The organism is Methanomassiliicoccales archaeon, assembly GCA_026394395.1.
GTDB lineage: Archaea > Thermoplasmatota > Thermoplasmata > Methanomassiliicoccales > UBA472 > UBA472.
This window is the reverse complement of the sequence record JAPKYK010000001.1, coordinates 1-225,780: the sequence shown is the minus strand read 5'-3', so window position 1 is coordinate 225,780 and position 225,780 is coordinate 1. Positions and strand designations below refer to the sequence as shown.

Below are 225,780 nucleotides of genomic sequence, written 5' to 3'. Positions count from 1 at the left end.
AGGCGATCTCCGGCTGGTAGCCCCTCTTGACCAGGGTCTGGAAACCGGCCTCAATGAGGGCGGTGACCCCGCCGCATAGCACGGCCTGCTCCCCGAACAGGTCGGACGTCGCTTCCTCGCGGAAGTTGGTCTCCAGTACGCCCGCCTTGGTCGAGCCCAGGCCCTTGGCCAAGGCCAACGCTATGGACTTGGCCTTGCCGGTGAAGTCCTGTTCCACCGCGATGAGGGCGGGGACACCGAACCCTTCGACGAAGACCCTCCGCTCCATGGGGCCGGGGGCCTTCGGGGCCATCATGATGACGTCCACGGTCTTGGGCGGCTTGATCACGCCGAAGGTGATGGCGAAGCCGTGGGCGAACTCGAGCGCCGCGCCCTTCTTCAGGTTGGGCTCGATCTCCGCCTTGTACACATCACCCTGGACCTCGTCCGGGATGAGCACCAGGACCACGTCCGCGCCCTTGACGGCGCCGGCCACGGTGTCCACCTTCAGTCCGTTCTTCTTGGCATCGTTCCAGGACTTGCCGTCCTTGCGCACGCCGACGGTAACGTCCAATCCGCTATCGTGAAAGCACAACGCTTGGGCCTTGCCCTGGTTCCCGAAACCGATGACCGCGACCTTCTTGCCCTTCAGGACGCCCAGGTCGGCGTCCGACTCGTGATATATCTTTGCCATATGATCACCGTTAGATGCTCTGACGCATTTTATCCTCATTATTTACATTGTTCTACCCTATCAACGGCTTTGGTTCCACATGCAGCGGTTGCGTATGGTCCCTTGGTCGCTGCTGACCCCGCCTGGCAGCATGGGCAGCATGTCCTCCTCCGGATCGATGCGCACGTCCACCACGAAGGGTACGTCGGAAGCGAAGGCCGTCTTGAAGGCCTCCGACAGCTCGCTGGGCCTGGTCACCGTGACCCCGGCGGCCCCGAAGGCCTCCGCCAGCTTCACGAAGTCCGGGTTGCACCGTAGTTCGGTGCCGCTGTAGCGGCGGTTCCACTGCAGCTTCTGCCATTGCTTCACCATGCCCAGCCAGCCGTTGTTGAGCAGGCAGACCACCACCGGCAGGTCCTCGCTCATGGCCGTTGCCAGCTCCTGGAACACCATCTGGAAGCTGCCGTCCCCGGCCACGTCCACCACCTGTTTGTCCCGGTGGGCGTACTTGACCCCCAGGGAGGCGGGAAAGCCGAAGCCCATAGTGCCCATGCCGCCAGAGGTGATGAACTGGCTGGGATGCTTCAATTGCATGAAGTGGGCCGCCCACATCTGGTTCTGCCCCACCTCCGTGGCCACGTAGGCGTCCGGGTTAAGGGCCTTCCGCAGCTCCCATATGACCTTCTGCGGTTTTATCGGTTCCTCGTCGATGTCGATGTTGCAGATGCAGCCATCGTAGAGCTCCTTCACCCTCTTGCCCCAGGCGCTCTCGCCCTTGGAGCAGCGTCCGAGCCCCTTGATCACCAATTGCAGGCCCTTGCGGGCGTCGCCCACCAGCCTGACCTTGGTGCGCGGGTTCTTGCCCGCCTCCATGGGATCGATGTCCAGATGGATGATCTTGGTGTCGTTGGACATCTCTTGGTCGTAGCCGATGGTGCGGTCCGAGAACCGCGTCCCGATGGCGAATACGACGTCCGCTTCCAGCAGCGCTTTCCGGGAGCATTCGCGCCCGTGCATGCCGATCATGCCGAATGACAGCGGATGGTCCTCGGGGATTATGGCCTTGGCCATTATTGTGGTGATGACCGGAGCGAACAGCATCTCGGCCAGCTTCTGCACCTCGCTGGAGGCGTTGGACCATCTGGCCCCGCCGCCGACGAGCAGCACCGGCCTCTCCGCGTCCCGGAGCACCTTCACCGCCTCGATGACGGCCGAGAAGTCCTCGAAGGGGGCGGGAACGGGGAACTCCTCGTTCAGGCGGGAGGGGTCGATCTCCTTTCTCTGCACGTCCACTGGTAGGTCGATGTGCACCGGGCCCTTGCGCCCGCTGTTGGCTATGCCCATGCCCCGTTTGATGGCCTCCGGCAGGTCGTTGGGCTTGAGCACGCGATAGTTGTGCTTGGTGATGGGCATCATCAAGCTGAAGATGTCCGCCTCCTGGAAGGCGTTGTTGCCGATCATGCTGGTGGCCACCTGTCCGGTCAGCACTATCATGGGCGAGGAGTCCGCGTACGCTGTAGCTACGCCCGTCACCAGGTTGGTGGCCCCCGGGCCGGAGGTGGCCAGGCACACCCCGGTCTTGTTGGTCGTTCGGGAATAGCCGTCGGCCATGTGGGCGGCGCACTGCTCGTGACGGACTAGGACGTGGTGGATGTTCGAGTCCAATAGTTCGTCGTATATGGGGATGGTTACCCCGCCTGGGTAACCGAACATGACGTCCACACCCTGCCCTTCGAGCAGTTCCAGAATAGCCTTGGCACCTTTCATTCGCTAACCCCCTCATTTTTTCAATCGGAGAGGACGTCCGTACGGAACGTCCTCTGTCACAAGACGACGACCACAGTGAGCAATGACAAAAGCATCGATCTCTTCTCACCCGTGCTGTCGTTTGACACGGATAAACTTCATGCCAAGCATGATATATAAGAATATCTGAAATCAGGGATGCATGACGAATGCTGGTGGTGACACCGCCCAGGCGACCGGGCCGATCGATGCAATGGACATCGTGGAACTGAGAGACCACGACCCCGCCTGGAAGGAAGAGTTCCGGAGGGAGCGGGAGCGTCTGATCTCAGCCCTCGGCACTGACATCCGCCGCATCGACCACGTGGGCAGCACCGCCGTGCCCGGACTGAAGGCTAAGCCGGTGATCGACATCCTGGCCTCTGTGGAGCGGCTGGACCCTGAACTGTTCGCCAGCCGCCTGGCCGTTCTTGGGTACGTGCACGTGCCCATCGGGGAGGAGGAGCGCCTGTTCTTCCGAAAAGGTATGCCCCGCACCCATCACCTGCACCTGGTACTGGAAGGCGGGGAGGAGTTCCGGAGGCACATCCTGTTCCGGGACCGACTCATCGCTCACTCAGAGGAGGCCAGGAGGTACGCCGTCCTGAAGGAGGAGCTGGCCGAACGCTTCCGGAACGATAGGGAGGCCTACATCAGGGGAAAGGAGGACTTCATCTCCGAGATACTGGCCAAGGCCGAGGAGCTGGTGAGGGCTTCCGGACTGGATTGGACGATCTTGTGACCGTCCGGCATGTACGGGCCGAGCAACGTGGACGATTTGTCGTACTACTTCATCATCTCGTTCAAGGGCTTCGCCTCCAAGTTCATCATCGGCTCCGGCAAGAACTACATCCAGTTCGTGCACGTGAGAGATGTGGTGCAAGGATTCCTGCGGGCACTGGACCATCCCAATTCCACGGGCAGGACCTTCATCATCACCCAGGCCAGGCCGTACACCTACGAGGAGGTGTATCGTGTGCTTGCCAACATATTCGGGCAGAAGGAGCCCAAGTGGAGGGTCGGGAAGCGCCTGGCCAAATTGATGATGCTGCCCCTAGAGAGCCTTAACGCCCTGCTCGGTTGGGAGAACTTCCTCTACCGGCGGAAAACGGTGGAGAGCGTGACCAGCGACCGCGCATTCAGCATCGAGCGGGCCCGGAAGGAACTGGGATACGAACCGGAGTACGACCTGCCGGAGGGCATGGCGGAGACGGTGGCCTGATACAAGGACAATGGTTATCTCTGAAGCAAACGTTAAATCCACTATCGGTTTTTACCCCGACGGTGAGATTATGGAGGCGACCGTGGCCTGGCGGAAGATTTTGAACCTGCTGAGGATCAGCTACACCCTTCCGTTCGTCATGGCCTCGGTGACCGGGGCGGCCTTCGCTCTGATGATGAACGGAGATCTTCTCCTGGCCTTCCTGATACCGCTGGACGTGTTCTTCCTGGCCATGTTCGTCAACATCACCAACGATTATTTCGACCACAAGAGCGGCACCGACTCCACCCGCTTCGACTTCATGACCCCCGAGCTGAAGGAGACCATCAAGGAGGTCTACGACGAGCGGATATACTGGGACGGCAACACCTTCGACAAGGGAGAGGTGAGCGAGAGGCACGGCCGAATCATCATCGCGCTCATCGCCCTGGGGGCGCTGCTGGTCTCCATCCCGATCATAATGCACGGAGGCTGGCTGGTCATCGTGTTGGGAGCTGTCGGTTTCTTCCTGGCCTACTTCTACACCGCCCCACCGCTGAACCTGGGGGCGCGCGGCCTGGGCGAGCTGGACGTCGGGACCTCGTTCTTCATGATGTCCTTCTTCACCTACTACGTGATAGTCGGGCAATGGTTCTGGGAGATGTTCCTCCTCGGCCTCACCGTAGGGCTAACGGTCATGCTCATGCGCTTCGTGGACCAGATGTCTGGGTACGAGGCGCACGTGAAGGGCGGGGAGAAGGACTGGTGTGTGCGTCTGGGACTAGAGAGGGCGGTCAAGGCCGTCGCAGTGCTCCTGGTAGTGCTGTACGCCATAATCATTGGCCTGATCCTCTTCGACCCGCTGTACGCGCTACTGCTTCTAACCATACCCATGGCTCGTAGCCTGATGAGGATGCTTCACAACAAGGAGGACAAACTGCGTTTCATCCGCCCGGCGCCCCAAGTGTTCAAGCTGGTCCTGGGAAATCAGATCCTCATTATCATTTCGTTGATAGTGCAAAGCGTCCTGCCATGGACAATATGGTAGACGGACTTCCGCGGGTGACCAGGGAGTACTCGCGCACGGCGTCGAAGCCGCACTTTTTGCACGATTCTCCCCTCATGGGGCAGCCGTACTTCTTGCTGCGGTCGGGCATGACGAATTCCGAGGCCCAGAATGGACATCTCTCCGAATAGTCCTCGATGAGCAGTTCCTTGAGCGCCTTCTTGGAGTTCAGAATGGGATAGCCTTCCTTCTTCAGGACGATTATCTCCTCCACCGCCTGGCGCTTCTCTTCCAAGGTCAGGGTCTTGGACTCCGGCGGGGGGGTGAGGAAATTGATCATCATCCCGTTGAGGTGGGGGTTGTCCTTCACGATCTGGGCCGTCTCCCGGATGAGGTGCTTATTGTCCGGCATGACCACCATGTTGGCGAAGACGTTGGGATGGTTCACCTTCTCCAGGTTGGCCATGAGCTTGTCGTAGACGCCCTCGCACCTGATCTTATCATGAACTTCCTTCGGCCCGTCCAGGGACACGGAGATGACGTCGCTCTCCAGATGGAAGACGTTGGTGCCATTGGTGGTATACCCGGTGACGTAGTAGCCGATCTCCTTTCCGGCCTTGATGAGGTCCAGCAGGGTGCGGTCGCCGTCATTCCAGTAGGTGGGCTCTCCGCCCTCGAAGAAGAGCACCCGGGCGCCGCGCTCGAAGGAGGCCTTCATCTCCTCCATCGCCACCTCGTACGACATCTTGTGAGGCTGGGGGACGAGGGGAAGGTTCTCGGCGATTTGGCAGTGCTGGCACTTGAGGTTGCATTGGTAGGTGATGATCATGGTGTTGACCAGAGGCTTCTTGAAGCCCAGCAGCCCCTTGAAGAACCAGACCCCATAATAAGCGGTCTGACCTATCGACCTCAGCACGCCCATGCCTCCCCCATTCCCGCCCGGATATTTCAATTGTGCCCGGCGCAGCCTTGATATGCCTTTTGAAGAATGTGTTTCAATGGAGAAGATAGAGTGCGGAAGATGCACCCGAAGCTTTTCAAAGCCAAGACCGAACCGGAACTACTTGACGTTCCTGAGCTTAATTACCTGGCGATCAGGGGAAATGAGAAACCGGGCGGGACGGAGTTCCAGGCGGCCATAGGTGCCCTTTACCAGTGTGCGTTCACCATGAAGTTCCAGTGGCAAGGCGGAGGGCAGGGACTTCTCTGTCATGGCACTGGAAGGTGACTTTTATTGGAAGGAGGGCCAGACCGGTATAATGGATTGGACGTTGATGATGATAGTACCGGACTTCGTCGGGCAGGCGGAGGTCGAGCGCTCAGCGCAGGCCGTGAGGGCGAAGAAGGGAGATGTTCCGCAATTGAACAAGGTGGAACTGATAAGGAGAACGGACGGGGCGAGCGTCCATATGTTGCACGTGGGACCATACGATCAAGAGATGGTCAGCGTCGCCTTGCTGTGGCAGTTCATGTGCTCCAAAGGTCTGGAATCGAACGGGCCTCATCACGAGATCTATATCAGCGACCCCAACCGGATCGCTCAAGAGAAATCGAAGACCGTCATTCGTTATCCAGTGCGGACAAAAAGAGTATGAGATAACGGTCCAGATTTTGATAAACATTAAATATCGATGAAGTGGTTTTCATGAATAACCCAATCAGATGGGAGGAATTTTATGGCAAGCTTGAAACTTGAGATAATGGACAAGATCGTGGCGTTGATGACCGCGGCCTTCGGAATGGTCGCTGCATTGGCCTGGAATTCAGCCATATCTGCACTCATGATAGACTGGCTGGGCGCCTCAGGCGACGCAACCATAGGCCTGATCATATACGCTGTCATCGTCACGGTAGTGGCTGTGATTGCCATCGTCCTGATCTCCAGGATGTACAGCAAGATGAAGACCAAGGCAGAGGCCAAGTAAACACCTCTTCCTAAACCCTTTCTATATCCTTTTTATCATCTTTTTTATCCACAACTTCTATCGTCAGACCAAAACGATGATAACTGCCGGTGGCTATTTGTAAAATGTAACGAGGGGATTTCATGAAGGTCAAGGTCGGCATCAACGGCTATGGCACGATCGGAAAGAGAGTGGCTTGGGCTGTGAACAGGCAGAACGACATGGAGGTCGTGGGGGTCACCAAGACCAGACCGTCCTACGAGGCTTCCACCGCCCTACGCGAGGGTCATCCTTTGTTCGCGGCGCACATTGAGGACGTGGAGGGCTTTGAGAAGGCCGGGGTCAAGACCCAAGGGACCTTGGAGGACCTGTTGAAGAAGGTCGACATCATCGTGGATTGCACCCCTGGCGGTTTCGGCGAGAAGAACAAACCGATGTACGAGAAGGCCGGGGTCAAGTGCATGTTCCAGGGAGGAGAGGCGCATGAGATGGCCGGGATATCCTTCAACGCCCTGGCCAACTATCAGGAGGCCTGGGGGGCGCCCTCGGCGAGGGTCGTTTCGTGCAACACCACCGGCCTGGTGCGCACATTGTTCCCGCTGCAGCAAGCCTTCGGCATCCAGAAGGTTTTCGCTTCATTGGTACGCCGCGGCGCGGACCCGGCGGACAAGAAGGGGGCGGCGCTGAACGCCATCGAACCCTCCCTCAAGCTGCCGACGCATCACGGGCCGGACGTGAAGACGGTCATGCACGGGCTGGACATCCAGACTATGGCCGTGGTGACCCCGACGACGCTCATGCACCTGCACTGCATCGTCGTCGAGCTGAAGAAGAAGGTCACCGAGAAGGACGTCCTGGACGTCTGGGCCTCCTCGCCCCGGGTCAAGCTCATCTCCGGCAAGGACGGGGTGAAGAACACCGGGCAGGTAATGGAGCTGGCCAAGGACCTAGGCCGGCCGCGCGGGGACCTCATGGACATCGCCGTGTGGAAGGACGGGGTGAAAGTTGTCGATTCCATCCTCTACTACTACCAGGCCATTCATCAGGAGAGCGACGTGGTCCCGGAGAACGTGGACTGCATACGCTCCATGATGAAGCTGGAGAAGGACAACCTGGCCTCCATCGAGCGCACCGACAAGGCCATCGGCCTGCGCTGATCTTCTTTTCGGGGCTTTGGCCCCTCACAACCCTTTCAAGGCCTTCCTCTTCAGCACGTAATTTGCAGACAACAGGAACGCTACAGTGAACATCATTAGCACCACCAGGTCCAGGGCCAGGGGGATGGCCCCTTCGTTGCCCAGAGCCTGATTGAACCCGTCCACCAGGTAAGTAAGGGGGGAGAACATGGTGACCGTCCGGGTCGCCCCGGTCATCTCGGTCAGGGGGATGAAGATGCCGCTGATGAAGATAAGGGGGAAACGGACCAGGGCGGCCAGCATCATTATGTTACTTGGCACCGGCCCGGCCGGCGAGGACAGCAGCACCCCCAGCGCGGCGAAGCACAGGTTGCCCAGTATGAAGAGCAATGGAAGGGCCACGATAGCCACCAGAGTCAGGTGGAAGGGGACGAGGAAAGATCCCGCAATGAATATGATCAGACTGATGATCATGCCGAAACCTGCCCCGGCCAGAGTGTCGCCTAGCACCAACAGTGGAATGCTCACCGGCAGTGACAGCAACCGTTCGAACGTGCCGGCCTGCTTCTCCCAGGGGATGATGAGCGGGCCAACGGAGGAGGCGGTGAAGAACAGGGACATGGCCAGGAAACCCGGGAAGTATTTCGTTATGTCGAGCTGCCTTCCCACGAAGAAGGCGAAGAACAGGAAGGTGGGAAGTATGAGCCCGAAGATGAAGACCGGGGGCTTCTTGTAATAGATCTTGATGTCCTTGACCGTCGTGGCCAGAACCCCTCGGACCATGATGTCCAGGTTCATGCACTCATCTCCGTGAGCTTCACGAACACGTCCTCGAGCGAGGGCGCCAGGGTGTTCAAGGATACGATGGTCAGTCCCTGCTCGTCCCGGACCTGCATTATCCTTTTAATGGCCTGGTCAGGATCGGGGGTGTAGAACCGAAGCTTGTTGCCCTGAGCCTCAGCCCTGGTTATGCACTGGGAAACGAAAAGGTCGCATTCCACCAGTCGGTCGAAGGTCACTTCTACGGACTGGGCCCCTTCGAACGCGGACCTAAGCCGCTCCGGGGTGTCCAGTGCCACAACTTTACCGTGATTGATTATGCAAACCCGATTGCACAGTCGGCTGGCCTCCTCGATGTTGTGCGTGGTCAGCAGGATGGTGCTTCCGTTCTTGTTCATCTTGCCTACTTTCTCCAATATCATGCGCCGGCTTTGCACGTCCAGCCCCTCAGTGGGCTCGTCTAGGAACAGCAACTCGGGCTCGTGGATGATAGCGCAGCCAATGGACACGCGCTGCCTCATGCCCTTGGAAAAGCGCTTGATACGTTCGTCCATCCTACCGCCCAGCCCCAGCTCCTCCAGAAGGGCGGACGCTCTTTCCTTCCGAGTACGCTTGGACAGACCGTAGAAGCGCCCGAAAAGTTCCAGGTTCTCCCGGGCGGTGAGGTCCGGATACACGTTCCCTATCTCGGGAATGACACCTATCTTTCCTTTGGCCAGCAGGGGGTCCCGTTTCATGTTGAGCCCCATGATGGTGACCGTGCCGGAGTCCGGTCGCAATACGCCAGTGAGCATCCTGATGGTGGTGGTCTTGCCTGCCCCGTTGGGACCAAGTAATCCGAAAAACTGCTTCTCAGGGACCTCGAAACTGACATCGTCCACCGCTTTGAACTCCCCGAAGCACTTGCAAAGACCTTTGGCCTCGATCGCAGATATCACCATCACCAGCATTCGACTAAGGACGTGCGGCCATAATAAGGATGATGGTAGGCTAGTCCTTGGCAGCGAACAGATCTTGGCGAGCTACGGTGTGTCACTGGCATTCCCAGGCAAATCATTTTTTATTGCATCGCCATCCACTGTACAGAGATATCGTTACCTGACCGGTCACGGCCGCCAGGGGACATTGCCATGAAGGACCACTTCACCTTGGACGATTTGGGGATCGAAGGCAAGACCGTCATCTACCGCGTGGACATCAACAGCCCGCTCAAAGAGGGCACTCTAGAGCTGGCCAACGACAACCGTATACGCGAGATACTTCCCACCCTCCGGGAGCTGCTCAACCGTAGGGCCAAGGTGATAATACTGGCCCACCAGAGCCGGCCGGGGAAGTGGGACTATACTTCTATGGAGCGCCATGCCCGCCGCACATCCGAGCTGCTGGGCGTGGAGGTACCTTACGTGAACGACCTCTGCGGAGAGGAGGCCAAGAAGGCCATATCCCGTTTGAAGCCCGGCGAGGCCATCATGCTCCGCAACGTGAGGGACGAGAAGGAGGAGATGAACAAGGTGAGCATGGAAGAGCATTCCCGCGCCAGGATTGTGCAGGAGCTCTCCGCCTTAGCCGACCTGTACGTCTCGGACGCCTTCGCCGCCGCCCACCGTTCCCAGTGCTCCCTGGTTGGATTCCAGGCCATGCTGCCCTCCGCCGCCGGGCGGCTCATGGAGAAGGAGCTGGAAGCCCTGAGGCAGGTCATCGACGACCCCTCGCACCCCTGCGTGTTCGTCCTGGGAGGATCGAAGTTCTCCGACGCCATCAAGGTAGTGGACCGAGTGCTGAAGGAGAACATCGCGGACAAGGTGCTCTTGGTCGGTCTGGCCGGCAACGCCTTCCTGAAGGCCAAGGGTATCGCCCTGGGAAAGAAGAGTGAGGACATCCTCATGGAGGAGTTCACCGAGGAGAACCTGGCCGCCGCCAAAGTGCTCCTGGAGGGATATGGAGAACGCATCGAGACGCCGGTGGACGTGGCCCTGGACGAGAACGGGAAAAGAAAGGACGTGCCCCTGAGCGCCCTGCCCTCCGAACTGCCCATAATGGACATTGGCAAGGAGACCACGGCTAGGTTCTCTGACATCATCTCCAAGGCCTGCACCGTGTTCATATCTGGACCGGCTGGGGTGATCGAGAGGGAGGAGTTCTCCCTAGGCACCCGGGCGCTCATGGAAGCCACCGTGTCCAGCGACGCCTTCTCCGTCATCGGCGGTGGTCACACCGTAAGCGCCGCTCAGAAGTACGGTTGCTGCGACCGCTTCTCCTACGTTAGCACGGGTGGCGGGGCCCTGGAGAACTACATCATGGGCAAACCGCTACCGGTGGTTGAAGCGCTCAAGGCGGCTTACAAAAGGGGAAAGAGGAAATAGTTTCTCAGAGGACCTTGGCCATGCGCTCCAGGGCCTGCTCGATCCTCTCCACGGTCTGTGTGGTGGCTAGGCGCACGTAGCCTTCGCCGTTCAGACCGAACCCCACGCCTGGTGTGACCACTATGCCGGCCTTGAGCATCTTCTCTGCGAACTTCAGAGAGGGACCGTCGACCTTCATCCACAGGTAGAACGTCCCCTTGGGCCGGTCCACCTTGAACCCCAGCTTGCGCAGTCCGTTGACCAGCACGTCCCGGCGCTTCTGGTAGACGGCGATGTTGTCCATCACCATCTTCGGTCTCTCCGCGTCGTGGTACATTCCCAGCGTCTTGACGACCGCGCTCTGCAGGAACTTGGGGGTGCCGGAATCGACCTGCGATTTGACCCTTTTCAAACCGGCTATGAGATCGGAGTCGCCCACGGCGAAACCGATGCGGTAGCCGGTCATGTTGAACGTTTTGGATAACGAATGGAACTCGATGGTCCCGTCGCCCTGGGCCACCTGCAACGCCGACGGCGCGACGTAATCGTCGAAGGTCATCTCCGAGTAGGCGTTGTCGTAGCAGAGGATGGTGTCGGTCTCTATGCACCAGCGGGACGCACCCAGCAAGAACTCCTCATCAGCGACGGCTCCGGTGGGGTTGTTGGGGTAGTTCAGGTAGATCATGCGGGCGTCCGTCGGCAAGCTGTCCATGTCCGGCAGGAAGCCCTTCTCCGGGTTCAGCGGGAAGCGCACGGGGACGGCATCGCTCAGCAGCGCCGCACCTTGCGCGTAAACGGGATACGCCGGGTCGGGCACCAGAACCTTCTCCCCGGGGTTCACGAAGGCCCGGCAGATGTTGGCTAATCCTTCCTTGGAACCGATGAGCACGGCCACCTCGCCGTTGGGATCGACGTCCACGCCGAAGCGCCGCTTGAACCATTCCGAGATGGCTATGCGCGTCTCGGCCTCCCCGGCGCTGGATGGGTAGCGGTGGTTCTCGGGGTTCTCCAGCTCCTTCTGGATGAACTCCACGACGGGCCGGGGGGTGGGCAGGTCCGGATCGCCGATCCCGAAATCGATGATGTCCACGCCCTCCAACCTCTTCTTGTTGACCTTCTCCTCTATCTCGGCGAAGAGATACGGAGGGATGGCCTTCAACCTGTTAGCGTACTCGAATCCCATCTTCACACCTCACATCTGACCTTCGAACACCAGTGTCGCCGGGCCACGCATGGTGACCTTGGAGAGGTCCTTCCAGACCTTTATCCACAGGCTGCCGCCGGGAAGGCGCACCTGCACCTCCTCGTCGAACCTGGTCTTGCCCAGCAGGGCGGCGGCCACCGCGGTGGCGCAGGCGCCAGTGCCGCAGGCCATGGTCCATCCGGCCCCCCTTTCGTACACCCGTACCTCCAGTATCCCATCCAACGATTTAACGAATTCTACGTTGGTCCGGCGGGGGAAGAGCTCGTGGGCGTGGACCAGCGGCCCCAGCCGGTCCATCTCCTCCTCGCTAAGCGTGTCGAAGATTATCAGATGCGGGTTGCCCATGGAGACGGCGGTGCCGTGCAGCTCCCTTTCGCCGCAGCTCACCGGTCGGTCCTGGAACGTTCCCTGGCAGCTCATGGGGATGGATGGGCAGTCCAGCAACGGCCGACCCATGTCCACGGTGACGGAGGAGACCTTGCCGCCCTCCACCTCCACCTGTATGTGCTTGATCCCAGCCAAGGTCTCCACGCTCATCTTCTTCGATCTGGTGTGCCCTTGGTCGTATACGTGCTTGGCCAGGCAGCGGATGCCGTTGCCGCACATCTCCGCCTCGCTCCCGTCGGAGTTCATGACCCCCATGGCGAAGTCGGCCTTGCTGCTCCTTTCAAGATAGAGTACACCGTCCGCGCCCACCCCGAAGCGGCGGTGGCACATGGCCTTGACGAACTCCAGGTCCTTGGGCACGGCGCCGTCGAAGTTCTCCACGAGCACGAAATCGTTCCCGATCCCGTGATACTTCCAGAACCTCATGCCCTCAGCCTCGCCGGTACCTTCTGATGGCGGAAGAGGTCGTTGATCTCCTCCCTCTCGCGTATCAATGAGGATTTTCCGTCCAGCACCAGTACCTCGGCGCAGCGGGGCCTGTTGTTGTAATTGGATGACATAGTGAACCCGTAAGCCCCCACGTCGTAGACGCAGAGCAGATCTCCCACGTCCACTATGGGCAACATGCGCTCCTTGGCCAGGTAGTCCCCGCTCTCGCAGATGGGGCCGGCCACGTCGTACTTGGCCATGGGCTCCCGGTCGAACTTGTTGGCCACGGCCACGTGATGATAGGAATCGTAGAAGGCCGGGCGGATCAGAGTGTTGAACCCGGCGTCCACCAGCGCGTAGTCCTTGACCGGAGTGGACTTGACGTCGTTGACCCTGGTCAACAGGACGGTGGTGTCCGCGACTATGTAACGGCCGGGCTCGATGATCAGCGTCCGCACGTGGCTGTTCTTCAATTTGGACGTAACCTCCTCGGCCACCGCGTCCAGGTCGGTGGGCCTCTCCTCCGGCCGGTACGGTATGCCGATGCCTCCGCCTATGTCGATGAACTCCAGTTGGAGCCCCAGCTCGGACCTCAGTTTTTCAGAGATCTCGACCAGCACCTCGGTCACCCGGCCGAACACGGCCGGATCGCTTCCGCCGGAGCCGGTGTGGGCGTGCAGCCCGCGGGGCAGGAATCCCAGCTTTAACGCTTCGGAGTAGGCCGCGACGATCTCCTCCTTGGGTATTCCGAACTTGGCGCCCTTGGTCCCGGTGACCACCTTCTGGGAGTGCCCCGAACCCACGTCCGGATTGACCCGTAGGGATATGGGGTGCTTGGGACTGAGCCTGGCCAGGCGCCGTAGCCCGTTCACGGAGTCCACATTGATGGGGACCTTTCTTTCCACCACGGCGCTCATCTCCGCCGGGGAGACGCTGACGCCGGTGTACAGTATGCGTTCGGGGACGAAGCCGGCGCGCAGGCAGGCCTCCACCTCCCCGATGGACACTGTGTCTATACAGGAGCCTTCCTGCTCCAGCACCCGCAGTATGCTCAGGTTGGTGTTGGCCTTGCAGGCGAAGTAGATCCTGGTAGGGAAGCGGTCGTTGAACGCCTTGTATATCGTCCGGTAGTTCTGCCTCAGGGCCGCCTCGTCCGTCACCATCACCGGAGTGCCGAAACGTTCGGCTATCTTGGTGGCTGGAACGCCAGCTATCGACATGATTCCTTTCTTGCTCTGGAATTCTCTCATTCAAGCACCTATGTAAAGTTCGTGCAGTCTCCTGACCACGTCCACGGCCTTGTCGCCGCCGACCATGAAGTTGAGGGCGATGTCCGAGGCCCCCTCGGAGATGAGCTCCACGTTGGCCCCGACGTCGGCCACGGCCGTGAATATCTTGGCCGACACACCGCTGCTCTCCAGCATGCCATCGCCAACCGCGCAGATGAGCGCGACGTTCTCTTTTACCCTGACCTCCTCCACGTCCTCCTGGAACCCGCGGAGACGCTCGCAGGCGTCCGGGACAGATTCCGAGGGAACGACCACGGCCAGCGTGGACAGGGAGGTGGACACGGCGTATATGGTCACACCGTTGGAGCTGACCGACTCCAACATCCTAGCCACCAGCTCCGGCCGGTAGGCCAGCTCGGAGGAGTAGACCTTCACAATGGACAGGTCGGTCTTCAGGGCCACGCTTCGCAGCAGGTCCTGTCCGCCCCGGCTCAGTCCGTGTATCCTGGTGCCGCTGCCCTTGGGGTTGAAGGTGTTCTTGACCAGCACCGCCACGCCCTTGCGCTTGGCCGGCTCTATGGTCCGGGGGTGCAGGACCTTGGCACCAAAGTACGCCAGCTCGGCCGCCTCCCCGTAATCCATTTCAGATATGGTCCGGGCGCCCTTGACCACCCGGGGATCGGCGGACATGAATCCGTCCACGTCCGTCCATATCTCCACCTCGTCGGCGTCCACGGCGTGGCCGATGACAGCACCGGAGTAGTCGGAGCCACCCCGCCCGAAGGTCAACGGCCTTCCTCGGCCGTCGCAGCCGTAGTAGCCGGTGATGACGGGCACCTTACCCGCCTGAAGTAGGGGCACCAGCGTCCGGCGGAGGTTGGCCTCGGTGGCGCTAAGTTCCGCACCCCCGTAGCCCGGGGGACCACTGGCCACTATACCGATCTCCTCGGAGGTCAAGGCCAACGAATCCAGGCCTCGGCTGCGCAGGATGTAGGAAAGGGTGAGGGACGACAAACGCTCTCCCCAGCTGGAGAAGGCGTCCTGGTACATGATGCGGCCCTCGTCCTGGCGGTACAAGTGGATGAGATGGCCTAACCCGGACAGGCGCCGCTCCAGCTCCTCCAGGTATTCCGGCAGCAGTTCCTGGGAGATATTGCCCTTGGCGGCGTCCAGGTGCTTCCCCCTCAGCCAATTGATGTACTCCGGCACTTCCTTGCTCTCGTCGGCCATCATGGTGATCAGGGAGTTGGTCACTCCAGACATGGCGGAGACGACCACGGCCCTCTGGCAATCGTCGGCCATGATTATGTCGGCGGTGCGGCGCATGGCCTCGTTGCTGCCCACGCTGGTGCCGCCGAACTTCATGACCTTTCTCAAAGTCCCAGCACCTCTTCCATGCCGTGCACCTTTCCGTCCCGCAGCGGGGCGACCCAGCGTACAGCGGCCACGCAGCCTTCGGCGAAGGCCATGCGGGAGTGGGCCCGATGCGTCAGCTCTATTCTCTCCTTGTTGCCGGCGAATATCACGGTGTGCTCGCCCACCACGTCCCCGGCTCTTACGGAGTGGATGCCGATCTCCCGCCCTCTGGCGCCCACCGTGCCCTCCCGGCCGCAGACCGTTCTGGTCACACCGGTCTCCGCCGCTATCAGCTGCGCGGCCTTGACCGCGGTGCCGGAGGGGGCGTCCTTCTTCTTGTCGTGATGGACCTCGATTATCTCCACCTCGTAGTCGGGAAGGGCCCTCGCCAGCGTCTGGCAGGCCTTCCAGAAGACGTTCACGCCGATGGAGAAGTTGGGGGTGATCAGGGCGGAGCGCCCGCTATTGGCCAGCGTGGAACGGAAGCTTTCCAGGAACGTCGGGGACAGCCCCGTCGTGCCCACCACGACGTTGGCCCCGGCCCTCACCACGATTGGAAGGTTGCGCTCGGCCGCGGCGGCGCTGGTGGCGTCCACCAGCACATTGCAGCGCCGGCAAAGTTCCTCCAGCCCGTCCGGAGCGACAGCGATCACCCCGGGGTAGAGCTCCTGCCCGGCCTTCCCGCCCTCGGCGGAGACCACCGCGCCGACCAGCCTCATGTCCTTCTGCTCCCTGATGAGGGAGCACACCATGGAGCCCAGCTTGCCTGTGGCTCCAGCTACTGCCACGTCGATCATGTCTATGAGCCTCCTTGTCCTTTACAGCAACTTGAAGTCCGTCAGCGTCTTCTTCAGGACCTCGGCCAACTGCGGTTCCATGTCGCACAGGGGCAGCCGGAAGACCCCGGAGGGCTTCTTCATCATCCTCAGCGCCGTCTTGACCGGTATGGGGTTGGTGTCCAGGAACAGGTCGGTGAACAGCGGGAGCATTTTGAAGTGCAGCTCGCGCGCTTTCTTCCAATCTCCGTCGAGAGCGGCGTGGGTCATGTCCACCATCATCTTGGGGACGATGTTGGAGGTGACGGATATCACGCCTGGTGCCCCCAACGTCATCATCGGATAGGTCAGCAGGTCGTCCCCGGAGAACACGCTGAACTCCTTGGGCACGGACGCCAGTATGCTCATTATCTGCGCCATGTTCCCGCTGGCCTCCTTCACTGCCACTATGTTCGGTATTTCGGACAGCTTCTTGATCGTACCCGCCGTGATATTGGAGCTGGTGCGCCCCGGAACGTTGTAGACCACTATCGGTATGTCCACCGCCTTGGCTATTGCCTCATAGTGGCGGAAGATGCCTTTCTGGTTGGGCTTGTTGTAGTACGGCGATATGAGCAGCACGCCGTCCACGCCCAGGTCCTTGGCTCCCTTGGACAGATGTATGGCCTCGTGGGTGGCATTGCTTCCCGCCCCGGCGATGACCTTGGCCTTCTTGGCCTCCTCCCGCACGATGCTTATGACCTTCAGATGCTCCTTGTGGGTCAGGGTGGCCGACTCACCGGTGGTCCCGCATGGGACGATGGCATCTATGCCGGCCTCTTCCTGCATGGCCACCAGCTCCCGCAGCCCTTCCTCGTCCACCTCTCCGTCCTCCCGGAAAGGGGTGATTATGGCCGTGGCGCATCCTTTGAACATACTAATCAGCTCCGAAGTGCTCTTTGAGGATCAACCTGGTCCGCGTGGAGTCCACGTTGTCGAACCGGCGGATGCGCTCGATGATCTCGTTCAGCTGCGGCGAGGAGGTGACGTCGATTATGGCCACGATGTCCTCCTCCCCGGTGACCTCGTAGACCTCGGAGACGCCCTCGAAGGCGGCTATCTGGTCGGCGATGTCGGAGGTGTTCACGTTGACGTCGATCTTGACCTCCACCAGGGCCTTGACGTTCTTGCTGCTGGTCTTGATGGTGAACGCCTGTATCACGCCCTCCTCGAACAGCTTCTTGACCCGGGACCGGATGGTCCCTTCCGAGACCTCCAGCCCATTGGCTATCTCCACGAACGGTCGCCTGGAATCCTTCTTGAGGATCTCTATGATCTTGTCGTCAAGGTGATCTATCATAAATCCGTCTCCTTGTCCTGCGAAATTCTCAGATTTCGTATCTAATTCATAGTTAATAGTAAAATATTATTAATATATTCCGAAAAGGCTCGTTTATTTTAAAATGAAACGCGCTTTGATAGCTAGGTCGTCTTTGCTTTATTTACGAAATCAAGCCACCGTTTCTCGTCGTTCACCATGGCCATCAGGGCCTTGGCCCTGATCTGGCGGTCCTCCTGCCTGACGTCCCGCAGCTCGTCCACCGCCCGGAGCAGGCCCAGGGCCTCGTGCATGACCCTGTACGCGGTCCGGCGCTCCATCTCCTTGGTCTCCAGGTCCCTCTCCAGCTCCCGGGCCTTGCGCTCCAGCAGGGCCGACAGCTCCCTGGCCCCCCTCACCGTCCCTTCGTCCGGGTCCTGCTGCGTGATGAACCGGAACACCACGTCCTTCAAGGGCACCTCCCGGCCTTCCAGTTCCTCCAGCTCGGGAACGAGCTCCCCCACCCAGAATAGCAGCGAATGGAAGCGGGATAGTATTCTCTTCCTCTCTTCCGGCGTCAGGCAGTCCTCCACGCAGCTGTATTCGCTCATGCCTTCCCACCGCGCCTGCTCTCGGTGCACCTCTCGTGGGCCAGGTCCAGGGGGTCGACCGGCAGCGAAAGGTAAAGTCGGGCCAGGGACCCCAGCTCCACCTTGTGCCCGACGGAGAGGAACCTGGCCTTGCCCCGGGCGTTCTTGACCACCCGCCCCACCTCCTCCCCGCCCAACGAAAGGGACCCCTGCTCCATCCGCCCGGTGAGCACGCTCTTGGCCACTCCGGCCGAGGCCACGCCGTGCACCAATCCGAACTGGGAGGCGATGCCGGCCCGGCGCGGGTGGGCCCGTCCATGGCCGTCGATCAGGTAAAGGGTGTCCTCCCTGCCGCCGTCCAGCAGCTTGGAGTAAGGAAGCATCTCCCGGAACCCCAGATATCCGGGCACGTAAGGGAAGTTCACCAGGCATTCGGCGTCCCTCGTCTCTAAGACCTTTCCGCGGCGGTCCACCACTACCATGGCCGCGTAGGCCCGGTCGCCATCGTAGGCCACGTCCAGACCGGCGATGCGCCCGAAGGCGATGGCGTCACCCTCCTGGACGATAAGTTTGGCCAGTTCGATCTGGGCCTGGGCCATCCTTTCCAGTAAGCGGTCGCCTTTGAATTCCTCGAACAGTACTTTGTCGAAGTTCAGGACCTTGCCGTTGGCCGATGGTACACCCTCGGCGCGCAGCAGCTCCTGCTTCCTGGCCTCACCCTTTCCCGCCCCGGTGTACCAGCCGGTGCGCCCATCGGAATAGATCACCCGATGACAGGGCACCGGGAACGGACGGACGCGGTCCGCGGACATTATCTGGCCCACCGCACGGGACGCCACCAGGTCGCCCAAGGCCCGGGCGATGGCTCCGTAGGTGCTAACCCTTCCCTCGGGTATCTGCGCCGCCAACTCGAACGTCCGCAGGTACAGGTCGTGGTCCTGCAGGTGGAAGTCTCGGTCGAAGGTCATGGGCGTTCGCGCACACCGTAACGGTCCCAGTTGATCAGGTCCTCGGCCTTCTTGCGGCTGCGGGCCGCCGGAGATTCGTCGGGGAAGCCCAGGGCCATGCAGACGGTCACCGTGCGATTGGCGGGAAGGCCCACGTACTCGGCCATCTTCACCGGGTCGTACGCGCCGATCCAGCAGGTGCCCATCCCTTCCTCCACCGCCGCTAGGCTGAAATGGTCGAGCGCAATGGCCAGGTCCACCTTGGCCCATTTCTGTTGCGGGTCGTCCACGCCAATTATGAAGGCGGCGCAATCGGCGATGAAGGCCTGCTCCTTGCAGATGGGCACGAGCCCCTTGAGGCGAGGGCGGTTGGTGATCACCACCAGCTCCCATGCCTGGCGGTTGGCCCCGGACGGGGCCGCCCGGGCCATTTCCAAAAGATGGTCCAACACATCGTTCGACAGTTCCTTGCGCTTGAACTTCCGAATGCTCCTGCGGGCCTTGACCGCGGCTTTTACCTCCATGTCGTACTCCCCCTGTAGAAGAATAGGCGTTGCACGGGCATTAGGTTTTTGCTGGGCTCACTGGCCTTGACCCTTCTCCATGTCCTTCAACCAGACCACCGTCTGGGGGAATGGAATATTGATTTTGTGCTCGCTGAACCGGCGGAGCAGTTCGCTGCGGTAGTCCGAGCCCACCTTGAACTGCTTGCCCAGGTCGTTTATCCAGATATAGGCGGTGAATTCCAGGGAGGAGTCGGCGAAGTCCAGGAAGCGCACCACCGTGGGGTGCTCCGGGTCCTTGAGCACCTCCGGCAGGGCCATGGCCGCCTCCAGCATCAGCTTCTTGACCAGCTCCACGTCGCTGCCGTAGGCCACGCCTACGCTGACGGCGATCTTGAGCAAGCGGTCAGGCTGCACCATGTTCACGATCTTCTTGTTAGCGATGTCGTTGTTGGGGACGATCGCCAGTTCGTTGGTGAAGGTGTTGTAGAGGGTGGTCGAGCGCATGCCGATGTTGCGGACCGCGCAGATGTCGCCGTTGTCCAGGCGCAGCAGGTCCCCGATCTTGAAGGGACGGTCGAACATCATCTGCAAACCAGCAAAGAAATTGGCCAGGGTGGCCTGGGCCGCGTAACCGATGACTATGCCCATGAACCCCAGCCCGGCCAGTATTATCGTTAGGTCGTAGCCGAAGAGGCTGAGTATCACGCCGAAGGCCACGACGGGGATGACGATTATGCCCAGCTTTTCCAGTATGGGCACCAGGATGTCGTCCACCTCGGAGTCGGTCTTCGCGGCCAGCTTGTGCCCGTAATAGATGATGACCCCGTCAAAGATCTTGTATACCAGCCAGGCCATGACCAGGACGAAGGCCATGCGGTACATGAGCTCCAGCTGGGCGATGAGCTCCCGGTTCAGGTTCAAGATCTCCAGGGAGCTGACCGCTCCGTAGAGCACCATGACCAGCATGACCGGCCCGCGGATGATCTTGAGTATGATGTCGTCCAGCTCCGTCTGCGTCTTGGAAGTCACATGGTGCAGGAGAGGGTTGGCGATGAGGATGACGAACAGGGCGATGCCGGCCCAGATGCCCACGCTGACCACGAACGCGCCTATGTTCCCGTCCAAGGGGTAGGGGAGGTCGTTATCCCAGATGCCGAGGATCTTGTTGTCCTCGCCCATGGTGCCGAAGATGGGGATGATCTCGACCTGGACCGTGCCGTTGACGATGTAGGTGTTGTTTGGCGCGTTCAGCTGGGTGACGTTGAACTGTACTTCGAAGGTCAGCACAGCCGAGGACATCTCCGCGGCCGGCGTGACGGTCATGTTGAGGGACTTGGACCCCCCGGGGTACAGGGTGATGTGGTTCTGATCGAAATCCACCGCCACGTCGGTGTAGCTCTCGGGGACCGAGGTGGGCATTATGACGTAGGGGACGCTGTCGTTGTTGTAGAGCACCCACTCGAAGGTGACGGAGCTTCCGGCGGTGACCTTCTTGTAGGTGTCATCCACGGCGAACAGGTTCACCGGGGCGGCCGAGGAGGGGGGCAGCATTGCCACTAAGAGCATGACGCCGATGAGCAGCAGCGCGACGCGGCCAACGGTCTTCCCTTTCAGCTCCAAGGTTCCGTCCACGAACGGCGACAACGTTCGACATATTATAAGGATTTCCGCCCTGGTCCCGGTGGTAAACCATTAATCGTCATTCGTCCATGGCGGTGGTATGGAGGAGCTCACCTGGGCCAGCCTCGGTTTGGCTATGGCGGTCATGGCGGTGGCGGCGGTGTCCGACTGGCGCACCCGCACCGCCTCCGATGCCCACTGGTACATCCTGGGGTTGGGAGGGGCGCTCCTGCTGGGCCTCCAGCTGTGGACGGACGGGGTGAGCTGGGTTTATTTGGTCTGCCTGGTCCTGATGGCCCTGGTGTTCGTGGACCTGCTGCGGGATAGGCCGGGGATGTTCGAGGACGGATTCCACCCGCTCCCGCTGATATTGTACATGCTGACGATCGTCGCTTACGCCTACCTCAGTCTGGAACATTTCAACGGCGAGCACTACTGGACCCTGGTGACCGTCCCGCTGCTCATCATCTTCTTCTTCATACTCTATCAGCTGGACGTCATCAAAGGGGGGGCGGACGCCAAGTGCTTGATCGCCTTGTCCCTGTGCTTTCCCCTCTATCCGACCCTGGAGGGACTGCCGTTGCTGGCCTTGAACGACCCGGCCATGCTCGAGATATTGCCGTTCCCCCTGTTGGTCCTGTTCAACGGCGCCATACTTACGCTGCTGGTGCCCATCGCCATGCTACTGGTCAACCTGCTGCGTAGGGACCTGCGCTTCCCCCTGATGCTCTTCGGGGTGCGCATGGACCTGGAGGAGGCCAAAAAGAAGCACGTGTGGCCCATGGAGAAGGTGGTGGACGGGCAGTCGCACTCCGTGCTGTTCCCCCGAGGCGACGACGAGGGGGATTGGGAATCGCTGCGCGCCGCTGGAGTGGTGCGGCCGTGGGTCACCCCTAAGGTGCCTTTCCTGATCCCGCTGACCCTGGCCATCCTGTTCTCGCTGCTGGTGGGGAACCTCCTGCTCTACGCCATGGGCGCCTGACCTTACCAAATGATATCCGTCCTGCGCCTGCATTTTTCGCAGAGACCGTTCTTGACGCCCACCGCCTTGGCCTCGAAGCCGGTCCTTTTTATCAGCAACGAACCGCAGCCGGGGCAGTAGGTGTTCTCCCCCTTCTCCGAGGTCATGTTCCCGACATAGACGTACTCCAGCCCTTTGGCCTTCCCCGCGTTCAAGGCCATCTCCATGGTGGAGCATGGGGTGTGGGGCAGATCGCCCAACTTGTAATCGGGATGGAAGCGGGAGAAGTGCACCGGGGTTTCCACCCCCATGCTATCCCGCACCCATTGACAGAACCCCTCGATCTCCTCCTGGCGGTCGTTCTTGGTGGGTATGATGAGATAGGTCAGCTCCACGTGGACGCCCATCTCCTTGGCCGTCTCGCATGCTTTGAGCACCGGCGCGAGCTGGCCCTGGCAGACGCTATGGTAGAACGTCTCGGTGAACCCCTTCACGTCGATGTTCATGGCGTCGATGAGCCCTTTTAGTGAGCGCAGCGGCTCCTCCTGGATGTAGCCGTTGGTCACCGAGACGGTGAACAGACCTTCCTCTTTGCACAGCCGGCTGGCATCCATAACGTACTCGTGCCAGATGGTCGGCTCGTTGTAGGTCCAGGCCACGCCCTCGGAGTCGTGCTGGCGGCACAGTCGGGGTATGTCCTTGGGCGGGACGAAATGCAGTGACAGCTCGTCCAAGCCCACCTGGGCGATGGTGAAGTTCTGGCAGTGCTGGCAGCGCAGGTTGCAGCTGATGCCTCCGAACGAAAGGACCGGCTTTCCCGGCTTGAAGTGGAAAAGGGGTTTCTTTTCGAGAGGGTCAAGATGCATGGAGGACACCTGGCCGTAGCTGAGGGCGTACAGCTTCCCGCCCCGGTTCTCCCGCACCCGGCATATGCCCTTCTTGCCATTGGAGACGAGACAGGAATGTGGGCACAGGCGGCAACGGATGACCTCGCCCTCCCTGTCCCAGAACAACGCTTCCTTCGGTTCAGCGCCGGAAGTGCTCATACCCACGAGGCTCCAGAATGATATTGGAAGGACCGCGCTTAAGCGTATTGACCTTTCCTTCCAGGCAGCGTCCGATGACCGTGACCTCGCCTCCGAGCAGGTCCTTGATGATCGCTAGACCATCTGGTCGTACCGTGAAGAGCAACTGATAGTCCCCGCCCCCGTGCAGCGCTATGGTCTCGGCGTCTTCCGAACACGCTTGCGCCACATTTCGCACCTCTGGGTCGATCGGCAAAGCTTCGACGTCCACCTCGAAGACGACGCCGCTCGCGTCGGCCAGCTCGCGCAACGAGGTGGATATCCCGTCGGAAGTGTCCGTGCAGGAGGTGACGGCACCGCTGGACGATAGCAGGGTTCCCTCCTTGATGCACGGGAGAGGTTCGAATAGCGCCTTGACGGCCTTCGGCGCTTCCAACCCTTTCTCTAAGGCTAGCAGTCCGGCGGAGGCCATTCCGGCGGTGCCGGTCATCAGCAGCAGGTCCCCGAGCCTGGCGCCTTTCCGAGCCAGCAGACCGTCCTTGGGCACCAGCCCCAGTGAGGTGCCAGTGAGGACCAGTTCCGAACATTCCTTGGTGTCCCCGCCCAGATAGTCGGTTCCGAACTGGTCGCAGCAGTCCGCCGCCCCCTGGACCATCTCCTTGACGTTCATTTCATCCAGGTCGGCTGGTAACCCCATGGCCAGTAGCAAGCCCAAAGGCTGCGCCCCCATGGCTGCGATGTCGCTGAGGTTGACGGCCGCGGCCATCCAGCCCTTCTGCCGCCAGGTCATGTTCGGATGGAAGTGCGTGCCCTCCCACAGCAGGTCCGTGCTGACGACCAGATAGCGGTCGCCGATCTCCACTGCCGCGGCGTCGTCCCCCGGACCGAGCCTGGCCGAGGTGTGGAGCATGGAGGCTATGGAACGCACAATCGCCTTCTCCCCGACTTTGCTCAGGCGGGCCATGGACGGTAGAGGGCGGGGAATGGGAATAACCCTTTGCCTTTTTGTGGGAATTCTTTAATACTAATTTAGCCAACGGTGGAACGTATGCGATTGAAGTTGCCATACGGGGAGAAGGGAACGATCGAGGCGGAGGTGCCAGATGTCAATCTGGCCGGGATAGCTGGACCCAATGACGTCTGTGGGTCGGCCAAGGAGATCGATCACGCGCTTTTCCATCCCTGTGGCGGACGCTCCCTGGAATCCTTCCTGGAAGAGGGCGAGGACATCGTTATTATCGTCAACGACGGCACCCGCCCGACGCCCACGGCCAAGGTCCTGGACTCTCTGGCCGAGCGTATGGACCTGCGTTCGGCGCGTTACCTGATCGCCACCGGCGCTCACCGTGGCCCCACGGAGGAGGAACTTAATTTCATCTTCGGACATCATCTGGACAATCTAAAGGACCACATCCTGGTCCACGACGCCCGTCGGTCACCCTGCGTCCATCTGGGCGTGTCCCATAACGGTACGGACATGGACGTGAACGAGGTGGCGGTGTACGCCGACCGCCTCATCATCGTCACCAGTGTGGAACCGCATTACTTCGCCGGCTACACTGGCGGTCGAAAATCCTTTTTGCCCGGGGTAGCCTCCTTCCGCACCATCGAGCAGAACCACCGCCTAGCCATGCGACCGGAGGCCCAGACCTTGGTGCTGGACGGAAACCCGGTGCACGAGGACATGATGGACGCGCTATCGGTCGTCAAGAAGGAGATATTCTCCATCCAAGTGGTGCTGGACCGCCATCAGAACGTTTACCGGGCGGCAGCCGGGGACCTTCACCTCGCTTTCAAGCAGGCGGTGAAATGGGCCGATGAGGTCTTCTCCGTCACCGTCCCTAAAAGGTACGACGCGATCATCACCGTAGCGCCATATCCAATGGACGTCGATCTTTACCAATCGCAGAAGGCCATCGACAACGCCAAATGGGCGGTGAAGGACGGCGGCATCATCGTTTTGGTGTCCATGTGCCGCCAGGGCCTGGGCGATGAGGTCTTCGTGAAACAACTATGCCTGTCCAAGGACAAGCGGGCGGTGCTGGAGGCCCTGCAGCGGGAGTACCGGCTGGGCTATCACAAAGCAGCCAAGGTGGCCGAGGTGATGTGCCACGTCAACATCTGGGCCGTCACCGACCTGCCCCCCCAGACCCTGGACGACATGGACATTCTACCGTTCACGTCGCTGCAGGAGGCGGTGGACGCCCTGTTGGAGCAAAAGCCCAAAGCAGAGATACTCGTTCTGCTGGACGGCAGCGTGACCGTGCCGAAGGTGCGTGAAGATGAGTGAGACGATCGATGCGCCGAACCTGCGCAAGATGAGGAAGGAGCTCATGACCTGCACCTACTGCGGGTTCTGCAAGAGCGTCTGCCCTCCGTTCCAGAAGGTGGGCTGGGACCCCAGCGTCGCACGTGGCCGCATGGTGCTGGCCTACGGCCTTCTGCAGAAAGAGATCCCGGCCGACCCGTCCGTTCTGGAGTACCTTTACCAGTGCACTACCTGCAAGGACTGCGAGCGCAGATGCCCGTCCAAGATCTCCGTGGTGGACGTGGTGGAGAGCGCCCGCCGCGATCTGGTCGCGGCCGGGCACATGCTGCCCCGGCACAAGACCATCGTGGAGAAGGTGGAACGGACCGGAAACGCCTACGGCGAGGGGAAGGACGTCCCGGAGACCCTCGGCTCCAAGCCGCACAAGGCCAAGGTCAGTTATTTTGTCGGCTGCACCGCCACGTATCGGGACAGGGCCCTGGCCGATTCGACGATATCCATACTGAACAAGCTGGGCGAGGACTACACCCTTCTGGACGAGGTGTGCTGCGGCAGCGTCCTTCAGCGCATCGGCGTGGACGAGGACGAAGTGGAAAAGTTGTGGGAGAGAAACGTCAAGGCCATCCGCTCCCTGGGCGTGGAGAAGGTCATATTCTCCTGCGCCGGCTGCTACCGCATGTTCAAGGAGGAGTACCCCAAGAGGTTCGACCTGGGCTTCGAGGTGCAGCACGTCACCGAGTACCTGGCGGGAAAGGACCTGAAGCTCAGACCGTTGAAGGCCACCGTCACTTATCATGATCCATGCCATTTGGGGAGACACTGTGGCGTCTATGACGCTCCGCGCCAGGTGTTGCAGAAGATTCCTGATATCCAGTTCAAAGAGATGCCCCGCAACCGGGACACGGCAGCCTGCTGCGGAGGCGGCGGAGGCGTACGCTCGGCATATCCGGACCTGTCCAAGGCCATCGCCGGGCGGAGGGTGGAGGAGGCGGCTTTCGCCGACCTGCTGGTGACGACCTGTCCCTTCTGCGTGAACAACCTCAAGGCCGGGGCCGAGGGCAAGGACGCTCCGGAGATCGTGGACCTGGTCCAGCTGGTGGACCGGCTGCTGTGAGGTTCCATGCCCCGAGTGCGCGTCTACAGAGATTATTCCGAGGCATTATCTGAGTGGCGCCGCCTGGGTGTGCCAGAGGGTGCGCTGGGGCGCATGGACCTGGCCACCAAGCAGTTCTTCTTCCTGGATGGTGTGACCAAGGAAGAGGCCGCTCCGATCATAGCATCCGTGGAGCAGAAGGGCGGAAGGGGGTTCCGCTGCAAGGGGGAGAGGATGCTCATCGCCCTGACCCCTCTGGCCATTGAAAGCATGATGATGGGGGACGGGGCAATCGAACTAGCAAAGGACCTGTCGCTCTCCTACGGCCGTCGCTTCAACGAGGACCCGCCGCGCTTCGAGTGGTCCGGGGGCTCCCTGGACCTGTCGAGGCCGCGGGTGCTGGGCATATTGAACGTGACCCCGGACTCCTTCTTCGATGGCGGGAAGCACGCGGACCCCGAAGCGGCTATAAAACATGCTTGGCAGATGAAGGATGAAGGGGCGGACGTCATCGATGTGGGCGGGGAGTCTACCCGGCCTGGCTCTCTTCCGGTCTCGGCGGACGAGGAGTGGTCCCGGATCGCGCCGGTGGTCCGCCGGGTGAGCGATGACATAGGTCTCCCTGTTTCCGTGGACACCCGCAGGCCGGAAGTGGCCAGCAAGGCCTTGGCCGTCGGGGCTTCCATCGTCAACGACGTCTCTGGCCTGGAGGCGGGCATGGCCAAGGTGGTGAAGGACACCGGCGCCGCAGCCATAATCATGCACATGAGGGGCCAGCCCAACACCATGCAGCAAGACACACGCTACACGGACGTGGTCGGGGATACCTACGCCTATCTGGAGAAACGGGTCGGCCAGGCGGTGGCCGCGGGGGTCCGCTGGGAAAGCCTGGCAGTGGACCCGGGGCTGGGCTTCGGCAAGGACCTGGACGGCAACCTGCAGATAATGTCCCGGCTGGATGAGTATCGATCCATAGGAAGGCCGGTTCTTTTAGGCGCCTCAAGAAAGACCTTTCTGGGCCGGATATCCGAAGGGGATCCTTCGGAACGCCTGGAAGGCAGCCTGGCCGCGGCCGCGGTGGCCTGCTGGCAGGGTGTACACCTGTTCAGGGTGCACGATGTGAAGGAGACGGTGAGGACGCTCAAGGCGGTGCAGGCCATGATGAGCGGGCGTTAGATCATCATTAAGGTCAGAACGATCAGCGCGACGGCGGCCAGGCCGAAGAAGACCATGTTCCTGTTCCGGACCTTCTTGGCCTCCCCCTCGGCCTTTTGCCGGCAATCGTCCGAGCAATACTCCTGGCCCTCGTCGATGGGCTCGTCGCAGTTCAGGCAGTGGGAGTGTTCCGGTAGCAGGTCCATCTTGTTCCCTTCTTTGAACGAAGTGAAAGGTTGATGATAAGGATTTAGGCCGAACGGGGTCGCAGGAACAGCGAGGATGCCCCGGTGGCCATGACCACCTTCAGGGCGTCGATGACTACGAACGGCAACACTCCGATCGTTATCGCTTCCCAGGCGTTCAACCCCAGGACCAAGGCCAGCTGCAGCGCGCCGACGGCGTATATCACCAGCACGCCCAGGGACATGGCGGCGGCGACCTGCCAGCCGCTCCATTCCCGCCTTCTCTCGACCAGCTCGCCCAGCACGAAGGCGGCTACGAGGAAACCGATCAGGTAACCGCCGGTGATCCCGCTCAGGGCCGCCGCACCGACCGTTCCGCTGAACCAGCCGAAGGAGGCACCCATTCCCAGGTACATTCCCTGGCCGAGAGCGCCGTATCGTCCCAGGACCACCGCGCCAAGCAGCACCACCAGCACCTGCCCGGTGAAGGGGACCGGGGTGAACGGCAGCACGAAGCGCACCTGGGCGGCCAGGGCGGTCAGCAGGGCGAAGAGCGCGGCCGCGGCCACCTTGGTCATGGTCCCGGACCCCTCCCTCCATCTGTACAACGGGGCGGAGGTCGACCGGCGCCAGCCCTCGACCGTGTCAATGACTTGCATGGTTAAAAGTGAACCTCGGCCCGGTTGATATAAGTTTCCCGCCCGGACCAGGCCCCGACCGGTCGATGACAAAGGTTTAATTCCCACTAGGCGGTTTTTGGGGAGCATGTGGAAGGTTTTCGGCGAGGAAGGCGTGATGGTCCAGTTCGGATCTCTGTGGACGGAAAGGATGAGGGAGCTTTCCAAGCGGCGCCGGGACCGGGAACGTTTCCTTAAATTACTGGACCAGGCTGAGATGAGCTATTACCTGGACATCCATCAGAAATTGCATGTTTTCACGATGAGACTGCCCACCAGCTGCACCGTCGAGGACGTGGAGTTCCTGAAGGTCTTCGTCCAGCGGATCATCAAGAGCGTGGAGTATCCCATGGTGGACCTGGACGGGGAAGAGCAGATGGCCGCCCTCATCATCACCGCCGAGGACCCCTCGGACGAGCACAGGGACCGCATGTCCGGCTGGTACAAAATGAAGGCCGAAGTGGACCAGAAGGCCGGCCGGGTCTGATTCAGACGGCCGAGGCCGTCGTTACCATCTTTTCCAGACGTTCCAGCTTCAACCCCGCGTCCGCGGAGTTCTGCACCCTGACCCAGTCCTTGAGCTTGTTCAGGCCCTTCCCGCTATCCAGCACTTCCAAGGCCCGGGCCACGCCCTCGCTGAGCGAGGAGGCGTTGCCGTTCAGGTACAGTATCGGGCCGGCGTTGAGAGCTACGATGTCCCGGCGGGCTCCCTTCTCCTCTCCAGACAGCACCCTGATGAAGCGCAGCGCCTCCTCCTCCCGGTCCAGGCTGCTGAGTATCGACCTCTCCTGCCCGACGGGCAGCCCCAGCTTTTCCGGGGTGACCTCATAGGTGGTTATCTCCCCGTCCTGATGGAACTCCGCCACCATGCTGCGCCCTAGCGTCGACAGCTCGTCCATCCCCCGGGTCCCGCTGGCGTCCAGCCCGTGGGCCACGATGCCTTGGCGATAGCCGATCTCCCGCATGGTCCTGGCCAGCGGCAACACCAGGTCGGGCGAGTATACCCCGCGCACCCCGATCTCCGGCGAGGCCGGGTTGGCCAGGGAACCAGCCACGTTCAGTATGGTGCCGAAACGGATCTGCGAGAGGATGCGGTAGAGGGCCTGCGGGTGCACCTTGGCGCTCATGCCGTTGAAGAGGCCGATGCCGGCCACCTCCACGCTGCGCTTGACCACCGACGGCTCGCACTCCACGTCCACGCCCAGGGTCTCGGCGATGTCCACTATGCCGCACCGGGATGTTATGGCTCTGGCTCCGTGCTTGGCCATGTACACGCCGTCAGCGGCGGCCACGACCGAGGCCAGGGTGCTCACGTTGAAGGTCTTTATGCGGTCCATTCCGGTGCCGCAGTTCTCCACCAGGGGGGCGGGGACCTCCGGCCTGACCTTGACCGTGTCGATCTCGTATATGGCCTCCCAGCTGCCGGCTATCTCTTCCGGGGAAGCACCCACAGCTGTCAACGCGGCCAGGAAGGCTCCCTGCTGCAGGTCCGGCTGCCGGTTCAGCAGCACTTCCCGGAACATGTCCCGGGCATGCTCGCGCCCGATGTGCTCTCCCCTGATCAGCGCGTCGACCTTGGCTCCGAAATCCTTCAGCTCGTTCTCCATATGCAACACCGTTCGTCAGATCTTTATGACGGCCTTCATACCCTTCCTCGACGAGGCGTGCTCGAAGGCCTGTTCCGCCTGTTCCAGAGAAAAAGTTCCGGTGATGAGCCAGCCTGTGTCCAGACCGCCTTCCCTCAACAGGTCCACCGCCATCCGGCCGTGCCGGCTGGAGTTGCCGTAGCTGCCCACCAACGTCAGTTCCCGGTAGTGCATGTCTCGGACGTTCACGGGCAGCGGCGAATCCGCTTTCCGAGGGCCGGAGAAGACACACAACCTCCCACCATATGCCATCAGGGAGATCACGCCCTCGTCCAGTCGGACCTCCGGGGTGCACGGGATGATTACGTCCACCCCTTCGCCGTTGGTCTCCTCCATCACCATCTTCCGCACATCCCCGGGCGTGGCGATCCGGTCCATGAGCCTCTTCGGCGCTTGGTCCAAGCGCTGCGGTTCGACCTCGGTCATCAGGACCTTCCGGGCCCCGCGGTGCCGGGCCAGAAGGGCGTTGAGGCCGCCCATGGGCCCTCCGCCCATTATCAGAACCGAGTCCCCTTCGCCCACTTGTAATTTATCCTGGGCGTTGATGCAGCAGGCCAGCGGTTCGGCTAGGGTCAGAAGGCAGGGATCGGCGTTCCCGATAGGTACCAAGCATGATGTGTCCTTCACGGCCAGCAGCTCGGCCATCCCCCCGTCCACGTTGAAGCCCATGATGCCGATGTCCGGACAAAGATGGTCGTCGCCGGACCGACAATGTCGGCATTTACCGCAGACCTTGCCCGGCCAGACCTGGACCCTGTCGCCCACTTTCAAAGGTGAAGTGGTATCGTCCATCACCATGATCTCGGCGGTGACCTCATGTCCAGGTATGCGGGGATAGGTGAGGGCCTTGTGCCCATGCTCCAGCATCTTGACGTCGGTGCCACAGACGGCGCAGGCGAGCACCTTCAACAATGCTCCGCCTTGCGGGCAATTCGGGTCCGCCACGTCGGTGACCTCCAGAACGCCGGGCGATTGCATCAATGCCGCTATCATCTGCTCACCTAGGACTTAGTTGGATATATCATCCAATTATATAACTGATGTGAACCCCCATGCTTGGCCTGCACGCGCGGCTGGACCGGTGAAATCATTTTTATTTCCGGGAGGCTTTGTCCGACCGTCGTAGGAAGGGATGGGATGAGGCACGCGGAACGAGAGATAACCGACCTAGCCGAGATCGAGGAAATCATCAAGAAGGCTGAGGTCTGTCGCCTGGGGATGGTGGACGACGGCGAACCGTACATCGTGCCCATGAACTTCGGTTACCGCAAGAGCGTCCTCTACTTCCACTGCGCCAAGGAGGGTAAGAAGCTGGACGTCCTCCGCAGAAACCCGCAGGTCTGCTTCGAGCTGGAGGGCGAGGCACGTCTGGTCCCGGGGGAGACGGCCTGCAGATGGTCCAGCAGCTTCCGCAGCGTGATCGGGTGGGGAAAGGCCATGATAGTGCTGGACGAGGCAGGGGTGAAGGAGGGGCTGATGGTGATCATGGACCATTACACCCCCGGTACGAACGACTTCGACCCCCGCTCGCTCTCTTTGACCGCGATGATCCGGGTGGACGTGGAGCGGATGACCGGGAAGCGCTCTAAGTGGTGACCTTGACCACCTTTCCGCCGTAGCGTTCCACGATGAACTCCTGAAGGGGCAGCTGCTTCCCGCTGCGCTTGAGGGCCTCGTGCACCAGGTGCTGCAGTCCACCGCAGCAGGGAACGTCCATGCGGATCAAGGTGAGGTCCTTTATGTCATTGCCCTTGAAAATTCTGGCCAGCTTCTCCACGTAGGCCTGGAAATCGTCCAGCTTGGGGCAGCCGATGATGGCCACCCTGCCGGCGATGAAGTCCCTCTGCACGTTCCCCAGGGAGAATCCGGTGCAGTCGGCGGCTATGAGCAGCGACGCCCCCTTGTACGCCGGGGTGACCTCTGGGGATAGAGCAAGCTGGATGGGCCAGTTCCTGAGCTGGGAAGGATTATCACCGCCGGCGACCGGAGCCGCGGGCATGATCATCATGGGCCGGGAGCTGCTGCAGGAATGCGGTTCTTCCTTCTGGCCCGAGGCCACGTGCTCCTTGGCCGCCTCCTCGTCGAACGGTTCCGCCTCCCTTTCCTCGATGGTAAGGGCGCCCTCGGGGCAATGTCCCAGACAGGCCCCCAGGCCGTCACAGTACATGTCCTTGACCACCTTGGCCTTGCCGTCCTTTATTACGATGGCGCCCTCGGCGCATGATAGCACGCACTGCCCGCAGCCGTTGCACTTCTCCTCGTCGATCTTGATGATCTTGCGCTTGACCTTTGACATGGCAGGCAATGATTCTTGCTACTTGTTTATGGCCTTTGCCCCGTGGCTCACAAGCGGTACGAAGATGATGCTCGAAGGTCGATCACAGAGATGGTTAGATGCCTGCTCACGAAACCGTTTCGTGCCATCTTACACGTACTTTTCCCGGTACCTCAGCAGCTCCCTCCAGAACACGGGGGTGAACAACACGAGCACTGAGATGAATTCCAGACGACCGGCCCACATGGTGAATATCAGCACTATCTTGGCCATGTCCGGGAGCACGCCATAGGTACCGTAAGGACCAAGGATGCCGATACCTGGGCCGGCATTGGATAGAGTGGCCACAGCTGCGCTGATGGAAGTGGTCGGATCAACACCAAGGAGCATGAGGGCGACCACGGCCGCCAGGGCGGTGGCGAAATAGCACATGACCATAGCTATGACCGACGAGAGCGCTTCCTGGCTCAGCGGCCGACCGTCCATCTTGATGGTGAATATGGAACGCGGATGGACCGTTTTATGAAGGGTGGAAGAAATGAACTCTTTTGATAAGTAGAATCGAGCGGTCTTGATACCACCGGCCGTGGAACCAGTGCTGCCACCGATGACCATTAGAGCCAACAATAGGAAGACGATCGATTTCTCCCAGGTCACATAATCGGCGGTGGCGAATCCGGTACAGGTGAGAACGTTAACCACCTGGAAACCGGATATACGTAGAGCGCTCTCGATCGTAGTGAAAGATGGATCTCCCCATTTCATGATAGCGATCACTAACGTGCTACCGACTGCCAGGAGCGTATATAGTTTGAACTCGGAGCTTTTCATGTACACTCCCGGGTTCTTTATTGTGATGGCCTGATAATGCAGATAGAAGTTAACTCCGCCTACGAACATGGAAAATATTACGATCCATTGTACTTCCCCCGAATAGAACGCGATGCTCGCACTATGCGTGGAGAATCCACCAGTGGCCAATGCGGAGAACATTACACAGAGAGAATCGAACAGATCCACTCCGGCAAGGAGTAGGAGCAGCACAATAATTATTGATAATAAAATATAGATGTAGTGGAACTTTTTCGCCTCTTCTTGTATGCGCATGGAAAAGTTCTGCACGTCCAGCCCTGGGAACTCGTTCTTGAAGAGGTTGCGGCCGCCGACCCCTAGCATGGGGAGGATGGTCACGAAGACCATGATGATTCCAGCGCCCCCAAGCCAGTTCGTGAAGCTCCTCCAGAACAGTATGCTCTTAGGCCAGGACTCGATACTTGCAATACTGGGTGTGAAACCTGTGGGCGTACCCATGATGGTCGACCCTGTGGTGGTGAACCCACTCATGGTCTCGAAAATGGCGTCGATAACCCCCATGCCGTGCATGATGTATGGTATCGCTCCCACAATGGAAAGGACCAACCATCCGGTGGAAACCACGAACATCCCCTCCGTGGTTCGGGTTGTCTCCGGCGCCCGGTAACGCAACAGCAACAATATCCCGACTGAGAAGGAGAGGAGTATGGGGAAGACCCAGGGGCGCAGGTCCTCGTGATAGATCACGGAGACGATGAACGGGACTAATAGCGCTATGGCCATGTAGATCATTAGTAACCCGTAGATATGTGGTATGGCGCTCTCCTTGCGGGCGAACTTGTCGAATATGGCCTCGATGTCTACGTTGAGGCGATCGAAGGAGTAGGCCAGGCGCCCGAACCCCCTGCGAAGCTTCTCGTAGTTGCTGGTCATGGCCCTTCCCTTAAATTCCCATAGGTATGTTGACCTTGAACATCCACTCCAGCTTGGCGATGGCCGATTGCATGGCGTAGATGAAGACCTTATCCCCTTCCTCGATCACAGTATCGGGCGTGGGTATGATTGCCCTCTTGTCTTTGACCACCAAGGCAATGGACGACATCTTTGGCATTTCGATCTCGCTGATCTTCTTATCGATGATGCGGCAGCCGGGCAAGACCTTGAGGTCGAAGAACTCTTCGGAGAACTTCTCCAACAGGAGCATGACCTCGTAATTGTGCACCGTCTCCTTGATTATCTCGTTCGCCACCACATGATAGTAGCCCACGGCGGCGTCGATGCCGGTCATGTTGAAGATCTCCTCGTATTCCCTTTTTGAATATCGGGATATGACCTTGGAGACCCCTAGGTGCTTTCCGATCAGGGAGGCCAGCAGGTTCTCCTCCTCGTTATCTGTGGCGCAGATTAGCACGTCGGCCATGCTCACGTTCTCGTTGCGCAGGACGGAGGGGTCGGAACCGTTATCGTTTATAATGACCGTGCGGTTCAGCTTCTTGGCCAAAATACGGCATCTGTCCTCACTGTTCTCAATCAATTTGACAGACAATTTCTCCTTCTCTAACATCATGGCCAGGTGCTCGCCGACTATGCCTCCACCAATGATGATCACGTCCCTCGGTTCGCGGACTATGCCTAGCAATCGGTTGAACTCCTCTATGGCCTTTTCCTTGCCGACCACGGTGACCTCGTCACCTTTCATGAGAACATCATTGCCGGACGGCACGATGATCTGCTTTCCACGATGGATGACGAGTATTTTGCATTCGTCGGGAATTGAAAGCTCCCTGAACGGGACCATGATTATTTTATCGTTCTTGCCCGTCACCTTGAACATTGCCAGTTCGGCACCTAACGAGGGGATGCTCTCGCATCCGATGGCGTTCTCCATGAGGGCGATGCGATTGAGCTTGACGGCGGTGAGGTATTCTGGGGAGATTATGTGGTCCACGTTCAGGAACTTGGAGACCATGGCCCCCTCGATGTAGTCGGGGTTCCTCACCCTGGCCACGGTGATCACCTTGGGGTTGATCTGCTTGGCCATCATACAGGTGAAGATGTTTGTCTCGTCTCGTTCCGTGACGGCTAGGATGAGATTGGTGTCCTCGTCAATGACCTCTTTGAGGACCTTGGGGCTGGCTCCATTACCATTGAGCGCACCTACATTGAGGTGGTTCACCACGTAATCGTAACGCTTGATATCGTCCTCGATGACCATCACAGAATGCTGCTTGGAAAGCATCTTGGCGACAGTAAAGCCGACATTGCCCGCTCCCACTACAATTACATGCATCCATCAACACCCCGAACGATCGATATATCCTGGATTTAATAGAGAATGGCATACTGAATAAAGAAGGTATTGCCACTTAGTAGGATTCAGTGCAGGGAATATGGGCCTTCAATTCATTAGTACATAATTAAAAGAAATAGTGGTGGGCCCGTCCGAATTTGAATCGGAGTCACCTGCACCCCAAGCAGGAAGGATTCCAAGCTACCCCACGGGCCCATTGTAAAGGGGTGTTAAATGGTTTATCCCAGGGGGATCAGCTCACCGAGCAGGTCCGAATGGGATATGATCATACGGCGGCAGCAGTACCGTTTGATGCCCAGATCGTCGAGCACTTCCTGGGGGTCCTCCCCCATCTGCACCCTCTTGACGAAGGTCTGGTAGGAGCTCCCTACCACCTTGCCACACGTGAAGCATCTAACTGGTATTATCATTTCTGCTCACCTGTACGATTTTTGCCTCTTCTTCCTAGCGCCACGACCCAGCGGTTTCTTCGGGAGCTTGCGGCGGACGTCGCTGATCAGCAGGGACCTGTCAAAGTGCTTGAAGGCCAGCTTCAGTTCCTCGTCCTGGTAGTACTCCACGATGGCCTTGGCGATGGCGGTGCGGGTGGCCTCGGCCTGACCCATTACGCCTCCGCCAGCCACGCTGACGTCGATGTCGACCTTGGCCGCCTTCTCCGGCACCAGGGTCAAAGGCTCGGCCATCTTCAGCCGGGCCAGCTCAGGGGTGACGATCTCCAGGGGCACGCTGTTGATGCGCACCTTGCCGGTGCCTTCGCGGGCTACCGCGCGGGCCACTGCCGTCTTCCTCTTTCCACTGGTATTGACAACTTCGGACATATCACTTCACTCTCGAGCCCAGGAATTCAGCTATCTGACTGAGCGTGACATACTGGGTCAGCCCGGTCTTGATTGCGACGTCAACTTTCTCCTTCTTCTGGTCGGCCAGTTCTTTCGGCACGCCCACGTAGACCTTCAGCCTCTTGTAGGCTTCTTTGCCAGAGGTCTCCTTCCAGGGCAGCATGCCCCTTACGGTCCTCTTCATGATGAGGTCGGCGCGGCGGGGGAAGAACGGTCCGCTCTTGACGTTACCGCAATCCTTCTTTTGCTTATATGAAGCGAGCACGGAGTCGCGGTCGCCAGTAATGATGATCTTCTCGGCGTTGACGATTATTATCTCTTCGCCCTTCAGGATGCGCTTGGCGACTACAGATGCCAGCCTTCCTGCGATGTGGTTCTCGGCGTCGATTATGGCCATGTAATCACCTCATTATCTTGACCCCGGTCCCCTGAGGCATTTCCTTCACCAGCTCCATGAGAGTGAGGTTCCTGCCTCCGGCTGCCTCGATCTTGATCTTGGCGGACTCGGAGAAGCCGTAGGCGGCTACGGTCAACTTCTTGCTCAACGTTCCCGACCCCAACACCTTACCGGCCACGACGACCACGTCGCCTTCGGAGGCGTATCGCTCCAGCTTGCTCAGGTTGACCTCGGACCAATTGGCCTTGGCCTTTTCCAACTTCAGAGCAATGTCTCGCCAGATCCCTACCCCGCTGGACCTCGACTCCGTCTTGAGGGAGCTTATGAGGGCCAATAGGTTAGGGTCAGTCTTTGCATTTTTCATCTTCTGACTCTCCCGACATTGGTAAGCCCCTCTAATATGGAGGGGTATTATATACCTTTGCCATCGAAAGCCTCTGATAAAATGAGATAAAAATAAGATGCTGGCATGTCATCGTTCGTGCACGTTTCCAAGCTGCCGATATGAACCGGTAGATATTGATACCTTCGGGCCATTATCATCACCTTGGAAAGGCGGCTACATATAATATTAACGCGATTAAATTTAATTTTAATAGTTCTTATATATGTCATTTAACATATCCTTTAGTTCGCTCGGGGTTATCGATGATTCGTTTTGGTCCAGCTGGCATTCCGCTTTCTTGTAAGGGTCGCACTTTGAAGGATGGTATCGAGGACGTGCACGGGCTCGGCCTCAATGCTATGGAGGTCCAGATGGTCCGGGTAAATGTCATGCTCCGGTCCCCGGACGATGAAGATGTGGGAAAGACCCTCCGGGAACTGGAGAACGACCTGGTCGTGGAGATCCACCGGAAGAAGGGCAAGAAATCGGTGCAGATCACCAACCTGGACGAGAAGATCAAGGAGGACGACACGCTCATAAGCCTCTCCTCCGGACTGGTTCAGAACTTCCATGAACTGGCCAGCCTGGGCCTGATGGGTAGCGAGCTGGACGTGGCGCTTTCCATGCACACACCGTACTACATCGACCTGGCCACAGACACCGAGCTCACCAGAAAGAGCATGGACTCCATCCGCTGGGCCGGCCTGCTGACCCAGGAGATGGGCGGCAACATGGTAGTCTCCCACATGGGGCTCTACGGCAACCTGAGCCACCGGGAGGCCACCGCCGCCATCACCGACCGGCTGGAGGAGATCGTGGCCTGGTGGGACAAGAACAAGATCACCCCCAAGCTGGGACTGGAGACCTCCGGCCGCAAGGAGGTGTTCGGCGGCCTGGACGAGATTTTGGAGCTGTGCGACAAGCTGGACCACGTCGTTCCGGTGGTCAACTTCGCCCATCTGCACGCTCGTACCAACGGCATGCTCAGGGAATCGGAGGACTTCGCCGAGGTCTTCGACAAGGTCAGCAGCTACGTCGGCGACCTGCATTACACTCACTTTTCGGGCGTGGAGCACGAGGGCGGCAACGAGCGCCGGGTGACCCCGATCAAGAAGGGCGACCTGCGTTTCGAACCGATGGCCGAGTATCTGGCGGAAGCCAACCCCAACTCGGTCATAATTTCCAGCTCCCCCTTGCTGGAGCACGACGCCATGTACATGAAGGTCATCTACGAGCGTGTGCTGACCAAGAAGATATCCAAGGACACCAAGGTCAAGAAGCCCAAGGGCGGCAAGGACGAGGATGAGGATTGAAGGACACCACCGTCTACATCCTGGAAGAGGTCAAGCGGACCATCGAGAAGGTGGACGAGATCGTCATCTCGCAGATCATTGAGGCCCTAGCCTCCTCGCCCAAGATATTCATCTACGGGGTGGGACGGTCCGGATTGGTCGGCAAGTCCTTCGCCGTGCGCCTAGTGCAGATTGGGCTGAACGTACACTTCGTCGGTGACACCACCACCCCCATAGTGGAGAAGGACGATCTAGTGTTCATCATATCCAACACCGGGGAGACCATGTCCGCGGTGCAGACCGCCAACATCGTGCGCCGCATCGGCGCGGTGGTCATAACGATCACTGGAAGCCGTCATTCCAAACTGGGCATCGCCAGCAACATAGTCATGGAGCTGGTGCAGCCCCGGGACGATCAGAAGAAGCGCATGGCCCCCCTGGGAACGATCTTCGAGCTCTCCAGCATGGTCATGCTTGATTCCATGGTCCCTCTGCTCATGCAACGCCTGCAACAGGACGAGACCTCGCTGAGGCGCCGGCACGCTATCTGGGTGTGAGCTAATCGCTTAGCTTACGGGACCTGACGCTCTCGCCGTAATAGGGATTCTGGAACTCGTCCCAGTAGACCATGAACTTGCGTCGCCGCACCTCTCCTTTTTTCAGGCAGAACGCGTCCATCTCCCGGTGTATGGGGTCAACGACCAACGCGGTGTGGTAAGGCCGGTCGAACATCCCACTTTGGGTGGCGATGTCCGTCGAGGAGAGGAAGCATCTGTGACCGGGATGGGAATGGTACCAGCCCACCAGCACGTAGCGGAAGCGGGCGCATTCCAGCGAGGCGAAGAGGGTCTCGAACCCCTCCGGGTCGAACCTTACGCTGACCGAGGTGGCCTCCAGGTCGGTGGTGGCCACGTCCCGGACCACGGTGTACTCCCGGCCTTCGAAGGTGAACACCTCCCCCAAAAGGAAGCCCATCACCTCCAAGCCTTCCTTGACCTTGCTGAGGGCGTGGTTGCGCACCTTCTCCTCCGCCGTCTTGAACAGGAACATCTCCGCCCCCTCTTTTTCTGAATATAGGGGACGGCCCTCCTCGGGCAGCCACTTGTGAGGCAGGGTTCGCTCGGACGAGGGCGGGGGCATCTCCTCCACCTCCATGTCCTTCCCTCCGAGGATGACCGGCGCACGCTTCAACGGCGCACCACCTTGGGGGAGGTCGGAATCACGATGGGCAGCGCCCGTTTCGGGCTCGTGTTGAAATATTGGGCGGCGGCCGTGCAGGTGTCAGTGCCGAACGGGCTGCCCCCGTTAGGAGAGATGAGCAGGGACTCCAGGCCCTTGATGAACGTGGACAACGTAGAATTGAAGGACCAGTCCGACAACAGCTTGATGCAGACGTGGCCGCCGTCCTCGGGCATCATGATGTTGGGATGAAATATGGGGGTCTTCCAGATGACCAGCGGTTTCTCGAAAGGATATTCTCGGCCGATGATCAGCTGCAGTTGGTGATGATATCGGTAGGCGAGCTTCCCGTTCTCCATGATGGGACCGGGGGTGCGCTCCAGGGTTATGTCCACCTTCAGCGGGAAGGAGGTCAGGTGCTCCTCGCCCAGGTCGAAGTCGGTCGGGAGGAAGCTTTGGCAGGCCTCCAGTTCGTTGCGCATCCTTATGAACAGTATCTCGAGGGGCAGGGTCATTTGTTCCCGCCTTCGGGGTCCGGGATCAGCTCCAGCTCCTCGTTGGACTGCAGGTCCAGGTCCTGGACCTTCTGCTGCCCCCGAAGAAGCCGGCGTCCCTTGCGGACGACGTAGGCGCCGGGATCCTTCTCCCAGAATGCCGAAACGCCTTCGATGATCTCTTCCACGGTGTTCTCCGTCTCCAGTTCCATGTCCACCGTAGCCCCGGTCTCCGCGTTCCTTACCCTTACTCTTACCACCATTGTAATCCGCTGGTCAATCTTTGGGAATCATGTATAATCCTTTCCATTAGAATCAACATTATGATAATGGCGCGGTCAGATGGACCGGGCATTCGGGGTCCCGGTCCAAGGTGAGGGTCTCGCAGTTCCCTGTCAGTCCATCGTAATAGACCGTGTTACAGACCACGTCCTTTCCGGAGAGCAACTTGACCGCCTCCCGGACCTGCATGGCGGCGATGACGCTGGTGGTGGTTATCTCCGCTGCCATCTTGGGCTGGTAGAACACCGTGTCCTGTCCGGTGCAGCTGAACCTCCGTTCCATCACCTTGTAGTGGCTGCGATTCATGGAGCATTGCAGGCAGGGGGTCGATGGGGGGACCACCACCTGCACTCGGCCCCGGAAGCCGTCCGTCCCTCCGTCGATGTAAGGGACGCCGGCGTGGTAGGAATTGGCGTTGAGGTGCAGACGGGCGGCCACGTTGTCCAAGCACCCGAGGATCACGTCGTAGGCTGCCATCTCCTTCGGCCCCAGAGATTGCACCGTCCCGAACAAAGGTCTGACCTCGGACGAGGGATCGAGCTCCCTGGCCCTCTCCGCCACCAGATCGGACTTGCCCCTTCCGGTGGACTGGTCCCCCTCGCGAAATAGAACGCAGCGGTTCAGGTTGGAGCGGACCACGCGGTCCATGTCCAGCACGTCCACGTGCTGGAAGCCGAAGAGCACCAGGTCCTTGACCGCCTCGTTGCCCAGGGCTCCGGCGCCGACCACCAGCACCCTCGATCCCTGCACCCTCCCGATGTCGACCCAGTCGATGCGTCTGGTCCGGTCCAAGCGGTCGGTGTCCACGTCCCCGGGGCGGATCAGGGCGTCCATGGGCACCAGCATGCTGCTCCAGCCTATAAGAACTGAACAGCACCGATTTACATTTTGATAATGAGTGAATTATTGACTGGTCAGTAATCTCATATATACTGCAGGTCAGATGTGTGGTGGATAGAAATGGCCTCTCGCAAGAACAAGGATAAGAAGAAGAACAAGCCGGTGACGAAGGCTGAAGCGCCCGCCTCAAAGCTGGAATCATCCTCCTCTTTCCTGAACCGGGAGATCAGCTGGATCGGGTTCCATCGCCGTATACTCGAGGAGGCTTTGGATGAGCGGCACCCCCTTCTGGAGAGGGTCAAGTTCCTGGCCATCTGCGGCAGCAACCTGGACGAGTTCTTCATGGTGCGCGTGTCAGGGCTCAAGAGGCAGCTCAAAAAGGGGGCGCTGGAATTCCCGCCGGACGGCCTGACGCCTCTCGAGCAGATGGAGGCCATCAACCGCGAGCTCCTTCCTCTGTTAGAGGCACATGGCACCTGCTGGTACGACGACCTTCTGCCCAAGCTGAAGGCCCAGGGCATACTGGTGCACCGCATAGGGGACCTGGACCGGGGCCGTCGGGAGGGGCTGCGGGACTTCTTCGAGCGCATGATCTTCCCGGCGCTGACGCCACTGGCCCTGGACTTCAACCAACCTTTTCCGTTCATCTCCAACCTGAGCATAAACCTGGCCGTGGTGGTCCGGCACCCGCAGAGGGGCGAGCGCTACGCCAGGGTCAAGGTCCCCTTGGACCTCTTCCCCCGCTTCGTTCCCTTGCCGGAGAATGGTCCGGGACGGGTACAGGACTTCGTCCTACTGGAGGACCTGGTGGCGGACAACCTGGACCTGTTGTTCCCGGGGATGAGCATCAAGGAGGCGCACACCTTCCGCATCACCCGGGACGCGGACATCGAGATAACCACGGACGAGGCTGAGGACCTGCTCACGGCCATCGAGGAGAGCGTGGAGACCAGAAGGATCGGCTCCCCCACCCGCCTGGAGGTGGACAATGACATGCCAGAGAAGATGGTCGAGCTGTTCACCAACAAGCTTGGCCTGCATTCTCTGATGGTCTTTCGTTCGCACGCTCCGTTGGCCCTTACCACCTTCTGGGACCTGATGGCCATAAACCGTCCCGATCTGAAAGATAACCCCTTCCTTCCTTACGTGCCGCCGGAGCTGGTCCCGGAGAAGGACCTCATGACCGCCGTGGACCATCGGGACCGGCTGTTCTACCATCCCTATGACAGCTTCGTGCCCCTGGTCACCTTCCTCAAGCAGGCGGCCCACGACCCCCAGGTGCTGGCCATCAAGATAACCCTATACCGCATCGACAAGCATTCTCCCATCATCGATGCCCTGATGGAAGCGAGGGAGAACGGTAAGGCCGTGGCCGCGGTGGTGGAGCTCAAGGCCCGCTTCGACGAGGAGAACAACATCGTTTGGGCCCGGGCCTTGGAGCAGGCCGGGGTGCACGTGGTGTACGGACTACTGGATCTTAAGGTCCACGCCAAGCTCCTCCTGGTGGTCAAGCGCAAGGGCGACGATATCGTCCGCTACAGTCACATGAGCTCCGGGAACTACAACGCCCAGACCGCGCGGATCTATGGGGACATCGGATACCTGACCAACGATCCGGACATCGGCGCGGACGTGGCCGACCTGTTCAACTACCTGACTGGGTACGCCCACAAGGACCGATATCGCAAGTTGCTGGTGGCCCCGGTGACCCTTAAGCAGGAGATCATCGCTAAGATAGACCGCGAGGCCCAACGGCACCTAGAGCATGGGGACGGTTACCTGGCGTTCAAGCTCAATGGACTGCTGGACAAGGAGGTGGTCCAGGCGCTGTACCGGGCCTCGAACGCCGGGGTCCGTATCGATCTCAACGTGCGCGGGCTATGCGCCCTGCGGCCGGGGGTGAAGGGGCTGAGCGAGAACATCCGGCAGAGCAGCATAGTGGGCCGGTTCCTGGAGCATGCCCGCATCTACTACTTCAGGAACGGCGGGGAGGAGGAGGTCTTCCTGGGAAGCTCGGACCTCATGCCCCGCAACCTGAACAAACGTGTGGAGGTCCTGTTCCCAGTGCTGGACGAGAGCTACAAACGGATGCTGGTGGACGTCATATTGCCGATCCACCTGCGGGACAACGTGAAATCCCGGGACATGCTCCCCGACGGCACCTACGTCAAGCGCAAGGCTCGGAAGAACGAGGAAAAGGTCGATTCCCAGGATTGGCTCATCCGGAACCGCGGATGCTGGCACAAGGAGGGATGATCTTGGGACGGGATGAGCTGTGCCAGTTCGGCCGTCAGGCCGCCCGGGAACGCCTCGACGCCCTGCTGGAGGAGGTCGAGGGGGTCCACCAGGGGGAGGACATCGAGCACGTACACCGCATGCGCGTGGCCTCCCGGCGCCTGCGTTCTGCCCTGAGGATATTCGGAGATTGCTTCAAGGGGAAGAAGGGCAAGCGTTGGCGGCAGGCGGCCAAGGAGGTCACCACATCCTTGGGGCAAGCCCGGGACCTGGACGTGCAGATCGATTTCCTCAGCGGGATGGAGGGGGCCGAGGACCTCCAGCCCCTGATAGCGCACCTGAAGGAGGGGCGGACCGCAATGCAACCGGCGATATGCGCCCTCATGGACCAGCTATCAGATGGCAGCCCGCTGCTGGAACTGAAGGTCGAACTGGAGGGAGGGGAGGATTGGAACGGACCGCCTGCCGCCCTGCGCCCCTACGCCTATACCCACGCGGCCGTGGCCGTGGAGGAGCTCTTCGAGCACGCCCATTCCGTCCCGGTCTACAGCGACTGGCAGGGACATCACGCCCTGCGCATAGCGGCGAAGAGGCTGCGCTACGCGCTGGAGGCCTTCAGGAAAGCTTACGATGACGGGCTGGACGAGGAGCTGCGCGAGCTGAAGAAGATGCAGGACGTGGTAGGCGAACTGCACGATTGCGACATCTGGCTGCAACGGATCCCCCTCCTGAGGAAGGAGCTCCCCGCTGTAGAAGGGGCGTTGGACCACTTACAGGTGCGACTGGAGGGACGGCGGAAGGAACTGCACGGGCGGCTCATGGAGACCTGGTACGCCCTGACCCAGGAGCGCTTCTTCTATCGCCTGCTGGAGAAGCTGAAGGGGCATGGCCAGGAGGAGGTCTGCCCGGTCAATGTGGCCTTGATCTCCGACGTGCACGGGAACGCAGCGGCGCTGCGAGCGGTGCTGGCCCACGCCCGGGACCGCGGGGTCTCAGCCATATTGCACGCTGGCGATGCCGTGGGCCTGCCAGAGCCGGACCTGGCCATAGACATGCTGCGGGGGGCGGACGTTATGAGCGTCTCCGGCAACATGGACCGCGATGCGCTCGAGGCCCGACAGAGGAAGACGAGCGCGGACGCCCAGCTCGGCTCGTTGGTAGACGCCATGAAGGAAAGGAGCTGGGATTGGATTGAGTCCCTGCCTAAAGAGGTGCGCCTGGACATCTGCGGTCGCACCCTGTTCATGACCCACGCCGCCCCCGACGACGAGCAGGACAAGCTGCTCCCCGGCACCCCTGAATCGCGCCTCGAGGACATCGCCCAGGAGGTCAAGGCGGACGTGATAGTCACCGGCCATTCCCATGTACCCATGGAGAGGGAGGTGTCCCGCACCCTGTTCGTTAACCCCGGGAGCGTGGGCCGACCCAGGAACGGGCCCAAGGCCTCCTACGCCACCTTGACCTTCCCTGAGCTGCAGCTGCAGCACCATCTGGTGGAGTACGACGCCAGCGGGACGGCCGAGGAGGTGCGGACGTTGGGACTGAACGACCTGGCTGAGGATATCGCCCACGGGCATCAGGATGATCGGACGGTCGCGGTGGGCGAATGGGCCATGTCCCTGCACCCGGACCAGGTGCACGTGGAGCAGGTGAGGACCATGACCATGCTTCTCTTCGACCAGACCCACGGGCTGCACCGGCTGAAGGAAGGCGACCGTGAGCTGCTGGAGCTGGCCGCCCTGGTGCATGACGTGGGATGGAGCCAGGGCAGAGAAGGCCATCAGAGGCGCTCCTTGGACCTGGTCATGAAGGCCGACCTGCCTTTGGACTGCCGGGAGAAGATGATCGTAGGCTGCGTGGCCCGCTATCACGGAACGCGAGCCCCGCGGGACACCGACCGGGTGTTCAGGGACCTGAAGGAAGGCGAGCGGAAACGGGTCCGCAAGATGTCCGCGCTGCTGGCGCTGGCCGACTCATTGGACCGGGGGCATGATTCCCGGGTCGCCGGTGTCTCCATGGCCGTGGGGAGGAAGGAGGTCCGGCTGCAGCTCAAGGGCGTGGGGACCTTCGAACTGGAGAGGGAATGGGTGGGGCGCAAGAAAGGGCAGTTCGAAAGGGCGTTCAAGAGGAGGGTCCGAATTGGCCAATGAGGTGGACAAGGGAAAGGTGGTGGCCTTTCTGGACGTTGGTACCAACTCCGTCCGGCTCCTGGTGGTGCGCATCAACCTCAACCGCTCGTACACCGTCATAAGCGAGCAAAAGGAGATGGTGCGGCTGGGGGAGACAGAGTTCCAGGACGGGCTGCTGAAGGAGAATGCCATAGAGAGAGCGGTGAGGGTGTTGAAGAACTTCTGCGACCTCTCGCGCACCTACGGGGCGACCGAGTTCGTGGCCATGGCCACCTCCGCCACCCGCGAGGCCTCCAACCGCATGGAGCTGATCGAGCGGATGAAGGAGACCACCGGCGTGGAGCTGAAGATCATCTCCGGGCTGGAGGAGGCGCGGCTGATCTATCTTGGAGTGTCCAGCGGACACCATCTCGGTCGGAAGACCGCCCTTTTCGTGGACATCGGCGGGGGCAGCACCGAGCTGATCCTCGGTGACCAGAGGGAATACACCTACCTAGAGAGCATGAAGGTGGGGGCCATCCGCCTGACCGCCATGTTCGTCAAGAAGCCTGAGGGGTCGGTTTCTGACGAGACCCTCAGCAAGATGCGCAAGTACATCAAGAGCTCGCTGGTCCGGGCGAAGAAGGAGATCTTGCAGAACAAGGTGGGCCTGGCCTTCGGCAGCTCGGGCACCATCATGAACCTGGGGGACATCCTTGCCAAGCAGGATGGCCTGCACCCAGGGGTGATCCGCCACACCCAGTTGAAGAAGCTGGTCTCGCAATTGGCGCCTTTGGACCTAGCGGGCCGGCAGAAGGTCCCGGGCATCAACCCGGAGAGGGCGGACATCATCGTGGCCGGGGCATTGATACTCGAAACGGTGATGGACGAGCTGAAGATCACCGAGATAGCCGTCAGCGGACGCAGCATGCGGGACGGCATGCTGATGGACTACCTGGGGAGACTGGAGGAGTTCCCGGGCTTCCGCGAGCTGTCGGTGAGAGAGAGGAGCGTCATACAGCTGGGGCGGAACTGCTCGGTGGACGAGGAGCACGCCCGGTGGGTGACCACGATCGCCCTCGAGCTGTACGACAGCGCGGTCAAGAAAGGTCTGCACGGGCTGGGCAAAGGCGAGAGGGAGCTGCTGCGCCACGCCGCCTTCCTGCACGACGTCGGGGATTTCATCTCGTACAACGACCATCACCTGCACTCCCAATACATCATCAATCACGCCGAACTGCTGGGCTTTTCCAGCCGGGAGGTGCAGATCATGGCCAACCTGGCCAAGTACCACCGCAAGCGCATGCCCAAGGAGCGCTCGGTGGACCTAAGGGGGTTGGACGACGCGGATAAGATGGCGGTAGTACGCCTGTCCACCCTCCTGCGCATGGCCGAGAGCCTGGACCGGTCGCATTCCAATCTGGTGCAGAGCGTGCGCTTCAGCAAGGTGACCAAGGGTTCGGTGCGCCTGATCGTCACTGCCAGCGGCGACCCTCAGTTGGAGATGTGGCGCCTGGAGGAGGACCGCAAGACCTTCAAGAAGGCGTTCGGAAAGGAACTGACGGTGATGCTCAACCGGACAGAAGAATAAAAAAATAAGAAAATGAGCTGAAGTGGTTTGGCGGGGTTTTGTAAGGAGACCTTATTTGGTCTTCTTCATTATCTTCATCCAGCCGCCGCTCTCGAACACCGCGAGGTTCCTCTTTCCCAGGGTCTTCTCGAACTCTTCCCAGGAAACGATCTCCAGCCTCGCGTTGCTGCCCTTCGTGAACTGTATTCCGTTAGTGCCCTTAACGCGGCCGGGCTTGAGACCCTTCTTCTTCGCGATGTCCTTGGCCTTGTCTACGCTGATCTTCTCCATCACCATGGAATTTCCTCCAAGATAATCGACCAATCTGGCCTGTTATCCAGTATGTAATAGAAATAATCTATATATAATATTTATCGTATAAAGGACAAACTCCAGGTGCGTTTTCACTTATATAGAATGCCCTGTTAAGCCCTTCCTAACCCAGATAATTATCACCCGGATCGGGATGTAAAAGGGGTGCTGGACGAAATGCTGGCTATGCCTGGAGGGGTAAGGTTATATGCACCGGCCGGGATAACCTGCCATGGGCCTGTTCGGTTCCTCGGGCATCCGCGGGGTGGTGGGAAAGGACATAGACGCCGCGCTGTGCGTCAAGATCGGCCGGGCGGTGGGCACCATGGCCGACAGAGTTGTCATCGGCAAGGACCCTCGGACCAGTGGCGACCTTCTGGTGAGCGCCTTGACGGCCGGGCTCCTTGAGGCCGGAGCCGAGCCCTACAGGGCAGGGATGGTTCCCACCCCGACCTTGGCCTGCGCCGCCTCCCACTTCGACTGCGGGCTCATGGTCACCGCCTCCCACAACCCTCCGGAGTACAACGGGGTGAAGATGTGGAACCCCGACGGCAGCGCCTTTGACAAGGAACAGGAGGACGAGGTGGAGAGATCGATCACCTCCGGCGGCAGATCGGCCGACTGGAGGTCCATGTTCCAAGAGCAGCCGTGGGAGGGGGCCATCGATGAGCACATTGCCAAGGTGACGAAGGATGTCGGTCCGGTGGAGCGTTCCTTGATCATCGACTGCGGCTGTGGGGCCACCGGACCGGTGAGCCCCCGGCTATTCGGGGAACTGGGCTGCCATGTCGTATCCCTTAACGCCAAGCCGGACGGACATTTCCCCGGCCGCCCGTCCGAACCTTCGGAGGAGAACCTGAAGGAGCTGATGGGACTGTGCCGCGTCAGGGGCGTTGTGGGAATAGCCCATGACGGGGACGGTGACCGCATGGTGGCCGTGGACGAGAAGGGCCGGTACGTCAGCGGGGACCGCCTGCTGGCGCTCTTCGCTTCCCTCATGAAGGTGAAGGCGATGGCTGCCCCGGTGGACGCCTCGATGGTCCTGGACGACATCGTCGGGCGGCCGATCACCCGCACCCGGGTGGGCGACGCCTTCGTCTCCGACGCCTTGAAGAAGGGCGGGCTGCCCTTCGGCGGAGAGCCCTCCGGGGCGTTCATCTTTCCCCGGGTCAACTTCTGCCCGGACGGGATGTTGGCCGGGGCCCATCTCCTCAGGCTCCTGAACGGGAGGCCGTTGTGGGAGGTGGTGGACGGGCTGCCCAGCTACCCCTCGGCCCGGGACTCCTTCAAGTTCGAGGCTCGGGACCGCGAGAAGGTCCAGGTCAGGCTGGCCGAGAAGATGGGGTCGATCGAGGGCCGGCTCTCCACGGTCGACGGCTTCCGGGTGGACCTGGGCCGGGGCTGGCTGTTGGCACGCCTGTCCGGTACGGAGCCCAAGCTCCGACTGACCGCCGAGGCTCGGAACCTGAAGGACCTAGAGGACATCATGCGGATGGGAAGGTCCGTGGTCGAGCGGGTCTTAGGCTGAATAGAAATTTAACGGAAAACGCCCATTGACCTTTGGACTGAGAAAAATGAAGGCACTCATCCTAGCCGCCGGCGAAGGCACCCGCCTGAGACCGCTTACCAGCAACATACCCAAGCCGCTCTTGACCCTGGCCGGAAGGCCGTACCTGGCCCATCTGGTGCAGGCCCTCAAGGACGCGGGGATAAAGGAGCAGTACCTCCTGGTGGGCTGGAAGAGCAACCGGGTCAAGGAGTTCTTCGGGGACGGGCAGCAGATGGGCGTGGACCTCACCTACCTGGAGCAGAAGGAGAGGCTGGGGACGGCCAACGCCGTGGGGGTGGCGGAGGGAGCGATCGACGATGATTTCATCTGCGTGAACGGGGACGTGGTCATGGCCCCGGAGTCCCTGGGAGAGCTGGTGTTGGCGTTCTCCAAGGACCGCACCACCTTCATGGGAACGGTGGAGGTGGCCGAGCCACAGCACTTCGGCGTCGTGGAGCACAAGGGAAAGAGGTTGGTGCGAATAGTGGAGAAGCCGGCGATCCCCACGTCCAACCTCATCAACGGGGGCGTTTTCGGCCTGACCCCGGAGGTGTTCAGCTACATTCATCGGACGGAGCGGTCCCCGCGGGGCGAGTTCGAGTTCACCGACACCCTGAACATGATGGCCGCGGAGGGCGAGGTGCTGGTGCGGCGCATCAAGGGCGAGTGGATGGACGTGGGCTATCCCTGGGAGCTGCTTAAGGCCAACGAGTTCCTGATGGGGCGCATAAAAAGGGACGTCCGGGGGACGGTGGAGGAGGGGGCGGTGCTCAAGGGCGAGGTGGTCGTAGAGGAAGGCGCGACAGTGCGCAGCGGCAGCTACATCGAGGGCCCGGTCTACATCTCCAAGGGCTGCGACATCGGGCCCAATTGCTACATACGGCCCTGCACCTGCCTGGGCGAAGGGGTCAGGGTAGGCAGCGCGGTGGAGATCAAGAACTCCATAATAATGAAGGGAACGCACGTGCCCCATCACAATTACATTGGGGACAGCGTCATCGGGGAGCGCTGCAACTTCGGCGCCGGGACCAAGGTGGCCAACCTGCGCTTCGACGACCGCACGGTCCGGGTCTCGGCGAAGGGACAGCTGATGAGCAGCGGCAGGCGCAAGCTGGGGGTCATCATGGGAGACGATGTCAAGACGGGCATCAACGCCATGATCGAACCGGGAACGATCATCTGGGAAGGCAGCATCATTGGTATGGGAGCCTTGGCCCGAGGGGACGTACGCCCGAAGAGCCGGGTGTTCTAGAGGTCCACGATCGGCAGTGTTACCCTACCGCCCTGGGAATTGTACGCCCGCCAGCTTCGCTCGTCGAAAGGCTGGCAGGTTATTATGTGCACCCCGCCGTAATGGCGGAAGAAGGACAGGTCCTGCCCCGACGGCCTGTTTGCGTAGCCAGGGTGGGAGTGGATCGTACCAACAACGGTGTAATCTATGGGCATCATGTTCAGCATGACCTGCGCGGAATTCTCTCCCTGCAGGGTGCCTGGGAGCAGGATAAGCTCCTGTATCACCCCGTCTTCGGCCCGGAGCAGGGCGATGAACTCGTTGGGAAGGCTGTCCCTGGCGGCCTCGTTGATCATCTCCAGCAGGGAGCGGTCGATCCCCTTCAATCTGTTCAGCATAGGGTTCCCATCAGCTTTTCCCTGGTACGGGCGTAGAATCCTTTGCCGAAACTGACGAAGCGGGCCTTGTCCGGGGCGACCTGGAACTCCACCGTCTCGTGGCCGGCCATAAGCAGCTCCTGCTGCCCGTCCACCACTACCACGCATTCCTTGGGCCGGACGATCTGTAGGGTGATGCGGCTGCTGGCTGGGACCACGATCGGGCGGGCGGCGAACTTAAAGGGGGCCATGGGCACTATCACCAACGCCTCCACCCGGGGGTCCACCAACGGCGCGCCCAGGCTCATGGCGTAGCAGGTGGAACCCGTGGGCGTGGCCACCACTATGCCGTCGGCGCGGACGTTGACCGCCACCTCCCCGTCCACGAACACCTGAAAAGGACGTATCTTGACCACATGGGCGGTGTGCACCACCGCTTCGTTCATGCCGTCGGCCATGCGCTGCCCGCCCACCGTGGTCTGCAGCTTGGTGCGGGCTTCCAGCTCGTAGTGGCCCTGGAGGATGTTGTCTATCCCTTCATCAAGCTCATCCTCGGACACTGCGGTCAGGAAGCCGAGGTCCCCGGCGTTGACCCCGAATATGGGCGCCTTGTTGTGCTGCAGCGCCCGTAGTATCGTGCCGTCACCGCCGATGGTCACCATCATGTCCACCTCCATATCGTCGAGGCGGTGACCCTGGACCTTGAACCGGCCGGCCATCTCCTTCTCCAGCAGCACCTCGTGTCCCTTCAGCAGCTCCAAGGTCTTCTTGGCGATGCGGGGGGCGTCGGGTATGTTCATGTTGACGCTCATCCCGAACTTCATCTTATCCACTCCAGTACGGCCGCGTCGCCCACGGCCAGGCAGTTGGCCCGGACCTTCAGGTCCAGGGTCATGTCCAGTACGTTACCGTTCAGATTGTAGAGCTCGCCTCCGGCCTCGCGCAGGACGAGGGCGCTGGCGGCGATGTCCACCACCCGGAGTGATCTCTTGCGCACGGAAGAGTTCATGTAGTAACCGTCGGCCAGGCCGGCGGCCACCAGGCACATCTCCAGGGAGGAACAGCCCATGGACCGGGTCCTCCTGGCCTTGTGCACCACGGCATTGGAGGCCGCGGCGCAGAACTTGCCCAAGTAGACCAGGAGCACCGAGTTGGCCTGATCGAATGCTCGCACATAGATGGGGCGCCCGTTCCAGGTGGCCCCCTGGCCCTTCTCGGCGTAGAACGTGTCGCCGGTCACCAGGTTGCGCACGATGGCGTGAGTGGCGTCGTTCATGGACCTGGTGCATACGGCCAGCGAAACACTGTAGAAAGGTATGCCCATCAGGGCGTTGTAGGTCCCGTCCACCGGGTCCATTACCAAGGTCCGCTCGTAGCCCCGGTCGATGAGCCCGGCCTCCTCGCTGAGCACGTTCAGCGGGACCTCGCGCTCGTCCATCAACCTCAGGAGCGCCTCTTCGGCCACCTGGTCGATGCGACATGTCGGGGTGCCGTCCGCACCCATCCCCACCTCCGCAGCCATTTCGCTGAACGAGCAGCTCATACCGATCTCGCCGGCCACTTTACTGGCCAGCCATTCCAATGTTTCCCTCATCGCCCTGGATATTGACGGGGGATTATTCATAATTGCGCCAGTGGAAATAGTTTAAAGACCGCATGGCGTTCCTTCACCGCCTCAGAAAGGCATGAGGGATCGATTGAACGGGGATGTCATCTCACTGTCGGGCGACGGGAACAAAAAGGAGATAGGCGGGAAGGCCCGCAACCTAACGGACCTGATAAAGACCGGGTTCCCGGTACCGGAGGGAGTGGTGGTCACCACCGCGGCCTACGAACGCTTCCTGGACTCTAACGACCTGCGCATTTGCATCCAGGAGGCCTTGGGGACCCTGGAGTACGGGGACGCCCTCAAGGTGGCCCGTTGCGCCGAGTCCATACGATCATCGATCCTGACATCGCCGATGGACCGGGAGCTGTCGCAGCAGATGGACCTGGGCATGGCCGCCCTGGGCCCGGAAAGCCTCTGGGCGGTGCGCTCTTCGGCCATCGCTGAGGACCTGGAGCAGGCCTCCTTCGCCGGGCAGCTGGACACCTTCCTGAACGTGACCAAGGACCAGGTCGCGGAGCATGTGAGGAGATGCTGGGCCTCTTACTGGAACGAAAGGGCCATCAGCTACCGGCACGACAAGAAGATTGGCCACCTGGATACGGGCATGGCCGTCATCGTCCAGCGCATGGTCAACGCCGATTCCTCGGGCATCATGTTCACCTCCGATCCCATGAGCGGGGAGGAGCGTATAATCATCGAGTCGAGCTGGGGGCTGGGCGAGTCCATCGCCTCCGGGCTGGTCACGCCTGACCGCTTCGTCTGCGATCCCCAGAGCGGGGAGCTTAAGGAATCCAGCATCAGCGTGAAGCCCCAGGCCATATTCCTTTCGCCTGAAGGGGAGAAGGTGGTGGACGTCCCGGAGGCCGAGCGGGGACGGCCATCCCTCACAAGAGCCAAGGTGGAGCTGGTGGCCAAACTGGGCATGAAGCTGCACCAACACATGAACGGGCCGCAGGACATAGAGTGGGCGGCCGAGGGGGACAAGATATACATCCTGCAATCACGGCCTATCACCACCATAGGCGGGGACCGCACGCTATGGACGAGAGGGTACGGCGACGAGTACTGGGCGGATGTCACCTCCCCCTTGTTCTTTTCCATCCTCGGTCCGTGGCTGACCAAGTACGTCAACTGGGAGGGCAGCGCCATCATGGGCTACCACGAGCTGACGGACAAACCGCTGCTGCGCATTCACAAAGGGCACGTGTACTTCAACGCCGAGGTCCTCGAGGGAATGCTGATCTATAACCCCAAGTTCTCCCGCACCAAGGAGCTGCTGAACTACTTCCCGGAGAAGGACCACGCCCGCATCGTCAACGCCAAGACCAGGCTGTTCCGCAGGGTGCTGGCCGAGGTGCGCATCTCCGTCCTTGATAGAGATGGGGTCATACTGAACACCGACAAGGCCTACAACAAGTGGGCCGCCGACTTCATGGAATGGGCCAAGGGCTTCGACGCCCGGGACCTGACGGTCGTCCCTGACGAGAAGCTGGAGGATGTGGCCTGGGAGCTGGATGGCAAGGTGCTCAAGCACTGTCGCCTAATCCGCTACGGTATGGTGGCCCACTCCATCGGCATGAACATGATCATAAAACGCTGGCTGCAGGACTGGCTGCAGGACAACAACGGCGCTCTGTACTCCAAGGTGATCAGCGGTCTGGAGGGCAACAAGACCATCGAGACCAACATAGCCCTCAACCACCTGGCCAACACCGCCAGGAACGATCCCTACGTCAAGGACAAGGTGCTGTCGCTCAGCTCGATGGACGCGGTGGCCCTGATGAGGACCGACCCCCAGATGGCCGCATATTGGAAGGACTTCGAATCGTTCCTCGCGAAGTACGGGCATCGTTCCCACACCCGGGAGCTCTACTTCCCCCGCTGGGGCGAGGACCCCCGACTGGTGGTGGACATCGTCCGTTCCCTGGTCTCGTCGCCACCGGTCGACCTGGAGAGCCTGGAGAAGCGCAAGGTCCGGGAGAGGGAGGAGGCCGAGACGGAGATTCTGTCGCGGATGAGGAGGTTGAAACTGGGCTATTTCAAGGCCGGGGTTTTCCGCCTCATAATGCATTTCGCCCAGGTCTACCTCATGTTCCGGGAGAACCAGCGCTATTATCTGGACCACATCCTGTACCGGGAGCGCAGGATCTACAAGGAGTACGCCCGCCGGTTCCTGGCCAAGGGGATCATCGCCAAGGAGGAGGAGATATTCTTCCTCTCCAAGGAGGAGATCTTCGCCTTGGCCAAGGGAGAAGGATGGGAAGCGTTGAAAGAGATGCCGGCCCGCATCGAGGAGTTCCGCAGCTGGAAGGGCGAGCTGCCGCCCAAGTTCCTGAAGGGAGGCGTGGAGTTCGACGACACGGTCCAGGTCGAGGCTGGGGCCGCCCGCTTGACCGGAACTTCGGCCAGCCCGGGCGTGGCCACCGGCCGGGTGCGAGTGGTCGATTCCATCGAGCAGCTGCCCGAGGTCCGGGAGGGGGAGATACTGGTCACCTCCAACACCGACCCGGGATGGACCGCGGTCTTCTCCAAGATCGGAGGGTTGATCACCGAGACTGGCGGGATACTTTCCCACGGGGCCGTCGTGTCAAGGGAATACGGCATTCCGGCGGTCACCGCGGTGAAGGGAGCAACGAAAATCTTCATAACGGGTCAGCTGATAACCCTTGACGGCAACGAAGGCCTGATCTATATCAGGGAAGGATGATTCCAGTGGAAACCGATGTAATTCACGAACATGGCGAACAGAAGAACTGGAACGAAAGTTTCTATTTCAGCTTCTATGACCGCGGGAACGATATCTGCGGCTTCATGCGCCTTGGCCTGAAACCTAACAAGAACGAGAAGATGCTGTTCTGCTTCTTCATGATGCCCGACGGCTCCATGGTGGGGACGAAGGAGGCCGTGGAGTTCGATGGCAACGACCTTACCGTCAAGGGAGTGACCTTCGAGAAAGTCGAGGACGAGAAGGTTTGGAACCTGAAGTTCGACGGCGACCTGCCCATGCAAAAGAAGGGCGAGGACAGCGCTGTGAAGGTCAAGTTCGAGCTGCGGTTCGAGGGACTGAACCCCATGTTCAACTACCGCGACTGCGTGACCGGGGACAAGGAGGCCATGGCCGCAACCGTCGCCTCCGAGCATCTGGAGCAGATGGGCAAGGTCCTGGGACAGCTGAAGGTCGGCGACAAGGACTATTACATCAAGGCCTTGGGCGAGAGGGACCACTCTTGGGGAGAGAGGGACTGGACCGCACCCCGCGCCTGGGTCTGGCTCACCTGCCAGTTCAACGAAGGATATGGGTTCAACGTCACCAAGCTGTACATGGACAAGGGCGACATCGACGCCGGTTTCATATTCGTGGACGGCGAGACCCTGCCCTTAGTGAAGGTGGACATGGTCACCGAGTACGACGCGGACGGCAGTCCCAACACTCTGTACATGGCGATGTACGATAAGGACGGCGTGGTCTACGGCGTCAAGGGCGAGGTCAAGAAGAAGGCCATCATGGAGTTCAAGGGCGAGGACAACCGCGGCTCCATAATGTTCGAGAACATGGCCCGCTACCGCATTGACGACGACAGTGACGAAGTGGGCTTCGGCATCGCCGAGTACCTGTTCAGGAAGTGAACTTCCCCAGGTTCTCCCTGATCATCCGGACCAGGGAGAGGCTGGAGGAGTACTCGTCCGCCAACATACGTGCGTGCTCGCGGGGGACGCCGTCCCTCAACAGCGCCTGGTAGAACTGGCGGCCTTCCTTGTTGGCTCTGCGCCTCATGCGCAGGTAGGCGACGGACAAACGCAACAGCAACCACGGCGCCGCCGCGGCCACGTAAACTATGGCCGAGCGGTCACCGGTCCACTCTCCCTTTACTTTAGCCATCTGTTAGGACCTCAATCATGGTGTTCGTGTTGGCTTGCGCCGCCTACAACGTTCTTCAGCATCCCGCCGATGCTCAGGTTGGACATGTACTCCTTGGTCAGCTCGAACGCCTGCTCGTTGCTCATGCCGGCGTCCTTGAGCGCCTTGTAGAACGCGGCCACCGACTGACCGAACTTGGTGCCCTCTTGAGAGCCGTAAAGTACTTTTGTCACGCTGTCCAATAGCTTGGGCACGCTTTCCGTGAGCACTCCGAATATCTCCTTCAACTGTTCCGCATCTGGCATTTTGTCGTTCGTCATTCTCCTCACCTCATCATCATCGTGATCTGCACTTGGCTCTGTCCGTCCGCCTTTTCCCTCTCTCTCGAGTTCCGTGGTTTCATGCACCTATGTACGTGTGGTCACTCTACTTGGACAGGCCGAGCACCTGTGACCACTTCCTGACCACCTGTTCTGACAGGCGGTAGGTCTTCTCGTTCCTTCCAGCCTCCTCCACCACTAGCTTCTGCTCGGACAGCTCATTGAGTTTGTCCCGCACGATGCGGCGGGAGGAGGTCCCCCGGCGGGACTTGAGCTCCTCGGTCAGCTGGGAGATGTTCAGGTCAGGACGGTCCAGCAGTATCCTCAGGATGTCCTTGGATATGGGGTCCTTGACCTCCGGTAGAATGGTGTCCACCGAGACCACACCGTACCGCTGGTACAGGTCCATGAGCCGGAAGTACTTGCCCACGGTCTCCTGGAAGTTGGCCAGCTGGGTGACCAGCTCGGCATAGGGGATGGAGACCTGGCGGAAGGCGGCCTCGAGCTGGGCGATGCGTTCGGTCAGCTCCTCTATCCGCTTGGCCTCGTCCGTCCCCGCCACGGTGAATCATACTCACTGAAACGCTTAATAATTTGTCAGTCATGGTCATCCTTATGAGCGAGGCCAAGCTGCGGGTGGAGGGGACGCCGTTCCCTGGCGTGTTCAGGTCCGGCGACATGCTGCTGACTCGCAACCTAACCCCGGGACGCAGGGTCTATGGGGAGAGACTGTTCTCCCAGGAGGGAGTGGAATACCGGGAATGGGTGCCGGAGAGGAGCAAGCTGTCGGCCTACATCAGGAAGGGGGGTAAGTACTGCCCCTTCCGGCCGGACTCCCACGTGCTCTACCTCGGAGCGTCCAGCGGCACCACCCCCAGCCACGTCTCTGACCTGGTCACCGAGGGGCGGGTGTACTGCGTGGAAATATCGCCCCGCATGTTCCGCGACCTCGTTGGCGTTTGCGAGTCCCGCTCCAACATGATGCCCATCTTAGGCGACGCCACGAAACCGGACGACCTGGCCTTCTTGGTGGAAAGGGCCGATGTGGTCTATCAGGACGTGGCGCAGAAGCATCAGGCCGGGATCATCGCCAAGGTCATGAAACGATTTCCGGCCAGGTGGGGCATGCTGACGGTCAAGGCGCGCTCCGAGGATGTCACCAGGGAGCCGAGGGAGATATTCAAGGAGAGCGCCGAACTGCTGAAAAAGGAGGGTTTCGCTGTCCGGGAGATGGTGGAGCTGGAACCGTTCGAGAAGGACCATGCCATGATCGTGGTGGAAAGGGTTTGATCAAAGCCTTTTCTCGAAGCAGACGCTCCATTCCTTCATTCCCTGGCGGCCAGCGCAAGGGATCCGCCGGTATCCCAGGGATTCGTAGAGTCTCATGGCCCCTTGTTGCTTGTATCCGGTGTCTAGGATGGTCTGTCTGTATCGAAGCTCGGTAGCCTTCCTCTCCAGCTCCTGCATGATCCATCGGGCTATCCCCTTCCTTCTGTAGGCCGGGGAGACGAAGAGCCTCTTGATCTCGGCGGTCTCACCGTCGAAGGGCTTGATGGCCCCGCATCCCACCATCCTACCATTGGATGTGACCGCCAGGAAGACCGCTCGAGGCGATAGGAACTCCTCCTGAGGAGGGGGGGATGTGGTGACCTCGTCATACATCCTGTCTATCTCCCTGCGCATCTCCCAGAGCATATCTATGACCTCCGGGAGCAGAGGATCAACCATGCGTATCTCCAGGAGCTCCGATTCTTGATTCCCCTCATCGCCCTCGTTCTGTCCTCTCATTGGGGGAGAATTGGGAATTTCATAAATAACGATAGCTCTTGTAGGGAAGCGTTCGACATGAAACGGTGATCCAACTGCCAAACGTCTACGGTATAGCATTCAAGGGCGACCGCTATCTCATGGTCTATAACCCCAAGCGCAAGGGATGGGAGATGCCTGGGGGCAAGCTAGAGGAGATGGAGACCCCGCTGGAGGGCATGAGGAGGGAGTTCATGGAGGAGAGCGGGTTCGAGTTTCAGGTCCTCGACTGCCGTCCCATGGGACCGGAGGTTGTCTTCGCCGGCATCCTGGGCGAGGAGAAGGGAGAGGGGGAGATGGGGTGGGAGCTGATGGAAGAGCTCCCGGACAACCTGGCCTTCCCGGAGTGCGAGTACCGGGAGCAGATCGCCTGGGCCAGGGAGGCGGTCCTTTCCAAGCTGGGCAAGAATCGAAATCTTAAATAGTAGGAGTGAAATAGACGGTCGCTTCGCCGCCACCAACGAAGTTAAACCTGTTAGCACGATCAAAAGGATGATGTTCATATGGCAAGAATGCACGCCAGGAGAAGGGGGTCCTCCCGTTCCAGGAGGCCTCTGCTGACCGAGAACCCGGAGTGGGTTCCCCTGTCGAAGGATGAAGTAGTGGAAATGGTGGTCAAACTGGGAAAGGAGGGCATGACCAGCTCCAAGATCGGCTTGGTTCTTAGGGACCAGCACGCCGTACCCAGCGTCAGGCTTTCCACTGACAAGACCGTGTTGGAGATCCTGAACGAGAACGATCTGTCCCCCAAGCTGCCGGAGGACCTGACGGCATTGATGAGGAAGGCCATCAACCTCAACCTGCACGTTCAGAACGGGAACCGCGGCGATCATTCCAACCGCCGGGGCCTGCAGCTGATAGAGTCCAAGATCAGGCGCCTGGTGAAGTACTACAAGCGCCTGGACATCTTGCCCAGCGACTGGAACTACTCCCTGAAGAACGCTGAGCTGCTCATCGAGTGAGGGTAATATGGACGTGAACGTCCAGTTGCCAGAAAACCTCTTAACTCGCTTTTGCAAAGCGGCAGCCGCGGTGCGGTCCTGCACCGAGGCCCGTATCTTTTCCCACAACGATGCGGACGGCATATCCGCCGCTAGCGTCCTGACGGCCATGATGCTCCGGCAGGGCAAGGGCGCTCAGACCACCATGCTCAAGAGCTTCGACCAGGAGGCCATCAAGGCGGGGGCTTCCGCCGGGGTGGACCTGCTGATAGTCTCCGACATGGGGTCCGCGAACCTCGGCCTTCTCGAATCGCTGGGGACCAAGGTGATCGTCCTGGACCATCATCGCCCCGAACGGGATTCCGAGAAGCTGTTCCACCTCAACCCCTCGGTCTTCAAGGTGGACGGGGCCAGGTACGCCTGCGCCAGCACCCTGTCGATGCTGCTGGCGGTAACGGTGGATGAAAAGAACTGGGACCTGCTGCCGCTGGCCTTCGCCGGAATGGTCGGTGACCGGCAGCACCTGTCCGGGCTCATGGGTGTGAACGCCCACCTCTTCACCGAGGGGGCCAAAAAGGAGCTGGTACAAGAACGGAAGGGCTCGCTACTCCTCCCTGGACCGGTGGGCGAGGGATTGATGCGCTCGGCCCACCCCTTCATTCGGGGGGTGAGCGGCGATACCCAGGGCATCGCCCAGCTGCTGCAGGAAGCGAACGTTCGGCCGGAGACGACCTGGGACGGTCTGGACGAAGGGGGAAGGCGCAGGCTCTCCTCGCTCATCTCGTTGAGGCTGCTGGAACAGGGATGCTCCCAGGGCAGCTTGGAGGACGAGCTGGCCTCGGACTATTTCTTCCCCAAGGCCAACTCCAGGGCAGGGCAGCTGACCAGGCTGGTGAACGCCTGCGGCCGCGTTGACGAGACCTCGTTGGGACTGGCCATGCTGCTGGGGGAGGAGGAGGCGCGCAAGAGGGCCGAGTCCCTAGTCCGCAATTATGACGACATGCTTTTGTCCGCTGCACGGCGCACCGCGGAGCGCGGCCTTTCCAAGGAGACCGCCATCCAGTACTTCGAATCGTCGAACAAGGAGGTCTCCAGCGAGCTTTGTGGCATCATCATGCAGTGGGTGGGGGACCAGGACAAGGCCACCATCTGCCTGACCCGCATGGACAAGGATTTCAAGATCTCCTCCCGCGGCACCAGGAAGCTGGTGGACAAGGACGGTCTGGACCTTTCCGTGGCCCTCCGGGACGCCGCGGCGTCCGTGGGGGGCGTGGGCGGTGGTCACAACATCGCCAGCGGGGCGACCATCCCCCTGGGCAAGGACATAGATTTCATTCAGGCCTTGGACATCATCGTGGCGAAGCAGATGAACCGGGCTAGCGCCAAGTGACCTCGACCTGGTCGGTGCGGAACCGCTGGTCGACGATGGTGGATTTCAGATCGTGCTTCACGCCCGCCTGGTGCATTATCAGGCCGGTCCAGGCGATCATGGCCCCGTTGTCCATGCATAGCGTGCGGTCGGGAACGTACATGCGGGCGTTGCGGGCCTCGGCCATCTCCTGCACCATGCGCTGCAGGCGCTTGTTCTGCACCACTCCGCCGCCTAGCAGCACCTCTTCCTTCTCCACGTGGGCCATGGCCCGCTCCGTCACCTCGGTGAGCATGGCGAAGCAGGTCTCCTGCACACTGTAGCAGATGTCCTCCACGCTCTCCCCCTTGTTGCGGTGGGCCACTGCGGCCGTCAATATCCCGGAGAAGGCCATGTCCATGCCTTTGACGGAATACGGTAGATCCAGGAGCTTGCTGCCCTGAGCGGCGGCCTTCTCTATCTTAGGTCCGGCGTAATAACCGAGGCCTATCTCCCGCCCGAGCTTGTCCAGCATGTTCCCGATGCCGATGTCCAGCGTCTCGCCGAAGATGCGGTAGCGGCCGTTGGCGAAGGCGATGACCTGTGTGTTGCCGCCGGAGGCGTACAGCAGGACCGGGTCCTTAGCCTCCGTCTTGATCCGTCCTATCTCCAGGTGGGAGATGCAGTGGTTGACGCCGACGATGGGGACACCGAGGCTGAGCGACAAGGCCCGGGCGCCGGTGGCCACGGTGCGTAGGCAGGGTCCCAGGCCGGGGCCTTTGGAGAAGCATACCAGGCCGATGTCCTTGAACTTCAATCCTGATTTTTTCATGGCCTGTCGGACCAGTGGGACCAGGCGCTCCGCGTGGTGGTTGGCCGCCTCCCGGGGATGGATGCCGCCCTCGGCCGGTCGGTACATCTCCAGCTCGTTGGCTAGGATATTACCTTTCTGGTCCACGATTCCCACGCCCACGGTGTGGGCGGTCCCCTCTATTCCTAGACAGTACATCTTAGACTCGGTGGCCTTAGGCCAGTTCCTTCAGCTTGTTGAGAATGACGATGGACCCCTCGAAGACCTCGTCGTCAACCACCAAGATGGGAAGGTTGCGGTTCAGCAGTTCGTAGTACGCCGCTTCGGCCAATCCCTCGGCCTCGGTGGTGTTGACCATGCGCATGTTCAGACCCTCCGGTAGGTGCGTCTTGACATACTCACATTTCTGGCAATCAGGTTTGGTAAAGAGGATGATTTCCGTCATTTAGCTCAGTGCATGCAAGATGCTGCTACTAATAAAATTTGCGAGGGGACGCGATGTACCAGACTATGAAATATGGCATCGTGGACTGCGAAAGGCATATACATTAGAACAACTTACGGCCAATTCCAAGGGCTCATGGTCTAGCGGTTATGACGTCTCCCTGACAACCCCTCCTAAAAAGGGGGCGGAACGGAGAAGGTCTCCGGTTCAAATCCGGATGGGCCCATTCAACTTACTGGCTAACCCAATAAATGCCCCTTTTCGGGGATGTTTTGGGCAGCCGCTTCTTCAAACACGTTGAAGGACTCCTTTTTGTCGTCGAGGCTGAGATATTAGTAGGTCATTTTTCTCCGAGAGTGATTAAGAGATTTAGGCATTTTTCTTTCTATCAAGTAGGTTTGTCGATCTTAAATCTTATTGAGATCGAAAGGTGTTCGAGTTGCCTAATTTTTTCCCCTATTGTAGATTTATAATACATTTCTATTAGGGTCTAGGAATGGGTCATGGCTGGCGAGGAACAGATTGGTGAAATTCTGCTGAGCATATTCGTTTTGATAGTAGTTGCGAAGGTGCTCGGGCTCCTTTGCGAATGGGCTACGCGCGCTATGAGGAATCGTATCGTGATTCCTGCGGTAATCGGGGAGATTGTTGGCGGTATCATCATTGGTAACACCCTCCTGATGGACCGATTGAATCTCAATCCTGGCAGCATGAATGGAGATATGTTCTTTATCTTATCTCAACTCGGAGTCATATTTCTCATCTTTGCCGTAGGTCTGGAAACACCATACAGTGAGCTTCGACGCGTTGGAAGGACGGCTTTCCTTGTAGCCTTGTTGGGAGTGATTCTTCCCTTCCTCGGTGGTTATGCCTTGTTCCTGGCGTACAATTATAGCAACACCGAAGCCATGTTCGTTGGTGCGGCTATGGTGGCGACTTCTGTCGGCATCACCGCCAGGGTCATCAAGGACATGAACCTGACCCATACCTTGGAATCCAAGATAATCATCGGAGCAGCGGTAATCGACGACGTCATGGGTCTGATCGTACTTTCTCTCGTCGTCGGTATTAGCAGCGGTAGTGGCGAGGGCCTGGTCAGCGTGGGCATCGTGGCTGTGGAGGCAATCGTGTTCGTCCTGGGCATCATGTTCATCGGTGGCCTCATCAGTAAGGTGCGAAACAACAATCGGAAGATGATGTCAGAGGGGGAGATCTGTCCTCCCATCACCCCCGAGGGTAGGACATTATCAATTAGCGCTCTGTCCTTGGCCATCATCCTCTGCCTGGGCATATCCTATGCCGCCATCTACATCGGCCTTGCCGCCATCGTCGGGGCTTTCCTGGCCGGTATGGTCTTCGCCGAGTTCCAGGACAAATGGTTCTGTCAGGACAAGATCGAGGCCATCAACGAGTTCCTGGTCCCCTTCTTCTTCCTCTATGTTGGAACAAAGGTCCATTTGAATGATTTCTCAGGAATTCTAGCACTTGCCATTATCTTGACCATAATCGCTATCATCACTAAATTCGTCGGATGTGGTATCGGCGCATATAAAATGGGAGGGAAATCAGCGGCCATCGTCGGATCGGGAATGTTCCCTCGAGGTGAAGTGGCAATGATCGTTGCTGCTATTGGTCTAAATCAAGGGGTAGTGGAACAATCGGTCTATGCCATAGTGGTGTTCATGGCAATAGCGACGACGCTGGTGGCGCCACCTTTGCTTACCTACTTCTTCCAAAAGAAATATGGAAAGACCCCTATTGTTCCAGAGATGAAGGGTCAAAGATGTCAACGATGACGTCTACAAACCCTCGATTGATGGTAGAGAAGTACGCCAACCCTTTACATTTTTCATTTCCAAACACCAACCCTATCGAGATTGTCGACCACTTCGGCGCATCCAGATTCTCGAACCGATTCATGCTTCAAAATTAAGAGTGTCATCGAAATTATCGCTGTTCCATCGGGACAAAGGTCTTTCCGAAATCTCCAATATAGTTTGATGATGGACGAAGGAGGACCGCGTCCTCGTATTGTTCTATTACATGAGCGACCCACCCTGATATTCTGCTTGAAGTGAAGAATGGCGTAAAGAATTCTTTAGGGACTCCCAACGCATCCATAGCTACTGCGGCGTAGAAATCTAAGTTTGGATAGATCCTCTTCCTATCGTGTACAATTTCCTCGATCTTGATGCATTTGTTGTACAAGCTCATAGTTCTCTCGCGGTGACACAGATTTTCAACTATGCTCCGAAGATGCTTCGTTCTCGGGTCTTCTGTTTTATATACCCGGTGGCCGAAACCCATTATTTTTATATTATCGTCAAATAAACCACGAATATACTCTTCAACGTGTTCTTCCAATCCTATGTCATCGAGCATTTCCATTACTTTCTCACTGGCTCCTCCGTGCAATGGACCCCTCAGGGTTCCGATTGCGGAGGTGACAGCAGAATACATGTCAGAATTCGTGCTTGCTGTAACTCGGGCAGCAAAGGTGGAGGCGTTGAACCCGTGATCGGCATGGAGGATCATGAGCCGATGAAGGACGTCGGTTTCGTCATCGTCTGGAGGAGAGCCTCTGAACATATAGAGAAAGTTCTTAGCGAAGCTATAATCCTTCCTCGGGGACAGAATTGATTGTCCAATGCGACTTCTATGCAAGGCGGCCACAATTGTTGGCACTTGGGCTATTAACCTGGTAGCTCTCCTGATGTTCGCGTTCTCTGATAGGTCATTGCTTTCAGAATCATATTCTCCAAGTCGGGAAACTTCAGTTCGTAATACATCCATGGGGTGGCTATTCTTAGGAGTGGATTTGATGCTTCGAATGGTTTCCTCTGGTAATTCCATCTCCGAAATCAGATTGGAGTTGAACTCGTTCAATTCACGTTGATCGGGCAACTTTTTATAAATTAGAAGATAGGCTATCTCCGCATAGACGACTTTTCCCACGAGATCATCAATATTGTATCCTAGGTAATACAGCGAGCCCATTGGATTGACATAACTTATTCTTGTCTCAGCTGCAGCAATATCCTTCAATCCTCGAACAACGACCCTGTCATTTTTTTCACTCATTATCCCCATCCTCTTCAAGATTCAATGTTACATTTACGATAATCGGGTGTGAGCTGGAGTAACTACCTATGCATGAATTCAACATAATTGATTATAACTGTCGCGTGGACTAAGTATTTGCGGTCAATCAATATATGAAATCGTTATATTTATATTGTTGAATCTAAATTAATTTCATTCTTACTCTGAAATTCAAGCCTTGGCATCAATTGTCTTGCATTAAAACTCCGGTATTAAGAACTCTTCCATTTCTTCTATTTTCTTCATTTGGCATAGCTTGCGCTCCGCCATGTACGCCCCGAAGGAGGCAAGGAGTGTGGTCAGCACCACCACCGTCGACACGATACCTATCAATGCCTGCTGGGCTTCCCCTATGTCTAGGCCGTAGGACAAGGGCAGCAAAGCAGTGACCACAGTGCATAGCCCTCGGGGGAACATCGTATAAAGCATGGTCCGCTCCGCATTATCCATCTTAGCGTTCTTAGAGACGAGCCTGGTCATAGCCACCCGAATCAATAGTAAAGCGATGAACACCATCAATCCCAATACCAGGTAGGTGACCTGGAAGTCGATGGTGGAGACGTACAACCCCAAGAAAGTAAAGAAGAACACCTTGATGAAGAACGCCGCTTCCTCGTTGATCACCTTGAACTCGTTGTTCAATAGAGGTTGACGGAGGCTGCGTGGTAGCAGGCCATGCACATAGTGCGCGTTGTTCAACATTAAACCGAAGACCAACACTACGATCACTCCCCCACCGTAGGGTGTGATGATCTCGCATAGTGCGTAGAGAAGGAGCAGGACACCCAAAGTGAGCAGGTAATAGTACTTGAAGCCCTGCAGGAAAGGAAGGAGGCGAGCCCAAATCAGACTGGCCAGCAAGCCGACGAGGAAGGCGACGGCAAGGCTGCTGATTAATCCGATAGTAGTGCCTGCAAGAGATGCGCTGTCTTGACTGAAGTACACTACCAAAGCAGTCCCGATGCCTACAACTAACGTGTCCGTTATCGCCGATTCCAAAGTGAGCACCGTCTTGATTCGACGGGAGCATTCCATATTGACGATCATAGGAATGACCGTGGGAGCGGAGGTGGAACAGAACACCACCCCGCCCAAGATGGCGTACTGCAAAGGAATGTCCAGAAGAAAGTAGAGCATCAACGAGATGGATATAAGGACCATCCCGAAACCACCTGCCGCTAGGAGCAGAGTAGTGCGAGCTGAGTGGCGGACCTCATGCAAATCGAGCTCGAGACCACCGTTGAACATGATGAACGCCAGCGCTAACGCCGACACATAGGGTACCAAGCTCTCCACCAGGTCGGTCACGTCCGCTTCGATTAAGCCAAACGCCGTGGGGCCAATCAGGTATCCGAAGAGCATGATGATAAGCACGTCCGGCGCCTTGAAGCGACGGAAAAGGTAGTTGGCAACGAAACCTATCACTATCGCCAGTCCAGCCACGATGAACAAAGAGGAGGTGCCGAGAACGACCACGATCAGAGTATGAATTTATATGATTAAAAGGAAAGGTTCACTGACCACAGCTAGATAATTCGATAACTGATTGGGCGGCAAAGTAGAATCAGAAATAATACCATATGCTCCAATAATCTGAGGGATCTTCCTCTATGCCCTGCAGGCGGTCGAGATAGTCCATAATCGGTACGTCTCGGTGAATATAGGTGGGGGCCGTGACGATGTTCTTTTCCCAGGGGTGGAACTCGTACACCCGTTCCCCCTCTGGTGTTATCATGATCATGTCGTGATGTTGCCATGCACGAAGATGGTTCTTCCCGAGAGCAGGGATGTTGAACACTGGCTCATCGGTACGCGTTAGCCCTGGAAGCAGACGTGCCTCCTCTTTCCGTTCCTGTAATAAACGGGCTATTGGAACACGAAACCACTGGGTCTCCTCCTTGCCTTTGGTGTTAAATGTATAATAGGGATCGACCCCAGCCCGTTTGAGCAGCTCCCTTAACGCGGCTGTCTCGAACCTTCGACTGTTCTCAAAGGTGAAGACCTGCTGGTTATAGACCGACATTCCTCGTTTTCTTATCGATTGGATGGCGGTGACGAACTCGGGGGTTATCTCATAGGGATGTTCAACATGGGTAACTATGCACAGTTCCTGTTTGGGCGGATTGTGCGCTTCCTCCAATATGGTAAGTAACGATTCTGTAAAGCGCATCGGTAGCACGACGGGGATTCGTGTGCCTATCCTTATTCTGGTGATGTGATCTATCTCTGAGAACCTTTTAATGAGCAGGGATAGTATTTTGTCCTCTAACAGTACTGGATCTCCCCCTGTCAATAGCACCTCACTGACCATTGGATGCTCGGAGAACCATTCGATCGCCTTATCTACGGTACGATCGTCGATGGTCGGCTGATCGATATCGATATCCCTTATCTCCCAATTGCGCTGACAATAGACGCAGATCTGGGCGCAGGAATTATAAGGTTTCATGATAGCGATCATCGGATATCTTCGAGTGACCAGCGGCACTGGTGATGTCACTCCTTCTTTCATGAAATCGAGTTCGGATTTGTCTTTGGTCGTCAACGAAGAAAGGACCTGTTTTAGATAATGCTCTTTAGGGATGACCTGGGCTCTAACCGCATGGTCGTTTCTTCGCAATGTGTCCTTGTCCATCAATGACACGTAATAAGGTGTGATCCCGAAGGGGATGTGATTTTTAACCGCCAGTTCAATTGCGTTTGACTCCTCCTCGGTCAGATCGATGAGCTTCGAGAGTGTGGCGGAATTCCTTATGGTGTTTTTCCGTTGCCACTTGTAGTCCCACCAGTGGTCCTCCTCCCCGCCCAGGGCGCTTAAGATCCTCCTGCGATTGTCAAGCCGGTTCGCGATGACCGACTCGTTCAATCCATTGGGATATTTTGCCATGCTCGTTCGGCAACGAAGCGCCAATTTGTCAAGATGATCCGATCTCATTCGGGTCGTTTCGGCATCATTTATGCCATTTTGAGCTGGTGCTTCCTCATCATATATGCCAGATAAGGCCTGCGCTCCTTTGATGACGTTGATCAGGTCGACATAGAAGGCGTAAGTGTACGCTTCATCCTGATTGCCACTATATGCGGCCATCAGCCCTTTTAGAACACTTGATTTGGAAACGACCTCGTTCCTTTCGCTAATAAAATTCTCCATGGTGCTGAGACAGTTCAAAGCCACTACTCTTTCGAGGTCGTCAACATTGTAATCTAGACCGTTGAAATGGCTCCTCCTTGTGTTTATTAGATCGGTTAGTTTCCTCCTGATCATTGTTTTGCTATGATATTTGAGAAGAATACCATCCATGTGAGGGTCGAGCTTACTGAGATGGTCCTTGAATGTCGTGATGACGTTATTATGCTCCCTCTCATTCATACGAAGGTAAAAAAAAAGTAGAGTTTTTGAGGGAATCTCAGGAGATCTGTCGATACTTTTGGGAATCATAAATATCATATCCTATGCCGCAAAATCAATTAGAAGATTCTGCAGAAGTTGGATAATGAAAATCATTTATCTGTTATTAGCATTGGCATTTTTCTTTCGATGGTGTCGTAATTCTATATTTTAAGAATAAGAAAAAGAAAATACGTTCAGAGCGGGGCCATTATGCTCCCCTGGATAGTTGTTCGATGGATTGTTTATAATTAAAAAGTATCATAACTTGCCAGTCGATCGCCTGGGCAAATTACCATAATTTTTTTGAGGCAAAAACAGCGATATTTCATTATCTGTTTTTTCAAGCATAGTTGTCGGTCATGTAGTCTTATCATCCGAATGAACCCGTTCATTCCCATAAAATTACTTTCGGGATGCTGGTAGGTTATTTTCATTCCACACGATCGACCCATGCCGAGATCATAGAAATGAAATAATGAAAAAGAGGTTTTCAGTATTTTCGCCCGCTAAAAAAAGCGGATGGAATGTACTTAATTCTTCGGGGCAGCGTCTTTGGCGACCTTCTCGGCCTTCTTACCAATCTTTGCCATGTTGTCACCTCTGAGATTAATAACCGTTCTCGTGTTCTTACCCTCATGCCCTCTACCAATATTGTTTTATTATCTAAAAGGATAAAAATAATCAAAGTGTTGCAAGCCGTAGCGAGAGGTGCTTTTTCGATATCGTTCTCTCTAACAAGCACCTTCCTGTCCCGTCATCAGTTCGTTCTTTTCGTATAGAACCGAGCATGTATAGCTATTGGCGCCTGGTCGGCTCACCAGTCCTGGACCCGGCTCGCCTTTTATCTCACAGGAACACTTCATGCCGGGCTGGGCTCTCGCCCATCTCCTTCAGCTTCTCGTTGAACTCGGTGATGACCTGTTGGTACTTCCCGCCTTCCGCCGCCGAAACCCACGACAACCTCACCCTTTCCACCTCCAGGTTCAGCTCATCCAGAATCGCCTGTACCATGACCAGTCGCCTTCTGGTGAAATAGTTACCCCGCTGGTAATGACAGTCCATGGGATGACAGCCGGCCACCAGTACTCCGTCCATGCCGCCCAGCAGCGCCTTGAAAAGGAACAGCGGCTCTACGCGGGCGGAACACATGGTGCGGATGATGCGGAAGTTAGTGGGCATTTGCATGCGCGATACGCCCGCCAGGTCCGCCCCGGCGTAGGAGCACCAGTTGCACAGGAATCCCAGAATCTTCGGGTCGTAATCTTCGCTCATTTGCCCATCTCCTTGAACTCTATCGGCTGGAAAGTGTTGATCGGCTGCTTTTCCTTGACATCACGACCCGGAACGTAATTAAAGCGGGCCTGTACAGCCTCCCCCACCTTCTTGAAAAGCAACGACACCGGGATGTTCGTAGGGCATACGTCCTGACAGCTGCCGCAGGCTATGCATGATACGGCCATGTGCCCCATGCGCCCGATGTGGAACAGCACCGTGCCGGTGGGGGCCCTGACCCCTCCCTTGATGTCCAGCTCCCCTTCTATCTGCTCCATCCTTTCCTCCATGCGGGCAGATTCGAAGGTGCACAGGGTGCAATAGCATATGGGGCAGGCCTTGCTGCAGGCGTGGCAGCCGATGCAGCGCCCGAATATCTTGACCAGGTCGGCGAGACCATGCACGTCCGCCTCCTTTCCGAGGACCTCCGGGCGGTTGGCCTTCCGCTCCGTGACCATGCGTTCTAAGGTCTTTCTGTCCAGTTCCGCATCTTTGACCGAGGGGAACGCCGCCTCCATCAATTTGGAACCTTCATCGCTCCAGGCCGCCAAGGACCATCTCCCTTCTTCCACCGGGGCCATGACCAGATCGGCGGTGTAGGGCACGAGTTCGGTGCAGACAAGGCAGGCCGGACGCAGGTCCGGAAGCGCTCCCTTCCCCAGGGATGACCAGTACTCCTCCGAACGTTTTTCGGTACTGCCGGAGACGGACATGGACAACGGGAACGCCCCGCTGCACACCATGCTCACGAACACCATGTTGGTTAGGTCGCCCTGCTGCCTCTTGACCATTTCCACGAACCCCCGCAGCTCGCAGGGCCGGGCGATCACCAGCAGCCTTTCTTTGAGCGGCCCCCTTAGGGTCATTTCCCGGAGCAGCCTCCCCACCTGGTTGGGGATCACAGGATGCAGGGGACGCAGGTCTGACATGTTTTGGCCTTTCATCACCAGCAGGTAGTCCACCGCCCCTCCGGAGGTGGAGCCGAGGGATACTACGCCGGCGAACTCGCCGGCGTCCATTAGACGGTCCAAAGCGTCCCTGAGGCCTTCCTGCGGCCGTGGCCCGAGATCAATGGCCTTGGACATGGTCACCCTCCAGCTCCTCTTCCAGGAAGGTTATGAGCGGCGGCCTTTGCCCCAGGTCCAGCCCGGCCTGGTAGCCGAAGGCTTTCTGGGTCCGGTCCGCCACCGCGGCGAATATCTGGGCGATGGGGATGCCGGCGGGGCAGGCGTCCTCGCAGGCGCCGCAGGAGACGCAGTTCAGGCTCATGTGGTTCATCCTTCCTAGGTGGAACATCAGCGTGTCCAAGGGCAACCGGAGGCGTCCGCGGACCTTGACCAGCTCCAGTACATCTTCCGGGGTGTGACCTTGTCTCTTCAGGTCGAAGGTGCAGACGCGGCAATAGCAGACCGGACAGACCCTCATGCAGTTATGACAGTCGATGCAGGGCCCCAGTACCTCCATGAGGTTGTTCAGGCCAGCGGTCCTCTGCGTCATCTCGCCCAGGCCACGGGCTCGTTCCTTTCCCTTGGCCTCGGACAGTTCCTTCGAGGCGACCGCCCAATTGGAGATATCAGCATCAGGTGTCAGCCTCAGGGCCTCTAGGGCCTGCTCCCCTTTTTGACTGGTGAACATGAGGACCGGGGCTTCGTCCTCGACGCACCATCCCAGATGCAGGTCCCCCACCGGAGCGAAGGAGCGGTCGCACATTTGGCAGATGGGTCTGATGCCGTTCGAAAGGAATCCCGAGCGGACCGGTCTTTCCCCGCCGCGGAAGTATGTTTGAAGCGGTATGGTCCCTGGACAGTCCAGGGTGATCATGGTGACATTCGTCAGGTCCACCTGGCCCAGCTTGGCCAGTTCGACGGTCCCCCTGGCCTCACAGGGCCTCATGACCGCAGCAATCCTGAGCCGCCCCCCGCCATGCTTGGTAAGGTTAGAAAGGGCCTTGCCGCCGGTGGTGGTCTGTACCGGAGGGACCGGATCGGCGATGCTCAACAGGCCGGGGTCCTTGACCAGCACATAGGCGAACGAATCTTGGCCAGGAGTGCAGAGGGGGATGAGCACGGCATCGAAGCCCTTCTCCTCTAAGGACCGCACAAGGTGCGGTAGCAATACGTTGGGGCCTTTTCCCGTCAGCCTCGCTCCCTTCCTTGGACCACTCACCGGACCGCCTCCCTTATCTCCTGGACTATTTGATCGTAGGTTGCGCCCTTCACGGATATGGCTCCGGAGGGGCAGGCGGCCATGCAGTTACCGCAGCCCCGACATATGACCTCGTTGACCCGACAGACCTGGGCGACGGGGTCGTAGATGATGGCCCCGTACGTGCAGACCGACAGGCAGTTCCGGCAGCCTGTGCAGAGGGTCTCGCACACCTGAGAGGTCTTGGGTTCCAGATGCAGCGTCTTTCCCGGGACCAGCTCCGCTCTCACCTGGGCGATAACGGCCAACGATAGCACGTCTGTGGACCGTTCGTCCCGCGGCCCGGAGGCGCTCCCGGCCATGTAGATGCCCTTGCTGGAGGTGGCGACCGGTTCCAGTTTCTCGTGCCCTTCGGAAACGAAGCCCTCCGGGCCCATCGTCACCCCGGTGATCTCGGCCAGCTCCCGATGACCGCTGGCAGGCACCGTGGCTGGCACCAGGACCACCAGGTCGGCCGATATCCTTTCTTCGGCCCCGCTCCCTGAGTCGTACCGCAGCAAGCATCCGCCGCCCTCGCCTTCCAGACCGGTCAGTCTTCCCCAGGCCATGGTGACGCCGTCCTTGACGGTCCCTTCGAAATATCTTTGGCCTTCCCGGCCCGGGACGCAGACGTCCTGGTACAGGCCTATGATATGGACATCGGGCACTTCCTTCATCAGCGAGCGCATCGCCTGGAACGACCGCAGGCAACAGTTACCGGAACAATAACCGACCTTTTCCCGCCCAGCGCAATGGACGAACACGACCTTGGGCGAGCCCGGACCGAGCGCCTGCACCCGACTAACAAGACCGTTTGGAGCATCGGGAAGGGTCATCGCCCGAGGATTCTCCGAGCCCGGATATCCCATCTCTTCCTTGGTCATGGTCCGGGACCCAGTGCATAGGACGATGGCCCCGACCTTCAATCCGGTCCTCTCGTTCCCCTGGACTAGGTCCACTTCGAAATTGCCGAAGAAGCCGCGGACGGCTTTCAGTTCAGATTGCAAGTGCTTGATTATCTGAGGATCTTCCGCCATCATCTCCGCCAAAGGTCTGCCGGCCCCCAACAAACTGACCGTCTTGTTCAAGGTCACCGTCCTCTCCACCAGGTGCACTTGACGTTCCGGGGAGGCTATCATTAGGGCGGCGGTCATACCGCTGCGCCCGGCCCCGACTATGAGCACGTCCGGGTTGGTGGACACCTCTCTTTCGGACAGTGGGGATTGCCAGGTCACCCTTCTGATGGCCGCCTTGATCATGCGTGCGGCCTTCTCCGTGGCCTCTTCGCGGTCCGGGGTGATCCAGGCGCACTGCTCCCTTATGTTGGCCATCTGCATCAGGTGAGGGTTCAGTCCGCCCCTCTCGCACACCTCCATGAAGGTGGACAGATGCTGGTGGGGGGAACAGGCGGCCACTACCAGATGGGTCAACCGTTCCTTCCTGATCTCCTCCTCTAGGAAGTCCTGCCCCTCCTTGGAACACATCAAGCGGTGCTGGGAAACCTTGACCACCCCGGGCAGGGAAAGCTGCTCGAGCAGCTTGACCATGTCTACCTGGTCGGAGATGTTGTTGCCGCACTCGCAGACGTACACCCCTATCCTGGCGGTCATTCTGGTCCCTCCCGCTCAGCGCAGCGCATGGCCTCTCCGGCCGCGGCTAATGCCTCGGCCACCGTCTCCCGGATGTCCTTGGGTCCCCGGGCGCCCCCCAGGATGAACACCCCGGGACGGCTGGAAAGGACGCCGTCCCCGGCCAGGAAACCGTCGGAGGCCAGTTCCAGGCCCAGTACCTTGCTCAACCCTTCTGTGCCTTCCGGAGGGACCAGCGCCGGCGCCAGCACCACCATGTCCACCTGTTCGCACCCTTCTCCAGCAGATGAACGATGGAAAACCTTGAGCGATCCGCCCGCACCCTTGACCCTGGTCACCTCGGCCCTTATCATGCCCTGGCCGTCCGGGGCCATCTCCGCCATGAACCGCTGGTCGCCTTTGTTGGGCAGGCAGAGGTCGCTGTGGAACTCCAGCACCTCGGTGTCCGGTAGCTTGACCCTTAGGTAGTGCCTGAACTTCAGGAGGTAGCGGCAGCAGACGCCGGAACAGATCATCTCTTCCTTCCTTCCCACGCAATGGACCAGCGCGATCCGGGATGGCACGCGGCCGTCGCGCAACTGCACCTGTCCAGCGGTGGGCCCATTGGAGGCGTAGAGGCGTTCGAACTCCAGGGCGCTGAAGACCTCTGGAAGGGAATCGTAGGAGAACTGGGGGAGCTTCTTGAGGTCCATGGTCCCGCACCCCACGGCCACCAGGACCGCCCCGACCTTCAGTTCTATTTCCTGATCCTTCTGCTCGTACTCTATGGCCTCGAAGGCGCAGGCTTCTTGGCATGTCGAGCACTCCTGCCCCTTGAAACGCAGGCAGACCTCCGGGTCGATGCGCGGGACGTTCGGTAACGCCCCCGCACAGGGGAGGTAGATGGCCTTGCGCTGCGACAGACTTTCCTCGAACTCGTTGCTGGCGGAGACTGGGCAGACGTCGAAGCAGGCTGCGCAGCCGATGCAGTTGTCCATGCTTACGTACCTCGCTCTTTGACGTAGCTTAACGGTGAGATCGCCCGGACCGCCCTCCAGGCCCGCCACCTCGGTCAAGGTGAGAATGTGCACGTTCGGGTCCTGCAGCAGTTCCTGCTCCAGGGGGGATAGCATGCAGGTGGCACATTCCAGGTTAGGGAAGACGTTCTCGAACTTGACGCTCGTCCCGCCGATGTGTGCCGTCCTCTCCACTAGATGCACCTGGTGTCCGGCCTTGCTGAGAAGCTGGCTGGCCTGCAGACCGCCGATACCGGCGCCGATCACGAGCACGTCGAGCTTGGTCATACCATCACCTCAGGTGTATGCCGTCTGGCGTATGGGATTGGGTCCTATCTCCCGGATACGTCGGTCGAAGTCGATGGCCACCTCGGAGAAGCGTTTCCCCTCCGAGGCCGAGACCCATTCCAGCCTAAATCGGTCCTCTTCCAGGCCCAGGGAGGCCAGCACTTCCTTGAGCAAGAACAGGCGGCGGCGGGCGTAGTAGTTACCTTCCCCGTAATGGCAATCACCTGGATGACATCCGGCCACGAGGACTCCATCGGCCCCTCTGAGCAGGGCGTTCAGGACCAAGGTGGGGTCCAGGCGGCTGGAGCACATCACCCTTATGGGCGTTATACTGGAGGGCACTAGAAGGCGGTTCGCTCCGGCCAGGTCGGCCCCGGCGTAGGAGCACCAATTGCATAGAAACCCAACTATACGTGGCTGGAATGTATCACTCATTGTCGCTGCCTTGCTAGATAAATAAAAAAAGGTTGGGGCTCAGAATTGGATCTGAGCTTTCCACTTGCCTCCGCCCATTTCACCTACGAACAGTAAGGTCCTGCCAGTCTTCTTGCACCAAGGCCCGACGTCCCCGTGGAAGGATTCGCAATCCGAGATTACCTCCAGCACATCGCCGGGTTTCATTTGCTTGGATCTGACCGCCACCTCCAGAATGGGCTGAGGGCATTTCTTGCCCAGCGTATCAAGATACACCGTTGCCATTTTGTACGCCCCGATCGATCAGAACGAGAAAGTGACGGTGCATCCACTGGCCATGGTCATGAATTCGGTAGCTCCCATGATCATTACATCTTTCCTGAGCTCCTCTTTCTTGATGTCCTTGGCTTCCAAGGCTAGTGCGCAGATGTAGACCTTCCCGCCCAACATGTGGAACTTCTTGACGAGGTCCTCCATGTCTGGAAGTCCCTTGGCCTTCAGCTTCTCCAGTTCGCCCGTCTTCAGAATCAGGGATCCACCCGGTGTGAAGAACAATATTACTTCGTCTCCAATCGCCTGAGCGCTCGACCCCAGAAGAAAAGGCGGGTAAACGCATCTCGGCTCCGTGCTGTTTACAATTATTGCTACTTTTGCCATAATTACCCCTAAGTGATAATTGCTTGGTCCGCCTATTAATATTCTATCGATTGGTACAGGAAGGATTACGATGCGTCGTCTAACCCCATCTTACCTGTGGAAAGGTGAGCCAGACAGAATATTTCCTATGCGCCGGACCCATAATCGATGAGATTTTTTCGGCATCGGTCTTAACAATATTTAATTTTAGTAAACACATATTAATACCGGAGGGCTTTCTCGGCTTTTGGCGCTGGGAATGGCTGTGAGGGACTCGGTCATGGTCCGTTCGATCTTTAATCTTCGACTGCGGATCCATCGTATCGGCAACGATCACCTGGAGAGATGAATTCCTCGTACTCTCGTGAAAAATCAGGATAGAAAAAATGGTTCATAGGAACGCTGCAGCTCCGTAATAGATCAGGGCCCCGACCAGCGCAGCGCATGGGATCGTGAGGAGCCACGCCCAAGCGATGCTCCTAGCAACTCCCCACCGTACTGCGCTTATCCGCCTGGTCGCGCCGACGCCGATTATGGACGTTGAGATCACGTGTGTCGTGCTTATGGGAATGCCCATGAGCGAGGTCCCGATGATGGCTCCCGCACCTGCGGTCTCCGCGCAGAAGCCGTGGATGGGGTCGAGACGGGTGATCTTACTGCCCATGGTCTTGACTATTCGCCAGCCGCCCATCAATGTGCCTAACGCGATTGCTATATGAGCCCCTATTATGACGAAGATCTCGATTTGAAGGTGTTTGGGGTCGGCCGCCGCACCGTACCAACCCATGCACCAGAGGGTGGTGGCGATGATCCCCATCGTCTTCTGGGCATCATTGAGGCCGTGGCTGAAGCTGAAAAGGGCCGCACTGAGGAGCTGTAACCTTTTGAAATAGTTGTTGATAATTTGTGGCGTCCTCTTGCGCACGAGCCATAGCATTCCCGTCATCAACAGGAAGCCGAAGAGCATCCCGATCAGCGGCGACACGATCATGAATATCACTATTTGTAAAAGGGTCGGCCACTGTACGGCGCCGAGCCCTGCGGATACCATACCCGCCCCTATGATCCCGCCTATCAGCGCATGGGACGAGGAAGTTGGCAATCCTAAAAGCCAGGTGATGATGTTCCATATGATGGCGGCCAGCACACCGGCCATCATGACGATCAGCACCGTATGCGCCTGGGCATAGCCGAAATTCTCCAGATGCAGGATCTTGGTCATGGTCGCCGCGACCGATACGCTGCCTACGATGCCGACCAAGGCCGCGAGGAAGTTTAAGATGGCCGCCATGGCCACCGCCTTCCCAGGCGACAGCACCTTCGTCGAGACGACCGTGGCTATGGCGTTGGCCGAATCATGGAAACCATTGGTAAAATCGAACAACAGGGCGATGGCGATGACAGTTGATCCCAGGTACAGGAACTGCTCGACGGCCATGGTCCATCTCCGGGTCAGGCGTATTTGATAAGGATGCCGTTTATAACGTCAGCAACATCCTCGCACCTGTCCGCCGCGGTCTCGATGTTGGTGTACAGTTCCTTGAGCTTTATTATGTCCTTGGCTTCTTCGGTATCGAACAGATCGGCGATGGCCTTCCTGTATAACGTGTCCCCCTCGTGCTCGAGACGGTGTATCTCGACGCAGCAGGACTTGGTGTTCTTGGGGTCCTTCATGCCCTTGAGGGTGTGAACGGCCGTGTCCACCTCCTCCATGGCCATGGTGAGATTGCGCACCAGCTCGACCATCGATCTAGTGGGCTCTTTTATCTTGAACATTACGATTTTGTCGGCCACGTCGTCCACGCAGTCGAGTATGTCGTCCAGGGATGAGGTGAGCGCTACGATGTCCTCACGGTCGATGGGGGTAATGTAGGTCTTGTTCAATTCATCATGTATATGATGGACCATGTTGTCCCCCTTGTTCTCCATCCTGTTCAGGTTGAGCGCCTTCTGCTCCAGATCGGTGAAATTGCTCATTATTGAGTTGAGGTACTTGACGCCCTCCATGACGTTGGCGCTCTGCTCAACCAGCATATCGAAAAACTTCTTTTCCTGCGGAATGAGCCAAGAGAGGGCTAATGTCTCACAACCTAATCCCAGATAGGAGCGGAGAGTCATGATACTTATGACTATTTAGTAACTTTTACCGTCAGATCGAGATACATTTTTCGTGGCGCTGAGTCCGCTGAAGAGACCGCTAAATTGAGACGCCTGCATTACAACGAAGGCTCGATGACGTACTTGCACATGTTGAAGCCCGCTCCGAACGTGTCCTTCTCCACCACGCGCAGGGGCATGTGGAGCCTCTCCTCGAAGATGGACTCTAGTATGCCCTCGTTGAGCAGGCACAGCGTCTTACCGACGTCCGGAGCCTTAGAACAGTCGTACTCGTCCTTGATTATCAGGGTCACCGGATGCAGGGAGTAGACCACGACGTCCCCCAGCTCGTGCAGCGCATAGAAATCCTTGACCTCGTGTATCAGGCCTTCGACGTCATTGGACTTCATGCGCGTGGAGACCTCGGCCCCTATCTGTCGGCCGATGTCTTTCAGGATGGGGTCCATGTTAAACCCGATGGCCTCCATCCCGATGACGATGGAACGTATGGTTCCCTTGAGGAAAGTACTGGTGGAGCCTATGGAGCGACCGATGGTGTTGGATACGGCCTTTTTCAGCTCCTCCCGGGGGACAACCGACGAGCCAACTAGCCTGGAAATGACATAGAATATCTTCCGGCGGTTGTCTTGGGGATCGTCCCGGTAACCGATCAAACCTTCCTTGACCATCTTGTCCAGGTGGACCGAGAGGGTGCTTTGGGCCTTGCCGGTAAGGACGGCGATCTCGCTCAGGCTCAGGTCCCGGCGTTGGAGCTCGCTCAAGATCTTTTGCCGCACGGGGTTCGATATCTGCCGTAGACCAGTGGTCGTAGAATAGACATCGAAATTTGAGGTCTTTCCTTGCAGATGAATCCCCAGCCTACAGATTAATGGTATGCATAGTTAAATGTATCGTAAAGTTACGAAACATCGGGTCCGAGATAACTTAATTAGATTGGCCACCCTCCAGTGGATGAGGACAGATGAGGATACTCATTGACGGCGAGGCCAAGGACACGCGGGCGGTCTGGTTCGAGAACGGGACGGTCCGTATGATCGACCAAAGGATACTACCTCATCGAGTCTCGGTCGTCGATCTCACTGACCATCACCAAGTGGCCGAGGCCATCCGCGATATGACCGTCCGGGGCGCCCCGGCTATCGGTGTGTCCGCGGCGTACGGGATGCTTCTGGCCGCCAATAACCATGAGGACCTGCCGGCGGCGGCGAAGGAGCTGAAAAGCACCAGGCCGACGGCCTTCGACCTGTTCTTCGCCGTGGACCACATGCTGGCCCGTCTGGAATCTGGCGCTGACCCGGTCAGGGCGGCGGAGGATTACGCCAATAACATCGTGGAACGATGCCGGATGATCGGCGTTCACGGAGAGCCGTTGATCAAGGACGGGGCTCGCATCATGACCCATTGCAACGCCGGAGCCCTGGCCACCGTGGACTGGGGCACCGCCCTGGCGCCCATACGTGAGGCTTGGCGCAAGGGGAAGGACATCTTCGTCTACGTTTCCGAGACCCGGCCCCGGCTGCAGGGCATGAAACTGACAGCCTTCGAACTGTTGAACGAGGGCATACCGCACGCCATCATTCCGGACAGTGCCTCCGGCCATTTCCTAAGGGAGGGCGTGGACCTGGTGATCGTGGGGGCGGACCGCATCGCCGCTAATGGCGATTTCGCCAACAAGATAGGGACGTACGAGAAGGCGGTCCTGGCCAAGGAGCTGGGCGTGCCTTTCTACACCGCCGCTCCTCTCTCGACCTTCGACCTCTCCATCGCCCGGGGCCAGGACATACCCATCGAATATCGTGGAGAAGAGGAGGTCACGATGATCGACGGGGTGCGCATCGCCCCTCAGGGCTGCAAGGCCTTGAACCCCGGGTTCGATGTGACCCCTGGCCGGTACCTGAAGGGCATAATCACCGAATCGGGCGTGCTCAGCCCGGGCGAGATATCTAAGAAGTTGAAGGGGGCCAAATTATGAACCAGGCAGGTATGGACGTTGTGCGGTACGGACGATTGCTGTACGAGAGGGGACTGACGTTCGGGACCGGGGGGAACATCAGCGCTCGGGTCGGGGGGAACATGATCATCACGCCCTCCGGGACCTGCAAAGGGATGCTGGACCCTACCGAGCTGGTCAACGTGGACATAGCCACCGGAAAAGCCCTGAGCGGAAGACCATCGATGGAGACCCCTTTCCATCTGACGGTGTACAGGGAACGCGCGGACGTGAACGGTGTGGTGCACGTGCATCCCCGTTTCTGCACCGCCCTGGCCTGCGCCGGGGTGGAGCTGACCCCCGGATTGACCCCCGAGGGACTGATGGTGCTGGGCAGGCGCGTGCCGACCGTGCCGTACGCCACCCCGGGGTCGAACGACCTGGCCGAAGCGCTGAGAGCGGTGGTCGGAGGCGCCAACGCCTTCCTGCTGCAGAACCACGGCGCGATAGCTGTTGGCAAGGACCTCAAGGACGCCTACCACCGCCTGGAGACCCTGGAGTTTCACGCCGAGCTGCAGTATCGCTTGCTGCTGCTGGGAAAAGGGAAGGCGCTGCCAGAGGCGGAGATCGAACGTATCCTGAGGGACTGATCACATGATCCTGATAACTAAATGGTTCGGAGTGTTCCTGTGCGAGGACACCGAGGTTCGCCGGTTCAAGCTGTTCGAGAAGGAACCTAAGCTGGTGGCTCATAAGCTGGCAGCGGTCCAGCGCGGGGAGATACTCCCGGAGGAGAGGGAGCTGGCGGTGAGGCGCATGAAGGTGGCCGATTCGCGGCTGAAACCCCTCGGAAAGCCCATGGTATTCGATTCGTCCTTCATCAGACCGGAGACCTACGGGCTGACCCCGGAGCTCATGCAGAAGGTCATGGTCGAGCTGGGCAAGATCAGGGTGCGCGAGCCCTTGAGCGAGGACCGCTCCATCGCCCAAGCCATTCGGGCCACCGACGACCTCATCGATGAGATCAACCTCCTGAGCGAACGTCTGCACGAATGGTACGGGGTGTACTTCCCGGAACTGGGCGACTACGCGGTGGAGGCAGAGTACGCTCGCCTGGTGGCGGAGATCGGGGAGAGAGAGGCCATCATGGCGCAACTGGGCGTCTCCCTCGAATCGGTGGGCACGGACCTGGTGGAAAGAGACCTGCAGGTCATCCGGGGCCTGGGCGGGACGCTGTTCGAGCTTTACAAGCGCAAGGAGTCCCTGGACGCCTACATCCTGGAAGGGATGAACCGGGTGGCGCCCAACCTGACCTCGCTGCTCAACCCCAACCTGGCCGCTCGCCTAATTTCCCTGGCCGGGGGGCTGCAACGCCTGGCTAAATTGCCGTCCAGCACCGTGCAGCTGCTGGGGGCGGAGAAGGCCCTGTTCCTGCACCTGCGGTCGGGCAAGAGCCCTCCCAAGCACGGGGTCATATTCCAGCACCCATGGATCAACCGGTCGCCCTACTGGCATAGGGGCAAGGTGGCCCGCAGCCTGGGCGGCAAGATAAGCATCGCCGCCAAGGTGGATTATTATCATGGCGAGCCCATAGCCGACCAGCTGAAGGAGCAGATGGAGAGACGGGTTGCCGAGATCAAGGAGAAGTACCCCAACCCGCCCCAAAGACAGCCGCGCCCTCAAGGAAGGTACAACAATCAGCGTCAGGGTCAACGCTATGGCCAAGGCCGTCGGAGATAAGCAAAATATATAAACGTACCTTCATTTCCCTTTAGAGGTATCTATGTCGTGGACTCAACAGGAAGTCAGGGAGCTGAAGGAAGGCCGTTACATGCTGATCGACGGCGAACCCTGCAAGATCATCAACATCACCACCTCCAAGCCCGGGAAGCACGGGGAGGCCAAATCCAACATCGATGCCGTGGGCATCTTTGACAACAAGAAGCGCAACATAGTTCACCCCGTCAAGCACAAGGTCCAGGTGCCCATGATCGACAAGCGCAAGGCGCAGATCCTTTCCATCGCCGGTGACGAGGTCCAGCTCATGGACCTGGATACCTACGAGACCTTCCAGCTGCCCATTCCAGAGGAATACAAGGGACAGCTCAACGCCGGCGAGGAGATCATGTACATGATCGCCATGGACCGTCGCAAGATCACCAAGGTGTGATCGGGGACCAGAGACCTCCATGGCCCGCAGCGACTCGTTCTCTCTGGCCAATTCCACTTTTGAGGAGGCGGAGTTCGTCATCATGGGGGTACCTTACGATGGCACCACCCGCTTCCGTTCCGGCACCCGGAAGGCGCCCGCGGCCATACGCAAGGCCTCGAAATTGTTGGACCCCTATGTCTTCGAGCACAAGCTGGACCTGTCCACGGTTAAGGTCCACGACCTAGGTGATCTGGACTGCGGCTCTTCCTGCGAGGACATGTTCAAGGCGGTAGAGAAGGAGGCCGGGAAGGTAATCACCGCGGGCAAGTTCCCTATCCTGATGGGCGGCGAGCGCAGCATCACCTATCCGCTGGTGAAGGCCTTCAAGGAGGTCGGGGTCATAAGCATCGACGCTCACCTGGACTTCCAATCGAACGGCGACCGCAAGTTCGACCACTCCTGCACTATGAGGAAGGTGGCGGACGTGGTGGGCATCGAGAACATTTTGCCCTTCGGCGTGCGTTCCATCTCCAAGGAGGAGCTGACCGGGGAGATGCCCAATTACGTGGACGCCTACCAGATAAGGGAGATGGGCCTGGACAACTCCTGGAAGAAGGCCCTCAACATGATGCGTCGGGAGGACGTGCTGCTGAGCCTGGACATGGACGGGATAGACCCGGGGTTCGCCCCCGGGACCTCGCGCCCCGAGCCTTTCGGCCTAACGGGCTACGAGGTCAAACGCTGCATCGACATGGTGGGCGATCGCCTGGTCGGTTTCGACGTCTCCGAGGTGCTGCCACTCCATGATCCAGGGGCCACCGCCGCTCTGGCCGCCCGCCTCATTATGGAAGTGGTCGCCATCGTGCACACCCGTCGGGGTGAAAAGTAGTTGGACCTCACCCCTCTCATATCGGCTTTCATACTAATCTCCATCACCGAGCTGGGAGACAAGACCATGATCGCGGCCATCACCCTGTCCTCGAAATATCCGAAGAGAACCGTGTTCCTGGGGGCCTTCCTGGGTCTGGCATTGGTCACGGCCGTCGGCGTGCTCATCGGGGAGGTGCTATTCCAGTTCGTGCCAGCCTGGATTGTCGGTCTGGCCGCCGGTGTGATCTTCATTCTATTCGGAGTGGTCACCCTGCTGCTTCCAGAGAAAGAGGAAGAGGCGGAGGTCAAGGATAAGAGCCGCTGGGGCGGGTTCTTGACCGCCTTCGGCTTTATTGGCCTGATGGAGCTGGGGGACAAGACCCAGCTATCGGTCATCACTCTCTCCGCGGAATCTGGCGCAGCCCTGTTGGTCTTCATCGGCGCAGCGATGGCATTCTTCTGGCTTACAGCCCTGGAGGTGACCGTGGGCAAGGCCATCGGGGAGAAGGTCCCCAAGGACTACATACGGAAGGGAAGCGGCCTGGTCTTCATCATCTTCGGGATCATATTCCTGGCGCAGCAACTGCTGTGATCACTTTTCCAGCAGTTCCCGCAGCACTTCCTCGCACTCGTCACCGCACCTCTTTGCGGTGCCCTCGTCCTTTCCCTCGGAGTAGATGCGGAAGATCGGCTCCGTTCCGGATGGCCGGACCAGGCTCCATCCACCGTCGAAATAGATCTTGATCCCGTCGGTGAGGTCGGTGCGCTGGTCGGCGAAGTACACTTCGACCTGCTCCAGAGCCCACTCCTTCTTTTCCTCCGGGCACTCCAGCTTCCGTTTGTCCAGGCAGTAACGGGGCACTTCTTTCAGCAGTTCGGAGAGAGGCCCCTTCTTGGCGATTATCTCCAGCATCTTGGCCATGGCCATGGCCGCGTCCCGGCAGTACTGGTGCTCGGGGAAGATCAGCCCGCCGTTCTCCTCCCCGCCGAAGAGGGCCTGGACCTCCATCATCTTGCGGGCGACTATCGGTGCGCCCACTTTGGTGTAGATGACCTGGCCGTTGTGCTTTTTGACGACCTCTTCCAGGCAGGAGGAGGTGCTCACCGGAGTTACCACGATGCCCCCTTCGTTCTCCTGCACCATGTGTGAGGCCACAACGCTCAGCGATTGGTCCCCGTAGACGTAGTTGCCCTGGTCGTCCACGAATATGGTGCGGTCGGCGTCCCCATCGTGGGCTATGCCCAGGTCCGCGCCGGTGGCTTTGACCACCGAGATAAGGTCCTTGAGATTGTCCGGGGTCGGCTCGCTGGGATGACCGGGGAAGGTGCCCTGCGGGTTCCCGTTCAGCGTCACCGCCCTCACGCCCAGGGCATCGAGCAGCCCAGGAGAGGTGACCGTCCCGGCGCCGTTGGCGCAGTCCAATACCACGTGGAGGTTGGCATCGGCGATGGCCACCCGGTCCACCGAGCGCCTTATGGCGTTGGCGTAGGAGGCCCCCACCCCATCCAAGCGGGAGACGGTGCCTACCGCCCTCCATTCTGGCAGGGAGAAGCTCTTTTCCGTGAAGATGCGCTCGATGACCTCCTCCTTCTTCCGCGGCATCTCCGTGCCGTCGTGGTCGATGCACTTGATGCCGTTGAACTCCGGCGGGTTGTGGGAGGCGGTGATCATCACTCCTCCCTTTACTCCAGTGTTCTTGACGTAATACTGCAGGGCGGGCGTCGGCAGCATGCCCAGGTCCACCACGCTGGTCCCCGCCGAGGTCATCCCGGCGGATACGGCCAGGCGCAGCATGTCGGCGGAGGTCCGGGAGTCCGTGGCGATGGCCACCTTCCCCATCATGAATGTGCCTATGGCCCGACCGACCTCCAGCGCCAGCTCGACGTTCATGTCCTTATTGACTACCCCGCGCACTCCATTGGTTCCGAAAAGTTTGGTCATCGTATCACTTTGGCCGGTCCCTTTTATATGGTTTAGGAAAAGTTAGCTGGCATTTAAACCTAGTGTGCGTTTTTCTGAACGCCGCCTCAATGACCGATCAGTACCTTGTCCTCCACGACCGCGCCGTCCTCGATCACCGTTCCAGGCCCCAGTATGCAGTTGTGGACACGACATCCCTTGCCCACGATGGCTCCCTCCATGAGCGTGGAGCGGTCGACGGTCGAACCGGACATTATGGCGGAGCGAGGTTGAGCGCAGACATGCGGCCCGACCACGCATCCTTCGAGCTTCACACCGTCCAGATGGTTCTGTCCCCTTACCTCCGAACCTGTCTCGGACGCTGGCCGGTGAAGATTATGACCGTGATCGATGAGCACTGACTGGGCGGTCAGGTAGCTCTCCGACGTCCCGCAATCCACCCAGTGACCGGAGAACCTGTATCCGAACAAGCCCTGCTCCAGCACCCGGGGGAACACAGCCCGTTCCAAGGAAATGACACCTTCGCCGATATGGTCCAGTATCTCCGGTTCGAACGCGTAGATCCCGGCGTTGATCAGGTCCGAGGCTGCAGTTCCCGGCGCCGGCTTCTCCTGGAAGTCCACGATGCGCTCTCCCTGCATCCTTATCACCCCGAAGGCGGAGGGGTCCGGCACCTGCCACAGCGCTATGGTGCCGATCCCCCCCATCCGTCGGTGGAAGCGAAGGAAGGCGTCGATGTCCAGGGAGCTGATTATGTCCCCGTTGAAGCACAAGAACTCGCCGTCCAGGTGTTTCCGGACGTTGCGTATGGCGCCTCCCGTGCCCAGGGGCTCCTCTTCATTGACCAGAATGACCTGACGGCCGTAGTCGTGTTGACGGAAATGGTCTTCCAGGGTCTCCTTCATGTAGCTGACGGCCAGTACGACCGTGTCCACCTCCGCTGGCAGCGAATCGATTATGTGCATGACCAGCGGCTTGCCGAGCAACGGTACGATGGGTTTGGGAATGGAGAAGGTCAATGGCCTTAGCCGGGTGCCCATGCCCCCGGCCAGGATCAGTGCTTTCATGAAAAGTTATCAGAGGGGGGCAATGCTCACGACGTTGTTGCCCCGCAGGATCACGACGCCCAACCGCCGGACCTGGTCCGCGTTGCGCTCCTCGGTCTCCTCTAGGACCATGTTCATGTACTCATCGTAACCGGTGAGCTTCCCTTCCAAGACGCGGTTGTCCTTGAGCAGGAGGGATACCTTCTTGTTCAGGGTTTTCTCCATGAGCGCTAGAGGCATTACCATGTTATCACTTCCGTAGTCATCGTACCCTTAGATTTAAACCTTTTCGGGTGCGGCCATCACTGCTTCAGGGACAGAATCCAGGAGTCGGAGGGGTCTTGGCGGGCGTAACCCACGAAGTCCTCTTCGAGGATTACGTCGGATACGCCCACCAGGTTGACCTTCCTCCCTGTGGACCAGGAAAAGGTCGTCGTTTCCGGGGGAATGCGGGTTATGGCCCATCCGTCAAGGGCCGTCGGGCCTACTGTTTGAACTTTGATTCCATCCACTCCTTTATCTCTTCCTTCTTGGTCCCCAGGCCGAACTTCTCCGAGAACTCCCGGGTGGTGCTGAGCAGTAGGGACTGCCCCGCGTGCTTGCCGGTGACCAGGCCCATCTGTCTGAGCTCCTTCACCCTTTCGTATACGCCGGAGCCGAGCATCTTGGCCAGGTCGCTTTGTAAAATCGGCTGGTTGTAGGCGATGATGGCCGCGGTCTTGAGCACTTCGGTCGATATATCCTGTTCAGCGAATGGCAAGGCGTAGTGATTGTACTCGGGGCGCAGCTGCAGGGAGTATCTCTGCCCGATCTTGACCACCTGGATGGCCGAGTCTCGCGTTTCGTACTCCTTTTCCAGGTGCCTCAGTTCCTTGCGCACGGCGTCGGGTCCTAGACCGCACATGTCAGAGATGTCACTGGCCCGGAGGGGCTGGGACGCGGCGAACAGCACGGCCTCCACCGCACGGTCCACTTCACATCACCATCTGGGCGTGGGCCACCGGGAGCTGGGCCTCCTGACCGTCCACCAGCTGGCCGATCTCCCAGGGCAGCTTGATCTCCAGGAATATTTGGCCATAGGGAAGCTCTTCCTGCCACAGCGATATCTTGCCGTTACGGGCCAGGAACAGCAGCGATACAAAAACCTTGATGCAGTCCTCTTTGTCCCCCTCGAACAGGTCCTCCAGGGCCATGGGGCCGTTGCCGCAGCGCATTATCCTCTCCCATGTTTCAGCGACGTCCTTCTCCTGGTTGTCGTTGTGGCTCTTGCCGTCGAACCTTTCCTGGGCCTTGAGCAGCTGCTCCCGGACCCTCTGGCGGTTCAAGGATACCTCCACTTCCTGCTGGGCGGTCTCGAAGGCCTCGAGCAGGTCGATGAGCGCGACCGGCCGCGTGCAGCGGTGCCTTATCACCTCGGTGAGCTCCACGTTCTCCGGAACGTTCAGGTCGACGTCCGGCTGGGGGTGCTCCACGAACTGGTCCATGGCGTCCAGGTCCCAGTCGGCGCAGAACAGCTCATCGCGGCGGTTGTCGTTGAGCACTAGCACCTCGCGGGACTGCATGTGCAGTATGCTCCAGGCCATGTGCATGAGCTTGCCGGCCACGATGAAATCGACCTCCTCGGTCTTCATCCTCTGCCCGTAGAGCTTGGCGAACTTCATCAGGTCCACGTCCCAGGGGTCCAGGTCGTTGCTCAGGACCAGCTCGAACACTAACTGCAACGAACGGTCCAGCGGCTCGCGGCCGGCGAACTGGTGCTCGTCCTCGGCCGAGCGCAATAGCCCCAGGTAGCGGTTGATCTTCTCCGCTCCCCGCCCCTCGTCGATCAATGCCTTGTGGAACATCAGATGTCCCATCACGTTGTCCAAGCTCCCAACCTCTGTCATTACCCATCCCTCTTGACCTTATCCTCAGGCAGTTCTATGTCCTTCTCCAGCTCGCTCAGGTCGCCGATGTTCGGCTTGAAAATGATGTTGGAAATGCCGCCAGCCGGCTTGGTCACCCCGATTATGTGGTCAGCCTTGTTCAGGGTGACCTTCCTCAGGGATATCTGCACGAACTGGGCGGTGGTGCTGCTCTTCTTGACCCGGTTGGCCACCATCTCGGCGTTGACCGCGTCCAGGAACATATCGACCTCGTCCAGCAGGTAGAACGGCGACGGTTGCCACTCCTGCAGGGCGAAGATGAAGGCCAGTGCGGTCAGGCTCTTCTCCCCTCCGCTCAGCGCCTCCAATCTCAGTACCTTGCCGTTGCGCGGCCGGGCCTTGATGACTAGTCCGCCCTGGAAGGGCTCCTGCGGGTTCTCCAGCAGCAGCTCCGCCTCTCCGCCCCCGGAGAGCTCGGCGTACACCCGGCGGAAGTTGGCGTTGACGGCGTCATACACCTGGACCAGGTTGACCTTCTTTTTCTCGTTCAGCTGGTCGGTCAGCGCCACCAGCTGGTCCCTCTGGTCCTCGAGCCGCTTGGTCTCCCCGCGCAGCTCGACGTGCCTGGCCTTCTTCTCATCGTAATCCTCGATGGAGCGCAGGTTGACCGCGCCCATGCCGTTAAGGGAGTTCTCGCACAGCACCATCTCCGAATGGATGTCGTCCAGGGACGGTAGCGGGTAGCTCACCGCCAGATTATGCTGGGCGATCTCCTGGACCAGTTCCCGGAGCTTCTCCTCGCCCAAGGTCTTCTTGGTGTTCAGCCCAATGAGGAAGTCATTAGAGGTCTCCAGCTTCACGGCCACCTTCTCCCGGTCGGCCAGGGCCTGTCCCTTTTGTCTCAGGAGCTTCTCTTTCTCGTCCCGCAGGGCGGTGATCTCCTTGCCCATGGAGTCCTCGATCTTCTTCAGGGCGGCCAGTTCCACCTTGGACCGGTTCTCCTTCTCCCCGGCCCCTTTGCCCTGGGCGTCCAACAGGCGCAGCTTCTCCTTGAACTGCTCCTCCTGCCCGGCCATCTCGTTTAGGCGCCTTTCCCTGACCTCGGCGTTTAGCTTGAGGAATTCGTGCTCAGTGCGCTTCTCTGAAAGTGATTGTGATATGCTGGTGAGCGTCGACTGGGCCTCCCTCAGCTTCTGTGAAAGTTCGGTGGGGGCGATCTCCATCTGGCGCTTGGTGCTGACTTCCAGCTCCGCCCTCAGTTTCGTGAGCTCCCCTTCCATCTTGGTGATTTGTAGCCCGAGCTCCGCCGTCTGGGACAGCGCCCTTTCCTTCTCGGTCTGCTTGGCCGCGGCGCCCTCTGTCACCCTCTTGGAACGGACCTTCTGCTCGGCCAGCTGCTTCTTCAGACCTTCCAGCTCGATACCCTTGCCCCGGTCCGAGCCGCTGATCTCGCGGATCTTCGACTCCAGGTCGATGACCTCCTGCCGGAGCGTCGTCAGTTCCGTGGAGACCTTGTCGGCCTGCTCCGTGGCCTTGCGTAGCTCCTCGGCCACCTCGTCGGCCTTGCCCTTTCCAGAGCCGAACTTGAGCTTGCTGCCCTCGACCGTTCCGCCGACCATGGCCCCGGAGGCCTCGATGAGCTCGCCGCCGGCGGTCACTAGGCGCACGCCGCCCATGAGCTGCCTTGCCTTTTGTAAAGTGTCGACCACGACCGTGTCCCCGAACACATACCAGAAGGCGGCTCGGTACTGCTCGTCGAACTTTATAAGATCGATAGCGAACCCAGCAGCTTCCTTCTCCGCTAGCAGGGCCTTGCCGCGGGGCTTGCCGTCTAGCATCTTATTGAGCGGCAGGAACGTGGCCCGTCCCAGATCGCTGCGCTTCAGGTAGTTGATGGCGTTGGAGGCCACCTCATCGTCCTCGACGATAATGGACTGCATACGGCCGCCGGCGGCTACGTTCAGTGCAACCTCGTACTTGGGGTCGACATCGGCCAGCTCGGCGATGGTTCCGTGTATCCCCTTCATTTCGCTGCGGTCCCTAGCCTCTAAGATGGCCTTGACCGCACGGTTGTAGCCGCGGGCGACGTTGACCGCCGCCTCCTCTTCGGCCTTGAGGTGATTATACTCCCGAGTGAGGTTGCGCACCGCCTGTTCCAGCTCGGCGGCCATCTTGGTGAGCTGCGTCTCCCGGTTCTTCTTAGAATAGAACTGCTCCTGCATGGATTTGAGAGACCCGCTGGAGTCCTTGCCCTGCTTGCCTATCTCCTTTACCCTCCAGTCCAGGTCCTTGACCTCGAAATCGGCGGATTCCTGTTCGGCGTGCAGCGCCTCCAGTTCCGCCCCCAGGTCCTGGGCCAGCCTCTCCAGGCGCTCCTTCTCTAGCTTCTTGACGTGCAGCGCCTCCGACCTCTCACGGATATGCTGGTCCTTTTCCTTGATGATTTTCTCCAGGGCCGAGAGCTCGCTGTCGTAGGAGCTGAGCTCCCCTTTCAGCTTGGCCTCGTCGCGCTGCAGTTTCTTGACCTTTTCGTCCAGTGATTTCAGTTCGGCGCTGGTCGCGACCAATGACGCTTCCTGCCCCTGCTTTTCCTTCAGTAGGGCGTCCCGCTCTTCGGACAGGGCCTTGATCTCGTCACGGACCTCGCCCATCTGTTCCGTCGACCTCTCGCGCAGGTCCGATGCTCTGGCCACGTCCACCCGCAGCCCGTCCATCTTCTCCTTCAGCTGCTGGAACTCAGCACCTCCCTTGGCCTGAAGTTCGTTCTCTTTTTTGAGATAGAGGTCCTCGATGGACCTGATCTGGGACTCTAGTTCGGCCTTGCGGGTCTTGTGGGCCTCGATCTCCTTGGAATAGGAAGCGATCTGCTCGCTGATGCCGCGTATCTCGGCCTCCGCCCCTTCCTTGCGCTTGTGAGCAAGCCGGGCCTTGGCCAGGGACAGCCGGTCCCTCATCTCGAGGTACTTGAGGGCCGCACCGCGCTCCTGCTCCAGCTGGCGGATCTGCTTGTCCAGCTCGCCCAGGATGATGGCTATGCGGTCTATGTTGTCCTGGGCCGAGCACTTCTCCACCTCGGCCTTCAGGATCTCCTCGTCGAACTTGGCGATACCGGATATCTCGTCCAGCACCCGCCGGCGATCTATGGTGGACATCTCCACGATATGGGTGACGTCGCCCTGCTGGACCAGATTGTAGCCCTCGGCGCTGATGCGGGCGCTGGAGAGTAGAAAATCGAACTCGGTCAGGGTGGACTTTCGTTCGTTGACGTAGAAATAGGAGTTGTAGCCCTCCCCGGCATCGGAGAGCTTGACATACCTGGTGAGCTTGACGATGTCCTCGTCCAAGGGGATGGTGCGATCGGCGTTGTCGAACACTAGGGAGACGCGGGTGTGATTGGCGGGCGCTTTCGCGTTACCGCCGTTGAATATCAGGTCAGAGAGCTTGCCGGCCCGGATGGCTTTGGAGCTCTTCGGACCAAGGACGAAAAGAATGGCGTCGGCGATGTTGGACTTACCCGATCCGTTGGGGCCGGTGACCGCGGTAAAGCCGCTGAGCATTGGTATGGTCAGCTTCTTTCCGAACGACTTGAAGTTCTCGACCTCGATCTGCTTAAGGTACATGCCAGTCCCCCTACGAAGTGCGAAGGTGCTCTATCTTGCTCGCCTTCGCTCGAGTGCATCCCATCACGAGTCCGACATGTGTCGGACATATAATGTATATTATGTTGCATATATATAATTTATTCTCGAAGGATTGATGTCCAGCGAGAAAAAATTACCTGATGTGAAACCTTGATTTCACATGTAATTATGAGGCAAATCGAAGATTACAATCTAAGGCCAGGGATTAATCGCGATATGAACGATTTGTGTGACAGGATGTCTGACAGACGGTGTAGACCGACCTTATGGAGGATCGTGGTCCTCCAATCTTTTCACAGCAGATGGTATGGCCGGGATCTTGGTAATCGGAGGCTCGAATCGAATACCATCTTTCGGAGGCTCCGTCTGTAGGCGTAAGAACGCATGTCCTTGTGAACTTCGGAGCCAGGGAACTTTTATACATGCAATGTGGATAAAGGGGGGATGCTCGTCTCCATCGTCCTCAAGATCAGGAATGAGGAGGACAATATAGCCGATGCCATAGACTCCCTAGTGGTGCAGGAGAGCCCCGTCGAGATCATTTTGGTAGATGGCAGCAGCACCGATCGCACGCGGGAAATCGTCAAGGAGTACGAATCCCGTTACCCGTTCGTCCACCTTTACGTGGCTGGTCGGACCAGGGGAGATAGTCTGAACTTTGGGCTGAGCAAGGCCACGGCAGACATCATCGCCCTGACCGACGGGGACTGCATCGCCAATCCCAATTGGATCAAGGAGATACGACGCTGTATCGTGGAAAAAGGGGCGGACATGGTGGCGGGCAGGTCCATCAACATCGGCCTAAGCGCCTGGGAGACGCTGGACCGGGTCGAACTGTACAACAAGGGATTCGACTGCACCTGGCCCGGATGCAATCTGGCCTTCCGCCGCCAGGTCTTCGAGACCATCGGCGGTGTGGACCCCTGGTTCATTACCGCGGAGGACGTAGATTTTAACATCAGGGCCACCAACGCCGGCTTCAACATCGTCCACAATCCCAAGGCCATAATCTACAACCGTACCCGGGGGACCGTCTACGGTTTCTTCAACCAGGCCTTTTGGAACGGGGTCGGAAGGAAACAGTTGACCATGAAGCACGGGAACCTGTGGTCCAAGTACGACCCCTTGAGAATGTTCCGTCAACGTATGACCTTCTGGGCCTTCCTTAGACTGGGATTCGCCTGGATGGGCTATATCGCCTTCAAGCTCTTCGGCGGTGGACAGAAAACACCGGCCTGAAAGCATTATTAGCCCCCTCTCGTTATAACGTCGGGGCCGGACCAAAATGGACATCAGCGTGATCATACCCACCATGAACGAGGAGGAATCCATAGGGCAGGTCATCGACAGCGTGCACCAGGCCCTGAATGGATTCGAGCACGAGGTGCTGGTCGTGGACACCAATTCCAAGGACCGCACCCGGGAGATCGCCGTGGAGAAGGGGGCGGTGGTCATCGAGGAGCCCCGCCGGGGCTATGGACGGGCGTACAAGACCGGCTTCGAGAGGGCCGGAGGCAAGGTCATCGCCACCTTGGACGCGGACTGCACTTATCCGGCGGAGGACATCCCGCAGCTCTACAAGATGCTGATAGACCAGGACCTGGAGTTCATCACCACCAACCGCTTCGCCAAGCTGGAGAAGGGGGCCATGAGCTCCAAGCACCGGCTGGGCAATTTCGCCTTGACCTTCACCCTGAACCTGTTCTTTGGCGTTAGGATAAAGGACTCACAGAGCGGGATGTGGGTGTTCCGTCGGGACATACTGGACCGCCTTCTCCTTAGCGACGATGGCATGCCCATGTCCGAGGAGATCAAGATAGAGGCGTTCCGCAAGGTCCGCAGCCAGGAGGCTCCCATCATCTACCGTCGGAGGGTGGGCGAGGTGAAGTTATCCAGCTGGAAGGACGGCTGGAAGAACATGAAGTTCCTTTTCAAGAAGCGCTTCCGCAGCTCTCACAAGTAGGTAGCGGCGGCTCTCAGCGCCTCGCGCAATACTTCTCTAGCCGGCGGACGGTAGATGCAGGCCGAGGGATGATAGGTGACCATTATCTTCAACGGCCTTCCGCCCACTTCCATCTCGAACGTCCGGTTGGCGGCGTCTTTCATGACCAGCTTACGGCCCAGCAGGTCCTCGGCGGCGCTTAGACCGAGCGCGAGCACGAACTCCTTCCCGGCCAGCTCCTCCAGGACGTAGGGACGGCAGGCCTCCATCTCCTCGGCGTTGGGACGGCGGTTCTTCGGCGGGCGGCACTTAACGGTATTGGTTATCGTCACTGAGCTCCGGTCCAGACCGGCTTCCCCCATCAGTCCATCCAGGATCTTTCCTGCCCGACCGATGAACGGTCGGCCCATCTCGTCCTCTTTGGCCCCCGGCGCTTCGCCCACCAGGGCCACTCTTGATGACAGGTCGCCAGTGGGGGGGACCACCTGAATGCGTCCGTGGCACAGGGGGCAGCGGCGGCAGTCCGGATCGAAGGGCATTCAGTTCCCCAAGATCTTGCTGGCGGTGAGCAGCGCTTTCATCTCCACTTCCATTTTCTTCAGGACCTCTCTTCCGCCTTCCTCGCGGTCCACCACGGACATGACCCTGTCCACGACCGCTCCGGCCTGTCGCAGCGTCTCCACCGCGTAGACCGCCGAACCGGCCGAGGTTATGACGTCCTCCACCACCAGCACCTTCTCGCCAGGGTCGAGCTGTCCCTCGATCAGCTTGCCGGTCCCGTGGTCCTTCTTCTCCTTGCGCACCATGACGAAAGGGATGCCCGTCCGGAGCGACAGGGCCACGGCTAGCGGCACAGAGCCGAGGGCCACGCCGGCGATGCGCTGCACCTCTTGCCCCATCTCCTTGGCCATGAGGTCTGCGACCAGACCAAGCACCTTGGGGTCGGTGGTGGCCTTCTTTATGTCGATGTAGTACTTGCTCTTCTTGCCCGAGGCCAGGGTGAAATCCCCGTAGAGGATGGCCCCGCAACCCACCAGCGCTTTCTTGAGTTCTTCGCTCATGTGATCACCAGGGGACCTTCTTCAGTCCCAGTTTGTAGCCTATTATGTTCACGCCGCGGTGCAGCACCGGGGTGATGATGAGGATGGCGAGCAAGGACACCCACCCGTAGTCCCGCCAGAAATGGTCCAGGAACCAGTCGGGAAAGGCCGCGATCACCAGGACGAAAGAGCCGAGCAGGAAGGTGTACTGGTCCGTGATCAGCGCCTTGTCTCCCCTGCCGATGTCCAGCCGCCTCTTGACGAAGGAACCGGCCATGTCCCCCAGGAGCGAACCGGTGGCCAGCACCACCACCACGCCCAGGTTCTCCGGGAAACCTCCAAAGCCGAAGAAATGCAGGCGGTCGAAGGGGAAGGCGATGTAAAGCTGGATTATGCCTAACGAGATGCCGGCGCAAATGCCCCCGATGAGCCCTCGCCAGGTCTTGCCATCCCCCAGCAGCCGCTTGCCTTTCCACGACCTTCTTCCGTCCACTGGCCGGCCGCCGCCGAACACTACCGCCGCCGAATTGGGCAGCAAGGAGGGCAGCATCAGCCAGAATCCCAGGAGAATCAGCAGAAGGAGGTCCATAGGCGCGAATCCCTCCAGCCGGTTATGAACCTTTCTACTTCCCCCTTTCGCGGAAGAACTGCTGGATGTCCTGCAGCGGTCTCTCCGTCGGCACCAGTTCCAGGCGGTCGGTGAACTGGGTTATGCGCCGGTCCAGCACCAGGGCCGCGCCGACGTCCCTCTCGGTTCGGATGAGACGGCCGATGGCCTGCTGCAGTTTGCGGATGGCCGGGCCCTTCACCGTGTATTCCCATCCCTTCCGGAACTTCAGCTCGTAGTAGTGCAGCAGCGCCCTCTGCTTGGCCGTGGGCCGTGGGTAAGGTATTCCCACAACGATGGCCAGTTCTAGCTCGTCCTCCGGGAAGTCGATCCCCTCGCTTATCCTCCCGCCCATGACCGCGAAGAGCACCTGCCCGCCCTCGGTCCCTTTTTTGAACCGGGTGACCACGTCCATAAGTTCCAGCTGGGCCATCCCCCGCTCCTCCAGATTCACCTTGCGGGAGATGCGTCGGGAGACCCCGTCGGCCACGAAACGGTCCATGAGCGAGTAGGAGGGAAAGAAGACCACGGTGTTTCGGCGCACGCCGTTGCACACCTGGACCACATGGTCCTCCATGACCTCCACCATCTCTGGGGATGATTGCATTTCCTCGTACTTCGTGGAGACGTCCTCCACGTAGAACACCCGGCGGTTCTCCTTGGGGAAGGGGGAGGGGAAGGTCACCAGGGCGCTTTCCGCCGGAAGTCCGATGGAGTCGCGGTATTCGTTCAAGGGGACCAGCGTTCCGGACATGTGCAAGGAGCCGCCGCATCCCAGCAGGGCGGAGGTGGTGATCACCGGGTCGATGCAGTAGGCCTTGAGGCAGGGGTTCTCCCCGCCCACCACCAGCTTGACGAAGCATTCCTCGTCGATGGTGAACCAGTAGCTGAGGAACGCCCCCAGCGAATACGTGTAGGACCTCGGCAGCCGGCCCTGGGCGAAGCGCGATTCCCGGATAATCTCCCCCTGCTCCATGATCAGTTTGGACATGGCCATCAGGGAGTGGGAGCTGGCGGTGAAGGCCGACATGAGCCCTTCCTCCAGGAACGAGGGGGGAATGAGGCCGTCCTCGTCGATGAGGTAGTCCTGCACCGCCTCGTCCAGCATGCGCCTGCAAACCTCCCGCACGTCGTTCAGGCTGACCCCCTTCCAGATCTCGGGGTCGCCGTATTCCTCCACCTCCTTGGCCACCGCTTCCAGCATGAATCGGGAGAGCTGGAAGCTCTCGATCTCCCTGGTATAATCGGGGAGGTTGTGGGCCTCGTCCACGATAAGCAGGACGTCCTCCATGGGGCAGTCCATCCAGTCTAGCAACGAGTTGCGGATGAAGGGCATGAAGAAGTAGGCGTAGGGGGCGGCCACCACCTGGGCCTCCCTGGCCAGCTCCTTCATGACCTCATGAGGGCAGATGTTCAGGGAATCGCAATAATCGATGAGCTCCTCGGCGGTGGGTAGCGTTCTTTTGCAGTGGTCCAGGAGCTGCTCCCAGTCCACATCCTGCAGCCCCTTGAAGAACCGGCAACCTCCGGGACGGTCGTCCAACACCCGTCGGCGCTTGTCCTGGCATATCTTGGACAGTTCCTCGGGAGTTCCTGCGCTTAGTTCCTTGTCCCGGCGGACCAGAGGGCAGGTGCCCTGCCTTCCCTGGAGGGCCACGCCGAACACCGGCATCTTCTCGTTGATGCGGCGCAGCTCCAGGATCACCTGTTTCTCCTGCGAGTTCGTTCGCGTCAGGTACAGGACCTTCTTGCCCCGGGCCAGGGCGGCCTGGAGAGCTCCGGACAGGGCGCAGACGGTCTTACCGCTCCCCGTACCGCTCTCTACGACCAGATGGCTTCGGTCCAGCATGGTGCGCTCCACCGTGCGCACGAACTCCACCTGATTGGGGCGCGGAGGATAGGGGAAAAGGTCCACGCCCGCTCTGAATGCGGCTATGATAAATATGATTGCCTTGGGCCCACCGAAAGTGAGCCCGGTTCCACCATCTTACTTTGACCGCTGCCAGTTCTCGGGGTCCTGATAGCAGGCCAGAGAATCGTCGGCGATGTGGTCCATGATGGCGTTGGCGTTGATGAGCTGATATATTCTCTCTTTCCTGAAGAGCCAGTAATGAATGCGCCACTCCCGGCCGTCGTAGAGGGTGGTCTCCTCGCGCTCGGTGGTCAGGATGCCAGTGTCCTCTAGCTGATAAAAGGCGTCGCGGTCCTCGGGCTCTAGGATGTTGTCGATGATCCTCTCGCTATAACCGAAGAAGTTCAGAACGTGCTGGGCCATGGAACGGGCCTGTTCATCCGGCATGCCATCGCGGTCTATGCCGTTCTTGATCGCCTGCGTGAGGTCCTCAACGGTGAGGGTGGTGCAATTTCCATCAAAACATATCTCAAAAGAGGGTTCCATGTCCGATCTCCCCTTGCTACCCAAAACATCCAAACTGCTGGCATTTACGTCCTTCACCAAAGAGAAGGGGACCGATTTGCGGGCTCCCTTTGTCTCCAATGGAAAAGCTCGTGACTTGTCCTTGCTAACGCTTCTCATCTATAAATCCCTCAGTGTGAATCGGTTTTGAAGTGTTATAGACTTTTTACACCATTTATGGTGTATAAATAGTTATTGAAAATGAGCGAGTTCCTTTGGATGTTTCATATTTAAAACTATTACATTTTATAAATTATTAATTATTTATTATTTGTGCAGGAAAAGCTCAAGACGGTCGTCCTGCAAATAGGTGGTATGATAGGTGAGCCATATGATAGTGGAATTCTCGATCATCCCTGTCGGGGTAGGCTCCAGCCTCAGTTCGTATGTGGCCGAATGCGTGCGCATCGTCAGGGAGAGCGGTCTGGTGTATGAGCTGACGTCCATGGGCACCGTGCTCGAGGGGGAGGGCGACGAGGTCATTCCGGTGGTAATGCGCTGCCATGAACGGGTGATGCAGATGAGCGAAAGGGCCGTGACTATCATCAAGATCGACGACCGGCGAAATTGGCATGGCGGGATGGATAGGAAGGTGCGCAGCGTGGAGGAGAAGCTCTGAAAAAGGAAAAAGGTTGAGAAGAGGGGCGGGGCCCCTCAGATGTTCATGTATTCCCGGGTCCGCATGTGGCTGAGCACGATGGAACGGGCGTCCTGGAAGTTGGGCAGGGCGCGGAACTCCGCCACCACCGCCTTTCCGACCTCCTGGTCCACGGCGATCAGCATCAGGGCGTTGCCACCCTTGTCCGCCCGGCCCACGCCCATGCGGGCGATGTTGATGTCCCGCTTGCCCAGGAGGGTGCCGATCTTGCCGATCATGCCTGGCATGTCGTGGTGCTTGGTCAGCAGGAAGTCTCCCTCCAGCGGCATGTCCAGGTCGAACTCGTCCACGCCGATAATGCGGAACTGGTCCGAGGGGAACACCGTGCCGCGCACCTCCCCCTTGTATCCGTCGGAAGAGATGCGGACCACCAGCATGTTTGTGTAGTGGCTGCTTTCATCCACCTTGGATTCCACCACTTGTATGCCCTTCTCCCGGGCGATGCTGCTGGCGTTGATTATGTTGGTGTTCTCGCCGACCACGATGGACAGCACGCCGACGATCGCCGACACGGTGACCATGCGGGTGTCCAGGTTGGCAATCTCCCCGTGGCATTCCACCTCGATCTTCTTGACCGGGCTGTCGGAGAGCTGCACGCAGAACGCTCCCAGCCTCTCGGCCAGCCCGATGAACGGGGCGACCTTAGGGTCGACCCGGCTGATGGGCACGTTGACCGCGTTGGTGATCTTGTTGTCCACCAGGAACATCTTGACATGCTCGGCCATCTCGATGGAGACCTTCTCCTGCGCCTCCTTGGTGGAAGCGCCCAGATGCGGCGTGGCCACCAGGTTGTCCAGGGTCAGGAGCTTGGAGCCTTTGGGCGGCTCGTCCTCGAAGACGTCCAGCGCCGCTCCGGCGATGGTGCCGTTCTTGAGCGCCTCGTACAGGGCGTCCTCGTCGATGATGCCCCCGCGGGCGCAGTTGATCACCAGCGCCGAGGGCTTCAACATCTCCAACTGGGCCTTGCCGATCAGATGGTGGGTGGTAGGCGTCAGTGGGGTGTGGATGGTGATGAAGTCCGCCTCGGACAGCACCTGTTCCAGCGAAAGTATGCGCACCCCCAGCTTGACCGCCAGCTCCTGGGAGATGTACGGGTCGTATCCTACCAGCTTCATCTGGAAGGACTTGGCCCGCTTGGCCACCTCTCCGCCTACGCGACCGATGCCCACTATGCCCAGGGTCTTGCCCATGAGCTCCACGCCGGTGAACTTGCTCCTCTCCCACTTGCCGGCCTTGACCGAGGCGTCGGCCCGGGGGATGTTCCTGGCCATGGTCAGCATCATGGCCATGGTGTGCTCCGCCGCGGATATGATGTTGGCGGACGGGGTGTTCATGACCAGGATGCCGCGGCGGGTCGCCGCGTCCACGTCCACGTTGTCCACGCCCACTCCGGCGCGACCGATGACCCTCAGCTTCTTCCCCGCCTCCACGACATCGGCGGTGACCTTGGTGCCGCTGCGGACGATGAGGCCGTCGTACTGGCCTATGATCTTAAGCAGTTCATCGTGCGGCAGTTTCGGCTTAACGTCGACCTGGACCCCGGAGTCCTTGGTCAGCATCTCCAAGCCTTCCTTTGACAGTTCGTCGGTGACTAAGAGCTTCATTTCATCTCCTCCATTACCACGTCCATGACGTCCAGGAGTTCCTGGATGTCCTTCTCGGTCAGGTCGCCCATGTGCCCGATCCGGAACGTCTCGTCCTTGACGTTCCCGTATCCCGGGGATACCTCAAATCCCTTTTGCCGTAGGCGCTTGTCGAACTCCTTGAAGTCCATGCCGTTCAGCTTGACCACGGTGATGGTGTTGGAACGGAAGCCTTCTTCGGCGTAGAGGCCCAGGCGCTCCGAGGCCCATTTCCTTACCATGTCGGCCATGCGCTGATGGCGGGCGTAGCGGTTCTGCACCCCTTCTTTAAGAATCTTGTCCAGCTGGTAGTTCAACCCGTACATCAGGGACACCGGAGGCGTGGTCAGCGGCAGGTCCTTGTCGGCCAGCTTCTTGTACTGGATGAGGTCCAGGTAGTAGCCGCGGTTCTTGACCTTGGCCGCCTTCTCCATTAGTCGGGAGGAGACGCAGACCACGGCCAGGCCCGGCGGTAGCGCTAAAGCCTTCTGGCTGCCGAACACCAGGGCGTCCAAGTTTAGCTTCCGCAGCTTCAGGTCCACGGCACCCACGGAGGTCACGCCGTCCACCATCATGAGGGCCTCGCTCTGCTCCCTCACGCCCTCCACGATCTCGGCGATGGGGTTCAGGACGCCGGTGGACGATTCGTTCGACACCACTGTAACCGCCTCCACGTCCTTCTCCAGCTTTCCGGCCACGTGCGATCTGCGCAACGCCTTGCCCCACTCCCCGTTGATCTTCTGCACCTGCTTACCGTTCTCCTGGCCGATCAGCTGCCAGCGGTCGCCGAAGGAGCCGTTGGAAAGGCCGCACATCTTGGTGTCCACGGCGCTGCGCACGCAGCCCTCCAGGAACCCCGAGGCCGAGGCCGGCGCAAGGTATATCTCCATGTCGATGTCCAGCATCTTGTGCAGCTTCTCCACCACCCCGTGCTGCAGGTCCTGGTAGTCCTTGCCCCGGTGGACCATCATGCCCCTGTTCATCGAATCAAGTGTGTCCGGGAAAACCTCCACCGGACCGACCGTGAAAAGTCTCCTGCTCAAGTGAATCCCTTTATTGTTAATGCGCATCGGAAGATATGTATTCCCCGCCGGCCCCGCGGTATATCCTGAGTTCCGGCCTGAGAGGGTAAAAACCCCGGGCTGAAATAGGTTTCCATGCCTTCAATGGCTTAACAGGCGCCTCAGGCGGGCCACGGCCTCGTCGACGTCCTCCGGCTCGATGCCGTAATGGGTGACGAAACGGGCCTTGGTGTTGCCGAACTCGAACACCAGGACCCCGATCTTGCAGGCCCGGCTGACGAAATAGTCCACATCCCAGCCGGTCCCGGTGATGTCGGCCAGCACGATGTTGGTCTGTACTGCGTCCATATCCACCTTGACCCCTGGGAGGGTGTTCAGCCCCTCAGCCAGCCTCCTGGCGTTCTGGTGGTCCTCCTTCAGCCGGTCTACCATCTTCGTCAGACCGATTATGCCGGGAGCGGCGATGATGCCGGCCTGACGCATCCCCCCGCCCACCATCTTGCGGTTCCTGCGAGCCTCCTCGATGAACTCCTTGCTCCCCACCACGACCGACCCGACCGGGCAGGACAGTCCCTTGGACAGGCAGAAGCTCAGGCTGTCCAGGTGCTTCATGTAATCCTTCACGTCCACGTCCAACGCCACCGCGGCGTTGAATATACGGGCGCCGTCGCAGTGCATCTTCAGGCCGTGCTCGTGGGCGACCTTGGCCACCTCCGCCACCTCCTTCGGTGTCCACACCGTGCCACCGCCCCGGTTGTGGGTGTTCTCGATGCACACCAGCCTGGTCGTTGGATAATGAAGGTCCGCATGGCGGATGCTCTCTTCCAGCTGGGCCGGTGTGAACTTGCCCCTGTTGCCCTTGATGAGCCGGGGAATGGCCCCGACGATGGCGGACATTCCGCCCAGCTCATAATAGTAGATGTGCGCGTCGTTCTCCAGGATGATCTCGTCGCCCCTCTGGCAATGGGACATCAGGGATACTAGGTTGCCCATGGTGCCGCTGGCCACCAGCAGGGCGCCCTCGGTCCCGAACATCTTGGCCGCCGTGTCCTGTAGCTGGTTCACCGTGGGGTCCTCTCCCTCCACATCGTCCCCCAGGTCAGCGGACGGTATGCTATCCAGCATCTCCTTCGTAGGCAGGGTGAACGTGTCGCTCCTAAGGTCCAATCGGCGCATATGCATCTCTCCAGGCCGCTCGATGTGGAGAATCAGATAAATAGTTAGCGACCAGACCATGATGAAAGGTTATTATGCGCCCTTGACGTTGGTCAAAGCTGATGAAGAAGGACCTCTTGGACATACTGGCGTGTCCGGTTTGCAAGCATCATCCGCTGGACCTGGTGGTGGAGCGGGAGGATGGGGGCGAAGTGGCCGAGGGGCGTCTGGTCTGTGGAAAATGCCAGGCGTCCTACGTCATCGAGGACGGCATCCCGAACCTTCTGCCGCCGGACTGATCACAGCTTGGCCAAGGCCTTCTCGATGCGGGCCATGCCTTCCTTGATGTCCGTACGGCTGGCGGCGTAGGAGAGACGGAAGCGTCCTTCTCCGGCCGGACCGAACGCCGAACCAGGGGTGACGGCGACGTGAGCTTCCTCCAACAGGTAGGTGGCCATGTCCTCCGAGGTCATGTCGTGGGCGTAGGAGGGCATCATGTAGAAGGCCCCGTTAGGCATGGGGCATTCCAGGCCGGGTATGGCCTCGATGAGGGAGTGCACCAGGTCCCGGCGGGCCTTGAACTCCTGTTTCATCTTGGTCACGGACCCCTGCGGCCCCCGCAGCGCCTCCAGGCAGGCCTCCTGCACGAAGGAGGTGACGCAGGTGATGGACTGGGTCTGCAGCTTGTTGAGCTCCTTGAAGATGGGCGGGGGGGCGATGGCCCAACCGGCCCTCCAACCGGTCATGGCGTAGGTCTTGGAGAAACCGTTGACGGTGATGGTCCTCTCGAACATGCCGTCCAGGGAGGAGATGGAGATGTGCTCACCCTCGAACACCAACTGATCGTATATCTCGTCGGCCAGGACGAAGAGGTCGTGGTCCTTGGCCAGGTCCGCCACTCCCTTAACGTCCTCCTTGGTGAGCACGGCCCCGCAGGGGTTGGAGGGGGAGTTCAGGACCACCAACTTGGTCTTTTTGGTGATCTGTTCGGCCAGGCTCTTCGGGGTCATGCGGAAGGCCTTCTCCGGGGAGAGTTTGGCGTACCGGACGTTACCGCCGGCCAGCTTAGCGCAGGCCTCGAAGGTCCCCCAGGCGATGTCCGGGACGATCACCTCGTCGCCGTGGTCCACCATGGCCAGCATGGTCATGAATATGGCCTGCTTGGTGGGGGTGATGAGGACGTTGGAGGCCTCGCAGGGTATCTTGTTGCCCTGGCGGCTCCTCTCCGCCACGGCCTTCCTCAGCTCAGGGATGCCGGCGGAAGGGGTGTAATAGGTGAAATCGCGAGCAAGGGAGCGCACGCAGGCTTCCTTGATGTTGTCGGGGGTATGGAAGTCTGGCTCGCCCATGGAAAAGGATATGATGTCCACTCCCTCAGCCTTCAGCTTGCTGACCAGGTTGGCGATCTTGACGGTCCCGGATTCGGGAACGCCTTCCATTCTCTTGGCGAACATCGGGCCAATGAAGGTCCGCAACGTCTTTATGCTTTTCTGACCGCCTGAATGCCAACTTTGCTGGGGATGATTGGGAAAAGTGATAAATAAAGCCCTGCAGGTAAGCCAATTTGGTGAGCAAAATGGTGTTCAAGTTGGACCTATCCGGACTGCGACACGGCACTGAGCTAGTAAAACGCGGTTTCGCCAAGATGCAGCAGGGCGGAGTGGTCATGGACGTGACCAATGCCGAGCAGGCCAGGATAGCGGAGGAGGCCGGCGCGGTGGCCGTTATGGCCCTGGAAAGGGTGCCCGCCGACATTAGGGCGCAGGGCGGGGTGGCCCGCATGGCCAACCCGGTCAAGGTCCTGGAGATCATGGACTCGGTCACCATACCGGTCATGGCCAAGTGCCGCATAGGGCATTTCGTGGAAGCCCAGGTGCTCGAGTCCCTGGGCGTCGATATGATCGATGAGTCGGAGGTGCTGACGCCGGCCGACCCGTTCATGCACGTGGTGAAGAAGGGCTTTACCGTCCCCTTCGTCTGCGGGGCCAGGGACCTGGGCGAGGCCCTCAGGCGCATCGACGAAGGTGCGGCCATGGTCCGGACCAAGGGAGAGCCAGGCACCGGCAACATCATCGAGGCGGTGCGCCACCAGCGCATAATCATGGGCAAGGTACGCGAACTGAAGGGCAAGGAGGACGCTGAGCTGGCCGTGATCGCCAGGCAGATCGAGGCCCCGTTCTATCTGGTCAAGGAGGTCGCCGGTCTGCAGCGCTTGTCGGTCATCAACTTCGCCGCCGGCGGAATCGCTACACCTGCGGACGCCGCTCTCATGATGCAGCTGGGAAGCGACGGGGTGTTCGTCGGTTCCGGCATCTTCAAGAGCAATGACCCGGCGGTCAGAGCCAAGGCCATCGTGGAGGCGGTCACACACTTCGACGACCCCAAGGTCATCGCTGAGGTGTCCCGGGGACTAGGAGAGGCCATGCATGGCATAGAGATCTCCACCCTGACCAAGGAGCAGCGGATGCAGGAGCGCGGCTGGTAGATCGGCTGCGCCCCTTTCCTTTTTTAATAAAAAATATTGGTCATCTTACGAGATGACCTTGTCCAGGTTGTTGGTCCGGACCGCGTTCTTGATCTCCCGGGAGATGCGGCGTCCGGTGCTCATGTTCTCCTCCGTCAGGTCGGAGTAGGGAGAGCCGGAGATGAACGGGTTGGAGCCGGCGACGATGCGCGAGGATATCTCGAACACTTTGAATTCTAGCTTGTCCGTCACGATGCCTTCCAGGCAGAACGGCCCGATCATCCCGCCGAAAAGCTCGTAGGACCGTTTGACCACTTCCTCACCCATATCGAACACCCTGGGCAGCAGGCTCTCGCGGATGACCACAGGGACGTTCCCGGTGACCACGAAGGAGGGGAACAGCCCGAGCTTCTTCAGCTCCTCGGACGCCCCTAGCTTGTACAATTCGTCGATGTTGCTCTCATCGCGGCGGTCCATGGACATCAGCTCCAGGGAACCGTTGGCCACGCGGAAGCCGTCCTGCTTGATCGGCGAGTAGAAGTAGTGCAGGTAGTACCTGGTGCCTAGGATGTATTCCTGGATGGTGTAGTCCTGCTCCGTGTCCAGGCCCATCTTGAACTCGTTGTAGTCCTTGGCGATGAAGAAGCCCCGGCCGCCCTTGGCCCCGTTGTACTTCACCAGCACCGGTCGGTCGATGGTCTTGGGGTCCTCTATGACCGTGGGCATGGCGATGCCTGCGGTCTCCAACCACTCCCTCATCTTGTCCCGGTTGGACTCCCATCGGAGGACGTTGCGGTTGCCGAAGGTCGGGACGGGCATCTTCTCGAACTTGTCGGTGCCCATGTACTCCACGAAGGAACCGTGGGGGACCACGATGACGTTGCGGGCCAACAGCTCGTCGACGTTGTCCAGCAGGTCGGAGTAGCTGTCCAGCTTCATGAACTCGTCCGGCCGGCCCAGGGGGAAGGCGTCGTAGTAGCGGAAGTTGTCCTTCACCGTCAGCCCCAGGGTCCTGAAGCCCTCCTTCTTAGCCCCATTAAAAATCTGAAGGGAGGAGTGGGAACAGAGAGTGGCCACGGTGAGCTTGTCCTTGTCGAACTCGTCGAGGATCTTGAGAATTTTGTCTTTCGGGACCATTACCTCAAAATTTTCCTGACGAATATAAACCTTTCGAACCTTCTCAGAAAATCTTGATGTCGAGCTCCATGAAGACAAAATAGACTATCGCCGCTCTTGTAACACCGGCGGCCATATTGGTCAGGGCGAAAAGGCGTACGTCCCTCTTGCTGTCCTCCTTCATGAATATCGAGAACAGGTACACCGGGACGGTGTCCACCATCAATGGCACGCTCATTATCAGGTATAGGCCGATGTAACCGAGCTTGTCCACGAACCATTTGCAGGTGGAGACGACCATGCGGAAGAACTTCCATTTCTCGGAGAGGCGCAGGATCGGCTTTTCTACGTTCACCCCGATGTAGAACACCAATATGCTGCCTATGGCCTTGCCAGCGCCGAGAAGCAATGCTTTGGTATAGAAGGGCGTCGCCGGGCTCAGGAAGAGCATCAGCTCCACCGGTATGGGCAGGAATATTGTCGCCGCTATGGCGTATAACAGGAAGACCACGGAGTAGGTAAGGGGGTCACCCTCCACCTGGTTTAAAAAGGACATCAGTCCGTCTGTCAAGCCCATTGGGCCTCGATAGTGACTGTGATTAGAAAAGGTTATTGGATTTGCTGGTATTCGATAATATTGCTGGGTTATTATTGGAATGAGATATCTTTTTATGTTCGTATGGCAATTATGCGAAGGGAGAGTCCAATGGTTCCAGATAAAAAGGTTGGAAAGGCGAAGGACGAGGACTGGTTCGCCAAGCTTGACGCCGAGCTCTCGGCCCGCACCGAAGCCATTTCCAAAGACAAGGAAGAGATCAACTTCCAAAAGACCACCATCAACCGCACCATCATCGACGATTTCTGGAACGTTCTGAACAGATTCTCCAGGATCAACGTGCAGTTGAACATGGAGCCCACTTACAGCGAGTTCGCACAATTTGAGGAGTTCCCGACCAAGTGGCGGTTCAAGAACGAGTACGATTTCGAAGCGGTGACCAAGGTCCAGTTGGTGGACCGCACCCAGACCCAGGGGCGCATGGGCGATTCCCTGAAGGTCATGTACTACGCCGTCGACTCTACTCCCTGCATGCGCATGGTCTTCGATTATTGCGAAGGCGAGCATTACTACAAGTACGCCGGTTGGAAGCGGATATTCGGCCAGTTCGTGGTCTACGACTCTCCCTTGTCCAAGCTTGACCTTGATCGGTTCCACGAGAAGCTGGCTGACGTGGTGATGGCCTGGTACGAGTCTCACCTGCGCAACAACCGGGACATACTAATCTCTCATCTGAAGGAGAAGTACGAGCGCGGCGAGACCTTCACCGAGTGAGCCATTTTCAATCGGCTCACTTCAAACGAATTCTTTCTGGCTCAAAGTCAATGTTAGTTATTCGTCGTTCATTTTCAATTTGCGGTGAATAATGCTATTAAACGAAACGGATATGATGAGCCGCCTTAATTGAAGGAAAGGAGGCATTGAAATGGATAGAGAAGAGCTCGCACCCCACGTAGAGGAAGTTGCCAGGGTGCTCGGGGAAAAGGCAGACAAGGACGAGATATTGAAAGAGCTGGAGACCTACTTGAACCATTATCGGGTCACCCTGGACTGGGCCAAGAGGAACCTCGTGAAGAAGATGGGAGGGGACCCCAACGCCCTGGCGGGCGGCGGGGGACGGAAGACCGTGGCGGCCCTCACCGGATCGGAGCAGTCGGTCGACCTGCTGGTGAAGGTGCTGACGGTGAACCCCAAGACCATCGAGGTGGGTGGGGTCAGCAAGAGCATCGTCTACGGGCTGGTGGCCGACGAGACCGGCAGGATCCCCTACACCATATGGGAGACGGAGGCTGTCCAGATGCAGGAAGGGGCCACCGTCCTGATTCATAACGCTTACACCAAGGAGTACAAGGGCGCTCCGCAGCTCAACCTGGGCAACCGGGCGGCGGTGGAGATGTCCGAGGAGGTCCTCGACGTGGCCGGGATGCCGTCTGGGAGCGGCGGTTCCCGGGAGGTCAAGGTCTCCGAGCTGGCCGAGGGCATGAACTTCGTCGTCATCTCCGGCAAGGTCTCCGGACTGGAGAGCAAGGAGATAACCGCCTCCGGGGAGAAGAAGACCATCATCACCGGCATCCTCACCGATGATACCGGGAGCGCCGAGTTCACCGTCTGGGGCGAGGCCAAGCTGACCGAGGGGGCGGAAGTGCGCATCGTGGGCGCCTACGTCAAGAGCTGGAGGGGCGTGCCCAAGCTTAACCTGGGCGACCGGGCCGAGGTGCAGATGCTGGCGAAAGGAGCGCTGGGCGACATTTCGTCCGCCTCCCCCAAGGTCAGGACCCTAGAGGACATCGAGCTGTCCGGAGGGGCCATGGATGCGGTGGTCCACGGGACCCTGGTGGACGTGCGCGAGGGCAGCGGACTGATCATGCGCTGCCCCGACTGCCGCCGGGTGCTGCAGAAGAGCGCCTGCCGCATACACGGTAAGGTGAAGGGTGTCGACGATCTCAGGATCAAGGCCATCCTGGACGACGGCACGTCCTCGCTTAACGTGGTCTTTGGAAAGGAGCTGACCGAGAAGCTTCTCGGGCTGAACATGGAGGAGGCGGTCAAGCTCACCCTGGAGGAGCGGAACCCGGACCTGATAAAGGAGATGGCCGATGAGAAGCTGTTCGCCCGGACCCTGGAGGTACGGGGTATGGTGCGCAGCGATGACTTCGGCCCGATGATGATAGCCAAGAAGGCGGAGCTCTACTCGAAGGACGTGAGGGAAGAGGGCGCCAAGCTCCTTACTGAGATGGAGGGATTCAATTGATATCCAGGGAAGTGGCCTGGAGGGTCTTTGCCGCCGAGTTCAATTCCTCGAGCTACGAGATTAAGGGCGAGGGGGAGAAGGCCCCCTCCTACCTGATATCCCCGCTCGGGGCCAAGATCAACCGCATCTTCGTGGTGGGCGTGCTCACCGACAACGAGAACGTGGGCAACGAGAACGAGCCTGTTTGGCGCGCGAAGATCACCGACCCCACCGGGACGTTCTATCTGACCGCCGGGCAGTACCAGCCCGAGGCCAGCATGGCCTTGGCCAAGCTGCAACCACCCTGCTTCGTGGCCGTGGTCGGCAAGTTCCGCACCTATTCCCCCGAGGAGGGGAAGCTGTACGTCTCCATCCGCCCCGAGAGGATTGGCAAAGTAGAGGCGCCTGTCCGCGACGGATGGGTACTGGAGACCTGTCAGGCCACCTCGGACCGCATATCGGCCATGATGGAGGCCATGAAGCTGGGAGAGCCGGACGCCGAGAAGCTCATGCAGATTGGCTTCAGCCGCCCGTTGGCCGAGGGAGCGGCGCTCAGCGTGCAGCATTATAATCCGGACGACCTTACCAACTACCGCAACATGGTGGCCGACGCCCTCAAGTTCCTGCTGCCTGAATATCAGACCGGACCGGACATGCCAGTCGACTCCGCTTCAACGGAGGAGATCGAGGTGGCGGAGGAAGAGGATGACGTGGACAAGGAGGCGCTGGTTCTGTCCATGATCGAAAGCCTGGATTCCGGTCGCGGCGCGGCCTGGGACGAAGTGGTCAAGAAGGCCAAGGAGTCTGGCATCGAGCGCGAGGAGCTGGACAACATCGCCAATTCCCTCCTGGACAAGGGGTTCGTGTATGAGCCCGTGCTAGGTAGGATGAGAAAAATATAAAAAAATTTAAAAGTGGGGAAAGACCCCCACGGTTTTTTTCTTTTTTAACGCAGCTGGGCCATCAGCTGGTCCTCGAACTGCCACTGCGCGGTGAAGTGGTCGTTGAGGTCCTTTATTATGATATAGTACCAATATAATATTACAATCAACGCCACGGGTGCGGTTATTGTGATTACAGACAGTACTAATATTACGATTAGTAATATTAAATTGGGTCTTTCTTTAAGGGTGCTCCAAGACGGTGTCATTACATTTATGCCCAACTTCTGGCAGGCCGCTTGAGTGTATTGGGTAAAGGCGTGCCATCTCTTGTCGTGGTCGAACGGGTATTCGCCAAGGAAGTACATTACTATCAGATTTAGCAGAGGTATCAAACTAATGATGGTCCACAGGACCGGGGTCCTCTCCTTTTCCTTATACATCGCCTCTTGATTTATGCTCTCCAGAGCGGAGATCTCGTTAGAGATAAGCTGAGCTCTCTGAGCCTCGGCCCCCTTTTCCTTGAGATAGGATATTATGCCCATGCGCAGAGCCGTTTCCCTCTTCCGATGCTCGTCCATCCTTTTCAATAATTTATAATTTAATAGTGCTAATAAAAATATGCCAATCACTAATGCAACAACGGCTCCAATGACTAATCCAGCCAAATCCATTGTGGCCCAGAAGGCAATAATAATTACAATTCCGATTATTACCGCTAAAATTACAGAAACTATTGGCCATAGTGCCCATATTCCGCTCATTATTATATCAGTAATATTGCGGTTCTGGACCGCCCCGGCGATCTGACCCTTGGCTCCGCCACCGTAGCCGTAGCCTACCGGAGGTGCTCCATAGGCTGGCATACCGTAGGGTGGGGGCGCTTGGTAGTTCTGCTGGGGAGGCTGTTGATAGTTCTGAGGAGGCTGTTCATATCCTCCCTGCTGAGGCGAGCTGATGCTTCGGCCGCAGCCTTGGCAGAACTGGGCGTCGGCCGAGGCCAACTTACCACAGTAAGGACAAGTCTTGGTTCCATCCATTCCAATCGTCTCCATCATGTGCCCCTCTGGGAGGGGTTGATGCATATATGCCTTCCAGTATATATTTACAATTTCAAGGACGCCCTGACTTTCACTTTTCAACGACAACAGCCGCGTATCCCACTACCTGGTCCATGGGGCGGACGTCCCCGGAATTGCCGTAATGGAGCAGGCGTGCTTTGCTTCCACCGGATGCTAACATCATGGTAGCCACAGGACCCGGACCGCACATGCTGATGTCGCCCGCTTCCACCACCTCCATCACACCTTCCGCATCAAGGTCCAGGATGCGATCGAGCACCTTGCCGTCGTTCTCCTTGGCCGTCTCGGCGGAGACGTAATGCGAGAAATCAGATGAGGCCAAGAAAAGTATGTCCTTACCCTGGCAAGCTTCCTTTAGAATCTTGGCCGTCTCCCTGACTATGACTAGGTCTTGTTGCCCCATGACAATCGGGACGATCTTGACCACTGAGGACAGGTATTGTAGGAAAGGCAATTGCACTTCCAGGCTATGCTCGTACAGGTGCGCCGTACGATCAATTTCCACTACGCCGCGGAGCCTAGCCACTATCTCACGATCCACTTTAACGGTTCCTAACGGGGTCTCGAAATCCTCACTGCAAGCTGAGACCGCCCGCCCATAACCCGTGTGGTTGGGACCGATGATCACCACGGTCTCTGGTATCCCGTCCTTGGCCATCTCCGCGTAGACGTGCGCGGCCACTGGCCCGGAGAACACCAGACCGGCGTGGGGCGCCACCGCGCCCACCAAGCGGCGCTCCCCTTTCTTTACGACCTGCGGCATGTGCCCGGGGCCAAGGGGAGAGAGGAAACACCCCTCCACTTCTTTTAGCAGGGCCTCTCGGGACGAGGAGTAGAACTGTCCGGCCACGGCCGCACGGCGTACCATGAATGAAAATAAGGGAAAGGGAGTTGAAAAGGGTTGGGGTTTACAGGCTGGCTTCGAAGTCGTCGATGTTCAGCTTGAAATCCTCGTTCCGGGTCAGCTTCCCCTGCTCCTTCAGGATCTCGCGGGTCAGCAACCAGTAGACGCAGGCCAGGGAGCGGCGGCCCTTGTTGTTGGTCGGTATGACCAGGTCGACGTTCCTCGTCTCGTTATTGGCGTCGCACAGGGCCACGATCGGAATTCCGATGTTCAGGGCCTCGGCGACCGCCTGCTGGTCGGCGGCGGGGTCGGTGACCACGATGACATCTGGCTCGATGAAGCGGTTAAGCACTGGGTTGGTCAGGGATCCGGGTATGAGCCTCTCCTCGAAGTACATGGCCCCGATGGCCTTGGACATGATCCTGACCGGCTTCTGCCCGTACTGCCTGGCAGAGACGATCAATATACGGTCGGTCTTGAAGCGGGCCAGGAACTTGGCCGCGGCGCGGATGCGGACGTCGGTCTGCTTTACGTCCATGACGTAAAGGCCGTCGGTCCTGACCTTGAAGATGAAACCCTTCATGTCAGCACTCTTCTGCTGGGTGCCAATGTGAACACCAGAGGTCAGATAAACGTCCTCTGGTACGAGAAGCTCGGTCTTGGACTCGTCGCTCATTTAAACAACCTCATATATCGCGTTTTACGGTAATCGGGATAACGCCCCTGTCGAACTCAAGCTGAGAAATGGCGAACGGATCGATCATTCCTTCGGGAATCTCCAGAAGAACAGGCGCACCCAGGGATATCTGGAGTGCCCTGGCACCGATGATTCGCGCCTTTTCAAATCTTGTATACTTCATGAGTTCACCATAAGGGGGAGTGTCCCCATATTATCGAGGGGCTTATAAATTTTTTCACGACCTGCTCAGGGCATGCCAGACACGTTTTTTGATGTGTTTCAGATGGTGAATGGGACGCTGCCACTTTTCCGCAATCCTTCCCCACTTATATACCTTGCCCTATCGCAGCCTCTTGGCGATGTAGGGAACCAGCCCTCCTTCCTTGAGAATTACCAACAAGAACTCCGGCAAGGGCTCGAACCTGCCCTTGCGGCCGTTGGACTCGTTGACGATTATCCCCTTTTCCAGATTGATCAGCGCCACATCGCCCTTGTTGAACATGTCGGTGGCGTCGCATTCTATCACCGGAAGGCCGACGTTGATGGCGTTGCGATAGAATATGCGGGCGAAGCTTGGTGCCACCACCGCGCCTACTCCAGCGTATTTCAGCGCTAGCGGTGCCTGCTCTCGGCTGGAACCGCAGCCGAAGTTCCTCCCGGCCACGATGATGTCGCCGTAAGCGACCCCTTTGGCGAATGTGACGTCCAGGTCCTCCAGGGCGTGCTTGGCCAGGTTCTTCGGGTCGTAGTCGTCCAGGTATCGCCCGGGGATGATCACGTCGGTGTTGATATGGTCTCCGTACCTCCAGACCTTGCCCCTCATCTTCAGGCCTCCCGGGGGTCGGCTATGACCCCTTTTAGAGCCGAAGCGGCTACGGTGGCTGGCGAGGCCAAGTAGACCTCGGAGTCCGGGGAGCCCATCCTCCCCTTGAAGTTGCGGTTAGTGGTGGCGATGCATCTCTCCCCGGCGGCCAGCAGGCCCTGGTGCGCGCCCAGGCACGGCCCGCAGCCGGGATTGGTGACTATGGCCCCGGACCTGACCAACGATGACAGTATCCCGCTGTCCGCCGCCCACAGGTACACCTCGCGGGACGCCGGGACCACTATCAGCCGGACGGTGTCAGGTATCTTGCGACCGTGCAGGACCTTCTCGGCTGCCAGCAGGTCCTCGGCCCGGCCGTTGGTGCAGGAGCCGATCACGGCCTGGTCGACAGGGATGCCAGCCATCTCCTCCACCGCCTTCACATTGTCCACGGAATGCGGGTAGGCTACCTGCGGCGAAAGCCCGGTCAGGTCCAGGTCGATGTTCTTCTCCACCTCCGCTCCCTCGTCGGTCAGCACGGGCTGCCAGGGCACTTCCGTCCTGCCCTTGAGATAGTCCTTGGTCTTGGCGTCCGGGAAGGTCACGCCTGCCTTGGCCCCCATCTCCATGCTCATGTTGCACATGGTCATGCGGCCGGACATGGACATGTCGTCGACCACCGGACCGGTGAACTCCGCGCAGCGGTAATCGCAGCCGTCCGCGCCCATCTTGCCGATGAGGTGAAGTATGACATCCTTGGCCGAGACCGGCCCTTCCAGCTTTCCGTTGAGGTGGAACCTGAACGTGTGCGGAACCTTCATCCACAGCTCACCGGTGGCCCATACCGCGGCCATCTCCGTGGCTCCTATCCCAGTGGAGAAAGCGCCGAAAGCGCCGTAGGTGGTGGTGTGGGAATCTGTACCGACGATGAGCCTTCCAGGCAGGGCGTGCCCCTTCTCCGGCAGCACCTGATGGCAGATGCCTTCCCTCAGGTCATAGAAGTTGGGCAGGCCTTCCTGCCGTACGAACTGACGAACGGATCGGTGGCCCTCGGCGGTCTTGGTGGTGTTGGCCGGGATGCGGTGGTCGAAAAGCAGGACGACCTTTTCCGGGTCCCAGACCTGCTTGGCCCCCATCTCCTTGAAGGACCTCAGGACCAGGGCGGCGTTCTCGTGGGACATGGTCAGGTCGATCTTGGCCGAGACTATGTCACCTGGGTAGGCCTCTTTTCCGCTGGCCCGGGATAGCACCTTCTGAGCGAAGGTCTTGGCTGCCATGGAACGTCTAACTTACTCGCATCATATATTCGTTTGGAAGGGCTTGCCGAGAAATAATCCAAATATGTCCATGGTCCCTTCTTAATCGATGTCTAGAAAGCGTAAGGCGATCATCGTAGTCATAGTATTCATGATCGCATTACTGGCTTGGAGCTACTTTTATTATCTCTCACTGTTAGGTTTGGTCCTTGTCATTCTCTTGCTCCTCTTGGCTGGAGAGTATTGGCTAAGGATACATGATCTGCCAGACCAGTACCGTGAAAAAGAATATGAGGAACCCGCCAGACCACGAGTTATCGAGGATAGGGAGGATGGTGTGCTCCCTTCGCAAGTTCCCAATGAGTCTCGCATCGGTCAATCTGGATACTGGGCGGACCGCTACGCTTTCAGTCGTTTTCGGAGACCGTAGAACCTTGGTGAGTATGCATGCCATAGTGATAAATCCCTTCCAGGCATTGTGAGATGTGAACATGAAGGTCACGGTATACGGCGGGGCTGGAGTCATCGGCGGCAACAAGGTCCATGTGGACCTGGGCGACCGCGGGTTGTTCTTCGATTTCGGCGAACCGTTCGACGTGGGCAAGAAGTACTGCGCCGAGTTCATCAGGCCGCGGGCGGCCCGGGGGCTGCGGGATTACCTACGCCTGGGCATGCTCCCGGCCCTGGACTGCTATCGACCTGACCTCTACCCTGGCGACCTGACGCCCTCGGATATGACCCCGGTCAGGGTGGACGCACTCTTCCTATCGCACGCGCATTTCGATCACTATGGGAACGTCGGTTTCCTCCGCCGGGACATCCCCATCGTGGCCAGCCCCATGACCTACGCCATATTGAGGGCTTACAGCGAGCTGGGGAAGGCCAACGCCTCCACCGAGCTCTTCGACCACGTGCTGCGGGAAGAAATGGAGGGGGAATCGAGGGTCCTGGTCACCCCTCGGACCAAGGACAAGGAGGTGCAGGGGCGCAAGTGGGTCCTCACCGGCGAGGTCATCGAGGACGACCCACAGTGGAGGAAGGGCACGGCCTCCGAGGTGGTCTGCGGCGACGGAACGATCAACGGCATCGAATACCGGGCCTTCCCGGTCGACCATTCGGTCTACGGCGCCACTGCCTTCGCCGTGCGCCGGGGGAAGAGCGATTGGCTGGTCTATTCCGGGGACCTCCGGATGCACGGCTCGCGGGGCGAGATGACCGCGCATTTCGCGGACGCCGCCAGAGAGCTCTCCCCTAAAGCGCTGGTGATCGAGGGCACGCGCATAGGACGCTCCGCGGAGGACGCCGAGATCACCGAATCGATGGTGCGGGAGAGCTGCCGGGCGGCGGTGGAGGAGGGGAAGGGATTGACCATCGCCGACTTCTCGGCCAACAACTTCGAGCGGCTGGACACGTTCATCTCCATCGCCAGGAGCACGGGCAAGAGGATGGTGGTCACCTCCAAGGACGTGGCCTTCCTCGAGAGCATATCCAAGGTCGACGGCAACGTGCGCAAGGACGACCTTTACGTGTACCGCTCGCTCAGCGAGACTGACCTGGGCGTGGTGGACGGGCTGCGGGAGAAGGGCTGGCAGGTGGCCGACCCCGACGACATAGCCAAGAGCCCGGACGAGTACATGCTGTGCTTCTCCTTCTGGGACATGACCAAGCTCCTGGACCTGGAATGGAAGGGCGGGACCTACATTTACTCCAACAGCGAGGCCTACGACCTCAAACAGGTGGACAACCTGCAGAAGCTGATGAATTGGATAGACCTGTTCGGCTTCCGATGCCGGGGATTGGCGATGAAGGACGGGGAGTTGGAGTTCGAGAAGGGCTTTCATTCCTCGGGGCACTTGTCGCTGCCGCACCTCTGGCGCGTGGTGGAGCAGATCTCGCCCGAGGTGGTCATACCAGTGCATTGCGCGGACCCCGAGAATTTCGCCTCCCTATGCCCGGTGAGGACGGTGCTGCCGGTCAAAGGCCAGGCCATCGATATCTAGTTTAAGTGTAACGGTCCACGAACCGGCCCACATCAAACATCCTTCTCGCCCCATTGGTTCCTTTGCCTGGACTTAATGTCTACCTATTCCGTTCCATTCGGCCAAGCGAGCCGAACGGCGATAGGGTTGGTCCAGGTATATGGCCAAGGCCACGAACGGGAGGGATGCCAGTATCGGGAATGGTGAGGTCCAGACCCAGGAAACGGAGGCGCCTATCGCCAGGGACCCTATGGCCATCGGCAGGTATATGAGAGAGTGCTTCCGGCGCAGAAGCCGATGTTCCTTCTTGGCCCCTGAAACTTTACTGGCATCCAGAACCGCAGCGGTAACGGCCGCTGAACGGAAAGAGGCCTGGAGCATTATCTTGGATACGTCCTTCTTCGGTCGTGTGAGGGAGACGGACCGACGGATGAAATCCGGCGAGGCCACGTACCTTTTCAGACCGTCTTCTATCGCTGCCATCGGGACCGGCTGCTCCGTCAACCGCTCTTCGCGCGCTGCATGGGTCATCCCTAATAACCCTTTGGAGACGGACCGGTCTTGTATGTAATGCAGAGCCATGCCCAGGTGCCGGTAGCCTTCGTAGGAATCCTTCCTCAGGAAAGACCGTCTGGCCATCCAGACATGGAGCATTATGAGCCGTTCGGACGCTCGGTGATGGCTGAGGCGACGGGAACCGCCTCCATGACCTGCCCGTTCCTTATGACGATCGGGTTCGACGATGCCGTCCAGGAATGCTCTTCTCTCCCCCTCCGAAATATGAATTTTGTCGGCTATGGCCTTGCCGATGGACAGGTGGGAGCGCCATTTCACAAGGCATTTTATTAAAGGCCGATATTTAAACGATTATAACAGGTGAATAAAAATGAAAGACCGTCAGGACGAGTTGCCCTGACGAGGTTGGGTTCACTTTAGAAAGAAGAAGAATTTACTTCTTCTTCTTGGGCTCCGCCTTCTTCTCCGGCTTCTTTGCCATTGGTAAACCACCTCCAGTCCCTACTGGGGTCGGAATTTTAGATACGCGTGAAGTATATAAGTACTTTTTGAGTCCCAGGCCCCAATTATCATGATCAATATATAGATAGTTCAAAATCTAACTTTTAAGCTGTTAACTCGAAATGCCCGGATCTCGAGGACGAAGCTAATATCGACAATGTTAGAAATCGGAGGGAAATATGCCTTTTCAGCAGTGCTTTATCGATAATATTTATCGTCAATTGCCGAAAAACATCGAGATCGAGGGGCGTCGGGGGCAAAACGCTTATCTAACCCAATATTGCTGATGCCTTCCCAATCGGTTCATGATCAGGAGAGTATCAACACGTTCGAGATGATCGCAGCGGGGGGAGAGCTGAATGTCCTCCATTTCGCTTTCTTGGTCGCTTCCTATGCCTTCCTGGGCGGGGCCATAAAATACATCGACCAGGCCTATGACGAGGGCATCGGGTCCATAACCATAGCCAAAATATTGGCCATCGCTTCCGGGGTCCTGATGGGCGCCTGCATGATCGTGGACGGCGATTTCTCGACCGCCTTCTTCCTGGCCATGCTCATAAGCCTGGTACTGACCAAGAAGATCGATAACGTGGCCTTCCTGTCCGGGACCATCATCGGACTGGTGACCTTCATCATCGGATCGATCATTTGGGGAGCTGAGCTCTCGCCCTTGCCCATCGTGGTCTTCCTGGTGGCTGGAGCGGTGGACGAGATCGCCGACGGTTACGCCCACGGAAAGGACTTCGGCAAGGTGACCGAATTCGTCCTTCATTACCGTCCTTTCAGCGACCTCGCCCTAGTGCTGCTGATCCTCATAATGCCTTATGACTGGCATTACATCGCGCCCTATTTTGCCTTCACCTTCGCCTATATGTTCATCGGCGGATTGGAGGAGGGCCAGGTGTCTGAGTCGGTCCGCGGCATCCTCCGCAAGGCCTCGAACCTACGTCCGTGAGGACATCGGGAACTGGAAAATGATTATATTCTAGCCCCTGCCATAACCATCACCCATGGACGTGGACGATAAAGAGGCGGTCTTGCGGGAGCTGCGGACCATCCCCATAGTCGGGGAGAAGGTGGCGGAACCCCTTTACATCCTGGGGATCAGATCGGTTAAGGAGCTGGTCGGTAAGTCCCCCGAGGATATGTACGGCGAGCTACGCACTATGAAAGGATATTACGTCGAACCGTGCATGCTTAATCAGTTCAAGGTGGCCGTCAGCATGGCTGCCAAGATGAAGTGAGACCTGGGTCAATCCTGGTCAGCGGTTCGCCCTTCCTCTTCGATATCTGATTTTTCCCAGTCCTCCGCCCTCGAGGCTCCTGATTGTTTTGGGGGGTGAAGGATGCTGAGGGCCATGAACCCGGCTATGCCTGCTACAAAGACCACTATGATCACGGCGACGTACAGGGCGGACTGCACTTCCTGAACCCTGTCCGAAACCAGGCTGTTAGCTTCCGTATCATTGGCACCAGTGGCTTTCCCGACCCCTGGAACTCCGGTAGAGGCCACGGCGATCAGTATGGAGCATATCACCAAGAGGACCAGGGCTGTGGACAATAATACGACGATGCGGGTGTTGTCACCCGGAGAGATCAAGTCCCTGGCCTTCCAGGTGAGGGAGTAATAGATGAACCCGTGGTCGTCGTCCTTCTTTATCAGCCCGCCTTCTTCCAGCTTTTTCAAGTGGCGATGCACTGCAGCCTTGTCCACATCAAGATGTTCCGCAAGCTGGGACAGGGTGCGGCGCTCTCCCTGCAGGGCCTTGAGAAGCTTGAGGCGCGTGTCCGAGGCCAGGGCGAACAGCGCCGTCTTGTCCAGTTCGACCTTCAGGAAGATTACCCCCTGCCTACCGTTCTTCCACGCCGTAAATCAATCCAGGCGTGCTTGTACCTGAGCAGTATGTCAGCGTGTCCAGCATGGTCCAGGACCCCATGTTCCAGGCGGTCACATCCGTGGATGTGATGGTGTATAGCACATCATCTATTATCGAGCATCGCACCTGCCCGTAGGATTCCCCGACGGTCACGTTGGATCTCAAGGTGAGCCCGTCGTCCGAGACCTGTATGACGTAGACCATCTGCCACGCTTCATAGGTGTACTCGTTCCATCCGAAGACCGGTATGAACAGCAGGCCGTCCCTCCCGTCGAACAGGACCGCCTTGTGCTCCCACAAGGAATCGGACCAGGTGTTCGTCGGAGCGATGATGGTGTCGATCTCCTCGGGGGATGCTGGATCGCTCACGTTGAACAGGGAGATCTTCAACGTCCAGTTCTCAAGACCTATACCGGCCAACAGTTCCGGGGAGCAGGGGTGCAGATAGGTGGAGAATCCCGGGACCACTATCTCGCCTATTATCTCTGGTGAGGCCGGATCGCTCAGGTCGATGATGAACAGGGGATCGGTGTTCAGGAAGGTCACCAGGTAGAGCGTCGTCCCCATGAACCTGGAGGATTGCATGGACTCCCCCGGAGCGATGCCGTTGAGGGAGCCGATTACGTGCAGGTCCTGGTCCAGGGTGTAGACCCTGGTCTCTCCGTCGGACCATCCGGTGCTGACGGCCATGCGCAGGACCCCGTCGAGCTCGTCCAGCGAGAACTGGTTCAGGGGATATCCTTCGACGTAGCCCTTGGCCCGGGGAACGACCTCGATGCCGTCCATATTAAGACGGAATATGGTGGTCACTACGGAATTTTTGGCGAATACGGTGTCCCCAGATGACCCTTCGCCGTAACCCGGATAGGTCAGGTACATGTTCTCGTGCGAGACGTACAGGACGCTGGAATATCCGGTTAGGAGGGATGTGAAGTTGCTATCGAACGTCACCAGGTCCAGGGCCATTATGTTTAGGAAGCTGCCCGCGTCATCCGATTGGGGGTCGAAGCGGATGCTGGTGGCCTCGACCTCCTTCAGGTCACCGTCGACGCCGGTCTGGGGGAGAGCGATCTCCCCCATGGACCAGGCGCTCTCCTGGCCGAGCAGGTACATGTTATCACCTATCATCCTGGCTCCAACGAAATATCCGCTGAGGGAGTATCTGTTGAGCACCTGTGGCGAATACGGGTCGGTCATGTCCAGCAGGCAGCAGGTCACGTATTCGTTGTTGATCGGATAGTACGAGAAATTGTAGAAGTCGTAAGGTATGTCGCTGTAGTCGTACTCGACCACAACCACGGCCAGGATATTATCATGGATGAAAAGTCCTTGAACGTACCCGTTCGCATCTTCAGCCCCGAGGAGGTCGGCGACGCTTAGGTTCGATGCGTTGGAGATGGACCCCGCCGGGGTGGCCTTGATGATGGTGACGCCCAGCGAGTTGGACACATACAAGAGCTCACCGTCGGATTTTACGATGTCCAGCTCGTCCACGCCAGACACCTGGACGTTGGTCTGGGAGTAGTAGTTCGCTCCGGTTTCGGCGTCCATGCCCGATTGGTTACCCTGGTGACCGCCGCGCTCGTTGAGGAAATTTCTGAGCTGGGCCTCGCTTACGAAGGTGGGCAGGTCGCCTTCCGGCAGTTCCTCGATAGAGGGGGTGAATATCATGACCAGGCTGGTCGCGATGAGCGCGGCCACGAGGCCGAACGCGAGCAGACGCTTCAGGACCGGGGTTCCGACCATGTGTTTTTGATTGGCCGGTGGGTATTTGAACCACGGCATTTCGTTGACCTGCCGGTCAACTGCCGGCCGGGCGAGTACATGACCAAGGTATAATGGGCAGGGTTCGTTTTCCCTTCACGATGCAGCGCCACTATTTCGTCGCCAAGATGCCGGACGAGCCAGGTGCGTTGCACCGGGCCGCGGAGATCGTCAAGCGGCACGGCGGCAACATCGACCGCATCCAGTACGACAAGCGTATCGACCCGTACACGGTCTTCTTCGAGGCCCGTTGCTCTGAGGATCAGTATCAGGCCATGAGGTCGGAGCTGGAGACCATCGGATATCTCCAGGGACAGATGATCTTGCCCAGCTTCCTCAAGTTCCAGGTGGTGCTCCCCAACCGCAGCGGGGCTTTGTTCGACTTCCTCAACTTCACCACTGCCGCCAAGTGCAACATCGACTTCCTGGACTTTGATGACCGGGGCAAACACCCGGAGCGCCTGACCGTCTCCCTTACCGTGGAGGAGGCCGGGGCAGTGGACCGGCTGTTGGAGGACCTCAAGACCCGCTATCCGCTGGAGATCTTGGAGTACGATACCACCGGGCAGCACCTGGACGACACGGTCTTCTACATTCGCTTCGCCCAGGAGCTTCGCCAGATCATAGGCCAGGCCGAGGATGCCTTCCTGCTCCGCCTCCTTTCCGACGTCAATCACGTGGCGCAGGAGCTCATGAACCTGGGAAGCGATCCCAAGCAGGCCTTCTCGGACGTGCTGCGCACCGGGAAGGAGCTGAAAGGGACCTCCGGCGATGGTTTCTACGCTGACCTGCAGGAGGTGGGCCTGGGCCAGGTGGACCTGCTCTGCGTGCAGCTGCCCTGCGGAGGGAACTGCTATCTGCTGAGGAGGGGGGCGGAGGTCACCATGATCGACACCGGGTTCGGCATCTACTTCCGGGACCTGGACGGCCTTATGGAGAGCGAGGGGTGGGGCGGGATGGGGATGGTGCGGAAGGCCTTGCTGACCCACGGCGACGCGGACCACGCCGGTTCCGCGGGCCAGTTGAGCGCCGAGGTTTGGATGCATCTGGATACCGTGGATGTGATCCGTCAGTCCAACCGGGCCTACGGCTCGGAGAGCGAGGGTTCGGTGCTGGCGGAAATCTACACCAAACTGATCAACCTGTTCTCCGGGTTCTCGGTGGCCGACGGCCCCAGCACTTTCCCGGTGACGGAACTGGGGCGCAGGGGGGATTTCATGGTGATAGCCCGCACGGACGTGGCCGGCATGGAATGCGAGGTCCTGGAGGGCTTCGGCGGGCACACCCAGGGGCAGGTGTTCTATCTGCTGCCCAAGGAGCTGGTGATATTCACCGGGGACAGTCTGATCAACTTCGACAGCTTGAGCGAGGAACGGAAGGAGTTCGCCACCCTGGCCAAGAACCTCATGACCACGGTGAACGTGGATAGCGGCAAGGCCAGACAGGAGCGCGCTGGACTGATCAGGCTGATCGAGGAGCTGGAGATCAGCTCCGGGCCTAATCATAAGTGTTTGGTGTGCGGCGGGCATGGTGCGATATCCGTGCTGGAAAATGGACGCCTGGTTAGCCACGGGAAGATCATAAGGTTCAGGTCAGAGAATTAAAAAAAGGAAGGTGTTTGGTGGGCTCAGCTGCCCACCATAGTCCCGGAGAACACCTGCCAGGCCAGGGCGGTCTTGGCCACCAGGCTTAGCACGATGTAAATCTTCTCTCCGTAGAGGTAGTCCTGGTACTTCCCCTTCTTCCTGTATTGCAGCACCATGTTCAGGGCGAAGATGTTGAAGAAGAAGACGATGGATATCATGATGCCGTACACGAAGCCCGGTGGGCCGCCTCCCCTGACCCCGGTGAAGTACATGAACAGGGCGACCCAGGGCATGATGCCGGCGAAGCAGCCGAAGATGAACGAGGTCCAGTCCGTCTTCTCCGTCTTCTGGTTGTGCAGCTCCATCATGTAGCCGAACAGGTTCATGCAGGCGTTCACGCTGAAGAGCAGTATTATCGAGACGAAGTCGAACATTCCACAGAGCCAGGCGATGACCACCAGCATGAAGGAGGAGGACAGGGCGTACTCGAACCAACGAGCCTTGTTCATGTTCATCTTCAGGTTCTTGACGTACCAGTTGTAGCCGAAGGTGGAGACGCTGAAGTGGGCTATGGCCGACATCAGCAGGAATATGGCCACCATGGGACCCAGGGGCACGGAGAACAGTTCCACAGGCGATCCCGGGATGGTCGGCGGATAGCCGTTGGTCGCGTCAAGGTATGAGGTGGTGAACGTCATCTTCACATCGTAGTTCGCGATCGCTAACATCACCGCCGCCTGGATGAAGTGAAAAACACCCATTATAGCGTTGAACCGTCTCAATTTCTTGAATTTGACATCATCTGAGGTAGAATCCTCCAAAGAGAAAACCTCCAACGAAAATTGTAGCATTCATTATAAATCGTTATCCATCGAAACCGGAGGAACAATCATTCTATGTTCTAAATTTTCGAAAAGAATATCTATTGTTCCTTCTTTCTTCCCCCGATTCAAATGAAACAAGAGAACATGCGGGACGTCATAGAGAACCGTAAATTCCTGTTTTTCGGCGGCAAGGGCGGGGTGGGCAAGACCACCATGGCCGCCACGACCGCCACCTGGCTATCTGACCATGATTACAAGACGCTCATTGTAGCCACGGACCCCACCGTCAGCCTGTCCGCTATATATGGGCAGGAGATCAGCGCCACGGACATCACCAAGATCGGGACGGAGCGCAACCTGTGCGGGCTGAACATCAACCCCAAGAAGGCTATGGGAGTGTTCCAGACCAGGCTGGAGGGGATGATGGAAGGGTTCTCCTCCATGTTCGGCAGCGAGCTTCTCTCCACGCCTTGTACAGAGGAGATAGCCGCCTTCGACCAGTTCGTCAGCTACTTCGAGGACACCGAGCATGACAAGGTGGTATTCGACACCGCTCCGACCGGGCACACCCTCCGGGAGCTGTCCATGCCCTTCGACTGGTCCGGCTACATCTCCAACCAGATCAAGAACCGCCGGGAGCTGTCCGAGGTGCTGGGATTCGTCTATGACGAGAACATGGTGGCCGACCTGGAAGCGGAGAAGGTGCGCTACGACAAGTCGGTTAAGGGTCTTTCCGACGATAGCGTGTCCGCCTTCAACCTGGTCCTCTTGCCAGAGAAGCTGCCCATCGAGGAGACCGCCCGCGCCATAGAGGACCTGGGCGGGTTCGGCATAAAGGTCCGTTCGCTCATAATCAACGAGGTAATACCAAGGGAGGTCCTGAAGGGCAACTGGTTCCTGGAGAGGCGCCGGGCCACCCAAGACAAATATCTGAAGGAGATAGACCAGCGTTTCTCCACTATTCCAAACAGGCAGGTCCCGCTCTTCGACACCGATATCTACGGCATGGACAGTCTGAGGAAGGTAGGTAAGGAGCTCTATGGAGACTAAAATGCGTCTGACCATCTTCTCCGCCTCCTGCTGCCAGCCCCAGACCGCGGCCTACGACAAGCAATACGTCGAGCGGATAAGGGAGGTGCTGAAGGAGACCGGGATAGAGGCCGAAATCGACATGGTGACCGCCACCGAGGCCCAGATGAGCATCCATTACTTCTTCATCGGTGAGATAATGCCATTGTATAAGAAGTACGGGCCGGCAGTGGCCCCCGCCCTCTTCATCAATGAGAAGCTGACCCTTTTCGGGGGAGTGCCGACCTTGGAAAAGTTGAAGGAGGTCGTGACCAAGGCGGCCGCCGAACCTCCTATGTTGATGTGGTAGTTCACCGCTTCATAAGCATGCTCGCGGCGGCCACCGGAGCTATCGACAGCAGCAGCACGGCCAGGTTCTGGTAGATGCTATAGTCGTTGGCGTAGAAGAAGAGCCATAGCCCCACGGCTACAACCCATATCAGTCCCAGGGCGCCCCCGGCCATATCGTGACCCTCTTTTTCGCAGGACATCTTCGGAACTTCCCCCATCGACCTGGCAAAGGACATCCAGACCGGGATGTTGATCGCAGCTACCGTCACCACCGACAGTAGCAGCACGCCTATGTTCTGCAAAACGCCATAATCATCGGCCAGGAAGAACAGCCAGGCGATGACGAAGGCGAACCATACCATGATGGACAGGGCGCTGAAGGTGATCCTCCAGCTTAACCCCTTCATTGACCTCCAATTAGTGTCCTTACCGCAAGCCCATTCGTTGTCGTTCATGTGTTTTAACCCTCCGATCCGTTCCTTGGACCGTCTTAGGTCGACCACTTTACTAAAGCGAATTGGACACTTGTGACCAGGTCGGACCTGGTGCAGGTGGTTCGCAGCTCCCGTGGGGGTTATCTATCGGCCTGGCGATACGTAGCTGATGCCTGAGCTTCCAGAGGTAGAGATGGCGAGGAGGTTCGTGGACCTTCACTCCCTGGGGGGCAGGGTCTGGGGCGTCAAGGTCCTAGACCAGAAGATGCTGGACCCTAAAACGGACGATCTCTCGGACCGCTTCGTCGGGAGGACCGTCCAGGGCACCGCGCGGCACGGGAAGAACCTCTTCATAGACCTCGGCACCGGATATATCCATATCCATCTGGGCATGAGCGGTTCCCTTCATTTTCTAAAAGGTCAGGAAGAGCGGACCGGCCACGAGCGGCTCAGAATTACATTGGACAGGGGTGCCTTGGTCCTGGACGACCCCCGGCGCTTCGGCAGGTTCGGTCACGTACGTGATGTGCCTGGGTTCGTCGCCGAAAAAGGATTGGGACCTGACGCCCTGTCTATCACCGACGATGAGTTCGTGGCCAGAATCGGGAATCGGAGAGGGGCCATCAAACCGCTACTCCTGGACCAGGGCATATTGGCCGGGGTCGGGAACCTGTACGCCGATGAAGTGCTGTTCCAGGAGAAGGTGCACCCCCGTGCCATCGCCAATGAACTGTCCGCCAGAAAGCTGGTCAAGTTGAGGGGGCGGATCGGCAGTGTACTGAACACCTCCATTTCCGTAGGTACGGACTTCTCGAGGCTGCCGTCAGGATATCTGTTGCGGCAGCGGGAGGTCGGCGGACCGTGCCCAGTTTGCGTTGATGTGCTCATATCCGCACAGGTCGGGGGCCGGACCTCTGTCCTTTGCCCTTCCTGTCAAATGAGCCCTTCGCATGACCATTGACAGGTCTTTTTATACTGTTAAAATCAATCTTTGATGCAGGTGGGGAAGACGGACAGCGATATAGTTACCTTGGTCAATCTGTTGCTTTGCCTGGTCATCGTCTCGGTGGGGCTGATAGGTTACCACCGGAGCAAGCACACCCTCCCCCTGATGATGGCCATCATCTTCGCCCTTTTCGGTTTCTCCCACTTGCTGGTCCTATTTGGTATGTCCGACAATCTAGGTCCGTCCGTGTTCGTGGTCCGGGTAGTGGCCTATGGTCTGGTCATATACCTTCTGTATCGTTACGTCAGAGTGCTGGACATATTCTGATACTGAACCCGCTTGGTCCCATCCGCCCAACATGTTTAATACCGGGGTGTCGGAATATTTCATTCGGTGAGGCGCGTGTTGACGACATCAGCAGAAATCGACCGGCTTGAAGAGGTGGCCAGGGACTGTAACGCCCTCGTCGCCAAGATGAGCGCCAATGAGGTAGTCGTCTCAGAATGGGTGCGCTTCAAGTGCCGATATGGCTGCAAGGGATATGCCAAGCACCTATCGTGCCCTCCGTACGTTCCTGAACCTGAGGAGACCCGCAGGATGCTGGGGGAGTACGAACACGCCTTGCTGGTTAGGTTCGATGGTGTGCCTGGCCGGGAGGGGGCTCGCCCCGAGGACGTGCCTGAGGACTTCCATCCATGGTATAAGGAACTCATACTCTGGGTCAACCGTACCATGCACCGGCTGGAGAAGACCGCCTTCTACGACGGCTTTTACAAGGCCTTTGCCTTCGGAGCCTATCCGTGCATATATTGCGAGCATTGCGTGGCCGAGGAGGCGGAGGGGGTCGTGGATGAGAGCGTGAGGCGCAAATGCCGGAACATGGACCTGGTGCGGCCAAGCATGGAGGCGGCGGGGATGGATGTCTTTGCCACGGCCAGGAAGGTCGGATGGCAGTTGAGCACCATCCCCTGCCAGGATATGCGATATGGTAAGGTCACTAGGTTCGACTTCGTCTCTGTTGGCCTGCTGCTCCTTGAATAATCGTTTTATTGTTTGGCCGCCAACCAGCGCAAAATAATAATGTAAGGTAGCTGTTTTTGTCAAGAGGTGACCGGATAGATGGCAGGACAGTATGAAAGTCGGTCCGAGGACAGGGACGGTGCCTTACCTCCGGAGGTGGCCGCCGGCCTGAAGGAGGCCGGAGGTCGAGATAGGCTCCAGGCCAGCCTGCCGGATGAAAAGACCATGAAGATGATTGCGGAGAGACATCAGGCCTTATCTGATCCGGTCCGGATATCGATCATATACCTTCTGGGCGGGAGCGAGCTCTGCCCTTGCGTTTTGAAGGACCTCACCGGTCTCAGCGATTCTAAACTCTCTTACCACCTTAGCATATTGGAGAAGGCTGGAATGATAGTCTGGCGGCAGAACAAGAACTGGCGGGTCTACGGCCTGACCGATTTGGGAAAGGCTTCCATATCTTGATATTACCTCAAGCAACCGATTTCTTTATGTGATGATATAGAAAATGGGGTCGCCACCAACCTCACCATCGTTCCCCGTTCCATGTGGTCAGATGCTGCGGACCTTTAGGATCACGAGCGCCACGTTGAGTAGAACGGACACTGAGTTCCAGAGAACGATTGGCAAATCACTAATCATTAGACCGTAAACCAACCACATGGACATGCCGCCTATCAGGACCAATGGCATGGTCAAGGAGACGTCCTTCATGCTCCCGGTCTTCAACCCTTTTACTATCTGAGGGACGAATCCTATGGTGGTGATGAAACCGGCGGTCAGCCCGAGGAGCACTGATGGGTCCATGAGGAGGAGATATAGTGGACGGTAATGACCCTTTTGCACAAAGCGATGCTGATCGGGCGATCCGGGTCAATGGTTGAAGAGCGCTGTCCACCAGTGAGGACGATGGATGAGATTCTGAACTTGCGCCTTACGGTCGGGCACTGTGGCCTTGCAGAATAAAATGGAATCAATGAGGCCGGTCAGCCCCGTCGAAAGGAGTTCACTTCTTCCCTGCCGACCCCTTCTTCTTCCTCTTGCGCAGGACCATCAAGGCCAATCCCACAAGAACTATCGTTGGCAGAAATAGTGCGACGACCAATATCATACCGTCCATGTTGTTTCCCTCTTCTTTATCGTCGATTGGGTCGCTCGGACGAACCGACCTCGTCGTCGACGAACACTGTATCCGGAACCGCGCATATATCGCTAACGGTATCTGTCTCGTTCACAGCGACATTTTCTTCAGCGCGTGTGGATAGCTCCGCGGTGAACGGTACCAAGACGTTTCCCTCCATATTCTTCCCTTTGGCGAACGGACCACTGAATAACAGGAATGGCGGGCCCGTGGGGATTTGAACCCCAGTCGTCGGCTTCGAAGGCCAAAAGGATAATCCAGGCTACCCTACGAGCCCTGCCTGTAGGTAAAGTGCGGTGGTTGATAAGATTATTGTTCACCAGTCGGCACGTTCTATGCTAATATTAATAGAACGGAATATCGAGACATTGATTCCAATGCCAGTACTTCAATGGCATCTATTTATCATCACTCGCCGCCCCTCGCTTCCATCATGGCCATCTCCATTATCCTGTTGATGAAGTAGTCCACCACTGTCCCGCTGCTTATTATCGCTCGATGGCCGTTGCCCTCCTTGGACAGCACCATCGAGTCGCCGTGATCGCAGACCATCAGCAGCTCCACATCGTACTCGGGGTCCTTCGGCATCAGGTCCATGGTGCCGGTCATGAACGGCTCGGGAGGGCTGAGCATCTTGTCGCTTAATTTGATCGTCCTGGCCTTCCCCAGCAATCCGACGAAGCCCTCGGCATCGTGGGCGATCAACACGGTGATCGGCTTTTCCGCAGATACTCTGGCTATCTGTTTGGCGTACCTTCGCAGATAGCTGTTGTGCAAACTTATTATGACCACGTCTTTCTGGGCCGAATCCAACATCTCGCTGACCTTGTGGTCTATGGCCCATTCTCCCTTGATGGTCCATATGGGATTGTCGCGCCTCTCAGCTCGCTGGCCGATCTCGTCAAGCGCCTTGACCACCTCGTCCCTGGAGCTCTCTATCTCAACGATGAGATGGTCGAAGGCCTCGGCGGGATCGTTGGCCCGGTAACAGCGGGGGACGGTGTTCCCGGCCTCCACGAACCCTTTCTCCAGAAGACGTTCCATGATATCGTACGCTCTGGACCGAGGCACCTTGCTCTCCTCGCTGATCTCTTTGATCGTTCCTTCTCCCAGAGCCACCGCGGCCACGTAGGCCTTGGCCTCGTACTCGCTTAGGCCCAGCTTCTGAAGGTGGTCGATTATATCGGGCATGTCACTTCTGTAGTGACAACAAGTCTATAAATATAATCAATATTGGCGAGTCATCTCTTCCGGAAAGAGGCTTACCGATGGTATTCGACAAATTAGCCAATATAGTCACTAAAAGATACAAGCTCATCATCGTGATCTGGGTCATCGCCCTATTGGCCAGCGTCCCAGCCATGATGTCCCTCAACGACGTGGTCAGTTACAGCTCTAACATGGCGTCCGGTGAGGACACCAGCGAGTCCGGCCTCGCCGCGAACATCATCGCGGAGAACTTCCAAAGTTCCGTTTCCAACAGCACCCTTATCATCGTGCTGCAATCGGATGACATGACCGGGACTGACGCCCGGGACTACGTCATCGAGCTGCAGCAGAATTTGGAGAGCGCGGACCTTCCCTATCTCGAGAGCACTTCCTCGATATACTCCTACGCGGGCCAGATCATATACATGACCGTCACCACGCTCGGGCCGGAGATGTACTCCGCCGAGACCCAGGTGAACCAGAGTGCCTTCCTGCTGTGGGGCATCCCGGCCCTCCATGTTCAAAACTGGGCGGGATATTACGCTACCGACTCTAACGAGACGAACGCCTCCGCCTACGCCTACTCGGCCACCATGGGCACGCTGAGTTCCTACCTGGTCGGCGCGGACGCTAACACCTCGGCCCTGACCTACGGTTACTACGGGGCCTTCGCAGCCACCTGGAACTACACTGCAAGCAACATTTCATTGGTAACCGATCCGGCGGTCCGCGGCGCGTACTGCGTCGGTTCGGTCGCCCCTACCTTCATCAACAGCCTGCCACTGGAGGAATCCAGCAAGCAGGTTATGACCTCCGTCCTGGGCTCTTTCAACATGGGGAACTTCAACAACCAGACGGTGGTGCACGCCTTCACTTTGGGCATGATCACCAACATGGCCGGCGTTAGCAACATGACCTTCCTGCAGGAGGTCTACGACCTGGGCCCCACGTACAACCCGATCGACGTATACTTCTACGTCCTTTCGCTGCTCAGCACTGGCACCCTGGACACCTACCCGGTGGCCATGCCTGACCAGCTGATCAGCGGCTTTATCTCCCCCAACAATCGGACCATGCTGATGATGCTGTCCTTCAGCGTCAGCGCGTCCTTCATCTCCGAGGACGGCAGCTTTTCCACGACCGACGTGGTGCCCGAAGTTCGGGACATCCTCGACGAGGCCAAGGAGGACACCGGCTACGAAGTGACCACCTACGTTACCGGCGAGGCCGCCATATCCGCTGATATGAAGGAGGACTCCGGCAAGGACATGTCCCTGATCGAACCAATCACCATCATCGTGATATTGGTCCTGATGGGCTATCTGTTCCGCACAGTTGTCGGGCAGTTCCTGCCTTTGGGCGCGGTGGGCGTCACCATTGGCGTTAGTGAGGCTATGGTGTTCATCTTGGCGTCCACGATATTTGACGTCAACTACATGATCTCCACTATCTTGTTCGCCCTGCTGATGGGCGTGGGTACGGACTACTCCATCTTCATCGTCACGCGCTACCGGGAGGAGCGCATAAAGGGTGCGAACCGGGAAGAGGCCGTGCATACCTCGCTGACCTGGGCCGGAGAATCGGTCGCTACTAGTGCCTCCACGGTCATCATCGCCTTTTTGGCCATGGCCACCGCAAAATTCGCCTTCGTGCAGACCATGGGCCTAGTCATGGCCGGTGCCATAATCATCGCTCTCCTGGTGGCCCTGACCCTGATCCCGTCCATCCTGATGCTCGTGGGAAACAAGATATTCTGGCCCACGACCGGGAAGAGGTGGGAGAAATACGCCACCAAGTTCATGGAGAAGAAGAAGGCCGGGAATCATGGCTACTTCCACAAGGCGGCCACGTTCTCGGTGAATCACGCCAAGGTGGTGCTGATAGCGGCCATACTGGTCACCGTTCCCACCACCTATCTGTTCGTGACCACGGAGACCTCCTTCGATTTCATCGGAGCCATGGGTGACTCGGAGAGCATCGGGGGTATGAGGACCTTGACCGACGATTTCGGGGCCGGCTCCATCACGCCCACCCAGATCGTTGTCACCGGTGAAACGGTGATCTACGACGGCACGACCTTCAATTATGCCTATCTGGACGCATTGAATAACGTCACTGCGACCATCGCCGCGCAGTCAGAGGTGCAGAAGGTTACGGGCATCACCTACCCCTACGGCGAACCTATCGACTACCGCAACCTGACCTACCTGCCCGACGAGGAGAGGGCACAGGTAATGTCCAGCATGCTCTCCTGCATGGGCAAAGACAACAAGAGCATGCTGCTGACGGTGATACTGGTCGACCAGCCGCAGAGCGCCGGGTCGGTGAAGTTCATGCATGAACTGAGGGGCGAGATGGCTGATGCGAAGGACCAGGAACCGCTATTGGCCGATTCGCAGATATTGGTAGGCGGAACGACCGCTGCGCTGTACGATACGAGCCAGAGCACCTCCGCCCAGTTCACCAACATCGAGATACTGGTGATCATTGGCATCTTCGTAGTGCTGATGATCGTGCTCGGTTCCATACTGCTGCCGACCTTCGCCGTGATCTCGATAGCTATGAGCATCACCTGGGCCTTCGCCCTGACGAACTTTGTGTTCGGGACCCTCATGGGACTGCCGGTCCTGTGGCTCATCCCGCTCATTCTATTCGTCATGCTGATGGGCATAGGCATTGACTATAATGTGTTCATCCTGACCCGCATCAGGGAGGAGTATCACAAGGGTAAGGACACCAAGCAGGCCGTGGTGGACGCGGTGGATTGGACCGGCGGCATCATCACCGCCCTGGCGCTGATAATGGTCGGTGCATTCGGGTCCATGATGCTGTCCAGCAACGCCATGCTGCAGGAATTCGGTTTCGCCCTTTCGGTGGCCGTGCTTCTCGATGCCATGATCGTCAGGACCTACATCGTTCCGGCCGGTCTGGCTGTCATGGGCAAGAAGGCCTGGTGGGCCCCGGGCAGGCTGCAGAGGGAAGGTCGCGAGGAGAAGATGCAGAAGAAGGCGGAAAAGCAGTCCAAGAAGGATTGAACGCCCTAACGTGGCCTGGCCAGCCACCTTTTATCACTTTTCCTTTTTATTCTATCTTCTCTTTCATTCTAAAGCAACCTTTTTTATCTGCATCCTTTCTTCCAAGGCTCATGAAGCGGGTCACCATGGGCCACGGGGCTGGCGGGGAGATGATGCAGGAGCTCATCGCCAGATCGATCACGCCCTTCTATCCCAAGATAAGGACCGAGGTCCCTCTGGACTCCTTGGACGACGCAGCCGTGGTCGACGACATCGTGTTCACCACGGATGGGCATACGGTCAAGCCCCTTTTCTTCCCCGGCGGGGACATCGGATCCCTGGCGGTCAGCGGCACGGTCAACGATATCGCGGTCATGGGCGGGAAGCCCCTGGCGCTGTCCATGTCCATGATCCTAGAGGAAGGGTTGGAAATCGAGGTCCTGGAAAGGGTGGTCAAGAGCGTGGGTCGCTATTCGGAGATCGCTGGCGTCCCGGTGGTCACCGGCGACACCAAGGTAATGGAGAAGGGCGCCATCGACAGGATGGTCATATCCGCCGCGGCGATAGGCAAGCGCCACCCGTCCATGGATCACAATGTGAAGGTCGCCTCCGATTATCGTAAGATAGATTCACGCTGGCTCACGGACGACAACGTGCGGGACGGGGACGTGATAATGGCCTCCGGGACCCTGGGGGACCATGGCATCGCCCTGCTCTCCTTCCGCGAGGGATACGGATTCGAGAGCAAGGTGCAGAGCGACTGCGCCCCCCTGAACCACATGATCGGGAAGCTGCTGGAGGTGGGTGGAATAACCTCCATGAAGGACGCCACTCGCGGCGGCTTCGCCAACGCCATCAACGAATGGAGCTCCAAGTCCAAGGTGGGCATCGAGCTGGTGGAGAAGGACATTCCTATTTCAGAGGCGGTGCGCAACGCCAGCGAAATGCTTGGTCTGGATCCCCTGACCATCGGCAACGAAGGAAAGGTCATCATCGCCTGCGTCCCGGAAATGGCGGAGGATATTTTGAAAGCTCTTCGTGTCGACGAGCACGGACGAAACGCGGCCATCGTTGGCCGGGCCAGCAACGCCGTCAAGCATGTCATGATGCGCACCGAGGTCGGTGGCCGGCGCATACTGGAACCTCCCGTCGGTGATCCGGTCCCTCGCATCTGCTGAGCGTCGGGAAGGGCCACGAGCCTTAACAATAAATAATTTTTATATTCCTATATAATTAATATTATATGTATTTATGAGTGTCAGAGATTGGAGATATCATCATGACCGTCCTGCCGTGGGGCGGGAGATGGTAGATGAACTCGACTGGAAGCAAGGACCTGTTCTCACGACCCATATCAACATAAGCATGGACGCGAGAACGATATTGAAAAAGAGGACCTAAGGGACGGCGAAGGCATGGAAGAAGGTACCCAAAGAAAACAATGGAACTCAGCCTATACCACCAAGGCCGACTACTTTGGCACTGGGCCAAGTGATCTCGGGCGTCGGGCCGTGGACATTTTCAGGAAGTATGCTTGCAAGGACATATTGGAGCTGGGATGCGGGCAGGGGCGGGATACCTGTCTTTTCGCCAAGGAGGGGTTCAAGGTCACCGCCCTCGACTACTCCGAATCGGGCATCTGCCAGATGAAGGACAGGGCCAAGGAGATGTGCCTGGATTCCAAGGTCAATCTCCTGTGCCAGGACGTGCGCACTGGAATATCTCTCCCTGACGCCTCGGTGGACGCGGTCTACTCGCACATGCTGTTCACCATGGAACTGTGGGAGAAGGAGATCCAGTTCATTCTGGACGAGTGCCGGAGGGTGCTCCGGCCTGGTGGGTTGAATCTCTACTCCGTGCGGAACGACCACGATCCCCATTTCGGAAAGGGTCCGCACAAGGGCGAGGACATGTGGCAGAACCCCATCGGGTTCGTGGTGCACTACTTCCCGGAGGAGAAGGTCAGGCGGCTTTCCAGTGGCTACGAGATTTTGCATATAAAGGAGTTCGACGACCCGTCACCGCCCATCACCAAGAAGCTGTACGAGGTCCTGCTGCGCAGGTCGTGATCACACCATTCCGCCGATGAAGTAGCAGATCACGAAGGCCACCAGGCCGACCGCGGCCATTCTTAGCCCCTTCCACCAGGGGTTTCTGTCGCTCAGCCGCCCCATTATGAACCCGGTTATGAACAGTAGGATTATCGCCAGCATGATGGCCGCTTCGGCGGCCGCCACTATCGTCCCCTCTCCCAATAACAGGAATGGCGAGAGGATTATGACCCCGGCCATCAATGGAGCCATGGAATTGGCCAAGGCGATGATGGCGGCGCTGGTCTTGGCTGCCTTGCCCAGATTGGTCTCTCCCACCGGACGCAGCATGGCTCGTCCGATCTCGTCCAGGCGGCGGGACTGTTCCAGGCTCTCAGCCTCATAGACGCTGGTGCCAGTGGATATGGCTAACGCCACGCAGCTGGTTATGATGGTGGCGATGACCAACCCCTTGTCCGTATCCGCGGTAAGGGCTGTGCCTATGATTATGCCCAGCACGGCGAAGGTGCTGTCGAACATGGTGTTGACAAAATACCTTCTCAGGGCGGGGCCGGTCTCCGGCAGGCTCATAGCCTCCCGGAACCTGGAACCTTTATGCTCATTATTGGCCACTACGAGATCACCGTTTGACCGATAACCATGAAAGAGCCGGACTAAATCCTTTTCGGAGGGTTGATGGGGCGATTTCGACGAACGCCCAATTTCCTGTCGATTTTCAGCAGTATTTATACAGAAACGCGATTTTTGATACTGACCCATCGAAACATTATATAACCCAGAATGAAATATTAGCTTTAAATCGCCCTGAGGAGCTAGCGGAAGCAAGGGGGGGCGGGAGGAGATAATTGATGATGAATAGATTGCAAAAAATATTAGCTATGGTCATTGCGCTCACCATGATATCTGGGGCCTTTTTCGTGATGGTCCCCAGCGCCGGCCAGTCGGCCGAGGTGGACGCTTCGGCTATTCCTGAGCAGATTGCGGTTTGTGCAGACCCGGAGCTCAGGGAGCGGACGGTCACAGATCTGGCCGGGCCTAAATTGGAACTAACCACGAGCGATACTGATGTAGCGCTTGTGGACAACATACCTGTGAACACGACTATGCCGTTCATAACCACGGGGACCTTCTGGAATGAGACTGGCGCACCCTTCACTGATGTGGCGAACGCCACTTGGTACGATGCGTACAATGTCATCAACATAACCAAGCGCGGAGAGGGCGAGCACTGCGAGCTTTGGGTCGCGGACAACTGCTCGTTCTACAGCGCATTGGACCCCCGTAACTCTTTGGTCGACATCCAGGACTGGCAGGTCGCGTACATGATCGACCAGTTCGACAACAACATCTACCCGATTGAGACTAAGACGTTCATCGATGCCCCGGCCCTGAACGGGTCCAGCCCCGACATGGCGACCTGGCAGTACTTGTACGACGATAACAACCTGACCCAGTCTAACATCTCCGATATGCTCTTCCCCACCAACGACACTGGGAAGGTAATGATCGTGGTTTTCAACATGATCGATGAGAACTGGTATGACGCCACGGATTACAACGCTTACACCGCTGGATATTACTGGAGCTTCATCCGGACACTGTACGACCGCAACGTCATGCACATCGATTGCTACGACTGGATAGACAGGATCGGCAACAACGTGACCAGGCCATATGTCTATGAGTCCACATTCGCTCACGAGTACCAGCACCTGCTGCACGATCAGCAGGACCCCGACGAGGCTACCTGGGTCAATGAAGGCCTGTCGATGGCGGCCGAGTTCCTGTGCGGATACGGGTTGGACATGATAGATATAGCCTACTACCTAAATTGGCCTGACAACTCCCTGACCGTCTGGGGCGACATGCCGGGATCCCTGATACTGGGCGACTATGGTGCTGTGCTCCTGTTCATGACCTATTTATACGACCACTACGGCGGCACGCCGATGCTGCAGGCCATCTTTTTCAGTGATCTCAATGGGGTGGACGGCATCAACGCCGCGTTGCTGGACATGGGCAACAATCGGATGACCTTCGATAGGGTGTTCCATGACTGGAGGATAGCCAACCTTCTGTTCGATGATAGCATCGGTGGTGGGTTGTACGATTATAAGAGCTTCAGTCCGACTGACATTGCCTATGGAATAAGGCACGCGTGGTACCCTACGATCTCGGCAAACTGGGATCCCGTCTATCATTCGGATTTCGGGACCCTGCAGTACATCCAGGCCTATGGAACGGATTACATAAAATTCAACGACCTGGGCTACTATGACGAGTTCGGCAAGTTCACCTTCGATGGCGACAACAACGTCCATGCAGGCTGGCAGTACGGAGCCTATTGGAACTCCAACAATGGTGATCAGATCGACAACCTGCTGACCTTGGAGGTCAACCTGAGCGCTCCCGCCGAGAACGGCGAATACCTGCACTGGCTGACCATCAACACCCAGTGGAACATCGAGAACGAGTGGGACTACGGGTTCGTGCAGGTCTCCACCGATGGCGGGGCCACTTGGACCAGCCTGGACGATGTGGAGGATTATTGCACCAACAGCAGCAACCCATCGGCCATGGAGAGCATAACGGCCAACCTCCCCGGTCTCACCGGTGACAGCCCCGGCTGGGTGGACCTGAACTTCGACCTCTCCGCCTACGACGGCCAGGATATCCTTATAGGCTTCCGCTATATGACCGACTGGGGTACATCCTACGACGGATGGGACATCGCCGCGGTCTCCGTGGACGGAGTGGACGTTGCACTGACCAATCTGACCACCGAAGCTCCGCCGGAGGCGGACTTCCTGGTGACCCTGGTGGCCCATAACGCTGTGGACGGTTGGATGATCATCGACATCCCCTGTCTGGACCTCCAGGAGACCGCTCAGAAGCTGTTCCCCGTCGATGGCTATGATCAGCTGTACGTCATCGTATCAGCGAACAACGGCCCTGTCGACTATTCCGCTGATGTGACCTATCGCGGACCTGGGTTCCTGTAGTGAGCCCCAAACCTCTCAACAAACCTTTTTCCCCTTTCTCTTTTTATAATCCCTGACCAATGACCGTTGCCGAAGGGCCCATGGTCTAGCGGTCATGACGACTCCCTTACACGGAGTAGGTCGCCGGTTCGAATCCGGCTGGGCCCATCCCAAATTTTTGTTTTATCGGGTTATCAATCGATTATTCGTAAATATACGAACAATCATTATGATTAGGGCATCATGGCAGATGAGCAGGCTGACAAGAAACCGTGCCTTTGGCACGCGCCGGACGGCAGATGCGCGAGCTGCAAAGCGAGACGCTATCGGCTCGACGCATTGGGCATGAAGGACATTTACGGAGAATGTCGTGGCCAGATCGACTATGGCACCTGCGAGTTCTACAAGGAAAAGCCTGTTCCGAAGACCTGAGGCTCAAATCCTCTTAGGGGTAATTGCTTTGGTGGACATCGACCTGGACGGGATGTTGAAAGGGCTGCGCTCCCTGGATGTGGAGGAGCACCGCGCTGCGCTGGAGGAGACCAGGGAGCTGCTCATGGCCGGCCTGGCGGACCGCCGGCTGCTGCAATTCTTATTGCCGCTGACCTCGTCTGAGGACGACCAGGTGCGCCGGGACGCCTCCTGGTGCTTGGGAAAACTAGCCCTTATGAAAATCGGGGACTCCCGTTCGGTGGATATCCTGATGGCCCTGACCACGGACATCGACCCGGAGGTCCGGTCCAACGCGGCCTGGACCTTGGGAGAGCTGGCCGGGCAGAGCATAGGGGACGCGCTGTCCATCGAGGCGCTGAATATCCTCCTGACCGATCCGGACAAGGAGACCAGGGGGATGGCGGCCTGGGCCTTGGGACGGATGGCTGACAAAATGAGGGTGACCTCGCCCTCCTCGGTGCCGCTGCTTAAGGTCATGCTCCAGGAGAAGAGCGAGTACCTGCGCAAGGGGGCGGAATGGGCCTTGGAGCGCATCGAACGGATCCGACCGCACTGAGGGTCAGCGACACGGTTATATCGTACGACCCCTCATTCGCTACCAGATGCCCTCCGAAAGAACGCTGAAGATTGGCCTGATCCAAATGGCTATGTCCTCCGACGTCGTATCCAATCTGCACAAGGCGTTACGCATGTCCGAGGAGGCGGCGGCCATGGGCGCGCGCCTGGTCTGCTTTCCTGAACTATTCACCACTCTCTACTTCCCAAGGGAAGAGGACCCCGAGGGGAAGGGGGAGAGAGGAGGACGGCTCAACACCATTCCAGGACAGGTGACCGAAGAGCTTTCCGCTCTGGCGGCAAGGAACGACATCGTGGTGGTCGGCGGCTCGATATATGAGGCGGCCATCGAGGGACTTTTTAACACCTCTCCAGTGTTCGAGCGGGATGGTCGTCTGCTCGGCATCTACCGCAAGACCCACATCCCTCATGACGAGGGGTTCTACGAGAAACATTACTTCGCTCCAGGCGACACCGGGTTCCAGGTCTTCCAGACCTCGATCGGCCGGATATCACCGCTCATCTGCTATGACCAGTGGTTCCCGGAGGCTGCCCGGTCCGTGGCCCTGTTGGGGGCGGAGCTGGTCCTCTATCCCACGGCCATTGGCACCGTTGGCAGCATCGGTCAGGCCGAGGGGGACTGGCAGCAGGCCTGGGAGAACGTGATGCGCGGACACGCCATCGCCAACGCCATGCCGGTGGCCGCGGTGAACCGCGTGGGGACCGAGGGAAACACAGAGTTCTTCGGCAGCTCCTTCGTCTGCGACGCCTTCGGAAAGACCCTGGCCCGGGGAGGGAAGGGCGAGGAGATCGTTTTGGCGGATGTTGATATGGAACATGGACCAAGGGTCAGGGAGGGGTGGAGGTTCTTCCACAACCGCCGGCCGGAATGCTACGGACTGTTGATCAAGAAGGGCAAGCTCGCCTGAGGTGGTATCGTGAAGAAAGAGACCCCGCGCTCCCTGGGATACAACATGCCCGCTGAATGGGTCAGGCACGACGCCACCTGGCTCTCCTGGCCGAAGAACCCGCTGACCTTCCCCCCGGAGGTGCTGGAGGAGGTGGAGAGTGTGTTCGCACAGATGACCGCCGCCTTGAGCGGAGGGGAGACGGTCAAGATACTGGTGAACGACATTGAGACGGAAGAGCGCGCCAGGGGCATCGTGGAAAAGGCCGGGGCGGACCTGCGCCACGTCGTTTTTCTGAAGATCAAGAGCGCGGATGTGTGGATCCGTGATTACGGGCCTACCTTCCTCCGTAATGAGAAGAGCGGTAAGAAGGCGGCGGTGAAGTGGAAATTCAACGCCTGGGGCGGGAAGTACGACGACCTGCTGTATGACGACATCGCTGGTCAGGAAGTGGTGGAGAGAGCCGGAGTGCGCTATTTCAGACCGAACATCGTCATGGAGGGCGGCTCCATCGACGTCAACGGCGAGGGGCTGGTGCTCACTACCGAGCAATGCCTGCTAAACAAGAACCGAAATCCCCACCTTAGTCGGAAGGAAATCGAGGGATATCTGAATGAGTACATCTCCACGCCCGAGGTGATATGGTTGTCCTCGGGCATCGAGGGCGACGACACCGATGGGCACATCGACGACTTCGCCCGCTTCTCCTCGCGAACGTCGGTCCTATGCGCTCACTCGGAGCGCGGTGAGAACGCTCCGGTGCTGGCCAGGAACTGGAGGATCCTGGAGGATTGGAAGGACCGGCGGGGACTGGAGCTGCAGCGCCTGCCTATGCCCGAGCCGTTGTACCTGGAAGAGGAGGAAAGGAACCTGCCGGCCAGTTACGCCAATTTCTACATCGGCAACAAGGTCGTGCTCCTGCCGGTATTCGACGACCCACAGGACCGTCAGGCCATCGAGATAATGCGCTCGCATTTCCCCGGACGGGAGATCGTGCCCATAATGGCCAAGGAGCTCATATACGGCTACGGCGGGATCCATTGCGTGACCCAGCAGGAACCGGCGGAGCGGGAATGAGGAGATCGCCCCCCATCAACAACTGTCGACTTATTTTCGAAAATGAACAGGGTTATCTACGTCCGAGGTGATTTACGAGCATGCCATCCAAGGTCTATTTCAGCGACATGCACACCTACCAAGGAAATAGCCTTCTGGACAAGATGGAGGGAATGCTGCGCCGGGCGGGGCTGGAGCGCCTGGACCTGGACGGGAAGCTGGTGGCCATCAAGACGCACATGGGGGAACCGGGCAACCTGGCCTACCTGCGCCCGAACTTCGCCGCCGTGATTGTGAAGATGATCAAGGAGAAGGGCGGAAAGCCTTTCCTGACCGACTGCAACACCCTGTACCTGGGCAAGAGGTCCAATGCCGTAGACCACCTGAACAGCGCCATGGAGAATGGGTTTAACCGCATCGCCGTGGGCTGCGACGTCATAATCGCCGACGGGCTGAGGGGCAACGAGCATCGGGAGGTGCCTATCGGCCTGGAGCTGTGCCGGACGGCCAAGATCGGTAGCGCCATCGCCGACGCGGACGTGGTGATCTCCCTGTCACATTTCAAGGGGCACGAACTAACCGGATTCGGGGGGGCGCTGAAAAACCTGGGCATGGGCAGCGGCAGCCGCTGCGGGAAGATGGAGATGCACGCCTCCTCCCAGCCTTCGGTGAACTTGAAGAAGTGCGTCGGCTGCGGTCAGTGCGTCAAGAACTGCCCGGAGCAAGCCATCGCCCTGAATGAGCACAAGGCGGTCATCGACCATAAGAAGTGCGTCGGCTGCGGGCAATGCATTGCCGTGTGCCGATACGGCGCTCCGGAGGTGGAGTGGGAGGAGTCTTCGGAGATAGTGAACAAGAAGATCGCCGAATACGCCTACGCGGTCCTGCTGGACAAACCGAACTTCCACGTGAGCGTGATCATGGACGTCTCCCCCAACTGTGACTGCTGGCCCTTCAACGACGTGCCCATCGTGCCCGACATCGGAATGGCCGCCTCCAAGGACCCGGTGGCCCTGGACATGGCCTGCGTCGACCTGGTGAACAAGGCGGCGGTCAACAGCGGTAGCGTCCTGGACCAGAAAGGGGCGAAGAAGGGGGACAAGTTCAAGGCCGTGCACCCCGGCACGGACTGGATGACCGGCCTGGACCACGCCCAGAAGATCGGGCTGGGCAGGAAGGAGTACGAACTGGTCCGGCTGAAGTGATTGTAAAAGATATTATTGCCGATTCCGTTCACCAGTCATGGTCGATTTCCGTCCCTTCCGCCCTTTCCTACCCCGCCTGAGCAACGGCGAGGAAATGATCGAGCGCGTCTCCCCTCCCTACGACATCATATCCCCGGAGGAGCTGGCGCGGCTGAGGCGGAACCGCTTCAACGTGGCCAACATCACCTTGGGCGGAGTGGGCGGGGACTATTCGGCCGCCGGGCTGATCCTGGAGTCCTGGATAGCGCAGGGGGCGTTGTCCCAGGACCGGCGGGAGAGCTTCTACATCTACAAACAGACTTTCTGTCAGAGGGAGCATTGCTGGCAACGTTCTGGCATCATCGGTCTACTGGCGGCAAAGGGGTACACGGAAGGAGTGATTCCTCACGAGGAGACCTTCCCCAAGGTTAAGGAGGACCGGCTGAACCTGTTGCGCGGAACGGAAACGCAACCAAGGTCCTGGAGTTCACTGACGGCCAGGGTGTCAGGCATTGCCTGTTCCGGGTGTGCAATCCGGAGACGGTGAGCGCCATCTCCGAGATGCTGAGCGGCAAGACCGTTCTCATCGCCGATGGGCACCATCGCTTCGAGACCTCCACCCGTTACGCCCAGGAGAACGAGGGGGACGCCAAGAAGGGCTACGTCCTGACGACGTTGGTCCCATCCAACGACCCAGGCCTTATAATATATCCGACCCACCGGCTGGTGAAGGAGCTGCCGATGCCTGCGGACCGTTTCTTGAGCTTAATAGGTCAGCGCTTCGAGCTCACCGAGATGCAGGATGCACCGTCCCTCATCACCGGACTGCAGGGCCGGAACCCTTCGGACGTCGGACTCATCGTTCGAGGAAAGGCCTACCTGGCCGCGCCGATGGATTTGCCGGACGATCCCATGTGGGAGCTAGATTCGTACGTGTGCCAGGAATGGGTGCTGAAAGGAAAGGCCTGGCCTTCCGAACCGTCCATCGTCTACGAACACGACACGGAGAAGGTCTTGGGCAGGGTCGGGGAAGGCTACCAGCTGCTGGTGTTGCTACGACCGCCATCGGTGGACAAGATATGGGGACTGGCCCGGCAGGACCGCCGCATGCCCAAGAAGTCTACCTACTTTTGGCCGAAGATGTGGTCCGGTTTCGTCTATTACCGTATGAAGTGAGCGATCACTTCTTACGACGCACCATCCAGATCCCCAATATCGAGATGAAGGCGATGATGACGATGGCTGCGAGATAGGTGATGTATGGTACGGTAGAGGGTTCGTTGAGCGGTTCTTCCTCGAACATGATCACGTCACCCATGTCCATGTCCTCACCGGGAAGGACCTGCACCGTCAAATTCCCATCACGATAGCCTTCCATGCTGAAGTACAATGTGTGATCCCCCGGGGTCAACAGCAAGGAGAAATGCCCTTCCTCGTCCGTCTGGACCGTGACGTTGTCGCAGGTCACGTTCACTCCAGCAAGACCGAGCGATCCGTTGGCAAGGACCCGCCCGCTCACCGTGGCGTTGGGGCCCTCGGTGCGGAAGGTCCAGGTGAACTCGGTCAGGTTGTTTCCGGCCAGGTCCTGGCCGATGACGCTGACGCTGTAATCGGTCTCGAACTCCAGGGTCATGCTCAGGGTGAAGGTGCGGTCCGTCCAGGTCCCGTTCTGCGTGATGTTGTTGACCGAGACGGCGATCGAACCGAGGTCCATGTCCTCGGAGAAGGTGACGTTGACCGCGCTGTCATGTTCCGCGGACGTGCCCTGCGGAGATTGATAGATCACTTCCGGGGCGGTGAGGTCCACGGGGATGTCAAGGCCGGCGATCTCGGTCAGCGGGAAGGGGTCCTGGAAATTGTCAGGTATCGTGTACGGTTGGTCCACTATCCCATCGTCGTTCTGGTCTGGCGTCAGCCAGTCGGCCCACAGGTTACCGATACCCAAGGACCAGCTGTTCCCCTGCTCCCCGCAATAGGCTTGGACGCGCAGGGACGAGTATTGCCTTCCAGAGTCCTTGTTGAACAACAAGGCGTTGGCGTAGATGACGTTCCCAGACCCGCTATACAGATAGACGCCTTCCCGAACGTTGCTGTCGAATATGTTCCCCGTCACCAGGTTGTCGTCGGCAGCCCTGATCTCCAGGCCATAACGCTGATTGCCGTCCACGGTGTTGTTTTGGATAAGAAGTTCGTGGCACTGCGCCCCCAGATAGAGCCCGCTGTACCCGTTGGCGTGAAAGTTGTTGTTCAGGACCTGGGAATCGCTGACGTACAGCAGGTAGGCTCCTTCTTTGATGGAGTTGTTCACGGCATTTCCGGTGAGGAAGATCCTCGTCATCTCCTGCGCGGCGGTGGTGGCCGCCCTTATGCCCACGTTGCAGTCGGAGATGGTGTTGTTCTCGATGATGGCGTCCCGCACCGCCCCAATGCCCAGGTAAACGCCCACCGCGGAATCGCTTTGGTCCATCCTCAGGATGGTGTTGTTTCGGACGATGTTTCCCTGGCTGGGGGCGATGAGGACCCCGAACGCCCCGTCCTTTAGCGAGTTCTCAAGTACCAGGTTATCGTCCGAACCGTCGCCCAACATTATTCCCTGGGTGTTGTTGGACAGGGCGTTCCCGGAAACGGAGTTGTTGTCCCACATCAACCTGATGCCGTAGAGGCAACCGGACACCTGGTTCCCCGTGATGTTCTCCTGGGTCCCGAACTCCACGCATATCCCGGAACCGGCAGCGACGCCCTGGACCTGGTTTTTCTGTATCAGGTTTTCGCTGGTCAGGAGGTTCCCTCCGAGCAGTATCCCGTATTCGGTCTGGCCGCGAACTACGTTCTTGGTCACCAGGTTGCCGGTGCAGCTGCCGGCGTTCGCGACCAGGTTTATGCCGTTCCTGCCATCCTCGATGACGTTGTCCCGGACCGTGATCCCCTGGCTGTCCTCGACCAGCACTCCGTTGTTCCCGGTCTCGTCATGGGAGAAGGTGCAGTTGGAGGCTTGGCACATGCCGTTCACGCAGTCGTAGAAATAGACGCCGGCCTCGATGTTGTTGCTGAAGAGGGAGGAGGTGATGGTGACGTTCTCAGAGTTCACGACGGTCACCCCTCGGACGTTGTAATCGCTGACGTAATCGACCACCTCCCCGTTGATGACGTTGTAGAGCAGGATGCCTGAACCGCTGGCCGAGACGTTCAACCGGTCCCGGTCCGAGGTGTAGGCGTCGTTGACCGAGCAGTCCACGATACGGAAGTGCTTGGTGGTGTTGGCGATGTAGATGCCATGGTGCTCAAAGGAGGCATCGACATGGTAACCGTTCAGTACGTAAGGGTCGGCCACGGTCCCGCTGCCGGTGAACCCGGCGGCCACGAAACCAGTGTCCCCCTGCACGACTATCGGAGTGCTGGTGTAGGCCCCTTCGGCAGGGAGCGAACACAAGGGGGACATGAGGAGCGCTGCTAACAGGATCACCAAGCTGATGCGGACCGCCCTCGTACCGGCCATGGCCTGGCCCATGGAGATGGTGGGTTATCAATTTTTGTTGAGAATGATGGAGCCACTGGAGGGAATTGAACCCCCGACCTACGCCTTACCAAGGCGTCGCTATACCTCTAAGCCACAGTGGCCTGCCCCACCGACAATCGGGTGGTCGTTCATAAACTTTTTGTTAAGGTTGGACAAGCAAAATCCTTTTGATATTAAGGCCGCTAGAGGTGGTCGATGAAGAAGGAGATGACGGCCTTCGACGTGGCGGCTATAACGTCGGAGCTGCAGGGACTGTGCGGCGGTTTCCTGGACAAGGTGTTCCACTGGGAAGGCCGCAACGTCCTGATCCGGGTGAACGTGCAGGGGGAGGGAAAGAAGGAGCTGGTGCTGAAGGACGGGCGGTGGCTGCACCTGGCGGCCGAGCGCCCGGACACGCCCGATACGCCTTCCGGCTTCGCCGTGCACCTGAGAAAAGTGCTGTACAACGCCCGCATAATCTCGATAGCGCAGCAGGAGTTCGACCGCATCGTGACCATGGAGCTGGCTAGCAAGGAGGGGAGCTACAAGGTGGTCTTCGAGCTCATTGGCGACGGCAATCTCATCGTGGTGCACGAGGGCAAGATAATCAACGCGCTGGAGCAGAAGAAGTGGCGCCACCGGGACGTGCTGATAGGCGCGGATTACGCCTACCCGCCCTCAAGGTTCGACCCCCGCACCTCCTCGTTGGAAGAGTTCGGGAAGGCCGTGCTGTCGTCCAAGTCCGACCTGGTGAGGACGCTGGCCACCTCGGCGAACCTGGGGGGACAGTACGGGGAAGAGGTATGCCTGCGCACGGGACTGGACAAGGGGCGGAAGGCCTCTTCCCTCTCAGAGGAGGAGATCACTTCCCTTTACGCGGTCACCTCCGCCCTGTTCCAGGAGCTGAACGTTCCCAAGGCCTGCCTGGTGCTGGATGGGGAGGACGTGGTGGACGCCACGCCGTTCCCTCTGAGGGTGAACGCCGAGCTCACGGACCGGGAGATGCCGAGCCTCTCCCTGGCCCTGGAGGCCTTCCTCTCCCAGAGGAAGGAGGTCATGGACAAGAAGGACCCTGAGCTGGAACGGCTGCAAAGGCAGCTGGAACAGCAGGTTAAGGGCATAGAGGCCACGGAGAACGAGGCCGCGGCCCTGCAGGCCCGGGGCGACCTCATCTACACCAGCTATGCCCAGATAGACCAGACCTTGGTAAGAATGAGGACGTTGTCCCAGGCCACCAACTGGGAACAGCTCAAGGAGCAGGGCGTCAAGGTGCCCCTGGTCACTTCGGTGGACCCGCGGGAGAACAGTTTCCGCATGAAGGTGGGGGAGAGGGAGCTGCAGCTCGATTACACCGTGGGCATAGACGAGAACGCCAACCGGCTGTACACCCAGGCCAAGGAGCTGAGGGAGAAGACCGCTGGCGCCCGGGCGGCCATGGAGGAGACCCGCGTGGCCATCGGGAAGCGCATGGCCAAGGGGGAGAAGGAGGCGCTGCTGGAGAAGGGGAAGGTCGCCCCCACCAAGCGTTTCTGGTTCGAAAGCTACAAGTGGTTCCTGACCTCGGGCGGCCGCCTGGTGGTCGGAGGCCGGGACGCCAAGAGCAACGATCAGGTGGTCAAGAAGCACCTGGGGGAGAAGGAGCGGTACGTCCACGCCGACCTGCACGGGGCGCCCTCCATTGTCCTGAAGGATGGCACGGAGGCCACCGAGGAGGAGATGCACGAGGTCTGTCAGTTCGCCCTATGCCACTCCAAGGCCTGGAACGCCGGCACGGCCGAAGGAACGGCGTATTGGGTGCTGCCGGACCAGGTGTCCAAGCGGCCGGAGGCCGGGGAGTTCGCCCCCCGTGGGGCCTTCATCATCCGGGGCAAGAGGAACTATCTGCACCACTTGCCTCTGGAGATGGTGGTGGCCGAGGTCCAGGTCGAGGGTTCCAGGAAGATCACCTGCGCTCCCCGGGAGAGTGTCGCCGGGAGGACGGAGAAGTTCGTCGTGCTCATTCCGGGCAAGGAGCCCAGGGGCAAGACCTCGGCCAGATTGGCCCGCGCCTTCCAGGTCCCGGAGGAAGAGATAAGCCGCATACTGCCGCCGGGGGACATGACCATAAAGGAAACGCAGGCTGTGAATTTGGAATGAGAAGAAAGCGCCCGGGCCGGAATTCGAATCCGGGTCTAGAGGTCCGCAGCCTCTTAGGATATCCAAGCTACCCCACCCGGGCTTAGTTTGTGGACAATATGCTCCAATTACTAAAGCGTTATTACTGAAAGCGGAGCGGAGAGGCGTCGATCAACGACCGGCCAGACGTGAATCTGTCTTAAAAAAAGCGAGAATGTGGACCTTCCACCGATGACAAGAAGAACGGTTCAAGGATCGACTTTCGATCGCCGACCGCAGCAGGCGACCGTTTGGGGTTTTAGAACTCTTGGTTCTGCCAGTACCGGCTGATGTACCCGGCGATGCGGTTCCTCATCATGATAGAATCCACATTGGTGAGCCTCTGGACCAGCACCTTGTTGTTCTCGAAGTCGGCGCTGAAGGCCCGGGGGTACTTCTCGACCAGTTCGATGGCCACCCTTTTAATGTAAGTTGGTCTGACGTTGCCCATAGCAATCTTTCCAGATAAGTCCGGCCAAAGCCGTAACATTATTTAAATTTTAGCTCCACCCGGGGCTTGCCGCAGCTCAGTTTCCCTTCTGGACACTTGCCCCGCAGGCAGGCCGGTCCAGCGTCCTTGAAGATGCTGGGGGAGACCTGCCGGACCTCCTTGAACATCAGCTCGGCGGCGGTCCTGATCTCCTGTTGCGCCCTACGGCAAGTTCGTAACGTGAAGAAGTGCCAAAGCTCCCGGGCGTTCATGGTGACGACGATGTTGGTGGCGCAGGCGTTCGGCAGGACGTACCGGGCGTCCTCCACCGGGACGATGGAGACGAGCTGTTGATAGGCCTCCCAGGCCTTCTGCATAGCCTCCTCGAACACCCGGTTGGCCTCGGGGTCCGATTGGATAGTGCCGGGAACGACGTAGTCTGGCTCGAGCAGCGAGACGTACCTCTGGCTCTGCTGGGAGAAGCTGGCGATGCGGTGCCGGACCAGCTGGTGGGTCAGGGAGCGGGACACACCCTCCAAGGAGAAGGTGTACGAGGCGTGTTCGATCACCGAGTTGTGGCCCATGCCCACAACCTTGTCGATGTAGCCTCCGGCCTTGTTCTCCTCCATCACTTCCAGTATGTCGCTGGCCGGGTCTTGGGAATAGCAGGAGTGGGCGGCCGCGGCGCATAGGCGCTCCGCGTCCTTGGTGTATGAGAGCAGGACGACCTTCATCGTATTAGGTATGCGCTCAAGGGAAAAAGGGTTTGCCTCAGGCCTGCGCCACGAAGGTGAAGGAGGCCTCGGACGTGGACGTCGGAGCCTTCAGCTTCAGGTTCTGCAAATCTTTCAGACGATAGTGCACCAGGTCCTCGCGGGCGATCAATTTCCGTATCCCTTCCACGTGCCCGTCGCCGATCACCGCCAGCACGCTGCCGTGCTCCCCCTCCGCCCTCAGTATGGCCTTGGACATGTGCTCGTTGCGCTCGTCGATCAGCACGCGCTTGACCGTGGGGTAGCTCTTGGCCAGCACGTCCATGTACTGCCCCTCGTTCTCCTGGAACTCCTGCAGCTCCTTCTCCACCTTCTTGCGGCTCATGAACAGGCCGGCGAAGGAGGAGAAGAACATCAGGACCCTCTCCTTGAAGGACATCTGACGGAGCAGCGAGTCGAACAGCCGGGCGGCGTCCGTGTCCACGAACACCACCTGCGCCCCGTTCCTCTGGGCGGAATCGACGGCCGCCAGCATCTCCGCGCCCACCTCCCCGTCGAACTGGTCGGCCATGCGCCTTTGCATGAGCGCTAATAATCTGTAGGGCAGGGGCACGTTGCGTTTGACCTCCTTGTCCAGCAGGGCCCGGTAGCGCCCGGGGTCCAGCTCTATCCCCACCGCCCCCGGGGAGTAATGGCTTATCAGGACGTCGAGCGGCTTCGCGACGTCAATGATGTGCGCCACTCCCACCAGGATGATCATGTCCCGCCATTTGCAGCAACCTTCTTATAATGATTCCCTCCTGGCAACCTGCGATGCCCAGCAATGGCCGCAAGTACGACCTGGTCGCCTTCGACATGGACGGGGTGCTGGTGGACTATCTGTCCTCTTGGACCTGGGTCCACGACCGGTTCGGGGTCAGCAACGAGGAGTCGGTCATCTCCTTCATGGACGGGGAGATAGACGACCTGGAGTTCATGCGGCGGGACATCGCGCTATGGCTGAGGCACCGGCCCGGGCTGCGATTGCCGGACGTGGAGACCGAGCTCTTGCGTTTGCCGATAAACCCAGGCATCGGGCGGACCGTCGGCGCCCTGCAGGCCCGCGGAGTGCGCACGGTCATCATCAGCGGGGGGCTGGACCTCATCGCCGGCAAGATCGCCCGGGAATACGGCTTCGACGCCCAGTGGTCCAACGGGCTGGCCGCGGACCAGGAGGGGCGCTTGACCGGGGAGGGGGTGCTGCGCGTGGAGCTGTGCAACAAGAAGAAGGCGCTCCAGGAGGCCCAGGGGCTGTTCGGCGTCCTACCGGAACGAACGGCCAGCATCGGCAACAGCAGCATCGACGTCTCCATGTTCGAGGGTTCGTCGCTGGGGATCGCCTTCAATCCCATCGACGAGGAGGTGGTGCGTAACGCCGACCACGTGGTGCGTAACGCCGACCTGAGCGCGGTGCTGCCCTACCTACTTTGAACGGTGACCTTTCTCTCCGATGAGGGGCACGAAGGCCACCGAGCCCAGGTTCTCTTTTTCCAGGATCCCGTGGACCTTCCTCGCCCGCAGCAGGGACTGGAACTCCAGCCACCCCACCGGTATGACCATAACACCGTTCTCCTTGAGCTGTTCCGCCAATGGTTCCGGTATATCAGGCGCGCCGCAGGTGACGCTGATCCGGTCGTAGGGAGCCTCGCTCTCGTACCCTAGCGAGCCGTCCCCCACCACCACGGTGACGTTACGATAACCGTTCTCCTTTATGGCTCGCTCCGCCGTCTCTGCCAGCGCCGGGTGCCTTTCTACGGTTATGATTCGTCCTTCCTCGCCGACCAGCTCGGCCATCACCGCGGCGTTGTAGCCGGAGCCGGTCCCGATCTCCAGCACCTTGTGCCCGGGGACCAGCTGCAATGCCTCGGCCATCATCGCCACCATGTGCGGCGCGGAGATGGTCTGCCCTTCGCCTATTGGAAGAGGCGTGTCCCGGTAGGCCTGATACTTCAATTCAGCAGGCAGGAACAGGTGGCGGGGGACCTTCAGCATGGCCCTCTCCACTTCCGGGGAGGTTATCAGGCCCCGCTCCTTCAGCCCCCTCACCATGGAGGCCTTTTCGTCCCGCATGGGATCACGTGTAGGTGGTGCGGGCCTTTCTGGCGTATATCCTCACGATGTCCATGGCCATGACCGACCCCCGCCGCACCGTGGCATCCTTGGTCTTGATCTGGGTGATGACCACCTCGTAGCGGTTCACGTTCATCAGGTCGCCGATGAAGAATTCCTCCTCCGGCAGGGCGATGACCTCGGTGGGTATGGTCTTGTGCACGTCGTTGATGGATATCTTCACATGCACCTTGTCGAAGCGCTTGGCCCATATGGTGGTTATGTCCTTCACCAATGCCTTGTTCACCCGCGCGTCGCCCTTCTCCAGGGAGCTTATGATGATGGGCAGGTCTTCCAGCACCAGCTCGTCCTCCACCCTCAGCTCATCGTCTTCCGGCAGCTCCAGCTCCGCCTTCCTCGATTGGCCCTGGTCGCTGACGATGACCGGCACCTTGACCGTCTTGGCCTCGCGCACCACGGCGGTGTGCACCCGCCCGCATTCCTGACATTTGAGGGTGCCCTCGAGGGTGTCCCCGTCCTTGCCTAGCCGCCCCTTGAGCACCTCGTGCAGGGTCTCCTCCCCGCAGTCGGGGCATTCCGCGTATATCGCATTGGGTACGCTCATCCTTTCTCCCTCCTGTAATCCGCTGTCCGGAACGACGGCCCGTGGCCTGGCACGATGATGTCGACCTCGCCCATCAAACGGGACATGCTCTCCATCGCCAGGTCTCGGTCATAGTGGTGCTCGGGGGGCACCCATTTCCGTGCGTTGTCCTCGGTGGGTATGGCGTCGCCGACCAGGCCGTATCTCTCCCCGCCCTCCACCAGCACGCTCATGCTCCCCCTGGTGTGCCCCGGGGTATGCATAAGACGCACACCTTTCCATATCTCCGAATCCTCGTCCACGGCGTGATAGGTCGGTCCGGGGGATTCCAACCGGTGCGCGTAGCGTTCGGCCTTTGGGAACAGGTCGATGTTCCCCAAGTGGTCGTGGTGCAGATGGGTCATGACCACTATCTCAATATCATCAGGGGCGACGCCCCGGGACCTGAGCGCTTGCAGGAGCAGCTTCCGGTTCTGGGGTCCGCTGGTGTCCACCAGCAGGTGCCGTTCCCCGCAGCTGACCAGGCTCACGGAGGACCTGGCTTCAAGGACGATCTGCCCGTCCCGGCGGATCATCCCCGGGCAGAGCACTTCTACCCTGTTGTCCGTCATCTCACCGTCCTCTCCCATCCGCATGCGCACTTAATACGGTTTCCCTCCAGCGTCAGGTCGGAGCCGCACTCCGGGCATTTGGCCTTGCCGGCGAAGTGCTCCAGCCAGGCCATTCTCACCTGAGGCTCGCTCTCGCTCTCGATGCGCAACTGCATCTGCTTCAGCTCTTCGGTAGTGGCCAGGTCGCTGAGGTTGGCAGCGGCCGGTGCCGAGGACGTCTTTCGTTCCGTGGGCAGGAACTGGGTCATGGCCATCCCGGCCACGAACCCGCCGATGTGCGCCCCGTAGGCTACGCTGCCGGAGGCCAGCCCCGAGGGCAGGGTGAACAGTGTCACCACCTGAATGGCGAACCAGGCGCCCACGGACAGCCAGACCGGGACCTTGGGCAGGAAGATGGGGCCGAGGAACATCGGTATCTCGTCCTTGGGGTAGAGGAACAGCAGGGCCCCCATGACCCCGGATATGGCGCCCGAGGCCCCCAGCATCAATATGTCGGAGTCCGCCCCCCTGATGGCCGTTTCCAGCACCAGGGCTATCAGGCCAGGGACGAAGTAGCACAGGGCAAAGGCCTTGCGGCCCACCCTCTCCTCCAGCGGCAGTCCGATCAGGAAAAGGAAGAGCATATTGAACAGCACGTGCGTCAGGCTGCCGTGCACGAACATCTGGGTGAAGATGGTGAAGAGATGTGCGGGTTCTTCCAGGTATATGGGCCGGAAGCCCAGGTCGGTCTGCACCGGGGACAGGCCGGAGGTGTCCCAGGAGGCCATGATGGTGAGGAGGAAGACCATCAGGTTGATCAGCACCAGCGACTGGGCTAAGGGATACTTCTTGTAGTAAGCTATGACCAGCCCCAGAACGATGACGGCCAGGCTGAGCAGGCTGAACAGGTCCACTCCCCTCCGATGGACCATCCCGTTTTAAACCCTTCGGGAAAGGTTATTATGCGGCGCGCCACTGAGCTTTCGTGCTGCGCGACCGTGACATCCAGATGGAGGTTTTCCCCGAGATCTACCTTCCGGCCGAGGACACCTTGCTAATGCTGTCCGCCTTGAAGGTTTGCAGGGGGGAGAGGGTGCTGGAGATGGGGTGCGGCAGCGGATTCCTGTCATTGCACATGGCCAGGGCCGGAGCCTCGGTCACCGCCGCGGACGTGGACCCCCAGGCGGTCAGGAACACCGAGGAGAACGCCCGGAGGAACACGCTGGACATCAGGGTCGTCCAGAGCGACCTCTTTCAGAACGTGGAAGGTCTTTTTGACCTCATCGTCTTCAACCCCCCTTACCTCCGTGGGGAGGTCCAAGGCAGGGAGGACCTCTGCTGGGCCGGGGGGGAGAGCGGCCTGGAGGTAACCTCCGGGTTCCTGAGGGGTGCCCGGGAGCATCTTGCCCCCGGAGGTCAGGTGCTAATACTGGTCTCCAGCGATGCGGACGAGCTGCAGCTCGAAGAACTGACGCAAGGATGGAGCAAGGATATCGTGACCTCCAAGACCCTCTTCTTCGAGGAACTTAAGGTGCTCCGCCTCACCCTTTAAGGAAGGCCTCGATCCGACGCTTAAGCAGGTCGGCGGCCTCCTTGCCGTCCACCTTGCCCCGCAGCTCCTTCATGGCCACGCCCATGAGCGGTCCTACGGCGCCCTGCTTCTTTTCGCGCACGAAGTCCGCCCTTTGGGCGATTATGCCGTCGATGATCCCCTCCGCTTCCCTCTGGTCCATGGTGGCCAGCCCTAGCGAGGCCATGGACTGTTCCACTCCAACCCCCTTGGCCAATTCCTTAAGGACCGCGGGCAGGGCCTCCTTGGCGAACCTGCCGGAGGACAGGGCGGCAAAGGCCTCCTTGACCTGCTCGTCCGGCAAGGCCTTGACGTCCACGCCCTCCTTTTCCAGCTCCGGGTAGGTGCTGAGGAAGGTGCGGGCGGCCACCGGCACCAGCGAACGGTCCTTGCTGATCTCTTCGAAAAGGTTGTCGTGCCCTTCCCGGACCAGCTGCCGAGCCTGCTGCTCGTTTATGCCGTAATCATGAATGAGGCGGGCGGTCCTGGCTTCGGGAAGCTCGGGAAGGTTGGCCTCAATGTCCCGCAGGCGCTTTGGCTCGATGAGGATCGGGCGCACATCCGTCTCCGGGTACATGCGTCCCGCCCCGGGCAACGGCCGGCTGTAGACCGAGGTACCGTCGGGAAGCGGGTCGCGCGTTTCTTCCGGGACTCCGACCAAGGCCTGGTTGGCCCTGGCCAAGGCCGCCAGCAACGCCGGCTCGGCCCGGTCGGCCTGGTCCGCGCAGAGGGCGAAGGAGTCCATCTCGCCCAGCTGGAACTCCTTCCTGATGGCCTGCACCTCTTCGTCGGTGATCCCGTACGCGGGAAGCTCGTCGGAATGAAATATACCGGCCACCCCGTGGGAGCGGGCGTACTGGGCCATCTCCGCGCCCAACCGTAATTTGACGTCGGCGCTGCGCAATGTTCCAGCGAACAGCGGGAGCGGCGCACCGAAGACCTTGCCGCCCTTGGACAGGGCGGAGACGATGACCTTGGACCTGCTGCCATGTAATAAAATGGTGATGTCCCGGACGGACACGGTGACCGGCTTGGCCTTACGCTTCTCTAACAGCTCTTTGATCTCGATCAGCGAGCGCTGCCTCTCCATCTCGTTGCGCACGTAGGTCGGCAGCAGGCTGAGGTCCTGAGCGCCCTTTATCTCCACCCGGGCTCCCCCAGGTATAGATATGTTCAGGTCCTCGCGTATGGTCCCTAAACCACGCTTCACCTTGCGTGTGGAACGCAATATGGAGCCGAGGCGCTGCGCCACCTCCTTGACCTCTTCGGGCTCGTGCATGTCCGGGGCGGTGGCAATCTCGATGAGCGGTATTCCTAAACGGTCCAGGCGGTAGGTGACCTCGCGGTCCTTGGTCTCCACCTTGCGGGCAGCGTCCTCCTCCAGGCATACAGACAGAATGCCGATGCCGCGGCCGTTGAGGTCCATGCTCCCGTCCACGGCCACCAGGGCGGTCCTCTGGAAGCCGCTGGTGTTGGAACCGTCGATGACGATCTTGCGCATGAAATGGACCTCGTCCATGACATGCGCTTTAAGCATAGAGGAGACCACGAGAGCGGTCTGCGTCGCTTCAGCGTCAGCGTCGTGGGGCGGCTCCTCGTCCGCCTCCACCAGGCAGGTGACACCCCTAGGCGCCTGATAGGTGAAGTGCATCTTGCGCTCCGCTTGGGCTAGGGCGGCGCGGTCGATCTCCCCCATCTCGCTCTGCGCCGGCCTCAGCCGGCGGTGCAGTATTGTACCTCCCTCCTCTACCAGCAGGGAGCGGCAGGAGCAGAATAGCTTGCAGGTGTCCAGCTGCTGATGGATCTCTATGCCTACGGTCACCTGGTGCATCAGATCGCCCTCCGTTCGGTGATCTCTCCGCGCAGGTTCTGGTGCATCAGCCCCTCCACCTTTGCTAGGTCGTTGGTCCGGCCCAGCACCCACATCAGCTTGACCAGGGCCGTTTCCGGCAGTATGTCCTCTCCGGGGATCACTCCGGCGCTGAGCAGGTCCCGTCCAGTATCGTAGACGTTCAAGTTGACCCGTCCGCCCAGGCACTGCGAGGTCATGACCACCGGTTTGCCCTCGGCCACGATCTCCTTCAAGGCCTGCACTATCTCCCGGGACACGTGCCCCAGGCCGGTGCCGGCAACGACCAGTCCCTTATGGTCCTGCATGACCTTGCGTACTATCTGCGTACTCATCCCCGGATAGAACTGCAGGAGGGCGATGTCCTTCTCCATGCGTGTATCAGGTACCACCTTGACCTTGCTCTTCACCTTGTGCTCGCCCAACAGCTCGATCTTGCCCTGCAGGTCCAGGTGAGCCATCGGGCCCTCGTTGATGCTCTGGAAGGCGTCCCGGCGGCTGGAGTGCATCTTGCGCACCTTAGTGCCCCGATGCACGTGGACGCAGTTGTCGGAGGTCTCCCCGTGCATGAGCACGACGACCTCAGCCACGTCAGCGTTCACGCAGAAACGGGCCGCGGAGAGCAGATTGATGTAGGAATCGGAGGAGGGGCGATCGGAGGAGCGCTGTGCCCCCACCAGCACCACGGATCTGGGAACGTCCCCCAGCATGAAGGACAGCGCGGCGGAGGTGAAACCGAGGGTGTCCGTACCGTGGGGCACGATGACGCCTTCCACCCCCTCGTTGAGCTCGTCAGCGACGGCCACGGATAACGTTTGCCAATTCTCTACGTTCATGTTCTCGCTGAATATTGAGAACACCACCTTGGAGCGCATGCGGCAGATCTCGGAGAGCTCGGGGACGGTGGCTACCAGCTCCTCGGCCTTGAGCGCCGGGTGCACCGCGCCGGTACGGTAGTCCACGTAACTGGCGATGGTCCCGCCGGTGCCCAGGAAGGCGATCGTCGGCTTGCCCTGATCCTCATGCATCGTCTTGTGCTTCACCGGGCGCTCCTGAGCTTTAGATATCAGGACGAACTCGTAGCTTTCGTCCACCATCACCCCGATGTTGTAGCCGCTCTTCAGCTTGATGACGATTACGTCGGGGCTGCTGAACTCGTGATGGGGCATGAGTATCCCGGTGAACTCCTTCCCCCGGGCCTTGAGGCGGACCGTGTCGCCTTCGGAGGCCTTGCTGCTGGTCAATAGGCTGCGGGCGCGCTCGGAATAGGGCATTGGGCTCGGCTGGAGATGGAACTCTCTCCTTAACAAATTATCTAAAAATGGAAAATAGGGAAAAGGTTTGACGTGAAAGGGTTTGACGGCCTTTACTTCCGGCGCCTCATGACCACGACCGCGGCCACGATCAGCAGGATGATGACCAGCACACCGATCACGGCCAGGAGGGCTCCGAAGTCGCTCTCCTTTTCCCCGACGATGGTGGCGTCCTGGTATGACTGGTTAAGGGTCAGTTCCATGGACTTCTCGCCGGATTTGAAGGTGGCGTTGATGGTATAGGGGTTGAATCCGTCATCCTTGCCCGCGGAGGTGATGGCGTACTGTATGAGCAGCACTTCGACCTTGCCGTCCGCGTCAGTAACGCCAGTGAAGACGATGTCGCCCTTGGCGTTCCTGATGGTTATGGTCACGTTCACTGCGGGATCGCCCTTGTCCACCGCGTGGAGGGTGAGCCTGGTGCCTTCGTTGAGGCTGTGGGAATCTACGACCTTGGCCTTGCTATAGGTGGAACCGATGTTGTATACGTTCGATCCACCGTAGATGAAGTAGTCAAAGTCGCCCGCTTTCAGAGTGACTCCCTCGATCCAGGCCTGAGAGGCTTCCAGCATCAGAGCGTCGTCGAGCACCTCTATGGTGCAGTCACTGACATGCACGCTGGACCGGGCAGCGAAGAGACCGTTCAGGGTGTAGATATTCGCCGTGAAGTTGAATATCTCACCGTTGACGTACCAGGGTATGACCAGTTCGATCGTACCCACGTCGTCGGTGAACGTCACGTCGCTGTCGATCGCGTACAGGGCGTAGTTCAGCAGTCCATATTGGTTGCCGCTGGTCTCCACGGTGGAGCTCTCCGCCCAGATACCGTTGTGCGTCTTGACCCAGGAGGCCAGGGAATCGATGCTGAATCCACCGCTCGATAGGATGGAATCCAGGTTGGCCAGGGGGTCACTGGAGGTAGTGCTGGTGCTCGTCATTCCGGACATGTTCAGCATACCAAGCAGTGGGGCGTAGTTGGCTATGACCTGGATCAGGTCGGTGTAGCCGATCTCGTTGTCCTCAATGCTCACATCGCTGTCACGCAGCAGTATCTCCACCATATTGGCGAGGAATATGTTGTCGTGTATGCCACCAGTGCAGTTCTCCGCCAGCAGCCCAGCGTGGTAGTTGGCCACGATCAGGTTGTCGTAGATGCCGCCCATGTCCATGCCGTTGGCGTATATGCCCACCTCGTACATGGCGATGATGTTGCTGACGATGGTCGGAGCAGCTCCGTTCTTCACCACGATACCGTAGCCGTAGCCGGATCCGATGAACAAGTTGTCAGCGATCACAGGCGCGCAGCCGTCGATCGACAGCTCGCTGTCCGTGAAGGTGCTGGTCCTGATCTCCGCGGAGGCGGTTGGACCAAGGAACACGTCGGTGTCATAGAAGGTGCTCAGGCTGGCCCATAGGGTGCCGGACACATCGAAGAACCAGCTCTCGTCAACGTAGACATCGCTCAAGGAGAGCAGCCCGCCCTCCTCCACGGTCACGCCGTCATCGACGTACATCTCCAGGTCCTCGAGGACCATGGAGCCGCCGTTGAGGACGTATATCGGACCTTCGAAGTCGATATCGTTGCGGGACACCATGCATTTAGCGTCCACGTACCAGACGAGCTCGCCCGGGCCCCAGGCATTAGCTTCGACGCCATCACCGTTGTCGGTTATGGCGTTGTTGTAGAGTACAACGTTCCAGCTGTACTCGTCAACATAGATACCATCGTACCAGTTCTCGGAGATGGTGTTGTTGCCGATGATGAAGTCGCGGTTTCCATCCTCTAGGTACAGACCGTAGTAGCCGTTTGTGATGGTGTTGCCCTCTACCGTCGCGTTCATGACATAGTACATCAGCACGCCGTAGTACTCGCTGCCGAGCACCTGGTTATCGCTGAAGACCACGTTTATCACACCCTCCATGTAGACGGTGTAATACGCTCCGGTTATGACGTTACCGGTCACAACCACGTCCATGGCCTCGTAGAGGTCAATTCCATAGGTGTTCCAGTAGGTCGATGGGTCGTCTCCCGCCACGCAGGTCAGGACGTTGTCCAGTATCTGCGCGGAGGTGTATCCATCCTCACGATATTCGACATATATACCCTCGTAGACGAACTCTATCTGGTTGTTCTGCACCAGCACTCCGTAGGCATAGTAGAGGTAGACGGCTTCATCAGCGCTGATGGTGTTACCCACCAGCTCGCCGGCGCCGTACTCCCAGTCTACACCGTAAGCGCAGTCTTCGATGACGTTGTTGGTCACCGATATTGTGCCCTCGAGGTACATGGCCTCATAGGATGCGTTGATGTAGTTGTTCTCCACCACGAAGTCGTTTACGTAGGTCCAGACGGATCCGTCCTCGAAGGGCTCCTCAACGTATATGGCACCTAATAGGTCCATGCCGTACTCAGCGCCGCTGACGGTGTTGTCGCTGACGGTCGCCTCGAAGGTCACATTCTTGCCGTATACATCGCTCGAATAGACCCATCCATCATCGTCCCACCTGCTGTCCACGGCTATGCCCGTTTCGCAGTCAGTAACGATGTTGCTCTCGATGGCCAGGGCGATGTTCAGCTCGATGACTCCCATGGAGTCCTCGTAGCGGTGCAGCTGGTAGTCGATGCCGTTTCCGCTGACACCAGTAATGGTGTTGCCGGATATGTCCAGGCTCAGGTCATAGACCAGGGACGACATGCCATATTCCACATCTATGTTATCGATGATGACGAGCCCGTCCCTGAACCCACCAGTGACCTCGTTGCCCGTTAGGGACATGCTAAGGTCGATGGTTGCCAGGGGTGCGTCGGTGTATATGACCTCATGGGTCCAAACATCGATCTCGTTCTCTACCCACATGGCATATCCCGGGCCAGGTCCGTGACTGTCTGTCGTCCAGCTTTGGTCGACCACGTTATCATCGACAGCCACGTTCGTGTTCACGTCGATCATTCCGGTCTTTTCTGCGCCGATCCATTGGTAGACGTCTATTCCGTTTTTGTCAGTGTCTACGCTAGTTACTTGGTTGCGGCTCACAGAGGTGGCTCCGGTCACCCAGGCGTTAGCCTCGGTGAAGAGAGTGGAAGGGTCGACCTCGGCCCAGAACTCCACCTCGATGTAGATGGCATCGTATTCGAAGCCCCAAGGCACGAAGCCCGTGGCAGATACTTCGTTGTCGTCCACCGTGAACAGATAGTCCATGACGAAGTTGGCCACGGCCACCTCATCGTTCAGGGGCCAGTAGTTCGCTCCGAACCCACAACCACCATAGAGCTCCGCCTCTATTGCGGTATATGAGACGTTCAATACTTGGTTGCCGTCGACGTGTCCAGTGAAGTTCACGCTCCAGTCGCCAATGGAGTTGTCCTGGTCATACCAGGCCTCGGCATATATACCGTAATAGGCACCATCGATCAGGTTGCCGGTCACGGACATAAAGCCGACACAATCAGCGTTTGTAGCGTTCTCGGCGTCATCATTGACGTCCACACCCATCTCCGCATCAATAGCCCAATCTAGGCTTTGGGACAGGTCGAATAACTGGTTGTTCTCCACGGTTATGATGGTGTCGTCGGTGATCGCACCGGACCCTACATCCATGTAGGATTCCACTTCCAGACCATAGATGTAGTTGTTGCCTTCATAGATTACTATGTTGTTGGAAGCGTCCAGCACCACGGTCTTCGCCGTGTCACCGAGTGGGTTACTGATGTAGCTTCCTGCGCACAGTCCACCATTAGCGACCCACGGAATAGTTACGTTGTTATCGGTGATGGTCGAGGTCTGGTCTAAGACTATGCTGCTAGCAGTGCCCGAATAGTCGTATATGCTCAGCCAGCTTCCTAGTGTCCATTCGCTGGGCATGGACTTCATGAACGGCCACACGCCCTCGTAAAGTTCCTGGGTCATGACGTTGCCGGTCATGGTGGTCTGCATGGAAACGGTCCAGTTGACCGGTTCGTACAGGTACATATTGACCCAGCATACCATTCCATAGGCGTCGGTCATGACGTTGTCCTGGAAGTTGACCGTGACGGTCAACGAGTCGTTCCCCGTGCGGTCGTACATATCGTTGACATACAGGTTGGAGGAGACCCCGAAGGCGACCTTGGTGAATACATTGTTAGACACGTTGATCGAGTTCTCTCCGCCGACCACATTGTATCCATAGATGACGATAGCGGTGTCCCAGATGCGCTCGAACGTTTGGTTGGTAATTGATATATCGAGCGTGCTGTTCCCGCACAAAGCGTACAGGGCCACACCGGCGATGTTGGTGAAGGTGTTAGCGGTGGGTTCAAGGTTCAGTTGACCAAAGAGAGCTGCGAAGGTCATACCGCCGTCGTAGTACCCGTTCACGGTGTTGTTGGTCACTACCGCGTTGATGTTGCTCTCCTCGGCGGTGATCATCACACCGGCTCCGTCAGACATGTATACCGGCGTGAACAGATAGCTGCTGAAGTCGGTCTCCCAGTGCTGTATTCCATACAGGTTCTTCATGTCGTACAGCATGCCCCAGGTCTCGATGCCGAACGGTACTGGGTCGGCGTACGAGTCCATGGCCGCGTAGTTGATCTGTATCTGGCCATTGGCGTATAGTATGATCTGGAAGGCATCGCTCAGGCTAGTTCCCGTGTACGACTCGGAAGCGTACCAGGTGAACATGACCGACGAGTTGTCATCGGCTATCTTGTAGCCGAAGAACTGGTCGTTGTTGTAGACCAGGTCTGTGCTTCCGAACGGCGCGCCTAACCCAATTGGAATTATCCAATTGCCGAGATTGAATCCCAGCCACCCGTCCTCTTCAACATAGACTTGGGTATAGTCATTGTTGTCATATGTGAAGGTGAAGGGCAGGTCGACCGTTTGCTCTCCGGAGGTCCAGATACCGTCCCAGTCCCCGGTCCTACCTACCAGGTCGAACTCGTAGTCCACCTGCTGCACGGTGTATATGGACATGTCGGGGTCCGTTGAGCCGTCGAACAGGCTGTTCAGGATCTCCACGTTCACTTCTCCATACAGGGAGTCGAACCAGTACCCAACCTCGGAATGCCCGAGGAACTGGGAGTTGTTTATAAGCACCGTTCCGCCGTTCAGGGACAGCCCGTATATGCCGTAGTCGCCGCCCTCGAACACGGAGTCGATTATCTCCATGTTGATCATGCTCATGTTAACGGGGCTGAGGGAGCTGACCTCCACGTAGACCCCGAAGTCGTTGGTGTTAAAGTATACACCATCGAAGTTGAGGTTTATGTCGCCGTCGTTGGCGTAGACCCACAGTCCAGTACCAGAGTTGATGACGGTCAGGTCATCGTCAGCAAAGGTGAAGTTCTGGTCGCCGCTGCGGACGTCGAAGTGCATGCACTCACCGATTATGTTCTCGAATACGGTGGTGGTCATGTCTACCGGGTTCAGTTCCTCGGACCAGGTCTTGATACCGCCGCCAGCGTTCATGAAGGTGCTGTTGCTGACGGTCAGGGTGATGAACCCGTTGGTAAGGGTGTTGGAGTTTACGGAAACGTCGATCAGGAATCCTGTGCCGTTGTTGCCGGCCAGGACCGAGTCGGTGATCACCAAGTCCACATTACCAAAGGTGATGTGGAGGTCCAGGAACGTTCCGACGTAGTTCGACTGCACGTTCTCTATGGGAACGAGCATGTCGGCGTGGTCGAGCGTCATGGAAATCGCGTAGTAATCGATGTAGGTGAACACGGTGTTGGTCACCTGGTAGTCACCGACCGTGTCGGCAACGAACTCCAGGCCATAGGTGGCGTTGCTGAAGCTGCAGTTGTTTATCATCACATCGATGACCGCAGTGTTGTCAGCGTTGGAGGCTACGAACCAGCCCACCTGGTAGGTGTTGTTGACCACGACGGACTCCATGCTCAGGCTGATGTTGCCGTCAACGCTTGGATCGATCCCCATCCACACATCGTCCATTAGGACGTTGTCCAGGGTGATGGTCATGTCTCCCTTGAGGGCAGGGAACGTCTCGGAGTATATATACAAAGCCGCATCGTCCCAAACACCAGTAAACTCGGTGTTGGTGACTGAGATATCGCCACTTGCTTCCCCAACGATATAAAGCCCATATTCAGTGTTGTTGAAGGTGGAATCCGTTATCGATACGTTTACCTTGGCGGTACCGTCATCGTTATACGCATACCACCCTCCGATCCACCAGGAGTAGTCTATGTGGACATCGGTCAGGCTCGCAATTATGCTGCCATTGTCAGCTGTGACATCGAAGCCACCACAATAGTAATACGCACCGACATCCGTCATCGTTACGTTGTTCATGACGAAGTTCATGTCGCCCTGTTCAGAGTACAGATTCAACCCATATCCAGCGACATCGATGAATACCGAGTTGGTGACTTGAACATCGACCAGCGCATCCGACTCGACATATATGGCATCGCCATAAATATAATCGAAGACCGCACCGTCTATGACCAGGCTCATGTCCCCATAGTTGTCATATATGTACAAGGCATCGTTGTTGTAGAAATTATAGAAGTTACAACCATTGAACTCGATGTTACCAACGACGTCGGCTTCGATGTCTATGTAATCATATATATTCATAAAGTCGCCGTCGGTTACGGTCAGGTCCAACCTTCCTGTGGAGTTAGGATCCCAGGCATAGACCTCGATCGGATAGGATGTGTAGTTAGCAATTATTCCGTTTATGGTCACATCCAGACTTCCGTTGTAGTTCTGGGCATACATGCCATAGGTGACGTCGTTTACGTCCAAATTGGTAATCGTCAACGCTATATCCCGCTCTGACCCAGAGAACTCATATCCCAGTCCGTAGTAAGAATCGTAAACCTGAAGATTAGAGACAGATACGGACGTGGAATAGATGCCAAGCGCACAATATGCGTTTCCCATCATGGCGTAGTTTATGGAACCGGAGGAGCCATCATAAAAGTATGTTGACCCAAATACGCCACCATCAAAGATGGTCCAGTTGTCCGCCGCACCGTTTACGACCATGGAACCGTAGACGTTTATGTCATAGCCATGCATGTTCACGGTGACGTTCTCTTGGACCGTCAGATTGGCAATTACGTTCACAGTCCCGGTCAGATCATAAGTGCTATTAGACGCCCAGACCGTATCAGTGGTCATATCGCCAGAAGGAACATCAGTAGCGCTGGCATGTCCGGCTCCCAAGAAAAGGAGCAAGACCAGGGCGAACGCCAGTATACCAATACACAAGGCAACCCTTTTAGCCAATTTGTAATTCATATTACTTTGCACAGTACTTCGATTATCCATTAGAATCCCCCTTATAGGTCCCATCCACCTGTCGGGACCTTTAGCTGGTTGAAGAAACATATTTGCGTGACATTACTTATAAGTTATTCGATAAAACACCTGAAAAATAGCCTCGTCCATATGAATTCCGACCTAAACGGCACCGATATCGAGGGGAGAGGACCGCAACAGGTACAGAAACGTTCTAGGGAAAGTTATTAACGGAGGAGGTAAAATCCGCTCCCGTGCACAAGATCACTCACATTAGCATGGAGACGGACGTGCTGGCTGAGAACAGGCACTTGGCCGAGCACAACCTGCAGAAGCTTCGTTCCTCCGGCATCAGGTCGGTGGACGTCATGGGCACCACCGGAGCGGGAAAGACCGCCCTGATCATTAAACTGGCCCGGGTGCTCATGGATCGGGGGCTGCGCGTGGCCGCCATCGCCGGCGACGTCACCGGGCAGGATGACTACGACCGCTTCCAGGCCGCAGGTGTGAAAGCCTACAATCTTAACACCGGCAAGGAGTGCCACTTGGACGCTCACCTTCTGGACCACGCCTTGGACGACATCGACCTTAGCGGGATTGACTTCCTATTCGTGGAGAACGTTGGGAACCTCGTGTGCCCGGCGGATTTTCCCCTGGGCACCGACCAGCGCATGGTGGTCATATCGGTCACCGAGGGCGACGACATGGTGCGCAAGCACCCTATGATATTCCAGGGGGCGGACGTCGCGGTAATAAACAAGATGGACCTGGCCGCCTACATGGAGATCGACGTGGAACGGGTCAAGGCCGACTACCGCAAGCTTTCCGGGGGTAAGGAGCTCCTGCCGGTCAGCGTGCGCACCGGCGAGGGCTTGGAAGACCTGGTGGACCGTGTTCTAAGCTGAGCTCCAATTGTTTATTAGCGACCGCGCCAATCTCCCGTTCACATGAGGACCAAGGTGCTGGTGGTGGGCGGCGGGGGCCGGGAGCACGCCATCGTCGAAGCGTTGCTGAGGGACGATGCCGTCGTATATTCGGCCATGAAGAACATGAACCCGGGCATCGCCCGCGCCGCCGTGGAGACCCGGCTGCTCAAGGAGACGGACGTGCCCAAGGTCACGGAGTTCGCCGTGAGCACCGGCGTAGAGCTGGCGGTGATCGGTCCCGAGGCTCCGTTGGAGGTTGCTCTGGTCGACTCGCTGGTCAGCAAGGGCATCGGCTGCGTCGGTCCCACCCGGGCCGCGGCTCGGTTGGAGACGTCCAAGCGCTTTTCCCGCCGCCTGCTTAAGAAGCACCGAGTCCCCGGCAACGTGGAATTCGGGACGTTCCAGGACCTGGAGTCCGCCCGAACCTTCGTCAATGATTTTCCAGGCGAACTGGTGGTCAAGCCAGAGGGCCTCACCGGGGGCAAGGGGGTCAAGGTCGAGGGCGAGCATCTGAAAGGGAAGGAAGAGGTGCTCGATTATGTCAGGGAGGTCTTGGACCACCGCATCGGCGGCGCCGGGGTGGTTCTGGAGGAGCGCCTGGTAGGGGAAGAGTTCACCCTGCAGGCCTTCTGCGACGGACGTACGGTGCGGGGGATGCCTTTGGTACAAGACCACAAACGGGCCTACGACGGGGACGTCGGTCCGAACACCGGCGGGATGGGCTCGTATACCAACGCCGACCATCTGCTTCCGTTCGTAAGTGAACAGGACCGGAAGGCGGCCGAGGACATCGTGCAGCGTACTGTGACGGCCATCAGGGAGGAGGGCGCGCCCTACCGCGGCGTGCTTTACGGACAGTTCATGCTGACCAAGGACGGGCCGAAGGTCATCGAGTTCAACGCCCGCTTCGGTGACCCGGAGGCCATGAACGTGCTGACGCTCATGGATAACGGCTTTCTGGACGTCTGCCAGGCGGTGGCCGACGGGCGCCTCGGCGCGAACGTGCCGTTCCAGCGCAAGGCCACGGTCTGCAAGTACGTGGTCCCGGCCGGCTACGGCACGGAGCCCAAGGTCGGCGTGCCGGTCACCGTGGACGAGAAGGGGATCACTAAAGCCGGGGCTACCCTCTATTATGCGGCGGTGGACCAGAAGGACGGTAAAATTCTAACGACCTCCTCCAGGTCCCTGGGCATGGTCGGCGTGGCCGACACCATCGAGGAGGCCGAGGCCATCTGCGAGGCCGGGCTCGCTCACGTCCAGGGAGACGTCTTCGTGCGCCACGACATAGGGAAGAGGGAGCTGGTGCGCAAGCGGGTGGAGCACATGCGCCAGGTCCGGGGCTGAGCTTTCATATATCCCCGCCCCAATCTCCTCTCATGCAGAACCTGGGGCAGATCGCCCAAAGGATACAGGACTCTCTGGAGGAGAAGGACACCGTTAGGGAGATAGCCATCAAATCCTCGCGGGCCCTCATACGCATGTCCTCTGGCGTGGTCCACGGGATGCACAAGGGCGTGGACGGAGAGCCCCTTTTGGAAGAGGCGATCGACGAAGCGCACAAGCTCAAGAGCATCCTCTCGGAGCACGTGGACATCTGGTATTCCGGCATCGTCCAGGACGCCCTGCAAGAGGTGGCCGAGGCGGCCATTCTAGACGCTATAGTCAAAATGCGGGAGCTCCCGGACCCCGAGCAGCTGAGCATGCCTGGAACCGCCTACCTCATGGGCATGGCCGACACCATCGGCGAGCTGAGGAGGTTCGCTCTAGAAGCTCTGCGGCGGGGGGACCCTCCCGCGGCGGAGAGGTACCTGGACATCATGGAGGAGCTCTTCCTGGTCATCCTGCGCTTCGATTACCCTGACGCCATAGTTTCCATCCGGCGCAAGCAGGACATCGCCCGGTCGGTCCTGGAGAAGACCCGGGGCGACGTCGCCGTCTCCGTGTCCATAGAAAGGCTGCAGGGCCGGATGGTCGACCTGGAAAAGAGGTTGAAATAAGGGGTTTCAGCGCTTCTTCTTGCCCTTGGCCGGTCTGGACCCGCCGGCGTCCACGTCGATGGTGGTGCTGTAGTAGGTGGTCCAGGCCTCGTCCTGATAGAGCTGCATCGTCAGCGGCACCCCGGTGGCGTTCATGTTGCCGGTGTTCGTGACGGTGGCCCGGAGCAGGACCGGCTCCACCACGGTCACCTTGTATTCGATCACGCTGCTCACGGTCTGCAGGGTCCCCACCGACTTGCAGGTGATGGTTATGGTGAGCTTTCCCGTGTTCGCGGGCGCGGTCAAGTTGAGGTAGAACCTCCCGGAGGTCTTGGGGCCTCCGCTGGAGGGCGTGATCGTGGCGTCCCCGCTCACCTCGGCCTTGTATGAATAGTTGCCCACACCGGCCTCGGCCGGCCCCCCGACCATGGTCAGGATGTACATCTGCTTGTCCTCCGCACAGATCACCATGGGGCCGTCGAGCTGGGTGTGCAGGGGGTTGTAACCATCGGTGGCCTGGACCATGGGCACGGCGCTCAGGAGCAGGCAGGCCACCAGCAGGAACATCAGCGCTTTCTTCGTGAGAACACCCCCTTCTGCACGCTGATGACGAAGATCAGCACCATGAGCGTCACCATCACCCCTAACAGGATGATAGTATCATCGCCCGGCGCCGGCGTGCTGTCCGAGACGCCGTCGCCGCTGATGGTCAGGCCTCCGAGAGAGCTGAACCCGGCGAACTCCGGTTCCATGTCCATGACGGTTATGGAAGAGCTGTCCCCGCTCGACACGGCCACGATCTGCACGCTCACCGAGGGGCTGGGGTTCTCCCTGATGGGTACCAGGGATACCTGGATCTCCTTGATATAGTCGGCCGCCACGGTCAACGACAGCGAGTCCACCAGGCTAGTTGTGTTCACCAGCTTGGCCTCCCAACCCAGGGCCTCCAGGGCCTCCTGGTTGCCGATGGTCACGGTGTAAGTGTCCTTGACGTTGCCGTCGTTGGTCAGCTCTACGGTGTAGATATAGGAGCTGCCATCGGTGTCCTCCGCACTGACGTACGCCAGTGAGGCGGCGTAGGAGGGTCGGATGATGGCGTCGATGCTCGCGGAGTCGTAAACGGACGAGTTGGTGGTCGAGGTGGCCTTGATGGTTATCGAGCTGTGGCTCACCTTGACGGTGCTGGACGGGGTGATCTGAACGGTGATCACTTGGCTGTTGGTCGACCCGTAGCCGACGGTGACCTCGGTCTCCGACAGCACTATGGTCCAGCCGGTGCTGGAAGAGGTGATGGCGAAGGTGTCCTCCACGTTGCCCTTGTTGACCACCCTGATGGTGTATATGGCGGTCTCTCCGGCACTGAGGGTGGCCTTCTGGGTGCTGTCCCAGGATATATCGACGCTCTGGGAGACCACCTTCTCCATGGTTACCCCTTTAGTGGTGACGTCCTCAAGGACGACATCCACCTGGCCGAGGTAAGTGACCGCCACTCCGGCCTCGGTCGTCGTGGTCTGCGCCGACAAGGCATAGGTTCCAGCCGGGAGGTACACCTCGTAGCTGCCGTCGGCATCGCTGCTGAAGGCGTAAGCTTCTTCGCCAGTGGCGATCAGCTCGGCGCTGCTTCCTTCATCGTTGGCGAAGGTCACCCCCGACAGGCGCAACGCCTTGACCAGGTCCATGTCGTAGGTGTACGTTCCAGGCTGGTCGATGATGAGCGTTCCCAGGAAGGCCTTGCTGCTGTCCGCGCTCAGGGCGTAGACGCTGTAGTTGCCCGGGGCTAGCTGCACCGAGTAATTGCCGAGCGGCGCGTCCACGGTCAGGTCCATGGCCGCCTCGGAGGTGGCCTGGAACTGGATGGAGGCGGCGATGGCCGTTCCAGAGCTGAGCGTCAGCCCTTCGACCGTGGCGTTGTCCAGGGAGATGGTGGTCGTCACGGCCACCGAATTCAAGGAATTGGCCACGGTGAAATTGGTCTGGGCCTTGTACACCACGTACGTTTCCACGCTGTTGATGGTGCCGATGGTGTGGTGCGCGACGAAGGCCGTGTAATCACCTGGCGCTAGGACCACGGTGACCCTGCCAGTGCTGGAGGTGCTGACGTTGTAGTATGCCCCGTCCAGATCGACGGCCACGTTCACGCTGGCCCTGACGCTGTTCCCCAAGCTGACGCTGATGATGGTCTGGTAGGCGGTCTCCGCCGCCACGTCCAGGGTCATCGGGCCGCTGACCAGCACGCGGCCCAGGTAGGCCGAACGCTGGCTGGAGTTGTCCACCCGGACGTAGAGCGAGTAGTTGCCCTCCTGCAGGTAGACGGAATAGGCGCTGGTGGTCGAGACGGAAGTGATGTCCATGCCGTCGAACACCATGCTGACCGTGCCGCTAGGGCTGACCGTCCCGGCGACCAGGTACCTCTCCACGATCTCGACGCTCAAGGCCTCGGGGTCCTGGCCGATGGAGACCGTCAGGTCTAGAGGTTTCAAGGTCTGATACCTTACCGAGCCGTCGCCGGCGGTGACGTTCTGGTCCACCTCGACGGTATAGTCACCTGGCGACAGATCGACATAGAAGCTGCCGTCGGCCGCGGTCGTGGTGGTCTTGCTGATAGCGGAATCGCTGTCGGCGGTGAACACCACCGTCATGCCGGACATGGTCTCGGAGATGCTGCCACTGACCTGCCTTTCCGTGGCCACCATGTTCAGGTCGGTGGACATGCTGACGATCAGCGGGCTGTAGCTCTTGTATAGCGTCTCGTATCCGTCCTTGACCGCGGTCAAGGTGTAGCTCTTGCTGGTAGGCATCACGAACGAATACCTGCCGTCGGAATCGGTGAGCACCGATACCTCGCGTCCTACGCTGTCCTTGATGGTGACCCTTACGTTGGCCAGGGCCTCGCCAGACGAGACCGCCCCGTTGGCGTCCTCGTCATACCAGGCAGTGCCGGATATGGTGGCCGAGGAGATCAGGTTGAAGGTGGATGAGACCGAGGCGTTCAAGTTGATGTCTCCCCAGTAGGACCGGGACAGATAGTACATGTAGCCGAAGTACAGGCCGCTGGGCAGCACGGCCCGGAAGCCGCTGCTGGAATTGGTGACGGCGTTGAAAATCGCCCCGGTGGATACGGACCTCAATTGCACCGTGGCCCCGGAGACGGCGGAACCGCTATATTGGACCGTTCCTTCCAGGATCACTGCCGTTCCCAGCTGCAGGTTGAGGGTCAGGTTGTCGGTGGCCAGCACCTTTGCCAGATACACGACCTCCGTCCCTCCGACGGTGGCCGTGGCGTACACGGTCACGTTGCCCTTAGGGATGACGGCCGAGTACCGGCCGCGGGAGTCGCTCAGGACCCAGACCGTGCCTTGGTCCCCGGTGAGGCCGATCATGGCGTTGGAGATGGCCTGCCCGTCGCTGCTAACGATGCCGGATAGGCGCATTGATTCGTATAGAACGAGGTCCAGCTCAAGGTCATCGCCCTCCGCCAGCACCAGGTCGGCGTTTTTCACCACGGAGCCGTCCGGCGCCTGGATGGTGTAGTTGCCGGGCAGCAGGTTCTCGAAGGAGTAACCGCCGCTGGCGTTGGTGGTGACCAGCGATGAGCCGCCGCTGATCTGGTCCACCAGGGTTATGTTGACCCCGTTGGCCACCGAGCCGTCGCTCAGGTAGGCCACACCGGTGATGCTCGCTGGCTCGACGTACAGGTCGGTGGTGACAGTGTCGTCCGCTACCGCGGTCACCGTTTTCTCATCGAACACGTGACCATTGTACTCTACGCTGATGGTGCCGTTCATGGGCGTCACGCCCAGCAGCTCGTAGCCATTCTCGGTGGTGATCGTTTCTACGCTGTAACCAGCGGTCTCGTTCTCGAAGGTCACGGTGGCGCCGACCAGTACCTGGTCGGTGGTTGCGCTGTACTTACCGTTACCATCAACGTCCAGGTAGACCTGGCCGTCCAGCGTGGCGGCGGTGATGACCGCGTCCAGGTCGATCAGGTAATCGAGCTGTCCGTCCTTGTTGGCGTCGGTCTCCACGCGCATGGCCTGGTCGTAGGTTATGGTGATGGTGGTCGAATAGAGCTCGGTGCCCACCAGCTGGGTGGCGTCCAGGTCCCCGTAGGAGAAGACCACGGTGGTCTGTCCGAAGGGGGCGATCAAATTGTAATGTCCGTTCTCGTCGGTCTTGACCACCTGGTGCGGTATGCCGTACTCGTCGTACACCGTGACCCACAGGTCGGACATGGGCTCTCCTGTCTCGGAGACGGCCGTTCCTTGGATTATGGCGCCGTCGTAGTACTGCAGGAACACTACTCCGGAGTAGAGGCTGGAGGATGACAGGTCCACGGTTCCGGTTATCTCGCCGTAATAGATCTGGTAGTACAGCTTTATGGCCTCTTCGTAGGATACTGCCCTCCAGGCGTCGGTGTGGTTGGCCACGTCCTCGCTGGGGAATGGATTGTAATAAGCGGTGCGGTAGACCATACGGAAGTTGGTCATGTTCCAGCCCTGCATGGAGGAGTCGCTCTTCAGGCTCCCGGATATGCCCGGTATGCCCTGTTCCGTCTGCCCCACGTCCGAGGGGCCATAGCCCATGAAGGTGCGGTACAGCATGGTGTTGTAGAAGGCCTCGGTGTAATCGATCTCGTAGTTCACGATGTAATCGCTCGAGGTCACATTATTTAAGGCAATCTTGTTGCCGTAGTAGTCCACGGCGTAGATGGTGTAATAGTCGTAGGGGTAACCGCTATCGTCCAGGCGTTGGTCGGCCAGCTTGGCCGGGGCGTAGAAGATGTTGGACGATGTGGCCGAGAAGGGGAACAGGCGGCTGTCCACGGATATATATCCAATATCGTTGCCGGTTATCTCGCGCACGTCATTGTAGAGCAGGACCAGCGTTTCCTGGTCCAGGTTGCACAGCTCCACCCGAGTTGCGGCGTACATGGCATTGTTGTCGCTCAGGTCGGAGTCGTACTCTCCGTAGACGCTCGGGTTGGCCAGTATCTCCTCCTTATAGTTGGCCGGGTGGTTGATTATGTCAACGAACCTTTCCGTATTCACACCATAGGATTGCATGGTGCTGATGATTTGATCATAGGTCGATGTATCATGGGAGCTGATATAGCCCTCCACACAGCGGACGATGAGCAGGGCTATGGCCCCGTCCTCGGTCTGGCACATGAGGAAGCTGCCGGCGAAGGCGTAGCCGTTCTGGAAGTTGTCGGCCACCGATGGGTGCGCCCCTTCCTCGATGGCCTCGAACCCGTAGTCCCACCATGACAGGAAGGCTGGACGGTCTACGGCCGTGGTTATGTTAGAATCTTGCTCCGAGAACCATTTCCAGGCCACCGGCCAATATTCATTGGTCTCGGTCATGCCGTAGGTGAACGCCCCCAGGTACCAGTAGGTGCCGTTCTTGGTGTCATAGTCCGAAGGTTTCATGAAGTCCGGTATGGCCGTATAGATCTGCATGTCGTAGCCGGTCTTGGTGTTGGACGGTATGCTGGCGTCCAGGGCGTACCAGACATTGGGCACTAGTATCATCATGACGATGAACAGCGCGCCTAGTACGTGCTTTAGCTTCACGGACTGGCGGATGGTCTTGAAGAACCCGCCATGGTCGGCGCGCAGGCTGCGGATCATCTCGTCGAACTTCAGACGCTCGATGATCATTCCCAGCACCCAGCCAGCCGAGATAGCGAAGGCCGGGGAGGCGTTGAACACGAACCTGGCCGCTGAGGAGGCCATATAGATGGATACGCCTACCCAGACGACCACGAATATGAAGTATGGGCTGATGTTCTTGGGGATCTTGATCGCAGCCCAGAATATGCCTATCAAGGACAGCCAGAACGTGACCATTCCGAAGGACATGGCCAGGGTGGAGAAGTTCGGGGCCTGGGCCTCGGATATTGTGCTGTAAAGTTTGCTCTTCACCAGGTAACCCTGACCGGTAATTATGGACTCGAAGAGCGAGGGGGACAGCACCGATAGCACTGCCAAGGTGGCCACGGTTATCGCGGCTAAGACCGGAAGTACTAGGGTCCAAGGGTAGTCACGGGTGACCACGAACATCAGTCCTCCGACGACGGCCACGATGAAAAGGAAAACCGGGGTGTCGAACCAGGTGTTCACCAGGTTCAAGCTGACGTACGTGGGCGCCATCACCAGGAACGCTGTGCCGAAGAAGGCGATTATGGTGAAAAGCACGCCCATGGAGTCCGCGTTACGGAAACGGTCCACCAGGAGCTGCACTATGAAGTAGACGAATATGATGATCAACAGATAGGTGTAGCCGGTCCAGATCAAAGCAACGGCGGCCATGCTCATACCGCCCAGGGCGGCGTATATCAGGGAGGCCTGGTTCGTTCCCAGATACCCCTTCAACCCGGAGCCTATCGCCTTCCGTTCCTTCCAGCTGGTCACCCATTGGCTTCCGTTGACCGACTGCAGGGAGCGCAGCAGGAAATAGAAGGCGAACACCACGAAGAACAGCACCATGGCGTCGTGGTCGGCGTTGGACAGGACGGTTCGTTCGATGTGACCGGCCATCAGGGCGAAGATGAAAGCGCCCAGCATGCCCGCCTTCTTTCCGAAGGCGGCCTTGCCCAGCATGTATACTGGAATGACGGTCAGCGCGCCCCATACCGCGGTGGAGAACACCAGGGACAGCCCGATGGCGTCGGTGATGGCCAGGCCGGTGAGGGTGCTGAGGACCATGCCGAACACCGCCACTGACCAGTCGTACAGCGGCGGGCGGGGGTTCCTCATCCCCCAGGGATAGTTCAACATGTTGTCGTATACCAGGTGGTCCCCAGTTGCCACCGCATGGTTTATGACCCTCATGTGATAGTAAGAGTCAGAGCCACCTGAGACCAGGTAGCCGTTGTCCACGGAGGTGGAGTAGGCAAAGTAGCTCCTGACGAACAAGGCCAGGAAGACCAACATTGCCAACACCAGCACCGTCTGCCAATTCCTTCCGATCCAAGAATTCGATAGATTCTGGGAGAAATTGGACAACGAGGCTAAGCGCTGCTTTTCAGTGGGGAGACTGGACCCCTCCTGTTTCGTTGCCATCAGTAAATCTCCTCTGGGGATGATTAGCAACTGATGTGAGACCCCGTATAAAAACGTTGGTCCATTTCATGCTATAAAAATCATGTGTCTGGCAGTTGTCGCAAGTGCCCTTCCTGCGAGCTACCGGCGCAGGACCTTTTTTATCTCTCCTGCGACCTGCAGGGCAGCTTCCCGGGGGTTCTCCGCCCCGTATATGCTGCGGCCGACGATGACATAATCTGCTCCTTTGCTTATGGTGGCCGAGGCGCTACCGCCCTGCGCACCGACCCCGGGGGAGAGTATGAGCAGGTCCCCGACTATCTTGCGCAACGCCGCCACCCTCTCCGGTCGCGTGGCCGGGGCGATGATGCCGGACGCGCCGCACTCCACGGCCATCCTGGCCAGCGATTCCGCCGCCGGGGCGGTGAACTCTGCGCCACCGGGATGGCTCATCTCGGTGACTACGAATATCTGGCGGCCGTCGGCGGCCTGGACGGCCGCTTTCACCGAGTCGCTGCCGGTGAAGCCGTGGACGATCACACCTTCCGCCCCGCGCTTGACCGCCTGGGACACTATAAGGGAGGCGGTGTTGGGGATGTCGGCCACCTTGAAGTCGCAGATGACCGGGGCCTTCTGGGAAAGCCGGGTTATGGTCTCAGGGGAGGTGGACAGCACCAGGGGCCAATTTATCTTGATGGCGTCCACCAGGTCGGCCACCTGGTCCGCCACCCACAGGGCCCGCTCCTCTCGCACCTCGTCCAGCGCCAGTATGATCCTGCTCCCCTTTCTCATGTTCTCCCCCCCCCCACTAACGTCCCGGTTCGATTTAGGATTTGCCATGGGCAAGCGTTAAGTCCGCCGGAATGGGTAGGGGGTCCATGCGCATCACCCCCATGGAAGCGTCGTCCTTCTACACTAGGAGCTTGCCCCGCGGCTGCCGGCTTTGCCGGAAAGGGGCCAAGATGGTGCTGTTGGTCACCGGCAGATGCGGCCGGTCCTGCTACTACTGTCCGCTCTCCGAGGGGAAGAAGAACAAGGACGTGGTATACGCCAACGAGCTGCTTGTGGAATGCAACGAGGATGTGATCGGCGAGACCGAGGCCATCGGGGCCCGGGGGACCGGGATCACTGGCGGGGACCCGCTGCTGGTCATGGACCGGACGGTGCGTTACATAACCTTGCTGAAGGAGAGGTTCGGGGCCGCTCACCACATTCACCTTTATACCGCGACCATCGATCACGATAAGTTCATGCGACTACAGGAGAGCGGGCTGGACGAGCTGAGGCTGCACCCCCCTTTCGAAAGCTGGAAGGACCTGAGCTCGTTGCGGATCGCGGAGAGCTTGCAGGGACTGGGGATGAAGGTGGGCTTCGAGGTGCCGGTTCTCCCGGGAGAGAAGGAAGGGCTGCTGGCGCTGTGCCGTTACGCCGCCGATAACCATCTGGATTTCGTGAACCTCAACGAGCTGGAGGTCTCGGAGACCAATTGCCGGGCCTTGGTGGACCACGGTTTTTTCGTCCGCTCCGACGTTACCAGTGCCATGTCCGGCAGCCAGGAGCTGGCCGAGGAGATCGTGAGGGAGGTGGGTGAGATGCTGCCGGTGCACTTCTGCTCTTCCAGCTTCAAGGACCAGGTGCAGCTGCGGGAGAGGCTGAAGCGGCGGGCCAGGCGCGTGGCCAGGCCTATCGATCTGGTGACCTCGGAGGGAATGATATTACTAGGTCTGGTGGAGGACGGACCGGAGAGCGCTATGCGCATACTGCGCGAAGAGCACGATGTTCCGGAAGAATTGCTGCACCTGGACGAGAAAAGGAAAAGGTTGGAGGTGGCCTCCTGGGTGCTGGAGGACCTAGCCCCGTCCCTCCCCTTCAAGTGCTTCCTGGTGGAGCAGTACCCCACCGCGGACCACCTGGAAGTGGAGCGGGAACCTTTGAACTGATCAGGCCACCGATATGCTCTGGACGTTGTGGTGGCGGTTGACCAGGTCGCGGGCGATCTTCAGGTTCTTGCCGTTCTTGCCTATCGCCCTACCCTTCACCGCCGGATCGACCGTCACCGTGGCGTGCACGATGTTGCCGCGGGTCTCGATCTCCACTTTCTCCGGACCGTAGTTGTAGAACACGTTCTTGATGAACGTCTCGGCGTCGTCAGAGAATTCCACTACCTGGATGTTCTTCCCGGTGGTGTTCTTCAGCTTGATCACGTTCTCCCCGCCCTTGCCCACCGCGCGGTTGGCCTGGCCCGGGTCGACGACGAAGACCAGCTTCTCCTCGGTCTCCATGCAGTCGCGTACCCTGGCCTTGGTGACCTTCTCGAACAGGCTGATGTAGCGCAGGGTCTCCTCTGTGAAAGTGATATCAGAAGTCATGTTCAGACCAGCGAAAGTATGTTGGAGGCTCACTTGTCGATTATGGCGATAGAAGACACCGAGAAAGGCTTTCCGCACAGAGCACCAAGCTCCATGTTGGTCCCTTCGAAATGGTATACCGGGACGTTGTGGCTCTTGGAGATCAGGTAGTCATTGGGGCAGTTCTTGGCCACGATTATCAGCTTGGCCTCCCCGCTCTTGATCATCTTTTCCGACTGTTGCACGCCGAAGACCACCTTTCCGGTGGTCATGGCAGATTTTAAAGCTCTTCCCAAATCGATCATTCAGATGCCCCCTTTTTTACAGGTGCGTATATCAGATTTACAGCCCCGGTCCCGACTGTAACCGGCTGCCCAACTATAATATTTTCTGCCACGCCATCTAGATGGTCCTCCTCACCGGTCATGGCCGCCGTCAGCAGGTGGGCAGAGGTTATTTCGAACGCCGCCCTGGCCAGTACCGATGATTTCCTTCCAGATATGCCGTGCCGACCGATGGCCTTGACATCCCCGTCGTTGGTCATCAGGTCGCCTACCAGCATGATGTGGCGTATGTCCACGGACAGACCCTGTTCGTCCAGGGTCGTGGACGCTTCCTTGATTATGGAGTTGCGGGCTGCCTCCACTCCCAGCACCTCGTACACCTCCTGTATGGAGTTGGTGTACACCTGGGAATGGTCCAGTCCCCCCAGTTTAAGCACCTCGCGCAGGTTGCTGCCCTCGGTGTAGATGACCCACTGGTCATCCTTCTTCCTCAATATGGCGCGGGTTATGCCCTCCACTCCCTTCACCTTGCTGGCCTTGACCAGCTCGAGCGCCTTCTGCAGGTTCTTGAAGGAGTGCTCCTTCGGTTCTAGGCACAGGTAGCCCATGTCCGCGCTGGACGCCTTGGCCGGAATGCTCTCTTTGGCTATATCGGAGACTACCACGATGCCCCTCAGACGGGACACCTTCTCCTGGATGAGGTCCAGGGGGTCGGTGATGCCCTTCTGCTCGCACTTGCGCGGGTCCGGGATGATGAAAAGGCGCATGTTGTGCAGGTCGGTCTCGATGTCCGCCAGGTCCAGGACGGTGGTGATCTCGATGTTGGACGCTATGGACTTGACCTTCTCCACGTCATTGGAGAGCGCTTTGTCCACGTAGATGGTCATCATGGGCGTGCTGGGCACGCGGCGGGCGTCCACTATCTCGATGAGACGGGGCAGCCCCAAGGTGACGTTGATCTCGGCCACACCGGCGTAGTGGAAGGTACGCATGGTCATCTGCGTGCCTGGTTCCCCGATGCTCTGAGCGGCCAATATCCCGGCGCTCTCGTTGGGGTCCATCATGTGCGCCATGAACTTCTTGTTCGCGGCCTTCAGTATCTTGACCATGTTCTCCTTGCTGATGTCGTTGCCCTCCAGGCGGTGGGCGATGTCCAATATCACCCTCCGGGGCAGCAGCAGCTTAAGTTCCGCGCACTTCTTGAACAGCACCTCCTCGAAGGCAGTGTACTTCTTGCTCTTGTCCGGTATCTCGTAGACGACGACCGGTTCCGGAGCTGGGGCCTCCTTCACCTTGCCCTTCTTGGCCGGGGCCTTCTTCTTCGCTGGCGTCGCGGCGGCGGTCTTCTTGCCCAGCTTGGTCAGCAGCTCCTCGGCCGCCTCCTTGCTGAGGCCGAGGTCCACCAGGTCCTTGACCGATGCCTTGACCAGCTCGGTCTGGCCACTGTAGTGGTCCTTGACGACGTCGATGGTGTCCACAGGGACGCCCTTCCTTTCCAGGCCTTTGATGAAATCCTTCTTGGCCATCACTCCTCACCTCCGCCCTCGTATTCGGACTCCTCAAGCTCCTCTTCCTCTTCGGAAACGGTCTCAAGCAGGTCCTTCTCTATGGTGGCGTACCCACCGATCTTGCGTTCGTCCGAGCGGCTCAGCAGGTCGGCGTAGTGCTCACCTAGCACCTCACGCAGGACGTCGTCGAGGTCAATGGCCTCGCCCTGCACGCTGCGCGTGGGGTCGATACTGTCCTCGCCGTACTTGAACTGGATGATGCTGTCGGCGGTGTTGCGCACCGTCCCGTCCTGCTTCAGCTTCAGGTCCTCCAGGGCGTTGATCAGCCGGCGCTGCATGTAACCGGAACGGGAGGTACGCACGGCGGTATCCACCAGTCCCTCGCGTCCACCCATGGAGTGAAAGAAGAACTCCGTCGGGGTCAGTCCGCTCTTGTAGGAGTTCTTGACGAACCCCTTGGCCTGGGCCCCGAGGTCGCCCTTCTGGAAGTGCGGCAGGGTCCGGTTCCAGTATCCCCTGGACAAACGTTCGCCACGCACGGCCTGCTGCCCGATGCAGCCGGCCATCTGTGACAGGTTCAGCATGGAACCGCGGGCGCCGGACTTGGCCATCTGCACCGCGGCGTTCTCCAGTCCTAGGTGCTTCCCGGCGATCCTACCCGCTTCATCTCTGGCCTCACCCAGCTTCTTCATGGCCTCGACCTCGAGGGTCTCCTCGAGCGAGCGCCCGGGCAGCTGGTCCAGGGTGCCGTCGCGATAGGACGTCACCAGGTGGTCCACGTCGCGGAAGGTGTTGTTGATCTTGTCCTCGATCTGCCGTCTGGCCTCCTCCGGTATGTCCTCGTCGTCAATGCCGGTGGAGAAGCCGCGGACCATGATGGACCCGATGGCGAGGCGGGTAACCTCGTCCAGGAACACCCTGGCCCGGTCGGCACCGTAGTCCCTGGCGATCTTGTCCAGGATCTTGCCGTCGCCGGAACCGATGGCGTTGTCGTCGATGGTGCCCATCAACAGCTTGCCGTTCCGGATCTTGACGAAGGCGTCGTGCTCGCAGTTCTCCTTCTCACACTTATTGCACTTTTGGCAGATATGGGATTTGAACTGGGCGTTGAAGTCGTCGGGCAGTACGGTGGAGAAGAGCTCCTTCCCGGTCCAGTACTCCTTCCCGTTCTCCACGATGGGCTCGGGCAGGTCCTTCTGCCCCATCTTGGAGACGATGAACAGGGTTTGCGCCTTATCGAACTTCGGGTTGCGGTAGGTCAGCTGGAACACGCCGGTGATGTGGTCGTGGATGGCGCCGATGATGGGCCCGCCGAACCTGGGCGACAGGATGTGCTCCTGCACCTTCATCAGGATATGCGCTTCCGCTCTGGCCTCCTCGCTCTGCAGTACGTGCAGGTTCATTTCGTCCCCGTCGAAGTCGGCGTTATAGGGCGGGCAGACGCACAGGTTCAGACGGAACGTCTTGCCGGGCATGACCTTTACCTCATGCGCCATCATGGACATGCGGTGCAGGGACGGTTGCCGGTTGAACAGCACGATATCCCCGTCTATGAGATGCCTCTCGACGATGTAGTTGATCTCCAGGCCTTCAGCGACGGTCTCGGCGTTGGTCTTGGTGACCCTGATCCTGCGGCTGTCCTGGCGGATGACGTAGTTCACCCCGGGTATGTACACTTCGCCCTCGGGGGCCGGTCCGCGCTTGACCATGCTCCTCAGTATTTCGAGGTTGTCCTTTGTGACGTTGACCGGTACGGTCAGCTCACGGGCGGCGAAGGTAGGCACTCCCACCTGGTTGATGGACAGCCAGGGGTCGGGAGAGACTACCGTACGGGCGGAGAAGTTCACGCGCTTACCGGACAGGTTGCTGCGGAAACGTCCCTCCTTCCCCTTCAGCCTCTGGACCAACGTCTTCAACGGCCGGCCGGAGCGGTGCCTGGCGGGCGGTATTCCGGAGGTTTGGTTATCGTAATAGGTGGTAACGTGGTACTGCAGCAGCTCCCAAAGGTCCTCCACGATCAACTGGGGAGCGCCGGCGTCCCGGTTCTCCCGGAGCCTCTGGTTGATGCGCAGCACGTCCACGAGCTTGTGGGTGAGGTCGTCCTCGGAACGGTCCCCGGACTCCAGGGTGATGGACGGTCTGACCGTCACCGGCGGCACCGGTAAAGCGGTTAGCACCATCCACTCCGGGCGGCAGGCGTTGGGATCGATGCCCAGCGGTATCAGGTCCGCATCCGGAATGCGCTCCAACCTCTCGCGCACCTCCTTGGGGGTGAGCTTGTGGCCGTCCTCGCGGAATGTCGTCGGTTTGTCCAAGGTGATCTTCTTCTGCTCCACACCGCAGTGCGGGCAGACCTCCTTCATCGCTTTTTCCGCCGCGACCTTGGCCGTCTCCTTGGAGAACTCGCGCATCTCGATGGCGTCGCTTCCCAGCTCCTCCATCACATCCATGCGGTTGCGGAACTCCTTCACGTCCTCCTCGGTGAGGACCAGCTTGCCACAGGATTTGCAGGTGGCCTGCAGAAGTTTCTTGATCTCCTTGACGTAGCCGACGTGTATCACGGGCATGGCCAGGTCGATGTGCCCGAAGTGCCCGGGGCATTCGTCCACCTTGTGGCCGCAGGTCTTGCACATGAGGCCCGGCTCGATGACGCCCAAGTGGGTGTCCATGAGCCCGGCGTCGATGGGGAAGCCGTCGTCGTTGTACGTGTCGGCCGTTATAATTTTAGTCGCCGACATCCGGCGGATCTCGTCCGGGGAAATGCAGGCGAACTTGATGGACCCGATTCTCTTGGAAACTCCTCGCATCATCTCAAATCCTCCAGTTGTAAGCGCATGGCGACCCCAAGCGAGAGCAGCTCATCGAGCAGCAACTTGAAGGCGTAGGACGTCTGGATCATGTGCACGTTGGTGTTGTTACCGCACACCGGGCAGTGCAGCGAGCCCCTCTTGTCCAATATGGCTATGTGGCCGCAGTTGGAGTTCCCGCACACCCACTGATAGGTGCCGTCGGACTCGTCCAGCAGCCGGTCCTTTATGACCATGGCCGCGCCGTGCCCGATGAGGCAGTCCCTCTCCATCTCCCCGAACCTCAGACCGCCCTGTCTGGACCGGCCCTCGGTCGGCTGGCGGGTGAGTATCTGCACCGGCCCGCGGGACCTGACGTGCATCTTGCCAGAGACCATGTGGTGCAGCTTCTGGTAATATATCACCCCGATGAAGATGTCGGCGGTGATCATGTGACCGGTTATGCCGTCGTACATGACCTCGCGGCCGGTCTTCTGGAACCCGGCCTCCACCAGCGCCTGGCGGAGCGCTTCCTCGCGCTCGCCGCTGAAGGCTGTGCCGTCGACGTGGCGTCCCTCTAGGGCGCCGACCTTGCCGCCGATCATCTCCAGCACGTGGGCCACGGTCATACGGGAAGGTATGGCGTGGGGGTTGATGACCAGGTCCGGGATGATCCCGTCGGTAGTGAAGGGCATGTCGCAGGAGGGGACCAGCAGCCCCACCACTCCTTTCTGCCCGTGCCTGGAGGCGAACTTGTCCCCCAGCTCCGGGATCCTCTCGTCCCGGACCTTGACCTTGACCAGACGGGAACCGTTCTCCGATTCCGTGAGCATGACGCTGTCCACCCAGCCGGTCTCGCCAGAACGGCAGGTGATGGACGTCTCACGCCTCTTCTGGACCGTGAGGAAGTTGGCGTCCTCCTCTTCCACGAAGCGTGGGGGAGAGGTCTTTCCGACCAGCACGTCCCCGCCGGTGACCGGCGTTTCTGGCGATATCAGGCCGTCCTCGCCCAGGTTGGCGTAGGCCAGGTCGGTCCTGGCCCCGCGCACGTCCGGGGAGGGTATCTCGAAGTGATCTTCCTGTCCTCCAGGGTAGCGGCGCTCCTCGGTGCGGTACGTCCTCATGAACGTCGAGCGCCCGAGACCGCGCTGCACGCTGCTCTGGTTCAGGATGAGCGCGTCTTCCATGTTGTAGCCGTGATAGGAAAGCACGGCGACCACGAAGTTCTGGCCGGCCGGGCGCTGGTTGAAGGCCACGAAGTCCATGAACTTGGTCTGCACCATGGGCTTCTGCGGGTAATGCAATATGTGCCCGCGGGTGTCCGGCCGCTTGCGGTAGTTGCTGGACGCCAGTCCTAGCGATTGCTTGGCCATTCCTGCCCCCATCGTCACACGCGGGGAGGAGTTGTGCTCCGGGTAGGGCACCATTCCAGCGCAGACCCCCAGGATGACCATGGGGTCCACTTCCATGTGGGTGTGGGCCTTGTTGAACAGGTAGTCCACCTTGGTTATGCCACCGCAGTGCTTGCACTTCAGCTCGGCGTGCTTGTCGGTGGTGCCGGGGTTCATCCAATCCATATCCAGTGGGGAGATGTCCCTCTCGCAGTTCCCGCACTTGCGGGGCACCTCGAAGGGCTCGACGGCGATGAAGGTGTCCTCCTCCTCTTCAGCGTCGATCCATTCCAGCACGCCCTCGCGCACCAGGTCGGACCAGCGCATCTTACCGGCGCGGATGTCCTCCAGGTGCTTTCTGGTGATCATGAGGCGACCATCCTTCAGCACCATCAGGGCGCGGCGCAGACGGCCTTCGTCGCAGTTTATGATGACCTCGTCCATCTCCTCGTCGTAGCGGATGTTGATCTCGTCCGATAGCAGACCGGAGCGGCGGCGGTTCCTCATCTCGTTGATCAAGTAGGTGTGGTCGTCGTGCACCCCTTTCAGGTCACCGTTGATGTACACGCGGGTGCCGGACATCTGCTGGCCGCGCACCTCGCGCACGCCCAGGTCCTTCAGCAGGAAGGTCACGTCCTCCTCGCGGAAGCCTTCGGAGACGTTGATGATCAGTGCGGCGTTCTTCACCAGTCCGCAGTTCTGACCCTCGGGGGTCTCGTTGGGGCACAGGCGGCCCCACTGCGTCGGGTGCAGATCACGAGCCTCGAAGTGAGGCTGGCTGCGGGTAAGGGAAGAGGTGATCCTCCTCAGATGGGAGATGGTGCTCATGTTGGACGTGCGGTCCAGCAGCTGGCTGACACCGGCCCTTCCGCCCACCCAGTTGCCCGTCGCCAGAGCGTGCAGCAACCGGTGGGTCATGAGGTCCGGTCTGATGGCCGAGCTTATGCGCAAATCCTTCTTTCTAGCGTAGGAGCGTTCCAGCTGGTACTTCAAATCCTTCATCAGATTGGTGAAGGCCACCCGGAACAGGTCCTCCATAAGATCGCCGGAGAGCTTCAGGCGCTTGTTGGCGTAGTGGTCCTTGTCGTCCTCCTTGCGCTTGCCCAGGGAAAGTTCGAGCACGGACCTGGCTATCCTTCCTAGGAAGATGGCCTTCTTGAGGCGGTCCTCCTTGGTGTCGCCCAGGTGGGGCAGCAGGGAGCGGTCGATGATGGACTCGACCTTCTTGACCCGGTACTCTTTGGCCTGGCCGGTGGCGAACTTTTTCTCCAGGTACGTCAAGGCGTGCTCGGTGGTGAATATGCCCGTGGGACCGTACACCTTGGGGTCCTGGATCTCTTCCAAGTTAGCGTAAACGATGTTGGCCATCTCCGGGCTGGAGACTATGGCCTCGTAGATCTCCTCGTCGTTCTCCATCCCCAGGGACTTCATGAGGGCGACCAGGGGTATCTGGCCGGAGGCTGCGGGAACGGTGACCATGAGCATGCCGTCGCGCTTCTTCTCCACCAGGGTGAGAGCGCGGTGGCCTTCCTTCTGCGAGAAGACCTTGGCCACCTCCATGGCGGTGCCGTAGCGCTCGCTCAGCTCGACCATCACCCGGTTGGGCGCCAGGTCCTCGAGCGTGATGAGGACGCGCTCCGTACCGCCGATGATGAAGTAACCGCCGGCGTCCATGGGGTCCTCGCTCTTCTTCATGAGCTCGGTGTTGTACTGCTCGTCGGTCAGCTCGTAGTCCTTCTCCAGGTTCTCCTTGTATATGTTGCACTTCTGCGACTTCACCATTATGGGCAGGTCGCCGATGTGCACGTTCTCCGGCTCCTTCTCGATGCCGTCCTCGATTATGGTGAAGTCCAGATAGATGGATGCCAGGTAGTTGAGGTTCCTCAGACGGGCCTCCATGGGAGTGATGTTGTGGATGTACCCGTTGGCCTCTCGGACCATGGGCTCGCCGATGTGCAGGGTGGGCTTAAGGTGCGGGTCGACCTGTCCGGTCTTCTCGTCCCGGCGGCGACCCACGCGGATCTGGATGATCCTGCCGTTGGTCTTGTCCTGGTCCAGCGTTATCATGCCCCTTTCGGGGTCCTCGGCCACCACGCGTACGTTGTCCACGATCTTCTGCATGCGGCTGTTGGGGTTGGCCTGCGACGCTAGGAAATCGTTGAAACTGGCAATATGATGGTTAACGATACTGTTCTCCTTAAAATAAAGATCGACCAGATCCCTCAATAGGTTCACCCTCTTATAACGAGACGATAGACTACCGCTATTTCTGCGGTTTGGCTGTCCCTGATGATCTTGATGATGCTCTTCTCAGGGATGCTCCTGTTCATGGCCTTCTCGAGCGTCTTGATGGCGGCGTCGATGTCCTTGATCTTGGGAAGCTGGTCGCGGGTGATTTTTAACTGCTTTAGGACCGCGTCTGCCTCCTCATCGCTCAAGAGTTCGTGGACAGGCACCATCTTGTGGCTCAATACGTTAAATGGTACGGAATCCTCCAAATGAATCACCTCATACCATGCAGAAACCGGGACGTTCCTCCACTAAGTGTCGGCCTTATAAAAATGCATCGGGATTGGGGTTTGGATACTTCGTTCTGCATATTATTTTTCACCTACCCAAGCGGGCCCGCGGGGATTTCCGCATACACGGAATTACCGCGTACCATTCGAACCCCGGACCACCTGGTTAAAAGCCAGATGCTCTCTCTAGGGACCCTTCGTCTCCGAAGGTCCTACCTAGCTGAGCTACGGGCCCATTGGTAAGTAAGTGCCGGCGTGTGAACGGGAGAGTAAATCCTTGTCTTATTTAATATTTCCCATCCACCTTGGAACCTCGGTCCCATGTTCACGCCGTTCGACATGGACCCCGCCGGTTGGTTCCGTCTGAGACCGCATAATGAAAGTAATGTATAAGAACTTGCGCAGAATCGACTATTATTGTACACACTTGATTTATTTACGAGCGGTCCTGTCCTTATATTACAATACGTAAACACGGATCAGGACCCAGATGGAGAGTGGGTTTGGCGCCGCCGTCCAATCACGTATTTATAGGAGGACTTTAATCTCGCACAAAGCGATGACCTATGGAGAATGAAAAGATCTGCAACTCATGCGGTGTTCGGCTGGTGGGCAATGGCATCACCTTCTTCAAGTGCCCGATATGCGGCATTGAGGAGATAGGCCGCTGCGCGCAATGCCGCGACCAGAGCGTCAAATACGAATGCAAGAAGTGCGGCTTCATCGGTCCTTAAGGTGATTTGAATGGGAACCGTTGCGGCCACTTATTCTCTGATGCCGGAGGACGTCGACTTCGACTTCCCTGCGTTGGTCGGGAAGCTGTCCAAGATCGTGCCGGCCAACGTCAAGGTGGCCAAGGCGGACATCGTCCCCATGGCCTATGGGCTAAAGAAGCTGGAGGCGGCCTTCGTCATGGAGGACGCCGCTGGCCTCGTGGATAAGCTCGAGGAGGTCCTCAGGGGCATCCCCGGCATACAGAACGTAGAGACCGAGCAGGTCACCCTGCTCTGAAAATCCTTTCACAGGCCTTATAAGGCCTTCCTTCATTTTATTGAGCGGACACATGACCGAAGTGCTGGTCTTCGACGGTTACATCGACGAACCTGGTTCATTGGGGGTGCCACCCTACATCCACCCTTTGGTGCGAGCGGTCTACGGGGCGGTCAGGGACGCCGACGGCGTTCCTACCTACATGACCGTGGACCAGTGGCGGTCCGGGAAGGGACTGCTGAAGGCGGACATACTGGTCGTCCTTTCCGGCATGTCCGTCCCGGGCAGATATCTGCGGGGCATGCCGGCCTCCCGCCGGGAGATATTGCAGTTACTGGACGGTTTTCGCGGAGAGACCGTACTGGGCGGCCCGGCTGCGCTGGACGTGGTGCTGAAAGAGCACTTCGCCCATGTCCATTACAAGGACGCCGCTTCGGCTGTCTACGACCTCCTGAACGGCGGAAAGGCCAAGGACCGCTGGCGGGACCTGGAGGAATGGGACCGTTGGATGATGCTGGGGGCGGACTGCGTCCTATCCCATCCGGATTTCCCGCAACCGTTGATCGCCGAGCTGGAGACCTATCGCGGCTGCATCCGTTATGTCAACGGCGGCTGCTCGTTCTGCGTGGAGCCCCTGAAGGGCAGGCCAGTTTGCCGTGAGCCGGAGGCCATCGTCGCCGAGGCCCGGGCCTTGCGGGAGAGGGGCGTGGTCAACTTCCGCCTGGGGTCGCAGACCTGCATCATCTCCTACAAGGCGGATCTGGATGGCACTGACTGCCCCCGACCCAACCCGGAGGCGCTGGAGACTTTGCTCGCAGGCATGTCGGCGCTCAAGCCCGAGGTACTGCATGTGGATAACGCCAACCCGGCGGTCATGGCCCGTCATCCTGAGGAGACGGAGAAGATCCTGCGGTCCTTGGCCGAGCATTGCACCCCGGGGAACGTCCTGGCCTTGGGTATGGAGACGGCCGACCCGGATGTGGTGCGGATGAACAACCTGAACGCCACCCCGGAGGAGGTGCTGTGGTCTGTGCGGACCATAAACCGTCTCGGAGGGGAGAGAGGGTCCAACGGGCTGTCGGCCGTTCTGCCAGGGATCAACGTCCTGGTGGGGCTGCTGGGGGAGAGGCCGGAGACGCTCGAGACCGACTACCGTTTCCTGAAGGATATTCTCGACGAGGGGCTGCTCCTTCGCCGGATCAACATCCGACAGGTCATGCCGATTCGACGGGAGTTCCCGCAGACGGTCAGCCACTCGACCTTCCTGAAGTTCAAGGAGAAGGTGCGGAAGGAGATCGACCGCCCCATGCTTGAGCGCCTGGTCCCGGTGGGCACGGTGCTGCGCTCCGTCTACACCGAGATGAGGGAGGGCAAGGTGACGTTCGGAAGGCAGATCGGGACCTACCCCCTGCTGGTGGGCATCGATCACCCGGTGGAACTGGACCGGTTCCTGGACGTGGCCATAGTCGGCCACGGCTTCCGCAGCGTCAGCGGCGTGCAGTATCCCTTGAACGTCAACAACTGCCACATCACCGCCCTCGAGTGCCTGCCCGGACTGGGCCGGAAGCGGGCCATACGCCTGTTCCACGCTCGCCCGATAAAGGATGTGAATGAACTGCGCCAGGCGCTCGACGACCCCCGGGTGGCCGATGCTGTCCTGCCTTTCCTGAGCTTCGATTGAGTCCCAATCCTAAATAGAGGCGAAGCGAATCAGGTCCCGGCCATGGAATTCCGCGCGCTTGCCCTCTACCCCTTCCTCAAGGAGTCCAGCCAGTTCGTGAAGGAGCACCAACTTGGTCTGGAGGACCTTTTAGGGCACCCTATAATGGCCGAGGCCCGCCGCCGGGGCAAGGCCAGAGTGATGGAGGCCATCAGCGACCTGACCGTTCCGAACAACCCGGTCACCTCCGAGGACATGGCGGTCCAGGAGATCATGAGCTATCCCTACGCCCGCATCCTCGTGTCATGCATCGGCGACGACGTGCTGGTACGACGCTATGCTCTGGCAGAGGCCAAGGCCTTCAACGACCGCCTGCGAAAGGAGGACATGGAGACGGTGGCGTATCTGGCCAAGGAGCTGGGGGTGGAGGCCATACGGAGGGACGATGAGCTGCGCATGCACTTCGCCGACTTCCTAGGCTACACCTCCGGGCTGAGAGGGCCGGAATGGAAACTGGTCAACCAGGACCTGCGGGACGGATACGTGCAATTGGAAAAGGCCAAGTTCGTGCGGGTGCTGGAGCAAGCCCTCGACGAAAAGATCGAGGATGAGCTGCCCCTGCCGGTCAACGATGAGCTGCTAACGGTGGTGGAGAAGGAGCTGGTGGAGATCGTCACCGCCCTCAACGAGTACAAGGAGAAGTACCGCGACGAAGGGTTCGGCGAGGTCAGCATCCTGAAGTTCCCGCCCTGCATGAAGAAGCTGGTAGCCATGGCCCAGGCCGGTCAGAACATGCCCCACGCTGGACGATTCGCCCTGGCCAGCTTCCTAAGCTTCATCGGCATGCCGGTGGACGACATCGTCAAGCTGTTCTGCAGCTCCCCGGACTTCGACCATTCGAAGACCGCCTATCAGGTGCGGCATATCACTGGCGACGGGCTGGGCAAGCGCTACACCCCGCCGGAGTGCGCCACCATGCGCACCAACGGACTGTGCTTCGAGCCGGATGAGGTGTGCAACGGGCGGAGGGTCAACCACCCCCTGACCTATTATCGCATCCGCTCTCGCTCGCAGGAAAAGGTCAAGGAGAAGAAGGTGGAGAAGGGAACTAAGCCGCCTTCAGCCCCTTCCAAGTGATGACCGCCCTCTGTATGGCCGTCAGGTTTCCGACGACCGCGAACCACAGCATCATGACCTCGAAGGCGTTGATCTGGAATCCGAGGACGTCGACCTCCCGGTATCCCAGCAGCATCATGACCAGCTGCACCAGCGGAATGAGGAAGGACAGCACGATGCGGTCTGCCCGCCCCAGCAGTCCGGCGTAAATGCGCTTGGCCCCCACCGCCTGGGCCTGGGTGCCCATGTAGCTGGTCAGCAGCACGCCGATGATGGCCATCATGCCCAGGTACGGGGAGCACCAGGCGCTCACGGCCACGCCGCCGATCATCAGGATGTCGGCGTAGCGGTCCAGCACATGGTCCAGGAAGTCGCCCCGCCGGTCAGCCTTGCCGGCCAGCCTGGCCACCTTCCCGTCCAGCCCGTCGAAGAACCCGCTGACCAGAACGATTATGGCCGAGAGGGGCAGAAGTATCTGCCAATGGTCATATGAGAAGTACAGCATGACCCCGGCCAGCGCGGCCAGTATGAGCGCGGTGAAGGTAATAACGTCCGGATGGACGTTCCGCAGGGCGTTGGCCGCTGGATCCATGATAAAGTTGACCTTGTCGCGCTTCGAATCTAGGACCATCGCAACGCCTCCTCGCTCCAGTCGATATTTCCCATGGCGTACTTTTCCTTTTCCCCGGCCAGTATGGAGCTGATGGCCTGTACGGTCTCCTCTGGCCTCATCTCGGTGGTGTCCACCTCGCACACCGGGGCGGAGGAGTCCACAGACTCGGCCAATATCACGTCCAAGGCCTCGGCCAGAGCGTTCTCCCGGACCTTGGCCGGCGGCCATCCGCGTCCGGACAGACGTTCGGCCAGCAGGGAGGGATGGCAACGCAGGACGATGATAAGGTTCACGTCCAGCAGGTGTGACAGATGCCCGACCAGTATGCCGTCGGTGAAGCCTTCTGACCGCAAGGCTTCCTGCAGGTCCACCGGGTCCAGTTCGTAGCTGTCCCGGGCCAGGTCCTTGTTCTTCAGCAGCCCGTACTTCCGGGCCAGCTCGTTGACCTCCAGCACCTTCCATCCTGCATTGGCGAGGGCCAGGGCGGCCGTGCTCTTGCCGGTGCCGGGCGTTCCGGTCAAAGCGACAATCATCCCTGGTCAATAGCGTGTCTGATACAAAATATGATGTCGAGGGGGTCTTGACAGCCCCCTCGTGTCCCGCGGACCTTCTCCCTTCCCCAAGGACAACGCAAGGAGCGGCGCGGCACTATATGAACGGGGGCTGAGCATGCTATCGTCAGGGTTAAATATCATTTTCCCGGGGAAGGTCGGGCCAGCTCTGCCATCTCGAGCAGATCCGTATTGAACCTGTACCTGGTCCAGGTCAGGTCCCTCTCCTCTATGACCTTCTCGCGCATCGGACCGGTGGGGCCGAACGTCCAATCCAGGTCGTATTCCACGTCCATCAGGAACAGTCCTTCCGGTGCGGCCAGCCCGAGCGATCGGCCGTGGCCCTGCAAGGCCTCTTGTAGGTCGTTCAACGAAGCGCGCCCCTGCCCCACCTGGTCCATCGCGGAGACGATCCTCCGCACCATGTTGCGCAGGAACTCCCGGGCCCGGAGGTCGATGACGATCATCTCGTCATCTAAACGCACCTCCACCGATTCCAGGGTGCGCAACGTCACCTTTCCATCGGGCTTACAGAACTGTTGGAACTCGTGCTCCCCCTGGAGCCCCTTGGCGCATTTTTCCATCAGTCCTATGTTCTGCTTCCGGTACGGCAGATGGTAGCGATACCAGCGGCCCTTGGCCCGGCGAGGGGAAAAATTGTCAGGCACCTCAGCTAGCGCGTAACAGTAGACCTCCTGGCACTTGGCATTGAGAGCTGCCAGAAGCTCCTGCCGGCGGAAATCGGTGTTGACGGCGAAGACGTTCCCTAGGGCGCTAACCCCACGATCGGTCCGGCTGGCCACGCGGAAGCGGTCCTCCTCTGCTGAGCGGATCGCGCCAATCTTGCCCAGCGCGTTCAGGAGCTCGCTCTCGGCGGTGCGCTCGCATGGCTGCCTCTGGGAGCCCATGAACCTGGTGCCATCGTAGGCGAACTTCACCGCCACCCGGCCGCTCATGCCCAGTATATCTGGGCCGGGGACTAAATGCTTTGCAGTGCGGAAAAAATAATTAAATAAAGGCGCAGGCTGTCCCGGTCCTCATGCCGCAGGTCAAGGTCGTTCTGGTGGAGCCGCAAGTCGACGGGAACGTCGGAGCGGTGGCCAGGTCCATGGCCAATTTCGGGTTCACCGAGCTGTGCATGGTCAACCCCTGCGAGCTGACGGACGAGGCCTTCAAGAGGGCCAAGCACGCCGGTTACATCCTCAAGGAGGCGCAGGTGGTCGGCAGCTTCGATGAAGCGGTGGCCGACTGCTTCCACATTGTCGGCACCAGCGGCATAGTCACCGCCGGGGAGAAGCACTACATCCGCATACCGCTGACCCCAAGGGAGTTCGCCGAACACTTGGATGGCGTGGAGGAGAAGGTGGCCGTGGTCTTCGGGCCAGAGGATACCGGTCTGCGCCAGGACGAACTGGCCCGCTGCGACCTGCTGGTCAACATCCCGTCGCATGAGGACTATCCCGTGCTCAACCTGTCCCACGCGGCGACCATCGTGCTTTACGAGCTGTACCAGAAACAGGTCCATGTTGGTTCTCCGAAAAAAGCCAGCGAGCACGAGCGAGAAAAGCTGCAGGAGTTCTTCGACGAGCTGCTGGATGCCATCGATTATCCTGATTTCCGCAGGGAGCGCACATCCATAATGTTCAAGAGGATGATGGGGAGAGCGATGCCCTCCCGTTGGGAGTTCCACACCATTATGGGCGTGTTCGGTGACGCGGCCAAGAAGATCAAAAAAAAGTAAATTAGGGTCCGTACTTGCCCAGGACCCGACCCAGGTCGTCGCCTGGTACGAAGGACGGTGCTAACGGTCCGTTCACTTCCGATATGCCGGTGATGATCGCTATCATCCTGATGTTGCCCTCCATCTCCTCCTCCACCCGTACACCGAACTTCACCGTGGCCTCGTCGTCCAGCACCTTAGTGATGCTGGCCACGATGCGGTTCGCCCTCCTGAGCGTCAGATTGTTGCCGCCGGCGATGTGGATGAGGGCACCCGTTCCTCCCTTGATGTCCACGTCCAGCAACGGATTTTCTATGGCGTCGCGGACCACCGCCTCCGGGTCGGCGTTTTCGCCGTAGAGTATGGTGGACACCCCGCCCTGCTCCATGATGGTACGCAGGTCGGCGAAGTCCAGGTTGATGAGGGACGGCGTGGTCAGGGCGTCCACCGTCCCCTTGATCAGTTCGGAGATGAGCTGGTCGATTATGCCCAGCCCCTGCTCCACCGGCAGGTTGTCGACCATGCCCAGCAGGCGGTCGTTGTCCAGGACCAGCAGGCTGTTCGACGATTCCCTTAATCGTTTCAGCCCTTTCATGGCGATGTTGCGCCGCCCGGCGCCCTCGAAGCTGAAGGGCGTGGTGGCGATAGATATGACCATAGAACCGCTGCGGCGGGCGATGTCCGCAACCACTGGCGAAGCTCCGGTGCCGGTGCCGCCGCCCAGACCGGTGATTATGAAGGTGAGGTCCACTCCCTGGAAAATCTTGGAGAGCATGGGGGCGGCATTGAGGGCGCATTCCTCGCCGATGTCCGGGCGTCCGCCAGTGCCCAGCCCTTTGGTGAACTCAGCGCCCAGAAGCAAACGGTTGGGACAGTTCGTAGCCTTCAGGGACCTTTGGTCGGTGTTGATCACAATGGTCGTGGCTGCCTCTATGCCGATGTTGTTTAGGCGGTGTATGCTGTTGCAGCCGCCCCCTCCACAACCGATAACAAGGATGCTGAGCTCGTGTGGCTCTATCTCTGACTCGTCCATCCCCTCGAAGCGCGACCCCATCCCATAGCTCCTGCGACGGGCGGGAGCTTACCGCATCTCGCCCATGGCCTTATCCAAACGCATGCGCACATACTCGCGCACGGCGTTGCGGATAGCATCGTCAATGGACACGGAATCTCCATCCCTTATGAGGGACTCCAGCTCTATCACCTTCCCCTTTGGCAGCTCCACTGTGACCCTTTGAATGTTCTCAGGCGTGAAATTGGTCTCGATGAAGGAATCGAGGGCCGCTCGGATGGCGTCGGATATGGTCGGGTACTTGCCGCCATCCACGAGCGCTTGAAGTGCCCCCAGCTTGTCCGCTTGGATCCTTACGGTTATCCTCTCGCTGTCGCTCATGACCGTGCCCTGACCATATAATGTCCGACAAAAATCGTATATTTGTCAGACAATTAGATGATAATCTTGAAGATATATAAATGTTGGCGGGTGGCCAGGACCGGGGCGTAAGGAGCAGCTCGCCCGATTCTTTAAGGTCTTTTTTACTCGATCTTGAGTCCTTCTAATATAAGCTAATACCGAAAACCTTTATAAACGGGTATATAAATAACCTCGAAAAGGTGACTATATGGCTAAGATACAGATCGAGAACGTCGTGGCTTCCACTACCCTCGGGGAAGAGCTTGACCTTCCGTCAATCGCCCTCGCCTTGGATGGCGCCGAGTACGAGCCAGAGCAGTTTCCTGGCTTGATCTATCGGCTGAAGGACCCCAAGACCGCGACGCTGCTCTTCCGTAGCGGCAAGGTGGTATGCACTGGCGCCAAGTCCTTACCTCACGTCGAGATCGCCATAAACAAGGTCGCCAAACAGATCGAGAAGGCCGGCATCAAGATCAAGGTCAAGCCGAAGATCGACGTGCAGAACATCGTAGCCTCGTCCGATCTGGGCCAGGAGATCAACCTTAACGCCATCGCCATCTCTCTGGGCCTGGAGAGGGTGGAGTACGAGCCGGAGCAGTTCCCCGGCCTGGTCTACCGCATAGACGTGCCCAAGGTGGTCGTGCTGCTCTTCGGTTCCGGCAAGCTGGTCTGCACCGGGGCCAAGCATGTGGAGGATGTTGATGCGGCGGTCAACAAGATCACCGAGGAACTGAAGGCCGCGGGCTTGTTGAAGTGAGATTTGCTTTCCCGGTCCTCGACAACCACATCCATCTGCAACCGACAGGGAGGAACGTCGAGGCCGTCAAGGATTTTTTGAACGCCGGCGGTACGCACCTGATCGTCAGCCATATGCCATATTCAGAGGCGCCCATCCGTACCGCTGAGGATTTTTCGAAGGCCTACGATATCACGCTAAGGATGGCGGAGAAGGCCCGTTCCGCGGGAGCGGCCGCCTTCGTCACCGTCGGTCCGTACCCAGTGCAGTTGATAGAGCTGGCCGAGAGCATGCCCTTGGATAAGGCGGTGAAGGTCATGAAGGGGGGGATGGACCTCGCGGCCGAGCTGGTCCGCGAGGGTCTGGCCGTTGGTCTGGGCGAGATAGGTCGCCCCCATTTCCCCGTGTCGGAGGAGATCATGGCCGCTTCCAACGACATCCTGTCGTACGGGATGCGGCTGGCCAAGGAATGCTCTTGCCCTGTGGTGATACATGCCGAGAGCGCCACCCCGGAGAGCATGGAGGACCTTGGAAGGATGGCAGACAAGGTCGGACTGCCCCGCGACAAGGTGGTGAAGCACTACTGCGGGCCGCTGGTGAAGCCGGAGGAGGGCCGGGGGCTTTTCCCGTCCGTGCTGGCATCCAGGGTGAACGTCCAGGAGGCTTTGGCGAAAGGTGACCGGTTCCTGCTGGAGACCGATTTCATGGACGACCTGGAACGGCCGGGGGCGGTCCTGGCCATAACTACCGTTCCGAAACGCATGCGCCAGCTTGTGGAGAAGGGCGTGAATGAATCGGTGCTCTGGAAGGTCAATAAGGAGAATCCGGAGAAGGTCTACGGCATTGAGCTCTAGTGCAATACCTCGAATCCTTCCAATCCTTCTGGTTCCTCGACCTTGATCTCCATCTGTGCTACCTCGGCCTGGGGGTGCTCGTTCTTGAGCTTCCGAATGATCTCTTGTACTGCCTGGCGCTGTCCCTCAAAGACCGCTTGGACGCTGCCGTCCGGCATGTTCTTCACGTAACCCTTGATGGACAGCATCTCGGCCCACCGTCGCGCGTATTGTCGGAAATAAACCCCTTGGACCTTGCCTTTGAAGATGACCGAGACGCGGTAGACCATGATGATAACATCAACCGGCTCCCTCTTATCATTTCCTAAATCTTCTGGGGAGCAAGAATATTTAATAGAAATGTCATATGGGAACAGAATCTGTTAGAAGGCTTTGACCAAGGGAAGGGATGGACGATGAGATCACTTGTTGAGGAAGCTCTAGCGAAGGACGGCTCTCCAGTTAAGACGGAGGCAGCGCCCAACTTCGGATATCAGCAGATGGATTCTACCGATGCTGAACTGATAGAGCTGTTGCAGAAACTAAAGACCAATATCAAGATATTCGGCGTGGGAGGCGGTGGTTCGAACACCATCTCCCGCATCTCGGAGGAGAACATCGCCGGGGTCGAGACCTACGCCGTCAACACGGACGCGCAGCATCTGCTGGCCGCCAGGGCTCAGCACAAGATCCTGCTGGGCCGCAGGAGCACCAGGGGACTGGGCGCCGGAGCCTTGCCCCAGGTCGGGGAGGAGGCCGCCAGGGAGGCCGAGGAGGAGATCAGGAAGGCTGCCATGGACGCCCACATGGTGTTCGTCACCGCGGGCATGGGAGGAGGCACTGGCACGGGGGCTGCGGCCGTCGTGGCCGGAATCGCTAAGGACGTTGGCGCCCTGACCATCGCCGTCACCACCCTTCCGTTCAAGGGTGAGGGCCGCCTGCGCATGGAGAACGCCGAGTGGGGGCTGCAGCGCCTCCGCAACGCTGCTGACACGGTTATCGTAATACCCAACGACAAGCTCATCGAGCTCTACCCTCGCCTGGGACTGAACCAGGCCTTCAAGGTGGCCGATGACGTCGTGACCAAGGCCATAAAGGGCATCACCGAGCTGATAACCAAACCCGGATTGGTGAACTTGGACTTTAACGACGTGCGCACCATAATGAAGGGCGCCGGGGTGGCCATGATCGGGCTGGGCGAGAGCGACGGGGACGCCGAGGACCGGGCCAAGGAGGCCATCGAGAACGCCCTCAGTTCACCGTTACTGGACGTGGACATCACCGGAGCGAACGGTGTGCTGGTCAACGTCATCGGCGGACCTGACATGACCATCCGCGACGCGGAGTTCATCGCCGAGGAGGTCCAGCGGAGGGTCAGTCCCAGCGCCAGGATCATCTGGGGAGCGGCAGTGGACCAGACATTGGAGAAGAAGATCCGGGTGATGGTCGTGGTGGCCGGGGTCAAGTCCAAGCAGATACTCGGTGCCCCGAACGACACCGACAAGCTGCGCAAGGCCGACCTGGACTTCATAAAGTAAAATCATTTTCGGGGGGAGACCCCCGTCATATCCTCATTTTTCGTACAGGAAGATATCCTCGATGCCCACCTTGAAGAACCTGGCCATCTTGAACGTCAGCTCCAACGAGGGATCATACCTCTCCTTCTCGATGGCGAGTACCGTCTGCCGGGTGATGCCGAGCTTCTCCGCCAATTCCCTTTGCGTCAAGTTGGTCATAGAGCGGTAGACCCGCAGCCGGTTCTGCATACGTACATCACTTTATGTAAAGAGTTGAATACATTTTGAATATTAAACTTTACTTTTTGTAAATCAAATGTTACTTTATGTCAATTTATATATACAGTAAACAAATAAAATATTCCTTTTGGAATTATTAAATGTAAAAAAATTGGTTACCAGTATTTGCCTGACCTATTGATAATTATTTACAATATATTATTCTAATCGCCTGTTGGCACCGAAATATATTAACATTTACATTACGTCATCGTTGTTAGACGAGCGATAGCCGAGGGCATGTGCCGCCAGCGAGCTCGTCTGAGGCCCCTCCATGAAATCATTCATAAGCGATGCCATGTCCCGTGCCGGTCCAGAGAACGCCACCAGCATGCCCTCGTTCAAGGCTCAGTCGGCCGAGGATGAGGAACTGGAAAAGATCTTATTGAGCCTGAAGACCAACATCAAGATAATTGGTTGCGGAGGCGGCGGTTCGAACACTATCGACCGCTTGTACGCCAGCGACATCAAGGACGCCGATCTCTACGCCGTGAACACCGACGCCCAGCACCTGCTGATAACCCGGGCCCACAAGAAGATCCTGCTAGGCCGCAGGAGCACCAAGGGGCTCGGCGCCGGAGCGCTGCCCCAAGTAGGAGAAGAGGCGACGCGCGAGGCGGAGGAGGACCTGCGCAAGGTGCTCATGGGAGCTGACATCGTCTTCGTCACCGCCGGCCTGGGAGGAGGCACTGGTACGGGCGCTGCGCCCTACATCACGCAGATGGCCAAGGAGATGGGGGCGCTGACCATCGCCATCGTCACCTCGCCGTTCAAGGCCGAGGGGTCCATACGCGCGGAGAACGCGGAGTGGGGCATGGAGCGCCTGCGTTCCGTCGCCGACACGGTCATCGTGATACCCAACGACAAGCTGTTGGAACTGGTCCCCCGCTACTCCATCAACGCCGCCTTCAAGGTGGCGGACGAAGTGCTCATGCGGGCCATAAAGGGAATAACGGAGCTCATAACCCGCCCCGGTCTCGTCAACCTGGACTTCAACGACCTCAAGACCATCATGAAGGGTGGCGGCGTGGCCATGATCGGCATGGGCCAGGGCGAGGGCGACGATAAGGTGGATCAGGCCATCAACGAAGCGATCAACTCCCCGCTGATCGACGTGGACATCAGCGGCGCCAACGGCGTCCTGGTGAACGTGATAGGCGGCGAGGACATGACGGTCAGCGAAGCGGAGAAGGTGGCCGAGATGATCCAGGCCAAGGTCAACCCCAATGCCAGGATAATCTGGGGCGCTTCCGTGGACCCGGTCCTCGAGAACAAGATGAGGGTCATGGTCGTGGTCACTGGCGTCAAGTCCAAGTACATACTCGGGCCCAAGGAGTCGATGATACCCAAAGGTATGTCCGTAGACTTCATCAAGTAAAGAAAGGATTATTTATAAGGAAGGATTAGGGCGTAATCCAAGAGTGCGTGTAAATGGACATTGTCGAAAAATCTTGGGCAATCCAAAAGCGGATCGAGGAACGCGTCAAGAGAGTCGGTAAGGGCAAGTACGGCCGCGTCCTGAAGATGGCCAGAAAGCCCACTAACGAGGAGTACTCCAAGACGGTGATGATCACCGGCCTGGGTCTGATCTTGATAGGCGGACTGGGGTTCGCCATCTACCTCATAATTAGATACGTCCCAGGAATGCTCGGCCTGTAAATTTAACTCAAGAGGGCTGTGTAAATGAACGGTCAAGAATCAACGCTAATCCCCCAGAGCGGGAACGGTCCTGTGACCCTGTCGGGGGAGAACAAGGCCCAGAGGGTAACCGCTGGCAGCAAGGCCGTCTGGAAGCTGGTCCTCAAGCTCCGGCAGGCGGGCAAGGTCAAGGTAAGGATCGTCCTGGGCATCGATTACGGCAGCGAGGACTCTCCGGAGTGGGACATCAGCATCAACGCCAATTCCAACACGCTGTGGGAGAGCGCCAAGCTCACCCCGCCCGACGTGGAGTTCAACATGGAGGGATTGGGCGGCAAGGAGATCTCTTTAGAGGCGGAAGCCCCTCGCGGAGCGCGCCTGGATGACGATGTCAAGATCAACATGAAGGTCATCGCCGAGGGAGTGGAGTGCAGCAACATGGACTTCTACGCGAACACCATGCAGTCCATTCTGATCCTCAAGACCTCTATCGGACATGAGAGGGCCGTCGTGGACGGCGTGGCCGGGAAGGTCAAGACCGGCGGCGACAAGGGCATATTCGCCATGCTGGCGCCGGGAAAGCTGGAAGGCTACGTGTTCATGGAGGCCATGAACACCGACCTGGTCAGGGAGACCTGCCGGGGGGTGCGGAAGGCGAAAGGGCTGGTCGAGGGGGAGACCAAGCTGACGGAGATAGAGCATTTCCTGACCCCCAAGCCCCTGGTCTCCGGTATATCCGTGGGCGACGTGGTGGAACTGGTCGCCGGCCCGTTCAAGGGCGAGAAGGCCAGGGTGCAGAAGATAGACGAGAGCAAGGAAGAGATCACGGTCGAGCTTTTCGAGGCCACCGTGCCCATCCCTGTCACCGTCCGCGGGGACAGCGTGAGGGTCCTCGAGAAGGAGAGATGATAATATGTCAGAGACTATCGAAGTGTTAGTGGATGGCGGAAAGGCCACCCCCGGTCCGCCGCTGGGACCCGCCTTGGGCCCGACCGGCATCAACGTCGTTCAGGTCGTAGGCGCGATTAACGAGAAGACCAAAGGATTCGTCGGCATGAAGGTCCCGGTCAAGGTCATCATCGATCAGAAGACCAAGACCTTCGAGATAAAGGTAGGAACGCCCCCGACCTCCGCCCTGCTCTTCAAAGAGCTGGGGATCGAGAAGGGCGCGGGCGCCCCCAAGGTGGGCAAGGCCGGCAACATCACCATAAAGCAGGCGGTCAAGGTCGCCCACATGAAGCAGGACTCCCTCACCGGCGTTGACGTGAAGGCGCGGGTCCTGGAGGTCATTGGTACCTGCGTCTCCTGCGGAATAACCGTGGAAGGCAAGGAAGCCAAGGACATGCAGGCCGAGATCAAGGCCGACAAGTGGGCCGCCCAGCTTAAGGACTGAAACCTCTTCCAGTGCAAACATTTTCCTTCTACTTTTAATACGATATCTTTATAAATGGTAGGGTAATTAGGGGGTCTCACCAAACTGTAGGAGAGCCTTCATTGGCTCGTTGGAACTACAGGAGGGATAGAATTGGCAGAAAAAGGAATTGTTACGGCCGTTAAGAAAGCCTTGGAGCATTCTCCAAAGCGCAATTTTAAACAAACGGTCGACCTGTCCATCAACCTGAAGGATGTGGACCTGTCCATACCAAAGAACAGGATACAGGAGGACATAGTTCTGCCTCACGGAAGGGGTAAGCTCATCAAGGTCTGTGTCATCGGCAGCGGAGAAATGCTGATCAAAGCCAAGGACGTGGCCGACAGGGTTGTGTCCGTGGAAGAGCTCGGCACCATCGCTGACGACAAGAAACAGGCTAAGAAGATGGCTAATGAGTTCGAGTATTTCATCGCGGAGGCCCCGTTGATGCCCACCATCGGTAAGAGGTTGGGTATCGTACTGGGTCCCCGTGGCAAGATGCCCAAGCCCATCCCCCCGGGAGCGGATCCCAAGCCCATGATAGACAACCTGCGCAAGTCGGTGTCCATCAGAAGCAAGGACAATATGACCTTCCACACAGTCGTCGGGACCACGGACATGACCCCAGAGGACATTGCTGACAACATCGAGCTGATCTTCAAGAGGATTGGACTGAAGCTCGAAAAGGGTACCCTGAACATCCGGTCCGCTTTCGTCAAGACCACTATGGGACCTTCCGAAAAGGTGATTTGAGGAGGTCCAAGACATGGCACACGTAGCGAGCTGGAAAAAGGAAAGGGTGCAGGAGCTGGTGGACCTCATGGTCCACAGTCATGCTGTCGGCATAGTCAATCTGCACGGCATTCCCGCTGCCCAGATGATCTCCATGCGCGCCAATCTGCGCGGCAAGGCCGAGGTGAACATGACCAGGAACACTTTGATGAACCTGGCGATCACCGAAGCAGCCAAGCAGAAGCCGGGCCTGGAGCAGCTGAGGCCGCTCATAGACGGACAGTGCGCGATCGTCACCACGGACGAGAACCCGTTCAAGCTTTTCCGCCAGATGGAGGGCACGAAGACCCCGGCTCCGGCTAAGACCGGAGATATTGCGCCGGAGGACATCGTGGTCAAGGCGGGGGACACCCCGTTCAAGCCCGGCCCCATCATCGGAGAGCTGCAGAAAGCCGGCATCCCCGCGGCCATAGAGTCCGGGAAGATCGTCGTCAAGAAGGACAAGGTCCTCGTCCCCAAGGGCGAGCCGGTCCCTGACGAGGTCGCCAAGGTGCTGGTCAAACTGGAGATCTTGCCCATGATCGTGGGTATGGACCTCCGCGCCGCCTTCGAGGGCGGCGTGCTGTACGGGAAGGATGTCCTGAACATACCGGCGGACTACTACACCAACATGATGGGAGTGGCCGCCAGGAATGCCCTAGGCTTGAGCTTGTCTATAGCTTATGTTACGCCTCAGACTGTCACGCCCTTGCTATCCAAGGCCTATCGCGAAGCGATGGCCTTGAGCGTGGCTGGCGCGTTCCCCACCAAGGACAGCATCGGTGCCATCCTTGCGAAGGCGGACGCGCAAATGATGACTTTGGCTTCGATCATCGGTTTGGAAGACGAGAGAATCAAAAACAGAATGGCTGCGGTCCCCGCGGCCAAACCGGTGAACGAACCCAAGGCCGTAGAGGCTAAGAATGAAAAGGAAGAAGAGAAGGTCAGCGAGGAGGAAGCCGCTGCTGGCCTGAGCTCTTTGTTCGATTGAGGAGGTAAGGAAATGGAATACATATACAGCGCTTTGGTCCTTCACGCCGCTGGAAAGCAGGTGTCCGAGGACGCGGTCGCCGCTATCTTGAAGAGCGCCGGTGTTGAGCCGGATGCATCCAGGATAAAGGCCTTGACCGCTTCCCTGGAGGGTGTCAACATCGATGAGGCTATCGCCTCCGCGATGGTTGCCGTCGCACCTGCCGCTGCCGCCGCCCCGGCTCACGCCGCCGCGGCCGGTCCGGCCAAGGAAGAAGCTAAGGAAGAGCCAGCTGTTACCGAGGAAGAGGCCGCCGCCGGTCTCTCCGCTCTGTTCGGCTGAACAGGACCAGACAGGGCCGGTCCCCAGTTACCGAGCCTTCTCAGGTCTTCAAACCATTTACCTTTTCATTTTTTTGTTCGTTGGCGAAGCCTACGCTTTCTATAGTCATCGTAAAACAATTTATGAGTCGCCCATACCTTTCCATCCCGATGAGATTGCAGAATATGACCCTCGGCTTCGGATTCATACGCATGAGAAGGTAATGCATATGCGTAACCCACGCCTGATCAAGGACCAATCCAAACTTTCGTTCGATTACGTGCCGGACAAGCTATGCCACCGTGAGGAGCAGCTGGAGAGGCTCGATATGCTCTTCCGCCCGGTGCTAGAGGGCAGCATGTCCCAGACCGCCTTCCTCATCGGCAGCGTCGGAACGGGAAAGACGGCCACCTCCAAGCGCTTCTGCCTGGACCTGATGAAGGCCGCGCAGGAGAGGGGCAGAGTGATGGACTACATCATAGTCAACTGCCGCCAGCGGCCGACGGAAGTGGCCGTCCTTCGCCGCATCGTCATGCACTTCGACGAGAACTTCCCCGACCGCGGGTTCTCCACCGAGGAGATGCTGCGCTCCATACGCAAGCACCTGGAGAAGCGCAAGATGCACCTGGTGGTGGTCCTGGACGAGGCCGACGTGCTCCTGGTCAAGGGGGCTGGCGACCTCGTCTACCAGCTCACACGCTTCGACGAGGAGGTGGTGGGCGGCCGTCCGTCGCTCTCCGTCATCATGATCTCCCAGAAGAACGTCCTGGAGATGCTGGACCCCGCCTCGTCGTCCACTTTCCGACGGTCGAACGCCATCCGCTTCGACAAGTACGGGGTGCGGGACCTGGCCGACATACTGAAGGTGCGCACGGAGCTGGCGTTCTTCCCCGGGACGGTGCGCCCGGACTCCCTGGACCTCATGGCCGACATCGCCTCCGAGTTCGGGGACGCCCGCTTCGCCATCGAGCTGCTGGACCGGGCCGGCATGCTGGCCGAGGAGGAGGGCTCGGAGCATCTGGCGCCGGAGCACGTGCGCGGGGCCAAGGCCCTCACCTACTCGGTGGTCACCGAGAGCAAGATAGAGGACCTGGACAAGCAGCACAAGATGGTGCTGCTGTCCGTGGCTAGGGCCATAAAGGACCAGGCCTACGTGCGCACCCCGGAGGCCGAGGCCGTCTACAAGATAGTGGTCGAGGAGTACGGGGAGAAGGCCAGGGGGCATACCATGTTCTGGTCCTATCTGCAGGACCTGTCCAACCAGGGGTTGGTAGGCACGCGCGTGGCCAACGAGGAGACCGGCGGGCGCACCACCTACATATCGCTGCCAGACGTACCGGCCAAGGTGGTCCGCACCAGGTTGGAGGAGAGCCTGGGCGGGCGCTGACGGAAAGCTATTGATAATTTGCCGTCATTTTAGAGGGTGAGCACATGAACAGAACGCCGCTTTACAAAGAGCACCTGGCTCAGAAGGCCAGGATGGTCGAGTTCGCTGGGTGGGAGATGCCCATTCAGTATTCTGGTATCATCGAGGAGCACGCCCACGTCCGACGCCAGTGCGGTCTGTTCGACGTGTCCCACATGGGCGACCTGCTCATCCACGGCACCGATGTGACCAAGCAGCTGGACTGGCTGCTCACTAATCCTATCAGCAAGGCCCCGGTGGGCAAGGCGGTCTACGGCCACCTGCTGAGCACCGACGGGCAGATCATAGACGATGTGATCACCTACCACATCGCCGATGGGCAGTACCTGATGGTCCCCAACGCATCAAACGTGGACCGCGTGCGGGAGTGGGTTAAGGCCAACACCAAAGGATTGGAGATCGTGGACCTCTCTACCCGCCTGGCCTGCATCGCCGTACAGGGTCCGTTGGCCCGGGGGGTCCTGCAGAGAATATGCTCCATCGACCTCTCCCAGATGAAGCGCTTCCAGGGGCGCTTCGCCTTCCTTTCCGGAGGGGGTTCCAGATTCCTGCCCGACCTATTGCCGTCGAACGGCCAGGGCGTGGGCTGCTACATCGGCAGCACCGGATACACCGGCGAGGACGGCTTCGAGGTGCTGGTGGAGGACCGGGACGCCCCCTGGCTATGGAACAAGCTTTTAGGAGAGGGGGACGGGAAGGTCAAGCCCATCGGGCTGGGAGCAAGGGACACCCTGCGCCTGGAGATGGCCTACCTCCTGTCGGGAACGGACTTCGACGGACGCCAGACATCCTTGCAGACCGGGCCGCCCTGGGTGGTCAAGATGGACCATGCCTTCATCGGCCGGGATGTGCTGATCCTGCAGAGGGAACATAAGTACGATGTGCTGGTGGGGATGGAGCTGACCGGCAGAGGCGTCCCGCGCCACGGTTATGACATCATGCAGAACGGCAAGGTCGTGGGGAAGGTCACCAGCGGCAACATGTCCCCCTGCTTGAGGATCGGGATCGCCATGGGCTACGTGCCCCAGAAGCTTTCCGCCGTTGGGACGGAGCTTTCCATATCCATACGCGGCGAGGCCGTGCCGGCCAAGGTTGTGCAGACCCCCTTCTACAGGAAGTGATGCCATGCCCAGGGAGCTCGTGCGTAACCTCATAGAGATGCTGCGTGTCCACAGCGACACTAATGAGGGAAAGCACGAGCTCTTCGAGATGGTGCTCGGAAAATTGCAGGAGATGAGCCTGGACATCACCGTCGGCGGTATGCGTGAGAGCCCTGCGTTGGTCGCGTCCCACGGTGAAGGGGGAATGGCCTACGCCGCCCACCTCGATACCGTGCCCGCGGGGGAGGATTGGACCAGGGAGGACGGAGAGGTGGAGGCTGGACGCATCTACGGCCTGGGAGCGGCGGACATGAAGGGGGGAGCGGCGGCCATGCTGTCTGCCGCACGCACGCTGAAGGAGGAGGACGTGCCGTTCTGTCTGCTCATCACCACTGACGAGGAGGAGCTGATGACCGGGGCGGAGTTCCTGGCCAAGAGGCCGGAGGTGCGCAAGGCCAGCTCCGTGCTGGTCGGAGAGCCCACGGACCTGAGGGTGGCCTGGAAGGAGAAGGGGATATCCCGGTTGACACTGACCGCTCACGGGGTGGCCTCACACGCTAGCATGCCCTGGAACGGGGATAATGCCATCATGCGCATGACCCGGCTGCTGGAAAAGCTCTCCCCTATGCTCAACGTCCCTTCGGGACCGACTGACGATCTCACTCTGGTCGTTTCGACCATCAAGGGCGGGACCCGCAACAACATCGTCCCGGACCGTTGCGACGCCCAGTTCAACGCCCGCTTCCCCTATCCGCTGACGGCCAAGGAGGTGCGCGAACGCATCATGCACACTCTCGATGGGGAGGACTACGACATCGTCATGCAGTACGAGCTTCCGGCCTTCGAGACCCTGCCGGACACGACGCTCATAAGAGAACTGCAGGCCGCCGGGGCCGGGGAGCTTTTCGCCGTCCCCTACGCCACCGAGGCCGCGGTGTATTCCGCGGTGAACTCCCTGGTCAGCGTCTGCGGGCCGGGAAGTCCTTCCATGGCCCACGCCAAGGACGAGTATGTGGAAAGGTACCAGCTGGAGAACGCCTATCACCTTTATTGTGAGATGGGCCGGCGCCTTCAGGGGTAAACCCGGGCGACGGTCCTGGGGTACGGTATGGCGTCCCGGATGTGGTCCAGGTTGCACACCCACTTCACGATGCGCTCCACGCCCAGACCGAAGCCGGAGTGCGGCACGGAGCCGAAGCGCCTCAGGTCCAAGTACCAGCGGTACGGGTCCTCCGGTATGCCCTGGGCCTCCATCCTCTGCAGTATCTTGTTCAGGTCGGTCTCCCTCTCGCTACCGCCTATTACCTCCCCGAAGCCGAAGGGTGCCAGCAGGTCGGCGCACTTGTAGGTGCGCAGGTCGTCCTCGTCCTCCTTCATGTAGAAGGCCTTGCACACCTTGGGAAAGTTGGTGACGAAGACCGGAGCGACCTCCTCTTCGGTGATAGCCCTCTCTTCTGCCGCCCCCAGGTCCGCCCCGAACTCGATGTCGAAGCCCTTGGCCTTCAGCTTGTTGATCATGTCCGCGTAGCGCAGCCTCTTGAATGGAGGCTGCACCATCTTTAACGGCTCGATGTCCCGTTTGAGCAGCTCCAGCTCCTCCTTGCGCTCCTTGAGGGTCTTGGTCACCATGGCCGAGACCAGCTCCTCCTGGATCTTCATGTTGCCCTCGTTGTCCACCCAGGCCTCCTCCAGTTCCATGTGCCAGTATTCGGTCAGGTGCCTAGACGTCCGGGACTTCTCGGCCCGGAAGGAGGGGGTGATGGAATAGACCCTCTCAAGGGAGAATATCAGCGACTCGAGGTACATCTGGGCGCTCTGGCTCAGGAAGGCCTCGCGGTCGAAGTACTTCAGTTTGAAGAGGGTGACCCCGCCCTCGCAGGCGTTCTGGGTGAAGATGGGCGGAGTGACCTCGGTGAACTCGTTCTCGGCCAGCCACTCCCGGGCGCCGGCCATCAGCGTGGCCTTGACCTTCATGACCGCGGTCTGCTCCCGTGAACGTATCCATAAATGGCGGTTGTCCAAGAGCAGCTCCTCGCTCTGGTACTCAGTGATGGGGAAAGGCAGAGCGGCCCCGATGACGCTTAGGGAGGACGCTCGGACCTCGTACCCGCCGGGAGCGCGATCGTCCTTGTACATGGTGCCGACCACCTCTACCGACGATTCGATGGAGGCGGCCCCGGCGGCCTCGAACTGGGCGTCGGGCAGATTGCCCTTCTTGACGGTTACCTGGATGATTCCAGTGGAGTCGCGGACCACGGCGAACACTATCTTTCCGCTGCTTCTGGTGCGGTACACCCATCCTCTCAGGGCCACCTGGCCCTCGAGGCAGGGGGATGTCAGCAGCGAGCGGATGCTTGAGAAGGACGTCATCATTGCACCTGGCTGTTGAAGAACTGCTTCTGTGTATCAAATGATTTCGGTCGGGACGGCGGCAAATGGATAAAGCCGGGAGGACGATTCCTAGGCGTGCACAGGCGTCTGGCGAGGAGGGGTGACCTGCCGGGGATCATGGCATTGGAGGAGGAGATTTTCGATCTCAACAGCTTCTCCGAGGAGCTGGTCGAGAGCTTTCTGTCGGACCCGGAGGTACGTACCCTGTTGATCGAGGAGGGGGCCGTGATAGCTTATTCCATGGTCCGCCTGTCGACCGGGTACGAGACGGCCGAGGTGCTATCGTTGGCCATCTCCCCCTCACATCGCCATCGGGGGTTGGGGCGGGAACTGATCGAGGCCATGGAGAAGATGGCCGCGGAAGGCGGCTTCTTGACGGTCATGCTATGCGTGCGCCCGGACAACGCCGCCGCGGTCAACTTATACCTCTCCCAGGGGTATAGGGTGTTGGCCCGCCTCAGAGGCTATTACGAGGATGGGGCGGACGCGGACATGATGGTCAAGCACATGGAGGGATGAGGCATGAAGGTCAAGGAGGCCAAGCTAAGCGATCTGAAGGGGATAGAGGGCAAGCCGAACCTGCTCGGCGGGCCGTCCTTCTCCCTTTCCGCCCTGGAGATCTTCATGACCGCCCCTGACTTCACTATCCATATGGCCGGGGGCTCGGCCATGGTGCTCTATCATGAGGGCGAGGGGGGCAAGAGCCGGGTCCTGCTCGTGGTAGGCCAATTGTCGCCAGAGCTGCTCAAGGCGGCGGAAGGGGCGGCCCGATGGGCGGGGACGGTGAAGATCACCCTGGAAGCGGAGCCGCAGAGCGAGGCCCTGCCGACCTTGGAGGGATACGGGTTCACCAAGAAGGGCGACGTAGCCAACTATTTCGGCAAGGACCGGCCGGCGTACTTCATGGAGAAGAATCTGTAATATGCATTAAATTATAATAATATTTTAATATATATATCAATCCAGAGGGCTGGATGGCTGAAAAATGCCCTAAGGCAATCATTATATATGGAACCGGGCATTCGCCAAAACAGACCAACGCTCACGTGATGTTGGACTGGGGTGAATGACTATGGAAGAGTCTCTTTGCAATGTTGAGTTCCTGAAAGACAACAACAATTTCGTGGCACGGGTGCAAAGCGAGCTCGGAGGCCTCCGGGAATACCAGAGCAGCAGCCTGGAAGAGGTCTTGGAACAGGTCATCATCGACCTGCAAGAGGAATTCGAGACCGCGATGTGATTCCTTCCGATTTTTTCACTGCGACTAATCCAGCATGACCGCGTGATCGGTCGATCCTGAGCGTCCGAGGAGGGTTGTGCATGCAACAGAGCGAGAACGACTCGATAATGTCCTCATACTACGGTGAAGATGAGGTTACCGCCATCATCACCCTAAAGGTCGAAACCAAGGATGCTGACGAGGTATGCGAGAACGTTTCCTTGCTCAAGCTAGCCATAGACGTGTTCCTGGTTACCGGGGACACCGACATAGTAGTGAAGGCCAAGTTCAAGAACTACACTCAACTCAAGAAATTCTTGGTGGAAGAGCTGTCCCGCATCAATGGCGTCAAGGACACCAAGACCCTCATGGTGGTAGCTGCCTTCAAGGAGAAGGGGGAGCTGAAGTTCGACTCCGAGTGAGGGGGGACCGCATCTCAGTGATGCTAAAGGATGGTGATTTCATGGGATACGATGTTAAACAGAGACTCAATCAGGTAATCGATGTCTTGGACCAGTTGTCGGAGGACACTTCCGTTCCCCGTAACATTCGCCGCGGGGCCACCGAGGCCAAGGGCCGGTTGAACCAGGACGGGGAGGCCATGGACGTGCGCGTGGCCGGGGCCATAGGCAAGCTGGACGACCTAGCTAACGACCCGAACATACCTATGCACGGCAGGACCGTAATATACCGGATCATCTCCGAGCTGGAGAACCTTCTGAAATCCATCAACAACTGATGGTCGACCTTCATCCAGGCGATGGGAAAAAACTTTAAAATTGCGCGGTATTGTAGTAGCCTCAGGCGGGCATAGTCTAGTGGTTAGGACTGAAGCTTCCCAAGCTTCGAACTCGGGTTCGAATCCCGGTGCCCGCACTTCTGGTCTTTTTCGTTCCTGAGTTCACAGGCGCTTCCACTTGGTGTTGTCGTCCAAGGGCTCGTCGATGCTCGGTCCGGACATGGGAACCTGCTCCGCCTTCGCCTCGACCGGTTCCGGGTCCCAGCCGGAATCGGGCCTCGCTTCCGGTGCATTGAACTGGGGCTGGAAAGGCTTCTCCTTCTTGCGGGGTACGCGGCGCTTGACCGGTTTGGCGTTTATGTTCATCGAGGGCGTCTTGGTCAGATGATAGACGCTGCGAGACATTCCCAGTACTATGATGAAGTAAGCAATCAGGATAATGACCGATGTGACCCACCAGATGCTGAAGAGCGCGGCCAGGGAGAGTATGGTCACCAGACTCAGACTGACAAAGCCGGAGATGAAACGGCTGATGTGCCCGGGGTCATGGGTCACCACCCCCAGATTATCGAAGTTAATGGTGCGCACAATGGAGTATATGTCGCTCTCCAGTGTGGCGTAGATGATGGTCACGATGCCCCCGCCGATGACGAAGGAGAGCATGTTGTAGGGGAAGGGCAGCACCATTATGGCCATGAGGATTACGAAGTACAAGATCACCAGGGCTTCCAAGCGGCGGGTCCTCTCGAACAGCTTGAGGGTCGAGGGGAGGATAATCTTGCTCATGGTGCGGTTGATGAGGGAGCCGCTGTACCTCAGAACCTTAGGCGTTATCTTTGTAAGCGCGCGGGTTACACCTGCGCTGTGTTTCATCAGCGTGGGAGCGATTATACTCATGATGAAGCAGTAGGCTCCGGCGAAGGGGTCAAGTTGCGATTCTTTGGTCACCGCTGGGGAATTGCTCCCCACGCTGGCGTACATGATGGCTTCCGAGGAACGCCCGGTCATGGCCGTGCCGATGAAGGTGGCGGCTTTAGAGGTGAATCCCAGCAGATAGGTGACCGACCCTAATATGATGACCTCGTAGAACAGGGAAACGGGCACGGCGATGAGCAGTATGGGAATGATCCCGGACAGCGCGTTCAGGTTGATCATCATGCCGAAGCTGATGAAGAAGACGGCCACCAGGGCGTCCCGGAACGGAGTGATGCGGTCCTCAATGCGTTCCGCCAGTTTGGTCTCAGCGAAAACCATGCCGAGGAAGAAGGCTCCGATGATGGCTGGGACCCCGGCGACCTCCGCCAGGGCAGCGGAGAGGAACACTAGTCCTAAGGCGAAGAGCACGAACAGTTCGTTGCTCTTGATGCTCTCGAAGTATTTCACCACGTGGGGAATGACCGCGATGGCTATGAAGATGAAGAAACCGTAGAAGGCCAGTATACCGACGATGAGGCGGGTCATGGTCATGTTGCTGGCGTCGGTCTTGAACATCAGTCCCCCGGCGATGGTGAGCAGCACCATGGACAGGAAGCTCTCCACGATCACCGTGCCCAGCAGGTACTCCTTCTCCGGATTGGCGGAGCGTTCCATGTCCTCCAAGGCCTTGCCGGTGATGGCTACCGAGCTCATGGATATTACCCCGGCCAGGAAGACCGTGTCCACCACCGGCCATCCCAGGGCGAAGCCGATGAGTATGCCGAGGAACATGCCCAGCCCCACGTCCATCAGCGCCAGGATTATCGCCGGGGCCTTGGTCTTCTTCAATTTGGTTATCGAGAATCCTAGCCCCACGAAGAACATCAGCAGGGTCAGGCCCATGCTGGACAGTAGCTTGATGAACTCGGTGTCCTTGACCAGCCCGTCGTAGGTGAAGCCGAAGAGCTCGATGTAAATGTAGGGACCGATGAGGATTCCGGCTAGTATGTAGCCGAGGATGACGCTTTGCTTGGCCTTCGAGGCTACGGCTGCGCCTATGAAGGCGACCAGCATTATGATCCCCGCCTCGAACATCAAACTGTCAGTTGCTATCATCGCCACTACCTATGCTGGTGCGTTCGTGCTGGTTTCGGGCAATCGCTTTCGCTGGGCGTTATCATTTCGCCCTGTCCTCAAGAGCGCCGCCTGCAGAGCATGGCACCTAGTGCATCCCGTTTCCTCGATAGTATTACATGTTATAAATAATTGTCCACATCTGGAGTGGCCTCCGTCGCGGCTTCCGTTGGCAGCGTCGATTTTAATTAATTGGACCGTCGTAAACCTTGTGGGTCAAAAATGTCTACGGAATTCCACGCGATGAGTGGAGAGGAGACCCTGAGCGCTTTGGGCAGCGGTCCCGAGGGGCTTTCCGCCGCCGAGGCCGCGGATAGGTTGCTGCGCTACGGTCCCAACGAGCTGAGTGAGGGCCGCAAGATCTCCCCGCTCAAGATCTTCTTGGAACAGTTCAAGGATTTCATGGTCATCATTTTGATAATCGCCGCCATCATTTCCGGCGCCATCGCCAGCATCAAAGGGTCCAACGAGGAATGGCTGGACGCGGCGGTCATCATGATCATCGTCATCATCAACGCCACCCTCGGGTTCGTTCAAACCTACAGGGCGGAAAAGACCATGCAGGCGCTGAAGGACATGGCCGCCCCCAAGGCCAACGTGATTCGCGACGGAAAGGAGCAGTGCGTTCCCTCCAGGGATCTGGTCCCGGGAGACATCATATTGCTGGCGGCCGGGGACAAGATATCGGCCGACGCCAGGCTGCTCGATTCGGCCAACCTGAAGACCAACGAGGCCTCGCTGACCGGAGAATCCCTGTCGGTCAACAAGCGCGCCGGAGAGGTGTTGGCTGAGGGCGCCTTCCTGTCCGACCGCATTAACATGATATTCTCCGGCTGCACCGTGGACCATGGACGTGGAAAGGCCGTGGTCATCTCCACCGGCATGCTGACCCAGCTGGGCAACATCGCCAAGATGGTCCAGTACGAGGACGAGGACACTCCCCTGCAGAAAAAGCTCGACAAACTGGGAAAGCAGCTGGGGCTGATGATCTTCGGCGTGTGCATATTCATATTCGTCGTGGGGCTGACCCGGGGCGTCCCGGCCGAGGAGATGTTCCTTACCGCGGTCAGCCTGGCGGTGGCGGCCATCCCCGAGGGGTTGCCGGCCATCGTGACCATCTCGTTGGCGTTAGGATTGCAGCGCATGGCCAAGCGCAAGGCGGTCATGCGCAAGCTGCCGGCGGTGGAATCACTGGGCAGCGCCACGGTGATATGCACGGACAAGACCGGCACCCTGACCAAGGGCGAGATGAACATCCGCGAGATATTCATGACCGAGGCCATCAACGTCAGCGGCGAGGGCTTCGAGCCCAAGGGCACCTTCTCCCTGCCGGGGGGGGTCATGGACGCCGACGACCGGGGGGACCTCTCCATGCTGCTGGTGGCCGGCGCCCTGTGCAACGATTCCTCCCTCTATCAGGAGGAGGGCAAGTGGAAGGTGCGGGGAGACCCCACCGAGGGCACGTTGATCGTTACCGCCCGCAAGGGCGGCGTTGACGTGGATAAGATCACCAAAGACAGCCCGCGCATCTTCGAGCTTTCATTTGATTCGGTGAAGAAGCGCATGACCACCGTGCACGAGGTGGACGGTCGAAAGTATGCGTTCATGAAAGGCGCGGCGGAGAAGGTGGTCCCGCTGTGCACCAAGCGCCGTGCGAAAGGCCAGATCGTGGACCTCATCCCGCAGACGGTCGAGTCCGTCCTGGCCCAGAACAACGATATGGCCGGGCGCGCGTTGAGAGTTCTGGCCATCGCCATGCGCGATGTCACCGACGTTCCTCTGGAGGAGGCGGCGCTGGAGAAGGACTTCACCCTGCTGGGCCTGGTGGGCATGATCGACGCCCCGCGCAAGGAGGCCATGGAGGCGGTCAAGAAATGCCACACCGCCGGTATCCGCGTCATAATGATCACCGGCGACCACGAGCTGACCGCTAGGGCCATTGCCGTGGAGATGGGCATCGCAAAACCGGGCAAGGACAAGGTCATCAACGGCCAGATGCTGGAGACGGCCTCGGACCAGGAGCTGACCGAGCTGCTCAAGGAGGTCAACGTCTTCGCCCGCGTCGCTCCCGAGCATAAGGTCCGCATCGTAGAGATGCTGCAGAACCAGGGTCAGATAGTGGCCATGACCGGGGACGGGGTGAATGACGCCCCGGCCCTGAAGAAGGCGGACATCGGCGTGGCCATGGGCATCACCGGGACGGACGTCTCCAAGGAGGCATCGCAGATGGTCCTCATGGACGACAACTTCGCCTCCATCGTGAACGCCGTGGAGGAGGGGCGCGGGGTCTACGACAACATCAAGAAGTTCGTGACCTTCCTGCTGGCCTGCAACTCCGGAGAGGTGACGGCCATGTTCGTCGCCAGCCTCATCTTCGTAGAGCCGCAGTTCATGCCCTTTCTTCTGCCGATTCAACTGTTGTGGATGAACCTGGTTACGGACGGGCTGCCGGCCCTGGCCCTGGGTATCGACCCCACTCCCAAGGACATCATGGAGCGCCCGCCGAACGCTCCCAATGAGCCGCCGGTCAACCGCAGCAATGCCATACGCATATTGGCCGTGGGGTCCATATTCGCCATATCGACCTTATTGGCCTTCTGGTTGGAGTATTGGGACGCCACAAACGTGCTCGGCCTGGCCGATGCGGACGCGGTCATGCACGCCCGGACCGTGGCCTTCTGTACCATCGTGTTCGCCCAGCTGTTCTACGCCTTCTCGGCGCGTTCGGCCACCAAGACCCTCTGGCGGATCGGCATCTTCACCAACACGAAGCTGGTCGCGGCGATCGAGGTTTCGGTACTGTTGCAGCTGGCGGTGGTGTATCTACCGGGACTGAGCGACGCCTTCCGCACCTCCCCCTTGGACCTGGAGGAATGGCTGATCCTGCTGCCCATGTCCCTGTGCGCCTTCGCCTTCAACGAGCTGTGGAAGGTCGTGGCCGCGCGTAAGGCCCGGAGAAGCGAATGATAGAGCTGGACGGGTCGCATGGCGAGGGCGGGGGGCAGCTGCTGCGGACAGCGCTGTCCCTTTCCGTGCTCACCGGACAGGACCTGCTCATCACCAAGATCAGGGCAGGGCGTCCTGACCCGGGGCTCAAGCCCCAGCACCTGGCCGGGGTTCGCCTCATCACCAACCTCTGCAACGCCGAGGTGGTCGGGGACGAGGTCGGCTCTCAGCGGCTGGAGTTCCGACCGGGGGCTTTGGTCGGCGGGACGTATAAGTTCGACGTGGGAACGGCCGGCAGCCTGACCCTGCTGATCCAGACGGTGCTTCCTGCGCTGGTCCTCTCTCCAGTAAGGACGGAGCTGGAGCTGGTCGGCGGTACCGATGTGCGCTGGTCGCCTCCGGTGGACCATTACCGGATGGTGCTCCTACCATTGATAAGGCGCATGGGGGCCCAGGTGGAGATGGAGGTCGAGGCCAGAGGGTTCTATCCTCGGGGAGGAGGAAAAGTGCGCCTGAAGGTTTCGGGCGGGGAACTGCGGAAGCTATCCCTCGATGAACGGGGGGAGCTGCGCCGCATCACCGGCGTATCGTTCGTCCAGAACCTGCCCGGGCACGTGGCCCAGCGTATGGCGGATGCGGTTCGGCGAAACCTGCTTGGAATGGACGTTCAGATGCGGTTCGAGACGGGAACGGGCGATTCGACCGGGGCCGGGGTGGTCCTGACGGCGGAGTACGAGAACACCATTATCGGCTGGAGCTCGCGGGGGGAGAAGGGCATGTCGGCGGAGGTGGTGGGCCGGGAGGCCGCGTCGGGCCTGACCAAGGAGATGGAGGGCGGAGGGACCTTGGACGCGCATACCGCGGACCAGCTGTTACCGTTCCTGGCGCTGGCCGGACAGGATTCCGAGTTCACCGTGCGGGAGGTGAGCGGACACCTGGGCACGCAGATTTGGTTGGTGCCTCATTACCTCCCCGTGCGCTTCGAGATGACCGAGGGCGCGCCCTTCCGGGTCCGGATCAGCCGTACATGATGGAGCGCTTCTTGGCCAGCTCCTCGCTCTCCCCGGTCTTCACCTTTATCTCCTTCAAGGCCTCTTCGATGAGCGCGGCCTCTTCCAGCAGAGGCTGGGTGTCCAGCTGGGTGTGCAATAACAGTTTGTCGATGGCCTCGGTGGCGGCGGCGGCCGCCCGGGCGTCTGGATAGTCGGAATGCGCCTCGGACAGTATGGACACCACGTCGAAGTTGCGGTTCACGCCCTCGTTCAGCAGCACTCCGGCCAGACCGACCACCACCCCGTTCTCGAATATGGGAATGTCGTTCTTGATCAGGAGGGTCCGGGCCCGGGGAGTGGAGGCCACGGCGTAGACCTTGAAGTTGGCGGCGTCCTTCTTCTCCTGTTCCTCGTCCACCTCTTCGCCGGACTTGTTGGCCAGCCCCTCGGGGGATATGACCATGGTGCAGCCCTTATGCTCCACCCAGTCCATGATGGCCCAGGCCAGGGGCTTGAGTATCTCTGACGGGGGCTCGAACTCGGAGACGATGACCACGATCTTCTCGTTGCCCTTCTCGTTGATGTTGCCGGAGTACACCCGCACCGGGGAATAGGGGACGCCATCCCGGACGATGGACACTGAAGGCAGGTAGGGGGAATCGACGACCGCTATCAGGTCCATGTCCAGCAGGTTGACCAGATAGTTGGCGGTGATGGAACCGACCAAGCCGATGCTGGAGAAGCCTTCGATGACCGTGGCGCCTTTCAGATTGGACCTTTTCAGCTCGATAATGTCGAAATCGCTCATCGCCGGCGATATCGATTTTATGCTATTAATCTCCCACCCCCCATCACCCTTATGACCATGCCCGCGGATATCTCAACCATGAGGCCCAGGGTGATTGTCAATTGCGCCATGTCCCCGGACGGCAAGATCGCCGGGACCGAGAGACGACAGCTGCGCATCTCCTCCCCGGAGGACATGGAGAGGGTGAGGATGCTGCGTTCCGAATGCCAAGCCATACTAGTAGGGGCGGGAACGATCCTGGCCGACGACCCGCATCTAACGATCAAAGGGCTGCCGCCGGAGAGGCAGTCGCTGAGGGTGGTGCTGGACCCCCGGGGGAAGGTGCCGGAGACCTCATTGATCCTCGACGACCGGGCGCGCACCCTGATGGTGACCTTCGAGGATTGCGTACGTGACTATCCCGGGGCGGAGACGGTGCGCTTGGGCAAGGGGAAGATAGACCTCGGCGCCCTGCTGGACCTGTTAGGGGCGCGAGGGATATCCAACCTCTTGGTGGAAGGAGGTGGGGAGACCATATTCTCCTTCTTCGAGGCTAGACTGGTAGACGTCTATTCCGTGTACGTCGGCGATTTCATCATCGGAGGGAGGGAGGCGCCCAGCCCGGTGGACGGGGACGGCTTCCGGCCCGGGGAGCACGTGTTCATGCGCCTGACCTCCTTCGAAAGGCTGGGGGGCGGAGTGCACCTCACCTACGAGGTCAAGAGGGATGGCTGAGCCCTCCTTCCTCCTGGACGGGATGCTGGGCTCGCTGGCCCGCTGGCTGCGCATCATGGGGTACGATGCACGTTACATGCGCGATCTGGCGGACGCCGATATGCTAAGGCTGCTGCAGGGGAACGAGCGACACCTGCTGACCCGGGACCGTCAGTTGGCCGAAAGGGCGGGGGAGCGGGGGTTCTGCGTTTCGGAGATGGACCTCGACGCTCAGCTGCTTGCGGTCGTGGCTGAGTTCGGTCTGCGAACGGAGCAGTCGTACCGCAGGTGCACCGCCTGCAACGGAGAGCTGCAGGCGGTGGACCGGGGATCGGTGAAGGACGAGGTGGCCGAGGGCACCTGGAACGGATATCAGGACTTCTGGCGCTGCGCCAGCTGCGGGAAGGTCTACTGGCAGGGGGCGCATTGGAAGAACATAGAGAAGAGGCTGGAAGGGCTCAGCAGAGGTCCCGGAAATAGTCCTCGCTGAGGACCTTGCCGGTGCTGGCGTTGAGGACCATCACGCCCTTGGTGCCCTCTACGCACCATATAGGGACGTACATCAGGCCGAGGGGCTTGATCGTGCCCTGGTCCAGGCGGGGATGCTGGACCACGCGCTCGGTCATGGTCACCTGACCGTTCTCCCGCACCAGGTCCCTCTCGTAGGTGTGCTCCTTCTCCACCGCCACCCGCACCAATCCGGAGGCCTCCTCTTCCTCGAGCACCGGCTCCAGGCGCCTGTGCCCCTGCTCCAGCCGGGGCACGGTCTGGGGCAGTTCGCTCCACGGCTCAACGACCTTGGTCAGGGCGTTCACCGCCAGCAGGCCGTCCTTGTTGCCGATGCGCCCATCGCCCACGAACAGGGGGACGTCGTAGCTGAAGATGTAATGAGGCACGAGCTCCAGACGGTGGCTGAACCCGCCCACGGTCCTGGCGGAGATCTCCACGACCTCCTTCAGGTCCAGGCGCAGGGGGGTAATGCGTTCCTCCTCGGCCAGGTCCTGCAGGCCCTCGGTGGGCATCTCCGGGAAGTCGTCGGCGTAGAGCTCGTCGATCAGCCCGTGGTCCTCCTCCCCCACCAGTCCTTCGATGCGGGTGCGCCCCACCTCGTGCTCCACGGCCTCTCGGTCCCAGACCACCACCTCGGACGGTAGGTTGTTCTGCACCGATTCCGCCAAAGGTACCAATGTGGCCAGCACCACCTTGCCTTTGAGCCCGGACAGGGCCTTCATGAACTCCTCGATGGCCGCCGGGGAATGCTGGGCGTAGGGGTAGAGGTTCAGCTCGATGTCCTCCCGGCGCCCGTGGACGAAGCTGCCTTTCATGTCTACTATGAAGCCTCTCGATTCGAGGATCTCTTTCAGCACTGTCGGCAGGGTGAGCATAAAAGCCTGAGGGGAGGAATCGCTCGAGGTAATAAATAGGTTATCGGGTGCCCTTCCAAAGGTCCCGGTCGGAGAAGGCCTCGAACTCGATGCAGCGGCTGATGACCACCCTGGGGTGCACCGTGGGCATGTTGGCGATTACGGAGGGGTAAGTAAAATAGGATATGGGACGATGGAGCTTTCGTGAAGCGGGCGTGGGGTTGGGCAGCGGTCCTTGGCCTGGCTGCGGCCTCGGTGGTGCTGGGGTGGGTGGCGGCGGAGAAGGAGGAGCTGGTGCTCTACCTGTTCCTGGTCTTCCCGGTTTTCCAGGCCAAGGGCGCCTGGGGAATGGCGTCCGTCCTGCTGGCCCTGGCCGCCTTCGTGAGCTTGCTCATCAACCTGAGGTTCGAGATCGACCAGGACGGCGGGGAGAAGGGCGTGTCGACCGGGGGAGTGCTCCTCATCGGCCCCGTCCCCATAGTCTTCGGCACGGACCGCCGGATCACCATACTGACCCTGATGGTCGCGGTGGCTGTGCTGGCCGCGCTACTACTCCTTCTGTTCCTTTGAGATGGCCTTCGCCGAGTCCCAGGCGTCGAGCTTGGTCCTCCGGGCCTTCTTCCGCACCGTCTCCATGATCTCCATGTAGTCCTGGTACGACAGCCCGGCTCGACGGACCTCCCGACCCACCGCCTGTTCCAAAGAATCATCCCGGCGGCGGTTCTCCAATGCGGCGTTCAGTGCCTTCCTGAGCTCCGCCCTTATCTCTTCCATGCCTCGACCACCTTCAGGAAGTTGCGGAATATGTCCACGCCGTGGTCGGTGTTCTCCACCTCGGGGTGGAACTGCAGGGCATAGAGCGGCCTCTTCAATGAGCGCATGGCCTCCACCGGGCAGGTGTCCGATCGGGCCAGGACCTGGAATCCTTCGGGCACGCTCTTCACCTCGTCGTTGTGGGACTCCCAGACGTCGAACTCCCGGGGAAGACCGGTGAAAAGGTTGCCATCCTCCTTCACATATAGGCGGGTGCGCCCGAACTCCGCCCGGGCCGCCGGCCCGGTGGTCCCTCCGAAGTGATTGGCCATGAAATGCATGCCGGCGCAGATGCCTAGGATGGGGTATTCCGCCTTATCCAGGTATTCTCCGTTGTTGCCCATGCGCCCGGCCTCCGAGGCCACGTCCGGCGCGCCTCCGGAGAGGACCAGGGCGTCCACTTCCGTCAGCTGGTCGAAGGGCGTGCTGTTCGGCACGATCTTCGTCTCCACGTCCAGATACTTCAGTACGCGCCATTCGCGGTGCGTCCATTGCCCCCCGTTGTCCACGACGAAGACCCGCATCGGTCCCCCATCACCGGAATACGGTATAAATTGAACGGTCGGACGGACGAAAAGGTCCCGGGAAATGATTATGTCCAGCTATGTTCATGACCGTTCATATGAAGGCCGTGATATTCGACCTGGGGCACACTCTGATCGATTACTACCACGACTGGTCCGGTCCTGAGGAGCGCACCGTCCGCAGACTACACGAACTGGCCCGTCAGGCCGGCAGCCGCATGCAGGAGGCCGAGTTCCGGCAGTCCATGATGACCACGCTCCAAAGGAACCGGGACCGCAAGGCCGAGGAGATGCTGGAGATCCCTCTCGAGCAGGTGCTGCAGAACATCCTGGGCAAGGCGGGGTGCCGCGTGGACGAGGGGCTCGTCCAGGACGGCCTGGAGCTTTTCTACGCTGCCCTGAAGGAGGACCGCCAGCTCATCCCAGGCACGCTCGAGATGCTGGAGAGGGTAAGGGACAGGGGGTACGAGATCGGACTGATATCCGACGTGGCCTGGGGGCTGCCTTCGGAGTATCCCCTCAGGGACATGAAGTACTACGGGCTGGACCGCTTCTTCGATGACATGATCTTCTCCACTGACGTCGGTCTTCGGAAACCGCACCCCCGGCTGTTCAAACTGGCGCTGTTCAACCTGGGAGCGGATGTGGAAGGCTCGATGTACGTAGGCAACTCGCTGCAGGCGGACATCAGAGGGGCCAAGGGGGTGGGGCTGAGGGCGGTGCTGAAGAAGAGCGGTTATTTCGAGCCGGACAGCTCCATCGTGCCCGATGATACCGTGGACGGCTGGGAAGACCTGGACGACCTGTTGTGAGCTTCACTCCCACTCTATGGTGGCCGGGGGCTTGTGCGTGACGTCGTAGACCACCCGGTTCACGTCGGCCTTCATCTCGTTGGTTATGCGCAGCGAGATTCGCTCTAGCACGTCGTAGGGAATGTGAGAGAAGACCGCGGTCATGGCGTCGACCGATTCGACGGAACGGATGGCTATGGTGCGTCCGTAGGCCCGGCGGTCGCCCTGCACACCCACCGACTGCACCGGCAATAGCACGGCGAAGTACTGCCACGGTATGGTCATCTGTCCTTTGTTGGACGCCGCTTCCAGCTCCTCCTCGACTATGGCGCAGGCCTCCCGGACAACGCTGACGGCTTCTGGCGTGGCCTCGCCGATGATCCTGATGGCCAGGGCTGGTCCGGGGAAGGGCTGTCTTTCCGAGACCTCCACGCCCAGGTAGCGGGCCACCGCCCGCACCTCGTCCTTGTATAGGTCCCACAGCGGCTCGACCAACTTGAGGGACATGTCCTTGGGCAGCCCGCCGACGTTGTGATGGCTCTTTATGGTGTCCCGCACCCCATCCCCGCTCTCTATCCAGTCGGGGGCGATCGTACCTTGTACCAAGTGATCGGCGCCGAACCCCTTGGCCTCGCGCTCGAAGACGCGTATGAAGCGCTCCCCGATGACTTTCCTCTTCTTCTCCGGGTCGATCTGCCCCTTCAGGGCGTTGAAGAACTCTTCCGAGGCGTCGACGATCTTGTAGTGCACCTTCAACCGGTCGAACATGGAGCGGACGCCGTCGGTCTCGCCCTTGCGCATGAGGCCGGTGTCCACGTAGACCGTGAGCAGGCGCTCGCCGATGGCCCGGTCCACCAGCACGGCGGCCACGGTGCTGTCCACGCCGCCGGAGCAGGCGATGACGGCCTTCCCGGTGATCTTCGCTCTCAGTTCCTCGATCTTCTCTTCCACGAACGTCTGGGGGTCGAACATCAGACCTGCACCTCTTGGGAATCGTTCTCCACCTTTTCCGCCATCTCCTGGCGGTAGGCGACAAGCTCCTTGGCCAGGCGCTTGTCGCTCAGTGAAAGCATGGATATGGCTAGCAGCGCGGCGTTGTCCCCCCGGTCCAGGCCCACGCAGGCCACGGGGATGCCCGGGGGCATCTGCACGATGGAGAGTATGGAGTCCAGCCCCAGCTTCCCGGAGACCGGCACGCCGATGACCGGCTTGGAGGTGAAGGACGCGACCGCCCCAGGCAATGCCGCGGCCAGCCCGGCGATGGCGATGAAAACGTCCGCCCCGCTCTGCCCCACCAGCTCCTTCACCCGGTCAGGGGTCCGATGGGCCGAGGCCACCACCATGTTGGCCTCCACGCCGAAGCGCTGCAAAAGGTCCAAGGCCTTGCGGCCTACTTCCACGTCGCTCTTGCTCCCGAGAATGATGAGAACCGCGGGCATAATGGCCACTGACATGTTTCAAATAAAAAAGGATTTGCCTCCATGAGGCTTTGCACCTAAACCACCTCGGCACCCATGATTTGGGTGCAGGATAACGACTTTAAGTGCAGGAAGTCCGGCTCAACCCCATTCTCGTACATCTCATGGATGATGACCGTGATATTGTAGGCCACGATCTTCGCCAATAGTTCGTTCGTCTGCGCGGTCGGGTTCTTTGATTTTAATGTTTCTCCGAACTTCCTCTTGATGGCGGCATTGGTAGCCTCCACGTTCGACCTCTTATGATAGTGCTCCATGAACTCCTCGCGGTTCATCTGGAAATAATGATACATCCTATTCCAGGCAGCTGAACCCTTGGCCTTCGCTATTGCATTGCTCTTGAATGGGATGAACGCCGTACCACCAAGCTCCTCGATGAGGTCAAGGTTTGGTCTGGAAGAATAAGCCATGTCCGCCGAGACCTCATGGATCAGGAAACCATCGGCGGTCTTCTTGACCAGCGTCTCGAACTGCCCCGAATCGCTGCCGTTAGCATCGGTGATGACCACGCTGGTGACTATGTTCGTGCTTACCCCGGTGCATAGGTGGGCTTTCAGCCAGTTATGTTTCTTCCTGACGCCATGCTTCTCTCCATTAAAGGCGTTGAACGTGGTCGTTCTGAAACCCGTCGAATCCACGGCGAAATCCGTTTCCATATCAACGACCGGCAGGGCCGACAACATCACCAGTTCGTGAAGGATGGGTGTAATATCCCCCCGATTGAACAATTTCGATGGAGCGTTGAAATGGGGCGCGTGGTCGATCTGACCTCTTTCATTGGCATTCTTATATAGTCCGGATGCGCGGCGGCTTGATAATTGTGAATAGACCTTCTGGACAGCACAGAACAATTGTTCGTTGAGCGGAAGGCGAGGCCGCCCCATGATATGTTCAGGTTCTTCTATGCCTTCGACAAGTTCGCTCAATAACGAGTCGAACAGGCGTACCTCCTCAATCTGAGCGGTGTTGTAGGCCGACCAATCCTGACCGATGGTAACGCGCTCCTTCTTAGATGGGACAGCATCGGGCGCCCCTCTCTTCTCTTTCAGATGATATTGAACTGCGATGATGTGTTTGCACTCAACGCCCCTGGTGATGAAATCCGGACAATTACACTTCCATCCACGATTGTTCTCCACGCGGTAGGTGCCCACCCCGCTTTGTGATTGAACAGTGAATAGGCCAGATTTGATCTCCTTGACCGCGCCCGGAATGAGCGCTATGGCCTTACCGCGTTCGGCCCTTGCATCATCCGCTTGCACGTTCGTACCATCTTTGTTTACCATGTTATTCTACCTATAATGTTACCTATTACATGACTATTATATATGATTTTTGGTAGGCATGATGAAAAAATACTGGTTAATAATTGTTAGATAGAATAGTAGATAGAAATATTGGTAGAAAATATTGAAATAGTCCGATGCACCTTATCAATATCATGGCAACCGGTCAGATCACTTCTTTGACGAGAGCGAACAAGGCCAGTGATTCTTTAAGGACCACTGTTCCATCAAGCATCATCAAACAGTTCGAGCTAAAAGAGGGGGACCGCCTGAGATGGAAGCTGGAAGCGGAGAAGAATGGCGTAATCTGTATTAAAGTTGAGGCTGTAAAGAATTTGTAATCCAGTGCAACTCCCCCAGGCCGCATATGGCGCTTGGTGGAATGACGCCAGCGCAAAAAGCAGGGCTGGACCTACCGATTGAGAACGGATGGGGGGATTTGATACAATGGGCTCGCACGATTTTACATTAAAAACTCACCTACACTTAAAGTCGGGAGATTACACTTAATTAATTATTATAGAAAAGTCTAGATAGTAGAGTGTCTATATTTATTTCAGGAGTGAAAACAATGAGTGTGATAGCGGCGGATCGGGTCTGTGAGGTTACCAGACCAAATATTACTCATAGAATATTCTTCAAGGACTCGCGGAAGATGAATGAAATACCGGATGAGTCCGTTCATTTGGTCGTCACATCGCCGCCTTATTGGAATATCAAGGATTACGGCCATGATAATCAGATCGGCTATCGTGACTCATTGACTGAGTATATCGACAATCTCAATATTGTATGGGCAGAGTCGATTCGAGTTCTCCATCCTGGGTGTAGGCTATGCATCAATATTGGCGATATGTACCTCTCCGCAACCAAAATGACTCCTTATCAAATCGTTCCAATTCATGCAATGATAGTAAACTCGATTGCCCGGAATCATTCAGATTCGGTCGTTTATCTAGGCAGCATAATATGGCAGAAGATTTCAACCACCAACACGAGTGGCGGCGCTAATGTAATGGGGAGTTACGGGCGTCCGAGGAATGGCTATCTCAGTCTGGATTATGAGTACATAGCGATCTTCAAGAAAGTGGGAGATCCGCCAAAGGTTTCTAAGGAAGTTGTTGAACAATCTCGCATTAATATAGATGACTGGAGAGAACTGTTCTCGGGTCACTGGAAATTTAACGGCATCTCACAGAAGGGTCACATAGCCATGTTTCCAGTCGATTTGCCAAAGCGATTGATTAAGATGTTCACATTCCCGGGCGATACAGTCCTTGACCCATTCCTTGGTAGCGGGACCACGACGAAAGCAGCTTGTGAGATGGGACGTTCAAGCATTGGATATGAGATCGGCTTCGACACTAAAGATGGAGAAGATTTCAAGGAATTGATAAGAAAGAAAGTCCACTACTACGATATTCAGCCAGAAATGAGGGAAGCAGTCTATTCGTTCTCAGATTAGTTCCTTCAGAAAGAATAGATAGTCGGTTATTCTATTCATATCTGCCATTATAATGGGGATTAATATGGTAAAACTGGAGAAGGATGAGAAAGCTGTACTTGACATACTCAATGAGCATGTCGGAGAAGCATATGCAATCAGCGCGGATGAAATTGGCCGCCGTCTTAAAATTCCTCAAAGTGCCACACATGTTCCCGTTAGAGACATCGTATCGCAGATTCTGATAAAAACAGATGTCCCAATCGGGGCGAGTTCGAAAGGGTTCTTCATTATCGCAATACAAGAAGAATTGATCAGATATGAAGGAGCATTAGATAATAGGAGTCAGAAGATCATCGAGAGAAGGATTCGGGTAAACGAGAATTTCAGGAGATATTACAAAGTCCCCGATCTTGATGTCCTGAAAGAAGATGATGATATTGGATGAATAACAACAATTCATCCTGTTGGCCCATTTCTATAACTCTGTTAAATCAAAAACATACAACAACCATGAACTCAATTCTCATCAATAATTTCCTGAACGGGCTTTAATTGTATATCGAGCCCGTCCTGGTTCTTCGCCCTGGCAACTTCCTCATATGCGCCCTTTCCGAAGCTGAAGGCGACAATTATTCCCTTGGTCTTCTTCGCCCTCTTTATGGCCGTCTCGAAGTTGTCCACAACGTTGCGACCGATGTCCTCTGACTGCTTGACTTGAATCGGCGTACCGTCGAACAGGTAGCCATCGATGCCCATATCACCGGTCTTACGCGGTGAGACCCTGCCCATCATCTTCTGAAGAATCCAGTTCTGGAACTCGAAAGGCTGGAGGCCTTTCACCTCTTCCATCGTATGAGGCATCCCGATTAGCTCAATGGTCTGAGCCCCCGCACTGCGTAACCTGTTTGCCATAAGCCTGCAAGCAGTGGGGGAAACATCGATACCTACCCACTTCCTTCCCATCTTCTGAGCGACAGCGATGGCTGTGCCGCAACCACACATCGGGTCAAGAACAACGTCTCCTGGGTTGGAGGATGTTTCTATTATCCGTCTTAAGAGGGCTTCGGGTTTCTGAGTTGGGTATCCTAATCGTTCTTTCGATTTACTTAGTATAACATCAATATCGTCCCATACATCTTGTACCGGCATCCCCAACATTTCATCTAAGTATCTCTTGTACCGTGGCATCCCACCCGGTTTATCTGGATACTGGATTCTACCTTCTCTATCGAACTCCTCCATATTTTCTTTGGAATAAGCCCAATACCGTCCCGCGGGAGGTTTTACACCCTTCCATTCATAAGATGTGTCGCCTCCGGGTTTTGCCGCAGTTAAATCTCCGAGTTGATAACGCCGACCTGTTTTTTCCTCTATGTGCTTATAATAACCATCTACGTAACGCTCGTCGTAATCGACATATTGAGTGTTCCAGGTTTTTAGTTTTGGTCCTGAGGAATACACAAGGATAGTGTCATGCACCCTACCAAAATGCGTAGCACCTTGTTTCGCATCCCCGTGTGCGGATGACCGCTTCCAAACGATTTCGTTGATAAAATTATTGATGCCGAAGATATGGTCCATTTGCACTTTAAGATAATGAGAGGCGTGCCAATCACAGTGAAGATACATAGTACCTCCCTTCTTGAGAATTCTTTCGCACTCCCTCAGTTTACCCTCCATCCAGGCTACATAATTCTCGATACCACCTTTCCATCTGTCTTCGAAGGCACGTAGCTCGTAGCCGTCATTCCAAAGCACTTCATAAGTTCTGGAGGAGAAGAATGGCGGGTCTATATAGATCAGCTCAACACAATCGTCGGGGAACTCATTTGTGTTGCCGATAACGTTCTGGCAATCTCCACAATAGATAGCGTTGGTCTTCAAGTCCATGCGCTCCTAAACAACGAGAGCACTAAGGGTTCTGACCTGTACAATTAAATTGTCATTGATTTATTTCAATAATATGCGATATATAATAATTATTTTTCACCTGTTTTTATGCATTATTTACCGTCCGACTAGATACTAGTTATTTATCAACACTAAATTAACAATGCACGCCAATACTAACTTTTATTAATGGTTAATTGAATATATGGTATAACCATTAGTATAACCAATAATAGAAATAAGGTATCATCGATGAGAGTTGCAGAGAAGCGATGGGGAGAAATAACGATAAAGAAGCAAGGTGCTAAGAAGAATCAGTTTGACTCAACAAAATCCTTCAGTATATTAGACACTTCATTCAATTATGATATAGAAGAAGTCAAGTCAGTGATAGAGGCCACCATCAATCTAACTGAAAAAGTCGAATATAAGGAGCTTATGAATGGTTTGAAAGCCATCGGGGCGGTGAAAGGTTGCCAACCATACCCTTAAGACGGCTCGATGCGAAACACAAACTGGTTCTGTTTACTGTTAGCCAGATCAAGGATGGGGTTAAGACAGATGTTCACCTTCAGAAACTAATCTTCTTGACAATGAAAGCGTTGGGGCGAGATCCAAAGGATTTCGGTTTTGTCCCACATAGATATGGCGCATATAGCGAGTCTGTGCGAGTAGTCAACGATGAGCTGGCTCAGTACCAATGGGTACTTCGATTCAATGACCATGGATCAAGAATCAACTTGGCAGCAATCGAAGACATCAATGAGATTGCTCCGTCCAAAGAATCGGACAGATTCAAAATAAGAGAGGTAGCCTCATTTGTCGCCTCTCTATCTGTTGACGAAATACTAGTATTCACGTACACCCAAGACCCAGACTACGCCAAGAACTCAGAAATTGAAGAGAGGATATTGAATAGAAGAATCCCACTTGCATTGAAAATGGTTCGCGAAGGCAAGGTATCAATCACTAAAGGAGCGAATATCGCTGGGATACCACTTCGTGATTTTGAGTCAAGACTAGCAAAGCATAGGGTGAGAAGTTGACTGTGAAGATATTCGATACTTGTTGCCTCATCACCCTATTCGAGTCTATTACCTCTATTGAAGTTGCAGATTGCTGTGGCGACTACGATCTCGTCGTGACGCCGAAGATTCAAGAGGAATTTGGAGCCGGTTTGCCTGATAACATCAACATACAAGAATCTCTAAGCGAGCCTGGTTCTGTCTTCTTGAAAGAATATCGAAACGTGTTCCCGGGATTACATGAAGGAGAACTAACGGCGATGGCGCTAGCGGTGAGTCTTAACGAAGAGACGGATACCAACGTCGTTCTGGTCATGGACGATCAAACCGGGTTGAGCAAGTTCCAGGAGATAAGAAGAATACCCGATATTCGAGAGAGATTTCCGTGCATTGACAAGATAATCACGACTGGATCTATAGGATTCTTGAAGAAACTCATTCGAGAAGGAATGATTGACAAGGGATACATATCAGGGGTGGTGGAT

General features: G+C 58.8%; 228 protein-coding genes, 8 tRNA genes and 1 pseudogene (1 of these 237 only partly in view). 106 read left to right on the top strand and 131 right to left on the bottom strand.

The genetic code is table 11. The features are described from left to right. Positions 1-673, bottom strand: the 5' portion of a protein-coding gene (ilvC, locus tag NT131_01185) for a ketol-acid reductoisomerase (GenBank protein MCX6650263.1). 317 nt of this gene lie to the left of the window's left edge; only the first 673 of its 990 coding nucleotides appear in the window; the start codon lies at positions 671-673; its stop codon lies beyond the left edge, outside the window. A gap of 60 nt (positions 674-733) precedes the next feature. Further along, positions 734-2,419, bottom strand: a complete 1,686-nt coding sequence (gene ilvB / locus NT131_01180; protein MCX6650262.1) for a biosynthetic-type acetolactate synthase large subunit — start codon at positions 2,417-2,419, stop codon at positions 734-736. A gap of 181 nt (positions 2,420-2,600) precedes the next feature. On the opposite strand from ilvB, the gene NT131_01175 reads away from it, so the two are divergent. From NT131_01175 to NT131_01165, 3 genes are all read left to right on the top strand, one after another. Then, positions 2,601-3,179: a GrpB family protein gene (locus NT131_01175; GenBank protein ID MCX6650261.1), complete on the top strand. Its 579-nt coding sequence runs from the start codon at positions 2,601-2,603 to the stop codon at positions 3,177-3,179. A gap of 9 nt (positions 3,180-3,188) precedes the next feature. Next, on the top strand, positions 3,189-3,659 hold the full coding sequence (locus tag NT131_01170) for an NAD-dependent epimerase/dehydratase family protein (protein MCX6650260.1): 471 nt from the start codon (positions 3,189-3,191) through the stop codon (positions 3,657-3,659). Between the two features lie 70 nt (positions 3,660-3,729). Next, on the top strand, positions 3,730-4,686 hold the full coding sequence (locus NT131_01165; GenBank protein MCX6650259.1) for a prenyltransferase: 957 nt from the start codon (positions 3,730-3,732) through the stop codon (positions 4,684-4,686). Here NT131_01165 and NT131_01160 read toward each other — a convergent pair. After that, positions 4,640-5,566 carry a radical SAM protein gene (locus NT131_01160; GenBank protein ID MCX6650258.1) on the bottom strand — a complete coding sequence of 309 codons (927 nt, stop codon included), beginning with the start codon at positions 5,564-5,566 and terminating at the stop codon, positions 4,640-4,642. The genes NT131_01165 and NT131_01160 overlap by 47 nt on opposite strands. Before the next feature lie 90 nt (positions 5,567-5,656). On the opposite strand from NT131_01160, the gene NT131_01155 reads away from it, so the two are divergent. The 4 genes from NT131_01155 to NT131_01140 all read left to right on the top strand — a co-directional run bounded on the left by NT131_01155 (position 5,657) and on the right by NT131_01140 (position 7,705). Further along, complete coding sequence (locus tag NT131_01155; protein ID MCX6650257.1) at positions 5,657-5,872, top strand: hypothetical protein; 216 nt, start codon at positions 5,657-5,659, stop codon at positions 5,870-5,872. Positions 5,873-5,903: 31 nt separating this feature from the next. Continuing rightward, on the top strand, positions 5,904-6,239 hold the full coding sequence (locus tag NT131_01150; GenBank protein ID MCX6650256.1) for a GyrI-like domain-containing protein: 336 nt from the start codon (positions 5,904-5,906) through the stop codon (positions 6,237-6,239). Positions 6,240-6,320: 81 nt separating this feature from the next. Further along, positions 6,321-6,569: a DUF5654 family protein gene (locus NT131_01145; protein MCX6650255.1), complete on the top strand. Its 249-nt coding sequence runs from the start codon at positions 6,321-6,323 to the stop codon at positions 6,567-6,569. 122 nt (positions 6,570-6,691) lie between these two features. Continuing rightward, entirely contained in the window at positions 6,692-7,705 is a 1,014-nt protein-coding gene (locus NT131_01140; GenBank protein ID MCX6650254.1) for a type II glyceraldehyde-3-phosphate dehydrogenase, read from the top strand. A gap of 24 nt (positions 7,706-7,729) precedes the next feature. Here the strand turns inward: NT131_01140 and NT131_01135 are convergent, their stop codons facing one another. Together NT131_01135 and NT131_01130 are read right to left on the bottom strand one after the other, a co-directional pair. Then, positions 7,730-8,482, bottom strand: coding sequence for an ABC transporter permease (locus NT131_01135; GenBank protein ID MCX6650253.1), 753 nt, complete (start codon positions 8,480-8,482; stop codon positions 7,730-7,732). Then, positions 8,479-9,414, bottom strand: coding sequence for an ATP-binding cassette domain-containing protein (locus NT131_01130; GenBank protein MCX6650252.1), 936 nt, complete (start codon positions 9,412-9,414; stop codon positions 8,479-8,481). The genes NT131_01135 and NT131_01130 overlap by 4 nt, the downstream gene beginning before the upstream one ends. A 180-nt stretch (positions 9,415-9,594) precedes the next feature. On the opposite strand from NT131_01130, the gene pgk reads away from it, so the two are divergent. Then, positions 9,595-10,827, top strand: coding sequence for a phosphoglycerate kinase (gene pgk, locus NT131_01125; GenBank protein MCX6650251.1), 1,233 nt, complete (start codon positions 9,595-9,597; stop codon positions 10,825-10,827). Between the two features lie 4 nt (positions 10,828-10,831). On the opposite strand, the gene NT131_01120 is transcribed toward pgk, so the two are convergent. The 11 genes from NT131_01120 to NT131_01070 all read right to left on the bottom strand — a co-directional run bounded on the left by NT131_01120 (position 10,832) and on the right by NT131_01070 (position 21,159). Beyond that, positions 10,832-11,989, bottom strand: a complete 1,158-nt coding sequence (locus tag NT131_01120; GenBank protein MCX6650250.1) for an aminotransferase class I/II-fold pyridoxal phosphate-dependent enzyme — start codon at positions 11,987-11,989, stop codon at positions 10,832-10,834. 9 nt (positions 11,990-11,998) lie between these two features. Then, entirely contained in the window at positions 11,999-12,823 is an 825-nt protein-coding gene (gene dapF, locus NT131_01115; protein MCX6650249.1) for a diaminopimelate epimerase, read from the bottom strand. After that, positions 12,820-14,076, bottom strand: a complete 1,257-nt coding sequence (gene lysA / locus NT131_01110; GenBank protein MCX6650248.1) for a diaminopimelate decarboxylase — start codon at positions 14,074-14,076, stop codon at positions 12,820-12,822. Before lysA ends, dapF begins: the two co-directional genes overlap by 4 nt. Further along, a complete protein-coding gene (locus NT131_01105; GenBank protein MCX6650247.1) occupies positions 14,077-15,432 on the bottom strand; it encodes an aspartate kinase in 1,356 nt (451 codons plus the stop codon). After that, on the bottom strand, positions 15,429-16,208 hold the full coding sequence (gene dapB / locus NT131_01100; GenBank protein ID MCX6650246.1) for a 4-hydroxy-tetrahydrodipicolinate reductase: 780 nt from the start codon (positions 16,206-16,208) through the stop codon (positions 15,429-15,431). The genes NT131_01105 and dapB overlap by 4 nt, the downstream gene beginning before the upstream one ends. Before the next feature lie 21 nt (positions 16,209-16,229). Further along, positions 16,230-17,102 carry a 4-hydroxy-tetrahydrodipicolinate synthase gene (gene dapA / locus NT131_01095; protein MCX6650245.1) on the bottom strand — a complete coding sequence of 291 codons (873 nt, stop codon included), beginning with the start codon at positions 17,100-17,102 and terminating at the stop codon, positions 16,230-16,232. A gap of 1 nt (position 17,103) precedes the next feature. Next, positions 17,104-17,526 (bottom strand): Lrp/AsnC family transcriptional regulator, encoded by a 423-nt coding sequence (locus NT131_01090; protein ID MCX6650244.1) that lies wholly within the window; start codon positions 17,524-17,526, stop codon positions 17,104-17,106. 122 nt (positions 17,527-17,648) lie between these two features. Beyond that, the gene (locus NT131_01085) at positions 17,649-18,095 is read right to left on the bottom strand and encodes a DUF5788 family protein (protein MCX6650243.1); all 447 of its coding nucleotides are present in this window, start codon (positions 18,093-18,095) and stop codon (positions 17,649-17,651) included. Then, positions 18,092-19,042, bottom strand: a complete 951-nt coding sequence (locus NT131_01080) for an endonuclease V (protein ID MCX6650242.1) — start codon at positions 19,040-19,042, stop codon at positions 18,092-18,094. Before NT131_01080 ends, NT131_01085 begins: the two co-directional genes overlap by 4 nt. Then, positions 19,039-19,545, bottom strand: a complete 507-nt coding sequence (locus NT131_01075) for a nitroreductase family protein (GenBank protein MCX6650241.1) — start codon at positions 19,543-19,545, stop codon at positions 19,039-19,041. The genes NT131_01080 and NT131_01075 overlap by 4 nt, the downstream gene beginning before the upstream one ends. 57 nt (positions 19,546-19,602) lie before the next feature. Beyond that, positions 19,603-21,159, bottom strand: a complete 1,557-nt coding sequence (locus NT131_01070) for a mechanosensitive ion channel (protein MCX6650240.1) — start codon at positions 21,157-21,159, stop codon at positions 19,603-19,605. Between the two features lie 88 nt (positions 21,160-21,247). On the opposite strand from NT131_01070, the gene NT131_01065 reads away from it, so the two are divergent. Next, on the top strand, positions 21,248-22,129 hold the full coding sequence (locus NT131_01065) for a hypothetical protein (GenBank protein ID MCX6650239.1): 882 nt from the start codon (positions 21,248-21,250) through the stop codon (positions 22,127-22,129). 2 nt (positions 22,130-22,131) lie between these two features. Here NT131_01065 and amrS read toward each other — a convergent pair whose 3' ends face one another. Next, on the bottom strand, positions 22,132-23,154 hold the full coding sequence (gene amrS, locus NT131_01060; GenBank protein ID MCX6650238.1) for an AmmeMemoRadiSam system radical SAM enzyme: 1,023 nt from the start codon (positions 23,152-23,154) through the stop codon (positions 22,132-22,134). Continuing rightward, entirely contained in the window at positions 23,135-24,097 is a 963-nt protein-coding gene (gene thiL / locus NT131_01055; protein MCX6650237.1) for a thiamine-phosphate kinase, read from the bottom strand. Before thiL ends, amrS begins: the two co-directional genes overlap by 20 nt. 84 nt (positions 24,098-24,181) lie before the next feature. On the opposite strand from thiL, the gene larA reads away from it, so the two are divergent. The 3 genes from larA to folP are packed head-to-tail and all read left to right on the top strand — an operon-like array spanning position 24,182 to position 27,671. Continuing rightward, complete coding sequence (larA, locus tag NT131_01050) at positions 24,182-25,423, top strand: nickel-dependent lactate racemase (GenBank protein MCX6650236.1); 1,242 nt, start codon at positions 24,182-24,184, stop codon at positions 25,421-25,423. Then, complete coding sequence (locus NT131_01045; GenBank protein MCX6650235.1) at positions 25,416-26,516, top strand: (Fe-S)-binding protein; 1,101 nt, start codon at positions 25,416-25,418, stop codon at positions 26,514-26,516. Before larA ends, NT131_01045 begins: the two co-directional genes overlap by 8 nt. Positions 26,517-26,522: 6 nt before the next feature. Then, on the top strand, positions 26,523-27,671 hold the full coding sequence (gene folP, locus NT131_01040) for a dihydropteroate synthase (GenBank protein MCX6650234.1): 1,149 nt from the start codon (positions 26,523-26,525) through the stop codon (positions 27,669-27,671). On the opposite strand, the gene NT131_01035 is transcribed toward folP, so the two are convergent. After that, entirely contained in the window at positions 27,668-27,856 is a 189-nt protein-coding gene (locus tag NT131_01035) for a DUF2116 family Zn-ribbon domain-containing protein (GenBank protein MCX6650233.1), read from the bottom strand. The genes folP and NT131_01035 overlap by 4 nt on opposite strands. Positions 27,857-27,900: 44 nt before the next feature. Next, positions 27,901-28,494, bottom strand: coding sequence for a biotin transporter BioY (locus tag NT131_01030; protein ID MCX6650232.1), 594 nt, complete (start codon positions 28,492-28,494; stop codon positions 27,901-27,903). Between the two features lie 106 nt (positions 28,495-28,600). Between NT131_01030 and NT131_01025 the strand changes: the two genes are divergently transcribed. After that, the gene (locus NT131_01025; protein MCX6650231.1) at positions 28,601-28,999 is read left to right on the top strand and encodes a hypothetical protein; all 399 of its coding nucleotides are present in this window, start codon (positions 28,601-28,603) and stop codon (positions 28,997-28,999) included. A gap of 1 nt (position 29,000) precedes the next feature. Here NT131_01025 and trpD read toward each other — a convergent pair whose 3' ends face one another. Next, positions 29,001-30,119: an anthranilate phosphoribosyltransferase gene (gene trpD / locus NT131_01020; GenBank protein ID MCX6650230.1), complete on the bottom strand. Its 1,119-nt coding sequence runs from the start codon at positions 30,117-30,119 to the stop codon at positions 29,001-29,003. Positions 30,120-30,134: 15 nt separating this feature from the next. Then, positions 30,135-31,151: an alcohol dehydrogenase catalytic domain-containing protein gene (locus tag NT131_01015; GenBank protein ID MCX6650229.1), complete on the bottom strand. Its 1,017-nt coding sequence runs from the start codon at positions 31,149-31,151 to the stop codon at positions 30,135-30,137. Between the two features lie 144 nt (positions 31,152-31,295). On the opposite strand from NT131_01015, the gene NT131_01010 reads away from it, so the two are divergent. Further along, on the top strand, positions 31,296-31,754 hold the full coding sequence (locus NT131_01010) for a pyridoxamine 5'-phosphate oxidase family protein (protein ID MCX6650228.1): 459 nt from the start codon (positions 31,296-31,298) through the stop codon (positions 31,752-31,754). Here NT131_01010 and NT131_01005 read toward each other — a convergent pair. From NT131_01005 to NT131_00970, 8 genes are all read right to left on the bottom strand, one after another. After that, positions 31,744-32,454 carry a 4Fe-4S binding protein gene (locus NT131_01005; GenBank protein MCX6650227.1) on the bottom strand — a complete coding sequence of 237 codons (711 nt, stop codon included), beginning with the start codon at positions 32,452-32,454 and terminating at the stop codon, positions 31,744-31,746. The two genes, NT131_01010 and NT131_01005, sit on opposite strands and share 11 nt — an antisense overlap. A gap of 129 nt (positions 32,455-32,583) precedes the next feature. Beyond that, positions 32,584-34,179, bottom strand: a complete 1,596-nt coding sequence (locus NT131_01000; protein ID MCX6650226.1) for a TrkH family potassium uptake protein — start codon at positions 34,177-34,179, stop codon at positions 32,584-32,586. 10 nt (positions 34,180-34,189) lie between these two features. After that, on the bottom strand, positions 34,190-35,536 hold the full coding sequence (gene trkA, locus NT131_00995) for a Trk system potassium transporter TrkA (protein ID MCX6650225.1): 1,347 nt from the start codon (positions 35,534-35,536) through the stop codon (positions 34,190-34,192). A gap of 140 nt (positions 35,537-35,676) precedes the next feature. Further along, a tRNA-Pro gene (locus NT131_00990) sits at positions 35,677-35,752 on the bottom strand. 23 nt (positions 35,753-35,775) lie between these two features. After that, positions 35,776-35,967 carry a DNA-directed RNA polymerase subunit N gene (locus tag NT131_00985; protein ID MCX6650224.1) on the bottom strand — a complete coding sequence of 64 codons (192 nt, stop codon included), beginning with the start codon at positions 35,965-35,967 and terminating at the stop codon, positions 35,776-35,778. A 6-nt stretch (positions 35,968-35,973) separates the two neighbouring features. Further along, positions 35,974-36,375 carry a 30S ribosomal protein S9 gene (locus tag NT131_00980; GenBank protein ID MCX6650223.1) on the bottom strand — a complete coding sequence of 134 codons (402 nt, stop codon included), beginning with the start codon at positions 36,373-36,375 and terminating at the stop codon, positions 35,974-35,976. Between the two features lies 1 nt (position 36,376). Continuing rightward, positions 36,377-36,793 carry a 50S ribosomal protein L13 gene (locus NT131_00975; protein MCX6650222.1) on the bottom strand — a complete coding sequence of 139 codons (417 nt, stop codon included), beginning with the start codon at positions 36,791-36,793 and terminating at the stop codon, positions 36,377-36,379. A gap of 4 nt (positions 36,794-36,797) precedes the next feature. Then, positions 36,798-37,193, bottom strand: a complete 396-nt coding sequence (locus NT131_00970) for a 50S ribosomal protein L18e (protein MCX6650221.1) — start codon at positions 37,191-37,193, stop codon at positions 36,798-36,800. A gap of 299 nt (positions 37,194-37,492) precedes the next feature. Between NT131_00970 and NT131_00965 the strand changes: the two genes are divergently transcribed. Both NT131_00965 and NT131_00960 read left to right on the top strand, forming a co-directional pair. Further along, positions 37,493-38,491 (top strand): TIM barrel protein, encoded by a 999-nt coding sequence (locus NT131_00965; GenBank protein ID MCX6650220.1) that lies wholly within the window; start codon positions 37,493-37,495, stop codon positions 38,489-38,491. Further along, positions 38,488-39,027 carry an SIS domain-containing protein gene (locus NT131_00960; GenBank protein MCX6650219.1) on the top strand — a complete coding sequence of 180 codons (540 nt, stop codon included), beginning with the start codon at positions 38,488-38,490 and terminating at the stop codon, positions 39,025-39,027. Before NT131_00965 ends, NT131_00960 begins: the two co-directional genes overlap by 4 nt. Position 39,028: 1 nt before the next feature. On the opposite strand, the gene NT131_00955 is transcribed toward NT131_00960, so the two are convergent. Genes NT131_00955 through NT131_00940 form a run of 4 tightly spaced genes read right to left on the bottom strand, consistent with a single transcriptional unit; the run spans position 39,029 to position 41,271 of the window. Then, entirely contained in the window at positions 39,029-39,661 is a 633-nt protein-coding gene (locus NT131_00955; protein ID MCX6650218.1) for a Mov34/MPN/PAD-1 family protein, read from the bottom strand. Continuing rightward, positions 39,658-40,164 (bottom strand): hypothetical protein, encoded by a 507-nt coding sequence (locus tag NT131_00950; protein ID MCX6650217.1) that lies wholly within the window; start codon positions 40,162-40,164, stop codon positions 39,658-39,660. Before NT131_00950 ends, NT131_00955 begins: the two co-directional genes overlap by 4 nt. Further along, positions 40,161-40,406, bottom strand: coding sequence for a hypothetical protein (locus NT131_00945; GenBank protein MCX6650216.1), 246 nt, complete (start codon positions 40,404-40,406; stop codon positions 40,161-40,163). Before NT131_00945 ends, NT131_00950 begins: the two co-directional genes overlap by 4 nt. Before the next feature lie 58 nt (positions 40,407-40,464). Continuing rightward, positions 40,465-41,271, bottom strand: a complete 807-nt coding sequence (locus NT131_00940; GenBank protein MCX6650215.1) for a ThiF family adenylyltransferase — start codon at positions 41,269-41,271, stop codon at positions 40,465-40,467. Positions 41,272-41,385: 114 nt separating this feature from the next. Here NT131_00940 and ppk1 point away from each other — a divergent pair, with 114 nt between their 5' ends. The 3 genes from ppk1 to NT131_00925 are packed head-to-tail and all read left to right on the top strand — an operon-like array spanning position 41,386 to position 47,199. Continuing rightward, positions 41,386-43,521: a polyphosphate kinase 1 gene (ppk1, locus tag NT131_00935; GenBank protein ID MCX6650214.1), complete on the top strand. Its 2,136-nt coding sequence runs from the start codon at positions 41,386-41,388 to the stop codon at positions 43,519-43,521. A gap of 2 nt (positions 43,522-43,523) precedes the next feature. Beyond that, positions 43,524-45,650 (top strand): YfcE family phosphodiesterase, encoded by a 2,127-nt coding sequence (locus NT131_00930; protein MCX6650213.1) that lies wholly within the window; start codon positions 43,524-43,526, stop codon positions 45,648-45,650. Next, positions 45,640-47,199, top strand: a complete 1,560-nt coding sequence (locus NT131_00925) for a Ppx/GppA phosphatase family protein (GenBank protein ID MCX6650212.1) — start codon at positions 45,640-45,642, stop codon at positions 47,197-47,199. Before NT131_00930 ends, NT131_00925 begins: the two co-directional genes overlap by 11 nt. 51 nt (positions 47,200-47,250) lie before the next feature. On the opposite strand, the gene NT131_00920 is transcribed toward NT131_00925, so the two are convergent. Further along, positions 47,251-47,475, bottom strand: coding sequence for a hypothetical protein (locus tag NT131_00920; GenBank protein ID MCX6650211.1), 225 nt, complete (start codon positions 47,473-47,475; stop codon positions 47,251-47,253). A gap of 247 nt (positions 47,476-47,722) precedes the next feature. Here NT131_00920 and glmM (NT131_00915) point away from each other — a divergent pair, with 247 nt between their 5' ends. Both glmM (NT131_00915) and NT131_00910 read left to right on the top strand, forming a co-directional pair. Continuing rightward, positions 47,723-49,018: a phosphoglucosamine mutase gene (gene glmM, locus NT131_00915; protein MCX6650210.1), complete on the top strand. Its 1,296-nt coding sequence runs from the start codon at positions 47,723-47,725 to the stop codon at positions 49,016-49,018. Positions 49,019-49,064: 46 nt separating this feature from the next. Further along, on the top strand, positions 49,065-50,291 hold the full coding sequence (locus NT131_00910) for a sugar phosphate nucleotidyltransferase (GenBank protein ID MCX6650209.1): 1,227 nt from the start codon (positions 49,065-49,067) through the stop codon (positions 50,289-50,291). Here NT131_00910 and NT131_00905 read toward each other — a convergent pair. The 3 genes from NT131_00905 to NT131_00895 are packed head-to-tail and all read right to left on the bottom strand — an operon-like array spanning position 50,288 to position 52,241. Beyond that, positions 50,288-50,668: a Mov34/MPN/PAD-1 family protein gene (locus NT131_00905; protein ID MCX6650208.1), complete on the bottom strand. Its 381-nt coding sequence runs from the start codon at positions 50,666-50,668 to the stop codon at positions 50,288-50,290. The genes NT131_00910 and NT131_00905 overlap by 4 nt on opposite strands. After that, a complete protein-coding gene (locus tag NT131_00900; protein MCX6650207.1) occupies positions 50,662-51,471 on the bottom strand; it encodes an NAD(+)/NADH kinase in 810 nt (269 codons plus the stop codon). Before NT131_00900 ends, NT131_00905 begins: the two co-directional genes overlap by 7 nt. Then, positions 51,468-52,241 carry a hypothetical protein gene (locus NT131_00895; GenBank protein ID MCX6650206.1) on the bottom strand — a complete coding sequence of 258 codons (774 nt, stop codon included), beginning with the start codon at positions 52,239-52,241 and terminating at the stop codon, positions 51,468-51,470. The genes NT131_00900 and NT131_00895 overlap by 4 nt, the downstream gene beginning before the upstream one ends. Positions 52,242-52,332: 91 nt before the next feature. Here NT131_00895 and NT131_00890 point away from each other — a divergent pair, with 91 nt between their 5' ends. Together NT131_00890 and NT131_00885 are read left to right on the top strand one after the other, a co-directional pair. Continuing rightward, the gene (locus tag NT131_00890; protein ID MCX6650205.1) at positions 52,333-54,963 is read left to right on the top strand and encodes a PEP-utilizing enzyme; all 2,631 of its coding nucleotides are present in this window, start codon (positions 52,333-52,335) and stop codon (positions 54,961-54,963) included. A 5-nt stretch (positions 54,964-54,968) separates the two neighbouring features. Further along, positions 54,969-55,883, top strand: coding sequence for a hypothetical protein (locus NT131_00885; GenBank protein MCX6650204.1), 915 nt, complete (start codon positions 54,969-54,971; stop codon positions 55,881-55,883). Here the strand turns inward: NT131_00885 and NT131_00880 are convergent. The 3 genes from NT131_00880 to NT131_00870 form a co-directional block, all read right to left on the bottom strand. Beyond that, complete coding sequence (locus NT131_00880; GenBank protein ID MCX6650203.1) at positions 55,873-56,136, bottom strand: hypothetical protein; 264 nt, start codon at positions 56,134-56,136, stop codon at positions 55,873-55,875. The genes NT131_00885 and NT131_00880 overlap by 11 nt on opposite strands. Positions 56,137-56,147: 11 nt before the next feature. Beyond that, complete coding sequence (locus NT131_00875) at positions 56,148-56,435, bottom strand: hypothetical protein (protein MCX6650202.1); 288 nt, start codon at positions 56,433-56,435, stop codon at positions 56,148-56,150. Between the two features lie 106 nt (positions 56,436-56,541). Then, positions 56,542-56,997: a hypothetical protein gene (locus NT131_00870; protein ID MCX6650201.1), complete on the bottom strand. Its 456-nt coding sequence runs from the start codon at positions 56,995-56,997 to the stop codon at positions 56,542-56,544. 53 nt (positions 56,998-57,050) lie between these two features. On the opposite strand from NT131_00870, the gene NT131_00865 reads away from it, so the two are divergent. Then, positions 57,051-57,725, top strand: coding sequence for a fibrillarin-like rRNA/tRNA 2'-O-methyltransferase (locus NT131_00865; GenBank protein MCX6650200.1), 675 nt, complete (start codon positions 57,051-57,053; stop codon positions 57,723-57,725). Here NT131_00865 and NT131_00860 read toward each other — a convergent pair whose 3' ends face one another. Further along, positions 57,726-58,223: a GNAT family N-acetyltransferase gene (locus tag NT131_00860; protein MCX6650199.1), complete on the bottom strand. Its 498-nt coding sequence runs from the start codon at positions 58,221-58,223 to the stop codon at positions 57,726-57,728. It lies immediately after the preceding gene. 65 nt (positions 58,224-58,288) lie between these two features. Between NT131_00860 and NT131_00855 the strand changes: the two genes are divergently transcribed. From NT131_00855 to NT131_00845, 3 genes are all read left to right on the top strand, one after another. After that, a complete protein-coding gene (locus tag NT131_00855; GenBank protein MCX6650198.1) occupies positions 58,289-58,666 on the top strand; it encodes an NUDIX domain-containing protein in 378 nt (125 codons plus the stop codon). A gap of 78 nt (positions 58,667-58,744) precedes the next feature. Beyond that, positions 58,745-59,203, top strand: a complete 459-nt coding sequence (locus NT131_00850; GenBank protein ID MCX6650197.1) for a 30S ribosomal protein S15 — start codon at positions 58,745-58,747, stop codon at positions 59,201-59,203. Between the two features lie 7 nt (positions 59,204-59,210). Further along, positions 59,211-60,572: a DHH family phosphoesterase gene (locus tag NT131_00845; GenBank protein MCX6650196.1), complete on the top strand. Its 1,362-nt coding sequence runs from the start codon at positions 59,211-59,213 to the stop codon at positions 60,570-60,572. Here NT131_00845 and NT131_00840 read toward each other — a convergent pair. Both NT131_00840 and NT131_00835 read right to left on the bottom strand, forming a co-directional pair. Beyond that, positions 60,559-61,539, bottom strand: a complete 981-nt coding sequence (locus tag NT131_00840; GenBank protein ID MCX6650195.1) for a bifunctional N(6)-L-threonylcarbamoyladenine synthase/serine/threonine protein kinase — start codon at positions 61,537-61,539, stop codon at positions 60,559-60,561. The two genes, NT131_00845 and NT131_00840, sit on opposite strands and share 14 nt — an antisense overlap. Before the next feature lie 16 nt (positions 61,540-61,555). Further along, entirely contained in the window at positions 61,556-61,786 is a 231-nt protein-coding gene (locus NT131_00835) for a hypothetical protein (protein ID MCX6650194.1), read from the bottom strand. Between the two features lie 129 nt (positions 61,787-61,915). Here NT131_00835 and NT131_00830 point away from each other — a divergent pair. Together NT131_00830 and NT131_00825 are read left to right on the top strand one after the other, a co-directional pair. Then, a tRNA-Val gene (locus tag NT131_00830) sits at positions 61,916-62,012 on the top strand. Between the two features lie 277 nt (positions 62,013-62,289). Next, positions 62,290-63,582: a cation:proton antiporter gene (locus tag NT131_00825; GenBank protein MCX6650193.1), complete on the top strand. Its 1,293-nt coding sequence runs from the start codon at positions 62,290-62,292 to the stop codon at positions 63,580-63,582. A 151-nt stretch (positions 63,583-63,733) separates the two neighbouring features. Here NT131_00825 and NT131_00820 read toward each other — a convergent pair whose 3' ends face one another. The 14 genes from NT131_00820 to NT131_00755 all read right to left on the bottom strand — a co-directional run bounded on the left by NT131_00820 (position 63,734) and on the right by NT131_00755 (position 78,551). Then, a complete protein-coding gene (locus NT131_00820; protein MCX6650192.1) occupies positions 63,734-64,876 on the bottom strand; it encodes a citrate (Si)-synthase in 1,143 nt (380 codons plus the stop codon). Between the two features lie 210 nt (positions 64,877-65,086). Next, positions 65,087-66,364, bottom strand: a complete 1,278-nt coding sequence (locus NT131_00815; GenBank protein ID MCX6650191.1) for a cation:proton antiporter — start codon at positions 66,362-66,364, stop codon at positions 65,087-65,089. A gap of 88 nt (positions 66,365-66,452) precedes the next feature. Then, positions 66,453-68,258: a KamA family radical SAM protein gene (locus NT131_00810; protein MCX6650190.1), complete on the bottom strand. Its 1,806-nt coding sequence runs from the start codon at positions 68,256-68,258 to the stop codon at positions 66,453-66,455. 867 nt (positions 68,259-69,125) lie between these two features. After that, positions 69,126-69,551, bottom strand: a complete 426-nt coding sequence (locus NT131_00805; protein MCX6650189.1) for a hydrogenase iron-sulfur subunit — start codon at positions 69,549-69,551, stop codon at positions 69,126-69,128. Then, a complete protein-coding gene (locus NT131_00800; protein MCX6650188.1) occupies positions 69,548-70,636 on the bottom strand; it encodes a 4Fe-4S dicluster domain-containing protein in 1,089 nt (362 codons plus the stop codon). Before NT131_00800 ends, NT131_00805 begins: the two co-directional genes overlap by 4 nt. After that, positions 70,620-71,717 (bottom strand): (Fe-S)-binding protein, encoded by a 1,098-nt coding sequence (locus NT131_00795; GenBank protein MCX6650187.1) that lies wholly within the window; start codon positions 71,715-71,717, stop codon positions 70,620-70,622. Before NT131_00795 ends, NT131_00800 begins: the two co-directional genes overlap by 17 nt. Next, complete coding sequence (locus tag NT131_00790) at positions 71,714-73,345, bottom strand: FAD-dependent oxidoreductase (protein ID MCX6650186.1); 1,632 nt, start codon at positions 73,343-73,345, stop codon at positions 71,714-71,716. The genes NT131_00795 and NT131_00790 overlap by 4 nt, the downstream gene beginning before the upstream one ends. After that, positions 73,342-74,607, bottom strand: a complete 1,266-nt coding sequence (locus NT131_00785) for an FAD-dependent oxidoreductase (protein ID MCX6650185.1) — start codon at positions 74,605-74,607, stop codon at positions 73,342-73,344. The genes NT131_00790 and NT131_00785 overlap by 4 nt, the downstream gene beginning before the upstream one ends. Positions 74,608-74,616: 9 nt before the next feature. Then, entirely contained in the window at positions 74,617-75,042 is a 426-nt protein-coding gene (locus NT131_00780) for a hydrogenase iron-sulfur subunit (protein MCX6650184.1), read from the bottom strand. Positions 75,043-75,081: 39 nt separating this feature from the next. Beyond that, on the bottom strand, positions 75,082-75,306 hold the full coding sequence (locus NT131_00775) for a sulfurtransferase TusA family protein (GenBank protein ID MCX6650183.1): 225 nt from the start codon (positions 75,304-75,306) through the stop codon (positions 75,082-75,084). A gap of 18 nt (positions 75,307-75,324) precedes the next feature. Next, the gene (locus tag NT131_00770) at positions 75,325-75,678 is read right to left on the bottom strand and encodes a DsrE/DsrF/DrsH-like family protein (GenBank protein MCX6650182.1); all 354 of its coding nucleotides are present in this window, start codon (positions 75,676-75,678) and stop codon (positions 75,325-75,327) included. Positions 75,679-76,048: 370 nt separating this feature from the next. After that, positions 76,049-77,095: an inorganic phosphate transporter gene (locus NT131_00765; GenBank protein ID MCX6650181.1), complete on the bottom strand. Its 1,047-nt coding sequence runs from the start codon at positions 77,093-77,095 to the stop codon at positions 76,049-76,051. A gap of 14 nt (positions 77,096-77,109) precedes the next feature. Further along, on the bottom strand, positions 77,110-77,775 hold the full coding sequence (locus tag NT131_00760) for a DUF47 family protein (protein MCX6650180.1): 666 nt from the start codon (positions 77,773-77,775) through the stop codon (positions 77,110-77,112). 98 nt (positions 77,776-77,873) lie between these two features. Next, the gene (locus NT131_00755; GenBank protein ID MCX6650179.1) at positions 77,874-78,551 is read right to left on the bottom strand and encodes an ArsR family transcriptional regulator; all 678 of its coding nucleotides are present in this window, start codon (positions 78,549-78,551) and stop codon (positions 77,874-77,876) included. 185 nt (positions 78,552-78,736) lie between these two features. Between NT131_00755 and mtnA the strand changes: the two genes are divergently transcribed. From mtnA to NT131_00725, 6 genes are read left to right on the top strand one after another with little or no spacing between them, the layout of a single operon-like run. Next, positions 78,737-79,747 carry an S-methyl-5-thioribose-1-phosphate isomerase gene (gene mtnA, locus NT131_00750; GenBank protein MCX6650178.1) on the top strand — a complete coding sequence of 337 codons (1,011 nt, stop codon included), beginning with the start codon at positions 78,737-78,739 and terminating at the stop codon, positions 79,745-79,747. Further along, the gene (locus NT131_00745) at positions 79,744-80,355 is read left to right on the top strand and encodes a class II aldolase/adducin family protein (GenBank protein ID MCX6650177.1); all 612 of its coding nucleotides are present in this window, start codon (positions 79,744-79,746) and stop codon (positions 80,353-80,355) included. Before mtnA ends, NT131_00745 begins: the two co-directional genes overlap by 4 nt. 4 nt (positions 80,356-80,359) lie before the next feature. Next, positions 80,360-81,445, top strand: a complete 1,086-nt coding sequence (locus NT131_00740; GenBank protein ID MCX6650176.1) for a ribosomal biogenesis protein — start codon at positions 80,360-80,362, stop codon at positions 81,443-81,445. A gap of 43 nt (positions 81,446-81,488) precedes the next feature. Continuing rightward, positions 81,489-81,875, top strand: a complete 387-nt coding sequence (locus NT131_00735; GenBank protein MCX6650175.1) for a translation initiation factor IF-5A — start codon at positions 81,489-81,491, stop codon at positions 81,873-81,875. Positions 81,876-81,894: 19 nt separating this feature from the next. Beyond that, the gene (gene speB / locus NT131_00730; protein ID MCX6650174.1) at positions 81,895-82,746 is read left to right on the top strand and encodes an agmatinase; all 852 of its coding nucleotides are present in this window, start codon (positions 81,895-81,897) and stop codon (positions 82,744-82,746) included. Next, positions 82,747-83,319 carry a TMEM165/GDT1 family protein gene (locus NT131_00725; protein ID MCX6650173.1) on the top strand — a complete coding sequence of 191 codons (573 nt, stop codon included), beginning with the start codon at positions 82,747-82,749 and terminating at the stop codon, positions 83,317-83,319. Here the strand turns inward: NT131_00725 and glmM (NT131_00720) are convergent, their stop codons facing one another. From glmM (NT131_00720) to smc, 7 genes are all read right to left on the bottom strand, one after another. Continuing rightward, entirely contained in the window at positions 83,320-84,669 is a 1,350-nt protein-coding gene (glmM, locus tag NT131_00720) for a phosphoglucosamine mutase (protein MCX6650172.1), read from the bottom strand. An 86-nt stretch (positions 84,670-84,755) separates the two neighbouring features. Then, the gene (locus tag NT131_00715; protein ID MCX6650171.1) at positions 84,756-85,715 is read right to left on the bottom strand and encodes an NDP-sugar synthase; all 960 of its coding nucleotides are present in this window, start codon (positions 85,713-85,715) and stop codon (positions 84,756-84,758) included. Positions 85,716-85,724: 9 nt separating this feature from the next. Beyond that, a complete protein-coding gene (locus NT131_00710; GenBank protein ID MCX6650170.1) occupies positions 85,725-85,940 on the bottom strand; it encodes an LSM domain-containing protein in 216 nt (71 codons plus the stop codon). A 56-nt stretch (positions 85,941-85,996) separates the two neighbouring features. Then, positions 85,997-86,206, bottom strand: a complete 210-nt coding sequence (locus tag NT131_00705; GenBank protein MCX6650169.1) for a hypothetical protein — start codon at positions 86,204-86,206, stop codon at positions 85,997-85,999. After that, on the bottom strand, positions 86,179-86,667 hold the full coding sequence (gene scpB, locus NT131_00700; protein ID MCX6650168.1) for an SMC-Scp complex subunit ScpB: 489 nt from the start codon (positions 86,665-86,667) through the stop codon (positions 86,179-86,181). The genes NT131_00705 and scpB overlap by 28 nt, the downstream gene beginning before the upstream one ends. 1 nt (position 86,668) lies before the next feature. Continuing rightward, a complete protein-coding gene (locus tag NT131_00695; protein MCX6650167.1) occupies positions 86,669-87,580 on the bottom strand; it encodes a segregation/condensation protein A in 912 nt (303 codons plus the stop codon). After that, complete coding sequence (smc, locus tag NT131_00690; GenBank protein ID MCX6650166.1) at positions 87,580-91,179, bottom strand: chromosome segregation protein SMC; 3,600 nt, start codon at positions 91,177-91,179, stop codon at positions 87,580-87,582. The genes NT131_00695 and smc overlap by 1 nt, the downstream gene beginning before the upstream one ends. 465 nt (positions 91,180-91,644) lie before the next feature. Here smc and NT131_00685 point away from each other — a divergent pair, with 465 nt between their 5' ends. Both NT131_00685 and NT131_00680 read left to right on the top strand, forming a co-directional pair. After that, complete coding sequence (locus NT131_00685; GenBank protein ID MCX6650165.1) at positions 91,645-92,439, top strand: glycosyltransferase; 795 nt, start codon at positions 91,645-91,647, stop codon at positions 92,437-92,439. A 46-nt stretch (positions 92,440-92,485) separates the two neighbouring features. Next, positions 92,486-93,163, top strand: a complete 678-nt coding sequence (locus NT131_00680; GenBank protein MCX6650164.1) for a glycosyltransferase family 2 protein — start codon at positions 92,486-92,488, stop codon at positions 93,161-93,163. Here NT131_00680 and NT131_00675 read toward each other — a convergent pair. From NT131_00675 to NT131_00655, 5 genes are all read right to left on the bottom strand, one after another. Beyond that, positions 93,154-93,681: a uracil-DNA glycosylase gene (locus NT131_00675; GenBank protein ID MCX6650163.1), complete on the bottom strand. Its 528-nt coding sequence runs from the start codon at positions 93,679-93,681 to the stop codon at positions 93,154-93,156. The two genes, NT131_00680 and NT131_00675, sit on opposite strands and share 10 nt — an antisense overlap. Then, on the bottom strand, positions 93,682-94,203 hold the full coding sequence (gene pyrE, locus NT131_00670; GenBank protein MCX6650162.1) for an orotate phosphoribosyltransferase: 522 nt from the start codon (positions 94,201-94,203) through the stop codon (positions 93,682-93,684). A gap of 4 nt (positions 94,204-94,207) precedes the next feature. Beyond that, positions 94,208-94,771 (bottom strand): CDP-2,3-bis-(O-geranylgeranyl)-sn-glycerol synthase, encoded by a 564-nt coding sequence (locus NT131_00665; protein ID MCX6650161.1) that lies wholly within the window; start codon positions 94,769-94,771, stop codon positions 94,208-94,210. Positions 94,772-94,805: 34 nt separating this feature from the next. Further along, a complete protein-coding gene (locus NT131_00660; GenBank protein MCX6650160.1) occupies positions 94,806-96,704 on the bottom strand; it encodes an ATP-dependent DNA helicase in 1,899 nt (632 codons plus the stop codon). Positions 96,705-96,776: 72 nt separating this feature from the next. Further along, on the bottom strand, positions 96,777-97,325 hold the full coding sequence (locus NT131_00655) for a hypothetical protein (protein MCX6650159.1): 549 nt from the start codon (positions 97,323-97,325) through the stop codon (positions 96,777-96,779). 211 nt (positions 97,326-97,536) lie between these two features. On the opposite strand from NT131_00655, the gene NT131_00650 reads away from it, so the two are divergent. After that, complete coding sequence (locus NT131_00650; protein ID MCX6650158.1) at positions 97,537-97,824, top strand: MTH1187 family thiamine-binding protein; 288 nt, start codon at positions 97,537-97,539, stop codon at positions 97,822-97,824. Between the two features lie 35 nt (positions 97,825-97,859). Here the strand turns inward: NT131_00650 and serA are convergent, their stop codons facing one another. The 3 genes from serA to NT131_00635 all read right to left on the bottom strand — a co-directional run bounded on the left by serA (position 97,860) and on the right by NT131_00635 (position 101,683). Then, positions 97,860-99,467, bottom strand: coding sequence for a phosphoglycerate dehydrogenase (gene serA / locus NT131_00645; GenBank protein MCX6650157.1), 1,608 nt, complete (start codon positions 99,465-99,467; stop codon positions 97,860-97,862). Then, positions 99,464-100,528: an alanine--glyoxylate aminotransferase family protein gene (locus NT131_00640; protein MCX6650156.1), complete on the bottom strand. Its 1,065-nt coding sequence runs from the start codon at positions 100,526-100,528 to the stop codon at positions 99,464-99,466. The genes serA and NT131_00640 overlap by 4 nt, the downstream gene beginning before the upstream one ends. Before the next feature lie 120 nt (positions 100,529-100,648). After that, positions 100,649-101,683, bottom strand: a complete 1,035-nt coding sequence (locus NT131_00635) for an aminotransferase class I/II-fold pyridoxal phosphate-dependent enzyme (GenBank protein MCX6650155.1) — start codon at positions 101,681-101,683, stop codon at positions 100,649-100,651. A gap of 101 nt (positions 101,684-101,784) precedes the next feature. Here NT131_00635 and NT131_00630 point away from each other — a divergent pair, with 101 nt between their 5' ends. Beyond that, on the top strand, positions 101,785-101,961 hold the full coding sequence (locus NT131_00630; GenBank protein ID MCX6650154.1) for a methytransferase partner Trm112: 177 nt from the start codon (positions 101,785-101,787) through the stop codon (positions 101,959-101,961). On the opposite strand, the gene NT131_00625 is transcribed toward NT131_00630, so the two are convergent. Beyond that, positions 101,962-103,116, bottom strand: coding sequence for a pyridoxal phosphate-dependent aminotransferase (locus NT131_00625; GenBank protein ID MCX6650153.1), 1,155 nt, complete (start codon positions 103,114-103,116; stop codon positions 101,962-101,964). Between the two features lie 122 nt (positions 103,117-103,238). Here NT131_00625 and pdxS point away from each other — a divergent pair, with 122 nt between their 5' ends. Then, positions 103,239-104,147 (top strand): pyridoxal 5'-phosphate synthase lyase subunit PdxS, encoded by a 909-nt coding sequence (gene pdxS, locus NT131_00620; protein ID MCX6650152.1) that lies wholly within the window; start codon positions 103,239-103,241, stop codon positions 104,145-104,147. A gap of 45 nt (positions 104,148-104,192) precedes the next feature. Here the strand turns inward: pdxS and NT131_00615 are convergent, their stop codons facing one another. Together NT131_00615 and NT131_00610 are read right to left on the bottom strand one after the other, a co-directional pair. After that, on the bottom strand, positions 104,193-105,263 hold the full coding sequence (locus NT131_00615) for a formate--phosphoribosylaminoimidazolecarboxamide ligase (GenBank protein ID MCX6650151.1): 1,071 nt from the start codon (positions 105,261-105,263) through the stop codon (positions 104,193-104,195). A gap of 43 nt (positions 105,264-105,306) precedes the next feature. Further along, positions 105,307-105,819 (bottom strand): hypothetical protein, encoded by a 513-nt coding sequence (locus tag NT131_00610; GenBank protein ID MCX6650150.1) that lies wholly within the window; start codon positions 105,817-105,819, stop codon positions 105,307-105,309. A 129-nt stretch (positions 105,820-105,948) separates the two neighbouring features. On the opposite strand from NT131_00610, the gene NT131_00605 reads away from it, so the two are divergent. The 3 genes from NT131_00605 (at position 105,949) to NT131_00595 (ending at position 108,930) form a co-directional block, all read left to right on the top strand. Further along, a complete protein-coding gene (locus tag NT131_00605) occupies positions 105,949-106,572 on the top strand; it encodes a hypothetical protein (GenBank protein ID MCX6650149.1) in 624 nt (207 codons plus the stop codon). A gap of 151 nt (positions 106,573-106,723) precedes the next feature. Next, positions 106,724-108,049: a hypothetical protein gene (locus tag NT131_00600; protein ID MCX6650148.1), complete on the top strand. Its 1,326-nt coding sequence runs from the start codon at positions 106,724-106,726 to the stop codon at positions 108,047-108,049. Continuing rightward, on the top strand, positions 108,046-108,930 hold the full coding sequence (locus NT131_00595) for a glycerol dehydrogenase (protein ID MCX6650147.1): 885 nt from the start codon (positions 108,046-108,048) through the stop codon (positions 108,928-108,930). The genes NT131_00600 and NT131_00595 overlap by 4 nt, the downstream gene beginning before the upstream one ends. Before the next feature lie 44 nt (positions 108,931-108,974). Here NT131_00595 and NT131_00590 read toward each other — a convergent pair whose 3' ends face one another. The 6 genes from NT131_00590 to NT131_00565 form a co-directional block, all read right to left on the bottom strand. Then, positions 108,975-109,949: a zinc ribbon domain-containing protein gene (locus NT131_00590; GenBank protein ID MCX6650146.1), complete on the bottom strand. Its 975-nt coding sequence runs from the start codon at positions 109,947-109,949 to the stop codon at positions 108,975-108,977. Positions 109,950-110,040: 91 nt separating this feature from the next. Then, positions 110,041-110,859: an AmmeMemoRadiSam system protein B gene (amrB, locus tag NT131_00585; protein ID MCX6650145.1), complete on the bottom strand. Its 819-nt coding sequence runs from the start codon at positions 110,857-110,859 to the stop codon at positions 110,041-110,043. A 40-nt stretch (positions 110,860-110,899) separates the two neighbouring features. Further along, positions 110,900-111,511 (bottom strand): 30S ribosomal protein S2, encoded by a 612-nt coding sequence (gene rpsB / locus NT131_00580; protein MCX6650144.1) that lies wholly within the window; start codon positions 111,509-111,511, stop codon positions 110,900-110,902. Positions 111,512-111,521: 10 nt separating this feature from the next. Continuing rightward, positions 111,522-111,695: a DNA-directed RNA polymerase subunit K gene (locus NT131_00575; protein ID MCX6650143.1), complete on the bottom strand. Its 174-nt coding sequence runs from the start codon at positions 111,693-111,695 to the stop codon at positions 111,522-111,524. 159 nt (positions 111,696-111,854) lie between these two features. Next, a complete protein-coding gene (locus NT131_00570) occupies positions 111,855-112,337 on the bottom strand; it encodes a 3-isopropylmalate dehydratase small subunit (GenBank protein ID MCX6650142.1) in 483 nt (160 codons plus the stop codon). 2 nt (positions 112,338-112,339) lie between these two features. Continuing rightward, positions 112,340-113,593: a 3-isopropylmalate dehydratase large subunit gene (locus tag NT131_00565; GenBank protein ID MCX6650141.1), complete on the bottom strand. Its 1,254-nt coding sequence runs from the start codon at positions 113,591-113,593 to the stop codon at positions 112,340-112,342. 470 nt (positions 113,594-114,063) lie between these two features. Here NT131_00565 and NT131_00560 point away from each other — a divergent pair, with 470 nt between their 5' ends. After that, positions 114,064-115,572 carry an MBL fold metallo-hydrolase gene (locus NT131_00560; GenBank protein ID MCX6650140.1) on the top strand — a complete coding sequence of 503 codons (1,509 nt, stop codon included), beginning with the start codon at positions 114,064-114,066 and terminating at the stop codon, positions 115,570-115,572. Positions 115,573-115,644: 72 nt separating this feature from the next. Here NT131_00560 and NT131_00555 read toward each other — a convergent pair whose 3' ends face one another. Next, on the bottom strand, positions 115,645-116,385 hold the full coding sequence (locus tag NT131_00555) for a hypothetical protein (GenBank protein MCX6650139.1): 741 nt from the start codon (positions 116,383-116,385) through the stop codon (positions 115,645-115,647). 517 nt (positions 116,386-116,902) lie between these two features. Here NT131_00555 and NT131_00550 point away from each other — a divergent pair. Beyond that, positions 116,903-117,523 carry a hypothetical protein gene (locus tag NT131_00550; protein MCX6650138.1) on the top strand — a complete coding sequence of 207 codons (621 nt, stop codon included), beginning with the start codon at positions 116,903-116,905 and terminating at the stop codon, positions 117,521-117,523. A gap of 55 nt (positions 117,524-117,578) precedes the next feature. After that, positions 117,579-117,812 (top strand): hypothetical protein, encoded by a 234-nt coding sequence (locus tag NT131_00545; GenBank protein MCX6650137.1) that lies wholly within the window; start codon positions 117,579-117,581, stop codon positions 117,810-117,812. An 8-nt stretch (positions 117,813-117,820) separates the two neighbouring features. Here NT131_00545 and NT131_00540 read toward each other — a convergent pair whose 3' ends face one another. Further along, positions 117,821-118,366 (bottom strand): winged helix-turn-helix domain-containing protein, encoded by a 546-nt coding sequence (locus tag NT131_00540; protein ID MCX6650136.1) that lies wholly within the window; start codon positions 118,364-118,366, stop codon positions 117,821-117,823. Positions 118,367-118,418: 52 nt separating this feature from the next. Next, complete coding sequence (locus tag NT131_00535; protein ID MCX6650135.1) at positions 118,419-120,191, bottom strand: beta-propeller domain-containing protein; 1,773 nt, start codon at positions 120,189-120,191, stop codon at positions 118,419-118,421. A 119-nt stretch (positions 120,192-120,310) separates the two neighbouring features. Between NT131_00535 and NT131_00530 the strand changes: the two genes are divergently transcribed. Beyond that, positions 120,311-121,813 carry an MBL fold metallo-hydrolase gene (locus NT131_00530; protein MCX6650134.1) on the top strand — a complete coding sequence of 501 codons (1,503 nt, stop codon included), beginning with the start codon at positions 120,311-120,313 and terminating at the stop codon, positions 121,811-121,813. 23 nt (positions 121,814-121,836) lie between these two features. Here the strand turns inward: NT131_00530 and heR are convergent, their stop codons facing one another. Next, complete coding sequence (gene heR / locus NT131_00525) at positions 121,837-122,616, bottom strand: heliorhodopsin HeR (protein ID MCX6650133.1); 780 nt, start codon at positions 122,614-122,616, stop codon at positions 121,837-121,839. Between the two features lie 132 nt (positions 122,617-122,748). Here heR and NT131_00520 point away from each other — a divergent pair, with 132 nt between their 5' ends. Continuing rightward, positions 122,749-123,669: a TRC40/GET3/ArsA family transport-energizing ATPase gene (locus NT131_00520; protein MCX6650132.1), complete on the top strand. Its 921-nt coding sequence runs from the start codon at positions 122,749-122,751 to the stop codon at positions 123,667-123,669. A 1-nt stretch (position 123,670) separates the two neighbouring features. Continuing rightward, positions 123,671-123,997: a thioredoxin family protein gene (locus tag NT131_00515; GenBank protein MCX6650131.1), complete on the top strand. Its 327-nt coding sequence runs from the start codon at positions 123,671-123,673 to the stop codon at positions 123,995-123,997. 1 nt (position 123,998) lies between these two features. Here the strand turns inward: NT131_00515 and NT131_00510 are convergent, their stop codons facing one another. Continuing rightward, positions 123,999-124,433: a hypothetical protein gene (locus NT131_00510; GenBank protein MCX6650130.1), complete on the bottom strand. Its 435-nt coding sequence runs from the start codon at positions 124,431-124,433 to the stop codon at positions 123,999-124,001. Between the two features lie 148 nt (positions 124,434-124,581). Between NT131_00510 and NT131_00505 the strand changes: the two genes are divergently transcribed. The 4 genes from NT131_00505 to NT131_00490 all read left to right on the top strand — a co-directional run bounded on the left by NT131_00505 (position 124,582) and on the right by NT131_00490 (position 126,843). Continuing rightward, positions 124,582-125,373, top strand: a complete 792-nt coding sequence (locus NT131_00505) for a hypothetical protein (protein MCX6650129.1) — start codon at positions 124,582-124,584, stop codon at positions 125,371-125,373. A gap of 33 nt (positions 125,374-125,406) precedes the next feature. Then, positions 125,407-125,685, top strand: coding sequence for a hypothetical protein (locus tag NT131_00500; protein ID MCX6650128.1), 279 nt, complete (start codon positions 125,407-125,409; stop codon positions 125,683-125,685). A gap of 75 nt (positions 125,686-125,760) precedes the next feature. Continuing rightward, positions 125,761-126,399 carry a DUF2284 domain-containing protein gene (locus NT131_00495; GenBank protein ID MCX6650127.1) on the top strand — a complete coding sequence of 213 codons (639 nt, stop codon included), beginning with the start codon at positions 125,761-125,763 and terminating at the stop codon, positions 126,397-126,399. Positions 126,400-126,477: 78 nt separating this feature from the next. Beyond that, complete coding sequence (locus NT131_00490; GenBank protein MCX6650126.1) at positions 126,478-126,843, top strand: metalloregulator ArsR/SmtB family transcription factor; 366 nt, start codon at positions 126,478-126,480, stop codon at positions 126,841-126,843. Positions 126,844-126,930: 87 nt separating this feature from the next. Here the strand turns inward: NT131_00490 and NT131_00485 are convergent, their stop codons facing one another. From NT131_00485 to NT131_00475, 3 genes are all read right to left on the bottom strand, one after another. Beyond that, on the bottom strand, positions 126,931-127,185 hold the full coding sequence (locus NT131_00485; GenBank protein ID MCX6650125.1) for a SemiSWEET transporter: 255 nt from the start codon (positions 127,183-127,185) through the stop codon (positions 126,931-126,933). A gap of 533 nt (positions 127,186-127,718) precedes the next feature. Next, positions 127,719-127,796: transfer RNA gene (locus NT131_00480), tRNA-Arg, on the bottom strand. Positions 127,797-127,927: 131 nt separating this feature from the next. Continuing rightward, positions 127,928-128,710: a hypothetical protein gene (locus NT131_00475; GenBank protein MCX6650124.1), complete on the bottom strand. Its 783-nt coding sequence runs from the start codon at positions 128,708-128,710 to the stop codon at positions 127,928-127,930. 77 nt (positions 128,711-128,787) lie between these two features. Here NT131_00475 and NT131_00470 point away from each other — a divergent pair, with 77 nt between their 5' ends. The 3 genes from NT131_00470 (at position 128,788) to NT131_00460 (ending at position 133,811) form a co-directional block, all read left to right on the top strand. After that, a complete protein-coding gene (locus NT131_00470; protein ID MCX6650123.1) occupies positions 128,788-131,763 on the top strand; it encodes an MMPL family transporter in 2,976 nt (991 codons plus the stop codon). 110 nt (positions 131,764-131,873) lie between these two features. After that, on the top strand, positions 131,874-132,920 hold the full coding sequence (hypE, locus tag NT131_00465; protein ID MCX6650122.1) for a hydrogenase expression/formation protein HypE: 1,047 nt from the start codon (positions 131,874-131,876) through the stop codon (positions 132,918-132,920). 237 nt (positions 132,921-133,157) lie between these two features. Next, on the top strand, positions 133,158-133,811 hold the full coding sequence (locus NT131_00460) for a class I SAM-dependent methyltransferase (GenBank protein MCX6650121.1): 654 nt from the start codon (positions 133,158-133,160) through the stop codon (positions 133,809-133,811). Here the strand turns inward: NT131_00460 and NT131_00455 are convergent, their stop codons facing one another. Continuing rightward, entirely contained in the window at positions 133,812-134,363 is a 552-nt protein-coding gene (locus NT131_00455) for a VIT1/CCC1 transporter family protein (protein ID MCX6650120.1), read from the bottom strand. A gap of 278 nt (positions 134,364-134,641) precedes the next feature. On the opposite strand from NT131_00455, the gene NT131_00450 reads away from it, so the two are divergent. The 8 genes and pseudogenes from NT131_00450 to NT131_00415 all read left to right on the top strand — a co-directional run bounded on the left by NT131_00450 (position 134,642) and on the right by NT131_00415 (position 142,106). Beyond that, on the top strand, positions 134,642-136,795 hold the full coding sequence (locus tag NT131_00450) for an immune inhibitor A (protein MCX6650119.1): 2,154 nt from the start codon (positions 134,642-134,644) through the stop codon (positions 136,793-136,795). A 74-nt stretch (positions 136,796-136,869) separates the two neighbouring features. Then, a tRNA-Val gene (locus NT131_00445) sits at positions 136,870-136,942 on the top strand. 75 nt (positions 136,943-137,017) lie between these two features. Then, positions 137,018-137,206 carry a hypothetical protein gene (locus NT131_00440; protein ID MCX6650118.1) on the top strand — a complete coding sequence of 63 codons (189 nt, stop codon included), beginning with the start codon at positions 137,018-137,020 and terminating at the stop codon, positions 137,204-137,206. A gap of 31 nt (positions 137,207-137,237) precedes the next feature. Beyond that, positions 137,238-137,783 (top strand): HEAT repeat domain-containing protein, encoded by a 546-nt coding sequence (locus NT131_00435; GenBank protein MCX6650117.1) that lies wholly within the window; start codon positions 137,238-137,240, stop codon positions 137,781-137,783. A 46-nt stretch (positions 137,784-137,829) separates the two neighbouring features. Continuing rightward, positions 137,830-138,711: a carbon-nitrogen hydrolase gene (locus NT131_00430; GenBank protein ID MCX6650116.1), complete on the top strand. Its 882-nt coding sequence runs from the start codon at positions 137,830-137,832 to the stop codon at positions 138,709-138,711. Between the two features lie 9 nt (positions 138,712-138,720). After that, positions 138,721-139,767, top strand: coding sequence for an agmatine deiminase family protein (locus tag NT131_00425; protein MCX6650115.1), 1,047 nt, complete (start codon positions 138,721-138,723; stop codon positions 139,765-139,767). Positions 139,768-139,847: 80 nt separating this feature from the next. Next, entirely contained in the window at positions 139,848-140,951 is a 1,104-nt protein-coding gene (locus NT131_00420) for a DUF362 domain-containing protein (GenBank protein MCX6650114.1), read from the top strand. Positions 140,952-141,045: 94 nt separating this feature from the next. Further along, positions 141,046-142,106, top strand: a pseudogene (locus NT131_00415) (DUF1015 domain-containing protein). A gap of 4 nt (positions 142,107-142,110) precedes the next feature. Here the strand turns inward: NT131_00415 and NT131_00410 are convergent. Further along, the gene (locus tag NT131_00410) at positions 142,111-144,426 is read right to left on the bottom strand and encodes a right-handed parallel beta-helix repeat-containing protein (protein MCX6650113.1); all 2,316 of its coding nucleotides are present in this window, start codon (positions 144,424-144,426) and stop codon (positions 142,111-142,113) included. A 47-nt stretch (positions 144,427-144,473) separates the two neighbouring features. Then, positions 144,474-144,548 (bottom strand) — tRNA-Thr (locus NT131_00405). A 94-nt stretch (positions 144,549-144,642) separates the two neighbouring features. Here NT131_00405 and rqcH point away from each other — a divergent pair. Next, a complete protein-coding gene (gene rqcH / locus NT131_00400) occupies positions 144,643-146,562 on the top strand; it encodes a ribosome rescue protein RqcH (protein MCX6650112.1) in 1,920 nt (639 codons plus the stop codon). Between the two features lie 8 nt (positions 146,563-146,570). Here rqcH and NT131_00395 read toward each other — a convergent pair. From NT131_00395 to NT131_00380, 4 genes are all read right to left on the bottom strand, one after another. Then, positions 146,571-146,644, bottom strand: a tRNA-Arg gene (locus NT131_00395). 195 nt (positions 146,645-146,839) lie between these two features. Next, a complete protein-coding gene (locus NT131_00390) occupies positions 146,840-147,031 on the bottom strand; it encodes a 30S ribosomal protein S17e (protein MCX6650111.1) in 192 nt (63 codons plus the stop codon). Between the two features lie 38 nt (positions 147,032-147,069). Next, complete coding sequence (gene thyX, locus NT131_00385) at positions 147,070-147,744, bottom strand: FAD-dependent thymidylate synthase (GenBank protein MCX6650110.1); 675 nt, start codon at positions 147,742-147,744, stop codon at positions 147,070-147,072. A gap of 37 nt (positions 147,745-147,781) precedes the next feature. Continuing rightward, a complete protein-coding gene (locus NT131_00380; GenBank protein MCX6650109.1) occupies positions 147,782-148,483 on the bottom strand; it encodes a TraB domain-containing protein in 702 nt (233 codons plus the stop codon). Between the two features lie 53 nt (positions 148,484-148,536). Between NT131_00380 and NT131_00375 the strand changes: the two genes are divergently transcribed. Further along, on the top strand, positions 148,537-149,193 hold the full coding sequence (locus NT131_00375; protein ID MCX6650108.1) for an HAD family phosphatase: 657 nt from the start codon (positions 148,537-148,539) through the stop codon (positions 149,191-149,193). Here the strand turns inward: NT131_00375 and NT131_00370 are convergent. From NT131_00370 to NT131_00355, 4 genes are read right to left on the bottom strand one after another with little or no spacing between them, the layout of a single operon-like run. Further along, complete coding sequence (locus NT131_00370; GenBank protein ID MCX6650107.1) at positions 149,185-149,832, bottom strand: protein-L-isoaspartate O-methyltransferase; 648 nt, start codon at positions 149,830-149,832, stop codon at positions 149,185-149,187. The two genes, NT131_00375 and NT131_00370, sit on opposite strands and share 9 nt — an antisense overlap. 4 nt (positions 149,833-149,836) lie before the next feature. Beyond that, a complete protein-coding gene (locus NT131_00365; GenBank protein MCX6650106.1) occupies positions 149,837-150,436 on the bottom strand; it encodes an HVO_0476 family zinc finger protein in 600 nt (199 codons plus the stop codon). Continuing rightward, positions 150,433-151,026 carry an MBL fold metallo-hydrolase gene (locus NT131_00360; protein ID MCX6650105.1) on the bottom strand — a complete coding sequence of 198 codons (594 nt, stop codon included), beginning with the start codon at positions 151,024-151,026 and terminating at the stop codon, positions 150,433-150,435. The genes NT131_00365 and NT131_00360 overlap by 4 nt, the downstream gene beginning before the upstream one ends. Beyond that, positions 151,023-151,937 (bottom strand): rhomboid family intramembrane serine protease, encoded by a 915-nt coding sequence (locus NT131_00355; GenBank protein ID MCX6650104.1) that lies wholly within the window; start codon positions 151,935-151,937, stop codon positions 151,023-151,025. Before NT131_00355 ends, NT131_00360 begins: the two co-directional genes overlap by 4 nt. 53 nt (positions 151,938-151,990) lie before the next feature. On the opposite strand from NT131_00355, the gene NT131_00350 reads away from it, so the two are divergent. Then, complete coding sequence (locus tag NT131_00350) at positions 151,991-152,557, top strand: methyltransferase (protein MCX6650103.1); 567 nt, start codon at positions 151,991-151,993, stop codon at positions 152,555-152,557. Here NT131_00350 and gatE read toward each other — a convergent pair. The 3 genes from gatE to NT131_00335 form a co-directional block, all read right to left on the bottom strand. Then, positions 152,547-154,406, bottom strand: a complete 1,860-nt coding sequence (gatE, locus tag NT131_00345) for a Glu-tRNA(Gln) amidotransferase subunit GatE (protein ID MCX6650102.1) — start codon at positions 154,404-154,406, stop codon at positions 152,547-152,549. The genes NT131_00350 and gatE overlap by 11 nt on opposite strands. Further along, entirely contained in the window at positions 154,406-155,698 is a 1,293-nt protein-coding gene (gene gatD / locus NT131_00340) for a Glu-tRNA(Gln) amidotransferase subunit GatD (GenBank protein ID MCX6650101.1), read from the bottom strand. Before gatD ends, gatE begins: the two co-directional genes overlap by 1 nt. A 92-nt stretch (positions 155,699-155,790) precedes the next feature. After that, positions 155,791-162,981 (bottom strand): right-handed parallel beta-helix repeat-containing protein, encoded by a 7,191-nt coding sequence (locus tag NT131_00335; GenBank protein MCX6650100.1) that lies wholly within the window; start codon positions 162,979-162,981, stop codon positions 155,791-155,793. Between the two features lie 266 nt (positions 162,982-163,247). Between NT131_00335 and hypB the strand changes: the two genes are divergently transcribed. Genes hypB through NT131_00320 form a run of 3 tightly spaced genes read left to right on the top strand, consistent with a single transcriptional unit; the run spans position 163,248 to position 165,916 of the window. Then, complete coding sequence (gene hypB, locus NT131_00330; GenBank protein MCX6650099.1) at positions 163,248-163,898, top strand: hydrogenase nickel incorporation protein HypB; 651 nt, start codon at positions 163,248-163,250, stop codon at positions 163,896-163,898. Positions 163,899-163,940: 42 nt separating this feature from the next. After that, complete coding sequence (purD, locus tag NT131_00325) at positions 163,941-165,263, top strand: phosphoribosylamine--glycine ligase (GenBank protein ID MCX6650098.1); 1,323 nt, start codon at positions 163,941-163,943, stop codon at positions 165,261-165,263. 32 nt (positions 165,264-165,295) lie between these two features. Next, positions 165,296-165,916: a hypothetical protein gene (locus NT131_00320; protein ID MCX6650097.1), complete on the top strand. Its 621-nt coding sequence runs from the start codon at positions 165,296-165,298 to the stop codon at positions 165,914-165,916. 6 nt (positions 165,917-165,922) lie between these two features. Here NT131_00320 and NT131_00315 read toward each other — a convergent pair whose 3' ends face one another. The 3 genes from NT131_00315 to pyrF all read right to left on the bottom strand — a co-directional run bounded on the left by NT131_00315 (position 165,923) and on the right by pyrF (position 173,730). Next, positions 165,923-166,462, bottom strand: a complete 540-nt coding sequence (locus NT131_00315) for a hypothetical protein (GenBank protein MCX6650096.1) — start codon at positions 166,460-166,462, stop codon at positions 165,923-165,925. Beyond that, the gene (locus NT131_00310; GenBank protein MCX6650095.1) at positions 166,462-172,959 is read right to left on the bottom strand and encodes a carboxypeptidase regulatory-like domain-containing protein; all 6,498 of its coding nucleotides are present in this window, start codon (positions 172,957-172,959) and stop codon (positions 166,462-166,464) included. The genes NT131_00315 and NT131_00310 overlap by 1 nt, the downstream gene beginning before the upstream one ends. 120 nt (positions 172,960-173,079) lie before the next feature. Next, entirely contained in the window at positions 173,080-173,730 is a 651-nt protein-coding gene (gene pyrF / locus NT131_00305; GenBank protein ID MCX6650094.1) for an orotidine-5'-phosphate decarboxylase, read from the bottom strand. An 86-nt stretch (positions 173,731-173,816) separates the two neighbouring features. Here pyrF and NT131_00300 point away from each other — a divergent pair, with 86 nt between their 5' ends. After that, the gene (locus tag NT131_00300; protein MCX6650093.1) at positions 173,817-174,878 is read left to right on the top strand and encodes a radical SAM protein; all 1,062 of its coding nucleotides are present in this window, start codon (positions 173,817-173,819) and stop codon (positions 174,876-174,878) included. Here the strand turns inward: NT131_00300 and NT131_00295 are convergent, their stop codons facing one another. The 7 genes from NT131_00295 to NT131_00265 all read right to left on the bottom strand — a co-directional run bounded on the left by NT131_00295 (position 174,879) and on the right by NT131_00265 (position 184,009). Continuing rightward, on the bottom strand, positions 174,879-175,307 hold the full coding sequence (locus tag NT131_00295) for a NusA-like transcription termination signal-binding factor (GenBank protein MCX6650092.1): 429 nt from the start codon (positions 175,305-175,307) through the stop codon (positions 174,879-174,881). Positions 175,308-175,336: 29 nt separating this feature from the next. After that, the gene (locus NT131_00290) at positions 175,337-175,591 is read right to left on the bottom strand and encodes a 50S ribosomal protein L30e (GenBank protein MCX6650091.1); all 255 of its coding nucleotides are present in this window, start codon (positions 175,589-175,591) and stop codon (positions 175,337-175,339) included. After that, complete coding sequence (gene rpoA2 / locus NT131_00285) at positions 175,588-177,096, bottom strand: DNA-directed RNA polymerase subunit A'' (GenBank protein ID MCX6650090.1); 1,509 nt, start codon at positions 177,094-177,096, stop codon at positions 175,588-175,590. The genes NT131_00290 and rpoA2 overlap by 4 nt, the downstream gene beginning before the upstream one ends. Continuing rightward, on the bottom strand, positions 177,096-179,888 hold the full coding sequence (locus NT131_00280) for a DNA-directed RNA polymerase subunit A' (GenBank protein MCX6650089.1): 2,793 nt from the start codon (positions 179,886-179,888) through the stop codon (positions 177,096-177,098). Before NT131_00280 ends, rpoA2 begins: the two co-directional genes overlap by 1 nt. After that, entirely contained in the window at positions 179,885-183,490 is a 3,606-nt protein-coding gene (locus tag NT131_00275) for a DNA-directed RNA polymerase subunit B (protein ID MCX6650088.1), read from the bottom strand. Before NT131_00275 ends, NT131_00280 begins: the two co-directional genes overlap by 4 nt. Next, positions 183,487-183,762 carry a DNA-directed RNA polymerase subunit H gene (locus tag NT131_00270; GenBank protein ID MCX6650087.1) on the bottom strand — a complete coding sequence of 92 codons (276 nt, stop codon included), beginning with the start codon at positions 183,760-183,762 and terminating at the stop codon, positions 183,487-183,489. The genes NT131_00275 and NT131_00270 overlap by 4 nt, the downstream gene beginning before the upstream one ends. Positions 183,763-183,875: 113 nt before the next feature. After that, positions 183,876-184,009: transfer RNA gene (locus tag NT131_00265), tRNA-Lys, on the bottom strand. Positions 184,010-184,340: 331 nt separating this feature from the next. Between NT131_00265 and NT131_00260 the strand changes: the two genes are divergently transcribed. The 4 genes from NT131_00260 to NT131_00245 are packed head-to-tail and all read left to right on the top strand — an operon-like array spanning position 184,341 to position 187,561. After that, the gene (locus NT131_00260) at positions 184,341-184,508 is read left to right on the top strand and encodes a zinc finger domain-containing protein (protein MCX6650086.1); all 168 of its coding nucleotides are present in this window, start codon (positions 184,341-184,343) and stop codon (positions 184,506-184,508) included. A gap of 10 nt (positions 184,509-184,518) precedes the next feature. After that, positions 184,519-184,785 carry an elongation factor 1-beta gene (locus tag NT131_00255; GenBank protein MCX6650085.1) on the top strand — a complete coding sequence of 89 codons (267 nt, stop codon included), beginning with the start codon at positions 184,519-184,521 and terminating at the stop codon, positions 184,783-184,785. Between the two features lie 52 nt (positions 184,786-184,837). Next, on the top strand, positions 184,838-186,445 hold the full coding sequence (locus NT131_00250) for a radical SAM protein (GenBank protein ID MCX6650084.1): 1,608 nt from the start codon (positions 184,838-184,840) through the stop codon (positions 186,443-186,445). A gap of 42 nt (positions 186,446-186,487) precedes the next feature. Next, complete coding sequence (locus NT131_00245) at positions 186,488-187,561, top strand: DNA primase large subunit PriL (protein ID MCX6650083.1); 1,074 nt, start codon at positions 186,488-186,490, stop codon at positions 187,559-187,561. Here NT131_00245 and NT131_00240 read toward each other — a convergent pair. The 3 genes from NT131_00240 to truA form a co-directional block, all read right to left on the bottom strand. Further along, positions 187,533-188,171 carry a CDP-alcohol phosphatidyltransferase family protein gene (locus NT131_00240; protein ID MCX6650082.1) on the bottom strand — a complete coding sequence of 213 codons (639 nt, stop codon included), beginning with the start codon at positions 188,169-188,171 and terminating at the stop codon, positions 187,533-187,535. The genes NT131_00245 and NT131_00240 overlap by 29 nt on opposite strands. Beyond that, complete coding sequence (locus NT131_00235; GenBank protein MCX6650081.1) at positions 188,162-188,686, bottom strand: adenylate kinase family protein; 525 nt, start codon at positions 188,684-188,686, stop codon at positions 188,162-188,164. The genes NT131_00240 and NT131_00235 overlap by 10 nt, the downstream gene beginning before the upstream one ends. A 158-nt stretch (positions 188,687-188,844) precedes the next feature. Beyond that, the gene (truA, locus tag NT131_00230; protein ID MCX6650080.1) at positions 188,845-189,660 is read right to left on the bottom strand and encodes a tRNA pseudouridine(38-40) synthase TruA; all 816 of its coding nucleotides are present in this window, start codon (positions 189,658-189,660) and stop codon (positions 188,845-188,847) included. Positions 189,661-189,743: 83 nt separating this feature from the next. Between truA and NT131_00225 the strand changes: the two genes are divergently transcribed. Beyond that, positions 189,744-190,445, top strand: a complete 702-nt coding sequence (locus tag NT131_00225) for an RNA methyltransferase (GenBank protein MCX6650079.1) — start codon at positions 189,744-189,746, stop codon at positions 190,443-190,445. Between the two features lies 1 nt (position 190,446). Here NT131_00225 and ftsZ (NT131_00220) read toward each other — a convergent pair whose 3' ends face one another. Further along, positions 190,447-191,457 (bottom strand): cell division protein FtsZ, encoded by a 1,011-nt coding sequence (gene ftsZ, locus NT131_00220; GenBank protein MCX6650078.1) that lies wholly within the window; start codon positions 191,455-191,457, stop codon positions 190,447-190,449. A 48-nt stretch (positions 191,458-191,505) separates the two neighbouring features. After that, on the bottom strand, positions 191,506-191,817 hold the full coding sequence (locus NT131_00215) for a ribbon-helix-helix protein, CopG family (protein MCX6650077.1): 312 nt from the start codon (positions 191,815-191,817) through the stop codon (positions 191,506-191,508). A gap of 229 nt (positions 191,818-192,046) precedes the next feature. Between NT131_00215 and NT131_00210 the strand changes: the two genes are divergently transcribed. After that, the gene (locus tag NT131_00210; GenBank protein ID MCX6650076.1) at positions 192,047-192,595 is read left to right on the top strand and encodes a TATA-box-binding protein; all 549 of its coding nucleotides are present in this window, start codon (positions 192,047-192,049) and stop codon (positions 192,593-192,595) included. After that, positions 192,592-193,428 carry a TatD family hydrolase gene (locus tag NT131_00205; GenBank protein ID MCX6650075.1) on the top strand — a complete coding sequence of 279 codons (837 nt, stop codon included), beginning with the start codon at positions 192,592-192,594 and terminating at the stop codon, positions 193,426-193,428. The genes NT131_00210 and NT131_00205 overlap by 4 nt, the downstream gene beginning before the upstream one ends. Here the strand turns inward: NT131_00205 and NT131_00200 are convergent. After that, positions 193,425-193,697, bottom strand: coding sequence for an acylphosphatase (locus tag NT131_00200; protein MCX6650074.1), 273 nt, complete (start codon positions 193,695-193,697; stop codon positions 193,425-193,427). The genes NT131_00205 and NT131_00200 overlap by 4 nt on opposite strands. A 126-nt stretch (positions 193,698-193,823) precedes the next feature. Here NT131_00200 and ftsZ (NT131_00195) point away from each other — a divergent pair, with 126 nt between their 5' ends. After that, a complete protein-coding gene (ftsZ, locus tag NT131_00195) occupies positions 193,824-194,945 on the top strand; it encodes a cell division protein FtsZ (GenBank protein MCX6650073.1) in 1,122 nt (373 codons plus the stop codon). A 33-nt stretch (positions 194,946-194,978) separates the two neighbouring features. Here the strand turns inward: ftsZ (NT131_00195) and NT131_00190 are convergent, their stop codons facing one another. Then, the gene (locus NT131_00190; protein ID MCX6650072.1) at positions 194,979-195,173 is read right to left on the bottom strand and encodes a helix-turn-helix transcriptional regulator; all 195 of its coding nucleotides are present in this window, start codon (positions 195,171-195,173) and stop codon (positions 194,979-194,981) included. A 304-nt stretch (positions 195,174-195,477) separates the two neighbouring features. On the opposite strand from NT131_00190, the gene ftsZ (NT131_00185) reads away from it, so the two are divergent. The 10 genes from ftsZ (NT131_00185) to NT131_00140 all read left to right on the top strand — a co-directional run bounded on the left by ftsZ (NT131_00185) (position 195,478) and on the right by NT131_00140 (position 203,921). Further along, on the top strand, positions 195,478-196,581 hold the full coding sequence (gene ftsZ / locus NT131_00185; GenBank protein MCX6650071.1) for a cell division protein FtsZ: 1,104 nt from the start codon (positions 195,478-195,480) through the stop codon (positions 196,579-196,581). Positions 196,582-196,634: 53 nt separating this feature from the next. Further along, positions 196,635-196,862 carry a protein translocase SEC61 complex subunit gamma gene (locus NT131_00180; protein MCX6650070.1) on the top strand — a complete coding sequence of 76 codons (228 nt, stop codon included), beginning with the start codon at positions 196,635-196,637 and terminating at the stop codon, positions 196,860-196,862. 24 nt (positions 196,863-196,886) lie between these two features. Then, complete coding sequence (locus tag NT131_00175) at positions 196,887-197,750, top strand: transcription elongation factor Spt5 (GenBank protein MCX6650069.1); 864 nt, start codon at positions 196,887-196,889, stop codon at positions 197,748-197,750. Between the two features lie 4 nt (positions 197,751-197,754). Continuing rightward, a complete protein-coding gene (locus tag NT131_00170; GenBank protein MCX6650068.1) occupies positions 197,755-198,234 on the top strand; it encodes a 50S ribosomal protein L11 in 480 nt (159 codons plus the stop codon). A gap of 132 nt (positions 198,235-198,366) precedes the next feature. After that, positions 198,367-199,005: a 50S ribosomal protein L1 gene (locus NT131_00165; protein ID MCX6650067.1), complete on the top strand. Its 639-nt coding sequence runs from the start codon at positions 198,367-198,369 to the stop codon at positions 199,003-199,005. Positions 199,006-199,018: 13 nt separating this feature from the next. Further along, positions 199,019-200,014: a 50S ribosomal protein L10 gene (locus tag NT131_00160; protein MCX6650066.1), complete on the top strand. Its 996-nt coding sequence runs from the start codon at positions 199,019-199,021 to the stop codon at positions 200,012-200,014. Between the two features lie 12 nt (positions 200,015-200,026). Continuing rightward, complete coding sequence (gene rpl12p / locus NT131_00155) at positions 200,027-200,335, top strand: 50S ribosomal protein P1 (protein MCX6650065.1); 309 nt, start codon at positions 200,027-200,029, stop codon at positions 200,333-200,335. 208 nt (positions 200,336-200,543) lie between these two features. Beyond that, the gene (locus NT131_00150) at positions 200,544-201,701 is read left to right on the top strand and encodes an AAA family ATPase (GenBank protein ID MCX6650064.1); all 1,158 of its coding nucleotides are present in this window, start codon (positions 200,544-200,546) and stop codon (positions 201,699-201,701) included. 44 nt (positions 201,702-201,745) lie between these two features. Further along, positions 201,746-202,861 (top strand): glycine cleavage system aminomethyltransferase GcvT, encoded by a 1,116-nt coding sequence (gene gcvT / locus NT131_00145; GenBank protein MCX6650063.1) that lies wholly within the window; start codon positions 201,746-201,748, stop codon positions 202,859-202,861. A gap of 4 nt (positions 202,862-202,865) precedes the next feature. Further along, positions 202,866-203,921: a M20/M25/M40 family metallo-hydrolase gene (locus tag NT131_00140; GenBank protein MCX6650062.1), complete on the top strand. Its 1,056-nt coding sequence runs from the start codon at positions 202,866-202,868 to the stop codon at positions 203,919-203,921. Here the strand turns inward: NT131_00140 and asnS are convergent. Then, positions 203,912-205,210: an asparagine--tRNA ligase gene (asnS, locus tag NT131_00135; protein MCX6650061.1), complete on the bottom strand. Its 1,299-nt coding sequence runs from the start codon at positions 205,208-205,210 to the stop codon at positions 203,912-203,914. The genes NT131_00140 and asnS overlap by 10 nt on opposite strands. 15 nt (positions 205,211-205,225) lie before the next feature. Between asnS and NT131_00130 the strand changes: the two genes are divergently transcribed. The 6 genes from NT131_00130 (at position 205,226) to NT131_00105 (ending at position 207,326) form a co-directional block, all read left to right on the top strand. Then, entirely contained in the window at positions 205,226-205,750 is a 525-nt protein-coding gene (locus NT131_00130; protein MCX6650060.1) for a GNAT family N-acetyltransferase, read from the top strand. 3 nt (positions 205,751-205,753) lie between these two features. Next, positions 205,754-206,152, top strand: coding sequence for a hypothetical protein (locus NT131_00125; protein MCX6650059.1), 399 nt, complete (start codon positions 205,754-205,756; stop codon positions 206,150-206,152). Positions 206,153-206,303: 151 nt separating this feature from the next. After that, complete coding sequence (locus NT131_00120; protein MCX6650058.1) at positions 206,304-206,471, top strand: hypothetical protein; 168 nt, start codon at positions 206,304-206,306, stop codon at positions 206,469-206,471. 80 nt (positions 206,472-206,551) lie between these two features. Then, positions 206,552-206,872, top strand: a complete 321-nt coding sequence (locus tag NT131_00115) for an Lrp/AsnC ligand binding domain-containing protein (GenBank protein ID MCX6650057.1) — start codon at positions 206,552-206,554, stop codon at positions 206,870-206,872. Positions 206,873-206,892: 20 nt separating this feature from the next. Further along, on the top strand, positions 206,893-207,189 hold the full coding sequence (locus NT131_00110) for a UPF0147 family protein (protein ID MCX6650056.1): 297 nt from the start codon (positions 206,893-206,895) through the stop codon (positions 207,187-207,189). A 65-nt stretch (positions 207,190-207,254) separates the two neighbouring features. Then, positions 207,255-207,326: transfer RNA gene (locus NT131_00105), tRNA-Gly, on the top strand. 25 nt (positions 207,327-207,351) lie between these two features. On the opposite strand, the gene NT131_00100 is transcribed toward NT131_00105, so the two are convergent. Next, positions 207,352-209,220, bottom strand: a complete 1,869-nt coding sequence (locus tag NT131_00100; GenBank protein MCX6650055.1) for a cation:proton antiporter — start codon at positions 209,218-209,220, stop codon at positions 207,352-207,354. Positions 209,221-209,460: 240 nt separating this feature from the next. On the opposite strand from NT131_00100, the gene NT131_00095 reads away from it, so the two are divergent. Both NT131_00095 and rtcA read left to right on the top strand, forming a co-directional pair. Then, positions 209,461-212,205 carry a cation-translocating P-type ATPase gene (locus tag NT131_00095; protein ID MCX6650054.1) on the top strand — a complete coding sequence of 915 codons (2,745 nt, stop codon included), beginning with the start codon at positions 209,461-209,463 and terminating at the stop codon, positions 212,203-212,205. After that, positions 212,202-213,215, top strand: a complete 1,014-nt coding sequence (gene rtcA / locus NT131_00090) for an RNA 3'-terminal phosphate cyclase (protein ID MCX6650053.1) — start codon at positions 212,202-212,204, stop codon at positions 213,213-213,215. Before NT131_00095 ends, rtcA begins: the two co-directional genes overlap by 4 nt. Here rtcA and NT131_00085 read toward each other — a convergent pair. After that, complete coding sequence (locus NT131_00085; protein ID MCX6650052.1) at positions 213,202-213,984, bottom strand: PAC2 family protein; 783 nt, start codon at positions 213,982-213,984, stop codon at positions 213,202-213,204. The genes rtcA and NT131_00085 overlap by 14 nt on opposite strands. Before the next feature lie 78 nt (positions 213,985-214,062). On the opposite strand from NT131_00085, the gene NT131_00080 reads away from it, so the two are divergent. Continuing rightward, complete coding sequence (locus NT131_00080; protein MCX6650051.1) at positions 214,063-214,698, top strand: dihydrofolate reductase family protein; 636 nt, start codon at positions 214,063-214,065, stop codon at positions 214,696-214,698. Continuing rightward, positions 214,691-215,167, top strand: coding sequence for a Mut7-C RNAse domain-containing protein (locus NT131_00075; GenBank protein MCX6650050.1), 477 nt, complete (start codon positions 214,691-214,693; stop codon positions 215,165-215,167). Before NT131_00080 ends, NT131_00075 begins: the two co-directional genes overlap by 8 nt. Here NT131_00075 and NT131_00070 read toward each other — a convergent pair. Then, on the bottom strand, positions 215,136-216,062 hold the full coding sequence (locus tag NT131_00070; protein MCX6650049.1) for a hypothetical protein: 927 nt from the start codon (positions 216,060-216,062) through the stop codon (positions 215,136-215,138). The two genes, NT131_00075 and NT131_00070, sit on opposite strands and share 32 nt — an antisense overlap. Before the next feature lie 183 nt (positions 216,063-216,245). Here NT131_00070 and NT131_00065 point away from each other — a divergent pair, with 183 nt between their 5' ends. Beyond that, positions 216,246-216,611, top strand: a complete 366-nt coding sequence (locus tag NT131_00065; GenBank protein MCX6650048.1) for a DUF131 domain-containing protein — start codon at positions 216,246-216,248, stop codon at positions 216,609-216,611. Here the strand turns inward: NT131_00065 and NT131_00060 are convergent. Together NT131_00060 and NT131_00055 are read right to left on the bottom strand one after the other, a co-directional pair. Beyond that, entirely contained in the window at positions 216,591-216,815 is a 225-nt protein-coding gene (locus NT131_00060) for a hypothetical protein (protein ID MCX6650047.1), read from the bottom strand. The two genes, NT131_00065 and NT131_00060, sit on opposite strands and share 21 nt — an antisense overlap. Next, positions 216,803-217,378 (bottom strand): GMP synthase subunit A, encoded by a 576-nt coding sequence (locus tag NT131_00055; protein MCX6650046.1) that lies wholly within the window; start codon positions 217,376-217,378, stop codon positions 216,803-216,805. Before NT131_00055 ends, NT131_00060 begins: the two co-directional genes overlap by 13 nt. A 98-nt stretch (positions 217,379-217,476) precedes the next feature. On the opposite strand from NT131_00055, the gene NT131_00050 reads away from it, so the two are divergent. After that, entirely contained in the window at positions 217,477-218,190 is a 714-nt protein-coding gene (locus tag NT131_00050) for an HAD family hydrolase (GenBank protein ID MCX6650045.1), read from the top strand. 3 nt (positions 218,191-218,193) lie between these two features. Here the strand turns inward: NT131_00050 and guaA are convergent, their stop codons facing one another. Genes guaA through NT131_00035 form a run of 3 tightly spaced genes read right to left on the bottom strand, consistent with a single transcriptional unit; the run spans position 218,194 to position 220,933 of the window. Next, positions 218,194-219,141 (bottom strand): glutamine-hydrolyzing GMP synthase, encoded by a 948-nt coding sequence (guaA, locus tag NT131_00045; GenBank protein MCX6650044.1) that lies wholly within the window; start codon positions 219,139-219,141, stop codon positions 218,194-218,196. Next, entirely contained in the window at positions 219,141-219,608 is a 468-nt protein-coding gene (purE, locus tag NT131_00040) for a 5-(carboxyamino)imidazole ribonucleotide mutase (protein MCX6650043.1), read from the bottom strand. Before purE ends, guaA begins: the two co-directional genes overlap by 1 nt. Before the next feature lie 56 nt (positions 219,609-219,664). Further along, positions 219,665-220,933: a transposase gene (locus NT131_00035; GenBank protein ID MCX6650042.1), complete on the bottom strand. Its 1,269-nt coding sequence runs from the start codon at positions 220,931-220,933 to the stop codon at positions 219,665-219,667. Between the two features lie 571 nt (positions 220,934-221,504). Between NT131_00035 and NT131_00030 the strand changes: the two genes are divergently transcribed. After that, positions 221,505-222,398 (top strand): site-specific DNA-methyltransferase, encoded by an 894-nt coding sequence (locus NT131_00030; GenBank protein MCX6650041.1) that lies wholly within the window; start codon positions 221,505-221,507, stop codon positions 222,396-222,398. A gap of 64 nt (positions 222,399-222,462) precedes the next feature. Further along, positions 222,463-222,825: a hypothetical protein gene (locus NT131_00025; protein MCX6650040.1), complete on the top strand. Its 363-nt coding sequence runs from the start codon at positions 222,463-222,465 to the stop codon at positions 222,823-222,825. Positions 222,826-222,896: 71 nt separating this feature from the next. On the opposite strand, the gene NT131_00020 is transcribed toward NT131_00025, so the two are convergent. Next, positions 222,897-224,270: a DNA methyltransferase gene (locus tag NT131_00020; GenBank protein MCX6650039.1), complete on the bottom strand. Its 1,374-nt coding sequence runs from the start codon at positions 224,268-224,270 to the stop codon at positions 222,897-222,899. Positions 224,271-224,522: 252 nt separating this feature from the next. On the opposite strand from NT131_00020, the gene NT131_00015 reads away from it, so the two are divergent. The 3 genes from NT131_00015 to NT131_00005 all read left to right on the top strand — a co-directional run. Further along, positions 224,523-224,762 carry a hypothetical protein gene (locus NT131_00015; GenBank protein ID MCX6650038.1) on the top strand — a complete coding sequence of 80 codons (240 nt, stop codon included), beginning with the start codon at positions 224,523-224,525 and terminating at the stop codon, positions 224,760-224,762. Further along, on the top strand, positions 224,744-225,316 hold the full coding sequence (locus tag NT131_00010) for a hypothetical protein (protein MCX6650037.1): 573 nt from the start codon (positions 224,744-224,746) through the stop codon (positions 225,314-225,316). The genes NT131_00015 and NT131_00010 overlap by 19 nt, the downstream gene beginning before the upstream one ends. After that, positions 225,313-225,780, top strand: a 468-nt coding sequence (locus NT131_00005; protein ID MCX6650036.1) for a hypothetical protein, incomplete at its 3' end; no start/stop codon positions are given. The genes NT131_00010 and NT131_00005, both read left to right, overlap by 4 nt.

Bases quoted from the DNA above. Each gene is read 5' to 3' on its own strand.
- NT131_00250 (MCX6650084.1), top strand. From the start codon at position 184,838: ATGACCGAAGTGCTGGTCTTCGACGGTTACATCGACGAACCTGGTTCA.
- NT131_00825 (MCX6650193.1), top strand. From the start codon at position 62,290: ATGGCTGGCGAGGAACAGATTGGTGAAATTCTGCTGAGCATATTCGTT.
- NT131_00715 (MCX6650171.1), bottom strand. From the start codon at position 85,715: ATGAAAGCACTGATCCTGGCCGGGGGCATGGGCACCCGGCTAAGGCCA.
- NT131_00380 (MCX6650109.1), bottom strand. From the start codon at position 148,483: ATGATCATCCTGGTGGGAGTGGCGCACATCATTGACGTCGCGAAGCCG.
- ppk1 (MCX6650214.1), top strand. From the start codon at position 41,386: ATGGCCTCTCGCAAGAACAAGGATAAGAAGAAGAACAAGCCGGTGACG.
- NT131_00605 (MCX6650149.1), top strand. From the start codon at position 105,949: ATGGTTCCAGATAAAAAGGTTGGAAAGGCGAAGGACGAGGACTGGTTC.
- amrB (MCX6650145.1), bottom strand. From the start codon at position 110,859: ATGGTACGCCGTGCGGCCGTGGCCGGACAGTTCTACTCCTCGTCCCGA.
- NT131_00775 (MCX6650183.1), bottom strand. From the start codon at position 75,306: ATGGCAACGGTGTATCTTGATACGCTGGGCAAGAAATGCCCTCAGCCC.
- NT131_00020 (MCX6650039.1), bottom strand. From the start codon at position 224,270: ATGGACTTGAAGACCAACGCTATCTATTGTGGAGATTGCCAGAACGTT.
- NT131_00260 (MCX6650086.1), top strand. From the start codon at position 184,341: ATGGAGAATGAAAAGATCTGCAACTCATGCGGTGTTCGGCTGGTGGGC.
- NT131_00835 (MCX6650194.1), bottom strand. From the start codon at position 61,786: ATGACGGAAATCATCCTCTTTACCAAACCTGATTGCCAGAAATGTGAG.
- NT131_01010 (MCX6650228.1), top strand. From the start codon at position 31,296: ATGAGGCACGCGGAACGAGAGATAACCGACCTAGCCGAGATCGAGGAA.
- NT131_00695 (MCX6650167.1), bottom strand. From the start codon at position 87,580: ATGACAGAGGTTGGGAGCTTGGACAACGTGATGGGACATCTGATGTTC.
- dapB (MCX6650246.1), bottom strand. From the start codon at position 16,208: ATGATCGACGTGGCAGTAGCTGGAGCCACAGGCAAGCTGGGCTCCATG.
- NT131_00475 (MCX6650124.1), bottom strand. From the start codon at position 128,710: ATGCCCGATATAATCGACCACCTTCAGAAGCTGGGCCTAAGCGAGTAC.
- gcvT (MCX6650063.1), top strand. From the start codon at position 201,746: ATGAACAGAACGCCGCTTTACAAAGAGCACCTGGCTCAGAAGGCCAGG.
- NT131_00805 (MCX6650189.1), bottom strand. From the start codon at position 69,551: ATGAGCGAAGATTACGACCCGAAGATTCTGGGATTCCTGTGCAACTGG.
- gatE (MCX6650102.1), bottom strand. From the start codon at position 154,406: ATGCACCAGGTGACCGTAGGCATAGAGATCCATCAGCAGCTGGACACC.
- amrS (MCX6650238.1), bottom strand. From the start codon at position 23,154: ATGAGCACTTCCGGCGCTGAACCGAAGGAAGCGTTGTTCTGGGACAGG.
- thiL (MCX6650237.1), bottom strand. From the start codon at position 24,097: ATGGCCCGCCTGAGCAAAGTCGGGGAGAAGGCGATTGTGCGTTCCATA.
- NT131_00790 (MCX6650186.1), bottom strand. From the start codon at position 73,345: ATGACCGCCAGGATAGGGGTGTACGTCTGCGAGTGCGGCAACAACATC.
- folP (MCX6650234.1), top strand. From the start codon at position 26,523: ATGCCCCGAGTGCGCGTCTACAGAGATTATTCCGAGGCATTATCTGAG.
- NT131_00975 (MCX6650222.1), bottom strand. From the start codon at position 36,793: ATGGCCATAATCGACGCCGAGAACCACATCGCAGGAAGGCTGGCATCT.
- NT131_00370 (MCX6650107.1), bottom strand. From the start codon at position 149,832: ATGCGGGACGAAAAGGCCTCCATGGTGAGGGGGCTGAAGGAGCGGGGC.
- NT131_00810 (MCX6650190.1), bottom strand. From the start codon at position 68,258: ATGAATGAGAGGGAGCATAATAACGTCATCACGACATTCAAGGACCAT.
- NT131_00945 (MCX6650216.1), bottom strand. From the start codon at position 40,406: ATGGTGGTAAGAGTAAGGGTAAGGAACGCGGAGACCGGGGCTACGGTG.
- NT131_00770 (MCX6650182.1), bottom strand. From the start codon at position 75,678: ATGGCAAAAGTAGCAATAATTGTAAACAGCACGGAGCCGAGATGCGTT.
- NT131_01145 (MCX6650255.1), top strand. From the start codon at position 6,321: ATGGCAAGCTTGAAACTTGAGATAATGGACAAGATCGTGGCGTTGATG.
- trpD (MCX6650230.1), bottom strand. From the start codon at position 30,119: ATGGAGAACGAGCTGAAGGATTTCGGAGCCAAGGTCGACGCGCTGATC.
- NT131_01120 (MCX6650250.1), bottom strand. From the start codon at position 11,989: ATGGGATTCGAGTACGCTAACAGGTTGAAGGCCATCCCTCCGTATCTC.
- NT131_00745 (MCX6650177.1), top strand. From the start codon at position 79,744: ATGAACCAGGCAGGTATGGACGTTGTGCGGTACGGACGATTGCTGTAC.
- NT131_00760 (MCX6650180.1), bottom strand. From the start codon at position 77,775: ATGACTCTCCGCTCCTATCTGGGATTAGGTTGTGAGACATTAGCCCTC.
- NT131_01165 (MCX6650259.1), top strand. From the start codon at position 3,730: ATGGAGGCGACCGTGGCCTGGCGGAAGATTTTGAACCTGCTGAGGATC.
- NT131_00635 (MCX6650155.1), bottom strand. From the start codon at position 101,683: ATGCGCCGATTGGACCTTAGGAGCGACACGTTCACCCTGCCTACGAAG.
- NT131_00940 (MCX6650215.1), bottom strand. From the start codon at position 41,271: ATGCTGGTGCCCATGGACGCCCTGATCCGCCCCGGGGACGTGGACACC.
- NT131_00880 (MCX6650203.1), bottom strand. From the start codon at position 56,136: ATGGCTAAAGTAAAGGGAGAGTGGACCGGTGACCGCTCGGCCATAGTT.
- NT131_00665 (MCX6650161.1), bottom strand. From the start codon at position 94,771: ATGGACCTCCTTCTGCTGATTCTCCTGGGATTCTGGCTGATGCTGCCC.
- NT131_01015 (MCX6650229.1), bottom strand. From the start codon at position 31,151: ATGATAGCGGCATTGATGCAATCGCCCGGCGTTCTGGAGGTCACCGAC.
- NT131_00980 (MCX6650223.1), bottom strand. From the start codon at position 36,375: ATGTCCGAAGTTGTCAATACCAGTGGAAAGAGGAAGACGGCAGTGGCC.
- NT131_00500 (MCX6650128.1), top strand. From the start codon at position 125,407: ATGCAGGTGGGGAAGACGGACAGCGATATAGTTACCTTGGTCAATCTG.
- NT131_00780 (MCX6650184.1), bottom strand. From the start codon at position 75,042: ATGAGTGATACATTCCAGCCACGTATAGTTGGGTTTCTATGCAATTGG.
- NT131_00630 (MCX6650154.1), top strand. From the start codon at position 101,785: ATGAAGAAGGACCTCTTGGACATACTGGCGTGTCCGGTTTGCAAGCAT.
- NT131_00840 (MCX6650195.1), bottom strand. From the start codon at position 61,539: ATGTACTGTCTAGGAATAGAGGGGACCGCCCACACCGTGGGCGTGGGA.
- NT131_00315 (MCX6650096.1), bottom strand. From the start codon at position 166,462: ATGTTCCTGCTGGTGGCCTGCCTGCTCCTGAGCGCCGTGCCCATGGTC.
- NT131_00410 (MCX6650113.1), bottom strand. From the start codon at position 144,426: ATGGCCGGTACGAGGGCGGTCCGCATCAGCTTGGTGATCCTGTTAGCA.
- NT131_00710 (MCX6650170.1), bottom strand. From the start codon at position 85,940: ATGGTAATGCCTCTAGCGCTCATGGAGAAAACCCTGAACAAGAAGGTA.
- NT131_00170 (MCX6650068.1), top strand. From the start codon at position 197,755: ATGTCAGAGACTATCGAAGTGTTAGTGGATGGCGGAAAGGCCACCCCC.
- NT131_00025 (MCX6650040.1), top strand. From the start codon at position 222,463: ATGGTAAAACTGGAGAAGGATGAGAAAGCTGTACTTGACATACTCAAT.
- NT131_00765 (MCX6650181.1), bottom strand. From the start codon at position 77,095: ATGGCCGTCGAGCAGTTCCTGTACCTGGGATCAACTGTCATCGCCATC.
- NT131_00685 (MCX6650165.1), top strand. From the start codon at position 91,645: ATGCTCGTCTCCATCGTCCTCAAGATCAGGAATGAGGAGGACAATATA.
- rpl12p (MCX6650065.1), top strand. From the start codon at position 200,027: ATGGAATACATATACAGCGCTTTGGTCCTTCACGCCGCTGGAAAGCAG.
- pyrE (MCX6650162.1), bottom strand. From the start codon at position 94,203: ATGAGCGAAGAACTCAAGAAAGCGCTGGTGGGTTGCGGGGCCATCCTC.
- NT131_00455 (MCX6650120.1), bottom strand. From the start codon at position 134,363: ATGAGCCTGCCGGAGACCGGCCCCGCCCTGAGAAGGTATTTTGTCAAC.
- NT131_00085 (MCX6650052.1), bottom strand. From the start codon at position 213,984: ATGAGCGATTTCGACATTATCGAGCTGAAAAGGTCCAATCTGAAAGGC.
- NT131_00535 (MCX6650135.1), bottom strand. From the start codon at position 120,191: ATGGTCGGAACCCCGGTCCTGAAGCGTCTGCTCGCGTTCGGCCTCGTG.
- NT131_00550 (MCX6650138.1), top strand. From the start codon at position 116,903: ATGATCGCAGCGGGGGGAGAGCTGAATGTCCTCCATTTCGCTTTCTTG.
- NT131_00225 (MCX6650079.1), top strand. From the start codon at position 189,744: ATGCCGCAGGTCAAGGTCGTTCTGGTGGAGCCGCAAGTCGACGGGAAC.
- NT131_00115 (MCX6650057.1), top strand. From the start codon at position 206,552: ATGCAACAGAGCGAGAACGACTCGATAATGTCCTCATACTACGGTGAA.
- NT131_00235 (MCX6650081.1), bottom strand. From the start codon at position 188,686: ATGATTGTCGCTTTGACCGGAACGCCCGGCACCGGCAAGAGCACGGCC.
- NT131_00035 (MCX6650042.1), bottom strand. From the start codon at position 220,933: ATGGTAAACAAAGATGGTACGAACGTGCAAGCGGATGATGCAAGGGCC.
- NT131_01140 (MCX6650254.1), top strand. From the start codon at position 6,692: ATGAAGGTCAAGGTCGGCATCAACGGCTATGGCACGATCGGAAAGAGA.
- NT131_00015 (MCX6650038.1), top strand. From the start codon at position 224,523: ATGAGAGTTGCAGAGAAGCGATGGGGAGAAATAACGATAAAGAAGCAA.
- NT131_00920 (MCX6650211.1), bottom strand. From the start codon at position 47,475: ATGGTGATGGAGAAGATCAGCGTAGACAAGGCCAAGGACATCGCGAAG.
- NT131_01035 (MCX6650233.1), bottom strand. From the start codon at position 27,856: ATGGACCTGCTACCGGAACACTCCCACTGCCTGAACTGCGACGAGCCC.
- NT131_01000 (MCX6650226.1), bottom strand. From the start codon at position 34,179: ATGACCAGCAACTACGAGAAGCTTCGCAGGGGGTTCGGGCGCCTGGCC.
- ilvB (MCX6650262.1), bottom strand. From the start codon at position 2,419: ATGAAAGGTGCCAAGGCTATTCTGGAACTGCTCGAAGGGCAGGGTGTG.
- NT131_00095 (MCX6650054.1), top strand. From the start codon at position 209,461: ATGTCTACGGAATTCCACGCGATGAGTGGAGAGGAGACCCTGAGCGCT.
- NT131_00180 (MCX6650070.1), top strand. From the start codon at position 196,635: ATGGACATTGTCGAAAAATCTTGGGCAATCCAAAAGCGGATCGAGGAA.
- NT131_00655 (MCX6650159.1), bottom strand. From the start codon at position 97,325: ATGAGAAGCGTTAGCAAGGACAAGTCACGAGCTTTTCCATTGGAGACA.
- speB (MCX6650174.1), top strand. From the start codon at position 81,895: ATGGCCCGCAGCGACTCGTTCTCTCTGGCCAATTCCACTTTTGAGGAG.
- NT131_00850 (MCX6650197.1), top strand. From the start codon at position 58,745: ATGGCAAGAATGCACGCCAGGAGAAGGGGGTCCTCCCGTTCCAGGAGG.
- NT131_00070 (MCX6650049.1), bottom strand. From the start codon at position 216,062: ATGCTCACCCTGCCGACAGTGCTGAAAGAGATCCTCGAATCGAGAGGC.
- NT131_00360 (MCX6650105.1), bottom strand. From the start codon at position 151,026: ATGACGGACAACAGGGTAGAAGTGCTCTGCCCGGGGATGATCCGCCGG.
- NT131_00470 (MCX6650123.1), top strand. From the start codon at position 128,788: ATGGTATTCGACAAATTAGCCAATATAGTCACTAAAAGATACAAGCTC.
- NT131_01065 (MCX6650239.1), top strand. From the start codon at position 21,248: ATGGAGGAGCTCACCTGGGCCAGCCTCGGTTTGGCTATGGCGGTCATG.
- rqcH (MCX6650112.1), top strand. From the start codon at position 144,643: ATGAAGAAGGAGATGACGGCCTTCGACGTGGCGGCTATAACGTCGGAG.
- rtcA (MCX6650053.1), top strand. From the start codon at position 212,202: ATGATAGAGCTGGACGGGTCGCATGGCGAGGGCGGGGGGCAGCTGCTG.
- NT131_00865 (MCX6650200.1), top strand. From the start codon at position 57,051: ATGAGCGAGGCCAAGCTGCGGGTGGAGGGGACGCCGTTCCCTGGCGTG.
- NT131_00355 (MCX6650104.1), bottom strand. From the start codon at position 151,937: ATGGTCCATCGGAGGGGAGTGGACCTGTTCAGCCTGCTCAGCCTGGCC.
- lysA (MCX6650248.1), bottom strand. From the start codon at position 14,076: ATGAGAGAATTCCAGAGCAAGAAAGGAATCATGTCGATAGCTGGCGTT.
- dapA (MCX6650245.1), bottom strand. From the start codon at position 17,102: ATGTTCAAAGGATGCGCCACGGCCATAATCACCCCTTTCCGGGAGGAC.
- NT131_00175 (MCX6650069.1), top strand. From the start codon at position 196,887: ATGAACGGTCAAGAATCAACGCTAATCCCCCAGAGCGGGAACGGTCCT.
- NT131_00280 (MCX6650089.1), bottom strand. From the start codon at position 179,888: ATGATGCGAGGAGTTTCCAAGAGAATCGGGTCCATCAAGTTCGCCTGC.
- NT131_00365 (MCX6650106.1), bottom strand. From the start codon at position 150,436: ATGAGCGTACCCAATGCGATATACGCGGAATGCCCCGACTGCGGGGAG.
- NT131_00240 (MCX6650082.1), bottom strand. From the start codon at position 188,171: ATGGTCCTAGATTCGAAGCGCGACAAGGTCAACTTTATCATGGATCCA.
- NT131_00190 (MCX6650072.1), bottom strand. From the start codon at position 195,173: ATGCAGAACCGGCTGCGGGTCTACCGCTCTATGACCAACTTGACGCAA.
- NT131_00590 (MCX6650146.1), bottom strand. From the start codon at position 109,949: ATGGATGGAACCAAGACTTGTCCTTACTGTGGTAAGTTGGCCTCGGCC.
- NT131_00510 (MCX6650130.1), bottom strand. From the start codon at position 124,433: ATGAACGACAACGAATGGGCTTGCGGTAAGGACACTAATTGGAGGTCA.
- NT131_00390 (MCX6650111.1), bottom strand. From the start codon at position 147,031: ATGGGCAACGTCAGACCAACTTACATTAAAAGGGTGGCCATCGAACTG.
- NT131_00520 (MCX6650132.1), top strand. From the start codon at position 122,749: ATGAAACAAGAGAACATGCGGGACGTCATAGAGAACCGTAAATTCCTG.
- NT131_01005 (MCX6650227.1), bottom strand. From the start codon at position 32,454: ATGTCAAAGGTCAAGCGCAAGATCATCAAGATCGACGAGGAGAAGTGC.
- rpsB (MCX6650144.1), bottom strand. From the start codon at position 111,511: ATGAGCGACGAGTCCAAGACCGAGCTTCTCGTACCAGAGGACGTTTAT.
- NT131_00060 (MCX6650047.1), bottom strand. From the start codon at position 216,815: ATGGAAGAGATAAGGGCGGAGCTCAGGAAGGCACTGAACGCCGCATTG.
- NT131_00860 (MCX6650199.1), bottom strand. From the start codon at position 58,223: ATGAGAGGACAGAACGAGGGCGATGAGGGGAATCAAGAATCGGAGCTC.
- NT131_01045 (MCX6650235.1), top strand. From the start codon at position 25,416: ATGAGTGAGACGATCGATGCGCCGAACCTGCGCAAGATGAGGAAGGAG.
- NT131_00420 (MCX6650114.1), top strand. From the start codon at position 139,848: ATGCCATCCAAGGTCTATTTCAGCGACATGCACACCTACCAAGGAAAT.
- NT131_00675 (MCX6650163.1), bottom strand. From the start codon at position 93,681: ATGCCCTTCGATCCGGACTGCCGCCGCTGCCCCCTGTGCCACGGACGC.
- NT131_00490 (MCX6650126.1), top strand. From the start codon at position 126,478: ATGGCAGGACAGTATGAAAGTCGGTCCGAGGACAGGGACGGTGCCTTA.
- NT131_00125 (MCX6650059.1), top strand. From the start codon at position 205,754: ATGAAGGTCAAGGAGGCCAAGCTAAGCGATCTGAAGGGGATAGAGGGC.
- NT131_00950 (MCX6650217.1), bottom strand. From the start codon at position 40,164: ATGACCCTGCCCCTCGAGATACTGTTCATAAGGATGCGCAACGAACTG.
- NT131_00300 (MCX6650093.1), top strand. From the start codon at position 173,817: ATGCGCATCACCCCCATGGAAGCGTCGTCCTTCTACACTAGGAGCTTG.
- guaA (MCX6650044.1), bottom strand. From the start codon at position 219,141: ATGTTCGACCCCCAGACGTTCGTGGAAGAGAAGATCGAGGAACTGAGA.
- NT131_00515 (MCX6650131.1), top strand. From the start codon at position 123,671: ATGCGTCTGACCATCTTCTCCGCCTCCTGCTGCCAGCCCCAGACCGCG.
- NT131_00140 (MCX6650062.1), top strand. From the start codon at position 202,866: ATGCCCAGGGAGCTCGTGCGTAACCTCATAGAGATGCTGCGTGTCCAC.
- NT131_01090 (MCX6650244.1), bottom strand. From the start codon at position 17,526: ATGATAGATCACCTTGACGACAAGATCATAGAGATCCTCAAGAAGGAT.
- NT131_00460 (MCX6650121.1), top strand. From the start codon at position 133,158: ATGGAAGAAGGTACCCAAAGAAAACAATGGAACTCAGCCTATACCACC.
- ftsZ (MCX6650071.1), top strand. From the start codon at position 195,478: ATGAAATCATTCATAAGCGATGCCATGTCCCGTGCCGGTCCAGAGAAC.
- NT131_00565 (MCX6650141.1), bottom strand. From the start codon at position 113,593: ATGGCAGCCAAGACCTTCGCTCAGAAGGTGCTATCCCGGGCCAGCGGA.
- NT131_00215 (MCX6650077.1), bottom strand. From the start codon at position 191,817: ATGAGCGACAGCGAGAGGATAACCGTAAGGATCCAAGCGGACAAGCTG.
- NT131_00310 (MCX6650095.1), bottom strand. From the start codon at position 172,959: ATGGCAACGAAACAGGAGGGGTCCAGTCTCCCCACTGAAAAGCAGCGC.
- NT131_00610 (MCX6650150.1), bottom strand. From the start codon at position 105,819: ATGGGCTTGACAGACGGACTGATGTCCTTTTTAAACCAGGTGGAGGGT.
- ftsZ (MCX6650073.1), top strand. From the start codon at position 193,824: ATGAGATCACTTGTTGAGGAAGCTCTAGCGAAGGACGGCTCTCCAGTT.
- NT131_00625 (MCX6650153.1), bottom strand. From the start codon at position 103,116: ATGTTCGCCAAGAGAATGGAAGGCGTTCCCGAATCCGGGACCGTCAAG.
- NT131_01130 (MCX6650252.1), bottom strand. From the start codon at position 9,414: ATGCTGGTGATGGTGATATCTGCGATCGAGGCCAAAGGTCTTTGCAAG.
- NT131_00245 (MCX6650083.1), top strand. From the start codon at position 186,488: ATGGAATTCCGCGCGCTTGCCCTCTACCCCTTCCTCAAGGAGTCCAGC.
- NT131_00485 (MCX6650125.1), bottom strand. From the start codon at position 127,185: ATGGACCCATCAGTGCTCCTCGGGCTGACCGCCGGTTTCATCACCACC.
- hypE (MCX6650122.1), top strand. From the start codon at position 131,874: ATGAAGCGGGTCACCATGGGCCACGGGGCTGGCGGGGAGATGATGCAG.
- pyrF (MCX6650094.1), bottom strand. From the start codon at position 173,730: ATGAGAAAGGGGAGCAGGATCATACTGGCGCTGGACGAGGTGCGAGAG.
- NT131_00570 (MCX6650142.1), bottom strand. From the start codon at position 112,337: ATGAGGGGCAAGGTCTGGAGGTACGGAGACCATATCAACACCGACGTG.
- NT131_00820 (MCX6650192.1), bottom strand. From the start codon at position 64,876: ATGGGGATAATGAGTGAAAAAAATGACAGGGTCGTTGTTCGAGGATTG.
- NT131_00740 (MCX6650176.1), top strand. From the start codon at position 80,360: ATGATCCTGATAACTAAATGGTTCGGAGTGTTCCTGTGCGAGGACACC.
- NT131_00050 (MCX6650045.1), top strand. From the start codon at position 217,477: ATGAAGGCCGTGATATTCGACCTGGGGCACACTCTGATCGATTACTAC.
- truA (MCX6650080.1), bottom strand. From the start codon at position 189,660: ATGAGCGGCCGGGTGGCGGTGAAGTTCGCCTACGATGGCACCAGGTTC.
- glmM (MCX6650210.1), top strand. From the start codon at position 47,723: ATGGGCCTGTTCGGTTCCTCGGGCATCCGCGGGGTGGTGGGAAAGGAC.
- NT131_00845 (MCX6650196.1), top strand. From the start codon at position 59,211: ATGGACGTGAACGTCCAGTTGCCAGAAAACCTCTTAACTCGCTTTTGC.
- NT131_00985 (MCX6650224.1), bottom strand. From the start codon at position 35,967: ATGATAATACCAGTTAGATGCTTCACGTGTGGCAAGGTGGTAGGGAGC.
- NT131_00100 (MCX6650055.1), bottom strand. From the start codon at position 209,220: ATGATAGCAACTGACAGTTTGATGTTCGAGGCGGGGATCATAATGCTG.
- NT131_00650 (MCX6650158.1), top strand. From the start codon at position 97,537: ATGATAGTGGAATTCTCGATCATCCCTGTCGGGGTAGGCTCCAGCCTC.
- NT131_00735 (MCX6650175.1), top strand. From the start codon at position 81,489: ATGTCGTGGACTCAACAGGAAGTCAGGGAGCTGAAGGAAGGCCGTTAC.
- NT131_00150 (MCX6650064.1), top strand. From the start codon at position 200,544: ATGCGTAACCCACGCCTGATCAAGGACCAATCCAAACTTTCGTTCGAT.
- NT131_00430 (MCX6650116.1), top strand. From the start codon at position 137,830: ATGCCCTCCGAAAGAACGCTGAAGATTGGCCTGATCCAAATGGCTATG.
- NT131_00600 (MCX6650148.1), top strand. From the start codon at position 106,724: ATGGATAGAGAAGAGCTCGCACCCCACGTAGAGGAAGTTGCCAGGGTG.
- NT131_00295 (MCX6650092.1), bottom strand. From the start codon at position 175,307: ATGACTTCTGATATCACTTTCACAGAGGAGACCCTGCGCTACATCAGC.
- trkA (MCX6650225.1), bottom strand. From the start codon at position 35,536: ATGCATGTAATTGTAGTGGGAGCGGGCAATGTCGGCTTTACTGTCGCC.
- NT131_01080 (MCX6650242.1), bottom strand. From the start codon at position 19,042: ATGACCTTCGACCGAGACTTCCACCTGCAGGACCACGACCTGTACCTG.
- NT131_00910 (MCX6650209.1), top strand. From the start codon at position 49,065: ATGAAGGCACTCATCCTAGCCGCCGGCGAAGGCACCCGCCTGAGACCG.
- NT131_00030 (MCX6650041.1), top strand. From the start codon at position 221,505: ATGAGTGTGATAGCGGCGGATCGGGTCTGTGAGGTTACCAGACCAAAT.
- NT131_01150 (MCX6650256.1), top strand. From the start codon at position 5,904: ATGGATTGGACGTTGATGATGATAGTACCGGACTTCGTCGGGCAGGCG.
- gatD (MCX6650101.1), bottom strand. From the start codon at position 155,698: ATGCCCTATTCCGAGCGCGCCCGCAGCCTATTGACCAGCAGCAAGGCC.
- NT131_00800 (MCX6650188.1), bottom strand. From the start codon at position 70,636: ATGTCCAAGGCCATTGATCTCGGGCCACGGCCGCAGGAAGGCCTCAGG.
- NT131_00530 (MCX6650134.1), top strand. From the start codon at position 120,311: ATGCAGCGCCACTATTTCGTCGCCAAGATGCCGGACGAGCCAGGTGCG.
- NT131_00450 (MCX6650119.1), top strand. From the start codon at position 134,642: ATGATGAATAGATTGCAAAAAATATTAGCTATGGTCATTGCGCTCACC.
- NT131_01025 (MCX6650231.1), top strand. From the start codon at position 28,601: ATGTGGAAGGTTTTCGGCGAGGAAGGCGTGATGGTCCAGTTCGGATCT.
- asnS (MCX6650061.1), bottom strand. From the start codon at position 205,210: ATGACGTCCTTCTCAAGCATCCGCTCGCTGCTGACATCCCCCTGCCTC.
- NT131_01135 (MCX6650253.1), bottom strand. From the start codon at position 8,482: ATGAACCTGGACATCATGGTCCGAGGGGTTCTGGCCACGACGGTCAAG.
- NT131_01075 (MCX6650241.1), bottom strand. From the start codon at position 19,545: ATGGAGGTAAAAGCCGCGGTCAAGGCCCGCAGGAGCATTCGGAAGTTC.
- NT131_00160 (MCX6650066.1), top strand. From the start codon at position 199,019: ATGGCACACGTAGCGAGCTGGAAAAAGGAAAGGGTGCAGGAGCTGGTG.
- ftsZ (MCX6650078.1), bottom strand. From the start codon at position 191,457: ATGGACGAGTCAGAGATAGAGCCACACGAGCTCAGCATCCTTGTTATC.
- NT131_00375 (MCX6650108.1), top strand. From the start codon at position 148,537: ATGCCCAGCAATGGCCGCAAGTACGACCTGGTCGCCTTCGACATGGAC.
- NT131_01160 (MCX6650258.1), bottom strand. From the start codon at position 5,566: ATGGGCGTGCTGAGGTCGATAGGTCAGACCGCTTATTATGGGGTCTGG.
- NT131_00440 (MCX6650118.1), top strand. From the start codon at position 137,018: ATGGCAGATGAGCAGGCTGACAAGAAACCGTGCCTTTGGCACGCGCCG.
- NT131_00505 (MCX6650129.1), top strand. From the start codon at position 124,582: ATGCCTGAGCTTCCAGAGGTAGAGATGGCGAGGAGGTTCGTGGACCTT.
- NT131_00905 (MCX6650208.1), bottom strand. From the start codon at position 50,668: ATGCTGAACAGATTGAAGGGGATCGACCGCTCCCTGCTGGAGATGATC.
- NT131_01085 (MCX6650243.1), bottom strand. From the start codon at position 18,095: ATGAGCGAATACAGCTGCGTGGAGGACTGCCTGACGCCGGAAGAGAGG.
- NT131_00055 (MCX6650046.1), bottom strand. From the start codon at position 217,378: ATGCGGGTCTTCGTCGTGGACAACGGGGGGCAATGGACGCACCGCGAA.
- NT131_00560 (MCX6650140.1), top strand. From the start codon at position 114,064: ATGAAGGTCACGGTATACGGCGGGGCTGGAGTCATCGGCGGCAACAAG.
- NT131_00255 (MCX6650085.1), top strand. From the start codon at position 184,519: ATGGGAACCGTTGCGGCCACTTATTCTCTGATGCCGGAGGACGTCGAC.
- NT131_00290 (MCX6650091.1), bottom strand. From the start codon at position 175,591: ATGATCGATTTGGGAAGAGCTTTAAAATCTGCCATGACCACCGGAAAG.
- NT131_00210 (MCX6650076.1), top strand. From the start codon at position 192,047: ATGGCTAAGATACAGATCGAGAACGTCGTGGCTTCCACTACCCTCGGG.
- NT131_00680 (MCX6650164.1), top strand. From the start codon at position 92,486: ATGGACATCAGCGTGATCATACCCACCATGAACGAGGAGGAATCCATA.
- rpoA2 (MCX6650090.1), bottom strand. From the start codon at position 177,096: ATGGCCAAGAAGGATTTCATCAAAGGCCTGGAAAGGAAGGGCGTCCCT.
- pdxS (MCX6650152.1), top strand. From the start codon at position 103,239: ATGGTGTTCAAGTTGGACCTATCCGGACTGCGACACGGCACTGAGCTA.
- NT131_00615 (MCX6650151.1), bottom strand. From the start codon at position 105,263: ATGGTCCCGAAAGACAAAATTCTCAAGATCCTCGACGAGTTCGACAAG.
- dapF (MCX6650249.1), bottom strand. From the start codon at position 12,823: ATGAGGTTCTGGAAGTATCACGGGATCGGGAACGATTTCGTGCTCGTG.
- NT131_01170 (MCX6650260.1), top strand. From the start codon at position 3,189: ATGTACGGGCCGAGCAACGTGGACGATTTGTCGTACTACTTCATCATC.
- pgk (MCX6650251.1), top strand. From the start codon at position 9,595: ATGAAGGACCACTTCACCTTGGACGATTTGGGGATCGAAGGCAAGACC.
- NT131_00785 (MCX6650185.1), bottom strand. From the start codon at position 74,607: ATGACCAAGCTCGACGTGCTCGTGATCGGCGCCGGTATCGGCGGTCTG.
- NT131_00200 (MCX6650074.1), bottom strand. From the start codon at position 193,697: ATGGTCTACCGCGTCTCGGTCATCTTCAAAGGCAAGGTCCAAGGGGTT.
- NT131_00575 (MCX6650143.1), bottom strand. From the start codon at position 111,695: ATGAAGTATACAAGATTTGAAAAGGCGCGAATCATCGGTGCCAGGGCA.
- glmM (MCX6650172.1), bottom strand. From the start codon at position 84,669: ATGACCAAACTTTTCGGAACCAATGGAGTGCGCGGGGTAGTCAATAAG.
- NT131_00080 (MCX6650051.1), top strand. From the start codon at position 214,063: ATGAGGCCCAGGGTGATTGTCAATTGCGCCATGTCCCCGGACGGCAAG.
- larA (MCX6650236.1), top strand. From the start codon at position 24,182: ATGCGATTGAAGTTGCCATACGGGGAGAAGGGAACGATCGAGGCGGAG.
- NT131_00075 (MCX6650050.1), top strand. From the start codon at position 214,691: ATGGCTGAGCCCTCCTTCCTCCTGGACGGGATGCTGGGCTCGCTGGCC.
- NT131_00320 (MCX6650097.1), top strand. From the start codon at position 165,296: ATGCAGAACCTGGGGCAGATCGCCCAAAGGATACAGGACTCTCTGGAG.
- NT131_00110 (MCX6650056.1), top strand. From the start codon at position 206,893: ATGCTAAAGGATGGTGATTTCATGGGATACGATGTTAAACAGAGACTC.
- NT131_00545 (MCX6650137.1), top strand. From the start codon at position 117,579: ATGGACGTGGACGATAAAGAGGCGGTCTTGCGGGAGCTGCGGACCATC.
- mtnA (MCX6650178.1), top strand. From the start codon at position 78,737: ATGAGGATACTCATTGACGGCGAGGCCAAGGACACGCGGGCGGTCTGG.
- purE (MCX6650043.1), bottom strand. From the start codon at position 219,608: ATGCCCGCGGTTCTCATCATTCTCGGGAGCAAGAGCGACGTGGAAGTA.
- NT131_00890 (MCX6650205.1), top strand. From the start codon at position 52,333: ATGAGGGATCGATTGAACGGGGATGTCATCTCACTGTCGGGCGACGGG.
- NT131_00895 (MCX6650206.1), bottom strand. From the start codon at position 52,241: ATGAGGGAAACATTGGAATGGCTGGCCAGTAAAGTGGCCGGCGAGATC.
- NT131_00875 (MCX6650202.1), bottom strand. From the start codon at position 56,435: ATGACGAACGACAAAATGCCAGATGCGGAACAGTTGAAGGAGATATTC.
- serA (MCX6650157.1), bottom strand. From the start codon at position 99,467: ATGAAGCTCTTAGTCACCGACGAACTGTCAAAGGAAGGCTTGGAGATG.
- NT131_01175 (MCX6650261.1), top strand. From the start codon at position 2,601: ATGACGAATGCTGGTGGTGACACCGCCCAGGCGACCGGGCCGATCGAT.
- NT131_00120 (MCX6650058.1), top strand. From the start codon at position 206,304: ATGGAAGAGTCTCTTTGCAATGTTGAGTTCCTGAAAGACAACAACAAT.
- thyX (MCX6650110.1), bottom strand. From the start codon at position 147,744: ATGAAGGTCGTCCTGCTCTCATACACCAAGGACGCGGAGCGCCTATGC.
- NT131_00900 (MCX6650207.1), bottom strand. From the start codon at position 51,471: ATGAAGTTCGGGATGAGCGTCAACATGAACATACCCGACGCCCCCCGC.
- purD (MCX6650098.1), top strand. From the start codon at position 163,941: ATGAGGACCAAGGTGCTGGTGGTGGGCGGCGGGGGCCGGGAGCACGCC.
- NT131_01030 (MCX6650232.1), bottom strand. From the start codon at position 28,494: ATGCAAGTCATTGACACGGTCGAGGGCTGGCGCCGGTCGACCTCCGCC.
- smc (MCX6650166.1), bottom strand. From the start codon at position 91,179: ATGTACCTTAAGCAGATCGAGGTCGAGAACTTCAAGTCGTTCGGAAAG.